Source organism: Calditrichota bacterium (assembly GCA_020637445.1).
GTDB lineage: Bacteria > Electryoneota > RPQS01 > RPQS01 > RPQS01 > JABWCQ01.
The window spans coordinates 115,344-319,063 of record JACJVZ010000003.1 but is presented as its reverse complement, the minus strand read 5'-3'; the positions used below and the strand labels follow the sequence as shown (position 1 = coordinate 319,063).

Genomic DNA, 203,720 nt, shown 5'->3' with positions numbered 1-203,720 from the left:
GTCGATGTAATCGCGTGCTTCGTCTGCGTCGACTTCCTTCATCTGCATGACGCCTTTGACCAGCAGATCCTGGTAAATTTCCGTCAGCGTTTCGTGGTCGGGGTAGTCTTTGAACTGAACCACGGCCCCGAGCAAGCAGTTTTCGTCATCGTACCAGAAGCCGTCTTCGTCCTTCTCGACGTGGTAGGCAAAGTGTTTTTCGATCTGTGCGTCTTTGACGATCCGGTATTCGGGTGCGAACGTTTTTTCGCGGTCTGGCATGTCTTGTCTCCTGTTGGCAAATAAGAGGGGTAGCTGCTATGTCCTCTTATGCCAGAAACCAACGGGCAAGTCTCGTTTATTGAAAAGCAACGCGTCTCGATTATTGGACGATTTCGGGCGATCCGAATCCCGTGGTACCGGAGGCAATGATAGTCGTTCCAACGAGTAGCCAAATTGAAGAATATTAAGTCTTTTATTAACAGCATATTCCTCAAAAAAGCAACCGGACTGAAGAAGAGGTTTGATCTGAACCTGTAAGATCATTAAATTATAGGGTTTGGTGAAGAAAGCTCAAGGCGTCTATTAACCGGTTTTTTCTTGGTGCTTTGATTGGTTGAAAGAGCTTTAATTTCTTTGTATCTTTCAACTTACGCCATTGTTCCAGTTTAATCTACTCGGGCATAGCGGGAGATTTAAGAACGAAAAAATTGACCAGGTCCGTTGTCAAGCAGGAATGAACTTCATTCCCAACACGAAATGAATGGCACAAAAGTTTGCAATGCAAAAATCTTGTTGCACACTTCGTATCCAACGCAATAATTGAATTGCCTTGGGCTGCGCATCACGACGACGAATGCAAATTCAGGAGTACATCGACTAGTGTGAACTTTGCATAAGAATTGAACTGGCACCGACAATGATTTTTGTTGTCGGAAGTCAATAAGAGTCCAATAGAAAAAATCACTGGAGTCTCTGTGACTGCAACGAAGTTGAAACGTCCTGTCCGTGAAACGGTATCATTCTCCATGCACCCGCGGGTGTTCGCGGCATTGGGGGCTGACTTGGTAACGAGTGACACTGTCGCACTAATCGAGTTGATCAAGAACTCTTATGATGCAATGGCTACTAACGTGTGGTTAAGATTTGAATTCAACGAGAGGTACGGAGATCATATTGAGATCGTAGATGACGGCGACGGTATGACAGATACAATTATTCGACAAGCATGGTGTGTGGTTGCAACGCCATTTCGCAAAGAAAATCCAGTGTCTAGTAGCGGCAAGCGTAGTAGGCGTTCGTCTGGTGCTAAGGGCCTTGGGCGATTGTCAGCCGCACGACTGGGAAGTAAACTTGAAATAACAACACAGGCTAGGAACAGCGACTGCTTTAGGCTTTCTGTTGACTGGGATGAAATCGCGGCTGCCCACGATGTCAGAAAATGCGGCGTAACTCTCGAACAACTAGATGACTCTCCTTTTCATTCGCATGGCACAATCATTCGCATAAGTGATTTGTCGTCGGAATGGACAGAAGATGAATTCGACGAACTTGAAGAGAATCTCTCTAGGCTTTTGTCTCCATTTACAAGAATTGAGGACTTCAAGATTTTTCTGCAAAGGCCGGACAGTGAGGATGGGGAGGCTGTTCAGATCATGTTTCCCGATTTCCTTAATAGTCCAGTTTACCAGATAAAAGGGACTGTTGATGACCAAGGAACAATAAAAGCCCAATACAAGTATGCCCCTGTAAAAGGAGAGGGAGCACGTACCAAGGCTCTGAAACTCATCTGGGACCAAATATATTCTGAACTCACGAGGAAAGAACAGCGCATAATGGATCCTGGCGGACCAGAATGCGGTGCATTCCAATTCGAAATTCGAGCATGGGACACGACAGGAGAAGGCTTGTCGATTCTTGCTGAACACTTGGAATTAGATAAGAACATAATAAAGAAAGATATTAGTGCATTCAGAGGGATATCTCTGTATCGTGACGGCGTACTTGTTCTACCGAAATCTGACAATTCCCGTGACTGGCTTGGAATCGATTTGAGACGTGTGAGCCGCGTTGGCAGCCGCCTAAGTACTACCCAAATTGTAGGTTATGCGGCAATTTCCCAGGACGAGAATCCTGACATAACAGACACCTCTGATCGAGAACGACTAGCATCAAACACTTCGACACGCGAGTTTCAGATGTTGATCATAAGAGTGCTTCGACTGATGGAAGCAGAGCGAGATTTCGACCGTGACAAGTCACCTAACTTCAAGCCAGTAAAAGATCTATTTGCGGCGATTAGCGCAAGTGAAGCAATTGAAACTGTGAAAGTACTGGTGAACGAAGGCGCGGAAGCCGTAGCTGTCGTTCCGGTCATCGAGGAACTTGGTAGAAGTCTGGTTGCAGCCCGACGAGAAATTGAAAACCGTTTCTACTATTATAGCCGCATGGCAGCCGTTGGAACCATTTCGTCTATGCTTGTGCACGAGATTCGTAATCGAACGACAGCAATTGGAGCATGCCTTAAGTTGGTTGATGAATCCTTTGACATTGAAGAAGACAAGCGTTTGGAAAGAGCGTACGAACTTGCGACCAACTCTGTCACAAGGTTAGAACGACTGTCAGACACCTTTGCTCCACTTGCGAGTCGCGGATACAAACGTGGGCGGAGATCATCAATAGTTGAAGAGCGAATCCGCCTATGCGTGGAGTTGGCAGAGAACGAAATTCGGAAGTTGGGTGTCACGGTTCGAATTCCCAGTTCCACGACACACGTTCAAATCAATCCTTCTGAACTCGACACTGTCTTCATAAATCTCATTTCAAACACGCTATTTTGGATCAAACAAACTCCGAAGGAGGATCGGTTGTTAGAGTTCACTGTTCGCCACGACGAGAAGCACGACCGTATTGTGGTTTTTGCGCACGACAGTGGTACAGGCGTGGACGAAGAAGATGCCGAGCGTATTTTCTTGCCTGGCGTCACGAAACGAGGGGATGAGGGCATAGGAATGGGACTAACGGTGGCTGCGGAATTGATATCAGATCACGGGGGTAGGATGTATTGTAAATACCCGCCGCGACATGGCGGTGCAAGCTTTGGGTTTGACTTACCTGCAAAGAGGTAGTATTATGAACGAGACTTATCGTGTTTTGTTCGTAGATGACGACGAACAAGCCGTCGCTAGCGCTATGGAGAAGTTGGCCGAAGCAGGAAATTACGATCCACGACGTTGTGATTTTGGAGATTTTGAAAGACTTGCACGAGACTTCGACCCTGATCTGGTCGTACTAGACATCATGCATGGCTCGCCTGTTGACGAGAATGCAACAGGTATTGAAATTCAACAAACGATTTGGAATACACATTTCCGACCGGTAATCTTCTACACCGCTTTTGCAGACCATACGGATGGAGTACAAGTACATCCATTTCATGTAACCGTGCAAAAAGGAAGTGGAAGTGAAGACAACGTTCTTCAAACGGCGAATCGGTTCCTCGATTCGATTAAGGCTGTAAGGGCAGCGGAGCAAGCATTGAAGCGGGAGTTCCCTTTCGTTTTTCGAGACACAAGTCTTCTCGCAGACCTTGCCTTTCCAGATCCCGGAGACTTCGACGCCCGAAAAAATTTGCTTGTACGGTCTGCAAGGCGGAGAATTGCGGCGCTAATGGATGACCTCTCGCGCCACGAGGAAAAGCTTGAAGCATGGGAGCAATACATTTGTCCACCTATTGGAAAAGACCTTGTTTTAGGTGATGTGCTACGGTCGAAGGATGGACACCACCATGATCCGAGGTCTTTTAGGATAGTGCTAACACCAAGCTGCGATCTTGTGGTTACGCCAACTAGGTCCGCCAAGGTTGAATCAGTGTTATTAGCCCGTTGTGCGGCTTTTATGCAGGGATTAGCACCAGCAAATCTTCACAATACTCCGAAAAACAAGATAGTTAATAGATTTCCTTCGTCGCTTCTAAACTCAGGCTACTGCGATTGCATTGTTGCATTGCCTGAATTGCCAAATCATATTCCTCATATGGTCGCGGATATGAAGAAACTTGAACTTCTTACTTTCGATGAAATTCATGACCAGTACGTTCGAGTGGCATCAATTGATAGTCCTTTTCGTGAGATGATTAACTGGGCTTATATTCAAACAGCAGGGCGACCAGGTCTTCCCGACCGGGACTGCACCAAATGGGCGCAGAGTATACATGATTCACTTCCTTAGAATCGAACTATGAAGCTAAAAGCAATAGACTTCTTCTGCGGAGCTGGTGGCTTAACCCACGGCTTGGTTAGATCTGGAATTGAAGTAATCGCTGGCATAGATGTTGACAATGCGTGTGCAGAGTCATTCATCCGTAATAACATTGGTGTGAGTTTCATTTCGCGCGATATTCGCGACTTGGACGTGTCACAAATACGCAAGTTTGCAAGGACCAAGGACTTCAGTGAATATCTGTTTGCAGGCTGTGCTCCATGCCAGCCATTCAGCAAGCAGCGCCGCCTGACTTCACGTCACAAAGATGCAACTATTCTCGCCGAGTTCGGCCGAATAGTATGCGCCGCAAAGCCGGGGTTTGTATTGATCGAAAACGTACCTGGCATTGAAAAGGTCAGTGGGAATAGTACATTTAGACGATTTATCAAGTCGCTGGAGAGCGTCGGATACAAAGTGGAAAAGGATGTTCTTGATGCGAAGTACTTTGGAGTTCCACAATCTCGCAAGCGACTTGTCTTAATAGCTTCGCGATTCGGCAAGCCCAGTCTTCCTGAACCACGATTCGGATTCGATGGACTCGAACCAGTACGCACGGTTAAGCAAGCGATTTCTCACTTTCCGCCTATACGTGCAGGCAGTGAAAGCAAATCTATTCCAAATCATCGAGCAGCAGGGCTGTCGCCGCTTAATCTTGAACGGATGCAGCACACCCCTAAGAACGGCGGCGACAGACGAGACTGGCCACGCAGACTGAAACTTCAATGTCATCAAGACGCAAAAGTAGGATTCTATGATGTGTACGGTCGCCTCCATTGGAATCAGCCTGCGCCAACGTTAACTGGTAAGTGTTGCACTATTTCGACGGGGCGATACGGACACCCAACACAGAATCGTGCCATTACGCATCGAGAAGCGGCGGCATTGCAATCTTTTCCCGATGAATACGAGTTTGTTGGAACATTTGCACATGTTTCACAGCAAATTGGCAATGCAGTACCTGTATTGTTTGCCGAGCACTTGGGCAAGGAGATATTGAACATTTCGAAACGTCATAGAGGATGAGTGATCCGCTAAATAAGGAACAACGGAGCTACTGCATGTCCCGTGTCCGATCTCGAGATACAGATATCGAGAGAGTTGTTCAATATCATCTTCGGCGTTTAGGCTATCGTTTCAAAACACATCCCAATACTGTTTTGGGACGACCAGACATTTATATGCCCGGAATACGCGTCGCTGTGTTCATCGATGGAGATTTCTGGCACGGTCACAGATTCAACACATGGGAAAGTGCGCTATCTCCGTTCTGGCAGGTCAAAATTAGAACAAACATTCAGCGTGATAAGCGAGTGCGAAAGTCACTCCGGTCACAAGGAATCAACGTAGTAAGAATTTGGCAGCATGATCTGGAACAAGATACTGAATCATGTATAGTTAATCTTGTGAACGTAATTGAATGCAGCTAAGAAAGACTCGGTAAAATGACGAACATGACAAATCACCCAGGAAATGATGATAGGGAAAAGCTCGCCAAAGCGCTAATCAGCGCTCTTACTCTTGAATGGTCAGACAATGGAAACATCATGGCAGATGCAGTTCGTGATATGTGCATTCAAGCGGTTGCCAATGCAACAGGAAAAAGCTTTAGTGAGGTATTGGTTCTTGTCGAAGAGATGTCCAATGAACTTCAGGGCTGACGATCTAAGCTGCGATTCCCGCAGAGAATCCATATTAACGAAGCATCTGAGTTTCAGAGAATCACCACTCCATTGAAGTAATGGTTTACAAAGATATCTTGAATGGCTCGTTGTTATTCATATATAACTGAAAATAATGCCTAAAATCTGCGAAGGTAACGAGCGACCTGATTTTCAACTTGGGCCCAAGTTTGACACCGCCATACTTGACGAAGAGCTTGCTGCAATCGAGAGGGCTTATCCCGTGCTTGAACTTGTTCCTTACCACGATAGCGAGTGGTGCGGAATAGCGCTTCATTCAGTGGATGGAAACGAACGAGACCTCTCAGGAGGGCGAGGTGCTGAAACCTCGTATTTTAGGTTTACACCGGCGGCCGAACTTACGCCTTATATGCGTTCTATCGCGGAAGGCCTTGGCGCACCACTTAGGGCAGTTCGATTACTCTTCCTCCCGCCGGGCGGCGTCATCCACCCCCACACCGATAACCTACCACTAAAGATCGGGCATCCTTGCCGACTCCATGTGCCAATCCGAACTAACGACCTCGTCCAATTCCAAATTGGTGAGTACCTGTGCAATTGGAAGCCAGGCGAGCTTTGGTATGCTGATTTTACGATTGTGCACACGGTCATCAATAGAAGCAAGGAGACTAGGGTTCATTTGGTGATTGATATTGTGCTCAACGAACAAGTAGAAAAAGTGATTTGCCTTCACGGTATGTAGAAAGAGCTGATTGCTGGTCGTCACGACTCCCAATTGAGCTACATAACTAAACGTTCTCTAGCCAAACATTTTTTTGATTGGCGGCACAATTCGAACAGATTAGCAGCAGTCATTCGCGATTACTTGATTTCCCATCTATGAATAGTCTGTTGAACGAGTGTGTTCCCCTCGTTCCCTTTTGTCATAATACAAACAAAAATCAACAAGTGGCTTCGGAGTACGATATGAGTATTGAGAGTCGATCTCCCATTGCACCGATCCGCGCAGTAGTTGTAATTTGCATAGCTCTGATCCCATGGGCACTGATCGCAATATGGTCACTGACTTCGGGGCTGAATGACCTTCAGCAAAAACTAGGGTTTCCAATTCCAATGGCAAAGTATTGGGGACTACTTTCCGCTCTTCTGGGGCTTGCCGCATCAATCACCCTTTTCGTTCTGTCAGCACGTCCCCTAAGAAAAGCTGTGCTAAATGAGTTACTCAACATGTTTGATATGATGCATCAACCGCTGAGTATGGGACTGATTATTGGTTTCGGCGCAACGCTAATCTATTACGGCGTCGATGTATCGACAAATGGAAGCACTCACAACTTCGTCGCATGCTTCATTGAACCTCTTGGTGTCTTTGCCACCACATCTGGACTGTTTGTTGCCGTACATTCATTGTACAAACAGTACTATCCGATCACAACAATGGATCAGTTTCTAAAACAGCTGACTTCTGATCTTTCAGGTTACGCAAAACGAGAACCGACAAGATTTATCTTTTACTACCCTGGTCCCGCTTTGGGGTCACTATCTGGAAATCACGAATTGTATGAGAGTTTCAAGACAGCGTTTAAGCACTTGTTGCAAGAAAAGCTGAAACAACGCGATCAACACTGGATGTTCTGCTGGGATGGATATACAATTGCCGCAACTTACTTGGAGTGGTTTGAGTCAAAACCAAATATCGAAGCCGAAAATTCCAAGAAGCTGCGCGAAATCTTTCCACAAGGGGGAAAGGCCATTTTGAAAGATATACAAGGTGTAGATATAGCTGCGCTTAAAGAAGCAGTTGAACAGTCCTCACGTAACGGCAATGATAACGCGCAGCAAACCGATCTAGTCGACAGAGTTGCGAATGCGCTATACGATACAATTGACCTGATGCGTTTAATGAGGCGCCATATGAAGCCTGGGCACTTTCTCCAAATCAACCGTAACGCAAAGCGCGAAGTAATCGTTCTAGACGACATAGTATACTTGATTGAGTCTTTTGGAATGCCAACGGGTCACGAGAAAGCAAATGAAGGGAAAGGCGAGATTCCGCACGTCGACATTATTGCAACGCGAATTGAGAGCTCGTTGCTAGCTAATCAGCTTGTGGCTGAACTTATCCAAGAAAAGGACAAACAAGGATTGAAATATCATCCAGAAGCTCTGTGATCCGACACATTTATGGATTTCATACTGTCGACTAAATATTCGAAATCGCTCATCAAGGCACGAGTCCACAAAGGAGGACGAAAGTGAACCATTCGAGTCTCATATCACCCGGTCGAATTTGTCGCTCAATTAGTATTGCGGTTATTCTGTTTCTTTCGGTTGCAGCTTTTAGCGTATGGAGTTGCAAGAGCTCACCTTCAATGAAGAAATTGGAGTTTCAAGTCGCTGTCTTCCAAATCATCGAAATCGAACCAGTCGCAGACTTGCGAAAGGGTTTTTCCGAGACTTTGATGGCATCCGACCTTGGAAAAGCTGGGAAGATTAAGATTCTTCCCTACAAGGATGCACAGAATGACGTGACGTTGACGAACCAGATTGCGGATCAAATTGTGTCGGACAAGCCGGATTTGATCTACGTTTTGGGCACGCCAGTTGCTCAGGCAATCGCGGAACGAACCAAGACGATTCCAATTGTGCAGGGTGGTGTGACGGATCCTGTTGCAGCAAAGCTCGCAGCGTCATGGGACGGTTCTGGTCGAAACTATGCGGCATCAACAGACCTTCCTCCCGTCCAAGCAATCTTCGAGATTGCAAGCAAAGCACTGCCCAACGCCAAGAGAATCGGAGTTGTGTTCGGTTCGGGTGAAAGCAACTCACAGGCGGTGATGGCTCGGGTACGAATTGTCGCCAAGAATCTTGGAATGGAGCTTGTAGAACGCACTGTTACGAACACCTCCGAGGTTTCCAGCGCAACCGTTGCTCTTGTCGGCAACGTGGATGCGATATTCGTTCCCACAGACAATACTGTGCATCAGGCCCTTCCCTCTTTGCTTCAGGTAGCGAAGGACAACAAGCTACCCGTGTTTGATTGTACAAGGTCGTCTGTAGAAGCGGGTGCCCTTTTCGCCTTGGGTGGGAGCTACGAAGAAATGGGCAGAACAGCAGGAAAGATTGCCTCTGAAATTCTTAGTGGGACAAATCCCGGCACAATTCCAATCGCATTTGTCCAAGATCCGGAGCTTTATTGGAACGAAGGGGTGGCTGAAGAATTGGGTGTTTCACCAGTGGGCGATGTTAAGAGTAGCATCGACGTGTGGATACGCAACGGACAGCAAGTCTCCGCGCCTTAAGCTACGAGGCATCTAAGTGGAAGCAGTATTATATAAGACGTTTTCGGCCCTATCGCTCGGAATGGCATTCTCGCTTTATGCGGTAGGAATTGCCATCGCCTTCCGATGGATCAAGTTCCCAGATCTCACTGGAGATGGTTCGTTCGCGCTCGGAGGCGTTGTTACCGCCAGACTAATTGCAGAAGGCTGGAACGTCTGGGCAGCTATGCCCGTATCAATTGTCATGGGGATACTTGCCGGTGCCTGCACAGCCAGTATGCATAGATACTTGCGTGTTCCGAAGATCCTAGCAGGAGTCCTTACCTTGATGGGGCTTTATTCAATAAACCTTAGGATATTAGGCCAGCCAAATCTTCCCATATCTCGCGAGCACGGAGTATTTTCCATTTGGCCGGAGGCAAGCGGTGCGTGGTGGGCATTGGGCATTCTCGCGGTTACTGCTGTTATTGTAGTTCTGGTGATTGGTCTTACATGGTTAGCGTTAGAATCGCGCGAAGGTCTGCTTACAAGAGTAGCCGGAGCAAATCCAAGACTGGCTTCTTCTGTTGGCGTTTCACCTCGAAGAATCGTCTGGGGATTGGCAGGGGCTAATGGGCTTATTGCGCTGGCTGGTACTTTGATTGCACAACGTTCCTACAGTGCCGACATCCAAATGGGAACTGGTCAGATTATTGTGGCCGTCGCGGCACTTTTTATCGGAATGACGTTCTTTCGTCGGCCAACGGCCTTGCACCTTGCACTTGCCGGGATATTCGGATCTTGTCTTTACATGGTTCTGATCCAGATAGCACTGGAGTTTGGGCTTCAACCCCAAGATTTTAGACTTGTAAGCACCCTAATTGTATTAGGTTGCATTGTTGTCGTTGCAGCCAGAGGTGGACGCGACGCGCTCCGCAGAGGGGCAGACGCCTTTGGAGTAGACTTGGCACCATGATTGCCATTAAGAACTTACGAAAACAATTTCAGGGCAGAGGCGCGAGACCGGGCTTTCTCTTGGATGTTCAGCGCTTCGAAATTGCACCTGGAGAAATTGTCTACTTCATCGGACCGAACGGATCCGGCAAGAGCACTTTGCTTGGATTGATTTCTGGCGATATTAGCGCAGACGGTGGGGAAGTCATCGTTCTTGATTTACCTAGGATGGCATCAGATATTGACCTTTTGAAGCTGCCACCATATCGCCGTTCTAAATTTCTTGGGATTGCGCCACAAGAATCAGAGTTTGCTTTGGTCGAAGAATTGAGTGTGCTTGAAAATATCGTGATAGCTATGAACAAGAGTAGGACTCTTCCTTTCCTATTTCCTACCGTGCGACTCAGAAGTAGATCGATGTCTCTAGCCTCAGAGTTGGGGTTGGATTTGGAGTTCCGGATGAACGAATCAGTTGGTAATTTGTCAGGCGGAGAAAGGCAAAGTCTTGTTGCACTTCTTGCCACCGTGGGGGATCCTTCTCTTCTCTTGTTCGACGAGTTTACAGCTTCATTGGATCCTCAAATGGCAACGGATGTTCTCACTCGCACTAGTAATCTAATTCGCTCCAAGCGTCTGTCGGCATTTATGGTAACGCATCGGCATTCAGAAGCCATATCATATGCGGATAGAGTGGTTGTGTTGAATCGCGGAAAGGTACACACTATAATAACACGGGGGTCCGCCGAGTTCGCTATTGATTACCTAAGTAGCTTGTTCAAGGAGCTTTACTATCAAAAACTGGATTGACCTACTATCACTAAGCACAAGACAGAGAGAAGTCCTGACCGCACTGCTCTCGGAAATGTAACATGAAGAAAACCGACGAAAATACCACACCAAAAAAACCAAGCGGAGAGAGCCAAGTCAAGCAAACTGACTCGTCTCAATCTGATCAGTCTTCAGAACAAGCAAACAAGTTCGCTGACCTGCGAATTACACCGTTGAAGATCGACATGGGACGCTACCGCAAGTTTCCAACCGATGGCATCTTCTGATTTGGGTCACCATGCCGTTCAATTTAGTAATTGGCTCGCGCTGCAATAAGGCATGCGACTACTGCTTCACTCGTGGCCTTGAAAGGGGAGCATCCAACTGGATGCCACTTCCAGTCGTTGATAGATTGTGCGGCATGCTTGCTGATGCCGGAGTCAACTATGCTGGAGTTACTGGAGGCGAGCCGACACTCCACCCCCAATTCGGACGGATCGCTGAAGCAATTCTGTCTTATGGCCTAGACATACACCTTAAGTCTAACGGTATTTGGCCCGATAGCATTGAGCGACTAGTTTCCGAAATAGATCCACAGCGAATCTCCTTCCTTTTAGGTGTTTTGCCCCGAGAAGATTATCGCGCGAAAGAATGGGAAAAGCTCCGAAGTATACTTCGTAGAATTCCCTCCGCTAAATGCACTTTGGGCATAACCATTCTCTCCCCTATGTTTTGTTTCGATCATATCGTCGATCTGGCCAGTGAATTCGGGATAGGCCAGGTTCGTTGGGCGCTCGCTCATCCATCAACAAATGACCGCAATACACCTAACTCGTCTGTTTCAATTAGTGACTATGCCTTATATGCCGATAGGCTTGTGGACATGTCAGAAGCGCTTTTTGCTGTTGGTGCCCGAACAGTCGGCGACCACTCTTCTATTTTATGCATGTGGAACGTTGAACAAGAAAGACGGCTGGACCTTATTGGTTCCACCCAGATAACGACATGTGAGCCAACGGTTGACTTCCTTCCAGACGGCAAAGCAGCATACTGTTTGCCTCTTGCGGGCTTGTTTTCGCTTGACGCAAATTCATATGATAGTCTTGATATGGTCGTCGCATATTTCGACAAAATCTCGCGGGCATTGCGATCATGCAAATTGCCATTTAGTCAGTGCGAAACTTGTGAGTCATATCCTGGTATCTGCCACGGCGGGTGTTTTGCACATAAGTCTCTCGAGAATGCTACAGCTTACACAAACAGTTGGACGACTCAGTCGGACAGTAATCGAGTTCTTGAGTTGCGTCACGACTTGGAAGTTCGGCGACAAAACCAAGACAGATGTTATCTCACGATGGTGACTGAGAAAGGAAGAAAAGAGGCTGAATTTATTGCCACCGAGGATTACCATCGACTTTTGCAATATTTTGACGGTAATACGACAATTGGAGAAATTCAATCGCGGATCATGGCTGATTGCAGACTCAGTAAGGAAGAAACTACTAAGATTCTGGACAAGTTTCTGCTCATAAGTTGGTCGTATGAAACGTTAGCGGAATACCAAAACTAAGATATACAGTCTATAGCTAGCTCAAAAAGTGCATTTCAGAGTTCATCCATCTGTTTCAATTTCAGATGACTTCAACTATTGCGTCGCATTTAACGCCGCTACTGGTGTAAGGGCAGCTTTCTCGCTTGAGGAGAGAGAAGTACTTGTCGATCTGTTCGCAAGAAAGATTCTACAGACTGGAAGCCCTTCGCTCTCTGACGCCTTCATTATTGACTCAAATTTCGCAATAGACCTTTTTCGACTTACATTCTTAGTCCCCGAAGTTGACTGGCAAGATCTTCCATGTCCGTGTTGTGGCACCAACGGACATTGTATTAGAATGGAGCGATATGACCCTCGTTTCGCTAGAGTGTTTTGCTTTGTTAAATGTTCAAAATGTGAAGCTGTTTACTTGCGACCGTCGCCCGACAAAAGCTTGATGAAGTTTCTTTATGGTGATGTTTGTCTCTACTCCAACCGACAGTTGGATAGTAAAAGACCGTACATAGAGTGGACGCACAAGAGAAGCCGGAGTCGACGGCTTGGAATAACATCGTCGTCCTTTGGCAAGGATCACATCGGCGTCTTCTTGGATGTTGGCTGTGGTACTTCAAGCTTCTTGAATAACTGTTATCAACTTGGCTGGGATGTTTGGGGTGTAGATATTGACCCATCTGCGATTGCACATCAGAGGGCAGAATGTCCCGAAGGCAAGTTCTTTGCCAGTGCTTTTCTTGATGCTCAGCTTCCAGAAGACCATTTCGACTTTGTTTCGTTCTGGAGCTACTTTGAGCACGAGCAAGAGCAGACTGCGAGCCTATCAAAGGCAAGAAAGTGTCTGAAACAAGGCGGACTGCTTGTAATCGAAGTTCCCGATGTCGGAGGTAGGCTCGTTGGCTTCTCAGGTAGATATTGGCCGTATTGGGACCCTCCTTTCCACGTGGTTCACCACGGGACACGTTCACTTCAAAGACTACTGGATAAATCAGGATTCAAAGTGGTCTCAACGCAGAAGCATGGAACGTCGCCACTCTATTTCAAGTATTCCCCACTTCTTCTATGTGCGTTCACTGCGCTCCAAAGGAGCTATAACAGCAAGGCAATGGATGTCCTTGTGTCGGGCATCTCGCGCGCGACGCTACCTCTTGAGGAGATTCTAGGTCTAGCTGGCAAGCTTGTTGTTGTTGCAGCAAAGTCTGACTAAGAATTCTGTGAGTACTTCTACGTGTCTTGTGCTTTTTCGTTCGTGTAGCTACCCACCTAACTGCTTCTGTGTACAAAAGCCAATATCCGAATAACCAAGCGAGGCATGTTCCTCTGACGCGGGTCACATCGTTGACTGCCACTTGACCCCGATTGTTTCCATTTGCTGAACCACGCTTGGTCCGACTCCCCGCAATTCCACTGTCCTGTTTTTGTCTCCTATCCACGTTTACTTCCGTTGGTTAGAAACAGTGCGATCTCGATTCCTCAATTGTACTTCAATGAAGTTTGCGATAAAACAGAGAAGGCAAAGCAGACCTTAATAGGATTCTTGCACCAATCGAATTAGTTCCGTATATTAGTCTGCGACCGTTTATTGCGCCAACTTTGGGGCAAAGTTGACAACGCGCTCAGCAAATATTCAAGAAACAACGCAACTGGGCTAACACCCGGCGGCACCTAGTCATGACCTGATGGCATTTCCTTCAATGGAAGCGCTTGCAGGTCTTTTTTTTTGCGCAAGGTATAGCCTTGGAGATACTTCATACAGCTTCACTACAGAAGGAAAAAATTCAATGAATGATGAGCAATTAAACAAGCCAATTCAAGTTTGCGACGGTAGTAGTTTCGCAAACTCGCCCAACACCGAAAACGTACTCAGCTTGCGTCTTGGTTCGATGAAGATTGTCGGAACAATTGTGGGAGTGCGTTATGAGGACGCTCTTGACAAAGACGGCAAACTGCTGCCGCGCGTTGCAATCGATGTCGAAACACATCCGGCAATGGTTATCAGTGTGAACGAGGCTTGGGTACGTGACCGCAATGGCAAACTTGCGGTTCACGGATTTTGGCTCAAACTTGACAGCGATGGGAAGATAAATTCAATGACGACGTTAGGCAAGTTTCTCCGATTTATCAAGGTCGAAGTTCTCGAAGATGTCATTGGGAAGCGGATTGATCTTCATCCGAAGCGGAACGGATATGTTGTTGCAATCGCAACAAAGGACTTCAATGCATCGGAACTTGGATGGACCTAATCGAGTTCTGAACTCGGATTACTGACAGATACTTGGCGCGCATGGTTCTATTTGGGCTGTGCGCGCCAGACAAAATAGAGAATCACAAAATAAATCTGTATTCGGAAAGGTAAGAGATGAATCCAATAACAACTAAACGATGGCTCCGCGCTTTAGAGCCGCTATCATCGATTGCAACGGAGTTCTTCGGTAGCGACATGGAGATTTGCCGTACAACTTGTCTACGCTATGAATGTCTGTATTTTGTTGGTAGCGATAACGCGGAATATGTGGATCGGCACGAATTCGAAAAACTGCTTTGGGCGAGCCTTGCGGACGCAACCGCCAAGTTACCGCTACCTACATTGAACTTTCGCCAAGATGGCGCGCGAGCGACCGAGCTTCAATCGACGATTCAAGACATGAAAGCACAACGCTTCTGGATTATGTCTGAAATTGGCGACCGCAGGAGCGCAAAGATTTCGGAACACGACAAACAAAAGGCGGAGATAATCCAAAAGCAGATTCACGACCTTGAGAATCAGCGAGATTCAATAGTGCGGGGAATAAGCGATTTTGAAGGAACGCTTGCGGAGTTGGTGCGGAAATATGACCTGGGGCCGGTTGTTGAAACTCCTGACTCCTCGATGCAATCAGAGAAGGATGCGCTTGCCCAAAAGACTGAGAAGCTAGTCAAAACGAGCAAAAAGAAGTCGACAACCACCACCAAGAAAAAGTCTTCCCGTGGCAAGGTGCCGTGGTAGAGGAGCACAACCGTGTTAGTCAGCCACCACATTGTATATTTGGACGTCGCTGGCGCCGCGAGGCGCCTCGACTTGTCCTTTGACCCACCAATGGAGCCGAAGTCAACGATTGGCAAGATTGATAGTATGTACGATATTGACTGGGCGACGACCAAATCGCGGATCCGCTGCTGTCGGGATGTCGCAAATGCGAATGGGGTAGTGCATGTAGTTGAAGACCTTGAAAGAGGCGATGTGGTTTCGATCATCCTTCGGCCAAATCACAGACTTCAAAATGTGGTCATTCAAAAGCAAGATCGCTTGCAAGTTTATGCGACGAAGTCAAGCTTTCACTACTGGATTACCGTGGGTTCCTCTGGGGCGTGGGAGCTTACGGGGCGAATAGTCAAAGATACGGATGGTATGTTCGCCAAGTTCAAAGCAAATTTGCATGACGTTCCTTTTCGGTCATACCTCGTTAGCATGGCGCTTGTGGGACATGCAAATACTGGCGATCCGCAGGTACCGAATGTGATGACCACCAAGGAAGCCGCGAGATACCTATGTGTTTCAACGAGCAAGGTGTATAAGCTAGCGGCATCAGGCGAGCTGAAGCGGACACGGCAGAAGAGATTCCGACGCACCGATCTTGATACGTATCTTGCTCGGCCCGCGAAACGCAGCCCGTAATGTGCCAGATTTGTGCCACGGAGGAGGTCAAACGGTGCAAAATTGTATCAAATCGTGACAAGCTTATGGCGCAAGGAAGTTTAGTCATGACCGGGAATTAGCGCAGAACTTCTGTATTATCTTTGGCATAAGAAAATAAGGTTTATAGAATCCCCCTCTCTCCGCAGATGACTTAGCCCTTGACATGAGAATGTCAGGGGCTTTGTCTTTCTCGGGGGCCCAGAAATCTTGCCTCTTCGATTTTTTTGGGTGATTGCTGAAGTTCTTGAGAGGGTTGTAATGATAAAGGCTTGCGCTTTCATGTTTCCAGAGTTTCTGCTTGAATCCCTTTCATAGTCTTCGTATGTTCTAAAAGGCGAGTAATGGAGCGCTTTTTCCAGAATTGCCTTACTCGCGTTTTTTTCTGTTATCGAAAGGACGAAAAACATGGCGGACAAAAAGGAAGGTTGCTTGTCTGCTGCCGCCGGGGTGCTGACCAAAGAGGCCAAGCCCGCGGCGGACCAACCAACCGCATCAGGAAAGGAACCTCGTATGACCGCGAGAGTAGGTTTGAAGGCTCCCGATTTCGAAGCCGGCGCTTTGATGGACGGAACTTTCAAAAATATCAAACTGTCGGAGTATTTGGGAAAGTGGGTTGTGCTCTGCTTCTACCCCGGCGACTTCACTTTTGTTTGACCGACGGAATTGGCTGCGGTCGCAGTCAAGTACAAAGACCTAAAAGCACTCGGCGTCGAAATTTTGGCGGTCAGCACCGACAGCCGTTTCACGCACAAGATTTGGCAAGAACAAGAGCTGTCGAAAATTGTTAGCGGCGGAGTGCCGTTCCCAATGCTCTCCGACGCAGGTGGAGCAATCGGTGAAGTTTACGGCGTGTATGACGCCGCCGCTGGAGTAGACATTCGCGGCAGGTTCATTATCGATCCTGAAGGCGTTATTCGCGGCGCCGAAATTCTCACACCCGAAGTGGGACGAAATGTTTCCGAACTTTTCCGGCAACTACAGGCCTTCCAACACGTCGTTAAGACTGGCGAGGTCACTCCGTCTGGTTGGCAACCCGGAAAACCGACGTTGAAGCCGGGATTTGAACTGGCAGGAAACGTCTGGAAAGAGTGGAAAGTAGACCACGCGTTCTCGTGATCGCCTGATTGCTAAATGATATTGGGCTCCCGGTATTTATGACCGGGAGTCTTGTTTTATGCGCGGAACTTCTTTGACGTGGCTTCGTAACATATAGTTAGACAGGGCAAATTTCTTGAGTATTCAGGGGACGCATGCTATGGGATGGAATCTGATCGAAATGAAACGCCAACTTGCCATGTTGGTCGCTGCAACCGTTCTGCTGCTAATGATCCCGCTCGTCGCGATGCAAGTCTCGAATGAAGTGAACTGGTCAGTATTGGACTTCATTGTGATGGGCGCTCTTTTGTTAAGTGCGGGTATCGCGTACGTCTTGGTTGCGGGACTGCGGAACGATGCTGCCTACAAAGCGGCTGTTGGGCTTGCGGTCTCGACCGCATTCGTTTTGGTCTGGATCAATTTGGCAGTAGGACTTATCGGTTCGGAAAACAATCCAGCGAACCTGCTTTACCTCGGTGTCATTGCAACCGGCTTGGTCGGCGCGGCGATAGCGAGACTCCGCCCGCGCGGCATGAAGTACGCGTTGATCGCAACTGCGATTGTTCAGGCAATCGTTCCATTTGTTGCCATGATTGTCTGGACTCCAGAATTTACGGCGGAGGAGTCGCCCGGAATCATCGGAGTCATCTTCCTGAATACAGGCATTGCCCTTTTGTTCGCGATCTCAGCATTACTGTTTCGACGAGCGGACTTTGCAAGCCAAAACTAAGTTTCATGGCGAATGAAAAAAGCCCGGACAAATTGTCCGGGCTTTTCTCTTTTAAATAGTTCGGTTATTTGTCGCGGTGACAGCGCACGCACAAATCGCGGTCGCCGGACGCGACCAACAACGGCTCGCCTTCCCACGAATGCAAATCATGGCAACTCGTGCAGCCGAGCGGGCCGCCCGTAATCGGGTCGGTAAATTTGTCACCAATCGGGTGCGCACTGCGGTGCTCATGCTGGTGACATTCGACGCAAAGCTCAAGTGGCGGCTTGGTCAAATAACCGGCGTTGGCGCTGCCGTGCGGATCGTGACATTTCGTGCAAGCGTATTTCGTGTGCGGATTGTTGCCGACCGTTTCAACTCCGTGCGACGGATCGTGGCATTTCACGCACAGATTCTTCTGACTGGAAAGCAATAGAGAATTTTGATCGGACGCGTGACCGTTGTGACACATCTCACATGAATTCTGGTCATCCGCGCCGTGAGGCATAAACTTCGCGAAGTGCTTAGCTTCGTCGTCGTGACATTCGCTGCATACCGTTTGAACGGCCGCTTTGAGCGGATAGCTTCCGTCCGGTTTTGCTTGTCCGTGGCACGCCGAACAGTCGTGATCTTCAAACGGCACGTGCTTGTTGCTCATCACCAAGGACGGCGAGTCGCTCGCGTGCGGATCATGACAGGCCGCGCAGTTCTTTCCGACCGGATCAAAACCGACGTGGCGTTCGCGCAATTTCTGTAGATTCCCGTGACACGTGATACACAAATCTGACGCGTCTTTCGTCAACAGATTCGGACGGTCGCTGCCGTGCACGTCGTGGCATTTATAACACTGGCCTACGCGCATCGGTGCGTGCGTCGTGTTCTTTCCCATCCAATCGCGAACTTCAGTGTGGCACGTGGCGCACAGGTCGCGGCTTGAAGCAACCAGCAAGTCGTTGTTCTCCGAAGCGTGAGGTCTGTGGCAGCGTGTGCATTCTCCGTCTTCAACGGGTTTGTGCTGGTTCGATCTGCGGCGCCAATCGTGTGCTTCGTCATGGCAGCTTGCGCAAAGTGTTCCTTCAGCGTCCACCAGCAAATTCTCGTGCCGTGCGGCGTGAGGATTGTGGCATGCGCTGCACTCGCCGTCTTCGACCGGGCCGTGTACGTCCTGTAGTTTCAACTCATCGGAAATATCGTCATGACATTCAAGACAGGCTTTGCGCTGATCTACTTTCGGCAACTGTTGCGAAAAGAGGCCGCGTACGTTCAGCAGCACTGCGACCACGCAAAGTAAGAACATGGTCCGTTTCATCGGTTGCCTCCTTCCGCTCCCGCCGTGTGGCAGGCTGAACAATCGTTATCTTCAAACGGTGCGTGCTGGACGTTCATCAACATATGCTCGACGTTCGAGCCGTGAGCGTCGTGACACATTCCGCAATTTAGATTGGTTCCGTTTTGATCCAAATGCGACGCCCGGAATTCCGGAGTATCCGTAACGTGGCAATCCAAACAAAGGGTCGGCATCGATTCCGTCAGAAGACCCTTGTTCTTGCTCGTGTGCGGATTGTGGCAGTTCAAACACTCTCCCGCATTCGCCGGAGGATGCGGGAACGTGGAGTTGCGCGCCGTTTCGATATCCGCATGGCACGTGATGCAAAGCTGTCCGGCGTTGGCAAGCAGCAGAGCGCGGTTGGCGCTTTGGTGCGGACTGTGGCAGGCCGTACATTGTCCGTCAGCAACCGGCTGGTGAACGGATTTTGCCAGCTTGATTTCGTCGGCTATTTCGCTGTGGCACTCGGTGCACGTCGACGCCGTTGAAGCATTTAGCAGTCCGTTGTGATTGCTAGCATGTGGAGCATGGCAATCAAAACAGGCTCCGTCTTCGAACGGAGGATGCACTGTGTTGCCGTCGGCGATCTTCATCGTAACCTCGTGGCATTTCTGACACAGCGAATTGTCCGTTGCCGAAAGCAAATGATCGTTGCTGCCGCCGTGTACGTCGTGACAGCCTCCGCAGTCTCCGCGGCGGAACGGTTGGTGCACGACGCGCTTGGCAAAGTCCGGCGTCAACTTGTCGTGACACTTCAGACACAAGTCGCCTTCCGGCTGGCTCAGAAGTTTGTCGGCATTCGTGCCGTGCGGATCGTGACAACTCCAGCACTTCCCGAGTTTCATCGCCGCGTGCGTCACCGGCTGGTTGAGCGCCTCAGCGATATTGTCGTGACATTGCAAACACTGATCGTTGCCTTTGGTTTTCAAAAGCGCGTCGTCCATGTTGCCGTGCCCGTCGTGGCAGGTCGTGCAAGCGTCTTTGGCTGCGGCGTGCCCGTGAGCGAGATTCGTCTTATCGAGTTCCGCCGAGTGGCATTCGCCGCAAACTTGCGCGTCGCCGGCTTTCAGCAGGCTCTTGCGCGGAGTGGCGTGCGGATTGTGGCATTCCGTGCAATTCTCGCTTTGCACGGGATCATGTGTTTTGTCACCATACTTTTCGATCGGATCGTGACAGCCCATGCAGACTTCGCGCTCGCTGCCGACCAACGAAAAGGGATTTGCGTCGCCGGGAGCGTTATGACAATCTGAGCAGGAGGGACCTTCCATCGCCGCATGCACCGTCGACGGAAGCAAAGCCTTTACTTCGGACGAGTGCGGCACGTGGCATTGCGCGCAGTCTTTGCCGCCGACCGGATAACCCGCGTGCTGTTTGGCGAACGTGGCGTCAGCCTTCGCGTGACAGCTCGCGCAAAGCTGCGCCGGTTCCTGCACGAGAAGATTTCCGTGGTCACTGCCGTGCATGTCATGGCATGCTGTGCAGCCGTCGGTCATCGGCTTATGTTTGTGCGTGCCTTCGAATTGCTTCGCGTCGTGGCATTCGATACACAATCCGGGAATCTCCGCCTTCAGCAATCCTTTCGCTTGTCCGCGATGCGGATCATGGCAATCGAGGCACTTGCCCGAGCGCGCCGGATCGTGTACGAATTCCGCGTTCAAATGCAGCGAATCCGCGCTGTGGCACGACGTACAAAGCGCAGTGCCCGTGTCTTTAAGTCGCAGCGCCCCAACCTTGCCGTGCGGCAAGTGACACGCAGCGCAATCCCCTTTTTCCGCCGGTTCGTGTGCAAATTTACCGCGGTAGTCTTTCGCGTCGTGGCACTCGAGGCAGTCTTTTTGTTTGCTGAAACGGGATCCGCGTTTCACTTGAGCCTGTGCACCGGAGTGAGTATCCAGCGCGAAAAGTCCCAAAGTTGCGAATACGATCAGTAGTACGATTCGATGTAGCATTATACTCTTGAGGAGAAACTGCTCCTCGTCCAAGTAACGTCTATGACTTCTTGATTATTTACCCTGCGGGCCCGAGACTTGGAGCAAATGCAAGGCGTCTTCGTTGATTTTTATGTCTGAGTCGACGCGCAACTCGCTGACGGTTGCGTCTATCGCCGCATATTGTTTCTGAGACTCCAACCGTGAACGAATTCCGGCCCGCACTTCGTCGAGCGTCATGCGTTCTCCCGGTTCGCGGTCCACAAGTTTGATCACCACGAAACCTTGGTCGCCGGACATCGGAGGAAGATAGCCGCCAATGGCCAAGGTGTCAAGCTGTGCGGCGATGTCGCGCGGGAATTGGCTGGTCTTTATCCAGTCACGCAGTCCGCCGCGATCCTTGAATTCATCCGTCGAAAATTGTTTTGCCATCCACGAAAAATCGGCTCCCGCAAGAAGTTTTTCATAATCCCCTTGTGCCTCGCCGAGTGTCTCCCGCGTCAAAATTCCCACACGGACGCGACCCGTTCCGTAGAAATCGTCCGGATGTGAATCATAATACTGCTTGATTTCTTCGTCCCTGATCTTGATCGTCGGTGCGATCACGGAACGAAGATACGTCACGAGCATCATGGAATCGCGAAACGCGCCGGCATCTTTGTCCAACCGCGGATCGTCAACGTACGATTTCTTCTTCGCGATCTCTTTGAGCATCATTACTTGATATTGCTCATCGACGACTTCCCAAACCGCTTCATGTTTTTCGCGGGTCGCTTGACCCACTGTGCGGTGGATGAATTTGTTCTTCAGATCCGTCGCCAAGAGCTCGCGGCTCTTGCCGACCCGCATTACGGGAACGGCCTTCGGGTCTTTGCCGGACAACGCGAGATAAGGAATCTCATCTACGGCCGCCGAATCCACCCACACCGGTATATCCGCGCCTTCGCGGGCAATCAACGCGCGACGGATTTGAGCGCCTTTGTCAATCAAAATCTGCCGACGCAAAATAGTCTTCACGCTGTCGTAGATCGCTTCGTCGGGGGGGAGAAATCCTTCCGCGCGAACGACCGTCCACGTGTCCCACAGGAACATCGGGCCGACCAATTCGCCTTGCGGTGTCGCCTCGAGCTTGCTCGCGAGGTCTTCGGGAATATCGTACAGAGCAGTGACTCCGGCGTCGCCGCCCAAGTCCTTGAAACGGTCAATCGCATACCGTCTCGACAGCGACGCCATTGAAACGCCTTCGTGAATGCTGTCGGCGATCGCACACGACAAAGACGAGTCCAACACGCAAATCATGCGGAGCATCGCGCGGCGGTAGTATTTTTCAAATGCGGCGAGAAGCTCTTCGTCGGAAACGGTAATGTCCTTTGGGGCGATGTCGTCGAGCAGCATTTGGTAGGCCGACGTCTCGCGAAACCAATGGACTGCGTCCACGACGTCTTTTTCTTCGTTGATGCCGAGGTCGTACGCGTCCTGAATCAACAGACGGTCGTTGATCATTCTCTGCAGGAGCCGGTCCACGCTGAAATCCGAGCGATGCACTTGCTCGCTTTGAGTCGAGTGGATGTGCGCCAGTTCATTGGCCATCATGTCCGTCGTAATCTCGTCGCCGTTTACCGTGGCGATCACGACGGATTCACTTGCGAATGCCGTCGTCAGAGTGACAAACAGCGAAAGAACCAGCGAAAATATCTTCGTCATACGTTTAATTATTGTGCTGTAATTGAATTCTTGCGGCGGATCACTCGCAAGTCGGAGACCGCTCCGTCAACCATATTGCGTACCAATTTCGCCGGACTGTGGATAGCGCCGACGCCGAAAAAGCCCGATCCGGTCTTGCCGCTGCGGCGAAAATACTCCGCCCATACCACGACGTCGGTGGCGGGATCGATCATGCGCAACTCAAACCCCGCTTCCGGATTCGCCCCCAAACTGACGTGACGCTCCGTCGTCAACTCGCTGACCGTGCCCGTGACCACCAGATCCACGCCGAGATTCTCTGCCAGCGCACTGCTGACCGCGCGTACGGACTGGCCGTGGCGAAGATCTTCGCTTTGCAGCATCACTTCGCGAACTTGGCCGGGATCTACCACATTAAATCCGCGCTTCATCAATGACTCCACCAAAAAGTCGCCGATCATATCCCCTGAAAATGAGGCTTCCGCTTCGTCCAAGGGTGGTATCACGGCAACGGTCGTGCAGGCCACGCGCTGCTTTTTTGACTGGTGTGATACCACGAGCTCGTCAATATGATAGCGTTGTTCCGGCCTGTTGGTCTTGATCGAGGAAAAGAGCTTCTTCGCGGCGGATTTCGCGAGCTTGCCTGCTTTGCGATGCACGGGACTTGACACCAGTGCATGTCCACCGCCTCCTGCGACGACCGCGCAGTCGTTCCAAATCATGCGCATGGAAGAGACGTCAATCAGCCGCGCGCAAAGCGACGCTTCCGAAAAAGTGCTGTCGAGCGTGAATCTGTGAATCGTTCCCAGAAGCACGAACGAAACGTCCAACGAATCGGCCAGCGCGCGCAAATCTTCTTTTACAGGAGTTGCAGTGTTCCTGATGCGCAGTGACCGCAGAACTGCGTTCACCGAATCCGCGTCTACAGATACTATGCCGCGCCGTTCGAGAATGTGCCGGGCAGATTCGTCAAAAATCTCCCGCGCCGTTTCAGCGGCAGATGCATTGTAAAACGGCAGAAGAGCGACTCGCAGTTGAGCGCCCGCCTGAGTCCACGCCAAAAGCAGCGCGAAACCCAACGCCGTCACGCGTGAGCGGTACATCAGCTAATCAGGCTCTTTATCAATTTGCGCACGGCGCGCTGTACGGCTTCGCTGCGCGTCACTTCGCCCACTCCCATCATCCGGGAAAAAGTCCCCGGCCCGCCGATACTGACTGCCGACGACCAAACCGTGTGACCCGTCTCGCAATCAACCATACGCGCATTCAAACTTACGACACTTGATTGAGTTCCGCGTCCGGCTATCTGTCCGGCTTCTCCCACCGACCCAAAAATCACAGCCTGAACTCCGAGCGAGTCGGACATCGTCTTCAATCCGGCTAAATCAAGTTCGCCGCCGCGAGATTGACCGATATTCCGCAACACGCGCGCCGTTTCCCCCGGCTCGACCACGTCGAATACCTGAGCCGCCAAGAGTTCGGTCAGAAACAGCCGCGTCGCGTAGCCCGCAACGCCCTGATCAGCGGAAAGATTTTCAAAGTTGACTACTGCCACGCGCTCAATCGCTCCGAAATCATATTCCGGGTGAATGAAAACAGTCGAGCGCCGTGCCGCGCATCCTGCCAACAGCCAAATAAGTCCGAGCGTTAGAGCATATTTAAGTGATTTCATAACTGGCAACGGTTGAATAAATACTAAAACCGCGTCGCGAACGAAAGCCGGGCCGAAGAGGTCGACATGTCGTTTTCGCGCTCATTGAACGAATAGGATGCTGTTACATCCGTACGGACAGACCAGTGATAAATGGTCTGTATGGAATATTGATTCGATGCCGCCGTGCTCGTGCCTTCGATTCTGTTCACGGCTCCGCCGATTGAAAACTTGTAAGTCGGCGTCCACGACAAAATGCCGTCGTAGGTACGGTCATCGCGCCGGGGATCCGTGGACGTCGTCGCGCTTCCTGTCAGGTTTACCGTGTCCGTCAAACGGTACAACAGCCGCCCCGAAAGCGATACTCTGTACTTCAAAACCGCGGAAACGCGCGCCGTGCGCGTCTCATATCGATGGGTGATGCTGATCTGCGAACGGTTTGTCGGATCACCTTCGAACGAATTCGAAAACGTCCGCGAAAAAATCTTGTCCGGGCTGTCAAACCGTTCGTCTTCGGAGTAATTGAATTGCGTCGCGTAGCGCAGGAACGGCAAAAGCAGCGCGCGTAGCTCCAATCTCGATGCTTCGCTCCGGCGAACAAGGATGTTGGCCGTCTTCTCTTCGCCGCGATCCACGCTCACCGCCGTGCTGACTGCGCGGCTCCATTGCGACCGCAAAATCGTGTTGGCGGATGACGTGTTGCCTTCTTCTTGATCCGAATCCGTGTAATTCGTGCGGTTCCACTGGTACCGCGTCGAAAAATCCACCAGCCGAGCGGGATGAAACCGAAGCGACGTTTGAAGTCCGTCTTCTTCGCGCGCCAAGGAAGTCAGCGATGCGCCTTGGCGGAGAGCGTCCCCCGCGGCGTCAAGGCTGAGCCACTTCGATGGCTGAATTTGGATCCTCGCTGAACCGCGCTGATCCGTGTATTCCCTGTTGGACCTGTCGCCCGTGCCCGCAATCAAACCGCGCAGCTCGGTGACTTCAATCGGAGTGTTCAGAAGCTGCGGCGACACCGAAACCTTAATGTACCGCGTTTGCACTTGCTCGAAGGCAAACTCGTATCGCATGAACAGCGAATTAAAGGGTGCCGCGAGGTTTGAGCCAATCGGCGTCCAATTCAAATTGTCCGAGCTGATCCAAATCGTCCACGTAAACTGCACCGTGCTTAACGTGTCCACGTACAGATGCAAATGGTCTACAAGCAACGGCACACCGAAATCCAAACCAAAATTGTGCGTCGTCCCGTTGACCAGATCAAAATCTGGACCCGCGGGAATTCCGACCAAACCGTCAATCAGAGCAGGTGTGCTCTCGAGAACGTCAAAATCCGGCGACGGATCGGCGAGATAAAGTCCGGCTGACGCCTGAAGCGTGCGCAGTACTTCGCCGGTTATCTGCGAGTTATCTGATTCGGTGCGAGACGAAATCTGATAGTTGGTCTGGAAGTTGACCAGGTTTTTGACAAACGACCGGTTCAATTCCAAATTCCCGGTATGACTGCGCGTCGTTCGGTCAATGCCCGTTATCACGTTGCGCGTCAGCAAATCGGAGTACTCGTAGTTTGCGAAAACCCTGTTCGTGCTGTACGTTCCGCCCGCGGACAAGGTGCGCGTGCGTGTGTCGTAGCCAATGAGCTCGAGATCGTTGACGTTCTTGGCCCAACTTGACACTCCGTAAAGAATCGGAAAATTGAGCAAATTTGTCTGCGCGCGAACCGATGCCGCGCCGCCAGTCAGCTTAGTCGAACCCAGTTCGTCGCGATCTGCCCGGTATGAGGCGTCGCCGCGAAAATCAAGAAGCGGCGTATGCCAATCCATCGCACCGGTCGGACGGGCCTCGGTAAGCCATGAATATGGGCCGGATCCCGTACGAGTCTGAAAATGCCTGAAGAGTCCGCTCAGCGAATAGCGAACCGTCGGCGTGGGCCGGCCCGAATTGTAAAGAGTATACTGCTGGTCGTAGGACGCCGAATTCACCCCGTCAGACTCAGTGCTCGCCGCAGTTCCTGTGATCGTGCCTCCCCAGTCGGCCAAAACGGTGCTCTGGCAACTCAGCAAGATAACAGTAATTAGGCAGAAAAGCACGCGGCCGCTATGTCGGGATGGCGCTCGCATAAGAGCTATTGAATATAATCAAGAATAGTTGCGATTTGTAAGCATTTATCTGTCACATGACGGAGCAAAAAGAAGGACCGGGTCAGCAAGAATATAGTCTTGCAATCGGTCCTGCGCAACACCTGCGACATGGCCAATAAGGGGGCCTAAGATAAAACGACTAAACAAAGATCTACGTTCGAAAAAGAACCGCGACTCCCCGGCCAGAACTGGGGAGAAACAACACCGGGGAGTCGCGTACGGGGAACTAACTTAAGACGGAAACCTGCGGATGAGGGCGGCATGTGCCGCCCTCATCCCAAGTCAATCCATCTTAGAACGGCATCGCGTCGTTCACGTCCTTGTTGTGGCACTTGTTGCACAGCGAACGTTGGTTCGGATCGCCGTAGTTGCCGGGCTGCGGCATAACGTACGAACCGGATTCAACACCGTCTTCTTCATAGAACGGAATGTTGAAGTCCCAACGGCCGGAATTCTGGCCGCTGGTGGCGTGTGCGCGGTGGCAAGTAATACAGCTCACGCGGCTGTTTCCATCCGGACCGGCAGTCCAGTCCACGGTCATTTCAGGATCTTCAAACGGAGTGAGCGTCAAGTACGCCGTCGCATGCGCACCACCGTGTTGATCAATCGTGCCATTGTAGGTGTCATAGACGTTCTGAATCACAGAGCTCATCGTGACGCCGCTGGGGTGACGATATTGATCTTGATTGTTGTGGAAGTTGCCGTGGCAGTTCGAGCACCAAGCGCTCATGCCGCTGTTGTACGCAATGTGATTGTTCGGGGCTTCCGTCGAACCGGTACCGGAGAACGGGAGACCTTCAGCGATCGGGGCAGCTTGCGTAAAGTTGTAGTTACCGGACACGACATGGTCGCCAGCGCCGTAGAGCAGACGATAGTTCATGTTGCCGTGCGGGTCGTGGCAGCTCGTGCAGCCCAGCGCAGACGCCGGATAGGTACCGCCCGGAGCAACCGGATTCAAACCGTCAACCACCGTGCCGCGGCTCGGCGAAATGACAGTGTGGCCAGCGCGCCAACCCGGAATCGGATTGGAACCGCCATTGTGGCCGTCGTTGATGTTGTCTTCCAGCAAGAAGGCAAAGTTACCCGGGCCGCGTTCGGCCGGCGGGGCCATAGGATCGCTACCCCAAACCGCGCCGCGGCTGGTAGCGTGGCAGGACAAGCAAAGATCCGTCGCATTCGCTTGCTTCAGCAAATACTGGTAACCTTGGCCCGTCGGATCGATCAAGTTGCCATTGCCATCCGTATTGTGCATGGTGTGGCAGCCCGAGCAGTACGCAACGCCTTCATCATGGAAAGCAAGTGCGTTAGATACTTGCAGCACAAACAGAGCCGCAAACGTCAGGATCAAAAACATCGACCGTCTCATTAGAGACCTCCTTAAGGTACAGATAGTCATCTCTTCTGGAGATGGGTTACAAATTTCTCTTTAAATAAAAGGGGCATATGTTAAAAGTGGTGCATTCATCGTAAACTCATGACCCGCCGCTTACGACAGGCTCGTTCCTGAACACAACCGACTGTATCCGATTGTTGTAGATTTGGCCGACGACAAGTGTGCCGTCCAAACAGCAAGCTAAGCTCGAGGGGTGAAAGAAATACCCTTCATCAAGTCCGGGGTAGCCGATCTCGCGCAAGTATTGACCGTCCGCACTGTAATACTGCAGCAAGTGGCGGTGCTTGTCGAGAATCACATATTCTCCCGTATTTGTCTTGCAGCACGCCACCGGAAAACTCAATTCCGTCTGGCCGCCGCCGGGATAACCGAATATGCGAATTAACTTACCGTCGAAATCGATCCGGGCAATCTGGCCGATGATGGGCAAAGTCACGATCATCTCGTTGGCCATCACCGCAAAACCACTCATCACAGGCGTCGCTTGAGTCTCGTCGTCCGCCTCCTGTAAAATCGGAAAATCGCGCACCGCTTCGCCGGACGTCGTGTATACATATATATGGGCCGGTTCGGCCGTCAACATGTAAAGCTGGTCGGAATCGTCCAATGCGATTCCCATCGGGCCGGCTCCGTTTGTCTCATACGGCAAATCCAAATAGTTCAAAAAGTCGCCGTTGTAGTCAAAAACGGAAAGGGTGTGCTTGCGTGTGTCTCCCAAAACAAAAATCCGCCCCTGCGAATCCACGGCAACCTGCTGCGGAGTGCTGAGACGGTCACGAGTCGAAAATTCAAAGTTATAGCGGCGCTGCGAATCGTAAATCGCGATCCGAGCGTTTGCCGCATCCGCGACGTAAATGTCGCCCGTGTGCCAATCAACGTACAACCCGGTCGGTTGTGGGCTGCTCTGGTCTCCCGCCGGATAGCGCATCGTCTCTTGAATGACCGCTTCTTGCGCCAACGCGGTTCCACCAAGAAGAAGTCCGGACAACAGCAAACTCGCCGCGAAAATGCAGCCGCCTATGGCAGAGTATGTTGTGCTGTCGTGTCTCCAGATCCTCATCGTAAATCTTGGTGGGAACTTATCTCGGGCCGATGTTCTCCGCCCGCATGCCCAGTTCATGGTTGATTTGGCCCAAACGCGAAAGTTTACCCTTTAAGTCAAGTTCTACACATACTTCCGCGTGCTCAAGCTTGGTGCAAAGATACCATATAGGACGAGAAAACGCAACGCCCCTTGTTCACTTGAACCAGAACGTTTTTCAATCACTTAAACTGTGCTAACCGCTTGAATTCTCTTGCGAAAGATTTCACATTTCGATATAAAGGGTCAGTGACAATAGTGCACAAACGAAATCAAAAGGAGGCAAGATATATTCTGCCCTCTTAAGTCATATTAAGATATAGTTGTTACGCTCGGTATCATGCGGCAGATTTTGCCCCTCTAAACCACTGTGAATATAGAAAAAATGGATTCATAGATAATAAGATATTTTTATCTAAATTATTTGGCCGTTTTTCTGTGACTTTGCTACATGACGTTTCTGTGACAATTGCATGACACTGAGACACGCTCCGTTGAGTATCTTTGCGACCAAAAGTTACCCAAAATAACGCAATTGAGACATGATTATCGGTACCCGCGGCAGCGCCCTCGCTAAGACCCAGACCAATTGGGTGCGCAAATTCATCGAAGAAAAGCTCGACGCCCCTGTAGATGTGGTGGTCATTAGTACTCAGGGTGACCGAGTCACAGATCGACCCCTGCGCGAACTCGAAGGCAGCGGCTATTTCACCAAGGAACTTGAACAGGCTCTGCTCGAACGCCGCGTGGACATCGCCGTACACTCCTATAAGGATATGCCGTCGCAATCACCGCAAGGCCTATCCTTGGCCGCCGTTTCCACTCGTGAAGACGTGGCTGATTTGCTGATCATGCGCCGCGAAGCGGTGACGATGCCTGCCGAAGACTTCTTCTTGAAACCCGGAGCGGTCGTTGGCACCAGCGCAGTCCGCCGCGAAGCCCAACTGCGTGCGTTGCGGCCGGATCTGAAAACCAAAGATCTACGCGGAAATGTCCCGACGCGTCTAACCAAGCTCCATAACGGTGAGTACGACGCTATTCTTCTGGCCAGCGCAGGTGTCCGCAGACTTGGGATTGATATGAGCGAATTTCGGGTCGAGCGACTTGAGCCCTCCCGGTTCGTTCCGGCTCCCGGACAAGGCGCGCTGGCGATACAGATGCGAACTGATGACGATAAAATCTCCTTAGTTAAGGAAGCCATTCATAATGAAACGACGTTTGCGGCAACCCGTATGGAACGCCGGGTACAGGCGTTGTTCGGCGGCGGATGCGGTCTGCCCTTGGGAGTGAACGCATCATTTGAGAAAGGCGAATGGACGCTCGAAGGATTCTGGTTCAGTGAGAACACCGGAGCGGTTCGCGCCACAGTGCGCGGAACAGACACCGACAAGCTCGCCGACGAACTTTACCACGAACTGAATCTGTCATGCCAGGCCGAGTGCTGATTCTGCGTGACAAGGCATTGTGCGCTGAACTAATCCGCGAACTTGACGCGAACGGTGTTGATTGCACATTTCTGCCCGTTACGAACACGGAGTTTCTCGCGGCTGACGTCAAACAACTGTTTAAGTACAACTGGATCGCGTTTACCAGCGCAAACGGAGTGCGGGGTTTGTTTCGCGCGCTGAAAACATCGGCTCACGTTCTTCCGCTTAACATCAAGATCGCCGCGGTCGGCAAAGCAACCGCCGAAGTTATTCACGAACTCTTCAGCCGCTCCGCCGACGTAGTGTCCGAAATCGCGGACGGAACACACCTCGCACAGACTCTTTCTAAATCGTTGCCCGCCGGAACGGAAATCCTCTATCCGTCTCCGGCCGGGCACGATACTGAGTTTACCAAGATTGCTCGTCAGGAGGGTCTTCACATCGACTGCCTTCCTGTTTATAAAACCGTTCCTGTTGAAGACACTGTCTTGCGGGAGCAGCTTGAGTCAGCCGCAGGTTTTGCCGCGGCTGTTTTTTATGCGCCGAGCGCAGTACGTGCGTTCGGCAAAGCATTTCCGGCGCCGTGGAATCTTACGGCGATTGCAATCGGCCCAAGCACGCAGAAAGCGTTGGCCGAAACCGGACACAAAAACATCTCGATGTCTCAGGACACCTATTCACTTGCTATTTCCCGGGCCGTGCGCGAAGCGTTGGAACTGGAATGGGGACACACACATGCTTGATACGCTCGTTCAAACACACCATAAACCGACTTTCGAAATCGAAACCAAGAAATTTCTGCGCGCCGCCCGCGGTGAAGTGCTGGATGTTCCACCCGTGTGGCTCATGCGTCAGGCTGGCCGCTATTTGCCGGAATATTTGGCCGTGCGTGCGGATAACGATTTTGTAAAAGTTTGCCTGACACCCGAACTCGCGTGCGAAGTAACGATGCAGCCGATTCGCCGCTTCGGTTTCGACGCCGCGATACTGTTCAGCGACATTCTCATTCCTGCCATTCCCTTCGGCAACGGACTGCATTTCGACAAAGGACACGGTCCCGTTATCGATCGTCCTGTCCGCGAGCGCCGTGACGTGGAAAACATGCGCAACTTCGATCCGCGCGAAGAGTTGACCGAAGTTTTGAACGCCGTCAAAATGATCCGCTCCGAACTTGCGGACGACAAAGCTCTGATCGGGTTCGCGGGTGCTCCGTTTACACTGGCGTGCTACATGATTGAAGGCGGAAAGCCCGATCCGTTCCGCCGCACAAAGAACATGATATATGCCGATCCGAAGACGTTTGAACTGCTGCTCGACAACATTGCCGCGATGACTGTGGACTACATGCGGGCCATGATTGAATACGGCGCGGACGCGATTCAACTGTTTGATACATGGGGCGGCATTCTGACCGATGAAGAATACCGCCGTGTCAATCTGCCCGTGCTGCAGAGAATTTTCAGTGCACTGCGGGAGCTTGACGTGCCGCTCACGTACTTTGTTCTGAACGGAATGCATCTGGAGTCCGCCTCGAACGTCGGCGCGTCCGTGTACGGTCTTGATTGGCGCATGAACTTTTCAACGGCTCGCAAACGTTTTGGTCACGACGTCGCCCTGCAAGGGAATCTCGACCCGGTACTGCTCTTGACTGACGAACAGACCATTCGCAGGCGTACGCGTGAAATCCTGGTCGAAGCCGGTCAACGCGGCCACATCTTCAACCTCGGTCACGGCATTCTGCCGGACACGCCGATCCAAAATGTGGAAATCCTCTTGGATGAAATTCGCGGAGGGAAGAAATGATTCAGACTGATTGGAGAGATATTCCTGAAGAGCAAATCTTTTCACTTATCGAAGAGCTTGACATCCGCGGTCCGCGTTACACGAGCTATCCGACCGTTCCCGTGTGGAAAGCGCCGCTTAACCGCGACGCCTTCGTCAATACGTTGGGACGGCTTGGGCAAGACGAAAAGGCTATTGCGGTTTATCTGCATCTTCCGTTTTGCCGTCAACGCTGCCTCTATTGCGGCTGTAACGCGCACATCACGCACGACGACGCGCGCATGCACCGCTACATGGACGCGCTTGAAACGGAAATTCGCCGGGTCACGAGTGAGTTTAAGTTTCCGGTAAAACACAGTCAATTGCATCTCGGCGGAGGAACTCCGACCTACGTTCCCACAAAGAGGCTCGCGCAGGTTCTCGATCTCGTGATTGAGAAAATTCCCGGTGCGGAGAATTTCGACCGCTCAATTGAAGTGGATCCGCGTGTTACCACAGACGAACACTTAGACTTGCTTGCCGAACGCGGATTCACGAGAATCTCCGCCGGACTTCAAGACTTGAACGCCGACGTTCAAGCAGCCGTTCGTCGTGAATATACATTCCAAGAGATCAGCGAGTTCATAGAACGCGCCCGCGTGCGCGGTTTTCAGAGCGTCAACATCGACTTGATTTACGGCCTGCCGCGCCAAACGCGTGACACGTGGCGCGAAACTGTCGCTTCAATCGCTACCCTGCGCCCCGACAGGCTCGCGTGTTTTGGTTATGCGCATTTGCCCGCGCGGATGAAACATCAACGTGCTATCAACGAAGACGTGCTTCCGTCTTCGCGCGATCGTTTGGGGATGCTGCTCGACGCGAACCGCATTTTCGGAGAAACGGGATATGCCGCCATCGGCATGGACCACTTTGCGCTGCCGGACGACGATCTATCCGTTGCGCAGAGTCAAGGCCGCCTGTGGAGAAACTTCATGGGCTACACTACGACGCGCGGACTCGAGTTGTTGGGTTTGGGATGCTCAGGCATCAGCGAGTTTACGGACTTGTTTGCACAAAATATTCCGCTGCCAGAAGCCTACGCGACCGTTATCGAAGACGGTAAGCTCCCGCTTGAGCGCGGTCACGAGCTCTCGTCCGACGACCGTGCTACCAAGCAGATCATCAACCATCTGATGTGCAATCTCGACGTTGCGCTGCCCGAAAATAGTTATGCGCTCGGAGAAGATTTCGTCCTGAGAATGCAAAATGCCATGCAGCAAATTGGATCGTTTGAAGCGCGGGGATTGGTAACGAAAACTGAGACCGGTTACCGTGTCACGCCGCTCGGACAACTGTTCGTTCGTAATCTTGCCATGCCCTTCGACCGCTATCTCGGCGAACAGGCCAACGTTGTTTTTTCAAAGACAGTTTGAGGATTCCGAAGTGAAAGAAGCCCTCCTCATTATTAATATGGGCGGTCCAGCCCGCCGCAATGACGTCGAACCTTACTTGCGCGAAATCTTCAGCGATCCCGCGATCATCGACTTGCCCGCCGTGATCCGAAAACCACTCGCGAGTCTGATTGCGATGAAACGCAAAGAGGAAGTCGCGGATCGATACGAATCGCTGGGCGGATACAGCCCCCTGTTTGATTGGACCGAAGCGCTCAGGCAAAACATTCTTCGCGAGCTCGCCATCCGCGGCGAAGATATGGAAGTCGCTTGGGCGTTTCGGTACATGAATCCGACGATCGAAGAGGCCATGACCGCGCTGGCTGAAAAGGGAGTGAGCAAAATCAACGTGCTGCCGTTGTTCCCGCACTACACGCATACGATGACGGGTTCGGTCATGAAAGTCGTCGAACACGCCGCGCAGAAACTGCAAATCGAATTCGAGTATCTTGAAGATTGGGGACAAGAAGAGAGCGTCCTTGACCTGTGGGAAGAGTATTTGAACTCCGCGCTTGAAGAAGCCGGACCCGGTGCGCGTGTAATGTTTGTCGCGCACGGCATCCCGAAAATCTACGTCAATCGCGGCGACGACTATCCGGACCGCGTGCGCGCGTCGGCGGAAAAACTTGCTGAGCGGCTGCCGAACGGGACGGAGTGGATCGTCGCGTTTCAAAGCAAAGTCGGTCCGGTCGAGTGGACCAAACCTTATATGGAAGACGCATTGGAAGAATGGGCGAAAAGCGATGCGCCGATCGTCATGATGCCGCTGAGTTTCGTCGCTGACTGTTTGGAAACACTCTATGATTTGGATGACGTCGCGAAGAATCTCGTCAACGAACGCGGCGTCAAGAAATACGTGCGCGTGCGGGTTTTTAACGACGATCCGAAATTCGCCGGCGCGCTCATGAATGTGTGGCGGGAGAAGAATCATGCTGCAACCCTCTGATCCCTTGAGTCCAAAAGTTGTTATAGTCGGCGGCGGAATCGCGGGTTTGGCAACGGCGTATTTGGTCCGCGAGTTGGGACGTGAACGCGGTGCAAATCCCCAGATCACGATTCTCGAATCGAAAAACATGACCGGCGGCGCGACGCGCACCGACCACGTCGACGGGTTTACCTGCGAATGGGGACCGAACGGTTTTCTCGACAATGAACCCGCGACGCTTGATTTGATCGAGCGGCTGGGTTTGAAAAAACGTTTGGTCAAAGCCTCGTCGCACGCGTCAAAACGCTATATTTATCATCACGGTCAAATGCACGAAGTGCCGCTCAGTCCGCGCCAATTTTTGTCGTCGAGTATTCTGCCCGTGAAATCGAAGCTGCGCGTTGCGATGGAGCTTGCCGTTCCCGCCAAGCGCGACGGTGAAGATGAAACCGTTTACAATTTCGCGAGACGCAGATTGGGCGACACCTTCGCGCACTACATGATCGACCCGATGGTCTCGGGAATCTTCGCGGGAAACGCGAAAGAGCTTTCGCTGCGTGCCGTGTTTCCCAAAATGGTGGAAATGGAAACAGACCACGGAGGACTTTTCCGCGCGATGATTGCCAAAAAACGCGAAGCCAAGCGCAACGGAAAAATCTCAGGCGGCCCCGGCGGCGCGGCCGCGACATTGACCACGTTCGAAAACGGCATGGGCGAACTTACCGACACGCTCGCGGCGGAGCTCAAAGAAAATATCATCACCAATTGTGAAGTGAAAGCCGTTCTCAAGCAAGGCGAGTCGTTTGAAGTTGTGACAAACGGGCAAACTCATTCGGCAGACGTCGTGATTCTGGCTTGTCCGTCTTATGCCGCCGCGGAAATCGTCTCGGAGTTGTCGTTTAATGCCGCCGAGGGTTTGCGGGCAATTCCTTTTGCGCCGGTGGACGTCGTGGCGCACGGCCACAAAATCGAAGACGTAGGTCACTCGCTCGACGGGTTCGGCGTTTTGATTCCGCGCGGCGAAGATTATCGCGCGCTGGGATCGCTCTGGTGCGACGCGATCTTCCCCGGACAGGCGCCTGCCGGTACGCATATGCTGCGCACGATGATCGGCGGCGCACACGATCCGGATATCGTTGAACTAAGCGACAGAGACGTTGAGTCTCTTGCGGCTAAGGAGCACCGCAAACTCTTCAACGTGAAGCGCGATCCCGTTTTCCGTAAATTGATTCGCCATCCGAAAGGCATTGCGCAGTATACGCGCGGCCATCTCGATCGCGTGCGCGAAACTGAAATACTCGAACGTCAACTTCCCGGCCTGCTGTTCACCGGCGCTTCATACCGCGGCGTCTCCGTCAACGGCTGCGCCAAAGACGCCTTCCGTGTCGCCAATCTACTGCTTGACATGTGGAGGCTGAACTAATATGTTTACCTACACATTGTTCCCGGCAATCCTCTTGGTTTTCTTCGGCGGGTTATTGTCGATGTGGGTGACGCTGTATCACAAACCGGACGAGGTGCTCGAACGAATTGCCGGACGAATCGGCTGGTTCACGTTGATCGTCTACGCGGCATGGCTGACACGGCTCTCTTTCGAACAACGGCAAATTCCGATTCTTACGGCAGGGCAAATCAGCGTCTTTCTCGGATTTCTCGTTTGGATGGACCAGCTCCTTGTGCAGCGCAAGATTTCACAGCGCATGCTCGTTGTTTTGCCTTTGATCACGGTCGTCGTGTTGCTTTTGAGTGGCATTGCCGCCGGGTTGCGTCACACCACGGCGCCGCTCGAATTACATTCAGCCTGGTCCGCCGTACATATTGTCATGTCCATGGCCGGAATCGCAATGCTCCTCGGCAGCGGCGTATTTGGAGCAGGTTCGATTTTGTTGAGACGCCAACTCAAGAGCCGCAACTTTGGACGACTGTTTTCTTCGCTGCCCTCCATGGACGAGATGCACAAGCTGCGTACGTTTGCCATTTATCTGGGCTGGGTCCTTATCACCGTCAGTTTCGCGTCGGCGGTCGTTTTCATGTTCGTCGAGAAATCCGGCAATCCGAGTTTCTTCAGCCACCTGCATGAAATGTTCGCGCTGTGGTTCGTGGCGTCGCTTTTGGCGCTCTCCGAAAGAATGCACTGGTTCAGCGACCAGAAACAAGCCCGTTTCGCTGTGGCGACGTCGGCGGTGATCTTCCTGCTGATTGCCGGCACCGTGCTCCAAATCTTCTTTGGAGGCCAATCGTGAAACTTGAAATGATTGGCTTGAACCACTCGACGGCGACACTCGCCCTGCGTGAGCGCGCCGCCATTTCGCCCGACGCGCTTCCCGAGTTGCTTGAGCGTTTAGTGCGGCATCCGAATATTGAAGGTGCGGCAATTTTGTCGACTTGCAACCGTGCCGAGCTCTATCTTTCGCCGACCTTCCACTTTGACGAAGCGGAACTGCGTGCGTTGTATGCAGACATGTTTGAACTTGAACCCGAAGACGGCAATGTCGCTTATGTTAATCGAGATTCGCACGCGGTGAAGCACCTCTTCCGCGTCGCGTCGGGACTCGATTCGCAGATGCTTGGTGAAATTCAGATCTTGGCACAAGTGAAGAATGCCTACACTTCCGCGCTGGAACTCGCTTGTACGAGCGGAATCCTGAACAAATTATTCACCCAAGCGTTGTTCTGCGGCAAACAAGTGCGCACACGCACCGCCATCTCGCAGGGCGCGGTGTCCGTCGCCTATGCGTCCATTGAAGTCGCGCAACGGCTCTATCATAAATTTGCCGAGAAAAACGTCCTGTTGGTCGGCGCAGGTGAAACAACCCGCCTCGCGGCCAAATATCTGGGTGACGCTGGCGCATGCAATTGGCGCGTGAGCAACCGCACTGCCGCGCATGCCGCTGAACTTGCCGAGCAAATCGGCGGTCAAATCACGTCTTTCCCTCCCACTGCCGAGGACATCGGATGGGCAGATTTGGTGGTATCCGCCACGTCTTCGCCGACGCAAGTTGTGACCCTGAAAGAGTGCAAGGGCGGTCTGAAATCGCGGCGCCGTCCGTTGCTGTTTCTGGATCTGGCCGTACCACGCGATATCGATCCGGAATTTGCCTCCGAAGATGACGTGTACGTCTATACAGTCGATGATTTTCAGGAGCTGGTCGCGTCAAATATCAAAGCGCGCCAAAAAGAAGCTGTACGTGCCGAAGAATTGGTCGAAAAAGAAGTTCACATCTTCAACGAATGGTACCGCGAGAACCGCATCGCACCGAGTATTCAGCAGTTGCAGGTTGCGCTTGAAACAATCCGCGCTTCCGAAGTCGAACATCAGGCGAAGCACTTCCGGCCTGAAGACATGGAAGAGGTCGACAAATTTTCGCGTTCGATGATGAAGAAAGTTACCAGTTTGATCATCGCCAACATGCGCCGCGCTGCGGCCGATGGCGATGATTTGACACTCGCCCGCGCCGTGACGGTCGCATTCGCCGGGAAAGATAAACGCGCGACCGAAGAGATTCTCGAAAAACTAAATCATGAGCTTTCCCACTGACCGGCCGCGCAGATTGCGCCGCACGGAAACGCTGCGCAGCTTAGTGCGCGAAACCCGTCTCGACCCGACTGACTTTATTCAGCCGCTGTTCGTCGTTCCCGGCAACAACATCAAAACCGAAATTTCCAGTCTGCCCGGACAGTTTCATTGGTCCGTGGACCGCGTAGTCGAAATGGCCGAGCGCTGCCACAATGCCGGCGTTCCCGGAGTCATTTTGTTCGGTGTCCCAACTCACAAAGATGAAGTCGGTTGCCAAGCGTATGCTGATGATGCCGAAGTCCAGTCAGCAACTCGCGCCATTAAGAAAGCCGTTCCCGATCTGCTTGTCATCACGGACGTTTGCTTGTGCGAATACACGAGCCACGGACATTGCGGAGCCATTCGCAACCAGGAAGTGGACAACGACGCCACGCTCGAGTTACTGGCCAAAACCGCGCTGAGTCATGCGCGCGCCGGAGCGGATATCGTCGCTCCGTCTGACATGATGGATGGCCGCGTCCGAGCAATTCGGGAAATCCTCGATGACAATGATTATTCGCACATTCCCATTCTGTCCTATGCCGTAAAATATGCTTCGGCGTACTACGGTCCGTTCCGGGTGGCGGTGGATTCCGCTCCGCAATTCGGCGACCGCCGCGGGTACCAAATGGATCCCGCCAATGCCGAAGAAGCCTTGCGCGAAGTTGAGCTTGATCTAACCGAAGGCGCGGATATGGTCATGGTCAAGCCGGGAATCGCCTATCTGGATATTCTTCATACGATCAAAGAGAAATACAAAAGAGTCACCGCCGCATATCAGGTTTCCGGCGAATATGCGATGATCGAAGCCGCCGCAGCGAACGGTTGGATCGATCGCAAACGCATCATTCTCGAAACGCTGCTGTCGTTCAAACGAGCCGGTGCCGATTTTGTTCTGACCTATCATGCGGCCGAAGCCGCTGAATGGCTCAAAGAGGAGAAATAACCGAAATGTCCAACAATATTCTCGACAGCAAAACCGAACACTCGACCACGATTTCCCGGTCGTGGAACGAACGCGCGAAAAAAGTCCTGCCCGGCGGGGTCAATTCTCCTGTCCGAGCCTTCAAATCCGTCGGCGGTGAACCGCCCGTGATCGCCTATGCCGAGGGCGCGGTCTTGGTGGACGTTGACGGAAACGAGTATATTGATTACATTGGAAGTTGGGGACCCATGATACTGGGCCACCGCGAACCCTCGGTCGTCGACGCCGTGCACGGCGCCGTCGACATGGGCTTCAGCTACGGCGCGCCGTCGCCCGCCGAGGTCAATTTGGCCGAAGATATCGTGTCGCGCGTGCCCGGTATTGAAATGGTGCGCTTCGTCAACAGCGGCACCGAGGCGACGATGAGCGCGATTCGTCTTGCGCGCGCCGCCACAAAACGCAGCGTCATCATAAAGTTCTCGGGCGGCTATCACGGTCACGCCGATTCGTTCTTGGTGCAGGCAGGCTCGGGTGCCGCAACATTCGGTCTGCCCGACAGCCCGGGTGTCACGCCCGGTGCCGCGCAGGACACGCGCTGCGCCGTGATCAACGATCTTGATTCCGTACGCGTTCTTTTTGAAACTGATCCCGAAAGCATCGCGGCCGTAATCGTCGAACCTGTCGCCGGAAATGTCGGCTGCATTCCGCCGGATTTCGGATTTCTGGGTGGACTGCGCGCTCTGTGCGACGAGTTCGGTGCATTGCTGATTTTCGACGAAGTGATGACCGGCTTCCGCGTCGCGCGCGGCGGCGCCATCGAGCTCTTCAATATCCTTCCCGATCTTGCCACGTTCGGCAAAGTTATCGGAGGCGGCCTTCCGGTCGGCGCTTACGGCGGCAAGAAAGAGATCATGTCGCTCGTCGCACCGCAAGGGCCCGTCTATCAAGCAGGCACTTTGTCGGGAAATCCGTTGGCGATGAAGGCCGGACTGGCCACGCTTGCGCAGCTCGACGATTCGGCCTACCGCACACTTGAGAAAAAATCCGCGCGGCTCGCTGAGGGGTTGCTCATTGCCTGCAAAGAGCTTGAGATTCCGGCCGTCGTGCAGCGAGTGGGCTCGATGCTGACTTTGTTCTTCACGGACAAACCGGTCAATAACTATGCGGACGCGCAAAAATGCGATCACGCGCGCTTCAAGAAATTTTTCCATGCTATGCTCGAACGCGGCGTGCATTTGCCGCCGTCCGGATACGAATGCTGGTTCGTGTCTCTCGCGCACAGCGACGACCATGTCGAGCGAACCATCGAGATTGCGAAGGAGGCGCTCGCCGCAACCAAATAAGCTGGGAGTGATTCGATAAATGTTCGGCTGGCTGCGCAATGCGTGGCGGAATCCAAGTTTGCCTTTCAGAAGGCACTTCGTTTTCTTTGCTCTGATTTCGCTCTTTGCGTTGGCACAGCTCGCGTGGTGGTCGATTTATCAATACAACGAAGGCCGCCGCTTGATCGAAACTCAGGACGGCTATTGGCAGCAGCAGATCGTCGTCGCGTACTTCCAACGCGCGTCGTTTGAAAATGATTTCGGCGAATGGCTCGCGCAGACTTTCCCCGATCTGGAAGTTACGGCGTCGGGCTCAATCGAAGTCAAAGCAAACAAACGCGAAGAACTTGCGGCCCGCGTGCACAAAAGAACGCGCATGTTTATCTCGGAGGGCGCGTTCTTCGGTTTACTTGTGCTCGCCGGCGTGCTCTTTATGCTGCGAACTCTCCGTGAAGAAATTGACATGGAGCACAGACAGTCCGTCTTTTTGGCGGCGACGTCGCATGAACTCAAAACTCCGTTGACGTCGTTGCGTATGTACGTCGATACGCTGACGGCGCGGGAATTTCCACCGGAGAAGCGCGCGGAAATTTTGGAAACGATGTCCGTCGATTTGGAACGGCTGGGAGATCTGATTGACAGGCTTCTTCAAGCGCAAAAAGTCTTGACTCCCGGAACCGCGCTGCCGCTCGAGCGAATCGACGTCAGCGAAGAGACCGTGCGAGCCGCCCGCGAGCTCGAGCACCGTATCGAATTTTCCGGCATGCATAACTTAAATGTTGACACGGAGCACGGCTTGTATGCGATGGCGGACGCCCGACGCTGGCACTTGGTCGTGAAGAATCTCGTCGACAACGCCGTCAAGTATTCTCCTGACGGAGGAATGATCGACGTGTTTTTGACCAAGCACGACGGCAAAATCGAACTTGTCGTCAGCGATCAAGGCCAGGGCTTTTCGCCCGACGAAGCCGAACGGATTTTCGAGCGGTTTTACCGGATTGGAAACGAAGATACTCGTACTTCGCAAGGGATCGGACTCGGCCTCTATCTCGTCCGCGAAATCGTGCAGTCGATGAAAGGTACCGTTTCCGCGCGCAGTCAAGGCAAAGGCAAAGGGTCGCAGTTCATCGTACATATTCCGCCGGCCCGGGGTGAAAATGCTTGAGCGGATTTTAATCGTCGAAGACGAAGCGCACATTGCCGCGGGTCTCAAGTTGAATCTTGAAGCCGAGGGTTTTCAAACGTACCACGTGGCCGACGGGCTCTCGGCCATAAAAGAAATCCAAGCCGGCAGGCACGACTTGGTACTTCTCGATGTGATGCTGCCCGGAGCAAGCGGCTTTGAAGTCTGCGAGAAAGTCCGTTCGCAAGGAAATCACATTCCGATACTTTTCTTGACGGCTCGCGACAGCGACGACGCGCGTGTGCGCGGACTCGAACTTGGCGGTGACGACTACATTACCAAACCCTTCAGCATCCGCGAGTTGATCTCCAGAATCCGCGCGATGTTCCGGCGCAATGACTGGTATCGCAAGGAACCGGAAGAAGGCAGCAAACTCGATATCGGAAAATGCCGCGTCGATCTGGCGGCCTACACGGCTGATACACCCAACGGTAAGGTGGAGCTGACTCAAAAAGAGTGTATGATCCTAAAGCTGCTGGTTGAGCGGGAGGGAGAGGTCATCACACGCGACGAAATTCTCGAGAAAGTTTGGGGCTACGACCGCTATCCCTCGACGAGAACTATTGATAACTTAATTGTCCGGCTGCGTAAGTTCTTCGAAGAAGACCCGCGCAATCCCAAACACTTACATACGGTTTATGCCGCAGGATACAAGTTTACAAGAAATCCCGGAAGCTAAACCGGTCCGCTCATGAGATATGTGAAAATTATTGTGATGCTTGCGGCTGCGGCCTGGTTTTCCAAGTCTGCGCTCGCCTTTCACGACGGCGGTACGGCGAATTGCTCAATGTGTCATACGATACACAACAGCGAAAACGGGCAGCCGGTCAATCCGAACCCTGACAACAACTATTTGTTGCTTACGAATTCCCCGACGGAATTGTGCTTAAGTTGTCATGCGACGGAACAAGGCGCGGTATGGTCCGTCAACCCCTTGCTGCCCGCTCCCGAACACGGCGGCGGAAACTTTATTTTTGTCGGTGCGCAGAATATCAACGACGCTCCCGACGGCGCGCAATTCCCGCTCAGCGGCAGTCACGGCATTCACAACTGCGTCGCTCCGTCACAAGGTTCTTTGCCTGATCCCGACAACGCAATGTCGCCCGGCGGAACCTACCCGTCTTCTGCTTTGGGATGTACGAGTTGCCACGATCCCCACGGAAACCAAAATTTCCGCATGCTGCGCGGCGCCGGCGATGTTCCTGCCGGAGACTACAAGTTCTTGTATCCCGCGCCGATTGCTCAAGGCATTGCCATTGAAGGCGCGGCGGAGTCCAGAGAAAACCACACCGCTTACAATTATGGCTGGACAAACTGGTGTGCCAACTGCCACGGGTTGTTTCATGAAGTGAATCCGGTCGGATTTGAACATCCCGTGCGCGGCTCACTGACTCAAGGAACCAGAGTTTCCTACGAACGCTACGACGGGTCGCTCAATCCAACCGGAGGCGATCCGTTTACGTCCTATTTGCCGCAGGTGCCGTTTCAAAGCAACTCAGTAACAACTACGAGCATGAACGGACCTGACGGACGAAGCGAAATTGCCTGTATCACGTGCCACCGTGCTCATGGTTCGAGTGCCGTGGATCTCGGTCGTTGGGATTTTCGCGTTGCAAAGCTTCAATTGGATGGTGTGGTTTCCGGATCGTTTCCGATTTCCAATCCTTTCAATTCGTCGAGCGAACGCTCCCTGTGTGTCAAATGTCACGAACATGAAACTCGCACCCACGGCCTGAACCAAGCGTGCATCGAGTGCCACCGGACCTCACTGTCGGCGTTGCAGAAGCTCCCCCCGGAGCGTGATACTTTTGCTAAGTGATGAGTTGCCAGTCCTCTTTGCAAAGCTGACAGACCAAGTCTTATTCGATGTTTAGCTTGAATATCGAGCCGAGCGTTGTGAGCACAATCTCGTGTCAATGTGACAAATAGACATCGATTATGCTTGACTATGCACTAACGAATGACGAAATTATTCGCGTAATATTTCACAAATGTGCCCTTTGCACAGCACCCCCGTTTTGAAAGATATCTTCCGAAGAACTCTGACCTTCGGCCTCGTCTGATTTTACTTGGTAGTCCGCTTGCGGTTCGGCCGCGTGCGGACTTTTTTTCATTTAATGTAACCGCAGCAGAGCTGGTGTGACATGTCACCCTCACTTGATGTTCAACTCTTTTGGTTTTCCTTTTGGGCCTATCTGATCGGATGGCTTTCGTTCACGATTTGGCTTGCCGCGCGCAAACCGTTCTGGACGAAACTCGGTTCGATCTGTTTCGCGGCGGGCTTCATTCCGCAAACGGCGGCCTTCTTCATTCGCTGGAACAACACCGGTCACTTTCCCATGTCCAACATGTACGAATACATGGCGGTCATGAGTTGGATGGCGGTAGTGAGTTTCACCTATCTGACTTGGCGTTATCGAAACTGGATCATCAGCGCGTTGATCTCGCCGGTCGTGATCATGCTGATGGTAGCGGCATCGCTTCTGCCTAAGGATCCGAGTCAACAGCTCATGCCCGCGCTGCGCAGCTCGTGGCTGATGATACATGTTACATTGGCTTCCGTCGGCGCCGGTGCCTTCGCGGTCGCCGCAGCGGTATCGTTTGTGTACTTACTCGCGGTTCGCAGCGAAGACGAAGCCAAGCGTCTCTTCAAACCTTCCATGAAAATTCCGTTTCAAGTACTCGTCGTTATCCCGCTGATCATTGCGATTGTCGGCCGCGTCAGCAACGCGCTCGCGTCTCAATCAAGCATGACCTTCATGGGTTCTGCTTTGAGCGGAGGAAACATTCTCGTGCTGCTCGGAATCTATCTCGTCATCGCGGGCGGACTTCTGAATTATATGTTCAAGAAAATTCCGTCCGTCGAGTCGCGCTACTGGGCCGCAATCGGATTCTCCGGCTTGTTCCTCGGAGCATTGGCTGGCGGAATTCTGCTCAGCAGGGGAGACGTGACGTTGACCTCGGATAGTCCGTTGCGCATTTTTGAGTTCTTCGGCATTACCATGGTTTTCGGCACGATCGGCATGTTCTTCCTGCATACCGTGTTGGGCTTTGGAGCCGTCGCGGGTAAACTTCACTTGGATGGCAGACTGCTCGACGAAGTAAACTATCGCAGCGTCGCGCTCGGGTATCCACTATACACTTTGGGTGCGCTTTTCGCTGGAGCGATCTGGGCCGAAAGCGCGTGGGGATCATTCTGGAGTTGGGACCCCAAGGAAGTCGGCGCGTTGATCATTTGGCTCTTCTACAGCGCATTTTTGCATGCCCGCTATCAACGCGGATGGAACGGTCCCAAAACCGCCGTGCTGTCTTTGATCGGCTTCGCGATGATGATGCTCTCGCTGTTCGGCAACTATTTCTTCGGCGGTTTGCACGCCTACGCATAAACTCAGTATGACTTCCACAAACTCTTTGACCGCACCGGTGAGCCGCAAGCCCAAACTGTGGGCGATGCTCTCGACGATGAAATTCGCGATTTGGATTCTCATCATCTTGAGTGTCTTATCGCTCGCGTCTCTCTTTAGCGACGAGTTGATCGATCCGCAGTGGCTGGCGAACCAACCTGAGACCACAGCCGGCGCTTTCGGTCAGTTCTTGTATAAGGCAATGCATTTGAACGATCCGTTCCGCTCGTGGTGGTATCGCGGACTGGTCGGCTTACTTTCTCTTTCTCTGTTCGCATGCATTCTCGAGCGCACGCCGATCGTTTGGCGCCGTTGGAGCAAAAAACCTGAACTTGATCCGCGCACGATCAACGAAAAAACTTCGCCGATCTATTTGACGACCGACGAAGCTCCCGCGTCGTTCATCGAACGGTTGTCCACGAAACTTTCTCCGCGTCTCAGCACGGACAAACTTTGGGTCGGGGAATCCGGCAGGCTCGCGCTCTGGGGTCCGTTGCTGACTCACCTCGGCTTGTTATTCTTGGCAATCGGAGGATTGGTCGGTTCGTTCGGTGACAACGAGTACCGCGCGGGCGGCTATCCCGGCGACACGATTGCTTTCGAAGAACTGCCGTTTGAAGTCCGCATCGACAGTTTCAGAGTCGAATTCTATCCCTTGCAAGCCCGTCAATGGGTGCTTGTGGACGGTGAGTGGTTCGGAAGGCTGGTTAAAGAAGACAGTCCCGGCACGTGGCAAATCGAACGCTTCGATCAAAACGGAAACACTCAACTCGTCTCGATGGAAGATGAGTGGATTTCCAATAGTTGGGACGTCAAACAGGCTTCCGGCAATATCAAGCAATATATCAGCAGCGTGTCTATCATTGAAGACGGACAAGTTGTTGACGAACGGCAAATCTCTGTGAATAGTCCCTTGCGCCGCTCGGGATTTAGACTCTATCAAAGTTCTTACGACCCGTCTGCGCCGCGCGTGCATGCGAGCTACGATCAACTTACGATTGTCGTCAGTGACACGGCGGGAAACGTCGTGGACAGAATCCCGGTGAAGCAAGGCCAAACTGTGTCAATTCCCGGCGACAGCATTACCATCACGGCGGGCCGGTTGCTGCCTGATTTCAAGATGGACGCGCAGCGAAATGCCTATTCCGCAAGCGGCAGTTTCTCGAATCCCGCGGTTGAATTGATCGCAAACGGTCCTGACGGTTTCCACCGGTCGATGTGGTCGTTCTTGACAATGCAGGGTCATCAGATTACGATCGGCGATCTCCGCTTTGAAGCCGCCGACCTTACGGGAGCAGAAGCCGGGCAAGACATCGCTACGATTTTTGACATCCGTCAATCCATGGGCACGGAGTTCCTGTGGCTCGGTTTCATTGTTTCGACGATCGGTTTGATCTTGTGTTTTTATGTCACGCACCGCATTGTCTACGTTGAAATGCCGACTCCCGAACAGCCACTCGTGCGCCTCTATGCTTTTAGCAAGAAAATGGTGCGCGCGTTTGAGCATGATATCGAAGACGTATCCAAGAAGGACGGCTGTAATGTCAAGATGAGCGTGCAGCCGGATATCGTCAGCTATTAATCTCCTTTCTCTGAGCAAAAAGGACTCGCAATTGCGAGTCCTTTTTCATTTGTTGCAAATTGTTGTTACGGCACGACCGTTCGCGCGATATCCGGCGACAGTCTGACGAGAGCTTCGTAGTTCAGGAGCTTTGTCAAATCACTGAATGCGCCCACCGTGATTTCGCTGCGGCCTTGCTTTCCGATCAACACAACCTCGTCGCCGTTTTCCACGTGGCGTACGTCCGTCACGTCCACGAGCATCAGATTCATGTTCACGACTCCGGCGACGGGAACGCGTTTGCCGCGCACCAAGACGTGCCCGACGTTGCTTAGATTGCGATTGAATCCGTGGTAGTATCCGACCGGAACCGCCGCAACTCGCGACGGCCGGGTAGTCAGGAACGACGTGCCGTAACCGATGAACTCGCCTGCTCGCACGTCTTTCACATTTATGACATGTGATTTCCAGCGCAGCACGCGTGTCAGAGGATCGCGCGCAAGCTGCTTGCCGCCGTTGGCTTGCTGCTGAAGGACATACTGCATTCGAGTCTCTATGCTTGGCCAAAATCCGTATTGTGCAATACCAACCCGCACCATGTCGTACCGCGTATACGGATAGCTGAAAGTCGCCGCCGAACTTGCCGCGTGCCGCAATCGAGGTTCAATTCCCAGTCCGAACAACCACTCCAACCGCGTTTCAAAAGTCTGAATCTGGTGCTGAATGCGCAAGTGATTGGCGACGCTTTCGGCTCCCGCAAAGTGCGTGCATACTCCGACCACGTCGACAAGCTCGTTGTTGTATTTTATCAGTTCCGCCGCTTGTTCAAGCGCGGTTTCTCCAAAACCCAAGCGGTTCATGCCCGTTTCAATTTCGAGATGAACTTGTGCCCGCTTGCCGACCTTTCGGGCAGATTCGATTGCGAAAGTCAGTTCATTGAGATCGAACACGTAGAACGTAATTCCGTGTTCGATAGCCCACTCGACTTGGTCCCGCGACATACCGCCCATGATCATGATCGACGATCCCGCCGTGCTGCTGTTGAAGACTCGTAAGGCTTCGTCCGCGGAATAAACGGCGAACCAGCGCACGCCGCAAGTCTCGGCAAGCGGCACAAATTGCTCCATGCCGTGACCGTAGGCGTTGCCTTTGACGACCGAGCAAATGATGACGTTCTTGCCGATGACTTTGCGCAAAAAACTTAAATTGCTTTGCAGCGCGGACTTCGATATCTCTATGCGTGAACTTGAGAATAGTCCGGAGAGAGTCGTATCTTCAATTTCAGTAATGTTCATCTTTAAGAAGTTCGGTGAAAATTCGAAGGGCGGGCTCGATGATCTCGTCGGGGAAATCGTATTCGGGATGATGCAGAGACGGATGCTTCTTGCCTGCGCCGATGCCGAAAAGTGCTCCGGGACATTTCTTTAACATATGACCGAAATCTTCCGACCAAGCGAAAGGACGTTCAGTGACCAGCAATGGTATATTGGAGCGTTGAGCGGCGCTGGTCACTCTGGCCACGCAAGCACCGTCGTTAACGGTGGCCGGAAAGCGCTCGGTGACGTCCGTGGAACATTTGAGAGAATGAAGGAGCGCGATCGACTTTGCAAATTGAACGCAGGTTTGAAGCAAAATGTCTAAAAGAGTGTCCGATTCGGCCCGCAAGGTCAGCATGATGTCCGCGTCGCCCGGTGATGTTCCAAATGCTTCTTTGCCCAGTTGAGCGTGGATAACGGTCACTTGCGCGGAGTCGAACAGCCCCGCATGATAGTGCGGTACGGACGGAAGTTGATCAAGCAGTGTTGCCAAAGCGCGCGTCGGCGAGTTGCCCTTGTGCGGTTCCGCAGCATGTGACGTACTGCCGTGCAGTCGAATGATTAGACCGAGCGACGCCGCGGCAAAGAGATTCTCGCGAACGACAACTTGACCTGCGTCGTAGCCCGGAAGGTTATGCAGCGCAAAACAAGTCGTCGGTTTCAATTTCTTGAAGACTGCCGTCTTCATGACTTTCGCACAGCCGTCTCCTGTCTCTTCCGCCGGTTGAAAGAGCAAAGCCAAGCGGCCCCTTTTGAGAGGATGGTCACGCAAATGTTGTGCGATGCCGCATAAAATCGCCATGTGACCGTCGTGACCGCATTTGTGACTCACGAACGGTGCGTCCGACGCGTGCGGAGCATCGATCGTTTCGGGAATCGGCAGTGCGTCGAGTTCCGCACGAAACAAAGTAACAGGCTGCGCATCTTTGATGCCGAATTCCGCGATCAAACCATGTCCGCCAAGATGCGCGTGAATTGCCAGCGGCTTGCAGCCTTGCACAAACCCCTGTACGAATTCGGATGTCAATTTCTCCTGATTGGAGAGTTCCGCCAGCCGGTGCAGCGCATGCCGCTGAGCGATGGCCGTGGAAATGATAGTGTTCATTTCTTGAATAACCTTATAATCGCGAAAATCACAATGCTTGCGATGACGCCGAAGACAGCAGGATCAAAAGTTTCGGCGTAACTTGTTTTGCGATAGAACAACGTGACGATTACGGAAAGGACCATCGTCAAGAAAATGGCCTCTGTCAGAGCCGGCGACTTCTTCTTGGTTAGTGTCCCGTATACGACCGGAAGAATGATTCCCGGCGCCCACAAGTGGTAAGTGAAAAGCAGCAGCCCGATAATGTCCGGCCAAAAGAATGCCACAAGCGTCGCCGCGACTCCCACGCCCATCGTCAAACGCCGCGCCCATTTCAACGTTTCCTTGTCGCTTTTGAATTGCGTCTTGAATTGGTCTTCGAAAACGTCCTTGACGAAAATCGCCGTGCACGAGTTAAGAGCCGAGTCCGCTGACGACATCACCGCCGACAGCAGAGCCGCGATGATTAGTCCCGCGATCCACGGGCTGTGAAGATTCTTTATGACCAAAGAAAGTGCAAGCTGTGAATCTATGTTCGGGAAATGCAGCCTGCCGTACAAGGCGATGAAGAACAAAACCAGCGGAAAGGTCAGTGCCAGTACGATTCCCACACCGGCAATACCGCGTTGCGTGTGCTTGATGTCGCGGCCGATGCAATAGCGTGTCGCATACCCCGGCGCAAACGTCTCTCCCAGCAAAAATGCAAAGAACGTCGTTACTAAAAAGCTGATCCCCTTGCCGCCGTCAAAAGAAAACCACTTGTCGGGAAGGGTGGCTTGTACGTGTCCCCATGAAGAAATCAAATCCGGCGCGCACATCGCAAGCGTCACCGCAAATCCGATGAACAAGACCACGAATTGATAGACGTCCGTGTATATCACGGCCAACAATCCGCCTGCTGTGCTGTACACGATGACGATAAACCCGCCGATCAAGATTGCCCAGCGCACGTCGAAACCGCCTTCCGCCGCGCCTGGCATCAAGGTCGCCAAGATTGAACCAAAGGCTGCCATCTGGGCCGCGATGATGAATACCGAAAACAGCAGCGAGAGCAGCATCGCAACAAATCGCGGACGCTCGCCAAACCGGTATTTGAAGTAGCCTGCGACCGTATAGAGTTCAGCTTCCCGGAATTTCGGCGCGACGACCATCCCCGAAAAAATAAAGTGCAGATAGCCGCCCATGGAGATCAGTACCCACAGCACTCCGTACTCGTATGTCTTTGCGGTCGCACCGATCGAGTACCCGCCGCCAATTACCGTTGCACCCATCGTCGCAAACAAAAGCCACCAGCCAACATTACGGCCCGCGACCAAGTAGTCATCCGTCGAATGGATGTTCTTGCTCTTCATCACGCCCTTCACAAAAATAAAGGTGACATACGCGATAATGATCATCCACTGAATCGTCTGGTCCGTCAAAACTCCGCTCCTCTGATTCACCGTTAACCTAATATGGTAGGCATCTGAGCCACGGGATGCAATTTGTAAACATTGAACTTACGGACTGATTCTCCCCTGCGAGGCCATGTGAACACCGCTCTCTTCCTTAACATCGTTCAAAAGGCGTTTGAGACGTTATCTTGACTTCCTACGGAAAATCTGACTAAATTAAACGCGAGCCCTCCTTCGCGTTTGACCTCAATCTCCTGAATTCCCTCAACCTACCTTCAACTCTACTCAATTTCGTTATGCTGCCCATAGCTCTCAAAGACTCCGTCGAAATCTCCGTACTTCCTAAAAGACTTAACCGTCACGGTCTCGTTACCGGAGCGACGGGAACAGGCAAGACCGTCACATTGCAGGTCATGGCCGAGCGCATGTCCCGTGCAGGAATCCCGGTTTTCGCCGCCGATGTCAAAGGCGATCTGTCCGGTGTCGCCACGGCAGGTAAAATGTCCGAGAGATTTCAAAAGCGGCTTGACTTGCTGGGAATCAAAGAACACGAGTTCTCCGGGAATTCTACCATTTTCTGGGACGTGTTCGGAAAAAAGGGACATCCGATCCGCACGACGATATCCGAGATGGGACCCCTGCTCCTGTCGCGGCTCCTGAATCTCAATGAAACCCAAGCCGGCGTGCTGCAGATTATTTTCAGCTATGCCGATGACGAAGGTCTGCTCTTGCTCGACTTGAAAGACCTGCGGGCGATGCTGGCCCACGTCGGCGAGATTCGCAAGGAACTCACCACAGAATATGGTAACGTTTCACCCGCAAGCGTCGGCGCAATTCAGCGCGCGCTCTTGACGCTTGAAGAGCAGGGCGGAGACAAATTCTTCGGCGAACCTGCCTTTGATTTGATGGACTTGCTGCAGACGGACGCCAACGGTCACGGATATATCAATATACTCCATGCCGAAGAACTCGTGCGCGCTCCCAAAGTCTACGCGACATTTCTGCTGTGGATGCTCTCCGAACTCTTCGAGCGGCTTCCCGAAGTGGGCGATCCCGAAAAGCCCAAACTCGTCTTCTTCTTTGACGAAGCACATCTGCTGTTCGACGACGCGCCCGCTGCACTGCTTGACAAGATCGAGCAGGTCGTGCGGCTCATTCGTTCAAAAGGTGTCGGAGTGTTTTTTGTCACGCAGCATCCGATGGACGTGCCCGAAAAAGTTCTCACTCAGCTCGGAAATCGTGTGCAGCACGCGCTCCGTGCGTTCACGCCCGCCGAACAAAAGAAATTGAAAGCGGCTGCCGAGACGTTTCGCGCCAACCCCGGGCTGGATCTCGAAAAGGCAATTCCGGAACTTGGAATCGGTGAAGCTGTGGTGAGTTTTCTCGACGAAAAAGGCGTGCCCGCACCCGCTGAACGCGCCTACATCCTGCCGCCGTTCTCGCGCATCGGGCCGCTTGAAGACAACGAGCGGCTCGTTACGATGCAAAGTTCGATTGTGGCGGGAGTCTACGAACAAAGCGTCGACCGTGAATCCGCTTACGAAAAACTAAAACAAAAAGCGGAACAGGCCGCTGCTTCCGAGAAAGCCGAAGAAGTCAGCAAAGCAAAGAAGAAATCTGCGAAAGGACCGGAGGACGTCATGACTGCCGTGATGAAATCTGCCGCGCGCGCCGCCGCTTCGCAAGCGGGACGGTCGCTCATTCGCGGCTTGCTCGGTGGACTTTTGGGGAAAAAATCGTGAGTGCGTTTGATATCAAGAGTATCAGCAAGTCCTTCGGCGACGTGCGCGCACTGAATGACGTCTCGTTCTCGGTTGCGAAAGGTGATTTCTTTGGCTTGCTTGGGCCCAACGGAGCGGGGAAGACGACCCTGATGCGCGTGCTCTGCGGATTGGTTGCGCCCGACAGCGGTGAACTGCGAATTTTCGACAGCAAACTCGAGCGTTGGCAAATTCCGTATGCCATGGGCGTCGTTCCGCAAGACATTGCTCTGTATGATGTGCTCTCCGCGCAAAAAAATCTCGAACTCTTCGGCAAACTTCGCGGAGTGACCGGAAAAGAGCTCGACAAACGGATTGACCGCGTACTCGAACAAGTCGGGCTTTCCGATCGCAGAAAGTCGCGAGTCAAGACTTTTTCCGGCGGCATGAAACGGCGTTTGAACCTCGGCGTCGCGCTACTGAGCGAACCTAAAATTCTTTTGCTCGATGAACCGACGGTTGGAGTCGATCCGCAGTCGCGCGCGAGCATCTTCGATTTGCTCGAATCGCTGCATCAATCGGGCATGACGATTCTCTACACGACTCACTACATGGAAGAAGCGGAGCGACTTTGCCGCACCATCGCCATACTCGATCACGGTAAGTTGCTCGGAGTCGGCTCGCTAAATGAGTTGGTCAAGCTCGTCAAGACTCCGCGGTTCGTCCGGCTTATTCTGCGCAGCGAAAATGAAACTCCACCGAGTTTGAACGGAGTCGAACGAAAGCTCTCCGGCTTGCGGGTGGATTACATTCCCCAAGGTGAAGACGGTTTGCCCGATATCCTCGGAACGCTCGCGGGCTTCACAGGTGCGCAGCGCGTCGAAGTCGTGGCGCCAAATTTGGAAATGCTGTTTCTTGAATTAACGGGGCGGGAGCTGCGCGACGCATGAAAAAAATCTGGTATCTGGCCCGCAAAGACCTCGCGATCTTTCTCGCGGACCCCGTCGCACTCGGGCTTGCTTTTATTGTGCCTATGGTGATGATCGTCGTGTTTGGATTTGTGTTCGGCGGTCAAGGCAGTGAAGGACTGAAAGAGCTGAGAGTGATTGCCGTCAACGAGGACCTCGGCCCGGCGGGCGCGCGGTTCATTTCTTCGCTCGACAAACTCGAAGAACTGCAGATGATCGACCGTTCGCCTAAGGACAGCTCCATGTATGACAGTGCCGCCGCGGCAAAACTTGTTTACGGTGGAACCTACTCGGCTGCTTTGGTGATTCCCTCGGATTTCACCGAAGGCATTAAAGACGGTGAAATCCGCGCGCACATTCTCGAAGATACTCGTGATCCAATAACTGCCGGAGTTTTGCTCGGGCTGATGCAAAAGACTTCGTTCGAGACCTTTCCAATGCTGATGCCGTCGGCGATGATGTCCGGCATGCTGGACTCAATGTCAACGTCGATGTTCAACAAGGATCTCGCTTCGGCGATTGAGAAAAACTTCGGCGTAGAACTTCCCGACAGTGGTATGAGCTTCAAGGACCTCGTGCCTGAAGACATGCTGCTCGGTGAGAACAACGCGGCCGCGGATAGCGGCGGTTTCAACATGGCGCAGAGTTTTGACAAAGTAAATCAAATCACCCGCACGCAAGTCGTCGGTCAACAAGTCGTCAATTCCGCCGTGTCACATACGACCGCCGGCACGGCCGTGATGTTCATGCTCTTCGGCGTCGGTGCAATCGCCGCGTCGCTGCTGCGCGAAATGCGCTCGGGCACGGCGCAAAGACTCTTGTTGATGGGTGCGACCGGAGGCGATATTCTGCTCTCGAAACTTCTGTATGCCGTCACGCTCGGCAGCTTTCAACTTTTTGCGATGATGGTTTATGGCTGGTTGATTTTCGACTTGCAGATTTGGGATCACTTGCCCGCGCTGCTTCTGATGATTGTGGTGACCGCGATTGTGATGAGCGGCGTCGGATTGATTATCTCCGCGCTGTCCGGCACCGAAGAGCAAGCAAGCGGCATTCAAGTCGTAGTGATCCTAAGCATCTCGTCCATCGGCGGCGCGATGTTTCCCAGCTTCATGCTCCCGCCGTTTATTCGCGCAATAAGTGAAGTTACGCCCGTCTACTGGGCGATGCGCGGATTCAATGACATCTTTTGGCGCAATCAAGGAATCTCCGGAATCCTGCTCGAATGCGGAGTCTGTCTCGGTATGGCCGCGATCATGACCGGCATCGCAATTGTCATTTTTAGAAAGAGACTGGCAACGGAGTTGGGATAACATAACTCTCCGAGCAGGGACCAAGCGCAGCGGTTCCCTGTCGGAATCCTCAAACAAAAAACGCCCCGGCCAAACGGTCGGGGCGTTTTCTTGTTCAATAAACCCAAGCGCCCGCGAAGCGCATTGAGTCCAGCGTCTATGCTGGCTGGCTACTTGACCAGAACCATCTTCTTCATCGCGGAGAACGAACCGGCTTCCAAACGGTAGAAGTAAATACCGCTCGTCAGGTTCGCGCCGTCAAACTGCACCGTGTGGCTGCCGGCTTCCATCCGGCCGTCGGCCAACGTGGCCACAACTTGACCCAGCGGGTTGAAGACGTCGAGCTTCACGTTTTCGGCATTGGCAATCACGAAGTCGATGCTGGTTGTCGGGTTGAACGGGTTCGGATGGGCCTCGCCCAATTCGTACTCATTGGCGACTGCGCCGTCGGAAAGTTCAATTGAGGTCGTACCCAAAACGATGTGCTCACCGTTCATCGACACTTCGGAAAGTTCATACGTGTATGAACCCGCTTCGACGCGGTCGGTGAAGCTGTAGGTCGCGCCGGTCGGGTTGTTCTGCGCCGTGATCTCGGCAATCTTATCGCCGTTGCGCGAAAGTTCGAATCGTGCGACGTCTGATTCCGAAGCTGTCGTCCACATCAAAGCAACTTCGCCGTTGATGGCTTCAGCGTCAAAGCTCGTCAGCTCAACCGGCAGCACGCGGTCACGAACTCCCAAGCCCCAGAAACCTTCGATAGTGCCGACATTCTCAAACTCGGCTTTGTAGATGCCGTTGCCGATACTCGTAACGGAAATCGGGGCAACCGTATACCAGTTTGCGCCGCCGTCTTCCGTGCGCACCGCTACGAGATTGTTCAGCGACAGGCCCGCCGGAACTTCGCAGGCATTGAAGTAAAGGTCGGCGTTCGTGCTTGACGAACCGTCGTTCTCCGTCGTGAAGTTGAAGTAACGACCCACCGCAAACGCTTCGGGCAGGTTGTAATCGATATCCGACAAAGCCGGACGAACGCGCGAGAAGCTGCCCGTCATCGAAGTCGGCGCATTCGACGGGTAGAAGTTCACGCTGAATCCGCTGCTCAAGTTTGTCATCGCGTCCGTCGTTGCCGTCGCCGTGAAGATCGCAGCCGTGTTATTGTTCGTGAACGTCTGCGTGAACGTGCGCTCGACGATACGGTACTGTCCCGGCGTCACAGGATACTGAGCACCCGTGATCACGCCGTTCAAGCCGGTCGCTTCAACGATGTAGTTGTACAGAGCCTGCTGATAGGTCACACCAATCAACGTCAGCGGAGCGCCGCGGAACGGAATATTGTCGCCGCTCTGACCGGCCGTGAAGTTGTTCGTCGCGATGCAGAGGTCTGGTGCGCCCGAGACGACTTCGCCGCAGCTGACGATTACCGTTCCGTCATTCAGCACGACGTCGCGCACGCGCTCGCCCGGAGTCACCACGTTCAAGCTGCCGTCCAAAACTTGAGCTTGACGGGTGTTGTCGTACGTGTACTTGAAACCCGCAACCTGCAAAAAGCCGCCGTTCTGCGAGGGCGAAAGGCGAACAGCCGCTTCCAGCATTTCCTTGAACTGCTGAACCGGAATGTTCGGCGTAATCGAAACCTGGTTGTCAAACGCCGCGATTTCGTAGGTGTTCAATTCCGACACGTTGCCCACGGGGATTTCACCGTCGTTCTTACGCATACCACCGCCGTTCTGGAACGCGACGTTAGGAACGCAAACGCCAAACGATGCGGCTCTGCGCTGGCCTTCCCACAGCATGGCATCGGCGAAAATGTCGCCCTGGTTCGTCTCAACCTGGCGGATCAACGGACGCGTGCCGTTCAGCGGAACGTCGGTCGTCGCAATCACGTGCGTGGCCAGATTGTTGATGTAGGTTTCAACCGGGTTGATTACTGCGGCCACACAAGCCGGGTCCGCCGTCACACCGTTCACCGCGTCAATCGAAGCATCCAACACACAAACCGGATTCGAAATCGGATCCACGGCAATCGCGTCGCCGTTATTGTCAAACTCAACCACTAAACGGCCAACATACTTATATTCGCCCGTCGTCGTAACTACCAGCACGTCGTCACCGTTCAAGTCCTGACGAACCAACGGATAGGTGCGAACCGGGTTCACAACGTCACCGGGGTACACAGGCGAGATGCCCGCGTTGGCAAGGAACTCGTCCGCGCCGCCGGCGATCACAACGTCCACACCCTGAAGCTGAGCAACCAGAGCTTCTTCGTTGGCCGTGTCCTGAAGGTGCGAAATCATGATGATAATATTCGCGCCGTTCAAAACCATGGCATCCACTTGAGCCTGAACCGCGGCTGCAAGGTTTGGATCCACCACGGCGTTACCGGGGCTGGAAATTGAAGCCAAATCCGGATAAATCGCGCCAACCACGCCGACCAACGTACCGTTCACGTTCAAAATCGTGCTCGGAACAATGCGGCCCGCGTTCACCTGAGCCTGCATCGCGGGCTCAGCCGAGAAATCCATGTTGCAGATGACATACAGAGGATAGGGCAGCGTCGAATAGTCATCCATGAATGCGGCAAGCGTGTTGCAGCCGAAATCGAAATCGTGGTTACCGAACGCCAGTGCGCTGTAGCCAATCTTGTCCAACACCAGAGCGTCATAGTACACGCCGTTGTTCACACCCGCGTTGTACTGAGCACCCGCAAAAAAGTTGTCGCCCGAGGACAGCATTACAAAACCGTCCGTGTTCGTGTTTGCCCAAGTCTTGAGGTCGTTGACCTTCGTTACAAAGCGGGCAGCGCCGGCGTAATCAGGCTGCGTCGTTCCAAGTGTCGACAGCTTCGATTCGCCGTCATTGTTGTGCAGAATCGTCAGCGTGAAATTCGCCCAAGCCGAACCCGCGTTCAAGCTCAAGACGATCAACGTCATCAACAAAGCCTTGCCTAAGTTTCTCATCTTTCTCTCCTTGCATATTTTTTTCAGAGTGTGCTTCGACTTCTCAGTCAGAACGCGAAATCTATCACTTCCTCGTGTTTCTCGCGTGAGACTTTTGCTATGCTGACGTTGAGGAGAGGTTGAACTTTCATTAGCTCACAATATGCTTGCATAGTGCTAGCTAATAAAATGAGAAAGTCCGCGCTTCTAACACGCGGACTCTTCCCAAAGTGTATTATTGCAGGATTTACTTCACTCGGCGTTGACTCCCCGATGCTTCCGGCAAACGAAATGTCGACAATGCTCCCGAGGTCGTTCTCACATGATAAATGTTCTGTTCATCCGAAGTACCGAGAACTCCCGCATCCAAATAGCCCAGCGAATCGCTTGTACCGATTTCCGTGAAAGTTCCGTCCGGAGTCGGCGACCGGTACACGTGAAATGGAACGTGCAGCGGATCGGCGAACCACGACAAGACAATGTCAGTCCCTGATGGCTGAATCACTAAAATGGGCGACATATACACAGAGTCGCAAAAGGCCGGTGTCCAAATTCCTTCGCTGTCCTGATAACGAATACAGAAGAGATGCAGTCCGATCGGCAAGCCGGACACCACGACCGCAGCCTCTTCATCCCCTTCATCATAGGTTCCGTCCACGGGGGTCGGGATTGCAATCGCACCTCCGGGACCCGGATCACCGTTAATGAAGTACTCCGCCGCGACGATATTTTTCGGAGTGATTGAACCTGCAAGTTCGGAGATAATTACAAACCTCCGTGTTTCCGCAAAACTCCAAACTCCTTCGTCATCCAAAAAGCGAAGATTGAATGTGTGTATTCCGCTGTCCGTTCCCGGCGGAATTAAGTCAGCAAAATTCACTTCCGGGGCGTCCGTCAAGTCAACTTGCGTCGGAGCATCGCTGTCAAACCAATATTCAAGCTGTGTCACCGTCTTGATTTGCACGTTTCCTGCTTGTGTTGCCAAAACATAGAAATACCTGCCCTCAGCCAATGCGATGCTTCCATCGTCGTCCAAGTACCGCAGGTGAAATGTGTGTAGTGTATTGTCCTGGAGACTACTTGACGGGACAAGCGCGGGATAGCTTACTTCCGGTGAATCCGGCACGTCAAATGCGGTCGGCGCATCGCCGTCAAACCAGTATTCACCGGAAACGATATTGATCTGATTCAGCGCGCCGGAACTTGCCTGGAGCGGGTAGAAGTACCGGCCTTCGCCCAAACTCCAGTACCCTTCGTTCGATAGATAACGAACATACAAACTGTGCAATTTATCCGGGTCAAGTCCGACCGTTGAAATTGGCAGAGACGAAAACGAAACGCTCTCGCCGCTTGTAATCGCGATCGACGTTCCGAAGCCTTCGCCCGGATCACTGTCGACATAATATTCAGCCTGCGTGATGGTGAGAGCGTGCGCAAGCACACTCGTTATCACAACACAGGCCAGCAAACTCATGAGTCTCATGAGAAATCCTCCTGAGTTTGTTTAATATCGTGGTCCGACTCGGCCTGTCGAAGATACATTTAGATCGTCGCCGGACTCAAGTAAGTTCGGCACATCAAGCGAGATCACGAACGGATACGACGGAACTCCGTTGTCCACCAGCGGCTTCGGGCCGCCATAGGCGCCCACGTCTGATTGTGACGCGTCTACATCAAAAATCAGAGGATTGCCTGCGTCCGTAAGCAATAATCCACCCGTGCCGCCATTCAAGTGTAAATCACTAACTCCGTGCTGATAATTTAGCGACTCGTCATAGTTCACGAACGGATCGTTTGCTCCAAGTGAAACATGATTCGTGAAGTCACCCGGAATCGCCGGACCTGTGGCATCCGATGCATTATAGTCAAATACGCTTCCCGCAAGATAGGATCCCCAACTTACGCCACCCGTCCAATCGTAAAGGACATTGTTGATCGCCACAACTGGCTGCGCCCCACTCAAATTGAAAATCTGACGGCAATTGACGAATGTACAATTCGTAATCTCGACCGGACTGCCGTTGTTTCCACTAAAGTAAACAGAAGAACTTGCTGACGTTCCGTTGAATCCAAGTATGCAGCCCCGCAGCGTCAGCGTTGAGTTGGTCTGAACTGAAACATTGAACATTGTGCTGTTGGCAGTGGACGTCAAGACACAATCCTCAAAATATATCCTCCGGCAGTTGGTCAATGAATATCCAAAATTCTGAGGTGTCTGCATTGTGCACCTCCGAATAGTCACCGAGTCGGTGTTGCCTCCGGTGTTTAGCACGGTCGTATTTGCCACTATCGCCATTCCCTCAAGAACTGATCCATTGGAACTGGTACTCAGGGTAAGCGCTGCTCCGCTTGAAGGCGAAATCTGAGTCGCGTCCCAACCCGCGCCGATGATGGTAATCGTCCGAAATGTGATGGTGATAGCGTCGTTGTAAGATCCCGGCGATACCAGAATCGTGTCGCCCGTTGAGCTTGCACTGACCGCCGATGAAACAGATGTGTAATCTGCTGTCCCAAACTGACTCACCGTCCGAATCGTTGCTGTGGCGCTGGAAACCAGTCCGGCCACGACCAATACTAAAATCAGCTTCTTCATAGCTATTCCCTCGATTTATTGGATGTTATGTCAAATGAATTATTATTGAACATAACAACATATTCTTACAAAGCAATAAAAATATGCCACTAAGTGTCATAATTCTGCAACAAAAAAAGGCAGGATTTCTCCTGCCTTTTCGGGTCAAAATAATTGAGTCCTCTGAAGTTGGGGCAGAATTATGAGACTGCCGCTGCCGCCCGTTTAGCCGCTTGTTTCCTCTCTTCTTCCCGCAAATAGTACTTTCTGAGCCGCACAGTCTTGGGGGTCACTTCCACTAACTCGTCGTCATTGATGAATGCAATCGCTTCTTCCAGTGACATCGGGCGCGGCGGCGCAATTTTGTAATTCTCATCACTTCCCGACGCGCGCATGTTCGTCAACTTCTTGTCACGCACGATGTTCACGACGAGGTCGTTGTCGCGCGAATTTTCTCCGCAAATCATCCCTTCATAAACCGGTGTTCCCGGCGCGACAAATACTTCACCGCGATCCTGCAAGCTGTTCAAAGCATAGGCCGTCACCTTGCCTTCGCGGTCAGCCACCAAAACACCCGTCGCGCGCTGCGTCACTTCGCCCTCTACCGGACGGTATTCGAGGAAGTTCGTGTTCATGATCGCCGTGCCGCGCGTCATCGTCAGCATAATCGGGCGAATGCCGATCAAACCGCGCATCGGAATCTCAAACGTGAGCCGCACCCAACCCGTTGCGTGATCGGTCATGTGCGTCATCCGTCCGCGCCGCATGCCCAATGTGCTGGTGACCACTCCGACGAATTCTTCCGGGCAATCCATCAATACTTCTTCGTACGGTTCGACGCGCACTCCGTTTATCGTCTTAAACAACACGCGCGGCTTGCCGACTCCCATCTCAAAACCTTCGCGACGCATGGTCTCGATCAGAATTGCCATCTGCAATTCTCCGCGGCCATACACACGGTAGCCTTCGACGCTTTCCGCATCTTCTACTCGCAGCGCGGGATTGCCCTGAATCTCTTTGAAGAGCCTGTCGCGTATCTGACGTGTCGTGACAAACTGCCCTTCCCGTCCGGCAAACGGCGACGTATTTACACCGAACACCATTTCGAGCGTCGGCTCGTCGATTTTCAGCGGAGGCAGCGGGCGCGGATCGGTCAGCGACGTAATCGTATCGCCGATGTCCATGTCTTCCACTCCGGCCACCGCCACGATTTCACCCGCGGAAGCGCTCTTTGCGTCGACGCGAGCCAATCCGTCATACGTATAGAGCTGCGCAATCTTTGCCTGCGACTTTGTCCCGTCGCGTTTGATTAACGCTATCTGTTCCGCGTGTTTGATCGTGCCATTTGCGATTCTGCCGATGCCGATGCGTCCCACGTAGTCACTGTAGTCGAGCGTCGTAATCTGCAGTTGGAGCGGAGCTTCATCGTCATACTTCGGCGGCGGAACCTTGTCGAATATCAATCTGAACAGCGGCATCAAATTTTCGCCCTCAGTGCTCAAATCCATCGTCGCCGTGCCTATTTTCGCGTTCGTGTACACTACAGGAAAATGACATTGCTCTTCCGAAGCATCCAAATCCAAGAACAGCTCAAGCACTTCATCGAGCACTTCACCGATCCGCGCGTCCGGACGGTCGATCTTGTTGATCACCACAATCGGTGACAAACCGAGTTCGAGTGCGTTCGAAAGCACATACCTCGTCTGCGGCAGCGGGCCTTCACTCGCGTCCACCAGCAGCAAACATCCATCCACCATACGCAGTACCCGCTGCACCTGTCCGCCAAAGTCCGCGTGACCCGGCGTATCCAAAATATTGACAAGATTGTCTTGCCAGTGAATCGTCGTGTTCTTCGAAAGAATCGTGATTCCCTTTTCGCGTTCGAGATCGAGTTTATCCATCACGCGCTCTGCCACATGCTGATTGTCGCGGAATACGCCCGCCTGATGCAGCATCGCATCCACCAGTGTTGTTTTACCGTGGTCCACGTGCGCGATAATCGCCACGTTCCTTATGTTGTCTCTGGTCCTGTTCGCCACTTGTTGAAATATTCAGTTAATTTTGTGATCAATCCTTTTTGTTCACTGCTCTCTTCCGCCGCGGGTTCCGCATCGGATTTCGCGCGCCGAAATAGCAAGTCTATCGCCCATTTATACGAAGGCCCGAGCGCTTTCCTGATCTGGTCGCCCGATTCATGCAAAATGTCAAACGTCGCGCGGTACGTCGCCTTCACCGTCGGCTGCCAGTGCGCGGCTTTCTCAGTGTAAGCCGTCGCGCAATAATTTTCAGCAATCATCGCAATCCGGCAGACCAAATAGCTGTTCACCAATCCGTCGGCCAAACACTCCACGAAGAAATTCCATGCCGGAAATTTTGAGAAGCTCTTGAAAGCAAAGTGGCTGAACACTTCACCTCCGGTCTCCGCGATTTCACTCGCTCCCAGCGCACCGCCGACCGCAATCTCTCTGAAAATCGCCAGCGTATCTTTCAACGGTGTGCGTACACCGTACACCTGAAACGTCTTCCACGTCACTTTCAGCGCCGCCGAAATCACCACGAACAAATCCACCACCGCGCTTTGCGACGCCGCCGTGCCGATGAAGGTAACAGTTACATGTTTACGCCGGATGGCTGCAGCCTCTTCCGACCGTCTTGCGATTTCCTTATGTATGTAGGAGAGCAGCTCCGCTTCACCGCGAGATTTCACTTCAGAGCGCGACAATCCCAAAATTCTTCCGCGCCGCTCAAGCATTTGCCGCTTCTGTTTCTCGCTGGGATTTTCAACCGGTGTTCCGAAACTCGGCAGCGCGAAAATATTCCAAATCGGCAGAACGACAAAATAGCTCACCAATCCTAACACACCAACTACATAAGCAATTCCAGCCCACGCTCCGAATTTCTCAAAAAAGACATACCACGTCACCAATTCGCGCAGCACGAACAGAATGAAAATCGCACTGACAAACAGCGCGACGCGCATGATCCATCGGTAGATCGCAGCCATCTCTCAAACAAAAGCAGCTCGTTAGAGCCGCTCTGCCGTCATCTTTCGGGTAACATCCATCAGGCCCGCGAGAGCTTTCTCCACTCTTCCAGGCAAGTTCTCATCAAGTAATTTCCCTGCTTCATCCCAAACCGTGCTCGCACGCGGAATCGTCACCGTCTGCGGAATCACCAGCGCGCCCATCACCGCAAACGACGCACGCAAACTCGGCTGCATACGGTTCGTTCCCCACGGACCGTCCGACGCGCCCATCAACATCACCACTTTTCCGCTCCACGGATTCGATCCGCCGCGTGTCGTCCAATCGAGCGTGTTCTTCAGCATCCCCGGTGTGCCGCCATTGTATTCCGGCGAACATACAACGACAGAATGCGCCGACGCAATTCGCGCTTTCAATTTCCAACATGCATCCGGAATACCGTCTGACTCTTCGAGGTCGCCGTCATACACGGGCAGCGGATGATCCTTTAAGTCGATCACATCCGTCTCCCCGTCGTGACGTTTCAATATTTCTTCAGCGACGTGAGCAAGTTTCCGGTTGTAAGAACCGGCTCTAAGCGAGCCGGGTATGATTGCGATCCGCATAAGCCTCATATCGATTTCACTGCTATCACATCTGCTTGGCCAGCGCCGTGCACTCCTTGTGGCGGAAACAGATCGTCTCGTGGTCGTTTACCATCCCCGCAGCCTGCATGTATGCGTAGCAAATCGTTGATCCCACAAATTTGAACCCGCGCTTCTTCAAGTCTTTACTCATCTCATCCGAGACAGCCGTCTTCGCGGGAATTTCTTTAATCGTGCCAATCTTGCTGTTGAGCTGCTTGCCCTTCGTGAACTGCCAGATATACTTATTGAAGCTCCCGAATTCCTTCTGGACTTCCAGAAGCATCTTCGCGTTCTGAATTGTTCCCAAGATCTTTAGTCGGTTGCGAATGATCCCGGCGTCGTTCATCAACCGCTCGAATTCCTTGTCGCCGAACTTCGCGACCTTCTTATAGTCGAAATTCGCGAAAGCCTTGCGGAAGTTCTCGCGCTTATAAAGAATCGTGCGCCACGACAACCCGGCCTGAAAACAATCAAGCACCAAGAACTCGAAGTGTTTCCGGTCATCCAAGACCGGCACACCCCATTCCTCGTCGTGATAGGCCATCATCAACTCATCGTCAGACGGCCACGCGCAGCGCTTCGGGGACTTGCTCATCTCAAATACTTATTGAACCAATCCAAATACGCCTGCATTCTAACGACTCTGCGATCCGGTCTTCCTCCGCGCGAAAGCCCGTGCGATTCTTCCGGGAAGCGCAGCATCTCAACCGTCCTGCCGCGTACCTTAATCGCGACGAACAACTGTTCTGCCTGCTCGATGTTGCAGCGCTGATCCATTTCACTGTGTACGATCAACAGCGGATCCTTGATGTTGTGCGCGTACGTCAGCGGCGACATTTTTTCATAGCCTTCCGGATTCTGCCAGTAGTATCCGCCGAACTCAAGATTGTCCAGATAACCGATATCCGACGAGCCCGCAAACGTCTTTAGTTCAACCACCGAGCGGTCCGTCACACCACAGCGGAATCTGCGCGTCTGTCCCAAAGCCCAGTTCGTCATGTAGCCGCCGTAACTTCCGCCGCAAATCGCGACGTGCTTCTTCTGGACGAATTTCTGCGCGTCGAGCCAATCGGCCACGGCTTCGATGTCTTCCCAATCCTTCGTACCCCATGCCGCGACAATCGCTTCTGCAAAGGCTTTTCCATACCCTTGACTGCCACGCGGATTTGGACAAGCCACAACATACCCGTTCGCCGCCAAGAAGTGCATTTCGTGGAAGAAGGCGCGCGCGTATTGCGTGCGCGGTCCGCCGTGGACATAAATAATCGCGGGATATTTCTTGCGCGGTGAAAAATTCGGCGGCGTAAACACAAACGTATGCACGCGCGTCTTGTCCGTTGAGGGAACCCACACGTCCATGACTTTTGACGTTTCAATCGATTTCAGATAGTCTTGATTGTGTGTCAAAATTTTGCGGAACGTCGCGCCGCGTTTGGAAATGTCCGCGCACACGTGGATATCACCCAGCGAATGAAAATCCGCATGCACCAGCGCCATCGTATTGTTCCGCAGGTCAAACATCGGAGCCTGACCCTTCGCACTCCAGAACTTCTCCGGCGTTCCACCGTTCACGGCAAGTTTCACAACCACCGTGTCCCCGCGGTCCGAAACCGGATAGTAGAGCGACTTGCTGTCTTTGCTCCAGCAAACTTTCGGCTCTTCGAAATCAAAACCGATGTCCCCCAGCGACAGATCCATCGGCTGACGGTCGTAATCGGGCGTGAGATTCTTCATCTTGCCGCTGCGCAAATCGATGCGCCACGGGTGCACCGGTTCGACTCCCCAGGCATCCTGCTTGTTGTGATGCCCCAAATAGACCAGCCACTTTCCGTCCGGCGAAAAACTCAAACTCCCCTTTTCGCCCTGCGGCCCTTCATACACATTGCGGCGGCCGCTCTTCAGATTCACGAAGTGCAAATCGTTATCGTAAGGATTGCGGTCAGGATCACGATGTGTGTTGCCCATGTAGGCAAGCACCGTCCCGTCCGCCGAAATCGCGAACGATCCGTCATCGGCATGTCCTTGTGAAATCTGCTTCCATGTTTTGCTCTTCAAATCGAGCGTGTAAAGATGGTAGCGGTCTTCCGGCAAATACCCCGCGCCGTCCAAACGGTAATAAAGTCTCGTGATTCTGCGCGCAACGGGAGTCTTGCTTTCGGGATCCTTGCCTTCGGCTATCGCCTTCTCAGCATCTTTGTCCGGATCGGCTTTGCGAAATTTCACCACAAGCATCGCATCGTCGAGAGCCCATTCCATGCCGGCCAGCGAACCGCGGCCCTTCCACACAAGGTCGGCCGCGCCGCCGTCACGGCTCAAACAATAAATTCTGTCCTCGCCTTTTTCATGGCGAAAGAACGCGAGCCTTCTTCCGTCACGCGACCATTTGGGCGAACGATCCGTATGTTCTCCCTTCGTCCACTGGCGAGTTTCGCCCGTAGTCAAATCGAGAATGTGCAAATTCGCAAAAGTCTTGTTCTGCTTTTCGTCGATCCAGGAGCGCGTATAAGCCGCGAGCTTCCCGTCAGGTGACAACGAAATCGATTTGGGCATTTCAAACTTCTTGAAATCGTGAATCGAAACAGGGACTTTCTTCTGTGTGCGTGTCTTGCGTGTCATGCGAGTATATTTTTTTGTGATGTGTTTTTCTTTATGGTACCGCTAAATCAATATCGTCAATTTGCCTTTTGAATCGTCGATACTTGGTCGATCAACTTTGCAAGCGCTTGATCCTGTGCGGCTAAATGATCCAGAACCGCCCGGATCTCGACTTCAGCTTTTTGATTTGTCAAGTAGTCCACGTGAGCTTCCACCCGATCCCGCGCGTTTTGCCTGTTCTGACTCATCATGATCATCGGCGCCGTGTATGCAGCTTGCAGGGAAAGAAAAAGATTCATCAGAATAAATGGATAGGGATCCCAATGATGCGTCCACGCGACTACATTCACGGCAGCCCAAGCTGCCAGCAGGCAAGATTGAATGATGATGAACCGCCAAGACCCGACCATTTGAGCGATGCGATCTGCCGCTTTCTGCCCGAATGTCAGCCGATCCTGAATGATGTCATTTACGTTCTGAATTGGCGGATGGTCGTGGACAAACGGTTTTGGGAAATGATATGTCATGGAAACCTCCGATCGAGTTGACAGCGACTGTAATCACCAACCAGAATTGCCGTTGTCTCTGCTACGAAAACCAACCCTTCCTTTTGAAGTACAGGAGCATGCCCACCAACAACAGCGCCATGAAACCCAGCGCCAGGAAATAGCCGTTGTGCCAATGCAGCTCGGGCATGTTGATGAAGTTCATACCCCATACCCCGACAAAAAAGGTCAGTGGCAGGAACACCGTCGAAATCACAGTGAGTACCCGCACAACGTCGTTCTGTCGAAGCGAAAGCCGGGAAAGATAGACCTCCAAAGCCGTCGCCTGCAAGTCCCGCAGCGAATCAATGGACTCCGAGACGTTGAGCGCGTGATCATATACGTCGCGTAAATACGCTTTTGTTCCCGGCTGAATGAGCGCTGTGTCCCGCCGCTCGAGTGCCGCCAGCACGTCCCGCAGCGGCAATATCCCGTATCTGAGCGCTTGAAGTTCTTGACGTGTGTCAAAAAGTTCGCTTAGGATTCCCCGGTCAGTCGGATCATCCATGATCTTGGCTTGGAGCTGGTCCAGTTTGTTGCTCTCGTCGTCGAGCATCACAAAATACTGATCCACCAGCAAGTCGAGCATCCGATACACCAAATAGTCCGCGCCGTTGCTGCGGGCTATTCCTTGATTCGAGGCAAGCCTGCCGAGCATTAATGTGAATTCGGTCGGTTCTCGCTCGCAAAATGTGAATACAAAATCTTCGCCGAGCGCAATCGCGACTTGCGAATCCTCCAAACCGTGTGTCTCTGAGTTTCTGTCAAAGTCTCTTAGAAACAACACAAATTGGTTGTTGTCTTCCTCAATTTTTGTGCGTTGCTGTGTGTTTGCGATATCTTCAAGCACCAGCGAATGCAACTCCAAGACTCTGCCAATCTCTTCGAGCAACTTCGTGTCAGAAAGCCCGTCCAGATTCACCCATTTGACTCCGGGCTGGCCGAGAAACTCCTTGACCTCACTTGCGTTGGCAAGCGGCTTTTCCTCAAAAGTCACGGCGTCGTACCGAACTCCGCGAAGCACCGACTCCCGGCCGTTTTCGCCCCCGTAGACAACGCTGCCCGGAAGCTGGCCGGCTTTGTGCGCGGTTCTTCTCTTCTTCTTTTTGCCTCGCGACTTGAATTGTGACATGAAACAGGATTACATGCGGCCCGTTGCGCGCATGTACAATTCCTTAAACATTGAAACAAGTGTCGAATCGGAGAACCAATAATATATCCACTGGTTCTGCATCATCCAATAAAACAACAGAGCCGCCAACGGAACCATGATCAACACAAGATAGCCGTTGTGACGGTGGTCCAGTCTGTCACCTCCGCCAAGCTCCGTCAAATATGACCAGACGCGCTCGTCTTCATAGTCCTGCTCCTGCAATACCAAAGCAAGATAGGCCCACAAGATCGCTATCGGAAGCGTAAACAAAAACACGCTCGCCGGAAACATAACGAAAAACTGGTTGGCTCCAACGACAAACAGCGCCAAACCCAAACCCAGCAGCATGCCGACGGCCGTGAATACTTTGTACTGTGTAATCTGAGACCGTTCCCGCCTCAAAATGCGCGGCGCTCCCAACATCAGCGGAATATACATGCGCGAAATCAGCGACGCGAACGCTCCCAAATAATACAGCGTCAACATGAACATGATCGGGTGTTCGCTGATAAAATTCAGAAACGAGGAATGCCGTCCCGCCATTTGTCCGATCATGGCGCCGATCACGCAGATGATAATCAGTATGAAAAACCACCAGTATTTTCCGCGGTCTTCCAACCAGAGGGCAAGGGTGCTTCGTTCGCCTTCACTCTTGCGGCGGAGCGGACGAAAACAATGCGGGCATTTGGACTTGAATCGGTGCTTTAGTGGGATGACTTTGAGGCAGTGAGGGCAGAGCTTCTTTGAGGTCATTGGTGGCAGGGGCAAAGTTAGCGGTTGAAACTCGCAAGGAGCTTGGAATCTAAAAAGATACCCACTCAAAGGCGAATATGCAACCTCCGGTCTCCCCCCATTTCCGTCTTGTTCACCAAGTGGGAATTTCGCGAGCGGTTTCCCGCCGCAATCCGATAAATGACTCGGTATGGGGCACCCGCAGCAGATGCCACCGCGAGAAATGGGGGATAAAGGGGGGCTTCTGAATCTCTCCTGTCATCTGCCTGCCAATGCGACATAATACCTGTCGGATTAACAGCCCACTCTGCCACCGTTGCAGATGCAGAAAATTTCAAATTCTCGCTATCTGTTTGTAAAACAATTTTTTACACAATTGGCATTTCCGTTGCCTTAAGGGTCAGTGTCACAATGACTGCAGAACTCTTTACCCTTTCTACAACAAACCAAAGATATGGAGATCACCATGAAGATCACGAAGTACGTTCCCCGTCACATGCAACCGGGTTTCCCCGTAGGCAATCTGGATGAAGCCCTGAATGAACTGATGGGCTGGAACAAGGGCGGCATCATGCGAAGCTGGGCCCCCGATGTCGATATCGCCGAAAATCCCGACAGCTATGAAATTCATGCCGAACTTCCCGGCATGCGCGAAGAGGACATCAACATTACCCTGAACAACAATGTCCTTACCATTTCGGGTGAAAAAAAGCGCGAAATCAAGGAAGAAAAGGACAACTTCGTCCGCGTCGAGCGCAGCTACGGCAAGTTCGAACGCAGTTTCAGCCTGCCGAACAACATCACAGGCGACCGCGTTTCCGCCAACTACAGCGACGGCGTCCTGAAGGTCACGCTCCCCAAGGCCGAAGAGGCCAAGAGCCGCACGATCAAGGTTTCCAAGTAACTCACTAACGCGGCGGCACCCGCTGCGGGTGCCCCGCACTCTGTGCTCTTGGCGAATCTGTGTAGGGGCGGATGGCAATCCGCCCGCCCCAAGACAACAATCCTCTATCCCAGCGGGGGAGAGGTTGACATAAAGAACAACGCGCCTGTCCGAGGGGGGACAGGCGCGTTTCTGTTATCCGATTTCCCCTCGGTCTTCCGGAAAGGCAAACGGTCAAACCACTTCTCCCCTCAAGTTGTCCACACAATCATATAAAACTAACCGTTTGCCCTATGCCAACCTAACGTATCTTCACTAATTTCATTTGCATGGCATTATAAGTAAAGACCCTCTTCATATTCAAGCACCTATCGCGGAGGTTTATGACAAGTCTTCGTAATCTAAGAGAAAACGGTTCAGTCCTCGTTATCTCGGACTTGCATTTGGGATCACCCAACTGCAATGCCGAAGGTATCATCGAAACTCTCGAAAATTCCGAATTCGACACCTTGGTCATCAACGGCGATACCTACGACAATCCGAACCTGCACAGACTAAGAAGACCTCACCGTGAGGTCTTGACTCTTATCTGGGATCTCTACAAGCGTCGCAAAGAGGTCATTTGGATCAAGGGGAATCATGACTCGGAGATTCTTCCTTTGTTCAATGAGAATCTGTTGGAATTACACATCGAAACTCCGCACGGAAAAATCGGGATTCTCCACGGACACCAGTTCGACAACTTCATTCGCAAGTATCCCATCACCACGGAAATCGCCTCGCGCGCCTATTACTACATTCAGCGCTGCGTGAGAAGCAACCGCTTCAGCGAATACGTCAAGTACACCAGCAAGTCGTGGCTGAACGTGATTAAGCGAGTTCGCTCCCGCGCACTCGAATATGCCGAGAAGCAGGACTTCCGCTTCGTCGTTTGCGGCCACGTGCATCATCAGGAAGTCTGCACGGAAAACGGCCGAACCTACATCAACACCGGGTCGTTCATGGACACCGCGCAGGAAGGAGTCCTGATCAACTGGGACAAAAACCGTTTCGATATTGCCAAGCCAGCCGGTTACGAAAAGCCCACTTTTGTAGAGGACTTCATTACGACGGTTAAACCGGTTCTGAGTTTTCCGATTCCCACGATTGATCCGAGATTGGCGGCTGCAAGTCTCGCATAGTACTTGCCGACTCGCCTTACAGCAAAAGCCCTCGGAAATTCCGAGGGCTTTGTTCTTGTTGGCATGGGCGGACTACTTTAGCAAAAGCATCTTTTGTCGTGTCGAGAACTTCCCTGCTGTCATATGGCAGAGGTAGAGCCCGGAGGCCAATTCCTCTCCGCCAAACACTACAGCATGACGGCCCGAGGCAAATGAGCCATGCGCAAGTTCTGTCACCTTACGCCCGGAAATGTCGTACACCACAAGCTGCACGTCAGAGGCTTCCGGTAAATCGAATTCTATGGTTGTCGAGCCGTTGAACGGATTGGGATAGTTTGGAAGCAAAGCGAAACCACTGACGATAGAGGGTTCGTCTAGCGGAGACGCAACTGCAAACCCAAGTTCGCCGCGCATCCCTTCAAGGTCCGTGGCAAATAACCGGTACTCATACGATGCTCCCGGACGAACGTTGCTGTCCGTCCACTCGTACTCGGAACCGACTTCGTTCGTCGCGTCGACAACAGCAACCATTTGGCCGTTGCGTTCTACTTCGAGCAGTTTCAAGTTCTTCTCTGAGACCATGTTCCAGCGAACATAAATCCGGTCGAAGTCTCGTATCAACTTGAAATCCGCCGCGGCGAGATGTCTGGGGAACTCTGCGCATACTTGGGTGCATCCGGTCACGACCACATGGATGAAGTTTGTCCAGCAATCATTCTCGTGTATCCACAGTGATTCCGGAACCGCAGCTTCGCCCTGCACGCAGTCACCGAAACAGTCTTGAAAACTGATAACTGGCGGGCTTGGCGTTTCGTAGCCGTCCCCGCAGATTGTGATGGGAATTGGTGCGGTATCACACATTTGCACACAAGTGCATCCCAAGCTCTCGCTCTTGGATGACATCACAACGGCAGTTGTCGACTCGCAGCCGCAAGGTGGAACAATGATGTTTGCATTGCTCGTGGCAACCGTGTCTGTACCCACAATCAATTTCACGGGGAAAGAAATGATTCCGCCTGTGGAATTCGGATTGATTTCAACACCAAAGTTCGCACCTCGTGTGGAGAGGAGATTCATGGTGCCGATCACAACCGGATTCTGCGTCACGACCGTTCCGGTACCTGCGGACCCATTGCCGGGTCCCATCCATATCTGTACTCCGTGTGCAGGACATGAGGATGAGTTCCGTGCCGCGACAACCAAATTCATAGACAAAGGCACTATTTCGCCATCTACACAGCTGACGGCATAGTCAGAAATTGCCAGCAGCGTAAGCTCATAGGAAGGGATATTCAAACACGACTCTTGCACTTGGTATGGTTCATCACCGAAGTGCAGCATGGCTCGAAAGTAGATACACCCTCCCGGAGGCAACGGTTGAATCTGTACGTCAAATGGTACGGTAACGGTCCGGCCGTAAGGAACGTGTCCCAACTGCACGGGATTTGCTGAAACTACCGTGCCTTGACCGCCGCTTCCGCTCAAAATTTCCAATGATACTTGGGCGTCATCCACTTCGCAAAGCGAGTTGTTGACCACATCAAACGTGGCCGTGAAACTGGTGGGTGCAACCCCGTATCCGTCGCAGTGTACCGCGGGAAACCAGTGATTCCCAAATTCAAGTCCCCCATTTGGAACGTTTATGCATATCGAATCCGTTCCGAGTTCAATAGTGTCTTGAGTCAGTACAGCGCGAAAATTGATGCATCCCCCGGAAGGATTGGCCGCGAGGACTACCGTGAATCCTACTTCGACGGTGTCGTGAGGAAGTACGTACCCCAGTGACACGGGATTTGGAGAGATTACAAGACCTGTTCCTCCGGGACCTGCGTCAGAAAACAAATGAACCGTGCCTCCACCGATCGGTTCGTTTGTTACATTCCTTACTCTGATCTTCAACTCTACTTGGTTTGGAAAGTCGGTGGAGTTTACGCACGGCACATTGGGTATCGAATCACCGGCCAAAGCAAGCGTCGACCGACCGCAGCGATCCAAAATGTACTCGATATTTTCAGAGATGTTTTCTCCTGCGCGCGATACCACATAGAGGCCGCCCGTCGTCTCGGCGTAGTCTCGCAATACATCGGATATATTCCGTTCGTTCAATTCTCCTCGAATATAGATAGAGGAAATCCTGATATCCGCGGCTTGAGCGTCCAATGCGCGTTGATGAGCATACTGCGGCCTGAATATTCCCGAGCACCCGCTATTGATCTCGTCCGTCATGATGATGATCACTTTGTCCGCGCCCGCTCTGAAAGGCGTGTCGAATCCCGGACCATGTGTGCAAGAACCGTCCATCGTGATAATCTCGCGCAGGGCTTCGTCAGACGCTTCTCCGGGATCGCCGCCCCAATAAGCGAAAAGCTGGCCAATGGCGGAAGACACAGATCCGATATCGTTCGTCAGGGATGAAGGTACGCTGACGAATTCGCGAAAAGTTACCAGACCTACTCGCAGATCTTCGCGGGACACTTCAACAGCACGAGTCAAAATTTCTTGGGCTTCCGATTGAACAGTAGAAAGTTCCTCTATCATTGAACCCGAAACATCAATGGCCAGCACCAAGTCCAGCGGACCGCAAGTAAGGGTGTCCACCATCTCAGGACATATCTCCTGGCTGCACGTGACGCCTTCCGTCCATGTGCCTTGAAGGTTGAACAAACACTCTTTTTCCAACAGCCCGTCCATGCAATTCGGCACTCCGTCGATCTCGTAGCAGCAACGGCCCAAGGGACAAGGATCCGTTTCGCACCTCGTCGACGCATCCCATTCGCCGCTTACTGCGGCACACTCGGTATATCCCGAGTTTGTGCATGCCGGCTCGTTATTTGAATCCATGTAGCAGCAGCGGCCCGCCGAACACGTATCGACTATCAATTTGTATGTGCCGCATCCGCCGGATCCCGACTCAATGGTCACATAGACTACGCCGACGTCCAGATAGATACACTCTGACTGGGACTGCCGGCCGCAAAAATCATCGTTGAATCCCAAATTGGCGGAACAAGGAGTCGTGCCGATTGCCATGTACGTGTCAAACGACGAGCCGCAGAGCGAAAACGACCAGTTTCTACTGGTCGGAATAAACACGGACAACACGACATCTTCACTCGGGCGCAGTGCGCAGTTGTTGCCTTGACCGCACGTGCTTCCTTTTGCCATCAACCCCGATCTGCGTAAGAAATCACGACTGAAGGGATTGTTGACGGCGAACGTCCGCGCATCGCCGATTATTTCTATGCGCACGTCCTCGGCGGGGGAGGGAGGAACATAGTCCTCATGCAAAGGTGAAAGCTGCTCGGATTGCTGGCCGTCTGCACCAAATGCAAGGGATGGCAAGACACCAAGCATCAAAACAATAATGAAAATAGATCCAATCGCTCCAATTTTGGAGCAATAAGAAAGGCAGTCAAACCGAGTCAAAGCAGCCATACTTGAGCCTTTCACAAAGTTATAGGATAATAAGATAGCCTCCAAAACGCATTTGGTCAAGATTTCTATCGATTCAATTCAACGATTGAAACTGCAATAAGTCATTTTCTTATCCACGGTTTCCACACACGCTCTCGTTGCCTCTTATTAGGAATGCGAAAATAATCTGTAGATACTGCAGCACGATCCCTTTGGATCACAAACAAAGAGGTGTACCCGAAAGCCTAAAGACTCGCGGGCTTACAAGACTATTGCCACAAACTATTAAATATCAAAATATTAAAAATTCGAAAATGTGATTGACTCTGATACTCGAAGATATTACATTTGTTCAAATGCACATCTGTTCATCGAACTCTGAGGCAACCTGTGGGACTTCATGAAACACTTCTCAAGAAGTACTGGGGCTTTGAGCAATTTAGACCGTATCAGCACGAGGCCATCACTTCCCTGACAGGCCGCAAAGATGTCGTACTTGTTCTTCCCACAGGCGGCGGCAAGTCACTTTGCTACCAGCTTCCGGCGCTCGCTTTGCCCGGCACCGCCGTGGTCATCTCACCGCTCCTTGCCTTGATGAAAGACCAGGTGGACGCCTGCAAAGCTCAGGGTATCCCCGCCGTATGCCTGTCAAGCATGGCCACTTCTGAAGAGAATCGCACAGCCATGCGGCAAGTCCGCTACGGACAAATCAAAATTCTCTATATGTCGCCCGAGCGTATCGCCGCCGACGGCACGTTGAAATTCCTCGAATCGCTGGAGATTTCGCTCTTCGCCGTGGATGAAGCGCATTGCATCAGCCAATGGGGACACGACTTCCGGCCCGAGTACCGTCAACTTTCTGTCTTAAAGCAGCGCTTTCCGGACGTCCCGACGATTGCTCTAACCGCTACTGCCACGCGGCGTGTCCGAGAAGACATTTCGACTCAACTGAAACTCCATAAGCCCGAAGTCCTTATTGGCAGTTTCGATAGACCTAATCTTGTGTACACCGCCGTGCAGCGCGGCGACCTGCTCACTCAGGTCTTGTCTGTCCTAAATGCGCACAAAGGCGAGTCCGGTATCATCTATTGCATCTCGCGGTCGGCCACGGAAAAACTTGCCGAAAAACTCGTGCGAGCGGGCTTCAAAGCACGTGCTTACCATGCGGGAATGGAAAACGAACAGCGCCGCGTGACCCAGGAGGCGTTTCTGCGTGACGAATGCGACATTATCGTTGCCACAGTCGCCTTCGGCATGGGAATAGATAAGTCGAATGTCCGCTTCGTGATTCACTCCGCATTGCCGAAATCGCTCGAAAACTATCAGCAGGAATCCGGACGCGCCGGCCGCGACGGACTGGTCGCCGATTGCGTGCTGCTTTATTCCGTCGGTGATCTCGTTCAGCAAAAGAGATTCCTGACCGAACTCCCCGAAAGCGAGCGCAAGATCGCGTCGGACAAACTTGAGCAAATGCTCGACTACGCACATGCCAAGTCCTGCCGGCACAGGCTGCTGGTTCGCTACTTCGATCAAGATTACGAGCAAGCGAAATGCGGGGCATGCGACGTCTGCGAAAGCAAGGTCGCCGTTCTGTCCGCGGCTCCCAAGATCGCGGACGCTCTCCAAATGTCGCAAATGATTCTCTGTTGTGTGCTGCGGCTAAAAGAACGCTTCGGGCAGTCTCACGTCTCGCTTGTCCTAAAGGGGTCATCCGACAAAACCGTATTGCTGTATAGTCACGACAAACTCTCGACCTACGGTCTATTGTCATCCTACACAATTCCGGTTATCAATAGTTTTGTGCGGCAATTGGTCGAGCAGCATTTCCTGCATCCCGATCCCGAGTTCAACACGTTGTCGGTCACGGAAGCAGGACACGAGGTTATTCGCGGCAGCGTGACGCCTAACTTATCCGTTGATCCCAAAGCCGGACCCAAGCTGCCGATGATGGGCTCCTCTGCACGCGCGGAAGTCGACTGGAACGACGTGGACAAAGAGCTGTTCGCGCTCTTGCGGTCCGAACGCATGAACATTGCAATCGAGCAAAACGTGCCCGCGTATGTCGTGCTGCACGACTCTGTCCTGCGCGATCTGGCGCGTCACAAACCTCGTTCGCTCGCTCAATTCGTGCAAATCCCCGGTATCGGCGAACGCAAGTCGCGAGCCTTCGGTGAACGGCTCCTGCGTGTTATCAACCAGCACTGCCGCGCAGCCGCCGCTTGAGTATCGACTTGCGATTCCGTATCTTGCGATATTAGCAAGTCTCCGGTGCGCAGATGATTCGACCTCTTCGGGCTATTGCCCGCTACTTGTTTTCGTTCAGGACACGGCGCATTCTTCAGTTTGAGCTGTTCAAACTGCGGCCAAAACTCTTTGGTCCGCGGAAGCAACGCGTTCCTGCTCATTCGCGCCTGCATCTCGGCTGCGGGACCAGAAAATTGCCCGGTTGGGTGAATGTCGATTTGTCCGGTGCGGACGTCAACATCGACTTGGCAATTCGACCCTTCCCGTTTACGTCCGAGTCGTTCGAGTCCGTTGTAAGCCAGCACGTCGTCGAACATCTCGACGTGGAAGACGAGGTCTTTCCCGTCTTGTCGGAAATTTTCCGCGTGTTGAAACCGGGCGGAGAGTTTTGGGTGTCGACGCCGGACATGGAGAAGTTGTGCCGGGACTACGTCGAGACGGGAGGCAAAAAACTCCACGAATACGTCATGTGGCGTGATCCGTTATCCCTGCCGGAGGGTGCGCCGGAACGGTTTGTTCTCAATAGAATGTTTCACCAGCGCGGTGAGCACAAAAACCTGTTCGATTTTGAATTGCTGAAATGGGCACTCGAGAAAGCCGGGTTTACTTCAGTCACGCGCGTCAACGAAGAGGATCTGCTTGCGCGTTTTCCGGACTTCCCGCCCCGCAATGACGAGATCGAGTTGCTTGCCGTGAAGTGTGTCAAGCCGTAGTTTGCTATAAGTTCCAAAACAAAAAACCCGCGATATCCGCGGGTTTTTTTGTCTAAATTTTCGCTCAGCGCTATGCCATCAGCTTGTCCGTGATTTCTTTGTAGGCTGCCGCGGTCTTTTGCACGATTTCCTGCGGAAGTTCCGGTCCCGGAGGTGACTTGTCCCAACCGAGCGTCTCAAGATAGTTGCGAACAATCTGCTTGTCGAAGCTGCGTTGATCGCGTCCGGGTTCGTATTCGTCGGCAGGCCAAAAGCGCGAACTGTCCGGCGTCAGCACTTCGTCGCACAAACACAGCTCGCCGTCAATCATCCCGAATTCGAATTTTGTGTCCGCTATCAAAATCCCCCGTTCGCGAGCGTAGTCCCGTCCCTTCGAGTAAATTTCCAGCGACAAATCGCGGAGCTTTGTTCCCATCTCTTTGCCCACGATGCTGCACATCTGATTGAAGTCGATATTTTCGTCGTGGCCCGATGCCGCCTTCGTCGCGGGTGTAAACAACGGCTCCGGAAATTGTGCGCAGTGTTCTAATCCGTCGGGAAGTTTGTGCCCGCACACTGCGCCCGTCTTTCTGTAGTCCTTCCAACCTGACCCTGTGATGAATCCGCGCACCACACACTCAACCTGCAGCATCTCCGCGCGTTTTACGACTTCCACTTGACCGGCATCCGTCGCGGGCAAACTCGCCGCGAACTCCTTTATAAAACCAGCGTAATCTCCGGCGGCGATGTGGTTCCCGCACAACGGCGCGAACTTGCCCATCCAAAAACGCGTCAGCAAATTCAAGGTCGATCCTTTGTTCGGAATCGGAGTAGGGAGGACCACGTCGAAGGCGGACACGCGATTAGAAGTCACGAACACCAAATGACGATCATCGTATTCGTAAATGTCACGGACCTTGCCGCGACCCAAAAGTTTCAAGTCGAGAGTTTGCATGAGGAAAAGCGAAGATGTGAATAGAAGCTAAAAGGAGAGACTTGCGAAACGGAACGGACTACTTGCCAAACAGCATCTTGACGCCGACGATGATGAGAAAAACCGCAAAGACTTTCTGCAGCGTCGCGCTGGTCATGCCGACTGCGAATCTCGCGCCGAGCAGGCCGCCCAACACGAATCCCGCGCATATTAATCCCGCGATCTTAAGATCGACGAATCCCTGTTTATAGTATGTCCACGCCGCCAAAATACCGATTGGAGGAACCATCAGTGCCAGCGTCGTGCCCTGCGCCTGTTGCTGCGTCAGGCCAAAAATGAAAACCAACGCGGGCACAATTAAAATTCCTCCGCCGATTCCCACAAGCCCGCTGAGAACTCCCGCGGCAAGTCCGAGGATTAAGTAGGCCACGATCATGATGACGTGTCTCCGAGTCTAATGTGCTGGCTGAAAGTGCGGCAACTGTAGGTTGCTATTCGCCTTTCGTTTGCGAACTGTCCGTTGTCACAGCAAGCAGTTTTCCGTATTCGCTGTTGTTGTTCAAGACCTCGACCGCTTGCAAAATCTGCGGATCGCTGTCAAAACTCGCTTCGATTCGGCCCGTGCTGCCGTACAATGAATTTCCAAGCTCGGTCTGCAAACTGTTCTTGATGAACGGCCGCTCTTCGTCGAAATCCCGGTCTCGCACAAGCTCCAAATAGTGCTCAAGGTGCGCAAAGTCCGCTTCCGCGTCGTTCTCCAAATTGAAGGTGGTGAGAATCTCACGCAGCGTTTCAAGTTCCTTCTCGCCGTCCACGGAATAATTGAAGTCATTCTCTACGAGCCAATCGCGGAACTGATCGATCATCTGCTCGCTGACTTTCGCGTCGGTAACGCCGGGGTTTTCTGCGATGAACTGCGTCACAAAATCGAAAAACGTCCCTTTGCGCCAGAGTTCCACGCCCAACTGTCCCGGCTGAGGAGTTTCGACCATTATGTCAGGCTCTATTCCGCCTCCGCCTTCGACTTTGCGTCCGTTGCGCGTCGTGAATGCCGTGTCCGTCGATTCTTCAATCGGTGAAATCACAAAAGTCGTGTCGTCGCCAAAATAATCGACCTTCTGAATCAACCGGCCCGACGGCGTGAAATACTTCGCGGTCGTCAATTTCAGAGCTTCGCCCGTCTCAAATGAAATCACCGACTGCACAAGCCCTTTGCCAAAAGTCGGTTCGCCGATCAAAACTCCCCTGTCGAGGTCCTGAATCGCACCGGCGACAATTTCCGATGCAGACGCCGACCCTCCGTCTATTAACACCGCCAGCGGCACGTCTTTGGCTATCGGATCGCTCGCGAGTTTGAACGTGCGGTTCGCATCCGGCGCGCGTCCTTTCGTGGAAACCACGACTTCACCTTTGTCCATAAACTTCTGCAGCACGCCGACTGCCGCGCTCATCAACCCGCCCGGATTTCCGCGCAGATCCAAAATCAAAGAGTGCATTCCCTTGCTTTGCAAGTCAAGCAGCGCTTCGTCGAGCTCGCTTTGTGCGCGCGTCGAAAAATGCGCCAGTTTGATATAGCCAATTCCGGGCTCCACGAACCCGCTGTAGGCAACGTCCTTTACATTGATGACTTGGCGGCTTAAATCGAATTCAATGGGCTCGATCGCGCCCGGCCGTTCGACTTTGATCATGACATGCGTGTCCGGTTCGCCGCGCAAAAGCCGCGACGCGTCGCGAGTCGACTTGCCGATCATCGACTGACCGTCTACTTCGATCACACGGTCGCCGCTGCGCATGCCCACGCGCTGAGCGGGAGAATCATCCATTGCGCTGATCACCGTCAACACCTTATCTTCACCACGAACACCGATCTCGATGCCTACGCCGCCGTACTTGCCGTACGTGATCACATCGATGTCATCGGTGTCTTCCTCGGGAATATATACCGTGTACGGATCGAGAGTCTCGAGCATGCCGTCGATTCCCGCTTGCACGAACTCATCCGGATCGATCTGATCCACGTAGCGCAAGCTGATCTCGCGGTAAATATCGCCGAACAGCCCCATGTTGTGATGAATCTTCGCGTAGAGCTCGTCCGCCGACATGTTGCGCGCTCCGGCAAACACCGTCAGCGGAAGCAATATCGAAATCAGCAAGAGGTACAATCGTCTGTGCGTCATAGCACACCCTATTCCCGTGGTTTAACCCGGCAGGCGAGCGGCAATCGCTGCCTTCACCTGCGCAAATACATCGTCTTCGTTCCCGCGCGCGTCGATCTTTCTTATGCGCTCGGAATGGCGTCGGCACAATTCCAAATATCCGTGCCGGACCGCTTCAAAAAATTCGCGTGGATTCTGTTCCAATCTATCCGGCGTCCCGCCATTGGCAGCGCGCCGGGCAATTGAAGTTTCATAATCCACATCTAAGTAAATCGTCAAATCGGGAGCTAAGTTCCCGGTCACGAACATGTTGACCGCTTCGATTTCATCGAGTCCCAACTCCCGGCCGGAGCCTTGATATACCGTCGAAGAATCCGCATAACGGTCGACCAAGGCCACGCCGCGGTGTTTTCTCAGGTGCGGCAACAGGATTTCTTCAACCAATTGTGCCCGTGAAGCAGAATAAAGCAAATACTCGGCTTTGCCCGTCAAATGGCTCTTCGGATCAAGCAGCAACTCCCGTACCGCTTCGCCCGCTGTGGTTCCCCCCGGTTCCCGTGTCACCAGCACGTCAAAATCAAGCTCTTTCAACCACGCGACCGTGCGCGCAATCTGAGTTGATTTCCCCGATCCGTCGATCCCTTCAAAACTAATAAACATCGGGTTCTGAGGGTTGGGGTGAATCGGGTTCGGATTTTCGCGAAATCAAATAAACTCCGATCACCACCATGGCCGCGGAAATGATCCGCGAGAATGTTATTCGGTGATCGCCAATATGTCCAAAGATCATCCCGTCTTCGTACCAACGCAGGCCCTCGACGTAGTATCTCCAGATACCGTAAAGTATCAAGAACGTGCCCGTCAATACTCCTTTGCCCAGCGGCGTACGGTCGCGCCACAACAAGAACAGGAACAACATGACCATCGCGATGGATTCATAGAGCTGAGTCGGATGAATATGCACGTGCGGATAGACCGATCCCGCAAGACTTGATTCGGGAAAAACTACGCCCCACGGTAAATCACACTCGTTGCCAAAACAGCATCCGTTCAAAAAACATCCGATCCGGCCGAACGCAATACCCAGTGCCAGCGACGGAACCATGATGTCGGTTACGGTCAAGAACTGCGCACCTTTTCGCCGCGCCATCCAGTACGCGCCGCCAAATCCCAACACAACTCCGCCGAGCAGCACCAATCCGGCAATTCCAATCGTGCCGTCGCTTTGAATAGGCGAAATCGTGTCGATCCAATGGCCTTCGAACTCTCTCCAATGTGTAAACACATAGGCGATGCGTCCGCCCGCCAAACCAAACAGAAGCGCCGCCACGGAAATATCCATGATCGCTTGTCCTGGCACGCCGCGCCCGGGCGCGCGCTTCGCCGCGATCCATATTCCGAATCCGAATGCCAGCGCCATCATCAGCCCATAGCTGTGCAGCGCAAACGGTCCTATCTTAAAAAGGTCAGGATGCAAAAGCTAAATAGAAAATTGAAAATGGTAAATCGAAAAACCTGATTAGTCGCGGACATAATCCTTCATCCTTCATCCTTCATCCTTTCCCACGACTCCGTCCCCGCCACCACCACTACAAACTCGCCCTTCGGCGTATTCTTCTCGAAGTGAGCAATCGCGTCACTAAAATTCCCGCGTACAATCTCTTCATGCAGCTTCGTCAGTTCGCGGCAAACAGCTACTCTGCGATCCCCCAAATACTCGCGCAGTTCCGAAAGCGTCTTCTGAATCCGGTGGACACTCTCGTACAAAACAATCGTGCGCGGTTCGACGGCAAGCTGTTTGAGTTTGGTTTGCCGGCCCTTTTTGTGAGGAAGAAACCCCTCAAACACAAAACTGTCCGTGCGCAAACCCGAAACCACCAGCGCAGAAATCATCGCTGATGCTCCCGGCACCGTAAAAACTTCATACCCCGCCTCAATCGCCGAACCTACCAGCATCGTCCCCGGATCACTAATCCCCGGCGTCCCCGCGTCGCTGATCAGAGCAACTTTCTTGCCCTGTGCAAGCTGCTCCAGCACCCACGGCAGTTTCGATTTCAAGTTATGCGCGCCGTAACTCGTCGTCGCAACCTGAATCGCATAGTGATCCAGAAGTCGCTTCGAGTGCCGCGTGTCTTCGCAGAGCAGCACGTCCGCCGCCTTTAGGACTTCAACCGCGCGAAACGAAAAATCTCCCAAGTTGCCGATCGGTGTGGCCACGACCGCTAAAGATCCCTCGGGAAAGAGTGCTTCGCCGCTCATCCCAAAATGACAAGGCCGGGGCCCTCGCACGAGAGCCCCCGGCCTGTTTTGTCTAAACGACTACTCAACTTTGCCAATCTTCTCTTCAGGCAGGTTGAATTTGAACCTGTTCGAGAACTTCGCCCGTACACTTGCGAATCACGTCGACGCCTTCCGCAACTTCCGATTCGGAAATATTCAGCGGCGGACGGAAACGGATCGAATGCGTTCCCGACGGCAGCATGCACACGCCGCTTTCATACAGCGCATCTACGACCCGGTTGCGAATCGACGGGTTCGGGAAATCGAACGCGCACATCAGGCCGCGTCCGCGCACATTGGAAACCATCTGCGGATATTCGTCGGCGACCTTCTGCAGCATGAACAGAGCCTTCTCGCCGGTCTTCGCGGCATGGTCGACGAGGTTCTCGTCATTGATAATCTCAAGATATGTCTTGAAGCGGTACATGTCGATCAAGTTGCCGCCCCAAGTCGAGTTGATGCGCGACGAAACGTTGAACACGTTGTCGTCGATCTCGTCGATGCGCGGACCCGCGACAAAGCCGCACACCTGCGCCTTCTTGCCGAAGCAGAACATATCCGGTTCGACGTTGTGATGCTGCCAAGCCCACATCTTGCCGGTCAAGCCGACGCCCGTCTGCACTTCGTCGAAAATCAACATTGCGTCGTTTTCGTTCGCCAGCGTGCGCAGCGCCTGCATGTACTCCGTGCGGAAGTGGTTGTCACCGCCTTCGCCTTGAATCGGTTCGAGCACAATCGCGCAAATCTCGTCTTTGCGCTCATGGAAATGCTGCTTGATCTGGGCAATTGAGAGCTTCTCGAGCTTCTCGACTTCTTCGAGATGACCTTCCGTCAGCGGGAAGCGCAGCTTCGGATTCAGCACGCGCGGCCAATCGAATCTCGCAAAGTACTTGTACTTGTTCGGATCGGCCGTGTTTGTCATTGACAGCGTATAGCCCGTGCGGCCGTGGAAACACTGTTCGAAGTGCATCACCTGGTTGCCGATCTCGCGGCGGTAGCCCTTCTTGAAATTCTTGCGCACCTTCCAGTCCATCGCAGCTTTGATCGCGTTTTCCACGCCGAGCGCGCCGCCCGAAACATAGAACGAGTGCTTGAACTGCGGCGGTACCGCGATCTTGAAAAACGTGTCCACGAATTCGGCAAACTCAACCGTGTACAGATCCGAGTTCGTAATGTTGTTGACGGCGAGCTTACCCAGTTTCTCGATCATCTCCGGCGACGTCAGGCGCGGATGATTGAATCCGACCGGACTCGAAGCGAAGAACGTGAAAAAGTCCATGAACTTGCGATCGTGGCGAGAGTCATGGAAAAACGTGCCTTTGGATTCTTCCAGATCGAAAACCAGATCGAATCCGTCGGCCAGCATGTATTTCGAAAGCGTTTCGTGAACGTTTTTGGGGTTGATATGCGACATGGCAAACCTCCTTTTGGTTAAATGGTTTCTGCTACTTAAGGACAAACGAGACCATTCACCGCGGAGGATCCGTGGAGCCGGAATTGCGCCGTGTCAGCGCGAAGAAATCAAGCCTCAAAAATATCATTGTCCGAAGAACTCTCTCATTTCACTTGCAAACTGTTCCGGCTGTTCCCACATCGGAAACTCTCCGGCATTTTCCCAAACCTCAATGTGCCGCCCTTGTGCGAACCACTCGGCTCGCTCTTTGTCAAAACCGGCCGAATTCGCCCCCCAGCCTAACAATATCTCTCCTTCGAAATTCCGCAATCTATCGCGATATGCCTTGATTTCACGGAGATACTCCGAGCTTGGAAATTCTGGAGAGCGCTCGACATGCCAACCGCCCGCAAAAAGTTCGTCAAACTGTGATTCCAATGCGTCGGTAAGTCCCGCCGTATCCGCCAACCACTTAGTCAAACGCCGACCTGTCCAATCCTGTTTCTGCCACGGCCAGCGGCGCGCTGGCAGAATCTTAGGCGCTATCGGCAAGTTCAACAGCCCCAACCTGCGCACCTTATTTGCATGTTCGCGCACGAACTCCATCGCAAGCCACGCGCCATCGCCCAATCCCGCAATATCGCACCGCTCGCATTGTTGCGCGGATATTACGTCCGTAAGCCAAGCACTCAGGGATTCACGAGTCAGCCTGAAGTCCACCGGCGCAATCCGGTTATGCGACCTGCCCCAACCCGGTAAGTCGGGTGCGATAATTCTGCTCGATCTGCCGATCGCTTGAATGGTCGTCGACCAAACAAATGACGCCGCGGGAATCGAATGGAGCAGCACCAGCGGAAAACCGCCCGACTGTCCTTCCACGACGGCAAACGTTCGCAGCCCGTTCGCCGTAAACTCCTGAAAGTCGTAGCCCGCCGCTTGAAACCAACTCGTCACGCGCGATCAGGCAAACAGAGTTTCAAACGGATTTTCAACCGTCAACTCGCGCACCGCAAGATACGGAGCAGAGTCGGCCGTCACAATGGTTTTCACTCCGTGTGCCAAGGCCGTGGCGGCAACGTGCGCTTCGTGGAGTTTGTCCTTCAGTACGGCGTGCTTGCCGCAAAGTTTCAGCGCCCGCCGCAAAATCAACTCGTCACCGTATAGAATCAGAGGCTCGCGCCGCTTCAGCATGGCTTCAATCGAATTCTGCACCGCAGAAGACTTCAATGGAGCTTCGCAAAATTCCGCCGAAGTCACCCGCTCGCTCCATCTTACCAAACTCGCGTAACACACGCAGGACACCCACGGTTCAGCCGCGCACGATTTTAAGTATTTCGCCGCGCGCTCCGACAGCGGATGAGTCGTGTCCGTCGCGATCAGCAGCAAGCTGGTATCAATACACTTCAGCATGGTACTTTCCGATTCCCCTCCGGTCCTCCGGGGGAGGCAAGGGGGGTAGAAACGCCCGGTGAGTTCACTTCGCCTCCAGCCTAATCGGTCCCGAAATCTTGAGCAGATCGTCGAATCCCGATCTTTTCGCGCGCCGCTCAGTCTTCAAAGATGATTTTCCGCGCACCGCCGCTTGTTTCTGCCGGTAAAGCCAAAGCTCAGGGGCTTCATGCGGAATTCGCCATTGAACACCGACGCGGACCGCTGGCAACTGGCCCTCGCGGGCTAACATCCGCACGGTGCTCTTACTCACTTTCAAGAGCGCCGCAGCCTCCGCAGTCGTAAGATACTCTTCGTTCGGCATGATTTTAGAGCTTCGCTTTTTTCAAAATCGCGATCTGTCCGCCATGATAGACGTCGTGTTGAACAATATCTTGAAGAACCTGATATCGTGGGATTGTGCCGCCCGCGCAAGGCGTCGCAAGCTGCTCGTCTTTAAGTCTTGAGGCGACCTCAACCACTTTCACATGAGTCTCGCGCAGGCTTTGCAGTGCGCCTTTCCATGCTTGCTCGTCCGTTTGTGGAATCGATTCCCAGTTCATCTCCGGTGTAATGTCCGCCGGTTCGTCTTGCAGCCTCTTCGCAACATATCTTTTCCACGCTGCGAGATGAAGCACTAATTCCCAGATGCAATGTGCGTCCGGCAACGGTCTGTTGAGGGCGAACTTCGCGTCAACGTTCACAAGTTGCGGCATAAGCGCGGGACCAAACCTGCCGTCGCCGTCCTCGTCGCCGTCAAACGCAAGCCCCATCAGTCCCACAAGTCTTGTGACTTCGCTCATGACCTATTTTACCTTACTGCCCTGCATTTCCGCTTGCGCAGCCTTCTTCAACAGTGAAATCTGTCCGGCATGATAAAGATCGTGATGAACCACTCCGAACAGGTAGTCCGAGTAAATCGTCGTTCGACCGGGCGGGTTTTCATAGAGTTTGTCGTTGGATAGTCGCGAGACGACGGCCAGAAACTCTGCCTGCGCAACTTTCAGTTCGTTCAAAACGTGTTCCCACTCCGCGTCGTCGCCTTGCTCAGGCATCGGGAAATTCTCGTCGTCTTCCACTCGAATTGTGTCGTCACCCTCGATCCACTTGGTTACAGCGCGCTTCCAAGCCACCGTGTGCAATGCGATTTCCCATATCGTGTGCACGCCATCCACCCAGCGGCGTTTTGCCATGTGCGCGTCCACGCCGTCCAATGCCTCCATCAGCGACGGCCCGTGCCACGCTTCGCCTTCGAAGGCTTTCTGTATCTGCCTGAGGTGCGAAGAATGTTCGTTCATACTCTAAAACTCGTAGATTAGAGAAAGTGCCAATTTGGCTTTGTGTTCGTAATCAGAGCGTGACTTTTCCGGAAACGACGCAAACAGAGGCCAATGATTCAGCTTTATGTCCAAATTGTCTGCTTTTCTTAAAACGCGCGCGGATTTGCTTGCCATCGAATACGAGAGCGCAAATCCTGCTGCTCCGCCGAGGGTCGCCGCAACCGAATACGGCGTTGAGTCATCCGCTTCAGTTTCAATGACCACCGCCGTTGCCAGCGTCGCTCCCGCGATTTCAAGAACGAGAATCGCCAGGCCCTGCGAGCGCGTGAAGTCGCGGTTCTTTAATATCGCATGACCGACGCCTAAGCCTACTACTGATCCTGCTGTTGCAAGATTCGAGGCCAGTTGTCCGTCCGAGTGTGTAGCATCGGCAATTGTCGCAGGCACGGCCGCGCCCAAAATACCGATTGCGCGAAGCACATATGCGTCGCCGCGAGAATAATCGCCGTGGTCGGCCAACTGACTTCCGGCAAACAAACCAACAGCGGAACCCCCAAGCGCCATGAGTCCAGCGTCTTGCTGGTGTTCTCCGTCCCAAAGATCGTGGCCGGTGCCAAGCACAACACTCAACACCAATCCAAAATCCCCGACGGCTCCAATTACGGCGGCTTTGCCATCCGACATTCCTGTCTTGCGCGCCCACTGACTGAACGCGAATCGTTCCGCAAGACTTCCCGCGACTCCCCAACCATACGGCGCGCGCTCACTGTCTTCTTGTGGATCCATCGCGTAGTACAGGGCGATACCATGCGCGATGCCGCGCGAGCCGCCGTAGAAGTCCATCATCGCCGTCGAAACCGCGACGTTCGAGTGCTCGGTTATGAAATACGGGATCATGATTCCCGCTGATCCGAGAAAGAAAAACGATGCCACCGCTCCCGCGCCTTCAGCGTTCGTGGCGACGGGCACCGCCCAGCTATAATAGCCCATCGACAAAATTGCGCTGTTGACCAGCAAGCCGCCGCGCCCTTTGTGATTGTACATGGCATCGGGAGCGCGCAAGGCTATGGCATCCGTCACTCGCCGGCGAATCTCGACCACTTGTTCGGGAGTTTCGGGAACTCTTGAGCGAACGGTAACCGAATCTTTGACGTGCAAGACTTCAAGATAAAATTCGATTTCGTTCGCTTGATAGAGTCGTGCTTCTATGAATCCCGGATAGTCGTCAAACAGTCCGAGCCGCCGCTCCAAGTCGGTGTCGATGACAAAGAGCTTTCCCGCGCTGTCCAGTGGTACTGAAACTTCCTGTGCTCGCGAGATATTCGCAAACATCAAGATTACCAACCCGCAAATCACGGATCTTAACACGGTGTTTCACCAAACCAATTACTTCAGAAACGAGCCCAGCAAACCCATGCCTTGCTGAAGCATGTTGTTGCTCTTGTCGTTGACTTCGCCGTCGGGAGTCAGTTTGTCGATAATCATCGGCAGCGCGGCGACGAGAATCGGGAGGAACTTCTGCAAGTTCATGCCGGATTGTTCAGCCATCGCGCCGAGTTTTTGTTCGCCGAAGACCTGCATCAACTGGTCGCCGTTCACCGGCAGGTTATTGCCCGAGCCGACCCAAGACTTTGCGATATCGCCCATGCCGTTCTTGGCAAATTGCTCGACGAGTCCACCGACACCACCGGAATCATTCTGAATCATACCTAAGACCGAACCGGCCAGACCGCCGACGTTCACGTCCTTGCCTTGATCGCCGAGAATACTGCCTGCGCCTTTCATCAGGTCCATCAAATCCATGCTTAGCTCCCTTGTCGAAGTGAAGTTTTTGAAGCAATCCAGCCCCAAATAATAATAAACAGCGCGGCGTAGGGAAAAACTCCGATAAGTGTGTCGCTCGCCGAGTGCGAATTGCGATCTACGGCGAGAAAGACCCAAACACATGCCGCACAGGCGGCAAGTGTAATTGCCCATCCCAAAAGATGACGCGGACGATAAATCCAACCCATCGGCTCAAACCAATTCAAGAGTTCTTTCCGCGACCCGTCTCGCGAATCCACCGGTTATACCAAGTTTGTGCAGGCTCGCCGCCCGCTTCGCGAACAATCATCGCAATCTGCCCGCGATGGTGACTGCAATGATCGAACGTGTGAAATATCAATTCCGAAATCCGTCGCTCAACATTCCGTCCAGCGACGTCCGTGAATCGCACGGAGTACTCAAGCTGTTCGTCCTTTAACTCGCCAAGCAGCTTTTTGTACGCCGCGTCAATCTTCGGAATTTCGGCGATGCACTCGTCAATGGTGTAATCCCGGTCCGCATCCCATTTAGAAAGATCCTGCTCGTCAATAATGTCCAGCACATACCAGTTGTTTTCCAGAATGTGCGACAGCCGTATCACCGCGTCGCGCGGCACTTCCGGACAACTCCTGAGCGACTCAACAACTTCATTGTTCGCCCACGTGTTGTAGTTGACGAGATTTTGGAGGAAGGAGTGCATAGGTTGCAATTTGTTCAAATTCGCCGAGCGGGGATTTAGCGCAGCGGTTCCCCGCCGGAATCCGGAATCACTGGCGGAGCAGCATACTCCGCCAGTGACCTGAACTCATTCGTCAATCTGCGCTCTTTGGAGCTTGCCCGAGTAATCAACGTAGCAGCTCTTGGTCTCTGAATAGAATTCGTAGACCTCCCAGCCGCCTTCGCGGTGACCGTTGCCGGTGGCTTTCAGGCCGCCGAAGGGCATGTGCGCTTCGGCGCCGATTGTTGCCGCGTTGACGTAGGTGATCCCGGCTTCGATGTCGCGGAACGCGCGGAACGCCTGATCCACGTTCTTCGTAAACACCGCGCTCGACAGACCGTAGTCGATTCCGTTGCTGATCTTGATTGCGTCGTCGAAATTCTTGGCCTTCAGCACCGACACCACCGGTCCGAAAATTTCTTCCTGCGCAATCCGCATGTTCGGCTTCACACCCGTGAAAATCGTCGGCTCCATGAACCATCCGTCGGCATGATCACCCTTGGTCAGCGCCTTGCCGCCCAATACGAGTTCCGCGCCGTCCTTCTTGCCGACTTCGACATAGTCGAGCACCGTCTTGCGTTGGCCCTCGCTCACGCAAGGCCCCATCGTCACGTCGGCGTTGTTGCCGTAACCGATCTTAAGTTTCTTCGCGGCCTTCTTGTACTTCTCGACGAACGCATCGTGAATGCCTTCTTCACAAATCACCCGTGACGTCGCCGTGCAGCGCTGACCCGTCGTGCCGAAGCCGCCCCAGATCGCACACTCCACCGCGTGATCCAAATCGGCGTCGTTCATCACGATCTGAGCGTTCTTGCCGCCCAGTTCCATCGAGACGCGCTTCAGCATGCCGCTCGCGTCGCGGCCAATCGTGCGACCCACCGCCGATGAACCGGTAAACGAAATCAGCGGAATATCGGGATGCGTCACCATATGTGCGCCGACTTCTTTGCCCGACCCATGCACGAGGTTGATGATTTCCGGCGGGAAACCCGCGTCCAAAATCGCTTGAATGAAATTATGCGATGACAGCGGTACCAATTCGGCGGGCTTGAACACGACCGTGTTGCCGCACATCAGCGCAGGAATAATTTTCCACGACGGAATCGCCATCGGGAAATTCCACGGCGCGATCAATCCCGCCACGCCGATCGGCATCCGCACGGTCATGGCGAACTTGTTGTTCTGTTCCGACGGAACGGTCTTGCCGAACATGCGATAGCCTTCGCCGCTGGCATACCACGCCGTGTCAATCGCTTCCTGCACGTCGCCGCGCGTTTCAAAAATCGGTTTGCCCATCTCGCGCGTCATATCAAACGCGAGCTGCTCTTTGCGTTCGGTCAAAATCTCCACCAAACGGAAGAACAGTTTCGCCTTCTGCGGAGGCGGAATCAAGCGCCAATTCTTAAACCCCTTTTGCGCCGACTTCACCGCGCGGTCCACATCTTCCTTGGTGCTGTGCGGAAATGTTCCAATCAAATCCGACCACATCGCCGGATTGCGGTTTTCGACAATTGCTCCGTTCGAGCTGTCGCACCACTTCCCGGCGATAAAATTCTGATAAACTTTGGTCTTGCCCTTGCCGCCGTTCGGGCTGGCTTTCTTCTTCTCTGTCGCTGTCGCCACGATCAATCTCCTGACTTAATACTATGCGGACGGCGCGTGCGCTGTCCGAAATAACTGTTTGCCACCTATAGCTCTAAATACTACGAAAATTCCCCCGCAGAGTCAACCCCGATTTTGCCTCTTATTCCCATTGTTTTTATAGCCTTACAAACGATTTCGCGCCCCTGTGCGAGGCTTGAAAACCCAAAACAAGCAGAAACGGGGCGGACTCTTGCGAGCCGCGCCCCGTTCCCTCTCCCCAGTTCTGGTTTCTTGGGTCCTACGGACTAACCGCGATCACTTGGTAGTAAAGCTGCTCGTCTGAGGACGCCGCTTGTCCCGTATGCACGAAAGTCGTTCCGAAAGCCAATCCAATGGTTGCCCACGGCCCATTCTCGGATGCAGCTCTCTGTACCAAATAACTGACGGCAAGCGGCACCGCGCTCCAGTGAAGGTTGATGTTGTCGCCGTCACGAATGATCACAAGATCCGTCACAGGCAGCGGTGTTCCCGTCGAGTGTGCCGATTCAAGTCCCCAACAATCCAATTCCGTTGTTCCGGTCGCCGTGAGCGACAACGTATGTGAACCCACCACGTTGATCGAACCGAGGTTCAAATAAAATTTCTCGTCTCCGCCCGCGAGATCGTACGAAACATTGGAGAATTCGCAATCGGGACAGTCCGCTGTCACCGTCACACCGGCCGTTCCTCCGAGCACGCGCATATAAACCCGCATGTCCGTCCACCAATAGTTCTCCGCCAACACGTCAAAGTCCGCGAACAATTGTCCCACTCCGCCCGGGCCGAGCAGTTTCGGAGCCGTCGACAGATCAAATCCGTCGTCGTCCACGTCCGGGAGTGTCAGTGTGGCCGTATTGATTGCCCCGAATTCATCCGAATTTCCCGATGTCCAGCCCACACCGAAGCCCGCATAGTCTTCAGGATTCGAAGCAGAGGTCAAAAGACTTGGAGGAAGCGGTGGATTGATGGATTTGATAGAAACCCTGAATGAATCACTCAAACTGTGAATGACGTAGAGTCCTGTGTGTCCCGCACCGGCATCCAACGTGCGGACATTGTTGCCAGTGTGGTAACCCGCGGAGCCCGGTACGTTCCAATTCCAATGGCGGTAATTGATCCAATGGCCGGCCGTGTTTTTGCAAATAATCTCGCTGTTGCCGCAGCTCGAGTTCGGACCGGAATACGTGAATTCAAGTCTGCCGCCCGGCGAAACCGATATCGTGTCTCCGTTGCACGATTCTTTGAACGTTCTGCTGAACCAAACGGTTTCTCCGCCCTTGCCGTTGATGGCGTCGCTGGCCCACCGGCGGTACTTGGCGGCCTTCACCGAGTCTCCGTGTGTACCAAGTGAATCGAGATAAGCTGCCCATGCCCGGAACAACGAATCAAGCTGCACAAGAGAAGAGTCGTAGCTTTGATTCGCTCTACGAATCGCTTCGGGAAGGCTTTCTCCCGAGTATCTCGCGCAAACCAACGGATTCAGCCAACGGTTCCAGCCGCCCTTCTTGCCTTTGCTCCAACTCGAAAGTGAATCCGGCGCCGCCGAAGCTGCCGTGACATTTGCGCCTTTAGTGTCCAAACTGTCGCGAAGATGATTGACCATCTGTCCGCTGAAGCACTCGCCTAACTCAATCTCGATATTTGCAGCTCCAGAATCGCACAAAGTCTGGATCATGGATGTGAAATCATGCGGCGATATCGCGTTTGAACTGCCGGCCCCGTCGCGGCCCAGAATATTGATTCCACCGTTGGGAGGATGTTTTCCGTGATTCGTCACGACAATCTCAACCTTGGGTGTTTTGCCAGCATCTTTGCAAGCCTTGACCTTGCTGGCAATCGCATTGATTCTGGCCTGAATCTTTGCCTGTGTGCAAGAGTCCACTCGCGCAGGAGGTATTCTACCGTCCAGCGTGTCGCCTTTGAAATAGTAGATGTTGATATTCTGCGGACAATACCCGGCGCCGGTTTTGTAACAGTAGAAATCAACCAAATCATCCCAGTAGTCGTCCCGGTTGTTTGCACTGTCGATTCCGCCCGAGATGAACATCCCGAAATTGCACGTATCACAATTCGTCGTGTCTGGAGTCCAATTGGCTGGCCGCCAATTTCCCTGAGTTACCGGCACATGCGGCGTGCTCGGGACCACGACCGCAGGCGCGTTGACTTCAATCGTGGCCTCATATCCCGGCGGCACGTCCGGCGAGATCGGAATCGCGCCAATGATACCTTGCACTTCGATGTACTGCCCCCACATCAACTCAGGAATGTAAATATTCCAAGGATCAAGTCCGACTACTTTGAGCGCCGAATACGGCTCAAGCTCCGTGTTGCGCAGCCAATCACCTTCAGTTTCCGTGATAATCCCCTGATTCGGGCCGGAACCAAAGCCCCGGATGGTCACCTGTTGACCTACCAAGTCCGGCAAGTTCTCGTAAACTTCAAGGATGGATAGTACAGGCGTCGTTCCTCCGCACGGGATGCCGTCGTCCGTGAGTTCCAACACAAAATCTCCGGCCTGTCCCTGATAACCGTGCACGAGAATGAAATACTGCTCTCCCGCTTGACTGCACCACGTCACTTGACTCTGATTCAGGCAGAATTGATCATTGCCGTCAACACACGTCAAACCCGTACAACCTCCTTGGTAAACGGCGATCTGAGTGTCATAGCCGTCCAGCAAGCACGTATTCACGGTCATCGTATTTCCAGTTCCCAGAGTCGTATACCAAACTCCCGGACCGTCGATGACCGACCCTCCGCAGACGAACGGCGCATCGTCATACGTTGCATTGGCCGTCGATCCTGACACCAAAGACGGCGCCTCGATGAACTGTGCACCGAAACAATCGTCGTTGGGCGGCGGCGGCTCCGCAAAATCAATCACCAACTCGTAGTTTCCCGCATCACCATTCCAGCCGTCGATAATAACCAATATCGGTTGCGAGGAGGTCAGAGAAAGCGATACGATCTCAGTCTGAACATTGCAATAGTCGTCGTTTCCGCAGACGAAGTCCGTCGGAAAATTCGGCGGACAGTTATCGTTAAAGATCAGGATTCCCGTGTCGTAATCCGAATTGCACAACGAAAAACGGTAATCCCCGTCTGCCGGCGGTGTAAACCTGTAGACCACGTCCGGCCCGGAACACGAAGTCAGCTGATCGTAGTAGCCTGTCCAGCAGGGCGGAGGCGCGGGACCGAATCCTGCACAATTGTAGTCGTCCGCGAAGTCGATGGTGGTTCCGGACACGACAATCGGAATCGGCATTCCTGTCAAGTCCGTCGGCAAAGAGCATGTTTCTCCTCCCTGATCCAACCGTTCGCGCGAGTCTCTCCGCTCCCGAGTCTGCGCACGCTGCGAAATCTCTTTTCTGATCGCTCTCTGTTTTGCCGAATCGTTCGTCTTTTGCAGTTCCGTCCGCAATCTTTGGCCACGGACTTCAGATACTTGTGCTGAATCAGCGAGCACTCCCCGCTCTCCGATCATCATCAGTGCCGCAAGGCTCAACAGCAAAATCCTTGCTCTCATGACATAATCCCCTTTTACTGTTAGTGTCACCTACAAATTACCTTCTGGTTCGCGCAAGTGCAAGAGAATCAGAGCAATTATCAAAAAACCTTGATTAAGTTTGTCGAATTTCAAAGAACACTATATTCAATGATTTGCATCAGCATTCACCCGCAAAATCTGCTTGAAAAGCCGACTTTGCGTACATTGTGAAAAAAAGAGAGGTCGGCATCGCAGCCGACCTCCCGCATCGATATCTATACTGGTTGATAAACTATTTGATCAAGTGTAATTGAAGAGTTTTCGTTCCTAAACTCGTTTTAACATGCGCCCAATACACACCCGAACCGAGCCGAGTCCCATCAATTGAAATGCTATGGACCCCAGCTACAAATTCACGTTCACGAATCGCGAATGACGTTCTGCCCAAAACGTTAACCAATGTTACCGTCACTTCAGTGGAGTGGGGAAGAGTAATCCGCAGTCGCGTTGCGCTGTTAAACGGATTCGGTCCGTCCATCGAAACTGAAAACTCCCGGGGCCACAAAACATCATCAAGGCCAAGGTCAGGATCGGTGACGACAAACGTCCGGCGCTCAAAACTTTCCAGTTCCGTTTCCGGTTGATGCGACGCGGCCACGACCCACCATTCATATTGCCCGTTATGCAGTATTACCGTATGGCCAAGTTCGCTGCCCGTTGTAATAGCCGTGTCAAACGACTCGCTGTGCAAATGTAGTGAATAGTCTATTTCGTCTCCCGGATCGCCGTCCCACGATGAATTCCATGCAAACGCCACCGTATCGCCCGGATGAAAGTATGCGTTCCGTTCAGGCCACGCAAGATTGAAAGGCTGCAAAAGCAGGTACGGACGAATACCCGGATAGAGCCCAATATCCGCGCGCGTTCCGTCGTCGTCGAGCGGAAGCAGCGAATCTGCCGCCTGCACCGCTTTGGATTCGCTCTGCAACCGGTAGTCGCGAGCCGCATAATCGACAAACAACGGTTCAGCCACAAGATTCAAATCCGCGTCGCACGAATCGCCGTTAAAATTCACCCTGCTCGGAAATCCGATCGAATCGTCGCCGGCTACGATGAGCACGTCACTCATCGAATACCGGAAGTCGTTCTGCACTCCGCTGTGAACGGAAATGGGGCTGTCGCCGTTTTCGGCAAACAGAGTCGAGTTGCACCACAACACCGAATTGAAACGGTTTTGCACGACCGTGCCTTGCCCGGGCGAATGGTGATTTACGACCGTCGAACGCAAGAAGGACACGCCTCCGCCGAGCAAGTAAATTCCGCCCGTCGCTTCCGTCGCATAATTGCTGTCCAATAAGCAGCGGAAAAAGTCGATGCCTGCCGCGTCTCCCCAAACTGCTCCACCGGTCTTCGCGTGGTTGCGGTGGAGTGTGCACGTAAAAAACAATGCCGCTCGGTCATTTCCCAGCCAAATCACTCCCCCTTCATTGTCGGCCGAGTTGTCACTATACTCAGTGTCTGTTCCCGAGTACCCGCCATGAAGATTCGCGATCGCTCCGCCGTTTGCACCGCGATTGCCTATGTAAAAGCTGCCGCTGTCCGAAAGTACCGCCTCGCCCATGCACACAGCTCCGCCGAAATCCTTTCCTTGATTGCCGCGAAACTCAACCCGGTAAAGCTCCGCCGTTCCCCCGCCGAGCGACAGGCCGCCGCCTTTCCATGCCGCGCATGAGTCGAATTCGCAGTCTGTAAAAATCCCCGTATGATCCAATGCGACGCCGCCGCCCTCGTAGGCCGTGTTGGAAACAAACAAGCACTCCGAGAAGCTCCCGTTTTCGCATTTCACCGCGCCGCCAAGTGCAGTGAATGGAGCACCGAAGTTTACCGCCTCGTTGTGGTCAAACAAGCATCCGCGAAAGTCGATGTGTCCTGTCAGGGCACTAACTGCTCCGCCCGTGGTTGCGCGGTTCTGCTTAAATGTGCACCTTGTAAAAACAGGTGACGAGTTTTGCAGCGCGCTTGCGGCTCCTCCGCCACCGCCGACGTGCTCGTTCAATGAAAACGTGCAATGGTTGAGTTGTGTGGCTGGTTCGCTGGTCGTCAGTGCCGACGCTCCTACGACGTGCCGCACGGAACAATAATTCAGTCGTGAATTTGTGGTCGAGGATGCCAGCGAAATCCCGTTCCACGTCGCGTCCGGCAAGTCAAAATAGCGGTCAAAGACGATCGAATCGTGCGCGGTGCCCATCGCCAGCAGCGTTCCCTCAACATATAGTCCGGCTCCGGGAGCGAACAAGAGTGTCGCGCCGCCCATCAGAACAAGAGTATCAGAGGTTTCAACTCTCAAAGAACAGCCGACAACGTACTCGCCCGGAAACCAAACTCCGCGCTGCGGTCCGCAATTCTGAAAATACGGCAGCGGCGCATCGTTCTCATATGCCCCCATATCCGGCCAACTTCCCTGCGGAGACACCCGTGGATTTCCAGCGAGATCAGCACCGCTCGAATAGCTTGTATCTGCACCGAACAAGCACGGACTTATGTCCGAAAGATTGAAATCACCGCTGTCGGAATTTACAAATTGTGGATCGAATGAGATGTTTCTCAGCGAGTCACATTCCACCAGCGCGACATTCATTCTCGTGTTTTCCAGCAGCCACTCAGGATGAACTCCCGACAACTCAGGCACCGAGTTTGAGAAGATGTTCGTATAGGAAACCGTCGGTGAAGCGGTGGCGCCGTAATTGACCAGAGCGTCTCCGGTTTCACCTGTGACAATTGAATTGTAAATTTCGCCGCCGCCGTAGAAATCCAGAGCCGATCCGCCTTGCGCAATATTTCCTGCAAATGTCGTGAAGCGAATCGTCGGCGAAGTGGACGCGACTGTGAAGATTCCCCCGCCGCGTGTGGCCGTGTTGTTCGCAATCAAACAATTCTCGACCGTGCAGCGCGCGGCCTCCGTAATGTAGAGTCCGCCGCCGTCTTCATTGGCGGCGTTTCCCGTAATCGTCGTGTGCGAAAGGGTCGTAAGATTATTCGACCGTCGCGCGCCTAATCCGCCGCCCAAGCGGGCAAAGCAATTCCGAATCGTGCATCCGTCGATCGTCGCCCGGCAGTTGTCCGTAAAGATTCCGCCGCCCTGATCGGCCACGCACTCTTCAATCACGCAATTGCGAATCCAGCTTGCCGGAGGAGTCGACCAGAGGTAGAGCCCGCCGGCTTTGTTGACGGCAAAGTTATTCGCAAAATAGCAGCTATCAAGTTCAACCACGACGCCGCTCTCCGAAGTGACCGCGCCGCCGCTTACCGCCGCCGAGTTGTTCGTGAATCTACAGCGCGTCAGCCGCACGTAACCGCTCGTCCGCGCCAAAATTGCGCCGCCTCCGCCAAACCGTGTGCTGTCGCCTTCAAACTCCGAGGCTCGCACCGTCAGCGTCCCCGCTTCGCGGCAATAAATTGCTCCGCCGTCGATGCGCGCGCGATTGCCTTGAAATAAACAAGAGTCTATTTCAACTTCCGAGAAATAGAGTTCAAGCGCTCCGCCGTAGCGTTCAAAGTTACCCGAGTTCGCGAACCCGTCCTCGAACTTGACCTTGTTCAGCCGCGAGATCGTGGTGGTTTCGTAGAACCTGATTCCAAGATGACCGTTGGAATCGTGGTACGGAATGCTCTGTACGAAAATGGAATCATCGCCTTCGCCGTTGGCTAACAGAGTTCCGTTGACCAACAATGAAAAACGCCCGGAAAAGGCCACAACCATTCCGGGCGCTATCTGCAATGTCTCCGCAGCGGGAACCCACGCGAAGCTGTCAATCACCACCGTGTCTATCGGCGCACTCCAAATTCCCGTGACTTCTCCCCGAACAAAGAGAGCTTCCCCGCGTGCCGTCGGAACGCGCAGTCCGGCGGCTAAAATCAGGAGCCCTATGAGCCAAACTATTTCAACAGCACGGCGGGAGTGCATGATGAGTGGTTTTGTGTGCGCAATTCGATAATGTAGAGTCCGCTCGCCAATCCGTTGCCGTCAAAGGTAACGCTGTGTTCGCCGGCGGGTAAAACCCCCGAGTGCAGTGTTCGCACCGTTCGTCCAAGGATGTCGCAAGCCACGATCTCAACACTCAACGTTCTTTCCAATGTGAAAGGAATCGTCGCGACTGGATTGAACGGATTGGGATAGGCTTGGCCAAGCTCGAAATCGGAAACGGCCACGGTCGGCGCGGCTGCGGAAGACGTCGCTACGAGAGTGAAATTTATGTTGTCCGGAAACGATTGTCCCTGAGTAATCGTAATCGGCTCAGGTTCAAGATCGTCGCCGTATACGTCGTAGGGTTCACCCACGTCGTACTGAAAGTTCGAATTCACATCCATGAACGCGAACGCGTAGTAAACTCCAAAGCTGTCCACTATCGCCGTGTAGTCTCCACTTCCCGAATTGTTGAGCAAAATTCCCGCTCCGCTTGGCAGGCCGTCAAACGTGTTCGTCCGGTGTGCAAAAACATACGTCGGTCCCGTTTCACTGCCTTCGTACGTCGTCGTACCGGAAAATCCTCCTGTGTTCGGCGGCATCAGTTCTATATCGATGCCTGTCAAATCGGACGACACGTCCAACGTCTGTGGTACTTCTCCGCCGTAAAATCCCCGCGATTCGTCCGGATCGGGCAAAAAGCTGAAATTCGCATCCTGAAATGAGAATATGATGTAACTTCCCTCGTCCAGATTACCCTGTGAGTAATTGCCATTCAGGAAATTCGCGATCGCGATGTAGAACGTGTCCAGACTCGTCGGAATCGTATAAACATACGTGAGTGCCGCACCTTCGCGACCGGATATGTTGCCGGACACCGTGTATCCCGATGCGGTGAGCATTGGGAAAAGAAGGATCATCAAACTAAGAGCGATGCGATACATGGTCAACTCCCGAAACTCTGACTTTTTTCCTAAAACGTAAATATAAACTAAAAGAAAACAACTCTCAAGAGCCAGCGAGGTCCGGCAAACACAATTCTCGGCTGGGCACCGTAACCACCACTTAATTGCTCAATCTTCCAAGAGGAACTTGAAGAGGCCATGAGACTATGGTATATTAATAGTTTACAAGAACTGCCTTCGAGCACAGCTAACCAATTGTTATATCTTTAGTTTCCATGAGTTTCAAGCCATTCACTCTCGCCCTTGCGCTGCTTCTTTTGTCAGGTCTGACGACTCGTGCCTCCGCGCAGGTGGACACCCTATGGACCAGTATCTACGATCTTGGATCCGCCTCTTCACTAAATTCCTGTATTGAGCTTAGCACCGGCGGGTTCGTAGCGGTTGGCTCTGTGTTCGCAGGCAACTCTGACGATGCAATCATCGTGCGCTACGATCCGCTTGGTGACACTCTTTGGTCCCGCATTTTCGGAGTTCCCAATTCAGTTCAGCAACTATTTGACGTTGATGTGCTTACAAATGGCAATCTGGTGGCGTGCGGCCATGATTCAAGCCTAAACTCACTGGTCGTATGCTATTCACAGCAAGGTGATTTCGTCTGGTCAAGGGAGTTTTTCTGGTCTGGCTCCGACCAAGCGGCCGCGCTGTTGCCCAATCAGGACGGCGGGTTTTATGTAGCTGGTAGACGAACCGGCCCCGGAGGATCGCTCGATTTCTACCTGATGCGCTGTGACTCGAATGGCGATTCGCTCTATTCAAGGACATTTGGCACATCAAATCCTGATTGGCCCAACGAGATCGTACGTGTGCCCAATGGAAACCTCCTGCTCGTCGGCACGACCAGCGATCCCGACACCAGTCGTCACTTTGATTTCTATATCGTGATTACGGACAGCGACGGCAATTTTATCAGTGAACGGACATACGGTGATTCAGACTACGAGCAGGTTTTCGCGGCGACCGTGGATTCCGTTAGCGGGGACGTCGTTGTCACGGGGGAATCCCGTTCCGGTTCTCTGCGCGATGCTTTCACCATGCGTCTCAATTCCGCGGGAGAAACACTTTGGCAACGAACCTATACCGACGGACGTGGCAGCGAGAAATTTACCGGTGTCGCTCCCTATCTTGAAGGCGGAACCCTGTTCGCCGGACAAACCGGCGCCAGTGTAAATTCCGGCAGGTTGTGGCTTGTGGCGACGACGACCAACGGGGACACAAGTTGGACCTGGACAGACACGGAATTGGGCCGGGCTTTCGAAGATTTGGTTCGTATCTCCGACGGTGGTTTTGTCGCCTGCGGAAGAGCCAACACCTCCGGACATGATAACATGCTGATGTGGCGGATTAGTCCGCCGTCGGGTATCTCTGGCGTCGTTCATAATCGTGTCACCAACGAACCTGTTGCCGGAGTGCGCGTGCAGGCCGCTGAACTGCCGCAATATGCCGTTTCAGATACGGTCGGACGGTTTGCCCTCGCTCTGCCGCCCGGAGTTTACACGATGTTCTCGGGCGGACCGTGTTTCGCCGGCGACACTGTTCACGGTATTGAGGTCTTCGCCAACCAGAATACTCAAGCCGATATCACTGCCGGCGTCCCCAATCTCGCCGTCAGCTACTCCTCGATCAACGTCGTCGGCCCCAATCATGGACAGGGCGCCGCCGACCTGAGATTTTCAAATTCCGGCAGCGGCGATCTGGTCTATTCCTTCGAACCCCTGACCGAAATTCCGCCTGATGACTGGCTTCGTGTCGAACCTCCCTTTGGACGACTGGCACCGGGAAGCACGCTTGTCGCTCAAGTCATTCTCGAGGCCGACACCAACGACAGCGGAAACTACGATTTCTTCGGCGAACTCAAGCTGCACACTAATTCGTGTCCCGATACGGTCTTGACTTTTGATGTGCTGGCCGTCGTACTCGATGCCGACGACGCTCCCGCCTTGCCGTCCGAATTTGCGCTCTATCCCGCCTATCCCAATCCCTTCAACAACGTCACACGCTTGCGGTTCGGTCTCGATCACGAGTCCGACGTCTCACTGCGGGTCTATGACGTCACGGGACGCGAGGTCGCCGTGCTGCTGAGTCATTCGAAACTCCCCGCCGGAGAACATTCCCTGTCGTGGGAGGCAAAGGGACTGGCGTCCGGATTGTATTTTGTTCGCTTGTCCGATCACTCCCGCAGTCAAACCCAAAGACTGCTGTACATTCGCTGATTGTTCTTACCGCCGCTTTTTTATGTTCAACTTAGCAACTGAGGTTTAACGATGCCTGCGCTGCTGCTCCTGTTGCTCCTGCCGTGTCTTTCCTTTGCGCAGCCCGATACTACGTGGTCGCGCTCTTTTCTGGTCAATGATCGATGCTATCTGTACGACGCCGCCGTGGTGCACGATACCCTGATCGTCGGAGTCGGCTATGCCCAAATCGGTTTTACCGATCCCGACTATGACTATCTCATCTGTGCCTACACCACGTCCGGTGATTCGGTCTACGCGCAAACCGTCTTGGCCTCCACGGACAATGAATCGCTCAACGGTCTGATCGCTCTGTCCGGCGACACGATGGTTGCCGCCGGATGGGATATTCAAGACGGAAGAGAGGTGAGCCTCGTCTCATTCCTGGCGTCCACCGGCGAAGTCCTGTGGCAAAGAGGGTATGCTCGCGAAGGCCGGACCAAAAGCTGGAATCTCTGCAAACTTACCGACGGCCGCTTCGCCGTGACGGGATACCGAGGCGGCACAACGGACCCCACACATTCAGATGTCTGGGTACTCTTGTGTGAAGCCAACGGCGATACCGTTTGGACGCGTACGGTGGGCGGAAATGACACCGATATCGGCAACGATATCATTCAAAAACCCGATGGTAATCTGGTCGTCGCCGCTCAAACCAGAAGTTACGGCGCGGGCTCCACGGACGTCTGGGAGCTTGAATTCGATTTGGACGGAAATCAAATCGGTACGGGTCGAACCTATGGCACGTCCAACTACGAAACGTGCTTTAATGTCATTGCCGACCCGGTCGGAACTCTTTGGATCGTAGGCAGAAGCGATGTCAACGGCACTTCGGGATTTGTCGGAGTGCATCCTACAGATGGAGCGCCTTATTCGCTCGCCTTTAGCTCAACAGGTTTCGCCGATCGTTTTGTCGGTGCGACTCCGTGGTTCGGTGGCATGTTATTCGTCGGAAAGTCCGGACCCGGTGCAACGGACACCGGCCCGTTCATGCGCGCGGTGGATGACGAAAACCTCACGCGCTGGGTGTGGCGCTATGGAAATCTCGGCGCAGAAGGCGGATTCAACAATATCGTTCGCTACTCCAGCGGCGGAGCTGTTGCAGTCGGTGCAATCGTTGCCGACGACAACGCTGTCAGTGCCTACATTTTGTCTTTAGCGCCGCCCGCAGGAATTCACGGAATCGTACGCAGCGCCGAAACCGGAGATCCCGTACCCGGTGCCCGCGTCTCGGATTCGGGAGGACTGCGTTACGCGCTCACGGACGTAGATGGAGTCTATCAATTTGATATTGAAGCCGGAACCTATAACCTTGTTGTCAACGGTGCCTGTATCGAAGCGGATACCGTCTTCGGAGTCCAAGTGGTCGAGAACGAGTCGGTCCAAATAAATTTTGAAGTCGGCGAACCCAACGTTGCGAATCTCCAATCGAGCGTCAATATCATTTCGCAAAACGAGACCGACGGCACCGCGAACGTTTCTTTTTCCAATTCCGGTTCGGGTAGCCTGAACTACACTCTCAGCGTCGAAGGAATTTCTCCTCCGGGAGCGTGGCTCACGGTTGCGCCTGATCACGGAGTTTTGGCGCCCAATGCAAGCACTTCCGCCGTCATAACTGCTCATGCTGACACCACCAACGATGGAAACTTTGAGTTCTACGGGCAACTGACCATCCGAAGCAACGCCTGTCCAGACACCGTGATGGTTTTACCCATTCTGGTCAGTGTGCTCGATGTCAACGATCACTCCGAGCTCCCGGCCCAGTTCTCACTGTCGCCGGCCTATCCAAATCCCTTCAATAGCAACACCTCAATTACACTCTCGATTCCCAATGAAACTGTCGCCCGCTTGGAGGTGTATAACATTGCAGGGAAATGGGTAAAAACTCTTGTCGACGGTCGCATGTCTGCTGGCAATCACAATATAAACATTGATTTGTCCGGAGAAGCGACCGGACTGTATTTCGTTCGGGCCGCGATGCCGAATACCTTCGCCGTCCAGAAATTGCTGTATATTCGCTAATTGTTCTTTTCCGGCCCGGGAGTGGGTCCCGCCCGGACCAAATGTCTTTCGTCATTGCGCTGCATCCCGAAAGGAGCCCTTATGAAGTCATTTGGATTCATCGTCCTGCTGTTCTTTGTCATGCAACCGGCTCGCGCCGAACTCGACACCCTTTGGTCTCAACAAATTGACCTGAGCTCTTTTCAATGGGTTCAGTCCGCAATCATTCTGCAAAACGGGCATACAATGGTGGCCAGCGCCCACAATGCTGATGCGGGCATCGATCTGTGGCGGCTGAATGCCACTGGAAGCCAAGTTTGGAACGGAACCGTGTCATTTCAGGGTGACTACTGCACCCTACTTGGCATGGAGCAATTTGAAGACGGCCAGATCGCGTTAGTTGGAGTTGTTACGTCTGACAATGACTCTTTGCCGTCTCTCTCGGTACTCCGAATCAACGATGTCGGAGCCGTTCAAGGCGAGATCTCTTTTGACTTGGACATCGCCTATCCCGAAAACAAAGCGGGAATTTGTGCGACCCGTGACAACGGACTCGTTTTGTATACGGGTATGTATGACAACAGCGGGTCCCAATCCGATCTGCTAATCAAATTCGACTCTAACGGCGACACGCTCTGGACTGCAAGTGTTTCAGGACAGGGGGGAAGTCAAGGAGCTTGTGTTCAAGAGTTCGCCAATGGCGACTTGGCGGTCGCAGGTTGGTTGACCACGGATGCGTTCACTTTTGATGCATTTGTGGCACGAACCACGCCTACGGGAAGCACTGTTTGGATGAATGACTATCCTTCTCCGGATATCATGCGCATCATGCCGCAAGCCATCGCACTCGATGACGACGAAAATATCTATGTCGCGGGGAATGAGGGCTTTGATTTCGGAATCTATTGGCCGTGGGCTTACAAGCTCACCTCAAGCGGAAATTATGTTTGGACTTTGACGGGGTTAGACGGCGAGTTCTTTGGCATCTCCGGTATTCGACCTACGGATGACGGCGGCGCAACTGTGTGCGGGTCAACTGCGAGCGAAGTCGGGCCGTTCACAGGCCGGATATATACGTTAAACTCGTCCGGTAACAGCGACCATTCGGCGGAGCTTTCGGCAGACGGAGTGGATCTGCGCGGCATGCACAACCGCGGCAGTGCTGGACTGATCTTCGGAACGACGTTCCAGTCTACGGACTACGCCGCGCGCTTATACCGCTTTGGTCCCGGCTATATCGTCAACGGAATCGTTCGGGCGCAAGGCACAAATGAGCCGTTGTCCGGCGTGCGAGTCGAAGTCGTTGAAACCGGAGATTTCACGATCACCGACGAACAAGGTGCATACTTGCTTGGTACAAATCAAAGCGAGGCGACCTTACTGATTACGGGACCGTGCATTGCCCCGGATTCGCAATCGGTCGAGTTGGTCTTGGGAGGGGAGAACGTCGTTGATTTCACCGTCGGGACTCCTCAATACGAGAACAACAAGACCAGCGTCAACATCATCGGTACTTTTGGACGGTGGGAGCGTGACACGTTAACTGTTCAAAACGACGGCGACGGACTTCTGCAGTTTACCTGCGAGACCGTTGAACACACTCCCACGTATGGATGGCTCTATGTCGCGCCCGAGTCCGGCGAAATTGCGGCGGGAGCTTCGGGCGAGATCGTCGTGTCCGTCTTGACCAACCCCGAACACCCTGAATCCGAATTTTTCGGCGAGGTCATCATTCACCACAATGCCTGCCCCGACACAGCAGATGAAGTCGGAGTCTATATTTTGGCGTTGGATTCGCCGGATCGTCCAGATCTTGCCGAATCCTTCGTGTTGTATCCGGCCTATCCCAATCCTTTCAACGCCGTCACGCGCGTTGCTTTCGATTTACCCCAAACTTCACATGTGTCGGCGAAACTCTATACCATCGAAGGCCGCGAAGCGGCAACGTTGGCTGATGATGTTTTCGATGCCGGTGTGCATAGCTTGCTGGTAGATAGAGCGGCTTTCGCAACCGGAGTCTATCTCCTGCGAGTTTCCGCCGGATCATTCGTCGAAACTCAGAAACTTGTTTTGTTGAAGTAATTTGATCAGTTTGAAGGCAATTCCCCGCATTTCGACCGCGCACCTAAACGGCGCAGCTATCTTTGCCGTGATTATCGCGGCGCTGCTTTTTTCCGCTTGCGGCGACGTCGCGACCCGCACTCTCTACCGAGGAGGGACGGAATTCATGCCCTTAATGGACGGCCGCAAATTGCGCTATCACGAAAAGGGTAACGGTGAATCTTACGATTATTCGCTGACAATGAAGTATATCGGCGGCCGCGCGTGGAAAGTCTATGTCTGTGAAGACGAAGGCACGCCGTACGGCGGTATCGAGTTCAGCTCCAACGGAGTCATCGTCGAAGCCGCGACCCGCATTTCCTTCACGTCCATGGAATCCCGGACGCAGGTTAGTGCGTTTAACCAAATATGGGTGGACGAAGGCGCCGCTTTGGACAGCGCGTGGTACAACGAGCAGACCGGGACGGAGACGATTGTCGCCGGATTTGAAACCGTCACGGTTCCTGCCGGAAAATTCGAAGACTGTCTGAAAACAGTTGTGACCCCGCTGCCCGCCGTTGCCGATTCCATTGAAGCCCGCTACCAACGGAATGAAATGGACGAACAAGCCTACAGCGAAGAGCGCGGTGTTGCCAATTGGCAAACGGTCCGTTGGTTTGCTCAAGGCGTGGGATTGGTTAAAGAACAAATTGGGCCACCCGGCGAAGTCAAAATCGTCCGCGAACTGCTCGCAGTCGATGCTGAAGGCGCCGGAAAGGTCGACAGCTTTGAAGTCGAGCAACTTGAAAATAACGGTTCGGAACAATAACCTGTTCGGTTTGGAAATTCAACAGTAAGAACATCCGTCGATATGAAACTTTATTATTGGCTTGTCGTCGTTTTGTGCGCGCAGATTGCCTTCGCGGGCAGCGTCAAATTGAAACCCTATTCCCAAAGCAAAGCGGAAAAAGAATTCGTCGCTGCGCTTGACACGGCGTCTACGTTTCAGACGCGCACGTCGGTCGCAAGGTCGTTTCAAAAAAACTACCCGACCGATTCCGGCGTGCAGCTCCGCGCCGCCGATTTGCTTGCGCTGGAAGACCCGGTACAGGTGCAAAGCTACTATGCCGAACGCGCTGCCGCGAATCCCAACTCGGAAATTGATCTCTACATCAGCGGTCGCTATTCCGAATCCGTAGCCGACAAACAAAGCATAACTGCCAAGATTCTGACTCTGAATCCCGGCAGCTATTGGGGATCGTTGCTGCAGGCGACAGCCTATTCCGCCGAAGATGACCAAGACTTCTCCAAGGCCGAGGCCGCGCTTGTGCGGGCGATTGATACGGACAACTCGCTGCCCTACGCTCCCGTTTTGCTCGGTGAACTGTGGGCGCGTTCGGGCAAAACCGAACAAGCCGAAGATCTCTACATCGAAATGGCAAAACAGTTGCCCGGCGATTTTGAACCCGTCGCGCGCAGACTTGTCCTGCATCCCGGCGATTTCAAGACGCATTTGAAGATCATCGATGAGTACCTAGATTCTAATCCCGAAGACGCCGTCGCATTGGACGTCCGCGCACGCGTCTGCCGCGAGCTGGGGGATTGGGAGTGCTACATCAAATCCATGCAGCGGGCCACTGCAATCGAGCCGGATGCCGTCAATCACTACAACCTTGCTTGTGGATTTTCCTTGACGGGTCAAACCGATTCGGCCTATGCCCATCTGTTTGAGTCCGCCGAACTCGGTATGAACGACGCCGGCCAATACACCGACGACGATGATCTGATTCCGGTGCGCGACGACAAACGGTGGAGCGATCTGCTCTCGGCCGTCGAAGAAAGTCACAATCGTGAAATGCGCGAATTGGCCCAATCCGTTCAACGCGAATTGCCGGCCGATCAGAAACGCGAATTGGTCGAAAACCGCACGGACACTCCCGCTCCGGATTTTGATCTGGAAAAACTCGGCGGCGGAAAAGTCAAGCTCTCCGATCTCAAAGGCAAAGTTGTCGTACTCGATTTCTGGGCCACGTGGTGCGGTCCTTGCAAAATGACGATGCCCCAGATCGACAAGTTTTATCAAGCGCGCGACAACGACGTAGAAGTGTACGGCGTGAATGTCTGGGAGCGCAGCGGTACCGGCGGCGTCGGCCCGTTTATCGAAAAAAGTGGATACACGTTCCCGATTCTCTTCGGAACAAACGAGCTTGCCGCTCAATACGGCGTGCGCGGTATTCCCACGATGTTCGTTATCGACAAAGACGGAAAAATCGCGCATCGACACGTCGGATACAATCCGCAAATCATGCAAATTCTGAAGGCGCAGACTGAAGAGCTCTTGAAGTGACCGCAAACGAGAAATTCGCGCGAGACGCAGTCCGCCTGCTGCGCGCGGTCGAGCGGCGCAACCGCCCCCCCGAAGGCTACCTCGGCACGGAAAAATACGAATTGCTCGGCGTCTATAAAAAAGACCTCGAGCACATTGGCAAGGAATTGATGCAGAACTTGCCCGGTGACTGGATCGGCGCGCTCAATCTGCTCCGCGCATCCAATGTCTTCGAGGCGAAAACGCTCGCACTCGATATCGCCGTCCGCAAAAAGAAAGAGTTCCAAAAGAATCACTGGACCAATTTCAGCAAGTGGCTCGACGATTGTGAAGGGTGGGCGATGGTGGATGGACTGTGCTGCGACGTGCTGAGTTTATTCATCACCAAATGGCCCGACCTGATTGACAAATCCGCCACGTGGTCGCGTTCCAAAAATCTCTGGAAGCGCCGCGCATCCATCGTTCTCGTTGTCCGCCCCGTCCGTACGGGACAATTTGCCGATGAGCTCTTCGTTCGTATGTCCGATTTGGCCGGCGATCACGATCCGATGATCTACAAAGCCGTGTCGTGGGGACTGCGCTCCGCGATTGCAACCCAGCGCGAAGAAGTGGAGAGCTTTTTGCAAGATCATGAACAGGTACTGAAACCTGCAGTAATACGCGAAGTTCGCACGAAACTCGACACCGGTCGAAAAAACATTGTCGTAAAGAAGACCAAAGCTGAGAATTGAAAGAATGATGATCCGTTACGTCCTTTTGAGTGTGCTTGGAATGGTGGCCGTTGCCGCCGCAATTCATCCGACTGAACCGAATATCTGCGAAGCCGCAAAAAACGGCAACATGGAAGCCGTGAAGTGGTTTCTCGAAAACGGTTCCAACGTCAACGACGTTTGTGACCACGGCTACACGGCTTTGCATTGGGCCGCCAACGGCGCACACAACGAAATAGTCCAGATGTTGCTGACGAAGGGTGCGGAAGTCAACGCCGTCAACGACGACGGATTTGCTCCCATTCACAACGCGGCGATGGGGGGTGACAGCATGACCGTGAGAATGTTAGTCGATCACGGTGCATTTCTCTATCTGATGGACAATAACCAAATGACGCCGCTCTGTTTGTCGGCTCTGCGTGACAATTTTGCAGCCGCAAAGGCTCTCATCGCCGCCGGAGCCGACGTCAATTTCGTCAATGAGAACAAGTGGACGCCCATGCGCGTCGCACAATACAAAAAGAACTACGAGTTCGCCGAAATGCTCAAAGCACACGGCGCGAAAGAATAGTTCTTTCTTCACTCCCAATACCCTCGAATTGCCCTACGAATTCTCGCGGCGGCACCTGCTGCAGGTGCCCCGCTCTTTTTTCTGACCATATTTTTCCCCCGAAAACATGCCAACTTTCAAAACCGTGGCCGTACTCGGTGCGGGCACGATGGGCACCGGTATCGCCCAGCTCTGTGCTCAAGCCGGAAGTACGGTCTTACTCTTTGATGCTTTTCCCGACGCCCTGAAACGCGCGCCGCAAAGAATCGAAAAAGACCTTGCCAAAGGAGTTGAACTCGGCAAAGTCTCCAAAGAGTTTGCGGCCGATACGCTGAAACGAATTCAGACCGTCAATCTTTTCGAAGAGTGCAAGGAAGCCGATCTAATTGTCGAAGCCGTCTCCGAGTCGCTGGACTTGAAAGTCGAGCTCTTTGGACAGCTTGACGAGCACGTCAGCGGCGAGTGCGTCCTCGCCACGAACACCAGTTCGCTTTCAGTGACTCAAATCGCCGCCAAGACCAAACATCCGCACCGCGTATGCGGCATGCATTTCTTCAATCCCGCGACGCGCATGAAACTGGTCGAAGTGGTCGCAGCGCATCAAACTGACAAAAGTGTGATCGAGCGCATTGTCGCCTATGCCGTCGAACTCGAAAGAACGCCCGTCGTGACCAAGGACACGCCGGGCTTTATCGTAAACAGAGTTGCTCGTCCCTACTACGGCGAAGCTCTGCGTGCGTTAGGTGAAGGACTTGCCGATCACATTACAATTGACCGCATCATGCGCGAGGGCGGAGGCTTCAAAATGGGGCCGTTCCAATTGATGGACTTGATTGGCATTGACATCAATTTCGCCGCGACGAGTACCGTGTGGGAATCCTATTTCCGTGACAGCCGCTACCGTCCGCACCCGATTCAAAAGCAAATGGTCGACGCCGGACACTTAGGCAAAAAGTCCGGCCGCGGCTTCTACGATTACTCAGCAGAAAAAGGATAAGGGATGAAGGATAAAGGATGAACCCTGCTCTGGGTTCATACCTCTAACCTCATACCTCTTACCTATTCTGAATTCAGATTCTCCACTTCCCCCTTCATATTTCATACTTCACATTTCATATTTTCCGCGATGCTCGAACTCTACCCCATTGAACGCATCCTCTTCGTCGGCCCGCTCGACGATGTGTTACCCTTAGCCGAACGCGCCAAGCAAGCCGGACACACTCCAACTTTGCTGCTCGCTCCCGGCGAGATCGAAGACGGCCGCGCGCGCACGAAAATTCGTATACTCGATGAAGAAGAACACGCCAGCGCGGACGATTTCGATTTAGCTTTCGAGTGCTACACGACGGATTTGAATTCCAAATTCGAGGCGCTGCAATATCTCGAAGATGCACTGCCCGGTGAAACTCCGATTGTGACACTGACCCTCACCAGCGCGTTGTGTGACTTGCTCTCGGATGCGATTGCTCCCGAGCGCTTTGTCGGTGCGTCGCTGTTGCCGCCGTTTTCCGACACTACGTTGGCTGAGCTAATAGGACACGAACAGACCGATTCAAACGTGTTCGCATCGATCGAGTCGCTCTTCGAATCCATCGGCTTCAAAATTGCACGAGTCGGCGATGCGCCCGCCGGAGTGCTCGTCCGCGCCGTTGCATGTTTGGTCAACGAAGCGTATAATGCTTTACAGGAGGGAGTCGCTCCCGCCGCCGACATCGACACGGCCATGCAGCTCGGCGTCAACTATCCCCACGGCCCCATAGCGTGGGGCGACCGCGTCGGCTTAGCCCGAGTAGAAGCCATCATGGACGCGCTCTTCAACTGGTTCCACGAAGACCGCTACAGAGCCACACCGTTATTGCGCAAGAAAGCGAGACTGTAGGGGCGGATGGCAATCCGCCCGATGAGGCAGCGTCGAGCAGGGATGTAGGGGCGGATGGCAATCCGCCCGTGTAGGGCAGGTCTAAAATCCCAAGCTCGTCGTCATCCTGAACGCAGTGAAGGATCTCTCCGGGAAAGTTCCCTCACCAACGGCAAACTCTGCCTTTGACGAGAGCACTTCACCAAGATTCTGGAGGGAATCATGAAAACGCGCATTGCTTGGACACTCTTTGCGGCCTCACTCGCCGCGCTGCTTTGGTTGGGTTGCGATGATGAGGACTACAGACGTGAAACTCCGCCTCGTTCGCCCGTTGAGTCCATCCAAATTGTCACTGGGACGACCAACGACCCATTGGTGACAACTGATACACTGTGGTTTGCGCCCGGCGACTCGGCAAGTACGACGGTTACAGTTATTGTAACGGATTATTATGGCCATGCGGTCGCAGGTATGAAAGTTGACCTTTCGCTCGCAAACGCATCTCTCGGTGTCATCGAGTATGTAGACGAGACGTTGCGCGACACAACGAACTCAGTAGGCCGTGTCAACGCGGTTTTTCGTAGCTATGCTCAAGCAGGTGATCAAATCATCACAGCAACGGCAGGCGGCGCGACTTCCAATCGCGTCTTAGTCATTCGCCCGCGGTCGCAAGGCATCCGCGACGGCAACTTCGGTGAGTATTGCATCTATGTTGCAACTGATAGCATTTGCTTCGACATCCCCGGTTGATTTCTCCTTTCATATTTCCGATTTCATTTTTCATATTTTCTCCCGAGGTCACATGAAGAAACTCTTCCTTCCCCTGATTCTGATTGCCGCGCTGTCCGTGGGCTGCTTGAACGTGCAAAACAAAACCTACACGTTCAAACTCAATCCCGACGGCACCGGTTCGGGCTCGATCTTCTTCTACAACATCCATTCGAGCGATGAAGATGACCGCGATGTCTCCTTCAAAGATTTCGGAACTCTTGTGACCGACTACATCGAAGGCACGACCTTCGACGACGAGAATCCCGATTGGAACATTACCAAGAAAGATCTCTTCGAGCAGGATGGCGTGCTGTGCGGCAAAGTCGAGTTCACTTTTGCTAACATGAACGCCGCCAAACTCTACCGCACGGCAAATTGCGATTGCGCGCCGATTCTTCTGCTTCCCGGCGCGCTCGATGAATCCTTAGTCGAAAACAACGGCAATGCCGTTGAACTGGGCGACGCGCAGGTCATCGAATGGCCCGCCGACGTCAAAGAGATCACTTACAAAACCGAAGTCACGTCCGACACCGAGAACGTCCGAAATCTGGTTGAACATTACAAAACCTGGAAGAAGACGCAGAAATAATAACCTCACCGCTGCCCCAATTACAATGGGTGCCCCGTAACTGACTTCAACCTCCTCGGTCAAAGTTCCCTCACCAGCGGCCACCAAAGCCGTTGACGAGAGCACTTCAACAAGATTCTGGAGGGAATCATGCTTGCACGTTTGATTTGGTTCGCGGTTTTTGCAATGATGATCGTGTCAGGGTGTGAGGATCAATGCAACGACTGCGACTGGAAACCTGATCAGGAAATCGGATCAATCGAAGTCAGTTTTGGTTATTCCGAAGACACGCTGGACATGACCGGCGTTGGTGAAGTCTTGCCCTTTATTGTCATGGTCCGAAATCGAGACGGAACTCCGCTCCCCGGTATCAAGACTTACCTTTCGCTGTCCAATCCAAACTTCGGAGTAGTTGAATACACCAATCCCAATTTGGGCGACACGACAAACTCCAATGGCGTCGTGCTCTGTGTCTTCAGAACCTACGGGCAATTCGGCACCCAGAGTATAAGGGCCTCGGCAGGCCAATACACGGACATCCAGACAATCGCTATCCACGACTACAGTGGATCTGTCAACGCGCTGTCATTACTTGCGACGCCATCTATTCTTGAAGCGGACAACGACGGAATCGCGCTATCCACAATTTCAGCAACAGTCGTCAACGAATTCAATCAAGGAATTCCGGGACGGACCGTAGAATTCACTGTCAACGGGGGAGAATTGACGGAGGCTCCTCCGACAGATTCTAACGGCAGGACACAATGCTATTGGATTGCGGATCACCTATGCGGGGAGTACATGGTTTCGGCGCGTGCTGGGTCTATTGCGGATTCCGTTCGGATTACTGTTTCCTGCAATCCCGGTGTGCCTTATTTCTACGTTTCAACTGCAACAACTTTTGTCGAAGCGGATTCGTCGGAGGAAGTTGAAGTTCTGGTCGCCGCAGTCTTGAGAAACAGCGTCTACGAGGGCGTGCCAGACGCTCTCATTCTCGTGTCAACAACCGGCGGCACTGTTCCGCAATCACTGCACACGAACGGCGCGGGAGTTTGTACATTTGTTTGGCAATTCGCGGACGAATTCGGCATTTTTAGACTCTTTGCCGAATACGAACCGTGGGCGTTGCGGGATACTCTATTGATCGAGATTCGCCATACACCCTAAACACTCTCGCGGCGGCATCCGCCTCGGATGCTCCCGCAAAGTAAGAGTCAACTCAGTCGTCGTCTTAAACGCAGTGAAGCTTTCCCTTGAACGAAGTGAAGGGGCTTCTCTGCATTCTGACTCCTGACTGCATATTTCTGACATCAAGAGGAAGAGCCATGAGAACTACTTTCCTTGCCTTGACGCTCGCCTTGACAACTTCCGCATTCGCGGACTACGCTTCAAATTACTGGTTTGCATTGCTTCCACCTTCCCCGGCGGCCAACGGTCGCGCGGGGATTTTTTTGGGTCCTGAAGATGCCGACCCCTTTGCCGCGTGGGCCAATCCCGGTCTGCTGGGACTGATGGCGCAAACGCAAAATGTATCCGCCGGGTTCTATCCCAACCGAACAAAATGGTCGCCGGGCGAAGGCGGCTATTGGAATCTGAATCAAACCTTCAGTGCGCGCGCCGTGTTTGCCGGATTGCCGATATCAACAACATCGGTTCATGAAAAGTGGCTGCCGATCGGCATTTCCTACACTGAACAGCGTTTTGATGAAGGTGAATACCATTTCTACAATGCCGAAGGTATGGAGTTCGGCACAGCATCCGATTGGTACGACGTCGCTCGCGGCTTGCACGTCGGGTTGGCTACGCAAAATTCTCTGTGGCGGTTTGGCGCTGGCGCCGGCGGCACACAGTTGTATTCCCATTTGCCGTGGATAGAAGCAAACGAGCTTACCTACAAAGATCTCTCCAGCATCGGCATCGACGCCGGATTATGGCTCGACAACAACGCGGTCGCCAGCGCAAACAGGCTCTTCAAATTCTCCATTCCGCGCTCCATTTCGCTCCGGCCGTCGCTCGGCTTTTCTTTCGCGAATGCCGGTCCGTCTGCGCGCTTCGACAGCGACTCTCCCCAATTCCCGCTGCCGCGTATGGCCCGTGTTTCAATGGGGCTTTCTGCCGCCTACGAGCTTGAACGCCCCGACGGAAAACCGTTGAAATTCGTGTCCGTCGATTTTGCGGCCACTTCGGAAGATGACCTTGTCAAATTCGATGACGAAGGCGATGTCAGCTATCAATTCCCTCCCGGCGATATCAATCCGCTTCGGGACGTTCTGTTCGGAAAGCGCAACGACGAATTGGTGCAGCGACATGGTTTTGAAATCGGCTTTCTCGAGATACTTACTTACAGCCGCGGGTCTTTCATCAATGATTACCAACGTGCTCTAACCGTCAAAACCGAAGGTTGGGGCGCATCGCTGCGCGGAGTGCTGAATATGGTGAACCTCGCGTCGCACCACAAATCACTCGACTGGCTTGCCCGTCATGTCGATTTGCGCTACTACCAAAGCGAAGAGTCCGTGCATTCAAGTTCCGCCGCATGGGACACCCATCCCCGCGACGGCACAACCTACAAAGGCTTTGTGCTTTCGTACTTGCGCTAAGCGCTCTGCTTCAGCACAACAGCATCTTACAAATACACAAGGCGACCTCACGGGGTCGCCTTATTGTTTTGCCGCACCAATTTGACGGCAGGAAAATACTTGAAGCGTTTTACGCCGCTAACAATTTCGACAATCCCCCAGTTGTAACCTTGCGGTGATACTCACGGAAAGCCACCGCTTCCGCATGTCCCATGTAGCGGTCAAGGGTGCGCTTGGGAGTTTTTGTGAGATCAACCAGAATCAGCCCATCCACCACGTCGCTGAAGTTCGAATCGACATTAAAGCCCATCACCTTTCCGCCCAATCGCAAATACTCGCGAATCAGGACGGGCACTCCCTTGCCGTCGTTTTCCAAATCCGAAACCAAATCGGAGAGTTCACCGATTGTTGAAGGAGCCAACATCGGCAACCGGCCCGTAAACGGCAGCGCGTCCATCTTGCGGAAGGGATTGCGCGCCTTCACCCAAACTGCACTTAGCGGATCGTAGTGATGCTGCTCCAAAAATCTCACGATCATCTGCCGCGAAGCCGCTTCGTAATCTTTGCTGATGGAAACCGGACCGAAAAGCAACTGATATCTCGGATTCATGCTCACGTATTTCGCCAGTCCCTTCCACAACATCGCAAGTGCGGAAGACGTGCGCTGGTATTTCGTGCGCACGAAACTTCTGCCTAATTCCAAACCCGGTCGAAGCTGGTCGAGCAGTCGCGGATGAATCTTGAAGAGCGTCTGTACGTACAGTCCGCTCTGTCGTTTGATCCGGTCTGTCGGTCCCAGCCTGTAAGCGCCCACCAATTCTTCCTCGGCATGATTCCAAACAAACAGATGCAGATACTCTTGATCGAAATCATCGAGGTCAAGCGCGAGTCCGCTGCCTTCGCCGGTTTCGCGGAACGTCAATTCTCTTTGGCGGCCGATCTCGGTCAACACGTTGGGAATCTGTTTTGCCGATGCGCAATAAACTTTGAAATCACCGGCTTCCAACATCACGGCTTCGCGCGGAAGATCGCGGACTTCGTTGACCACTACGTCCGCGTTCGGATGTTCCGCAACGTCCGGCATCGCTTTCTGCGGAAGTGCTTGCATCATGGTCGTCAGAGGACGGAATTTCCAACGGTTCTTCAAATGAAATGTGCGTTGCCTGAAATACGACGTGGCTTCTTCATCGGTCAGAAACGAGCGGACGGTATCCGAAACAATCGGATGACCAATCGCCAAACGGATTTCCATATTGCGTTTGTTCACTAACTCGTGCGGCAACAGCGCCGTTCGCAATCTCGGATGTACCAACCCTGCTAAATGAAAAACCGGACAGTTCGTGCCTTTGAACAGCACCGGCACCACGGCCGCGCCCGTCTTGCGCGCGAATCTCGCACACGAAATATTCCAGTCAGGTTCCGTCACTTGCCAGTTGCGGCTGGTCAGAGCGGCCACTTCTCCGGCGGGAAACATCACCACCATGCCGCCGCCGCGCAGCCAGTCGAGAGCCTCTCTAACGGCTTTCGCGTTTTGCTTTTGAGCTTGCGGACCACCGAACGGATCGACAAAAATACAAAAGTCATGCAGCTCCTTGACCTTCGAGAGCATGTAGTTGGTGATTACCTTCACGTCCGGCCGCAATTCGCGCAGCGTTGCATAAAGAATCATAGGATCTAATAGTCCGAACGGATGATTTGCCACTACTACGGCCGGTCCACCCGTCGGTACGCGCGCTAAATCCGATTCCGAAACCTGAATTTTCAGGTCCAACTCCCGCATGATGTTTCGGCAAAAACTCGATCCCGTTTCGCGGTCTGAAATCGAACGGTATAGATTGTCCACTTTGGGAAACGAGAACACATGATCCACCACCGACGCCGCCATATTGGCGGCTTTCATGGTTAGCGTTCCGTTGCGGCTGGGAGCCACGGTGAAGAGTCGGGTCGGTCTCGCGTCCATGCGGAATCTCCGGCTTTGGCATTTTTGTTATGCGGAATATACACCGGAATTGTATAAAATGAGTTTGCAAAAAGTTAGGATTGTGCATAAAAAAGCGGGGCGAACCACGTAGGTTCGCCCCGCTTCTATTCACTTGCTTACCCGCGACGTTCAGCGTTTCGCGCCAGCGTCACCGGGTCCAGCGTCTACGCCGGCTATTTTAGAAGCATCATCTTCATCGTCGACGTGAACTCGCCCGCCGTCAAACGGTAGAGATACACACCAGACGTCAGGTTCGCGCCGTCAAAGCTGACGGTGTGCGCGCCCGCGTTCATGTTGCCGTTCACCAAGGTCGCAACTTCCTGACCTGCGATGTTGAAAATCGTCAAAGTCACGTTCGAGGCTTCGGCCAAGTCGAAACGGATCGACGTTTCCGGGTTGAACGGATTCGGGAAGTTCTGATACAGAGCAAATTCGCTCACCACCGATGCGCCGCTGCTCGGCGTGGCCGAAGCCGTCGCCAATACTTCGCGCTCGCCGTTCAGCGAAACACCCGTCAGTTCGTAGGAATAGGTCACGTCGTTCGTCACCGTGTTGTCCGTGAAGTTGTAGGTCGAACCCGAAGCGTTGTTCGTCGCGGTGATGTTTGCAATCATCTGGCCGTCGCGGCGAATTTCGAACTTGTCCATATCTTCTTCCGAAGCCGTGTTCCACGACAGCGCAACTTCGCCGTTTCCGGCCACTGCGCTGAACGACCCAAACTCAACCGGCAGAGGACCGTCGATTGTGCCGGAGTTTTCGCCAGCGCTCCAATTTACCAGTGCCGCGCAGGACGGGTGGTGCAGATTAATTCCCGTCAAAGAGTCGGGAGCATCGAGCGGAGTACCCGGGCCGACAAAAATAATCGAGTCGCCGTCGTTGCCGTCACCGTCCGGAAGCACTGACCAGCCGAGGGCCAACGCTCTATCGGACACCGAACCGAACGTACCTGCGCAGAAATTCGTAAATGCAACTTGGCTGATGCAGCCGCTGTGCAAACGAACCAAGTAAGACCACGTCGGCGGTCCTGCAACTTCAACTGCAATAGAAGTCGTCGCCGGATCGTTACAGCAGAAACCCGGTGTCATATTCGGCGTGCAGTGACGATACTGACCTACCGTCGCAAACTCAATCAAACATTCGGTCCAGTCCGCAGGATCGCTTGACCAGCAAGACGATTGATCACACTTTTCAATCGAGTTGCCCTGATTGCTCGAAGACAGGTCAGGATAGAACTCAGTTAAAGAACCGTCCACCAACTGGCCGTCGACCGCCGCCGTGAACAGAGCGAGGTTGTCGCCGCTGTTGCCCAATCCCCACGAACCGGTGATCTGCGTGCAGATGATCTCCCCCGTGATTTCCGGCAGATCAACCTTGCAAAGAACGGCGTATTGATGGCCGAGCAAAATCGTGCCGCTCGGTACTTCGATGACGCCTTCGCCGCCGTCGCCGGGGTAAACGTTATCGTCGGTCAGCACCCAACCGGAAATGTCGATCGGAAGCGTTGTTCTGTTGTAAATTTCAACCCACTCCGCATCCGTCGAAGCCGTGTCGTCATACATAATTTCCGTGATCACCACGTCGCACGGCTGGACGGAAATGTTCACCGTAAAATCGCAAACTGCGTTTTCAGCGGCATTGCCGAACATGTCTTCCACGCCGTTCACGGTCACGGTGTAAGAATTGTTGGGCAGGTGCGATGCAAAGATCAAATGCACAAGCGAGAAGTTCGTTTCGTCGCGCTTCACCGTGTCCGGCGAAAATCCACCCGGGGTAATGACATAATAGGCTTCGGTTTCAGCGGTAACTTCTTCAACGTTTTCGCTGAAAAGCACGTCGATTTCCGTAGCCGAAAGTGCCAAGCAAGACGCGATCGTCGGCGGATCCGTGTCATCGCACATGCTGTTGGCAAAGCCCGGCGTGCAATGACGGTAGCGGCCGCTCGTCGCAAACTCATTGGTCGATTCGTGCCACGCCGCGGCGTCGCCCGTCCACAAAGAGTTCGGATCACACTTTTCAATCGAGTTGCCGGCATTCGTGCCAGCAAGGTCCGGGTAGCTGACCGTCAGAGAACCGTCAATCAGAACCCCGCCGTCTGCGGCACTGTACAGGCCAAGATTGTCGCCGCTATTGCCCAGCGTCCAAGTGTTCGTGATTTGAGTGCAAAGAATTTCGCCCGTAATTTCGGGAAGATCAACGCGGCAGAGCACTGCGTACTCATCCGCACCAAGAATCGTCGCATCGGGTACCTGAATTGCACCTTCGCCGCCATCCGCGGGGTAAACGCTGTCATCCAACAGAACCCAGCCCGAAATGTCGATGGCCGCGCTCGTCGTGTTGTGAATTTCAACCCACTCTGCGTCCGTCGAGGCCGTGTCGTCGTACATGACTTCGGTGATCACCACCGAGCCCGGCACCTGTGCAAACCCCAATGAAGCGACCATCAGCATGGCCGCCAAAATCATCAAGAAACGTCTCATCTTTCCTCCGTGTGTCGAGATTGATACCATAGCAAGTCGGCTAAATATAGTTAACTCGTCGCAGAGTGACAACCGCATTTTGCCACAAATCTCAGCTGACCCATCAAATTCAACTTCTTGTATTGATGCCACTTCTGAGTGCTTTCTAACCCGCTTCACACAATGTAAGAGTTTCTGGGAGGCCACCAGGCACGACAGCCGTAGAAAATAACGGAAAAACCCCCCGAAAATAGGTGTCTTCAGGGGGCAGTTCCAACAGGCAAGTTTTGTCGATTTCGCGGCTATGCAATCGGAGGCTCGACGCGTCCCAGGGCCGCTTCCGCCTTTGAAAAATACAGCGCGTGCGGCAGGTCCAGCAGCTTTCGCACCACCATAGCCTTCCGGTAGCAGTCCGCAGCTCCTTCCGTGTCTCCCAATTTTTCACAGCACATGCCAAGATAGTACGAGACCTCGGCGGAAGGATCGCGCGTCAGCTTGAACTCGTCCGCGGCTAATTCGTAATCCTTCTGGTCGAAGGCAATCATCCCCCGCAGAATGTGCAATGCCGATTCCAAAGCGGCCTTGGTCACGAGGTCAGACATTGTACCCGTTTTGTACTCAAGTTGCTGCAATTGCCGCTCGGCACGGTCCACATCTCCGGCGGGCAAATCGATATAGATACTGCGCCGGATACGATGATAGATTTCGTACTGCTCCTTGACTGCTTTCGGAAGATCGGAAGACCGAATAATTGCCAACGAAGTCTTAAACATCTCCTCGGCGTCCCGTTGCTTGCCTTCGTACGCGTAAATCTCGCCGCAAATGTCGTAATTGTACGCCGCGTCAACCGGTTCGAGTTCGATGTCTATTGTTTCTCCGCGTTTCTTGAATGTCGTCAGGCACTTCTTCAAATCATGCGCGTATGCATAGGTTACGGCTTTTGCTCCTTCAATCGCCAACCGGTCTTGCCCAGTTCTCGCAATGTCCATCTTCGGATCAAGCTCCGCCAACGCCTCACTGTATTTCTCCATCAATGCAAGATCCGTTGCCGCACCGACTCGCGAATTTGTGAAACCCGGATCCAACTCGAGAGCTTTCCGATAGAGGTCGAGCGATTCTTCGTAGCGGCCGTCGCGCAAAAGAAACTCCGCGTATGAGTCCTGCGGATTCGGCTCCTCGGGAAGCAGCTCCGCGTATTTTGCGAACATCTGCTCCGCATCTTGTTTGCGCCCCACGGCTTGATACTCGTATCCCAGCATGTTGTAGACGATCGCCATGGACGAATCAATAGCCAGTGCCCGCTCGTAGGAGGCTATCGCACTGTCCGGCATTCCGAATCTCAAATAACAGTCGCCCAACAAGCGGTGTGCAAGCGGGTCCTGCGGGTACATCATCGCCAGTCCAACGAAGCTGTTCACCGCTCCCGATCTGTCGCCTTCAGCGGACAATCTCAGTCCGTTTATCCACAACCTTTCCGCCGTGGAAACTTTGTCAAGCAATTGTCCCGCTCGACCGAGAAAGTCCTCGTCTTCATTCCCTAACACGGATACGCCCAGCAAAATACTCGGAGGAGCCTTGCGAATCATCGGGCGCGCCAGATCGTCGGCCTGCTGCAGAGAAGCATACTGTGCGCCGCGCCGCAAATCCGAACAGGCAAGTCCAAGGTATCCCAAAGCGAACTCCGGATCGATCTCGATGGCTTCCTCCATACATTGACGGGCTTCGTCATGGTGGAAGCGGTCGCACAGCGCCATGCCTTCTTCAAACAACGCCCGCGCCTGCGACGACTTTGTGGTGATCGGGATCTTTGATTTGTCCCGCGTAGAACAGCTCGACAGCAGCCCGAGAGTCAGTGCGATGAGCAATATGGAAAGGAATATCTTCTGCATCACAACCTCCATTTCGGCTTATACTCCTTGGACTCGATCTCAACTCCTTCAGTTTCTTTCCCCTTTTGGGAATATTTTATGCTGCACATGCTGATTGTTGCGCAAAACTCGCTATCGCGCGCACATACTAATCGGGGATCTTGATCTGTCAATGTGAACACAAAACAAATACGGAACTTCCAAGCGTTGTGTGATTCATAGCACGCAATGACCACGTTCCGGCAGAATGAAGGCTCGACACGACGCCGAGCCTTCATCTTTCGCCATCCGCAAGTCATTTCCAACAGTCACGTTATCTGATCAATACCATCTTGCGGGTCTCTGTGTAAGGTCCGGCCTCAAGCTTGTACAAGTACAACCCGCTCGCAAGATCGGTCGCATCAAACGAGACGTTGTAGTACCCGGCATGAACATACGCGTCAAGCAGCGTTTTCACAATCTGGCCGGTCATGTTGTAAACCAGCAATCTGACATGTCCATCTTCAGGCAAAGCATAGCGAATTTGAGTATACGAGTTGAACGGATTCGGATAGTTTTGCTCAAGAACGAACTCGCGCGGCAATCCCAACGGCCACGGTGTCGCGGACGTCGTCGCAAGAAGTGAAATGGCTCCGTTCACGTCGCATGCACTCAGCCTGTACACATACTGTTGTCCGTTTTCGACATTCAGATCGAGATAATCATAGTATTGTGGTGCCCCGCTGTTGCCTTGACTTGCCGCATGTGCGATATCCGTCCAGTCGATCAAGTCCGGCGAGCGTTCAAGCATGAAATAGTCCACGTCTTGCTCGCTGGCAGTGGTCCACTCCAAATCAATTCGTCGGTCGCCCGCGATTGCCGCGAAGGACAAAAGCTCGACGGCAAGCTGCATGTCGCGGAGAACGTAGTCTTCCACTTCACCGAGAACCCAATCAATGTCGTAAGTCCCGAGACCGTTCGACACACCACCGGCCCAAAATCCCCCGTAGCCGTAGCGCCCCACGGGCTGGCTGGTCAAGCGGAAACGCATGACCAAATCATACGGATCCCAGTGCCCAGTTTGAACCGGACCCGGATCCACGAACGCAAACGAGTTTAGGCCCGCCGCCACCGGCTGATCCTGTATAACCCATTCGTCATCCATGATCCCGTCGTTCATGTCGATGTCGTCAAAATCGCCGTCGATGTTGCCGTCTTTCCATGCGTTCAAGTACAATGATTCACCTTGGTAGTGTGCGCCGGTGGAGACAAAGACGTCCACCTGTTCCACGTCTCCCGGAGTCCACGGCAAATTCACGAAATTCACTCCGTCGTCACAATTGTCCAAATTGAAAATTCTCGGCTGAATCTCTGCGTCGACACAATCGCCCAGCCATGCCTTGTCCGACAACGGATGCGCCGGTCCGCACGACTCGATGTCAATCGTCGGATAGTCTTGACCCAAATCACCGTAGTCGAAGTTCGGGCAAATCACGACAATCGCTTCAAGCTCCGTGTGTACCGGGAGATTCGGGTCGTACATCGCCGAAAACTGCTGCAGCGGATCGGGCGTGTTTTGCCCGATGAAGTTTTCCCAAAACTCAATTCCGAAGTCAAGGCCGTATTCGGATGCCGAAATTACTCCGCCGGGCGAACCCGATCCCGCGATCGGGTAATAGTCGTGCGACACATTCCCCGCATCATTGTGTATGTTCGCGGCGTGAGGCGGCGGAAAGATGTGTGGAATCAACCAACCATTCCAAACCACTCCCGGCCATCCCATCTCCGCCGCGTCGCGCATGGGATCGCTCATCGACAGCGTGCGCATTGAATTCTGTGAATCCACTCCTGCCACGGTCAAATAGTGCCCGCCGAATCGCTGCCACATTCCTGCTTGATTTTGTTGCCAAAATCCGAGCAGCACAATCACGTCTTGACTCTGCTCAACTTCCTCATAGATCTGCTCAAACGTCGGTTGCCAAATAATTCTTACCGTGTAGTGGCCGTAGAGACTGACTTGCGGCAAAGCAAGGTAGTTTTCAATCATTTGTTTCATTTGCGGCGGCGTGATCCCAGCCGCGCCGATTCCGCCCGGCACTTGATTCCCGACCAGCGTAATATAAGGAATCACGTTTTGCGGATCATGATCGTCAGCACCCGCGACGAGCATGTGCACCAGACTGTAGTGGTCGCTGACCGTTGGCGGACGAACGATACTTCCCGGAGGAAGAGATTTGCCTTTGATCATCTCGAACTTCGAGTCAAACCACCACAGACAATTTCCGACTGCGACCGGTCCGCACCAATTCCATTGGTTGAAACTGTTCATCCATGCGTCTTGCTTTTGGTCGAAATCCGGCATTCCGTCGGTGTAAGTCGGCACCGGCGGCACTCCGGCCGCGTGATGCGCGTAGTCTTCATATCCGTTCTTGGTTACCCAGTGAGCTTCAGCCTGCGAGACAAAAGCAGTAACGAGAATTAAGCTCAACACAAAAAAATAGAGTTTTTTCATCACGTCTCCTTTCGACAACTATGTATTTTGTCGAATCTCTCTTTCGTTTCGGACAGCGTGCGCCTTCCGAAAACAAAACCACCGGTCTCCTCCTCTGGGGACCGGTGGCAATATGCGCGTCTGACTCAGGTCGGCAAGTTTCTGGCAGGCAAGACTCAGATGTCCGAGTCGGCCCGCAGTTGCCACGTCTAAACTATGTGCTGGTCATCAATGTAAAACGAGAGATAGGAAACTTCAACTCTTTGTTCGATTTTGAATGGCTGTGTGTGACATATTTACAATCTGCATTGGCAAGGAATCGCGGCCATCCTCCGTATCACACCGTCAGCGCTTCGCAACGCACGGAGGCTATCTTCTCCACTTTAATATCCTATTTAATGTTTTTGCCACCGACGGCGTCAACAACGTCTTGCGATACAGGTCTCCGCACTTCTTGATCATCTCCGATTGTGTCGGATAGGGATGAATCGAATTGGCGATCTTGCTCAAGTTCACTTCGCCGTTCATGGCCACGACGATTTCGCCGATCAGTTCGCCTGCGTGCTCCGATACAATCGTTGCGCCTTTGATGTTGCCGCGCTTGTCGTGCGTGACTTTAATAAATCCTTCGTCCGCGCCGTCCAAAATCGCGCGGTCTTGATGTACCAACTCGAACTTGATCGTATTGAACTTGTTCGCTTCCTCCGACGTCTCATAAACTCCGACGTGAGCCACTTCCGGATCCGTGTACGTGGCCCACGGAATATTCAAATCCGAGGCTTTTGCATTGCTGAAAAACAAAGCGTTGCCGATCACAAGTCTCGCCAACGCGTCCGCCGCATGTGTAAACTTGTATTTCGAGGCCACGTCGCCGCATGCGAGAATCTTGCGGTTGGTTGTGCGCAGCATCTCGTTGACGTGAATTCCCTCGCGGTCGTGTTCCACTCCAACTTTGTCAAGATTCATCCCTTCGACATTCGGTGCGCGGCCTACTCCAATCAGAATGTGATCAAAATAGTCTTCCAGTGATTTCCCTTCCATCTCGCATGAGACCACCTTGTTCCCGTCGCGCTTGGCGAACGTCATCTTCTGCACACCGAGCCGGAATCGGACACCGTCACGTTCCATTGATTTGCGGACGATTTCGCTTGCGTCCGGATCTTCATGGTGCATGAAACGGCTGTTGAGGTCGTAAATAGTCACCTGACTTCCCAGTCGCGCAAATGCCTGTGCCATCTCCGCGCCGATCGGACCCGAGCCGACTACTGCGAGTCGTTTTGGCAATTCAGTCAGCCAAAACAAATTCTCGTTCGTGAGTGGGTCGACCTCTTCGATCCCCGGAATCTTCGGCCGCGCCGCGCGCGCGCCGCTGGCGATTACCGCTCGCGCAAAATTCAATTTGCGGTCGCCGACTTCAATGGTCGACGAGTCGACAAATTTCCCGTCGCCAATATAGACGTCCACACCTTTTGCCTTGAGGGATTCGATGCCGTCCACCGGAGCTATTCTCGCGCGAAGTTTCCGCACGCGCTCCATCACTGCCGCAAATTCAACTTCGTAAGACGGTACCTTAAGCCCAAACTCTGCCGCGCGTCTGATCTCGTGTGCCGCTCGCGCCGCGCGAATCAAAGCCTTGGATGGAACGCATCCCACATTAAGACAATCTCCTCCCAGCAAATGCCGTTCGACAAGCGCGACCTTGGCTCCCAGTCCCGCTGCGCCGACCGCCGTCACCAATCCCGCCGTTCCTCCACCAATTACCACCAAGTTGTAGCGGCCCTCAGGTTTCGGATTGACATACTCCGCCGGATGAACATGCGAGAGTAGCTCGAGATTATAGGTATCTTCCGGCCACACCAACTTATGTGCGGGGAAACTCATCTTATGCCGCTCCTTCCACGTCGCGCAAAGCTCTGCGCGCAATTTTCGTCACGTAAACGGTCACCACTATCGTAACCACCAAACCCAAAACAGTAAACACTCTGCGAGCCGGACTTTCCGGCAACTCTCCTGTTGCCACCGACGCGGCCAAGGCACCAAGATAAACATATAAAACCGTTCCGGGAATCATCCCAATCAGCGATGCCCAAAAATAATCCCGCAGCCTGACCTTTGTGATCCCGTAAGCATAGTTCAAAAGCACGAACGGAAATACAGGGGAAAGTCTCGTCATCAACACAATCTTGAATCCTTCCCGGCCCACGGCTTCATCCACGGCACGAAAACGTGGATTAGTTTCGACTTTCTTCGCCACGGCTCCGCGCGCTAAATACCTTCCCACCAAGAACGCCGCTGTCGCCCCCAGTGTCGCACCAATCACAACCAAAACAGATCCAGTTAAAATCCCAAATACAGCCCCGGCTCCCAATGTTAATACAGAGGCTGGAAAGTTCGCCACGGTTGCAACGACATACAGAACGACAAACCACACGTACCCGCTAAATCCAAGCTCTTTTATTTCAACGAGTTGTGACCTGAGCCAGTCTCCGATCGGAAATCGTAAAAGAACATAAACCAGCCCGCCGACTCCCAACAGCGCGATGAACCACTTTCCCCAGGTCTTTCGCGTGTTCGAGTGCATAGGTCTCCAATTGAGGTTTCGTTTGTCTTTGGCTATATTGCCTAATTATGAAAGATAGCGAACCCGAATGCCGCCCGCAAGACTGATCCCCGCTGCCCGCCCGATAGAGTCTTCTGTCAGCGTGATTATCCCCACGTTGAACGAAGAACAGCGGCTTCCTATTCTCTTGGAAATGCTCGCTTTAGAAGCTCCGCGACCAGAAGTCATCGTCGTCGATGGTGGAAGTCTTGACCACACTGTGGACAAAGCCACTATCTGGGCCAACCAAGTTCTAACCGCTGCGCCGGGACGAGGGTTTCAGCTCAATCAAGGGGCGAAGGTCGCCAGCGGCGACGTTCTCTGGTTTTTGCATGCCGACTCTGAGCCTCCGAAACGGGCAATTGCGCAAATCCTTGAGGTTCTCCACAACCGTCCGGAACTTTTGGGCGGCGCATTTCGTCTGAAGTTTGACCGCTCTTCGCTCGGAATGCGCGCCATTTCATTCGGAGCCAATGTCAGGTCGAGACTATTTTCGATGCCCTGGGGTGACCAGGGTCTTTTTGTTCGCAAATCTGTCTTCCAAGAACTCGGTGGTTTTCCCGACTGGCCGGTCATGGAAGATTTCGCCTTCCAAAAACTCCTCGCCCAAAAAGGAAAAACCGTTCTGCTCAAGGATGCTCTCACGACGTCGGCGCGCCGCTACGAAAAATTCGGTAAAATGAAAGCAATGGCGATGAATTTTAACACGCTCTGGTGGCACTATAGAGGCAAATCGGCCGAAGAGATTCAAAAGAAATTTCGCCGCTTGGATGAGCAGGGTGGGAACGTCGATGCGTAAACTTATTCTGTGTCTTGCCGTTCTGATTTGTGCGCTCCCTTCGTTTGCATTTGACCACACGTATGTGCAATACCAGTCCGTGCTCGACAGATTCGTCAAGAACGGAAAGGTCGACTACGAAGGACTGCTGCAAGACAGGGAGGACCTCGACGCGTTCGTCGCATCCTACGCCGACGTTCCCTTCGAACGCTATCAAGCGTTCACTCAGAGAGAAAAGCTCGCCTTCCTGATCAATCTCTACAATGCCGCCGCGATGCAGTTGATCCTGAATCACTGGCCGCTCGAAACCATTCAGGACATCGGCGGACTTTTTTCCAGTCCATGGAACCAGAAATTCTTCAGACTCTTTGACCACAACGTCTCCCTCGGAATGGTCGAACATGATATTCTGCGTGCTGATTTCAAAGAGCCGAGAATTCACTTTGCAATCGTCTGCGCGTCAAAAAGCTGTCCCATTCTCCGTTCCGACGCCTACGTCGACTCCAAACTTTTTGACCAACTTGCCGAACAAGAGAAGTCTTTCCTCAGCGAACGTCCTGAAGTCAACCGCTTCGAAGACGGAGTCCTGTACGTTTCGCCGATCTTCAAATGGTTCCGCGAGGACTTCGACAACGAGGAAGGTATTCGAACGCTGTTTCAGATCTACTATCCCGACGTCAACAACAAAACGCCGATTCGTTACACGGAATACGATTGGAGTTTGAACAAACAATAAATCGTTCTTCGCGCCGCAAACAATTGAGAGAGACCATGAACCACTATTACAACGCCCCCGATTTGGCAAAATTCGGTGACATCGCCAAGGGCAACAAGGAACTCGCGAAGAAGTTTTTCGATTGGTACGGTGCGGTGTTCGCCGACGGTGCGTTGTCGGCGCGTGAAAAATCGCTGATCGCGCTCGCCGTCGCTCATGCCGTGCAATGTCCCTACTGCATCGACGCCTATTCCACTGAATCCTTGCAGCAAGGCTGCTCCGAAGAAGAGATGACCGAAGCCGTCCACGTCGCGGCCGCAATCCGCGGCGGTGCCTCGTTAGTCCACGGCGTGCAAATGCGCAACATCGTTGACAAAGTTTCCATGTAGAATTCCTACGACCGTCCACGTCGCGAATATGCGCAACATCGTAGGGAAGCACTCGTAGAATTCCTACTACCGTCGGCCTCCGGCCGTCGCTCTGCACAATGGGAATTAGGAAATAGGAAATCTGAAAGCAGTCCTTCTCGTCCTTTGTCCCCTATCCTTTCAATCTGTCCAATCTTCTCGCGCCAAAGAGGAGATAAATCGTGACCATAAAATCGCTGCTGGCGGTGAAAAATCCGCTGGCTGATACGACGGAGCAACTGCGTATCCTCGAAGAAAATGTCTCGTGGGTGCGCTTCGACGACAAGCTGGACAAAGCGGAGCAGTTTCCCTTGCGCGCCACTGGAATCGAGACTCTGCAAGTCAATGTCGGCAGACTCTGCAATCAAACTTGCGGACATTGCCACGTTGATGCAGGTCCCGACCGCAAAGAAATTATGCCGCGCGAAATCTTTGAGCACTGCTTGCGCGTGCTCGACGACTCTGATATCCACACCGTCGATATCACCGGCGGTGCTCCCGAGCTAAATCCGGATTTCTACTGGTTCGTCGAAGAGTGCAGACGGCGCGGTTTGCACGTCATGGATCGCTGCAATTTGACGATCTTGCTGACACGTCCGCACGAAAAGTTGGCGGAGTTTCTGGCCAATCATCAAGTCGAAATTATCGCCTCACTGCCGTACTTCCAAGCCAAGCAAACGGACGCGCAGCGCGGCGAAGGCGTCTTTGAAAAATCCATTGAAGCTCTGCGGTTGCTGAATGCGTTCGGCTACGGCACGAATGAGAGCTTGCGGCTCCATCTCGTTTATAATCCTGCCGGCGCGTTTATGGCTCCCAACCAATCGGCCATGCGCGACAAATACGCGCGCGTCCTGAAACAAGAGTACGGCGTCGTCTTCAATGATCTCTATTGCATAACCAATATGCCCATCGGACGCTTCCTCGATTTTTTGGTGACCAGCGGCAACTATGAAGACTACATGACTGCTTTAGTGAACGCGTTCAATCCCGCCGCCGCGCGCGGCGTCATGTGCCGCTCTCTGATTTCCGTGGATTGGCAGGGCTTTCTCTATGATTGCGACTTTAATCAAATGCTCGACTTGAAGGTCGACCACGGTATGCCGAAACACATCTCCCAATGGCATCCGTCGCTCAACACACGCGAAATCGTCACACGAAATCATTGCTACGGCTGCACGGCCGGCGCGGGTTCATCTTGCGGCGGAACCGTGGCCTAACCCCCGCTTAGTCCCCCGTCCTGTCGCGGGGAAATATTGCATGAACACTCTCATCTGCCTCGCGCGCATGCCCGAGATCGGCAAAGTCAAATCGCGGATCGCTGAGACCGCCGGAGCTGCACGCGCCTACGAAATATACGTCCAACTGGTCAAGCAGTGCCGGAAACTGCTCGATTCCCTCGACGAATCCATCGAAGTGGAAGTCACTCTTGCTGAGCCCTTTGACTTCATCAAAGGACAGCAATTTTTCGGTATGCGCCCCTTTTATTCGCTGCAGGCCCCCGGTGACTTGGGTCAAAGGATGTGCGTCGCGGCAATCCGCGGCTTTGAGGGCGGTGCCCAAAAAGTGATCCTCATCGGCAGCGACTGTCCAAGTCTGACTCCCGAGCATATTTCGCAGGCAATTCGTATCTTGGATGAATTCCCCGTTGTCTTTGGCAAAGCCCGCGACGGAGGGTACTACCTACTGGGAATGACCCGCGTAATTCCCGAACTTTTCGGTAACCTTCCGTGGAGCGGAGACGAGCTGCTCGCCCAATCTGTCGCCCGACTGACTGAATCCGGCATCCCCCACGGCCTGTTGCCCGAACTTTGCGATATTGATACTCTTGAAGACTGGGAAGAATATGTAGGTTAGTTTTCTAAATAGATTGCCTTGAAAACGAACTCACTTATGAAAGGTCTGGGTAATCATGCGACTATTCTTGATTCTAATCGGCTCGGCTCTGTTCTTTTCCGCCTCGATCGCGTACGAACTTTCCGATTTTCGGATACCGACGCACACAGCTAAACAACTGACCCTCTCTTCCGAAGGGTGGTTGAGCGAAACCGCGGTGTGGATGACCAGTCAAGCAGCCGAGTCTCTTGGTCGGAAGTGTCAGGCGGACTTACGGGATACTGGCTCTTTGACAGTGAGAATTTAGGTTTGGAGGCCGCCGCCAGAGTTCGGGGAACGGGAAATTTCTTTGACAATAAAACGCGCACTCGAAGCGACTATTATCATCAAGTGTCTTCTGATCTCGATCGCAGGGCTCAAGAGTCGTACGATGCAAACTTATCCGGAGCCTATTATCCCACTGAACGGCCGATAGGACTGATTGGGACCGGCTTGCTGAGTGCTGGAGTCTACCAGTATTGGTATCATGACGAATCGAAGGTGGGCTATCCTGAATGGGCTAACCAGCAGATAACCGATGGCCGCGAAGCCAACATGCGCTATGATCTGAGCGGAGAACTTGGGTTGGGCTGGGGACGCGTGAGGGATGCCAGTGGAATTTACCGCGCGCACGTTCTCGAGATTCGCTTGCGAGAGCTCGGGAGAATCAACGGCAATCTGTCTGATGAAACGTTGCGCGAAGTCGCCGAGTTGATGTATCGGGAACGAGAATTCCAACGGCGCTACGAGCGGGACGACAAGTATTTCTGGCGGGAAGTTGAATCCGTTCTTAAGAAAGATCCTGCCCTCATCGGCGATCTCGACGCGTTCGCAATTGAACGGATCAATGAATACATCGCGCCATACTCTATCTCCCGTTGGTCAGGCGTTCGCTTTTCGATGCTCCTCTACGGTTGGCATCAGAACTATATTGAGCGAAACACCACAATCTACACGAGATTCGACTATCTTGCCGACACCACGTACGTGGAACACAGTGAGATTTCTGATCACTCCGTTTACCACGGAGAATATATGTTGTTCGGGCCGAGACTTGAAGTGAACATCCCGCTCTCGTGGAACGTCCAGTTTACCGGAGACTCACGGTTTGAAAAACCGATTGGTCCGGCCGACGACGGCTTTTTCTGGACGACGCTCTTGTCAGGTGCATACGCCGTGCATGACCGCTGGATCATTGGATACACCCTCATACATAACCGGTTTATTCACGATCCCAAAGACAGAAACATGGACAACGGGCAGAGCTGGGGCGTCGAGCATCGTTTTGACGTTGCCTACTACATCGAACAGTCTTTGAGTATCACCGCGTCGATTCAACAATCGCAGGATCTCGCGTGGAACTACGTTCCAAACTTGGAACAACCGCACTACAAACGCCACAACTCCAGCTACTGGGCAAGTTTGCAAGTTACCTACCTAATCAGCGGCTCGCGAATTTCGTCCACGTCAAGGTCATATCTCCCGCGCACGAGTCACCAGATGCAGCTCTACGGATACCCGCGAACATACTGAGTTGCCGCGCATCGGCAAAAAAGCAAGAAAATCTGGCATAACATAAGTTGGGCAATGAGAACACTTCTAATTCTGATGAGCTTTGTGCTCGTCATCGGCTGCAGTAAGTCAAAGACCGAAACTCCGGCGACAACCGAAACAAGTACCACGCAGGAAAGCAAATCCCCGGAAGCCGTGCCGAGACTGGATGCCAATGGAGTGCTTCTGGAGCAAGGACGTGCCGCGTTGGTCGTCGCGTTTCCCGAAGTTCCCGAAGGCGGCGAGTGGCTGTCCATGGTGACTCTGAAGGGCGACCATGACACCGATTGGCTGCCGCGCATTCCGCTCGCTTCCTCGCATTCTGTGACGGTTCTGAATATTCCCCCGGGTCGTTACGAAGTCGATGCGAAAGCATGGGTGCGCAAGACGGTGCCCTATGCAGGTGGTATCAGCGACACGGTTGCGCTGCTTCCGGGCGAACTTCTCATTCTGAAAGCTCCAACTATCTCAGATCCGAGCGGCTCCGTCGAAGGCGTCAAACTGAGCGAAGCCGGACGCAAAACATGGTCGCTCAAATCTCCACGCGACATCTCAAAATATATTGCGGAAGCGGCAAGCTCCGCCAGAGGATAATTACTTTCAACTATCCGGCTGTTTTCCGCCGGGCTAAACACACTATCTGCACCGAAACGAACAACAATGATTCTGGGCATCGTGCAAACTGACCCCATCTTCGGGGAAATCAAAAAAAACCAAAAACAAATCGAAGAACTGCTGGGAGAACGGGAAGCGGACCTCTGGGTGTTGCCGGAACTCGCGTTGACCGGCTACGAAGTGCGCGGACGCGCCGAGAGTTTGGAGCTGTCCGAAGAAATTCCCGACGGTCCGACATCTAAATGGATTAGAGGGCTGTGCAGCGACCGCAACTGCTACATGGTCATCGGACTGATTGAAAGGGAAGGCAAGCAAGTTTACAATTCATCTGTCTTCATGGGACCGCACGGTGAAATCGGCCGCTATCGAAAAGTCCACTTGTTCGACAGAGAAACCGAACGATTCGATCCGGGCGACATTCCGTTCAATGTCTACGACATCGGCATTGCCCGAGTCGGAGTTATGATCTGCTTTGACTGGCGTTTCCCCGAAGTCATGCGCACGCTAACCTTGCGCGGTGCCCAAATCGTGGCGCATCCTTCCAATCTCGTGTTGCCTTTCTGTCAGGCGGCCATGGTTACACGCTGTCTTGAAAACACGGTGTTCGCAGCGACTGCAAATCGTATTGGCACGGAAGATCGCGACGGCAGGTCTGTCTCGTTCACCGGAAGAAGTGTCATCATGGGAACACAAGGAGAACATCTCGCCTCAGGTTCTATCAGCTCGGCTGATGTTCTGACCGTTGAAATCGACCCAAAACTCGCGGATAGCAAAACTATCAATCCGTACAACGATACACTCGCCACGCGCCGCACCGAATTCTACCAGATGCAGTAGGCGAACAAACCAAGAACGTTGAAAAAACCCGGCGCAAGCCGGGTTTTTCTTGCCTAATTGAAAAAAATCGAGAAATTTCTCCAATTTTTGCCTATTCTTCGTCGAGTTCTTGCGCGGATTGGAACTCAGGAAAATCAAACGGTTAAGAGTTTTGCTGCGCAATCCCTATCGCAGAAATGCAAAATCTTTTTGAAGTAAAACTTCGGGTTTCGGATAGGCATTTGCTTTGCTTGTATTATGCAGCAAATCAACTTGTAATCCTGATTTGGAGAAAGCATCGTGAGCGTACAAGATGCAGCCTTTGCCACGGACGTGCGCGCTGGCAAATACCTGACTTTCGAGCTTGCCGATGAAGCATACGGCATCGAAATCCTAAAAGTCCGTGAAATTATTGGCATGATGGACATCACTCAGGTCCCCCGCATGCCTGCACATGTTCGCGGCGTGATCAACCTGCGAGGCAAAGTCATTCCCGTCATCGATCTTCGCCTTAAGTTTGACATGTCCGCCACCGAGCAAACTCCCGAAACGTGCATCATTGTCGTGGACGTCACCGGCCATCTCATGGGACTTCAGGTCGACAAAGTTTCAGAAGTGCTGGACATTGCGTCTAATGAAATCGAAGACGCACCCAGCATCAATGCTTCGGTCGACAACTCGTTCATTCTCGGCATGGGCAAGGCCAAGGGTCGTGTCAATATCCTGCTGAATATCGACGAAGTTCTGTCTCCCGAAAGTGACGGCGCACACGTTGCGCAAACCATGGAAACCGAAGCCTAAGATTCTCTCTGCCCGGGCTGCTTGCGGGCAGCCCGGGAGAGTTTCGCCGCCTGTGTGCGGTACTCCGCGGAAGCCTTGCTTCCAACACGTCCCGACAGAGACGAGCGGAGTTTAATCCCCTTGTCGCTGCATATTATGCGGCGATTTCCTGATGACATCTCGTCGGCGGGCGGCACGGCCCGCGAGTCACCTTTCGTGTACCCAATCCACGTACACTAATGACGGGAACAGTCATGTCTTTCAATCGCTGGTCTCTCCGTACCAAAATTATCGTTATGGGCGTTGCCCTGCCGACTCTCTTGATGTTCGGCCTGTTCTTCGCCTACGCTTCACACCAACGTCAGCAATCCGTTCAAGCTATCGTTGAGAAAGCGCGCTCAGTCTGTCTCGCCACGGAATCCACTCGCCAAGGTATGGAAGAATACTGGGACTCGGGTGTCTTCACGATCAATCAACTTCGCAATTGGGCGGACCACGGCGAACTTGACCGGGTGGTCGCTGCGGTTCCTGTCGTTACCGCTTGGAAATCTGCGATGCGAAAAGCCGAAGAAGCCGGCTACCAATTTCGCGTTCCCAAAAACCAGCCGCGAAATCCCCAAAACACACCGGATGCCGTCGAAGCGGATGTCCTGAAACTGCTCGAATCAGGTTCAATCGACGAACACTTCGTCATTGATGACAAACTGAATGCTGTCCGCTATTTCCGCCCGATCAAACTCACAGCCACTTGCATGTATTGCCACGGCGATCCCGCGAAGTCGGTCGAATATTGGGGCAACTCGTCCGGGCAGGACCCGACCGGTGCGCGTATGGAAAACTGGAAAGTCGGCGAAGTCCACGGCGCGTTTGAAGTCGTCCAGTCGCTCGACAATGCCGATGCTGCTCTGCGGGCATCTTTAGAAAAAGGCGGACTCATTGTAGTGCTCGGATTGATCATCTACTCAATTTTGCTCTGGTTTGCCATTCAAAACGGGGTGAACAAGCCTATCGCCCGCATCGTCGATTCGCTCTTGTCCGGATCGGATCAAGTCGCCGGTGCCGCCGGACAAGTTTCCGGTACCAGTCAAAGCCTGGCCCAAGGTGCCAGTGAACAAGCATCCTCCATCGAAGAAATCAGCTCGAGCCTTGAAGAAATGGCCGCGATGACTCAGCAAAATGCGGACAACTCCCGCACCGCGACTTCATTGGTCGGCGAAACCAATCGCACTGTGCAGACGGCGGACAAGAGCGCTGCCGACATGGAGACGGCGATGTCCTCAATCAAATCTGCCAGCGATCAAACTTCAAAAATTATTAAGACCATTGACGAAATTGCCTTCCAGACAAATCTATTGGCTCTGAACGCCGCTGTGGAGGCTGCCCGTGCCGGCGAAGCGGGGAAGGGCTTCGCCGTCGTCGCAGAAGAAGTGCGTAATCTGGCCATGCGGTCGGCCGAAGCTGCAAAGAACACCAGCTCGCTTATCGAAGATACGCTTGGCCGTGTGGATGGGGGGGTGGAAGTCGTCAGCGGATTAAAAACTGCGCTCGGTGGCGTAACGACTTCGGCCAATAAAGTTTCAAGTTTGATCGAAGAAATCGCTGCGGCCTCAGGAGAGCAAGCTCAAGGTATTGGGCAAGTGAACCAAGCTATCGCGCAAATGGACAAGGTCACCCAGTCAAATGCTGCCGCTGCGGAAGAAGGTGCCGCCGCCGCGGAACAACTGTCAGGTCAGGCCGAAGCATTGAGCGGAACAATCAAACAACTGTTGTCGCTGATCAATGGGATTGACACAAATAGTCCCGCGAATGAGTTCGGCAAATATCGTTCAAGAAGTACTTCACGTTTCTCAACTGCCGGACGCATGTCGATAGGTGCAAAGAAGCACAATGAGCCGTCTTCGTACGAAACTGAAAAGGACTTCCCGTTTGACGATGGGCTGGACGGGTTCTAAGTCCATCAGGTAAGAATTGCCCCACCCTTAGCGGGAGCTTCCCAAAGAAGCTCCCGCTTCTCTTTGCCGTCCCTTTTGTGTTAGGAATCACAGCAGATTAACGAAAATTGCTGACCCATGAACTCTGGCACTCGGCTTGCTTACTATTACCGCGATAGAATTTACGCACATGTGCGCGAAATATGTCCGTTTGAATGTCGCGACATGTTGTTCTCGAAATCATCTGGAGACTAACCGTGCTCAAGAACCTTTCCTTGCGGGCAAAAATTATCAGCATCGGCATCATTCTGCCGCTTGCTCTCATGCTCATTCTGTTGGGTCTTTACAAACAGCATGAACATGATAACGCGGAAAACACCTACGTAGAAAAATCTCGCTCCGTCGTTACTGCTGTGGCAAATGTCCGGCAGGAAATGGAAGAGGCTTGGGATGCGGGTATCTACTCTGTTGAGCAGGTTCGAGGCTACGCGGACGAAAATGATCTGGACCGTGTCCTGCATACCGTCCCCGTGTACACGGCGTGGCAAACAGGAAAAGCCAGCGCAAAAATGGGTGGCTTTACATTCCGAACTCCTAAGTTCGAGCCGCGAAATCCGGAAAACCAGCCGGACGAAGTCGAGGCCGTCGCTTTGCGTGAACTTGAAAACAGCGGGGCTAATGAGTATTGGATTCATGATGAAGATCAAAATGCGATTCGCTACTTCCAACCTATCCGCCTGACTAAGACGTGCATGCTCTGCCACGGCGATCCGGCCCAGTCTGTGGCCCTGTGGGGCAACAACGAAGGCCTCGATCCGACCGGTGCGCGCATGGAGAACTGGAAAATCGGTGAAGTTCACGGTGCCTTCGAAATTATCCAACCCTTGGCGGCTGCTGAAGCTGCAACGATGGCGGCAATGTGGAAGGCCGCGGGATTAATCGCGCTGGGTCTTTCTTTGATGGGCTTCGTGCTGTTCTTCGTGGTGCAAATAATGGTGAACAAGCCAGTCTCACAGATTATTTCCGACTTGAACAACGGAGCTTCTCAACTTACGCAAGCCGCTAATGAAGTCTCGTCTTCCGCACAAGGTCTGTCGCAAGGTGCCAGCGAGCAAGCCTCCACCATCGAGGAAATCAGCGCCAGCGTCGAGCAAATGTCCGCGATGACTAAACAAAATGCGGACAATTCTCATACGGCCTCTTCTTTGATGGAGGAAACAGCTAACTCTGTGCACGATGTTGAAAACAGCGCAGCCCGCATGGCCGTGACCATGGAGAATATCCAAGATGCGTCCGCCCAGACTTCCAAGATTGTCAAGACAATCGATGAGATCGCATTCCAAACTAACCTGCTTGCGTTGAACGCTGCGGTCGAAGCTGCGCGTGCCGGTGAAGCAGGTAAAGGCTTTGCCGTGGTCGCTGAAGAAGTCCGGAATCTCGCCATGCGCTCGGCGGAAGCGGCCAAAGAGACCAATCGATTGATTGACGAGACCCTCTCACGCGTCAACGAAGGCGGCGCTGCGGTGTCGCAAGTGTCGTCGTCGCTGGGATCCGTTACCCAATCCGTCCAAAAGGCGCAGCAGCTTATTCGAGAAATCGCCGCCGCCTCGTCGGAACAATCTGACGGAATCACGCAAGTCAATTCGGCCATCACCCAAATGGACAAGGTTACGCAAAGCAACGCTGCTGCGGCTGAACAAGGTGCGGCCGCGTCAGAAGAACTCTCCGGACAGGCGGAATCTCTGACCGGTACGGTCAACAACATGGTAAAGTTGGTTCAAGGCGGTTCCGGCGACACGTTCTCATATGAACGCCCGCGACCTTCCATCAAACCCTTTGCAAGCAAAAGCAAACCGATGTCAAGTCCGTCAAAACCCGCGATAAATAAGTCGCCCGGCTACGATGACTTCCCGCTGGACGATGATCTGAGCGGATTCTAAAAGAACAAAGCAATACGCAACAGGGGAACGCGAAAACGTTCCCCTGTTGCTTTGGAAATTACGAGAACAAAAACCTATTAAGAAGATTGACGGAACAGCAATGAAGTTTTGGAACAGGATCTCGCTGACTACTCGAATCGTTATACTATGCTTGTGCTTTGGAGTTCTGCCGATGGTCGTCTTTGGCACGATCGGCGGCATAACCTTGAAGAAAGCGGCCTTCGAAGGCAGCCGCGTCGTTCAAAGTGAAGCCGTGCAGCTTGCGGACAAGATCGACAGAAATCTGTTCGAACGCTATGGCGATGTCCAGGCATTTGGGCTGAACAGAATTATCGGCGAAAAGCGAAACGAATGGTATAAGAGAAACGACAACCAAATTGTCGACGTGATGAACGAATACGTCGCGACCTACGGCATCTATTACTTAACAATATTCTGCGATTTGGACGGGAAGGTCGTCGCCGTTAATTCCAAAGACCTCCGCGGATCGAAAATTAGTAGTGATTTTATTTATGATACGAACTTCCGGAATGCCGATTGGTTTACGGCCTGCCTGCGCGGACAATTCACGACGTCCATGCCCTTCACGGCACCCGAAAACAAAAACTCCACCGGAACATACATTGAAGATGTTCACGTCGACGACATAGTCAAGAAAGCATACTCCGGTGACGACGGCTTGACTCTCGGATTCAGTGCGCCCGTGCACGATGCCAGTGGCAAGATCATCGGAGTGTGGACGAACCGTGCGATGTTTTCTTTAGTCGAAGAGATGGTCACTGCATCGTACGCCGGACTCAAAAAGACTGGCCTGACCAAAGCCGAGATCACGATCCTCGACAAAGACGGCAAAATTATCGTCGATCACGATCCGACCATTCAGGGCGGGGACAACTCGATCAAGCGTGACCTCAATTCGGTTCTGCTCAAATTCAATCTCGCCGACAAGGGTGTCGAGCCCGCCAGGCGGGCCGTAAAAGGCGAAACCGGTTACATGAAGGCAACCCATGCGCGCAAACAAGTTGAACAGATCTGCGGCTACACGCATCTGAAGGGTGCCATGGGATATCCCGGCATGAATTGGTCAGTGCTCGTGAGAATCGATGAAGCCGAAGTTATGCCCGGTACACTGTCCGCACGTACGGACATGTTTCTGGCAAGCCTTGTTCTTGTCCTGTTGATTGGACTCCTATCTTGGACGGTAGGACGTGGGTTCAGCAAGCCGATCGCGCGCGCCGCAGAAAGCATGTCCGTCGCATCCAAGTCCGTCGCGGCTGCCTCAAACGAAATCCAAAGCACCTCACATACTCTCGCCAACGGAGCAAATGAACAAGCATCCTCGGTCGAAGAGATCAGCTCGAGTCTCGAAGAAATGTCTGCGATGACGAAACAAAACGCGGCCAATTCCGTAGCCGCCTCCGATCTAATGCATACGACTTCGAGTACAGTGCAGAAAGCCGAAGGCGCTACGTCCGAAATGGTTGATGCGATGGAGCTGATCAGGCAATCTTCCGATCAAACGTCCAAAATTGTCAAGACCATTGACGAGATCGCGTTCCAAACGAACCTCTTGGCACTCAATGCCGCCGTTGAAGCCGCGCGAGCAGGCGAATCGGGTAAAGGATTTGCTGTCGTCGCCGAAGAAGTCAGAAGCCTTGCCATTCGCGCCGCTGAAGCCGCGCGCGATACGTCAAGCCTGATCCAAGGCACCATGGAGCGTGTCGAAACCGGAGTCCGGTCTGTCAGCGGTGTCAAAGAGTTTCTCTCAGAGGTCAATTCCGCTGTCTCAAAAGCTACCGGTCTAACCAAAGAAATTTCCGCCGCAACATCAGAGCAATCTCAAGGCATTGAACAAATTAATATTGCTGTCGCGCAAGTCGATCGCATTACTCAACAAAATGCTGCCGCAGCCGAAGAGTCCGCCTCCGCTTCTTCACAAATGAACCAACAGGCGAACGACATGTCTAAAGATGTGCGCGCATTGTTGTGTCTTGTGCGCGGTGACAAAACGGGAGACCAAAGCTGCTAACCGATTTGTTGAAAAGTAGTTAGCACACTGCTTTCGCCTAATTAGCGCATCCAATCCGGATGCGCTTTTCTTTTTCCCACGAACCTCTTGATTCTTTGAAATCTTAATGTTATAACACAAAATAGGACGTTGTTCATCAAATTATCATTACTAACTTATTGATAAATAGATTCCAATTTGCAAAGGGGAGACAACATGCAAAGAACATTGGCGGCTTTCTTCCTCTGCTTCGTGATTGTGGCAGGGGCAAAAGCAAATCAGGTCAGCTATCAGGGAATACTGACCAATTCCGGGGGAGACACACTGCTCTCCGGAATGTACGACTTCTCATTTTCGATCTTTTCCAGCGAAACCGGTGGAACGGCGCGTTGGACTGAGGCTCATGCTGACGTAGAGGTCGATAACGGTGTCTATTCTGTAATCCTCGGCAGCACCACTCCGTTGCCGGACTCCATTGGTGCGACGAACTGGCTGCAAATCACGGTCGAGGGCACAGTTCTGACGCCGCGTCTTCCGATTATGGCGGATTTCCGTGCCATCGAATCCCGACATGCGGAAAACTCTGATTCCGTAAATCATATCCCGGCCTGCGCAACTCCGCAGCCCGGGCATCTTATTCCACTGGATAATACCGGACATTTTCCCGAAACCGTGCTGCCGTTCACGCTCGATTCAATTCTTGCGGGACAAGGTTTGACCGGTTCCGTGGCATTGCAGGACGGTGAGCGCCGCGGACGCAATTCGCTGGACGAGCGCCTGACCATCAATGTCGGCGCGGGTGACGGAATTTCCGTGTCCGCCGATCAGGTTGCCGCCACTCTGGGGACGTCCATTTCCACGGCTGAAATCGAAAATAACGCCGTCACGTCCGCCAAAGTTCTGGACAACACCTTAACTACGGCGGACATTGCGCCGGATATCGTGTCCAGTCTCGACAGCGTCTTCAACGACGGCGGCAACATCGATCTCATTGCCGGACAGAACATAACAATCGTGCCCGACGATTCCGCGAATACGATTACGTTCAGTGCGGTCGCTGCCACGTATCAAGAAGGACGCTGCATCGAAATTAACGGGAACACGATTGACAATATCATGGATATCTTCGGCAGCAACTGTATCAATGTCAACTACGATCCATTGACGTGCTCTTATGATGTCTACCTTGATATGGATATCGAAGGCGATGATTGCATCAGCGTGGACTACGACTCCGCGACCTGTACCTACGAACTCTCCAGTCTGCTGCAGCTCATCGGCGGCGAATGCGTCACGGTCGAGCGCGGACTCGAAGGATGCAACTGGACCATAAGTATCGACCCCGAGTGTTTGCAGGGTGGAGAGCAGGACTCGACGTTTGACTCCGAAGTTTATGCGCGGTCGTTTGTCGTCACTCCCGACGGGACACTTGAAAACGCTGTCGGCCATCTGACCAGCGATGGCAAGCTGGAACTCTACGGAGCGGGCGGCGATACCATGCGCATCAATCCCAACGGTACGTGGAACGCGATTCAGGATAGTGTCGCAGTTGCCGGTCTGCAGGACAACGGCGAGATCTTCGCCAAATCCTTCGAAGTTCGTGACTCAGCCGGCGGTCCCGTGAAGATCCATCTTGCGAATGACGGTGAAATCTACGTCGGCGAGAATGGCCATCGTATTCGCATCAGCAAGAACCACATCTCCGCTTACAATCAAGATACCGATTCGTGGACAACTATTGACAGGGGAGGTGTCACAGTCACCGACAGCAATGAAACACACGGTGCTGCGATTGATCAGTTAGGTCTTTCAACCGGCGACACCGCGTTGAACGGCGTGGATATCAACAACAATGGTACATGGGATGCTTACCGAGGCGGGGTAAAGATCGCCGCTCTCGACAGCACCGGCGAAATCATTGCCAAGTCTTTCCAAGTGCGTGATTCCGTCTCAGGAGCCTTGAAAGCGCATCTCGACAATGACGGAAACCTCGCGCTTCCCAGCGGAGCACAAGTCACTGTCGGCGGAGTCCCCATTGCCGGCGGTGAAGGCGACACGATTCGCAGAGGGTCCGGCAATGACAGCACTATCTTGCATAGCAACGGCTTGGAAATGTGGGACCTTTTCGACACGACCAAAGTTAATCAAGGCGGTGTTTTCATCTGGGATGGCTTTGACACTTTGACCGCTCGACCCGACACCTTCTTAATGGGCAAACGTAATGGCGACAGCAAAGTTGTAATTCGAAGTGACGGTTGCCTTGATACGTGGCACGACACCACCAAAGTCGCTGGTATCGACATCAACGGCGAAGTCTACGGTCAATCGTTCTACACCGTCGGCAATGCCGGAGATACGATCGCCCATCTCGATCATGCCGGAAATCTCTCACTGCCCGACGGCGCGGAAATAACCATAGGGGGGATCCCTATTAGCGGAGAAGGCGATCAAGTTATTCGGACAGATTCCAACTCCTACGCAGCACTCGATGCGAACGGACTTTCAACTGGAACGGACAGCTTGAATGGAATCATCATAAACCCCGACGGCACATGGGAGTCCGAACAAAACGGAGTCTTCGTCGCGGGTGTCACAGATGACGGCGAAATTCACGCGAAGTCCTTCGAGGTGAGAGACTCCCTTTCCGGTGAACTTAAGGCGCATCTTGCGAACAACGGCGACTTAGAACTTCCCGACGGCGCGCAAATCACTATCGGCGGCGTGCCGATCGGCGGCGATATTGGAAACGAAATTGAGTTCGATCTGCTTGGTGCGACGACAAGAGTGAACGGCGGCGGTGTTTTCGTTGATGATGAAATTACAACGAACTATACGGAAATCGGACCTCTGGGAGTTGTCACCGGCAACGAGGATAACAATTCGGAATTTCATCTTGATCCAAAGGGAACATGGAGCGCGGAACAAAACGGCGTCGTCGTCGCCGGTCTAGACACGACGGGCGAGATTCACGCAAAATCTTTTGAGGTTAGAGATTCCGCGGGAGGCGATGTGCTCGCTCATTTGTACAAGAATGAAGGTGTGGGTAATCTCTATGTTCCAGGTGGTACTATTTCCGCTTCCACGGTCTTTGCGTCTTCGCTGCTTTATGCCAGTATTTTGAGCGGAAACACTCAACACGCGTCTGATCTGTCGCCAACTTTCATTCGGACCCTGTTGCTGATCAACGCTGTCGTAACTTCCGGCTGGTCATTCCTGAATAACGGAACGATGACTCAGTATATCAACGGCATCGCAAATATGCAGACCACGGCGGACGGATATTGGCAGTTCAGAATGCCAGTGTTCTTCGGCGAACCCTCCAATTTCAATTACTTGACCGGAGGAACAATACAACAAGGAATTGTAACCAGCGGCAACATGACGGTTAACGGCAAGCTGAATGTTACCGGAAATGTTGACCCAATCATATCAGAGCTGTTCTTGACCGACTCCCGGCACCGTTATGACGTCGGCACCGTCTTGATCGCCGATCCGAATAGCGACAAGTATATTCCTTGCACCGATGCCTACCAAACCTCCGTCGTCGGTGTTGTGAGCCCAGAAACAGAAGTCGACGAAAACGGCTACGTGCTCGCGACTATTCTTGGTGCCGCGGCGTCATTCAAGGACGACGGTTCGAGACTCGAGGTCAAGATCAAGGCCGACGCCAAATACGGCGCCATTCATCGAGGTGATTTGCTGACGACGTCCGCAACTCCGGGACATGCCATGCTGGCCGCTGATCCCAAAATCGGCACCATCGTCGGCAAAGCTCTCGAGTCGCTCGACAACGGCACCGGTGAAATCAAAGTCATGGTCACATTGCAATAGGAGAAAGCCATGAAATACATCCTCCTATTCTTGCTGATTGCGTCGCAAGTGGGCGCGCAATACCGGCAGCTCTCCGGTGCAAGCGGCTCCGTCGCCGGCAAAGCAAGTTCCCCGACTCACGCGACCACGGCTCTCGTCGGACAACCCGTCGTTAATGATGCGGCAGGCGGCGAATTCGGAACTCGCGGCGGCATTGCGTCGATCTTCGAGGAAATTTACGTGTCACTGGACGCTGATGCTGCCGACGGTGCGATTCCCAGTGATTTTTCGTTCTCGCAAAACTTTCCCAATCCCTTCAATCCGTCGACGACCTTTGAGTTCGCGTTGCCTAAACTTTCGCGGGCGACTCTCGTCGTGTACGATGAATTGGGTCGCGAAGCGGGACGAGTCTTCGACCGGGAATTCGCGGCCGGAAACTATACCGTGCAGTTCGTCGCGCCCCCGGCTTTGGCCAGCGGAGTTTACTTCGCGGTCTTTCAAGCCGAAGATTATAGACAAGTCAAGAAAATTGTCTTGCTGAAGTAGTGTTTCTGCAAACACAAAAAAGAGGGCAGCCGTTATGGCTGCCCTCTTTGGTTTCGCTAAGGTAGTCTCTAAAGTCTCTTCACCACGATCATCGTTGAGTCGTCTTCCATCGGTACGCGGCCGCAGAAGCGTTCGACGTCCCGCTCAATCTCGTCGATGATATGAGATACACTTTCGTGCCGCAAGCACAATGCCGTTTCCTTGATTCGGTCTTCACCGTACTCTTCCTCGTCGTCGTTCATGGCTTCGCTCACGCCGTCGGTATACAAAACCAGCAATTCGTTTTGCTTGAACTCAACCGCTCCTTCGCCGTATTCCATGTTGGGAATTGCTCCCAATATCAAGCCCGTCGGCTCTAACTCCTCAATCGAGCCGTCCGTGCGTACCAACAGAGGAGGATTGTGCCCTGCATTTACGAAGTACAGCATCGAGCTTACAGGATCGAACAAAACGGCCACGAACGTGATATACTGTTCCGGCGGAGTATTGCGAAAAATTAGATTGTTCACCTGCGCGACCGCGCGTGTCAAAGGGACACCGACTTCCATTGCCGTGCGCAACGATGCCTGTAAATTCGCCATCAGGAGCGCCGCGCCTGCCCCCTTGCCCGACACGTCCGCGATCGCAATCAGCGATTGTCCGTCCGGCAAATTCATGACGTCGAAGTAGTCGCCCGCGACTTCCAACGAAAAACGGTTGTGTGTCGCGATTTCAAGCCCCTTGGTCTCGGGCAAAACTTGCGGCAAAAATCCTTCTTGAATTCGCCGTGCCATTTGCATCTGCTCTTCAAGACGGCGCTTTTCGACGTTTTCCTCAAGCAGCCGCATATTTTCGCTCGCCATCGCCACTTGCGGTGCGATCGTCGACAGCACACTGACTTCCTCGGGAATATAGTCTTCTTCTTCGGTCTTATACCCAAAGGCCAAAAATCCCGCCATTCGCTGCTGGGTAATCAACGGCAAAATCAGTGCAACGTTGTTCAACGACAGCCACTGATACTCGTCTTCGGAAAGTTTTGTCTTTCCGCTGGCAACCAACTCGTCGACGAACACGGCCCGCCGCTCGTGGTGAAGCCGCGAAACAAAATCACTGGTCGGAGTAAACGGAGTCAATTCGTGGTCGCGCAGTGCAAACGTCCCGCCGTTCTCTCCGGCAAGCACCGGATACACCGTTGCCACGTTCAAACTCTGCCGTAAATGTTCTGAAATCTGGCTCCAAAATTGACGGCAATCCCCAAGCGACGTCGACGACTCAAGAGCTGACTGGAGCCTTGTGCGGAGCTGCTGGCGTTCAGGATAAAACCGGCCTTCGAGGAACTTGTTCATTCTGCTCGATATTCTTCCGATTCCGAACGCGAACAACACCAACAACAGTGCGCCAATAGCTGAGTTTCCCGTCAACAGATTGCGTACGAACAAATACGCTCCGCCGAAAAGAACCAAAAACGCCACCGAGCTCGTCAGCAAATAACGTGTCCCGCGTTTGAGTTTGCCCTGTACTTCCAGCAGCCTGTAGCGGCCGAACGCGTACGCGTAGGAGATCGGAGTCAAAAGCAGCATCGTAAATCCGAGCGTAATCGCTCCGTACGTACGCATCTGACTCCCCACGAACCACTCGCGGAACACGTTGAGCAATATCAGCAAGATCAAAAACGATCCCAGACCGAGCGCCGTGCCCCATAGCACGAGCCTAAGCTGCCGTTTTTCCACGCGGTCTTTCGAACGGCCAAACCTTCTCCCGAGGATTACAAACCCCAACGCACCGCCAATGAAAATCGGAATGACACTGAAGTTCGCGACCGTATTGGCAAGATCAGGTGTGATCCAGTTGAGAAGCGACAACACTGCAATCACTATCGATACAAGCCACGGAAAATAGATCACCGGATAAATCCACTTGGCATTGCGCTTCACGAAATCGAGAACCGTAGGGAAGACTAACTGCAAATGCAGCCAGAAAACCAAAGTCCCAAGCGCGAGCATTCCTAGTCCTTGCCGAACCTGCTCCAAACCCGGGATCTTTATGGTCACGTAGAACGTGTTCATGATGTTCACGCCCGAGATCATCGTCGTCGTCATCCCAAAACAGAACCACGCGAACACGCGCACCGGCATCGAGTTCGGTTGAGCAAAGAACGCCCACAAGCCGACTCCGATAAAACCGAATGCAATCAGAAATCTCAAAACGTCGATGAAAACGAGCAGCGCTACATTGCGTGACTGTTCCGGCTGCGCTTGAAGAGTGTACTCGTGTACACCTTGTTCACCGTTTACCGTAATCGGTATCGTCGTGTCAGGAGGCAGCGGCCTGGCAAACACTTCCCGCCAAAAAGTCTGCGTCAGAGGAATTCCGCCCACGTGCGTCAGCGTATCACCCTTCACGGGATAAAGGCCTGACGGAAAATCCCGAGGATCAACACTCGTAAATACCCGTACCGTGTCTCCTGCGTCCGTGGTCTCCGTGTTGAATTCGGATTGAACGACTCCCGACTTCAAAAATGTATGGAAACCCGAATACTCACGAAGTAAGGTGGCACCTAATACCAGAAGCAGGAACAGCCCCGCGAGGCCTGCCGCCATTCTGGCGAAGACCACGATCGGCCGGACCCGTTCGGCAGGCTTGTCTATGGACACAGTTTCCAACATATCTCCAAAATAATCAAAGCGACCCCGAGAATCAATTCCGCCTCTTGCATTTGGCGCGGATTCTGTTAGTTTTTCCAGTAACAAAATCCCAATTGTTGATTGTGGGTCCCGGGGATCTGCAATCACGCAAACGGCTCGTTCTCCCTTTCGGACGAGCCGTTTCTTTTTGCTGACCCTGCTAACCCTGCTTCACTATACTTACTACACCTAAATCTTTCCAAAACCTCAACTTAATGTGTGACTTTTCGTGTGACTTTGTTGGAATTCTCACACCTCCCGGCTATCTTAAACACGATTATAGCGTACGCCGATTAGGAGGCGAATTCCCCTCTGGAGAATGACCATGAAGAGACTATTACTTATAGCTTTACTGACCCTTTCCTTGTCCGCCGCGAGTTTTGCACTCCCGCTGGCCTCTTTTTCCGCCGTCGGGCAATCCCGGCAGGTCCGCATCCAATGGGAGCTGACCTCGCCCGAGCCGGTTGCACAATTCGTCCTGACTCGCAATGGCCTTTCTGCCATGCGAATCCCCGCCGAATTCGGGCAGTTGAACTACGAATGGGTGGATAGCGAAGTCCAAAATGACCGTCCTTACGCGTATGGTCTTGTCGCTGTCATGAACGATGGGACGCGCGAACAGCTTGGCACGGTCTCGGCTACTCCTGCCTATGATGCGGCCATAGTTAGAGAATTCAAACTTAACCAAAACTTCCCCAACCCATTTAACCCCGAAACAACCATTGAAGTTGAATTGGCGGAAGACGGTATGGCGGAACTGACGGTGTTTGATGTATTGGGCCAGGAAGTCGCAAAGCCGCTGGCCGGAAACCTTGCCCATGGCCGCTACAGTGTCTTGTTCAATGGCCGCGACCTGCCATCCGGTGTGTATTTCTACCAATTGCGCGCCGGGAATTTCGTAGATCAGAAGAAGATGGTGTTGTTGAAATAGGTTGTATTTCATGTGTTAGTAAACAGGGGAGAACCTGATGAAGAAGTTCGTTGCAGTTTTGTGTTTGTGTCTGTTCGCGGTGAGTGCCTTCGCCGCAAGAAGTCCGCAGGAAATCAAATCAGACATGAGATCGGTTTCTCAGGAAATCGCCGTTGCGCGCTCCTCAGGATCCGATCTTTCTGCTTTGAAACATGAGTTAATCGCGCTGAGAAAAGAGCTGCGCGCGCTGGCACCGAGACATTCCGTGCGTTCACTCGATCAGGGAGGTGATTCGTGCGACGAAGCGACGGTCATCTCGACGGCGCCGTACGAAGACAATGGTGCTATTGATGAAGAGGTCCACAACACCTATGACTACGGTGGAGACTGCGGCGATGACGGCGATGACGTCGTGTATGAGTTAGTGATCGGCCAAGACGGCCTTCCCGCGGGACCGTACTCCATTTCAGCCTGCGGCTCCGATTTTGACACAGTGATTGAACTTTGGGATAGCTGTCCCGATGCGGATGGATCCGCGTTGGTTGCTTGCAATGACGATGCGGACGTGCCGTGCAATGACAATAACGACGGTTATTCAAGTTGCATCTCCGGAATATACTTGGAAGACGGCACCTACTTCATCATTCTTTTCGGCTATGGCTTTGACCAGGGTGACTATATTCTGTCGTTCAACCCCGGCTCGAATTGCGGCGACAATGGGTGTTTGGAAACTGCTGCGAATAGCTATCCTTGCAACGCACAACCGGTCGTTTTGTCCGGTGGTTCCGCCTATGAATTCGGCATCTCGTATGAAGGCGCCCTAAGCGCGCCGTATGATTATTGCGGGACTTATCCCGGTGCCTGCGGATTGTGGTATTCTGTCGTCGGCACTGGCAACTTGATGCGCGCGCATACGTGTGACGCTGAAACTGACTATGACACCAAGATCAATGTCTATACGGGATCATGCGACGCGTTAGTTTGCGTTGACGGCAACGATGATTGGGATCCTGATAACAACTTTACTTGCGATCAAAACCTATCTTCTAAGGTCGATTGGTGCTCGGAAGCAGGCGTCACCTACTACATCTTTGTCAACGGCTTTGAAGGCGAAACCGGCAACTTCGGTCTGACCGTCGAAGATATTGGCACTCCCTGCGCTCCGCCTTGTGTTGAGCAGGACTACTACTTCTCGCTCGACCAAGTTCCTTTCTGCGAATGTCTGTCGATTTGCGAAAATCAAATTCAGAAGATTTTCGTCGGACCCGCGGGTCCCAATGACCGTCCGGTTGCCTACTGGCATGAAGGATGTCAAGTCGTTCGCGAGATTCCGCCGTCAGGCTGCGATACCGAATGCGTTCCCGCCTACCCGGTCCTGTATATGGATTGGATTTATCTCCCGGATCGCGAACTCTGGTGCATGGATCTCTATTCACAGGCCGGCGGCTGCTACTGCTTCTGCATCGACCGCATCTTGCCCGTCGAGCTCAATAGCTTCACGGCGGTGGCCGGTGATGGTGAAGTGGCATTGTCTTGGGAAACCGGCTCAGAGTCGAACCTCGACCGCTTCGAGATCACCCGTGACGGCGAGTTGCTTGCGCAACTCAATGCCGCCAATTCGTCCACGGGTTCCACCTATTCGTGGACTGATGAATCGGTGCGAAATGGTGTCGTCTATTCCTACACGCTGTCCGTCGTGAACCTCGACGGTTCGCGCGAAGAGCTGCAGACGCAGTCCGTGACTCCGCGAGTCGGTGCATCCACCGCGACCAATTTCGCTCTGAATCAGAACTACCCGAACCCGTTCAACCCCGAAACGAACATCTCGTTTAGCTTGCCCGTGGCCAGCAATATCGAGTTGAGCGTCGTCAATGCGGTCGGCCAAGAAGTCGCCGTGCTTGCGCAGGGTGCCTATTCCGCGGGTAACCACACGGTGAAGTTCAACGGTCAAAATCTGGCCAGCGGTATCTACTTCTACACCTTAAAGGCTGGAAACTTCACGGCTCAGCACAAGATGCTGCTCCTGAAGTAACCATAGCTTTTGTGCAATTCGAACGGGGCGGACTTTTGTCCGCCCCGTTTTCTATTGCATTCATGATCCAAAGTCCGTATTATCCAACCATGAAGTTCGCTTGGATTGCCGTCGCGGCGGTGCTGCTTGTCGCGGCCTGCTCGAAAGAAAAGAAACCTGCCGCCGAGGGCGTCTTCGAGCGCCTCGATTTCGCCGTGGATTCTTCCCTGCTGGGAGATGACGTTACGGTAGGCGGTGTGCATCTCCATGCCCCGGCTGACTGGCTGCCTGTCGACACCTCAGTCATGCGCAAACTTGTCGACGTTGCCGAACGGGATACAACCGTCATGCAGCTCTATCCCGAGCAAGCCTTCAAGCCTGAAGACGGCGGACCGATGCTACTTGTCAGCATTTTCCCCAAGACCGTTCATCTCGGAACAGGTTTCATTCCGTGGGCGGGGGAAGTTGCCAAATCCTACCGCGAGGCTCGTCCTGATGTCGTCGTGCAAGAGCAGTGGATGAGTCTGTCCGGCGTCGAAGCGCTCCAGCTCTATGCCCAAAGCGGACAGCTTGTTCACGTCAAGATTCTTTTGAATGCGGATCAGCCGGTGAGTCTGGATTACACGGTTCCCGCTCCGATTTGGCCGAATCAGGTTCGAGCAGTCGAATCGTCCCTTGGTTCACTGCGCAAAGTATATCCCTAATTCCCTCCATCTCAAAGAAGGCAGGCAAGCAAATGAAGAAATTCATGAAGGTCGCGACCATCGCCATCATGTGCGCGGCACTCTCCGGCTGCTACACGCTCAACCATCAGGTTGGTGACGGAGCAAACGGCGCGAATTCGGTCAAGAAGAAACAATGGTACATCCTGTGGGGTCTTGTTCCTCTGAACAATGTAGACTCCAAAGCCATGGCCGGAGGCGCGGAAAACTATACCATCCAAAGCCAGCAAGCCATCGACGACATTATCATCGGTTTGTTCACTGGCTGGGTGACCATCTATCCGCAGACTGTCAAGGTGACGAAGTAAGCAGTCATGTTCTGCCAATCAAAAAAGCCCACTCAATTGAGTGGGCTTTTTTCAAATCGAGATTATGCAAACGCGACTACTTCTCGGCTTCCTTGTCGTAGTTTGCCCAGTTGTAAACCAATCCGACGCTCAGAGCTTGCTTTAAGCGGCCGCCAAGGTCGATTTCCTTGTCGTACAACAGCTGCCAGGCAAGTCCGACGTTGATGATCGAGGACACCTTCACGCGGAAAATGTTGTCCCAATTAATATCTGCGGTTTTCCAATAGTCATTTACGGCTTCGTCCGATTTGGAGTTGAACAGAGCTTGGAACACCGTCAGCTTCGAATCGAAACTGTACTTGCTCGCCGCGTTGCCCAACAATAGGTCCGTCACCCACTCGACGCCGCCGTCCACCGTCGTTTCAGACAGCGTTGCGGGCGTGGCACTCAGAGTATCCGCCGGATCGTCGAAACGCGTAAAGCGTTCGCGCAACCCGAGACCCAAACGTGTCGTCAACAAAGTCTTATCCGGGACTTCGACGATCGTGCGCGCAAGACCCGACGATTCCGTCAGCTCCATCGGATTCACGTAGCGTGACGTGTAAGGGCTCGACGCGTCAAGGAACTGCGATTCCAACGTGAACGCGAAATACGGATCGGCAAACCAACCCTTCGTCAAGCGCAATATCGCGTCATAACGAATTTTGTCTTCCGATTTCGTCGGCGACTGCCAGTCCTTTGTTTCCTTGTCCTGAATGTGCGTCTGACCAAACGAAAGTTTCAAGTCGTGCTGGTTGTACCAGTTCCGCGAAAGCTGACGTTTCGCCGATGCATTGTAAAATGCAATCCAGTTGATGGATCCGGCTTCACCGCCGGTCCAATTGTCCGAGTACGAAGACTGCGTCGTCAAAATACCCGTCGAAATTTCGGACTTCCACGGCCCCGGTTCAGGTTGTTCCCCGGCAAAAACAGCAAATGCGCAGATCAGCAACGAAAGTGTAACAAGCGAAAATTTTTTCATGTCGTTCATTGTCTGGATTACTTCTTCAATAAGTCACGAATCTCTTCAAGCAATACTTCCGACTTCGGAGGAGCTGGCGGAGCGGCGGGAGCGGCTTCTTCTTTCTTGCGCGCGGCGTTCATGCCTTTCACCAGCATGAAAATCGCAAAAGCCGTAATCAAAAACGTGATGATGGCATTAAACCAATCACCCCATGCCATAATGACTGCACCGGCTTCCTGCGCTGCTTTGAGCGACCCGTACGGTCCCGGAGTGCTCCCTGCTTTCAGCACCGTGAAGATGTTCGAAAAGTCCACGCCGCCCAGCATCAGTCCAATCGGCGGCATGATGATTCCATCCACGAGTTTCTTGACAATGGGTCCAAATGCGGCGCCCATGATGATACCGACGGCCATGTCAATCACATTGCCGCGCATCGCGAACTCTTTGAATTCCTTAAACATACGTTGTTCCTTTTAAGTTTCTGGGAAGCACGTCCAATATATAGTTTTACATATAATTAAGCAACTCTCTACCTTTCACTCCAAATTAAACATGGCTATGTTGACTCTCCGAAATGTCCGCCGTACCTTAAAGAGTGATCTTTGAAAAGCAGTACAATCTGATGGGTGCCTTGACGAAACCTTAATCTTAAGCAGGTGCTTTATGCGTTCCTTTATTTATGCCCTCACCCTTGTCGGATTTTTTATTTCAAACAGCTTTGCGGTCAACCAACAGCTCCTCGTCCAAACGCGTGACCGCGCCTTGACCGGAATGGAAGAGATTCCTACCCATGCCCTCAATGACGGTGGTACCATATCCACAAGACGACCCAATCGTTCTTTGGATACCGTCGGCGAGCTGTTCGAAGCCGGAACAACGTGGTACGAATATCAACACAACGGGACAGTCGGCCGAATGGTTCAAGTCGACGACATGGGATTTGTCCATGTTGTGTGGATGAATGCGACTGACATGAACTGGGCCGTGCGTCATGTCTACTACAATGTTTGGGATCCCGGAACGCAGGAATATTTGTGGCCAAACGGAGTCGAAGTGGATGCATCTTCGCGCGCGGGTTACACGACACAAGCCGTTAATGGCGATGGATGGGCGTTTCCGGTTTTCCACTCATTTCCGCCGGGCGGAACGAACATCAACACCACGGCAGCTTTTGACTTCGGTCCCCGCATCGGCGCGTTCACATCGAGCTTGCCCAGTTTCCCCAGCGTCGCGCAGGTTATCTGGCCAAAGTCTGCCTTGAGTGGCAACGGAGATTTGCATATCGTCAGCACATCCGACCTTGACCAAAACGAATATTTCTACAGCCGAGGCACGCCGGACTGGGAAGGTTTCGGCGAAATCACGTGGCACAACTTCGGCGGATCGCAAGGTTTGCTCATTGGAACCGGTGAAGTAATCGCGTGCGATATCGCGGCGTCTATGACTTCAAACCGTGTAGCAATCGTTTGGAATCGAGATCGAACCGGCGACGCTGGTGTCGTAAATCTGAACAACGACGTCATGTTGTCTATTTCCGAAGACGGCGGCTTGACGTGGGCCGAAGCAATCGACGTAACCCAATGGGCCTACCCCGATTTTGAATGTGCGTCGCAAGACACGCTGACATGCAACAAGGACACGCTTCGTGCTTACGCTTGTACGTCAATCCTATTTGACGAATTCGACATAATCCATCTTGCCTTCACGACGACCGAAGTCTTTGAATTCGCCTTGCCCGGCGGCACTGGTCCGAGCGCGTATATTAACAAGTCCGCAATCTGGCACTGGAGCGAAGAATTTGAAGAGTATTCGCCGATCGCACATGCGTTCTATTTCAATACCATCAACGGAGAATATGCCCGTGAAGGAGAATGGCAGCGCTGCGTGCAGCGTCCAAGCCTTGCGGTAGACTCCGTGACAGGCGATATGTATTGCAGCTTCATGCACTACGACTCCACGCAATGGTCTCTTGAAGGTTGGATGATGGCGGATGCGTGGGTTACCAAATCTGAAAACCGCGGACGAGTGTGGAAACAGGCGATTAACGTCACTGAAACAAACGGCGGACAGAACGCGCCGGTAGGCGAGAGCCTAAGCGAACGCGATATCTGTCTTGCTCCCAACGTTACCTATAGCGGCGGCGCGGGATATTTGCACATGCAGTACGTCTTGGACACGGATGCCGGAGGTTCGGCGCAAGAAGAAGGTTCGGTTACGGATTGTCCCGTCTACTATCAACGCATTCCTGTCTCCTCGCTCGCATTCGCCGATGACCTCGATCCCTTGTGGCCGACTATGCACGTGGATTCCACCGGCATGCCCGGTCGTGTTTATCCGCTTGAATATAACTGTCATGCTCCGGACAGTTTGACGATTATCTTTGATGACTTGGCGCAGCAATTAGTTCTCCGTTGGACAAGACCGGACCAAAGCTGCCGGTGCTCGAGAGTGTGGTACTCGGATTACCTGAATCCCGTGTTCCCCGAAGAATATACGATCTTCGCCGAAACGTCGGAAGATTCGTTCGCAATCGATCCGGTCATGGTCAGCCCGCTCAGAACATTGGTTGTCGACAACGTCCGTTGTCCATAACGCGCACCATGCTACAAATCAAAAGGCCGCTGTGTTTACAGCGGCCTTTTTTCATGGTTCCTTTATTCGTCTACATTCCGGTTTGCACCTGCTCGGCCAACCAGATGATCGTGTCAATCAAATCTCGTTCGTGCCCCTGACCGTGCAAAAGCGCGTGAACGTAACCGTCCGCGCCGATCACGTACACGCATGGTCTCGTCGGTTGGTTCATCCGGAAATCGACCGCGTCCGCGCTGCGGAGAAACTGCACGTTCCATTCGTCGCCGAAGCGGTCCGTCTCTTTGACGTATTCACTCGCGTCCGCCGAATCGCCGCCCACGTGAATCGCATACACCGGCCACTTGATGCGGTTTTCGTTCATGGCCTGATTGATCTCCGCAATCGACTTGTTGACGCAAATCTCCGAGCCGTATGACCAATAAACCAGCAATGACACGTGTCCGTGAAGCTCTTCGGGTGAAACTTTTTCGTTCGGAGAACCGATTGTCGCAAGCTCTACGTCGAGCTGTTGTTCCGGTACGACCCCGTTGATCAAGGTGAAATACGCTTGCGAATCCCGCTGCTGCAAATACAAATCAAGCAGCCTCGTCCGCGTCGCTTCGCTCGCAGGATCACAAATCAGGGCTGATTCGTAGGCTTCGCGCGCCGATTTCAAATCTAATTGTTCGTCGTAAAACAGCCCCAGAAATTGGTACCCTTCCGGCCGGGTCGGACTAAGCAAAATCGATTTCTCGATTCGCTCACGCACGACAGCCGGGTCTGGCGACTCGCTGTGCCATTCCGTCGCCATGGACACCAGCCACAGCCAACTGTTCTTCGGCTCCCGTTTTATCCATGCCTGAACGTCTTCTTCCGGCAATTGAAAGTCCGTTGACCGTGCATACAAGTAAAAACTCGCGGAGTTGTTCAGACGTTCGTAGCGCGCGCGAAAAAAACCTCGGCTGTCAGGCAGTAGATTCGAGATCGCGCGTTGAACTTCTTTCCCCGCCGGAACGTCATCCGGAAACTGATCCAAAAGCGCGATACCGCGCGCAACACATTCCGCCGAATCCAAACTCGGCAGTCCCGATGCTTCTACGGTCAGTTCACCCACGGATCGAGTCACCTGAGCGGGCCCGATCGCAAACGCGATATTCATCATCAACAAAATGACCAGCACATACATGAGGCAACCTCTTGGTCAGGTCGGCTAACTTCGTTTCTTGGCCTGAATGATCAGCCAGTCAAGCAGGTCGATCGTTTCGTCCGTATGACCAATCAAAACCGCCACCGGTCGTGCGTGATCATCCAAGACATAATATGAAGGATAGGCGGCGACGTTCAATCTCTTGTTCAAGGAGTCGTTCCCAAAAACAAAATCCAATGTCCAAGCCCGGCCCTTTACGTCGTTCGAATCCATCAGAGCCAGAGCGCGATCGCTCTCGCCTTCGGCGTGTATCGCGTAAAACGGAAAAGGAAGTTTATGTTCTGCATTCAATGCGTTCATGTCCGGCAGCGACCGCTGCACACATCCGCTTCACCAATATGTAAACATCTCTACCACACTGTACTGCCCTGTCAAATCCGCGGCAGTTACTTTGTGCGAGCTGTTGTGCATCTTCAGGTCAATATCAAGCGGAGGCTCTTTGGTCAGCATCTCGTTTGACAGCTTGAAATAGTTGTCCGCGTCGCGCTTCTGAGCATAAATTCCCATCATCCCCATCTTGGGAAACTTGTCGTCCGGCTTCACCACCGTTTCACCTTGATAGAGCCGCAGTGCGTTGTCCCAATCCTTGGCTTCTTCATAAGCCTGCGCGCCGTAGCCCCAACCTTCCGGCCGCGACGGGTCCTTCGCGATCGCCTGCTCCAAGTAGTCCGTCACCACACTTAAGTCAGGCTTGTCCTTACTCCACTCGGCCACTGCAAAAAGATAGTAACCCCAAAAATTCTGGGGATCATCTTTCATGATCTGTTCGGCCTGAGCCTTCATGATCTCCGGGTCGCCGCTCTTGCGCGCGTACAAATAGCGGTTCGCTGAGCTCGGTTTCGCGTTCATCCGCTCCATCCAGAACTCAAGAGTCAAGTCCGACTTCCGGTTGAGGATATTCTGCACACTTCGCAGCAGCGGAATGTCATCGGGATAGTTGTCCAAAAACTCACGAGAAATCTTGACTTGCTCTTCATCCGCAATCGTATCCGGAATGGCTTCCCATGCCAATTCACCCGCGGACTTCACTTGCGGTTGCGGTACCGGAGCCGCCGCCCATACGGCACTCACGACCAATAAGAAAACCAGAAGCCGTACTTTCATTGTGTCTCCTAATTTATGGTTCGCATCAATATATGGACTTCTGGAAGCAATAGAAAGCAAATCTATACAATGGTTCAATTCGCACCCTCTCCGCCAAATGCCCAAAGCAATTGGTGTATCTCGGCAACCGTGCGGGCCAAAATTCTGATGCTGATCTGAAGAGAACTCACTCTCGATCCCACAATATCAATAAAAACAATCATTTTAGGATTCTCAAATCACACTTACTATACTTGGCATATTCGTTGCCCTTCCTCAACATGCCTGAGCGGCGCTCAGCGGGCAAGAAGATGTACGATGACAACCGCAATCTTCTTCCGCGTTCTTTCACTTTGCTCCGTGGTCTCCTCGAGTGGCGGACCCTCGGGTCCGCCGCTTGAAGGAGTTTTGATAGAGTCAGTCATTGCCTGAGGCAGAAAGACTCCCTTATGACGATCATTGCCAGACGCTACCTTATCTTTCTGTTGGTTTAGATGGCTTCCATCGCACGCTGCATGTGCACCCTGTTTCTCCCGCCGGACCTTGAGCAAGTCCGGCGGGAGATTCACTCTAATGGGGCACACCAATTTAGGAGCAAAGTCCATTGATCATTTCTCGCGGCGGCACCCGTTGCGGGTGCCCCGAAAGCCTTGTCCAACTTTAGGTTTAGCCTTAGGGTTAGTATATCGTCTAAGTACATGTTTCGATCAATTGGGCCACACGGCAAAGTCAGCCGCGCGAGATGAACAAGGCAAATCAACCACGCACAAATCGAAATCAACCAGCGCAACAGTGTGTCCGTAGCGTAAACTGAAAAAATACAACCCAAAATCACACTTAGTATACTTGGCATATGGGTTGCGATAGAACAACACGAACATGATGACAAGAACCAACGATAGAAACGAGAGAGTAACTATGAAAGCAAACACCCCTATCCTTAAGATCGTCGCAATGTCGGCGTTGATCGTGTTCGCGATCGGGTGTTCTGAGTTCAATGCACCGACCGCTTCCCAATCGACCGAGTCGGAGATCAGCAATTCTCAGTACATGCCGATTGAACAAGCAATCGCCAACGTTGAGGCCATGGGCTACCGCGTGATCACTCCGAAAGCTAACGCGCTTGATGATCAAGACTGCGATTCTATCATAACTACCCGTTCTGCGCGTGTTGGCAACGGACTGAATATCAATATCTCAGGCGTATGTAAGCTCACGATTCCCGGAAGCTCACTTCCCTACGATATGGATGTAACCGTCGTTGCACCTTCAAGCTGCATGGGTGTCGCGGACTTCTATCCCCATCCGACACAATTTGCTGGCAACATCACGATTCGCTGGGACGCACGTGACATGGTGCTTCCGGAAGGCGTTTCCTTTCAAGACATCACCCCATTGTATATTCATGATGACGGTACACCCGAAGAAGTGGTTTTCGAGCGATCTGACAACCGCTTCATCACGGTTACGACGAACCATTTCAGCCGCTACATCATCACGTCGCGACTGCTATTCTAATCAGACCCTCTTAAATCAACAAGACCCGGCCACAACTGGCCGGGTTTTTGTCTTTATGTCATACGGACAAAAGAAAGTGCGGCGATAAGTTGCACTCTCTCGACACGATGTCCATTTTGCTGAGTTTAAACTTCCAACGGTTGTAAATGCACGACTCTTCTTCAATAGACTCCCGCTATCAAATTCTGCGCACCATCGGCGTGGGCGGAATGGGTGTCGTGTATTTGGTCGTGGACAACGTGCGCGGCAACCAAATCATGGCTCTCAAAACCTTGAAAGCCGTGCAGGATGAAGCCGCCATCGAGAGTTTCCGCTCAGAATTTCGCAATATCCGCGGCGTCGTGCATCCGCATATCCCCGAAATGTTCGATTTCGGCGCATTGCCCAGAGAACAAGGCGGATATTACTTCACAAGCGAGTTCGTCGACGGAAAACCTCTCGACAAGCTCATTAAAGAGTGGCATCCCGACCAGCTCCGAACCGTGCTCGTCAGTCTTTGCCGCGCACTCGCCTTCTTGCATAGCCGGGGTCTGTTGCATCGTGATCTGAAACCCGACAATGTCTTGGGTCGGATAAATGCCGACGGCGAGTTTACGACTCTCAAACTTGTCGACTTCGGATTGGCTGGTGAACATGCCAGCGTTTCCGAAGAAGCCGGCGGAACTCTCGATTACATGGCTCCGGAAATCATTCAATCCGGACGTACCAGCATCGCTTCCGATCTTTACGCACTGGGCATGTTGCTGTACAAAGAAGCCGTGGGTCGTTTGCCGTTTGAAGGCCAAGATTCCATCGCTACCGCGCAAATTCGCACCAAGCAAGAACCTCCGCACCCGCTGCGTTTCCGCCCCGATCTCCCCGTGGGATTGGCAGACGTCATCCACGCACTCATTCAAATTGACCCAGAAGACCGTCCGCAAAGTGCGCGGCACGTCATTGCCATGCTCAATGAACGCGACGGTTTTACGTTTGACTACGAAACGGCCGAGACACGCAAAGCCTATATCTCGTCCTCTGGCTTGGTCACCAACGTCGATGCCCGCAATCTGCTGGCCGCGCAAAAACGGATTCTGGCAGAAGGCGAACAGCCTGAAAACATCGTCATTGTTGCGCAGCCCGGACTCGGACGTACGCGCATGCTCAAGGAATTCTCGGTCGAGTTGACGCTCGCCGGATTCACGACCCGCGTCGTCACAAACGCGCGTGAACTTCCCGCGCCGCCGCATTGCCCCAAAGTCCTTATGATTCCCGATGCGAGCGTCGTGCCCGCCGAAAAACTCACTGAGTTGCTTACGGCTATGGAATGCCGAGCCACTTGGAAAATTGTGGCGGGTTCGTTTGACAACGGACTTCCCGAGATGTTCAGAGAATGGAAGACCGTAGAATTGCACGCGTTGAATGACAACGGTATCGAAGATTTCGTCTCTTCCACCTTCCCTGAAAATAGTTTCCCCCCAGAGTTTAGAAAGAACTTGCTCGGCGAAACTTTGGGAATTCCATCCGCACTGGAAGCAGCACTCGAAGAGTTGGTGGCGTCGGACTTCCTGCGCATCGGTTTAACCGGTTGGGAAATCATGCCCGGTCGTTGGAAGCTGCGTGTTCACCGACACGTCGAATTGGCGGTCAACAGAAAACTCGCGAATCTTTCCGACTGCGCGCGCGCCGTGCTGAAATGTCTCGCTTGCTCCTTGACGCCGCTCCCGTTCAGTGTCGCGAGAGGAGCCATCGGTGACAATGCCTGCTCGACCGTGCAGATGATCTTTAACGGCATAGCAGAGACCGGTTGGGCCGCCCTGCAGGATCAAACTCTCGAAATTACCCACAAAGCCGTCAATTCGCTGATCCTGTCCCGTATGGAAGAGTACGAGCGAAAAAGCGTGCACGCCTCACTCTTCAACTATTGGTCGGAAGCCGAAAACGTCGATCCGTTGGTCCGCGAAGAAGAGCTGGTCTTTCATGATTTTCTCTCCGGAGTGTTTTCAATTTCGACTGAAAGGGCAACGCCGGTTCTCGACGAAGCCATTCGCAAAGGCAAACTCCTTTGGGCGCGCAAACTCATCGAGCGAAGCCGCACGTCCGCGCCCGACACTCATCGAAAGATGCTGATCTCCGCGTTGTCGCGGATCGAGTACATCGAAGGTGACCTGTCAAAATCCGCGGATTTGCTCGGCGAAATCACAAACCGCGGCAAAGATGACGTAACGCCCGGCAATCTGTTAGATCTTTCCCGCTTTGCCAGCTTGCGGGAAAAACTTGGATACTCCGACGAAGCAGAAACCATTCTCAAACGCTGCTTGCCGCACTTCGACGAAAACTCGTCGCAGGCCGCGGGGTCCGTGTACGGAACGCTTGCGTGGATCGCTTTCAAGCGCGGCGAGGGTGAGCACGCGCGCGAATTAGCCGAAGAAGGTCTCGTGCACATGCCGCATGATACCACCGACTCGGGTTACGCGCTGCTTTTGAATACGGTCGCGACGCTTTCCTTTTATCGCGGCGACACCGACGTTGCCCGCGCCTATTGGCAGCGCTGCCTTGAGGTTTACGAAGCACTCGCCGACCGCAAAGGCATCGCCAACATGTACAACAATCTTGGTGTGCTGGCGGCTCAAGCCGGTGACCGTCTTCGTGCGCGTGATCTGTGGGGACGATGTGCAAAAATCTCGCGCGAGATCGACGACATCCAAAGACTTGCGGGAATCTACAACAATCTCGGAATCGATTCACTCGAAACGGGAAACTTGCGTGAAGCTGAAGAAAACTATTTACGCGCGCTCGCCCTGTTCCGCCGCATGGAAAGTCCCCGAGAACAAGCCGAAATTCTCAGCAACCTCGGCGAATTGGCGTTTCAACGCGCCGATTATACACGCGCGCTCGCCTATTTGAACGAAGCCGTCTCACGCGCCGCTGAAATCGGCGATCAAGAATCGAAACTCGAACCCATGGTCTACATGGGCAAGTTGCTGCTGACTCTCGAAGAGCTTGAAGAATCCGAAAAACTCTTGCATAGCGCTCAAGAAATTGCCTCGACCATCGGAACTCGCAAAGCTGAAGGGCAAGCATGGGAAGGACTCGCCGCGCTCTTCGCCAGACGAAATGAGTTTGACCGCGCAACCGCTGCTGCCGAGCGCGCCGGAAATCTGCTCGCCGATGAAGCCGATCCGCTCGCGTTGCTCCACCTTCATCTGACCCGTTGTCAGATCGCTGCCGACAGCGGCCAAGTCGAACAAGTGTTGGAAGAATTGGAACAAGCGAGAAAAGTCGCGGACACAAAATGGGATCCTTTTACCGCCGCGCGAACTCAATTGACAGAATCGCTGTACGTCGGCGTGCCGCTCGAACCCTCGAAGTGGCAAGTAGCGCTGCGAAAATTGTCTATCTATCCTGATCTGCTGTGGAAATTCCACTGGGCGACGGCACGGCAATTCACGCGCGCTGGACAACCCAAAAAGGCGCTGGACGAGTACGGCCGAGGAGTGGCCGTGCTGAAATCAATCGCGGCAAGATTGCCGGAAGAGAAACAAAGCACCTTCCTGCACGCGCCGCACATTCTGAAGTTCCGACAAGAAGCCGTCGAACTTCACAAATCGCTCCAAGCACAGAGGTAATCGTGGCACTTGATTTTTTTGACGACCTTTCGGATATCACTCCGAACAGCGCATCCGGATCTGAACTTGATCCGACCGGCGGAATCGCCTCAGGTCTGACCAAACTCGCAGCTTTGATGGAAGACATCAACCGCGAAATGAGCCCCGAAGCGATTTTGGATCGTGCCATGGGCGCCGCGATTGAGCTGACCGGAGCGGAACGGGGGTTCCTTGTGCTCGTTGAACCCAACGGAGAATGGAAATTTTCCGTGGCCCGCAATATGGACAGCGATATCGACGACGCCGAAGAAGCGGCTTCGCAAACGATTATCCGCAGAGTTATCGACGGCCGGCAACCAATTTTGATCAATGACGTCATCGGCGGATCGGACTTGTCGCAGCAGCACTCCATTGCAAAAATGCAGGTGCGCTCGATCATGGGCGCCCCGTTGATGGCGAAAAACAAACTCGTCGGTGTCGCGTACGTGGACACGACCAAACTCGCCGGCGTGTTCGATCAAACAAGCCTGATGCTCTTCGAAACCTTTGTGCACCTCGCCGCCGTTGCGCTCGAAAATGCCCGGCTTTACGAAGCCGAAAAGGAATCGAAAGACCGCTACAAAGACTTACAAGAGTATCTCTCAACGATTCTTCAAAGCCAGCCGCACGGTGTGATTATTTTGGACCGCGACGGAAATGTCGACTATGCCAATCCACAAGCCGTCACCATACTCGGCGGCGGTATTCGCATCGGTGCCGCGCTCCAAGCCTCTACGTGCTGCAGTTTGGCCACTGCGAACCTCACAGTGGCCCACAACGAATTCAAACAATCGGGCGATTTCGGCAGGCGAACGCTGGAAATTTCTGACCGTACCGTCGCCTACTCTTTCTTCCGCCTGACCCGCTCTTATGACGGCCGTGAACGTGCCGGTTTGATTCTCGAAGATGTAACGGTGCAAAAAAATCTGGAACACCAACTCATCGAATCCGAAAAACGTTCTACCGTCAATCAACTTGCCGGCGGTATCGCGCACGAAATTAACAACAGCCTGCAGCCGGTAAAAGGCCGCATGGAGCTGTTGGCCATGAAACTCGAACGCGAAGGCGTCCAGCTCAGCGAATCCGTGCAAAAAGATTTGAGCACGATTTCGTCCCTGACCGAAAGAATCGAAAAGATTGCCAGCAATCTGCGGCACCTCACCAAACCTTCCGATCCGTCCTTCACCGTTGTGGACATGACGCAACTGCTCAGTTCCGTCGTTGAATTGCTTGAAACCACGACCGGAAGTCTGCGCGGCTTCACGCACAGCACTGAAGCGCACGGACTCTCGCTCGAATTGGATCTCGAGGATGATCTGGAGATATTCGGAGATCCGCACGGACTCGAATCGGCGTTCATCAACATGATTATCAATTCCGTGCATGCCATGGAAAGTATGGACAGCGGAACTCTGAAACTCTCTGCGCATCGAGTCAACGACCGCATTGTCGTTTCCGTCGCCGACAGCGGCTGCGGTATTCCACCCGATCAAAAAGCGCGAATCTTTGAACCATACTTTTCCACCAAAGGCGAACATGGCACTGGTCTTGGGCTGCCGATCGTTCGCAACATCGCCGAAATTCACGGTGCCGAACTTTCCTTGAATTCCGAGGTTGGCGTAGGCACAACGATTACACTGTCGTTTCCCGCACACAACAGTGAATAGCTGAACGGTGTGCGTTTGTTCGTTCGTTCATGCCAAGCCTGCGGTTGCAAAGCGCCGCAGGTTTTTGTATATTCTATACCTGTCCGACAACATGTTGTTCGCTTTTATCTACTTCAATTATATGAGATTGCACAAAAATTTAACAGTCGCGATTCTGATCAATGTACTGGCTTTCGCGTCGTTCGCCGTAGGGGGAACGCTCACGCCCGGACTTGACCGAGCATTCCAGACTGTCGGCGAATCCGCGAAACTTCCGGTCCTGATTTCACTGTCCGAGCAAGCGGACCTTGCCAAAATCGCCGCGAAAATTCCCCGCCCTCTAAATTCTACAAGCGCTGACCGGCATGCGACTCTAATTGACTCACTTAAGAGCATTTCTGAACGCGAAAAAAACAATGCCGAAGCCTCGCTCGCAATTCTCGACCGCAACGGAATGGCAGAGAATATTCACTTTCTGTGGATTGCCAATCTTTTGCGAGCGGACGTGACCCGTGCAGGCGCGGAGTTAATCGCTAATTTTGAGTTTGTCGATGAGGTTGGATTGGACGAGACAATTGCGCTCATGAATCCCGTGCAATCGAGTCCTGCGGACAGCAAACTCCTAAATTCTGAACCGGCACTCTTGCAAATGGGCACGCGCGAAGCGTGGTCAGCCGGAATGACCGGCAAAGGTTCAGTCGTCGGCGTCGTCGGCGAACCGTTTTCGCCGCAGCATCCCGCATTCCGGGATCGCGTGCTCGGAGAAGCCATGCTCGCATCAACGTATTGCGGTGATGCAACGGCGTCGATGCTCGGATGCGCCGTCGGATGCAACACACAAAACGGTGACACGATTGGCGTTGCACCAGAGGCTTTGTGGCGCGTTCTTCCGCTCGTATGCGGAAGCACGCACAAAGTGTCAGACGTTTTGAACGCGCTGCAGGAATCGCAAACGGGAAACTTTGAAAATGTCCCGGACGTCATTCTGCAAGCATGGACCGTCGGTGATTCATGTGCGTTCGCCGGTCCCAAATCCGTTTGGACGGCATTCTCCAATATTGAACAGCTTGGTTCAATTTTGATTTGGGCCGCCGGTGACAACGGCAAGGCCGGCCGCGGCTCGATTGCTTTGCCCGCCGCCATGTTTGACAAAGATCAAACTTTCTTTTCGGTCGGTGCAACACAATCAAACGGAACGGCACTGCTTGAAGAAAGCAGCCGTGGTCCGTCACCCTGTGATCGGAAATTCATCAAGCCGGAACTGTGTGCTATCGGCGTCTCGCGCGGAGCGTCGGAGAGTGGATTCGCAAATCTCCGAGGTTCGCAGTGTGCCGCCGGATTTGTGGCAGGCACCGTCGCGCTAATGCGGCAAGCCAATCCGGAAATTTCGGCAAGTGCCGCAAAGATCGCCTTGCAGCTTTCGGCCAAAGATCTCGGCGCCGCGGGTGAAGACAATGATTTCGGATACGGATTGCTCGATGTCAACGGCGCTGTTGAAATGGCGTCGTCGTCCAGCGAAACCGGCTCGATCAGCGGCGTGATTCGTTACGGCGGAAGTCATATTGCGGGTGCGCGAATCTTCCTCGTTTCATCCGGCGGAAGTTACACCGCTACCTCGGGCGTCGACGGCGTTTTTCACATCCCGCAAGTTCCTGCCGACCGAAAATTCGCGCTCTACGTCGCGAGATTCGGCTTTCAAGATTTCGTCGCGCCGGATTCCGTGTCCACCTCAAAACATAGAGACTACTCCGTCGGCGTCGATCTTGTGCGCGGCATTGCTGACGATGCTGAAGTGGACAGAGGTTTTCTGTTCGGAGTCGATGGCGATGACGCGACGGCCGGAATCTGGACGCGCGCTATTCCCGTGGGTTCAAAACAAGACGGCAAACAGGTGCAAGTCGCCGAGGATGCGACCGCGTACGGCAGTTTCTGTTTCGTGACCGGCAACGAAAATTCCGAATCGGAACCCGCCGCCGCCAACGACGTAGACGGTGGAAAGACGACGCTTCGCTCGCCGATCTTCAACCTCCAAGGTTTCAATGACTCGAAACTAAGTTTCATGTATGCCTATTCGAATGATCGCGGCCCGCAAAAAGGCGGCGACTTCTTCCGCGCGCAAATTTCCAACGACGGTGGTGAAACGTGGACGAACCTGATTCAAACTTCGGTGAGCACCGACGGCTGGCGCGAAGCTGAGTTCAAGATCGAAGACTTCGTCCTGCCAACTGACCAGATGATGCTGCAGTTTGTCGCCGACGATCAGTCGCCACCTTCGCTCGTCGAAGCTGCCGTCGATGATATTCGCATTGAAGGCAAAGCCGATGCGCCGGAACCGCCCAAGAATCTTTCGCTGACTCCCGAAGAAGAAGGTGTGATGCTGAAATGGAACGCGTCGGAAGGAGCGTCGTCGTACAAACTATATCTGTCCGGTGAAGCTGGCCATGTCTTTGCCCCTGAGAATTTCTTCACTACGGTCGAGGATACGTTTAGGTTCGTACCGTATGATCAAATTCCCTATGAACGGTTCTACTTTCAAGTGACTGCTGTCAAATAGCATCGCAAAAGGTTCACAAAAAAGAAAGCCCGGCTCTGATGAGTCGGGCTTTTTGCAAACGTTATTTCGAACTATTGAGGACGCAAACGGAAGTTGAGTTCGTGTTGTTCTGTTGCGGCAAGCGAGATCATCGTGTCGGCGGTTTGATAGCCGTTCAATATCGCTACCACGCGCACACTGTCAAGCGGCGCGCTTTCGCCAAGTGGATTGCTCGAAGATTCCCGCAATGTAATCGTTTGACCGAAAGGCAGGTTCATCGCGTATGATCCGTCGCTGTCTGTCGTAACAAGTGCAGGTTCGCCGGGCAAATTTTCCACCGGCGCGTTCTTCAAGAGTGTGTCGTGCGCAGTGAAACTCCCCGCCGTCATGGCGTAAATGTAAAGACCGTTCGCAAGGTTCGATATGTCAATCGTCACGTCCTGATTTCCTGACGACAACCCGTCTTGAAACAAAGTTCGCGTGCCGCCCGTCGAAAGCGACGTTGAGACAATTGAAACATTCTCGCCCGCGCGCAGCGTGAACGGCAAATGAAACACATCAATCGCAGGATTAGGATAGGCAAACCCCATCGACGATTGTCCGATCGGAGTGCCCACGCACTCCGAAAACTCAAACTGCAAATCAAATTCCGAAAGTCCGTCCGGCACGTCCACCATTTCGCTCGTCCACAGTGGCTCTCCGTCCGCGCAGCGAATTACGAGATAGAACCTGCTCGGATCGAGATGTTCACCAAAGGACGTGAAGGTCGGATCCGTCCCGAATGTTCCCGGACCGATCCCAAGCTCGACACCGTTCATCGAAAACTGGTTGAAATTCACGGACTGAAACGGACAATTGTCCGGCGGAGTGGGGCAGAGCGGAGGCAGACGGTCGCCTTCCGAATACTCGTGATCGTCGTCCGCGTCCCACATGATTTCAATGTTCGTTCCTTCGGCGAGCGGAATATTTCCGTCGCGTTCGGTCGTCAGCATCTGAGTCGTGTAAAAAATCACGTTGAACGGAGCTTGAATGTCGTCGAGCGGTGAAACCGGAGCGCCGTTCACCTGATAAACGGCGTGCAGCTGCGCATTCGCAAGCGGATTGCCGTCTTGATCTGTGACCACTCCGAATACGTTTTCCTGCGGCGTTTCGGTCGGTCCCGTTGGGCCGTTGCTGTCCTTCTTTTTGCCGCAAGACGTCAACACCAATCCCGCGACCAAGAACACCATGATGTAACGCATAATTACTTCCATTCGCATACCGCGGGCTCCGTGTCCGGAACCAATTTGATTAACATTATTTCCGGCGGCTTGCCGACGCGCATCGGAGGACCCCAATAGCCGATTCCGCACGTCGTCAACTGATAGCCGTCGCCGACTTTATAGAGTCCGTGGTGATACGGAAAAGCCATCTTCGTGAATATCGTAAACGGAAACATCTGTCCGCCGTGCGTGTGTCCGCTCACAACCAAATTAAATCCGGAGGCGATTGCCTTCTGCACGTCTCCCGTGGCCGGTGTGTGCATCAAGAGTATGCGTACGTCCGAGGAGTCATTCTCGGGAATCAACTGCTCAAAAGCCGGCAGCTGTTTTCCCATCGAACGCGCCGTGCGGTCTTCGATTCCCGAAATTAGTATTCCATTCGGAAGAGATACGTTCTCATTCATCAAAACGTTCATACCACCGCGCCGCATCAACTCAACGGCGCTTGGCATACCGACGTAATACTCGTGATTGCCGGTCGTCGAGTATACACCATTGGGTGCGCTGAGCTTGCGAAACCCGTCGGCGACGTTTTGGATTTGTCTTGCAGGCGTGTCGATCACATCGCCCGGCACAAGCACGACGTCGGGTTTCAATCCCGTGATCTGCTCACACCACATCGCGATGCGCTGTTCGCCGTTCGTGTTGCTGGCGTGAAAATCCGCCATCATCGCAATCGAAAAGTCCTTGTATTCGGGCCGGTAGTTCTTAACGGGCACGTGAACTTCCACCAACCGCGCCGGACCTGTCGCCTTGTAAATTCCAAAGCCGCAAATCAGCACCACCAACGTCGTCACAAAGTAAAAATTGTAGCGGCCGATCAGTTGCTGCGTTTCAAGCGAGAAATTCCCCCATTGCCCGCCGATAACCAAAACAACCTTGACGACAAAAAATAAAAACGTGATCCACAGGAATTGCCACATCATGCCGACCCAAACCGAAGCGATCCAGTCGACAGCATGCGCGATGAATCCCGGGAATCTCTGTTCGAGGATTCTGCCTATTATATAGGAGACTGCAAGAAAGGCCCCTAAGATTCTTAGAGACCATAACACTGAGGGAGACGTTATTTCAAGCGCAGATACGAGCCGCGAATAGAGAAACCAATGCAGCAGCCCGAGAATCGAAACGACGATGGTGATGAATATCAGCAAATGCGGTGCGGGTTAGTTAATTTCCTTTGCCTTCCAGAACCGCGACAGGCAAAATCATTTCTTCGAGCGAAACGCCGCCGTGCTGGAAGCTGTCCTTGTAGAGCGAGAGGTACTTGTTGTAGTTGGTCGGATACACGAAGTAGTAGTTTTCCTTGGCCACGATGTAGCCCGTGTTCATGCCGCGTTTCGGCAGCTTGAAGTTCTCCGGCTGCGGCACGACAATCGCCTGACGTTTGTCCACGCGCAAATTGCGGCCGTACTTATACCTCAATGAGGTAGACGCTTCACGGTCGGAAATTACTTTAGCCCCCTTCTGTCCGCGAATCGAGCCGTGATCGCTCGTCACAATCACCGTCCAACCTTGCTTGGCGAACGATTGCAGAATTTGTCTGAGGCTCGAATGCTCGAACCACGCCTTGATCACCGATCTGTATCCCGCTTCGTGCGGCAGCATCTCGCGCAGAATGTCCGAGTGGCTTCTGCCGTGGCCCAACATGTCCACGAAGTTAAACACCATCGACACGAGCTTGCGGTCGAAGAATTGCGAGACTTTCTTGGCCGTATTCGCGGCTTCTTCCGGATCGAGCACTTTCACATAGCGCGGCTCGGGTTCAACAGTGATCTTCAATCGCTCAAGCTGCATGTCGAGCAGTTGCCGCTCGAATCTGTTGGAACTGCCTTCATCTTCATCCGCCGATTGCCACAGTCCCGGAATCTCTTTGTCGATCTCAGACGGAAACATTCCGGCGAACAGCGCGTTGCGGCTGTAGGGCGTCGCGGTCGGCAGAATCGAGTAGTGAAAATCGCGCGACACTCTGAAGTTGTCGTAGAGCAGCGGCTCAATCGCCATCCATTGGTCGTAGCGCATGCAGTCCATCACCAGATATAGCACCTTTTCGCCCGCGCGCAATCGCGGCGCGACGAATTTCTCCACCACGTCGACCGACAGCGGCGGACGCTCTTTCTGATTCCAGAGCCAATCTTCGTAGTTTTTTTCGATGAACTTGCCGAACTCGACATTGCATTCGCTGCGTTGACCTTCGAGCGACTGCTTGAGTCCTTCGTCGGGCAGGCGGTCCATTTCGATATCCCACCACGACAGCCGCGCGTGAATATCGGCCCACTCCTGCCAGCCCGGATTCTCCATCAGCTTCATCGTGATCTCGCGGAACTCCTGCAAGTAATCGCGCGTCGCGATGCGCTGCTCAATCGCAGATTTGTCGATGACTTTCTTCAGCGCAACGAGAATCTGCGTCGGATTGACGGGCTTCGTCAAATAGTCCGCGATCTTCGCGCCAAGCGCGTCGTCCATCAAGGTCTCTTCTTCCGATTTCGTGATCATGATCACCGGAAGATCGGGCCGTTTGTCTTTTATGCGCTCTGCCGTTTCCAGTCCGTCGAGACCGGGCATGTGTTCGTCGAGCAGCACGCAGTCAAACGTGTCGCTGTCGACTTTCGAGAGCGCGTCGTCGCCGTTCGTAACGGGCGTCACCTGGTAACCGTGCGATCCGAGAAACAAGACATGCGCTTCCAGCAAGTCAATCTCGTCGTCAGCCCAGAGAATTTTCTTTGTGATTTCGGCCATGAGAGCCTATCTAAAATTGAAAATAGAAAATCGAAAATTGAAAACGCAACCCGACGTAGCGCCCAGCTTGCTGGGCAAAATCCCCCGAGTTCAATCACGCATTTCAAGCGCGTCGTCATCCTGAACGTAGTGAAGGATCTCTCTGCTTACGCCGAGCAGGGATTTAGCATAGCGGTTCCCTGCCGGAATCTGATTGTGTTTAGCGCCCAGCTTGCTGGGCAAAATCCCCCGAGTTCAATCACGCATTTCAAGCGCGTCGTCATCCTGAACGTAGTGAAGGATCTCTCTGCTTACGCCGAGCAGGGAAGTATCTCTCTTCCTTCGCCGAGCAGGGATTTAGCGTAGCGGTTCCCTGCCGGAATCTGATTGTGTTTAGCGCCCAGCTTGCCGGGCAGAATCCTCCGAGTTCAATCACGCATTTCAAGCGCGTCGTCATCCTGAACGTAGTGAAGGATCTCTCCGCTTACGCCAAGCAGTGAAGTATCTCTCTTCCTTCGCCGAGCAGGGATTTAGCGTAGCGGTTCCCTGCCGGAATCTGATTATGTGTAGCGCCCAGCTTGCTGGGCAAAATTCCCTAAGCTGATTCACGCATTCCAAGCGCATTGTCATCCCGTAGGGATCTTGTGAAAGTGTCCCTCGATTTCCAGCGCGTCGTTATCCTGAACGTAGTGAAGGATCTCTCTGCTTACGCCGAGCAGTGAAGGATCTCTCTTCCTTCGCCGAGCAGGGATTTAGCGTAGCGGTTCCCTGCCGGAATCTGATTATGTCTAGTGCCTAGCAAGTTGGGCGCTACAATTGATCAACAAGCGCGGGTGGATTGCCATCCACCCCTACATTTAATTTCCAAAACGGCGCTTTCACCAACCCCCGCTGCACAACCAACCTCAAAATCACTGCTGTCGCAATCAAGCACACCGCCACCGCAATCCACGACGCTTCCACTCCAAACTCGCCGCCCGAAATCCAGTTGGGGCCGCTGACCGTGCCGCGCAGGACGCCGGTCATTTCGTTGCCCGAAATCGGCAGGCCGAAAATTCCACCCTGTGTGTAATTCCACGCGACGTGCAGACCCGTGGCGAACCACAATCTTCCGGTCAGCGAATAGGCCGCCGCGAGCAGCAGTCCCGCTTCGAGGGCCAGTGCGATGCCTGCGCCGAGCGTCGCGTTGGGGTTGGCCATGTGCACGAATCCGAAAAAGGCCGCCGACAAAACCAGCGCGATCCACGTCCCGAGCGACTCCTCCAATATCCGGTAGAGCACGCCGCGCACCAGAAGCTCTTCAAAGAACCCGGCCAGCGAAATTCCAAGCGCCGTGGCCGTCGCCCAAATCGAGTTCGTTCCCTCGAGCGTCCAAAAGCCGCCGACCCACAAAATCAGCATCGTCGTCGAAAACAAGAGCGCCCCGAACCCCAACCCTTTGCCGAACTCGGGGACGAACCCTTTGAGCGAGATTTCCGAGGGCCAACGCCGCTCGAACAGCCGCGCATATAAAATGTAGGAAAGAAATCCGCAGAAAATCGCCAGAATGTTGGTCGCGAGCTTCAGCCCTTCCGAGTCCGTCCATCCGTTGGACTCGCGCAAGACCCCACTCAGTTCCTGCACCCCCTGAATTGGCAGGGCCACGAACACCATCCCGAAGACAATCCGCGAGACAGGATTCGTAAAAATACGAAATACCCAATGAGCTTTTTTCATGTGCGCTTGGCTGCGTGGCGCATCACCCATTCAGACAGCGATTTGTAGACTTTGGCCGTCTCGGGGCTGACCTTGCGAATCGCTTTGGTATGCGCCGCAACCGTCTTGCGGTCGCCGCGAACGGGTGGGCCAGTCCACGACTTCTCGATGCCAAATTCTGAGAAATTAGCCAAAGTCTCCTGCGCGATCGACATGACCGCATCACGAGCCGACTTTTCGGAAATTCCTACTTTCCTAAGAATATCAACTGACATGGCGATGTTCGCACCCAACAAAGTACAGGCCATCACCGCCGCCGCATGATAGGCCACTCTATCCCCGCCTTTGACGACAAAACTATTGCTTTTACAGGCTTTGACAACCTTCTGACAGGCTGCCAATCCCCTTTCGTCCCCGTCAATTCCGAAGAACGGCGGATACTTGGGGTCGTTGCGATCTTCTTTCGAGCCTGCCTTGACCTTTCCGCCGAACCTCGGAAAGGTCATGAACGGATGGCACGCTCCCACTGTTGCGCCGACCTTTTGAAGCGGCGCGAGCGGCTTTGTGTCCAGTACCCCACTGTGATGCAGCACCGAAATCTTCGGCCAGTTGAGGGGGAGTTTCGAAAGCTCGTTGGCGATGGGCGCAATCATATGCGTGCCGACCGGAAGCAGAATGAAGCCGCTCTTTAGCTCGATTTTCTCTACCGAGTTCCAGTAGGGAGCTCCCAACTCCTTGGCCAACCGTCGTCCCGCCGCCGACCCGCGTCCGCACACTCCTGCGCATTGCCATCCCGAAGCTGCCAACCGACGAGCCAGCACTTTTCCGACTGCGCCCGGACCAATCAATACAAATCGTGTTTTTGCCATTCCGACAAGGTACCTTTCCCACTGTCGAAATGCAAGCGAAACAGACCTCAAGCTAAGAAAAGAGAGGAAGTTAGCTTGACTCTCCAGCGAGGAATCCGTAACTTTTTCACTTGCTTTGCTCCATCATCGGTGGAGTACGCCGATTGAATTGCTAACGTGTCTGGAGGCCCCGTGCTCGGCAAAATTTCCGAGAATACCTGCCGTTTGAATATCTATCTAACAAGACCCGAGGCGTCGATTCGCTCGTTCTCGGCGGACGGTTGGGGCTACGGTCAAGTGTCGGACCGGAAGTGTCTGATTATACAAGAGTCCGGAAGCAAAACCATGCACGTACTGGGAATCCTTTTGCCGCGGCACAAAGTTCCTAAGGAAGATTTGGACCTCGTCAAGCGGGTCCGTATTGTCGAGCAAGGCCTAAAACCGGAAGACCACCGCGAGTGGAATTTCTATCTGGATGACATTGAGGATTCGATGCGCCGCCAAATTTTGAATGGCCCGCATGTCGAACCCGGCGCGCTGGTCGGCGGCGACCTACACTTTTAACCACGAGCGTGCCGCTGGACCCAATGTGCTGACGCGATAGCTTGGAGTTTTGGAAGCAGTTTTCGGCTTTCATATTTCATACTTCATATTTCATATTTTCTCGCCGCCATGTTTTTCTCCCTTCTCTTCGCCACACTTCTAACGTCCCTCGTGACCAGCACAATCGTGGCGCTCATCTTTCGCAAATCTATCGGCGGTATCCTCACCCGCGTTCTGCGTGACGAAATTTCGTCCGCGTGGCAGCGCTACATTATGTTCGCAGTGATCGTCGTCGGTGTCAGCTCGGGAGTAAACCTTTATAAACTCGAGCAGTACACGGATGGCTCGCAAGGCCGCTGGGTCGACAAACCCGGAGTCGAGAAGACCCACGAAGACCAAACATGGCAGCCTCCGATCCTAAACAACGAAACATGGACACTCGAGATTTACCGTTCCATCGTCGGCACGATCCAAGGCATCGCGTGGGCGCTGCTGGTGTTCTTCTTGGTGTCGCTGATCGCTTTCGTGATTGTTCGTGGGCAAGAAATGAAGGCTAGAACTTGACGATTTCTGCCATTGCCGGTCTGGAGACCGACAACGGCGGAGCAATATGCCTTTGATCGCCGTTGTGGGTGTCCACACCCGCAATGGCGGTGAGAAGGTAAGAGGTAAGTGCCGGAGTGTAAGGTCCAGAGCGCTTGTCATCCTGAAGCCGCTGCGGCTGATGGATCACTCTGAACTCTCCAGAGAGGTCCTTCACTACGTTCAGGATGACGACATTTGATATTTCCCATTTTTCGATTTGTAATTTTTCTTCACATAACCCCCCTTTGATCCGCTTATGAAAGGCGTAATTCTCGCAGGTGGTCTCGGCACGCGCATGCTGCCCCTGACCAAGATCACAAACAAACATCTGCTGCCCGTCTACGACCGGCCGATGATCTACTTTCCGATTCAGACGCTCGTCGATGCAGGCATTGACGAAATCGTCGTCGTCACCGGCGGTCACTATGCCGGCGACTTTTTGAATCTACTCGGCAACGGCAAGGCGTTCGGCCTGAATTTCATCAACTATGCCTATCAAGAGGGTGAAGGCGGCATCGCCGACGCGCTCCGTTTGGCCCGCGAATTCACCGGCGACGATTCGATCTGCGTGATTCTCGGTGACAACATTTTGGAAAACACCATCAAGCCGCACGTCGATGAGTTCAAAGCCCAGAAGAAGGGCGCGAAAATTTTGCTGAAAGAAGTCCACGACCCGCACAGATTCGGCGTCGCCGAAGTCGACGGAAGCGGCAAGGTCCTGTCCATCGAAGAAAAACCGCGCGCGCCCAAATCCAATCTCGCGGTCATCGGCGTCTACATGTACGACGCGCACGTCTACGAAATCATCCGCACCCTGAAACCCTCCGCCCGCGGCGAACTGGAAATCACCGACGTCAACAACGCCTACCTCCGCGAAGGCTCGCTGACGTCTTCCACGATTGAAGGCTGGTGGACGGATGCCGGGACGTTTCCGTCGCTGTATCGCGCTTCGCGGTTGGTGGCGGAACAGGTTAAGCCTGAGTTGAAGGAGAATTGGTTTTAGGGGGGAATGTTTCCGCATCTGTCATCCTGAACGTAGTGAAGGATCTCTCCGCAAAACTGTGGCAACACGAGCTTGAAGGAGCATCATTACTACGTTTACATCATGTCAGGGCCTTCCTGCGTTCTGTATATAGGCATGACAAGCAAACTCGAGAAACGAGTCTTCGAGCACAAGCAGAAACTCATCGAAGGTTTCACGAAACGCTACAATTTGACGAAACTTGTGTATTTTGAGTCGACAGACAGTGTGCATTGGGCTATTGGTCGCGAGAAACAACTCAAGGGCTGGCTTCGAAAGAGAAAAATAGAACTTATTGAATCTGTAAACCCGGAGTGGAAAGATCTCGCGGCGGACTGGTTCGCACCTGAAGATTTTCAGAGGGATCCTTCACTACGTTCAGGATGACAGATATAGAACTGAGAGATATTGGAATGTCCACTCCCACAAAAGATAACTCCGGCGGTCTGTTCTTCGTCGCTATCGCGATTGTTGCGGCGGCTTGGATTCTTGGGCATCAACTGATCGAGATGCGCAAGGTCGGCGACACGATTGCCGTCACCGGTTCGGCCAAGCGGCCCATCGTGTCGGACTTGATTATCTGGTCCGGCAATCTGAATGCGCAAGAGAGCACGCAGCAGGAAGCCTACCGCGCCGTGCAGAAACATACGGAGCGGCTCGCGCGTTTCTTCAAGGACAATGGTGTGCCCGACTCGGAAATCACTATGAAGCCTGTGTCGAGCGATCAGATCATCGAGTACAATCAAAACGGATATCAAACGGGCCGCGTGCTCGGCTATCGCGTCACGCAAAATTTCGAAATCCGTTCGCCGCGTGTCGATGCGATTGAAAATCTGATCAAGAAATCCGACGAACTCATCAGCGAAGGCGTGCCGTTCTCCGGTTGGGGCGCGCAATATCTTTACACCAAACTCGCAGACATGCGCATCGAAATGCTCGGCGAAGCGATGAAGGACGCGACCGAACGCGCCAAAGTCATGGCCGAATCCTCCGGCGCGAAGCTCGGCGAACTCCGCGACGCGCGCATGGGCGTCTTCCAAGTCACTCCGCGCAACTCGACCGATGTCTCCGACTACGGCTACTACGACACGTCGTCTAAAGAAAAAGACATCACTGCGGTAGTGAAGGCAAGTTATTCTCTCGAATAACTGTAGGGGCGGATGGCAATCCGCCCGCAGATTGCCGAACGAATGTGATTCGCCGAGCGGGAATTAAGCGCGTCAGCGCGGTTCCCCGCCGGAATCCGAAATGAAACGAGTACTTCTGAGTGTTTTCGCCGAGCTGGGTTAAGCGAAGCGCAACCCGGCCGGAACTTGAATGAGACAAGCACTTCTCGATTGGCGCCCTTGGTTATTATTGTACGCGCTGCAAATTCCTTCGCTGCGCGCGCTGGTCAAGTATCTGCCCGAGTCGCTGCACATTTTCATTCCGATCTATTTCATTGTCGCGTTTTTTGCCTACATTCAGATTCTGAATTCTGAAAAATACGCGCGCCTGTTTCGTTCACGCGCAGTGTTCATCGGGCTGATCGTGTTGCATATTGCGCTGAATGCGACCATCTATCCCCGCGCTGATGCTCTAAAATTAGAAGGGCGGGGGAGTCCGCAGGATGACGCGCTGATCGTCGGCGGCGAGCGATTGATCGCAGGAGTCAATCCCTACGAAGGCGAAACGTTTTTGAATGAATGGGTCAGCGCAGGCCCTGCGTGGGTCGCGATTGCGCTGCCGTTCACATTGACCAAATTCTTCGCGCTGTTCACTCCGTTCTGGGTTGCGCTGACGGCATTCGTTATCTCGCGTATTCGTTCGCTTGAACTCGCCACGCTCTTTTTGATTCTGTGTTTCAGTTCTCCGCTCGTCTGGGAACTCTCCGTCACAGGTTCGGACATGCTCGCAATGGGCTGCGCGTTTCTTCTGCTAATCTTGTGGAGCTATCGCGCGTGGACCGGCGGCGGCGCAATTGCAAAATTCTTTAGCGCACTCTTTTCAGCCAGCGTCACCACCTCGCGCATCGTCTTCGGCTATCTGCTCGCGCTCGTCGCGGGATTTCTGCTGCGTAAAAAGATTAAGACCGGATTTGCCTACGGCATCGCGGCCATCGGCCTGTTCATTTTGATTCAGTTGCCGTTCTATCTCTGGAATCCCGAGCGCTATTTTCCCTTGACGCGATTCTATTGGGCAAAGGGTCTGCTTGGCCCAACGCTTGAAATCACGGCAACCGTCAGCTCGGCGATAGTTTTGATCTATCTCGCGCTGAAAACAAAACTCGATGAGCATGCGTGGATCAAATGCGCGCTTTTGTCGCTGGTGGTCACGATGTTCTGGTCCGCGCTGGGAGATTTGAAGGCGCGCGACTATTCGCTTTCGGCGTGGGAGGGCGCAAACTATTTCGGTCCGCTGATTCCAACAGCGGTGTTGTTGGTGATTGATCGATTCACACCGCGTTTCGCGGAAGCAACGTAACTTAACTTCGCCGAGCGCGTGCGACTGGCAGAAGCAAAACAATTTAATCGCCGAACCGGGTTAAGCATAGCGCAACCCGGCCGGAACTAAAATGCGCAAAGTTCTCATCACAGGTTATCTCGGCATGTTGGGCAGCGAACTTTCGCTCGCCTGCGAAGACCAAGGCGACGAGGTCGTCGGTTTTGATTTGCCGGACATGGACATCACCAACCGCGAGCGCGTGCTGCACGCAATCGGCGAAGCGGATCCAGAGTTCATCTTCCACTGTGCGGCCTTCACCAAAGTCGACCAGTGCGAAACTGAAATTGACACCGCGATGCGCGTCAACGCCATCGGCACGCAAAATGTCGCGTTGGCTGCCGAATCGCTCGGCGTGCCGCTGCTCTATATTTCGACAGACTACATTTTTGACGGCACGAAAAACGGTCCCTATGACGAGTGGGATGCCGCCAACCCGCAGAGTATTTACGGCAAATCAAAATATGCGGGCGAGTGTTTCGTGCGCCAGCTTTGCCAGTGGCACTACATCGTGCGCGTATCGTGGCTGATCGGCAAGAACGGCCCGAATTTCATCGAAACGATTTTGAAACTCGCGCGTGAACGCGATGAACTGAAAATTGTCAGCGACCAGCACGGTTCGCCGACGTTCGTCTCCGATCTCGTGCCCGAGTTGATTCGCCTGTCCGAGAGCGGCGCGTTCGGCACCTATCACATCACCAATCAGGGTTACACGACGTGGTACGAATTCGCCAAGAAAGCCATTGAGCTTGCGGGTATCGTCACCAACGTGCTGCCGTGCTCGACCGAAGAATTTCCGCGCCCCGCTCCGCGTCCGCGCAACTCGCGCCTGTCGCCCATGCTCTACGCGCAAGCGATCGGCAATGACATGCCGACGTGGGAAAAGGGTTTGAAAGACTATTTGAAACGCTAAACCATAGAAAGATTCCGACTGAAATGATCAAGGACGTTATCACTAAGAAATTGCGGCTGATGCCCGATGAGCGGGGTCGGCTGATGGAAATTTTGCGCACGGATGATCCCGACTATTTGCCCGTCGCACAAATTTACATGACGACCAACTATCCCGGCGTCGTTAAGGCGTGGCACTTTCACAAACATCAGACTGACCAAATGACCTGCGTCAAGGGGATGGTCAAGGTCGCGCTCTACGACGCGCGCGCGGATTCGCCCACCAAGGGTGAAGTCAACGAATTTTTCGTCGGCGAATACAACCCGATGCTGATCGTGATTCCCGCAGGCGTTTACCACGGTTGGAAGTGCATCAGCGAGCACGAAAGCGTCGTCGTCAACTGCCCCACCAAACTCTACGACTACAAAAACCCCGACGAAGAACGCGCAGAATACGACGACCCGAATATCCCGTATAATTGGGATATTGTGTATAAGTAACCTACTTGGAAAGTAGGCAACGAGACGCTGCTGCGGCAGGTACATGATTGCAAGAAATACCATTCTCTCTCACCACGAAATGTGTGAGAACGAATATGGAAGGATGCTTCAGGCAGGTATGCACTTCCGACCGAATGGAAGTACAAGCATATTCTTGATGAGTGTTCGTAAGAACGCTCCGTACAGCGACCGTATAGAAGAAGGTGGGCGTGTCCTGATCTATGAAGGCCATGATGCTGCGAGAAATCGAGTAGAGGGTGACCCAAAGTCTGTTGATCAGCCCCTTGCCTTGCCAAGCGGTAAGCCAACTCAGAATGGTCTCTTCTATCGAGCGGCTCATGCATTCAAGTCGGGGGAAGAAAACGCTGAAGTTGTTCGCGTGTACCAAAAAGTCATGGATGGAGTTTGGGTCTTCAATGGGAGCTTCAAGTTAGTTGACTCCTGGCAAGAAAGCGATGGGACACGAAAAGTCTACAAGTTTAGATTAGAACTTGTAGACGAGGTTGACCAACATTCTCTTAGCGTTACTGAGTTGACACATTCGCGGGTTATCCCGTCTGCTGTAAAGCTTGAAGTCTACAAACGAGATAAAGGTAGATGCGTCATTTGCGAAAGCACTGAGAACTTACATTTTGACCATGACTTTCCATATTCCAAAGGCGGAACTTCTTTAATTGCCGAAAATGTTAGATTGTTGTGTGCTAAGCACAATCTTCAAAAGAGCGATAAGATAGAATAACATAGACATTTCATGAACCACCTCCTTGTAACCGGAGGGGCCGGGTTTATCGGCTCCAACTTCGTGCGGCATATGATGAAAAAATATCCGCACTTGAAAATCACAAACCTCGACGCGCTGACCTACGCGGGCAACCTGGACAACCTCAAGGATGTCGCAAGCGATCCGCGCTACCGTTTCGTGCAGGGCGATATCTGCGACGAGAAAAAAGTTGCCGAAGCGATGGACGGCTGCGACGCCGTCGTCAACTTCGCCGCCGAGACGCACGTCGACCGTTCGATTCACGCGGGCGATCTGTTCGTGATGACGAACGTCAAAGGCGTGTACGTGTTGTGCGAAGAAGCGCGCCGCCGCAAAGTCGAGCGCTTCCTCCACATCTCCACCGACGAAGTTTACGGCTCGCGTCTCGAAGGCTACTTCAAAGAAACCGACAATCTCTCTCCGTCATCGCCCTATTCATCGGCCAAAGCCGGCGGTGAATTGCTCGCGCGTTCGTATTTCGTCACCTACGGCCTGCCCGTGCTGATTACGCGCTCGTCGAATAACTTCGGCCCCTATCAATATCCCGAGAAACTCGTCCCGCTGTTCACGACGAACTTGATCGAGAACAAACCCGTTCCCGTTTACGGCGACGGCAAGCAGGTGCGCGATTGGCTGTTCGTCGAAGATCAGTGCGACGGACTCGATCTCGTTCTGCACAAAGGCGAAGTCGGCGAAATCTACAACTGCGGTTCGCACAACGAAGAGTACAACATCGACGTCACGCACGCAATTCTGAAACTTCTGGGCAAGGGCGACGACTTGATCACTTACGTGCAGGATCGTCCCGGCCACGACCGACGTTACGCCGTCGATACCGACAAAATCCAGAAGCTCGGTTGGAAGAAGAATCACAACTTCATGCAAGGTCTCGAAAAAACCGTCAAGTGGTACGTGGAGAACGAAGCGTGGTGGCGCGACATCAAACTCAAACAGGCCGACTACAAAGCCTGGATGGAAAAACACTATAAACCCTTAGAGAAGTCCTAAGACTCTCTGAAAATATCGTTCGAGCAAAGGCACGAACGCAGATTTCGAATGCCTTTCGCCAGATTGCCGATACGACAATCCCGACGAACCGCTGAAGAGTGCGTTTGTGCCGGTCACGGTGTCATTTAAATGTCATTTGTCCCGGAGGTCAAACTAATGCGCGCACTTTTCGCGGTTCTTCTGTCTATTCTGCTAACCGCTCCGGTTTTTGCCGAGCACCTGCGTCCCTTTGTCGGCGTTGGCGCGAATATCAACACGACAAACGATCACTTTACACGGTGCAAAGGTCCGCGTTTAGAGAGCGCTTGCCGCAATCTTCCTGATCATTCCGGTCTCGCGCTGCAAGTCGAAGGCGGCGTCACGAACAGCACGTACTCGGCATATGTCGGCTATCGCAGCGGAAGTTCGAGTTTGACCGGCGACGATACCTTCAATGTTTTTAAAGGTTTTTCGTCCATGAAATATAATTCGAGTGAAATCACCAGTCAGCATTTTGCGCTGGGCGGACGTGTGCAGCCGACGATTTCCGCGCTTCCCGTTTGGCTGCGGCCGATGGTTGGCGTCGGACTGACGTGGGGACATGCCACAATAAAATCGGATTGGACGCTCTCTTCCAATTTCACAAACGCGAGTTTTTCACATGAAGAAGAACTTGAGTCGGAAGATGCGTACGGCGGTATTCTCGAATTCGGGTTTGCCTTCCGCCCGTCCAATCTTCCTCTGCAAGCATTCCTTGCGTATGAAATCCACGCGTACGAAGCCCGCTTTTCGGGCCAATATGAAGTAGAAAATTTCACTTATTCGCCGACCGCGGATCAATACGAAATCCGGGAGAACGGTTTCAAACTCGGATTGGTTTACCATTTCAAGACGTTTGACACTGAGGAATAGTCGTGCGTAAATTCAAAACATCAATTCTGATGATGTTTCTTCTCGGCACAGTCTCCGCGCAGGCTGTGCCGCGTTTTTTTGTGGAAGCAAATGCTTTTCCGTTCGATCCTGCCAACGCGTTTGTGCTTCGCGCCGGTGCCATGACGGCGAAACGTCAGTTGTTCGCGGGCTATCTTCATGTCTCGGCCGATCCCGACGTGAATCACTCCGCTGTGTATTGGGAGGGAACCGAACAATTTCTGATCGGCGGGCACTGGTTCACGACGGGAAATCCGTTGGTTGTCGTCGTGCCGTCGTTCGGCGGCGGCTTGAGCTTGGGAAACGTCAAGAACACGTTTTGGATTCGAAATCAGGATGGATATCATCGCGGAGAAATTGATCGCTCCATTGCCTACGGTTTCTTTCTCGATGCCGAACTGAAGTTCCGTATCAAACCGACGAAAGTCACTCTGTCGACGGGATTTCATATCAACGCGACGAACACGCACTACGAAACTCGGGACGGCGATTTCAGCACGAGCGAGTTCTCAAGTTCGCTGGCCCATCTTCTCTTAGTCGGCGCAAGCTACACATTCTAAGCCCCCGCTATTCGCAAGGCCCCGCGCCAGCACAACGTTCCGCCCTTATCAAGGGCGCAAAAAACCGCAAACACATCCCCGTGTTTGCGGTCTCTTTTTAGTCGCGGTACTTCATTACCGCGAGGACGCCCTGATTCCGGCAGGGAACCGCGCTGACTCGCTTAATCCCTGCTCGGCGAATGCGGGTCACCCGCAGCGGGTGCCGCCGCGGATATCTTACAATTGATGCGCCGTCACGTCGCGAGGATTGCGCAGGCTTTCCTTGGCAATCACTTCCCAGCGTGCCACGCGGCGGCAGGTTTCATCGATAAGGTCCGCAAGCTGCTCCATGTCTTCAAACGGTTTGAGCAAATAGTCGCTGGCGCCGCGCTCGACACACTCGATACACTTCTGGATCGTGGTATAGGCCGTCATCATGATCACTTGCACCGTCGGACGCGCCGCTTTCACGCGCTTCAAGAGTTCGAGCCCCGTCATCTGCGGCATGTTGATGTCCATGAGCACGACGTGAAACTTGTCGAACTCGATACGCTCCAGTGCTTCCACCGGATTGTTGGACGTTTGTACTTCGTAACCGCGCAGCGTCAAAAATGTCTCGAGCGATGAAAGAATCAAATCTTCATCGTCAACGATCATCACCTTGTATGCCATACCTGCTCCTTATGAATGGTCGGACGGCTCTTCGTGCCGCCGCAGCTTGATATAAAATGTTGCCCCTTCGCCCGCTTTACTGCGCAGCGTCAAATCCCCGCCGAACCTGTGAATCATGTCGGTCGATATCGAAAGCCCGAGGCCCGTCCCTTGGCCCTGCGGCTTCGTCGTGTAATAGGGGCGAAATACTTTTTCTTGAAGAGTCTCCGGAACTCCCGGACCGTTATCCGAACACGACAAAATCACTTCGTCTTCGTTGACGTTTTCAACCTTAATCGTGATCTTCGCCGGATTCGTTCCGCGCTTCTGCGGTCTGTCTTCACCGAATGCTTGAATCGCGTTCTGAAGCAAGTTCACAAGAACTTGACTCAGTCCGGTCGCCGACGCCGTAATAAGCGGAACGTCGTCCGCCACTTCCGAGATGATCTCGCACTTGCCGCGGGCTTCGTGCCGCACGAGCATCACTGCTTCGTCGACCACGGGTTTGATGGCGACGGATTGCAGCTCTCCGTCGTCCGTTCTGCCAAACGACTTCAGTGTCGTCAACACCGCTTCGATGCGACGGCTGGCCATGTCCACGCCGTTGATCGCTTCGCCGGCTTTTTTGATAAACATCTCTGCCGGCATCTTTCCGATCATGCCGCCGGACGCCGCTGCCGCTTGTATCATCACGGCCTTGACCGCGTCGAACATCATTTTCAAGTTCGCGGCATTCACGCGACTGAACGTATTCGGATTCTGAATTTCGTGCGCCACGCCAACAGACAAATTGCCGATTGTGGCAAGGCGTTCACGGCGAGCTTCAAACAACACAGCCTGTTCATCTGCAGTGATATCCCGCAAGTCGACCAAGTAATGATCGGTGCTGTGCACAAGCTGGGTTATCTCCCCGCTTATCAGACGTTCGCTGCCGCCGATCTTTTCTTTTACCCGGAATTTCCCGCGTCCGTTGCGCAGAGCCTTCTCGAGCTCGTGAATCAAATGCGGATAAGGCTCGTCTGACAAGCCGCCGCCCGCGGACGCGAGGCCCACGCTGATGTGACGGCCCAGTGCTTTCTTGCGATAGTCCGGATCGCTGATTTCTAACAGCGATTCGACTTTCTTATTTACTTTCCAAAGCGTCAGCGAGCGGTCCACTACCACTAAAGCGTGCGGAAGCGAATTCAGAATTTCATGCTCACGCTCTATTATCTGGCGTTCGAGTCGAGCGACTTTGATCAACTGCAGCAGCGGAGTGGGATTCACCTTGCACTCTTCGCTGTCCATGATCTCGTCGGACGGCCCGAGTTCTGTCGATTGGTTTTCCGCCGCAAGTGTCGGTGTCAGCACTACGGCCAATGGATGAATCAACCGCGGAATTCGCAGCGCGTCCAGAATCTCGTCCAGCGTCAATTCACCATCCAGGCTATCCAGCCAGAGGACGTCTGCAGAACTGTCAGCGATCATACCCAGCGCTACTACCGTGCCTCGGACTTCACGCACCTCTATCCCAAGTTCGACCAATTTGTCCAACATGGGATCGCGTTCCTTCCACTGGGATGCGACCCACAGCAAATGCCCTTTGGAATTGTGAGTCGAGTCTGCTGCTAAGCTGACATTTGTTGATGTGAGCGTTTCTTCCAATTCCGTTCCTTGTTGACCTGAAGACACTCTGCAAGGAGAGTGCCACTAAAATTAGAGGGCGATGTCGCGAAATTGCCTCCCAATTATTAGGCAGTCTCTGCCTGTCTAATTGTATACCTATGTAAACCATAAACTTAAACACTATGCAGATATTGTCGAAAGTAGCGACTCAAGCTGCTTTCGGCTTGACAGCCTGAGAATGGTCGCCTATATTGGTTCGCTTTCAGCCATCAGTGCTATATTTGCCACTAAGGGCTGGGAACTTGTGCCGGGTCTGGCGGGTTTTGGGAACGAACTACCCGTTCGGACGCGTCAAAATTGTCATAATTCGGGAAATCCGCCTATGGCTCCGCGGGCCAAATCACCCACTTCGAAGACTCAGAAAAGCAAGAAAACTGCCGATCCGAAGCCCAAACGTGCTGCAACTGCCGCGCCTAAGGAGAAGTCTGCGCCGTCCGACACGAAGCCGACCAAAGCCAGAAAAACTACAGAAAAAGTGCCGAAGACGACCAAGAAGACCAAGAGTGAGCAGGTGGTTGAGCCGGAAAGCTCGGCTGCTGACGCTTCGATCGAAGTGGAAGCTGTCACGCCCAAAAAGGAACGGGGCCGGAAGCCCGTTGTCGAGAAAACGGAAAAGCCCAAGGCAACCAAGAAGAAAGCTAAGGGCCAGACGGACGATGAACTCGACGACGTGGACGTCTTAGACGATGAGCCCAAACAGCGCGGCAACAAAAAAGCCGCCAAAGACAGTGATGACGACTTCGAAGATGACGATCCAAGCGATGAAGAAGAAGATTTCGACGACGATGACGATGATCGTCCGGCCCGCGGTCGGGGGAAAGACGCCGCCAAAAAGGGAGTTCGCGGCCGCAAGCGCAGCGCAACGGAAGAATTTCTCGAAGAAGACATGGCCGAAGAAGAGGAAACTGAAGACGGTGAAATCCTCGATGACCTCGATCCTTTCGCCAGCACATTAATCCTCGATCCCGAGCTCGGCGGTCCGCCTGCCGCCGGGGCTTCTCAGTTACCACCGCGTCCCAAAAGGCTCGCGCCCCGTCAACTTATTTGTGTCGACTGCGGGCAACAATACGGTTGGCTGTCTATCGAGAGGGTCTGTTTTAACTGCCTCAAAAAGCGAGTCGCCCAACGCAAGAAAGACGAAGACTACTCCGGCTATGGCGGCGGCGATGACAGCGGCGGAGATGATGACTACTAAGTTTCTGTAATTTCAAGAATTCGAGTCTCTTGCCTTTCTGGTAGACTCTTCGTATATTCTAAGTCTGTTGCAAACCACGAACTAACCGCTGCCCGGAAGGAGGTGAACTTTTAGCCATGCCATTTGTCAAAGCCCGTGAGGGTGAACCCATGGAGCGCCTCGTGCGCCGCTTTCAGAAGGCCTGTGAAAAGTCCGGAATCCTTTCCGAAGTCCGCCGCCGCCAATTCTACGAAAAACCCTGTGAAACGGCCAAGCGTGAACGCAGCCAAACCGAACGCAAAATTCGCAAGATCAATCGCATCCTGCGTAATCGCTAAGGCAATTGATGATTCTGAAATCGCCCGCACAGTCCGCTGTCCGGGCGATTTTCTTTGATACCCCTCTTGCACGTCAGACTCTGCTTGGGTATTTTGTACTTAGAGTCTTTCACCAACGTTCGGGGGGAGCGTATGCCGGATTTGTCCTATGGATCACACGGTCCTGATGTTCGTGAACTGCAAGAGTTGCTCTGCGAGCGCGGCTATGCTGTTGCGGTAGACGGTGATTTCGGCGGCAAAACAAGAAATGCCGTCAAGGCCTTTCAATCGCAAAATCTCGATCAACTTGGTCAACCGTTGGTGGTCGATGGAAAAGTCGGTCCGTTGACATGGTGGAGCCTCACTCATCGCAAACCTCTGATCGAAACCGTCGCGGCCGTCGATTACGGCAGAATGCCGCCGCAGTCCGCCGGTGGAAGCAGATTCGGAAGAGCTGCCCTAAAGACTGCAATCAATGAACTGAATCTCGGCGCGGGCGAAGAAGGCGGCAACAACAAAGGCAAATGGGTGCGAAAGTATTTGAATGGACTCGCTCCCGAAGGCTCAAGTTGGTGCGCCGCCTTCACAAGTTGGTGCTACAGTCACAATTCGCAGGGCATGCCGTTTACGTATTCGGTCGGTGCCCGCGATATACTGAAACAATTCAAAGACCACGGTTGGACTCACGAACCGAATTCGGGATATTCTCCCGAACCCGGTGATATCGTTGTGTGGTGGCGCGTGCAAGCGAGCGGATGGCAGGGCCATATTGGTTTGGTACATTCGCTCAAAGATGGAATACTCTACACCATTGAAGGAAACAAGAGCCCAAAAGTGCAGGGATTCTCGTACGTTCTCAGCCGCATGGAAAAACTGCTCGGCTTTGGACAGGTCCCCGGTTAAACCATAGGTTATGCATATCCTCGACGTCCTCATTATCTTCTTGCTGGTCGGTTTCGGAGTCGGTGGTATCCGGCGCGGATTCCTGTTTGAGCTGATGATTACCATCGGCCTCGCAGTGAGCCTCTTTCTCACGCTCTATTTCAGAGGTGAACTGCAGGCACTCGCGGGAAAATTCGCCGAGCCGGGATGGGAACTGCGCTGGGCTTCCGGACTGATGTTCCTGTTGTTCTTTTTGATTATCTACCTCGTGTTCGCCTACATGGGAAACAAACTCCACCAGTGGATCGACGGGACGAAACTCAAATGGCCCGATCGCATCTTAGGATTGGCGGGAGGAACTGCCAAAGGAATCTTCCTGCTCGCAGCCTTGGTGATGGTCATTCAGTGGGCCGACGTGAGCGGACAAATGACAACCTTCATGAATAAATCCAAACTCATCCGCGTCGGAAAAAAGGCCGTGCACAGTTTGACACATTGGGAGAGCTGGGAAAAACGCAATTGGGTATGATCGGCGACGAAACTTTGTTCGCGCTCGAATGGGAGCGCGTGATTCATATTGCAGCGGACTCGGCCGCTTCGTCTTTGGGGGCGGAGCGGCTTTTAGCACTCGAAGTGCCGTTGTCGCGCAACCGCGCGGACCTCGTACTGCTGCGCACCAACGAAATGGTGCGTGTGCTCACCGAGACCGACGGCGGTTTGCCCATAGACGGTCTGTCGGACATTCGCGAATCGCTGAAGAGCGCCGGTGTCGAAGGAGCAAGTCTCGACCCGCTCGACTTGCGAAAAATCGCCGAGACTTTGGCGTGCACCAACCGTGTCCGTCTCCAACTCCATTCCCGCGGAGAAACGTTGCCCGAGCTTGCGGGCCTTGCCAATCGATTGTGGGATCATGGCGGCATCGCGCGCAAAATCGAATCATCGATTGATCAGGACGGAGAACTCTTCGATGATGCGTCGCCCGAGCTGAAACGGCTGCGCGGTGATCGCCGCAAGGAAAGCAAGCATCTCGAAGACCGGTTAGGTTCCATCATGCAAAAGTGGGCCGAGCAAGGTTACTTGCAGGACAGCGTGGTGAATTACCGCGACGGCAAACTGGTCCTGCCCGTGCGTGACGACGCCAAAAACAAAGTGCAGGGTGTGATGGTCGACACCAGCGCGTCCGGCGCGACGGTGTTTTTGGAACCTGTTGAAACTTTGCCGATCTCCAACAAGCTGCGGCAAATCGAACTCGAAGAGAAGCGCGAGATTCACAAAATCCTGCTGAAACTCACGGCGCTGGTGCATGAGAGTTTGGAAGAAATTGTGCTGTCACTCGAAATCATGGCCGAGTTCGACGAGCTTTATGCCCGCGCCAAACTCGCCCTAAGATGGGAAGGCATCGCGCCGGAACTCAATGACACAGGCGTCATTCGACTATGGCGTGCGAAGCATCCGCTCTTGCTCGAACGTGTGCACGAAAAGAAACTTCAAACCGTGGTGCCGTTGACGATTGAGATCGTTCCGCCCGTGCGCAGCGTCGTGATTTCCGGTCCCAATGCCGGAGGAAAAACGGTTGCATTGAAGACGGTCGGTCTGCTGAGCCTGATGGCGGGAGCAGGTTTTTTCATTCCCGCGGCTTCCGGCAGTCAGCTTCCGCATTTCGCAAGTATCTGGGCGGACATCGGCGACGCGCAATCTTTGGAAGGTGACCTCTCGACGTTCACCGGACACGTCGCGCGGCTGCGCAAGATGACCGAAGAAAACGCGTCACCAAAACTTCTGCTCGTAGATGAAATCGGTTCGTCTACGGATCCAGCGATCGGAGCGGCGCTCGCGCAGGCCACCTTGCTTGAATGGACCATGCAGGGTGCCGTGAGCTTAGTCACGACTCACCACGGTGCGCTGAAAGCCTTCGCGCATGAAACCGATGGCCTTCAAAACGGTTCAATGGCTTTCGATGAAGAGAGCCTTGTTCCCACATATCATTTTAGAGAAGGACTTCCCGGTTCCAGCTATGCGCTGGAAATTGCTCAGCGAGTTGGTTTTCCGGATCGCGTTCTGAAACGTGCACGAGGATTTTTGGATCAAGGAGCCTTGGGGCTTGAAGAACTCGTCAGCGAACTCTCGCGCAAAATCGAAGATTACGAGAAATTGCGCCGCGAGTCTGACCTGAAGCTCACTCAATACGAAGCCCTCTCAAAACTCTATCAGGATCGCACCGAAGAGCTGAAGAAAACCAAAGCTCAAGCGAAGAAACAAGCGCTCGCCGAAGCCGAGAAGCTCGTCGAAGAGTCCCGCAAGGAAATCGAAAACCTCGTGCGCGACATTAAAGAAAAACAGGCGGAGAAAGCCGCCGTCACCTCCGCGCGCAAAAAGCTGCGTGAACTGCGTTCCAAAGTCGACGTCGAAGTCAAGAAGACGGCTAAGGAACTCAAAGAGCCTGTTCCTGAGCGAAAGAAACTAACCAAGATCGAACCCGGTGTGCGCGTGGCCGTCGAGGGAGTGGAGGGGGAAGGTGTCGTCACGAATGTCAAACGCAGCGGCAAGCAAGCCGAAGTCGAGATGAACGGTATGCGGCTGTGGTTTGACACGACGAAACTTTATGAGCCCGCACCGGCGCAAAAGAAAAAGTCGCCCCAAGTGCGAGTAAACGTGAAGATGACTGACGAGCGCATCACGGGTGAACTTGATCTGCGCGGCAAACTTGGCGAAGAAGCGATTCCGATCATTGATCACTACCTCGCGGTCGCTTCCGAACACCGTTACCCGTCCGTTAAGATCATTCACGGCAAGGGCACAGGCATGTTGCGTGTCCACGTGCGTGAATTCCTCGAGACACATCCCCTCGTAAGAAGCATGTATGACGGCGGTGCCAATCACGATGATTTCGGCAGCACGGTAGTGGAATTGCATTAGAAGACAGGTGGGGTCTGAATCGTTTGAGGCGAGCTTTGCTCGCCTCTTTTTTGTACCGGATAAATTTCTAAATATTTAAAACACAATTTATTATACAATTTACCGAAGTGGAAGTATTTCTTGACAAATTAAGTTGTCGGTTGTATATTGACACCCATGAACGCACTACGACTAATAACCGAGCTGGATGTCGCCGCAGGACTCCTGAATCTCGAACGGCAAGAGTTGCTTGAACTCTTGGCCGAACCCAACTCCGCAAGTTCGCTGGCCCGCATCACCAAACGGCCCCGCCAGCAAATTAACTATCATCTGCGCGAACTGGAAAAGCGCGGACTGATTAAGCACGTTGAAGACCGCAAGCGCGGCAACTGCGTCGAGCGAGTCCTCGTGCGCGCGGACGAATCGCTGTGCATCAGTCCGTCCGTGCTCGGTGCCCTCGCACCGGTACCCGAGCGCGAGCCCGACAAACTCTCTGCGAACTATTTGATCGCGACGGCCGCCAAACTCATCCGCGAGTTGGGACATATCGCCATGCACGCCGGAAAGAAAAGAAAGAAGGTCGCGACCTTCACGTTGTCGGCGGAGGTTCGCTTCGCATCACCCGAAAAACGCGCCGAGTTTGCCCGCGAAGCATCTGACGCGCTCGCTCGCATCAGCGCCAAATACAATGATGACCAAAGTCCTGAAGGCCGCACGTTCAATTGGATTTTCGGAGCCTATCCCGCAATAACCAAAGACCTTGAAGGAGAATAAACATGGCCGTATACAAACTCGTCGAAGGCGAGCGGCGATCCATCGTGGGCGAATTTGAGTTCGATCTTCCAGTGGAAACCGTCTGGGCAGCACTCACTGACCCCAACCAAATCGCCAATTGGTTCTGCTTTCGTGCGCGCGTTGAAGGAAAAGTCGGCGGTGAAATCGAATTCGATTGGAAACCGTTTTTCGATTTCAACTGGATTGACAACATCTCAGTGTGGGAGCCCAACAAGCGGCTTACCTTCGTACCCAAACCCGAAACACTGTCCAAGGATAAGTCTATCGCTTACACCTGCGACTTCGTCATCAAGAGCGACAAAGGCAAGACGACGCTAAGGATGGTGCAGTCGGGTTTCACGACCGCTGCGAAGTGGGATGATGAATTCGATTCCTTCTTCGGCGGTTGGACATACGAACTCTATTCGTTGTCGCACTATCTGACTTACCACTACGGCAAGAAGCGTAGTATGCTGAAGACGAGTACGATGTTCGACTCGGCCGAGAGTGAAAAACCCTATGAACGGATTGTCCATGCTGAAGGGCTGTTCGAGGGCAAAACCCTTAGTGAATTGAAAGTAGGAGGCCGTTACAAAGTAAAACTGTCTGACAAGGATACCATTGAAGGCGTCGTTGTGCAGGCGCAGCCGCACGGCATGGATCAGTTCGCTGGTACCGTAGAAAACTGGAATAACGGTCTCTTCAGAATCGGCTCAGGGTCCAAATTCTGTTTTACTTGGTTGGCCCTCTATGACTACAAAGATCAGGACGTCGTTCATCTCGAACCTCTGCTCAAAAAGAAGTTCGAACAAGCGCTGGCCGTGACCGCATAGCATTCGGTTTCTTCGAGAACAAAAAGCGGGCGACCCCATTGGGCCGCCCGCTTTTATTCGAGTAACAAATGCCTACTTCAAATACAGCAGCTTCGTCGTTTCGACACGAGCGTTTGACGTCGCACGCACGAAGTACAGACCCGCCGCGCCTTCCGGTGACCACTGAATGCGGTGCATACCCGGAGTCAAATTCGACAAGGTGCGGCTGTAAACTTGACGGCCCAGCACGTCGCTGATCGTCACTTCGATCTCACGGGCGCTGCCCACCGACAACTCGATGTTCGCGATACCGTTGAACGGATTCGGATAAGCGTTCGTCAAAGCAAAAGACTCGGCGACCGTCACCGGGTCGTCGCCCACGGCGGAACCCGTCACTACGTCGCTCGGATAGCGGAACGTGATCTGATAGTCCGTGTCATACGGCGAAGACGTGTCAAACTGCGTCAAAATTCCGCGCACCGTAAACGCGCCGGACGGCTGCGAAACCGTGCCCACTTGCGTGTCACCGTCGATGCGTGCCGTAAACGTACCGGTACCGTCCGTAACCGTGATGTTCGCGTTTTGTCCCGCGCCCGTCGGCCACGGGTCACCGCCGACTACCGTGCAGTTGCGAATCTCAACCAGCATGCCTTCAAACGGTTCGAACGGCGAGGTTGCCGTCAAAACCTGCGGAGTCACCGGAACGTTGGATCCCAGAGCTTCCACGCGGAATGAGCAGTTGCCGGCACCTGACGCCACGATTTCCGTCAATCCATTGTAGTGCGAAACCCAACCCGAAACTTCAACACAATCGCCTTCCATCAAACCCTGCGGAGCAGAACCGCGGAACACATTGACGCCTGCGTTGTCGTCTTGAACGAAGTAGTTCGATTCCGTAAGACTGTCCAAAGTGTAATTGTCGACGTTGACAATACCTCGGAAAATCACAAAATCACCAAGCAGCAGCGACAAACCGTTGTCGTCGTTCTCGCGAATATCTTCCAACACGGCATTGATCGGATCGCACGGCTCACCGCTGTTCGGCTGACCCGGAGTTTGCGTGTCCGTCTGAGCCCAGTCGGCGGCGTTGTCATCCGTATCCGAATGGTCAGGAATGCGAGCCAGCAAGTAAGTGATGCCGCCCGTCGGGAACGGATCGGGTGCGTTCGTGCCGCCTTCGCCGTTGCAAACGTGACCGGCAGCGCAAGGACCATAACAAAGATGGTCAATTATCTGACCGGAACCGTTGCGAAGATTCAATCCGTCGCAGTCGTCGCCGCTTGAAGACCCCGCATTCTGAAAATCACGAGGAGCAACTTGATCAACATTAGGAACACCTGCACCGCCAACGACAAAGTAACCATCGCTGGGAATTTCACCTGAAAGAGCAACTGAGTCATATGCCGCGCCGCCATTACCGTTGATCCCGACGACATACCAACCCGTCAAGTCCGTGCCCGCCGGACCGTAAATTTCCACATACATAATGTTCGTGTCGTCGGTGCCGGGAGTGTCGTACAAAAATTCATTGATCATCACCTGCCCGAATACCGCCGGGGCAAACAAACACAGCAATAAAATTGCCTTCAACCGCATGAGAGTCTCTCCTGATTTATCTCTTGATTCTGTAGAGTCTTTTAACTTCTGTCCACGAACTGCCAGCGTCCGTCCAACTTCGGATGCAGCGGCGAGTGCGTTTTGATGTACTCAATCACGGCCTCACGCATGAACACGCCCGATTCGACGGCGGCTTGACTGCGCAAGGACGCGAGTTTCTCCATTCCTGAATTTCCTTCCAGCAAATAGTCCGTCGTCACCAAGCGATACGTGCCGTTCGGATCATACGGTTTGCCGCCGATTTCCAATGATACCACGCGGTCGCCCCGTTCACGCGAACGGTCCACGCGCACGCGCATTCCCGCAACGTAAAGTCCGCTGCCCCCGTAGGCAACCTTGTCTTCAATCATCTCTTTGACAAAAGCGCCCGTCACTTCGACCGCGCCCAAAGTATTGTCGAACGGCAGCACGTTGAAGACGTCCTGCGGAGTGATGTTCCCCGCTGGCAGGTCCGTGCGCACTCCCCCCTTATTCGTGATGGAAATGTCGCCGTGAAGTTTCCACATCAATGCGTCACAAACCAAATTTCCCAGCGCCGATTCCGCTTCGCCGATGCGCGTGATCGGCTGCTCCGCGACACCGATGCGCTCGTTGAATCCGATCTCTACGCGCGCGACGACCGTGTCGATCGTTTCCGCCACGTCACGCTCGCGCGGGAATTCGTCTGAAAACAAAGTCAGCAAAGTGCCGTCGTCTGCAAAATTCTTCCAGCGCAATAGCTCGCCCGTCGCGACGTCGAACTCAAATTCTACCGCCATCAAATTTGTCCCGCGGCCGTATCCCTGAAAACACGGAGTGTGAGTCACAGGATCCACCCACGGTTCCTTGTAGCCGACGTGAATATCTCCGGCAAACAAAATATCGATGCCCGGAACCCGGCGCGCAAGCTCAAAGGCATTTCGCGTGTAAGGGGACTTCCAGCCTTCTTTTTCATGCCGTTCCAAATCGTCCCAAGCATCCCAGCGGTCATACGGCAACCCCAAATGGCACGCCGCGACGATCACGTCACAACCCATGTTGCGCAAACTGTCGCGGAACGTCGCTAAGGTCGTCGTTTCCGGTGCAAAGTACAAGTTCTTCACGTTGTCTTCAAAACTCGCGCGCTCCGTGCCCGACGTCGTGATGCCGATAACGCCGACCTTCAACGGACCAAAATCACGGATGATATAACTGCCGGTGAAGTGCGTTGTGTCGCCATTTTCGACGTCATAGATGTTCGACGAGATTATTGGAAAGTCCGCTTGATGAATCAGCTTTTCCGTGATCGTCCGGCCCAAATCGAACTCGTGGTTTCCTAACACCCACGCGTCGTAGCCAACTTGGTTCATATAGCGGACGACTGCCGTGCCTTCACTCTTGGTCCCCACTAAAGTTCCCTGAAAAATATCCCCCGTGTCGATCAACAGGAATCCTTTGTTTTGCTTCTGTGCGTAGGCACGCAGCCGCTCAACAAGCGTCGCCAGCGAAGCGCCGCCGCCCAACTGCGGGGGAAACTCCGGATTCATGAATGTCGCGTCGGAAGAGTCCACGCCGCCGTGCACGTCATTCGAATTGCAAATCACGATCGAATAGGTCTCGGCTAAACTCTGTCCAACGACCAAGGTAAACAGCAAAAAGAAAAGAGTGGATTTCATGTCTTGTTGAATAGTCTGGAAACGTTTCGTTTCATTCGCCGACGCAGTCGCTCCCAACGCGTCCGGCCAGCGACAAAATCGGGAGCGCGGTCACCCCATATCAAAGGTCCGTATTCCGCGTAGGCTTCGTCGTTCGCGGCATAAGATGCTTCGCGCAATCTGTTCATCTGGCCTTCCGGATGCACGCGGTACTTCACGAGCACGTCCGGCAGATTCGTTAGCAAATAGTCTCTGCTCAGTCCCCGCAGGTATAAAATCAAATCTTCCGCGACCCGGCTGTCGGGATAGCCGCCCAATTCCTGAATCCGCGAAACACGAAACATAATCGTCGGATGCCACAGCGCGCACATAGTCCGAAACTGCTCACGCAAACCTTCCGGCGTAGTGGCTAATGGAACTGTGTCTCCAGCGTGCTGTCCGTGCTCGTCGATTTTTTCGATCTGTGTGCCGAGAATATCGACTTCAGGATGCGCGTGCATGAATGCAACTTGCTTTTCGAGCCGTGCAGGAATCATCACGTCGTCCGCGTCCATCCTCGCAAGCAATTCTGTTTGCGACAGCTCAAGCAGCCTGTTGCACGTCGCCGCCAATCCCAAATTCTTTGGGTTTTCGACAATTCTGAATCGCGAATCCGCGTGCTTGCGTAAAATCTCCGCCGACTTGTCCGTCGGGCAATCCAGAATCGCCAAGACCTCAAACTCTTTTAGAGTCTGCGCCTTGATGGACTCGAGACACTCGACCAAATAGGCCTCGGCATTGTATACCGGCAATCCGACGGTTACTTGTGGATCCAATCGAGATCCCATGCTAAGGACACGATTCCGCGGAACAGTCCGGTTTCCACCCGGTCACGATCCGTGCGGTCGTCTTCACCATAGAGCGACTGCGGGAAAAGATCGTCCGCCGAGTAGTTCATCTCGCCGAACTCAAGTCCGAAGTCCGCGCGCATATTTCGCAAGATAAATCCGACGCCCGCCGTGAACAACGCGTTCGCGCGGTCCTTGTCATACGGCGACGTCGAGTAAACTATGCCAAATCTCGCGGGAGTGCCCGGCACGACTTGCTGCTCCGCACCGGCTCTGAACTCGAGAACGTCGTTCAACCCGTCCTCGACTTGACTGAATGTGTGCATTTCCGTCTCCAGATAAACCAGAGGCCGGTATTCATTCTGCGGACGGTATTGCAGTCCAACCGAAAGATGGGAGGGATAGGTCACTCGCGATGACCCTGTACTCTGCAGCGACGAATCGCCCGTCGACACCGTATTCGTGAAGTCAAACTTCATCTTCCCGGCCGGGAACAATGCGCGTGCGCCTACGCGAACCCGCGGCGACGCGTCATATGTGAAGCCGAAGTTGACGTCGGCCGGAGTTCCTGCCGGGGAAAAATCCGCGCGGGTGATCATGTCCAGCGAGTCGGGGCTGTCGTAGTACACTCCGTTTGTATATCCCCAGTCACCGGTCATGAACGCTACACTGAATCCGATCGCAACATTACCCTGTGCGGCGGCGGTTCCCACGGCGATCGCGCGCAAGTCGCCGTTTATGTCGTATACGTTGTGCCCCAGTATCTTGTCCTGAATGCCGCCCGACGTGAAGCGGTTGCGCACTTCTTCGTGATAGGTATAGCCGAATTGGTATGCCGAATACGTTCCTACCGATACGACCATGCTCTCAAGATGGTCTTGCTTCAACTTGTAAGCAACACCGCCGTCGAGTTTCGAATACAAATGATCATTGACCGCGTAATTGTTGTAGCCCAACACGCCGTCGAACGCGTCGTAAAACGGATACGACCGGGTTTCCTTAACCCGCGAGACATCCGCGGATAGATCGATATTCCATTGGGTGGATTGATCGGCCAATGTGGACGGATTGCCCATCAATGCGGGCGAGCCAGTTTGATTGGTCAGAAACGTGTGGCCAAGGGCCAGCGAGCGCGGTGAGAAAGCTCCGGGGCGGGTGCCCGTTACATTGTCGGGAAGCGGCGCTTGCGCATAGGAGCAAACGGCAGCCACCATTACGGTTACGAAAGTGCGCAACAGGTTCATAGCTGAGAATATGATAAGTGAGAAAGATTACGGAATTGTGAGGGAATCCGTGGCGGTCAAGGCAGGTTCGGGTGCGCGAAACAGGACGTCGTAAATCATTCCTTCACGCGAGGCAAGTTTCGGTACAAAGGCGAGTGTAGGTTGTGAAAGTGAATCGTCGGAGCAGATTCCCGGAGGACAGTGGTCCCCAAGAACCGCCACGCGGCTTTCGGTCAATTCAAGTTCTCGAAGATCCGACGGCAAAGGACGCACGTCCGAATGCAGGACATAGGAAAGCAACTCGGGCTGATCACTGTAGAGAGGCAGTGACTTTTCTGACCGAAGTTCGGTCAGCAGAGCGGAGCTTTGAAACTCAAAACCGTTCAGCCCGTCGCCCTTCTGAAAACTTCCGATGCATTTCGTTGAAGTTTGCCAAACGGGAAAAACCAGCAGTAATACACAAACAGACACAGCAACGGCCGCGCCGCGTCCGGACAGCGCGTTTGATACCGGATCAAAATCACGGAAACTGTCGATTCCCAAAGCGGGCCACAACACGAACGCCGGAATCAACATCACCAGCGTCGCAGCCAACGGGATAAAGACCAAGTGGGCAAGCCAGAAAAACGAAAGCAATATCCAAACTTGCAATTCGCGGCGCTTCAATGCCGGACCGATTCCCGCCGGGCCCCGCGTCGCAAGGTAGACATAAAGCAGTGCCGACATGATCACGAGTGTCAAAACAACTCTGAACACTTCCGGCCAACCCGCGAACATCGCCCAAGCAGAAATCGCATCGACGGACGCAATCGCGCTCGCAAAATTGATTTCCTCGAAGGACCATCCGCTCTGAGAAACCAAGAACGCCGCCGGTGCGCAAGCGATTGCGGCAAATATCACGACTCCCGCGAGCCTGCGTGCGAATTTTCCGCGCGCGCCGAGCATAATGGCCAAAGCCGCGCCCGCAGACATTACCACCGCCGGAGCCCACATGAGTGCCGCAACTCCCAAACTCAGTGCCGCAATCATAAAGAACATCGATTCGTCTTCCAACAGGAATCTCGCGAGCGCAAGCAAACCCACGGTCGAGCAAAACAGAGCTGTCGGCAATGGTGAAAGCGAAAAAGCCCCGCCGAAATAGAGCATACCGGCCATGGCCGCAAGCGTCGTTCCCGCCACCACGATACGTGATTGCAGGTGCCGCAGATAAAATCTCGTCAGCACGTACAACAAGAGTCCCATCATCACGGCCTGCCAAACCCGCGCAACGAACTCGAGTCCGTATCCGCTCTGTTCAAACAACGAGAGCAGCACCGGCCACAGCGGGCCAGCGGGAAAAGTCGATGCCGAAAAATCGAGCGTGCGATCCGCCGCAAACAGTTTCGCCGATTGAATCCACGCGAACTGTTCGGGCAGCACCGCAAGTCCCCACGTCTGAGTCGCGAAAATCACGACAACGGCAGACAGCGCGGCAAACAACAACGGAAGGTAGCGATCCGACGCGGGCCGAAAGACCGGACTCTTTTTCATTCCGACGGTTTTGCTCCGAGCAGTTCTTCGATCTTGGAAGTCACGGTCGAATCTTCCGGCTGAGTCTTGTTGAAAAATCGCGCGGCCATTTTTCCGTCGCGATCAACGAGAAATTTCGTAAAGTTCCACTCAATTTCGGCAGGCGGATCGCTGTGCTCAACCAGATATTTGTACAGCGGATGCTTGCTATCACCGAGCACCGTGATCTTGCTCATCAGCGGAAACGTCACGCCATATGTCGACGTGCAAAACTCCTTGATCTCGTCGTTCGTGCCTGGCTCCTGCTTGCCGAAATCGTTCGCCGGAAATGCCAGAATCGTAAACCCGCGATCCTTGTAAGTTGCGTAGAGCTTCTCAAGTCCGGCATACTGCGGCGTGTTCCCACAGAGGCTCGCCGTGTTCACGATCATTACTACGTCGCCCTTGTAGGCCGCAAGTGAAGTCGTGTCGCCGGAATTCGTCAAGAAAGGAATGTTCTGCAAGTCTGTAGCCATCGCGACTGAAGTAAGTAGTAGAAGAGTGAAAAGATATTTCATTCTGCGGTTAACCTGCCGATCCAAAAGTAGAACAGAGCCAATACGATCATTTCAATGAATACGGAGAAGAGCTTGACCCACGGGACAGAGAAGTCCTTGGCAAACTTGTCCTTCACCAGTTGCAGAAACTCTTCGCTCGAAGACGTGTTATACACGATTGAGCGGAAAGGCAGAAGGGAATCGCTCTGCTCGAACTTATGAGAAGTAGTGTCGATTCCCGGCGTCGTATACAACAGGCTGTCCGAATTCGAATAGACCTGCAAGCCATATAAACCCCGGGCAGCGACGGTGTCGGGAGTCTTGATGTGCCGCTTAATGTCAAACACGTGCGACATCGCTTCCAAACCGAAGTTTGACGGCAGCGTGTCCCGCGACGCATTCAAGAGATCCGTCACGGCGCGAAAAGCGTCGTGAAAATCGTAGACTACCCCCCACCTGAGGTCAGAGTCCGGCGGCTTTACCATGATCACGCGCGGCTCGCTGTTCACGGTCATCGCGACTTTTCCCGAGATTCCTTCGAGTTTGAAATTGCCGATCACTTTTTCGAATCGGCCGTCGCCTTTGACGAACGGTTCTCGAGTCATTGAATCTACCGTGCTCGACCGCTCTTCAAACTGCGCAGGCAGTATCGGCCAACGCAGAATCTTCCCGTCATAAAAGAACACTGCGCATTTCACACCCATGTGAGTTTCGATTTGCGCCGCCCAGTCTGAAAGTGTCGTGCGGTCTGCCGGAGGCGGAAATAATGCGAGGTCCGACTCCTTTCGCATGGCAATCTGGATATAGGTCGTAAACCACACCCCATCAGCCATGATGACATTCTCGATTGCCTGCCTGCCGATCATTGCTTCGGGCAATTCTTCCTCGTAGTACTTTACATAAAGTGCCACGACGAGCACGACGAGTAAATATATTTCAAGAATCCAAAACAGCGGAATCGAGATCCGCCGTATCCAGCGCTTCCGATCGGAATCCATACATCACCTCAAGTGAAGTTGTCCGAGTCGTAATAAAAAGATCAATAAGAAAAAACTATCGCGGCAAATATTCCCAGCGGCGCGGATCATTGTGGTCACGGTAGAATTCCACCGTGCGAAACGATACCGTCTGACTCCCCAATACCGCCCCCAGGAAACTCCCGCTCAATGCTCCGATGCCGACACTGGACAAAATGATAATATCATCATCTTCACGACTGCTCGGTCCGCAATCGCAATCGCTTGAGCTTGAAACATATGTGACGTTGTTCATCGATGCCAGCACGGTTCCGACAATCAATCCAACCACTCCACCGCCGAACCCGCCAATCAGTGCGCCCGTCCTCGCATTGTTCGACTTCTCGTGCGTCGTGATGCTGCGAATGCGGTCATTCATCATGATCACCAAATCCGTCGCATCCTCAATTCGAAACACAGTCGTATCCGACCCGATATAAAGATCCGTCGCGGTAAACGTTTTTCCAGTCGTCAGTATCAGCTCCGCAGGCTGGTCCTGATGCAAAAACTCCCGCGCTTCGCCGTACCGTTCCGCAGGCGCACCTTTCTCAATCACAAACGTGTGCGCGCAACCGGACAAAACCAAAAGCAAGCCAAGCAATGCAACGCGCATAATCCCTCCAAAAGAGAGTTACACCTTAATCCCCTTAGCCTTATCTTCATACCCCGCGCGGCCCATCAAGCCGTAGGTCAAAACCTTGCCGAGTTCGACGCCGGGCTGGTCGTACGGATTGATCTTGTAGAGCGCGCCGCTGATCGACGTTACGATTTCCCACAGCATAAAGAACTCTCCGACGGCATGCGCGTCGATTTCCGGGAACGTAATCGTCATTGACGGGCGGCCGCGCTGCGCCAGAGCTTCGCGTGTCGCCGCAAACTCCGAGGCGATCAATTTGTTCATCGTCTGTCCGCCGAGATAGTTCAGCGACGAGACGTTTTCATACAGCGACGGCAGCTTCAACCGCTTCGCAAACTTTTTGCACTCGAGGAACAGGAACACCTTGTCGTGCGGCCCCTCAATATAGAGCTGCACTTGCGAATGCTGATCCGTTGCGCCGAGAGCTTTCAGCGGCGTCGGCCCGGCATTCACCACGCGGCCGTCCACGTCGAGTTCTTTGCCCAGCGATTCGGCCCACAACTGACGGAACCAGTCGGCCATGCCGTACAGTCCGTTCGCATAGGCCATCATCACGTGCATTTTCTTGTGCTGCGTGCTGTCGAAAAGATAGAGCATCGCGGCCATCTGCGCGGCGGGATTTTTTTGCACGTCGAGATCCAAACAGCGTTCGCGCATTTCCGCCGCGCCAGCCAGCATCGCATCGACGTCGAAGCCCAAAACATACGACGGAAAAAGCCCCACCGGAGTCAGAACGGAAAACCGTCCGCCCACTCCCGGATGCAGCGGAAGCGTCTGCAATTTCTCCGCGTCGCAGAGCTTCTTCAAGTCGCCGTTCGCCGGGTCCGTCGTGCAGACGACGTTCTTCTTCCAATCGGCCCCAAGTTTCTTTTGCAGTAGATCGAAAATCAGCAGCGAAGCCGAAGCCGTCTCCGCCGTCGAGCCACTCTTGGAGATGATGTTGTACACCGTACGGTCAGGTTTGCAGGCCGAAAGCAGAGCATCAGCATGAACGGGATCGACGTTGTCGAGCGTGAAAAAGCGCGGTGCGCCTTTGCGCTTTGCCGTCGAGAGCAAATTATGCAGCGGATGCCCCAGCGCAGTGAAAATCGCCAGCGGCCCGAGTGAACTTCCGCCGATCCCTGCCAGCAGAAAATTCTCGTACCCTTCGTACTGTGCCGCCATCTCTTTACACGCGGCTTTTGTCTTCGCGTCACCGGGCAAATCCAAAAACGGCAGCTTATTGGCCGTACGGTCGCTGCGAATATGGTCGATAGCCTTCGCCGTGCGCTCCAGCGCAGGTTTCAGCATTTCGTTGGCAATCCCATGTCCGGCCAGCTTCTTCGAAAGTGCGTAGCCGAAATTAACTGTCAGTGGCATGATTGGCCCTCCCGAGGCCAAGTCGAGAAAAATCAGTTTCCGGAACTCAACAGTATAGCGAATTTTATACAGGACTTCAAGGCAAATTACCCCTTTTGGACCTCGTTCTGATGAGTCGTTCGGGTCAATTGAGGTCTGGCATTTGCTCTACTTCCCCTGAATCCCCCGGCAAGCCCCAGTGCACCGAAAATACTGCATTTATGCACGGAAAACCCTTGACAAGCTGGAAAAAGATACCTATACTCCGAGGCAAATCGGAAACGAGAGACCCTAAGCGAAAATTCGCTAACCCTTTTTCCGTTCGATGTAAACTCGTGAATCTATGGATGCCGCTCCGTTCCGGAATGGCCTCCGTTTGCGATGTTGCTCGTATCGGAAAGGCGGTTAGCGAATTTTTTGTTTATGGCAAACTCTATAGCGGGTATGAAATCTAAAACACTATTAGTCATAATTTTAATTGCCCTTGCCGGTCTCTTCTGGCAGGGCTTTTCCGCTGCCAAAAAGACCCCAATCCCCGCCTCAAAAAAGCTGGCAAACACTGCCGCGACAGGTTTAACCCTCAGAGAAGTCTCTTCTGACCGCATCTTGCTCGAATGGGTTGCCCCGGCTTACCAGCCGATCACGGATCCAGACCTCGGGTCCGTAACAGAGGTGGTTATGGAGGGAACGTCACCCGTCCATGAGCCCGGAGTTATCTTGCTACCCGGAATTTCGGAGCTCATTGACGCTCTGCCCGGACGCGCCTCCGTCACTCTGATTGAGCCTGAGTACGAGAGTTTTTCGCTCGGGGAATGCCTCCCGATGCCCGAAGACTTCGTCGTCGACCCTCGTATTACCACTCAAGATCCCCAGACCATTCAAAAGCTCGAAGACGATGCCAAGATCTCGATGACCCAACGGCGGCTAAGTACTGCCAAAAAGGCCGAGCTCTGGCCTTCGCGCATTGTCGAGCTGTCTGAGTCCGGAGTCTATAGAGGCCACCGTCTGCTCGCTCTGAACCTTAGACCTGTTCAAATCAATACTTTAACGGGTCAAGGCCGCGTCCTTAGGCACGCCAAAATTCAGATCATTCGCCCTAATTCGTCAAATAACGAAATAAGACTTCCCGACCGCACAAACGAAACCCGCCAGTTGCGCGGCATGCTCGGGCTAATGGCTGAAACCGCCCTTGCGACCCGGGCTATGGACCGCCGCGAAACCCGCCAACACAGCAATCTCGACGATGGCGGCGATGGTCCCGTTTACAACGTAAATAGTTGGCGAGTCTACGTCCATGAAACCAGCATCATTCGTCTGACCGGCGAGTACATGCGGCAAATGGGCGTCCCGCTCGACCAGATTACTCCTTGGGACTTGCACATCTACAATAAGGATCACGAAATCCCCATTGTGGTGGAAGGACAGGAAGACGGGCGGTTTGACGACTACGACTACATTGATTTCTTTGGCGAACGCAACGAGCGCACCTTCGTAGACGTTGAACCGTCGCTATACCAAGACCCCTATTCAGCGGAAAACTGCTACCAACTCTATTGGGGAGACGGACGGCCCGGACTGCGTTTGGGCGAGGAGAACGGCTCATGGCAGCCGACGTGGTTTGTCCCTGATCCGAATCGACTGGATGAACCCGCGCTTGTGCGCAGCGTCCGTAATACCGTGCACTTCGAAAGAGACCGTTACTTCGACCGCTTGGGGCAAGCGCCGTCGTATTTTGGTGCGAAGTTGGGACGCGTCGGCCCGCTGGGACTGATTCAAGACAACTGGTTCTGGGGTGACCGTATCGATGCGTTGACCTCGCGGAGTTTTGATAATTTCATCGATTATCCGAATCCCAATGCACCGTATAGCTTCAGGCCCGTCATCGTTAGAACATGCCTGACTGGCTACTCGGCGACCCCGGGCTACAACCACTACGTCACGGTTTCTCTGAATGGACTCACCGACAACGGCTTGACCGTCGGTAGGCAAAATTCCAGTGACACGGCAGCCGTGTGGGGCGGTCAGTCGCCTGTCATTTTCGAAACCCAGTTGGATACGGCCGGACATTCGAATATTTCGACAGAAGATCTCGTTCATGGTATTAATACATTTACGGTAACTGTACCCGGCAATGCGCTCGGCGGAACGGCGGACAAGGTCTTAGTCAATTGGTTTGAAATTGAATATGAACGGGATATGCGGTCGCGCAGCGGTTTCTTTAGATTTGATTTCGATTCGACTTTGGGTGATACGGCGGGTTACGATATTCGCGGCTTTGGTACTCAAAATGTCCAAGTTTGGAAACTCGGAGAAAGCCGCTTAACCTCGCTCGATGTGCGACGGGTTACGCCTTCTGATGAAAGCGCAAGCTGGGCCGTACATTTCCCGCTCATCTCCGACGGGCCCCACGACATGTTGGTCTGGGGTGAAAACTACGTCTTCCCGCCGTTCTCGATGGTTCCCGATACGGTTTCCATGGACCTGCGCAATGCGACCGGCGCCGAATATGTCATCATTGCCTACGATCCGTTCTTCTCGGATACGTCTGTTCAGATGCTCGACAGCATGCGCCGCATCACGTTCGACAACTCGGTGATGAGGATTCCACTCAGTGAAGTTTACGAACAGTTCTCCGGCGGCTTGATCACTCCCAATGCGATCCGCGATTTCTTGACTTATGCCTACGATAATTGGCCCGTGCGTCCCACGCACTGCTGCTTGATCGGCGACGCGGTCCTCGAGCAGCGCGAAGGCAGCATTCCCGGCAACCAGCTTCCCACGTTTTCTCCTCCGACTCTTGAATTCGGTTCAGCCTCGGCGGATTATCTGATGGGCTGTGTGTCCGGCGAACCGTGGGATATTATCCCCGACATTGCCGTAGGCAGAATCTCTTGCCGCAACCCGCAAGAACTGCAAACTTATGTCGCCAAGGTAATCAAATACGAAACGGCGCGCGATTACGAAGGACTGTTCCAAAGCAACATCCTGATGATTG

At 53.3% G+C, this 203,720-nt stretch carries 169 protein-coding genes (1 of these 169 only partly in view); 96 read left to right on the top strand and 73 right to left on the bottom strand.

Annotated elements, in window-relative coordinates:
* Nucleotides 1-261: hypothetical protein (locus tag H6507_12215; GenBank protein ID MCB9369867.1), on the bottom strand; the 261-nt coding region annotated here is incomplete at its 3' end.
* Nucleotides 262-956: 695 nt separating this feature from the next.
* Between H6507_12215 and H6507_12210 the strand changes: the two genes are divergently transcribed.
* The 18 genes from H6507_12210 (at nt 957) to H6507_12125 (ending at nt 17,911) form a co-directional block, all read left to right on the top strand.
* Nucleotides 957-3,107: an ATP-binding protein gene (locus tag H6507_12210; protein ID MCB9369866.1), complete on the top strand. Its 2,151-nt coding sequence runs from the start codon at nt 957-959 to the stop codon at nt 3,105-3,107.
* 4 nt (nt 3,108-3,111) lie between these two features.
* A complete protein-coding gene (locus H6507_12205) occupies nt 3,112-4,209 on the top strand; it encodes a response regulator (GenBank protein MCB9369865.1) in 1,098 nt (365 codons plus the stop codon).
* Nucleotides 4,210-4,218: 9 nt separating this feature from the next.
* Nucleotides 4,219-5,265 (top strand): DNA cytosine methyltransferase, encoded by a 1,047-nt coding sequence (locus tag H6507_12200; protein ID MCB9369864.1) that lies wholly within the window; start codon nt 4,219-4,221, stop codon nt 5,263-5,265.
* A gap of 35 nt (nt 5,266-5,300) precedes the next feature.
* Nucleotides 5,301-5,669 carry a very short patch repair endonuclease gene (locus H6507_12195; GenBank protein MCB9369863.1) on the top strand — a complete coding sequence of 123 codons (369 nt, stop codon included), beginning with the start codon at nt 5,301-5,303 and terminating at the stop codon, nt 5,667-5,669.
* Nucleotides 5,670-5,684: 15 nt separating this feature from the next.
* Nucleotides 5,685-5,900 (top strand): hypothetical protein, encoded by a 216-nt coding sequence (locus tag H6507_12190; GenBank protein ID MCB9369862.1) that lies wholly within the window; start codon nt 5,685-5,687, stop codon nt 5,898-5,900.
* Between the two features lie 136 nt (nt 5,901-6,036).
* Complete coding sequence (locus tag H6507_12185; GenBank protein MCB9369861.1) at nt 6,037-6,624, top strand: aspartyl/asparaginyl beta-hydroxylase domain-containing protein; 588 nt, start codon at nt 6,037-6,039, stop codon at nt 6,622-6,624.
* A 224-nt stretch (nt 6,625-6,848) separates the two neighbouring features.
* The gene (locus H6507_12180) at nt 6,849-8,054 is read left to right on the top strand and encodes a hypothetical protein (protein ID MCB9369860.1); all 1,206 of its coding nucleotides are present in this window, start codon (nt 6,849-6,851) and stop codon (nt 8,052-8,054) included.
* Between the two features lie 200 nt (nt 8,055-8,254).
* Nucleotides 8,255-9,184 (top strand): ABC transporter substrate-binding protein, encoded by a 930-nt coding sequence (locus tag H6507_12175; protein MCB9369859.1) that lies wholly within the window; start codon nt 8,255-8,257, stop codon nt 9,182-9,184.
* 16 nt (nt 9,185-9,200) lie between these two features.
* Nucleotides 9,201-10,118, top strand: coding sequence for an ABC transporter permease (locus H6507_12170; GenBank protein MCB9369858.1), 918 nt, complete (start codon nt 9,201-9,203; stop codon nt 10,116-10,118).
* Nucleotides 10,115-10,903: an ATP-binding cassette domain-containing protein gene (locus tag H6507_12165; protein MCB9369857.1), complete on the top strand. Its 789-nt coding sequence runs from the start codon at nt 10,115-10,117 to the stop codon at nt 10,901-10,903. The genes H6507_12170 and H6507_12165 overlap by 4 nt, the downstream gene beginning before the upstream one ends.
* A 62-nt stretch (nt 10,904-10,965) precedes the next feature.
* Nucleotides 10,966-11,151: a hypothetical protein gene (locus H6507_12160; GenBank protein ID MCB9369856.1), complete on the top strand. Its 186-nt coding sequence runs from the start codon at nt 10,966-10,968 to the stop codon at nt 11,149-11,151.
* 11 nt (nt 11,152-11,162) lie between these two features.
* Nucleotides 11,163-12,434, top strand: a complete 1,272-nt coding sequence (locus H6507_12155) for a radical SAM protein (GenBank protein MCB9369855.1) — start codon at nt 11,163-11,165, stop codon at nt 12,432-12,434.
* A gap of 415 nt (nt 12,435-12,849) precedes the next feature.
* Nucleotides 12,850-13,617 carry a class I SAM-dependent methyltransferase gene (locus H6507_12150; protein ID MCB9369854.1) on the top strand — a complete coding sequence of 256 codons (768 nt, stop codon included), beginning with the start codon at nt 12,850-12,852 and terminating at the stop codon, nt 13,615-13,617.
* A 574-nt stretch (nt 13,618-14,191) separates the two neighbouring features.
* On the top strand, nt 14,192-14,653 hold the full coding sequence (locus H6507_12145) for a hypothetical protein (GenBank protein MCB9369853.1): 462 nt from the start codon (nt 14,192-14,194) through the stop codon (nt 14,651-14,653).
* A gap of 116 nt (nt 14,654-14,769) precedes the next feature.
* Nucleotides 14,770-15,396, top strand: coding sequence for a hypothetical protein (locus H6507_12140; protein ID MCB9369852.1), 627 nt, complete (start codon nt 14,770-14,772; stop codon nt 15,394-15,396).
* Nucleotides 15,397-15,486: 90 nt separating this feature from the next.
* The gene (locus H6507_12135; protein ID MCB9369851.1) at nt 15,487-16,065 is read left to right on the top strand and encodes a helix-turn-helix domain-containing protein; all 579 of its coding nucleotides are present in this window, start codon (nt 15,487-15,489) and stop codon (nt 16,063-16,065) included.
* A gap of 426 nt (nt 16,066-16,491) precedes the next feature.
* Nucleotides 16,492-17,202, top strand: coding sequence for a peroxiredoxin (locus H6507_12130; protein MCB9369850.1), 711 nt, complete (start codon nt 16,492-16,494; stop codon nt 17,200-17,202).
* Between the two features lie 139 nt (nt 17,203-17,341).
* On the top strand, nt 17,342-17,911 hold the full coding sequence (locus H6507_12125) for a hypothetical protein (protein ID MCB9369849.1): 570 nt from the start codon (nt 17,342-17,344) through the stop codon (nt 17,909-17,911).
* A gap of 64 nt (nt 17,912-17,975) precedes the next feature.
* Here the strand turns inward: H6507_12125 and H6507_12120 are convergent, their stop codons facing one another.
* The 8 genes from H6507_12120 to H6507_12085 all read right to left on the bottom strand — a co-directional run bounded on the left by H6507_12120 (nt 17,976) and on the right by H6507_12085 (nt 29,070).
* A complete protein-coding gene (locus tag H6507_12120; protein MCB9369848.1) occupies nt 17,976-19,199 on the bottom strand; it encodes a cytochrome c3 family protein in 1,224 nt (407 codons plus the stop codon).
* Entirely contained in the window at nt 19,196-21,166 is a 1,971-nt protein-coding gene (locus tag H6507_12115) for a cytochrome c3 family protein (protein ID MCB9369847.1), read from the bottom strand. The genes H6507_12120 and H6507_12115 overlap by 4 nt, the downstream gene beginning before the upstream one ends.
* A gap of 54 nt (nt 21,167-21,220) precedes the next feature.
* A complete protein-coding gene (locus tag H6507_12110; GenBank protein ID MCB9369846.1) occupies nt 21,221-22,849 on the bottom strand; it encodes a peptidyl-prolyl cis-trans isomerase in 1,629 nt (542 codons plus the stop codon).
* Between the two features lie 8 nt (nt 22,850-22,857).
* The gene (locus tag H6507_12105; protein ID MCB9369845.1) at nt 22,858-23,931 is read right to left on the bottom strand and encodes a hypothetical protein; all 1,074 of its coding nucleotides are present in this window, start codon (nt 23,929-23,931) and stop codon (nt 22,858-22,860) included.
* Entirely contained in the window at nt 23,931-24,500 is a 570-nt protein-coding gene (locus tag H6507_12100; GenBank protein MCB9369844.1) for a hypothetical protein, read from the bottom strand. Before H6507_12100 ends, H6507_12105 begins: the two co-directional genes overlap by 1 nt.
* Nucleotides 24,501-24,523: 23 nt before the next feature.
* A complete protein-coding gene (locus H6507_12095; protein MCB9369843.1) occupies nt 24,524-26,515 on the bottom strand; it encodes a hypothetical protein in 1,992 nt (663 codons plus the stop codon).
* A 394-nt stretch (nt 26,516-26,909) separates the two neighbouring features.
* On the bottom strand, nt 26,910-27,983 hold the full coding sequence (locus tag H6507_12090) for a hypothetical protein (GenBank protein MCB9369842.1): 1,074 nt from the start codon (nt 27,981-27,983) through the stop codon (nt 26,910-26,912).
* 106 nt (nt 27,984-28,089) lie between these two features.
* A complete protein-coding gene (locus H6507_12085; protein MCB9369841.1) occupies nt 28,090-29,070 on the bottom strand; it encodes an NHL repeat-containing protein in 981 nt (326 codons plus the stop codon).
* Between the two features lie 563 nt (nt 29,071-29,633).
* Between H6507_12085 and hemC the strand changes: the two genes are divergently transcribed.
* From hemC to H6507_12010, 15 genes are all read left to right on the top strand, one after another.
* Complete coding sequence (gene hemC / locus H6507_12080) at nt 29,634-30,536, top strand: hydroxymethylbilane synthase (GenBank protein ID MCB9369840.1); 903 nt, start codon at nt 29,634-29,636, stop codon at nt 30,534-30,536.
* Nucleotides 30,518-31,261, top strand: coding sequence for a uroporphyrinogen-III synthase (locus H6507_12075; GenBank protein MCB9369839.1), 744 nt, complete (start codon nt 30,518-30,520; stop codon nt 31,259-31,261). Before hemC ends, H6507_12075 begins: the two co-directional genes overlap by 19 nt.
* On the top strand, nt 31,254-32,321 hold the full coding sequence (hemE, locus tag H6507_12070; GenBank protein MCB9369838.1) for a uroporphyrinogen decarboxylase: 1,068 nt from the start codon (nt 31,254-31,256) through the stop codon (nt 32,319-32,321). Before H6507_12075 ends, hemE begins: the two co-directional genes overlap by 8 nt.
* Nucleotides 32,318-33,712: an oxygen-independent coproporphyrinogen III oxidase gene (gene hemN, locus H6507_12065; protein MCB9369837.1), complete on the top strand. Its 1,395-nt coding sequence runs from the start codon at nt 32,318-32,320 to the stop codon at nt 33,710-33,712. The genes hemE and hemN overlap by 4 nt, the downstream gene beginning before the upstream one ends.
* A 10-nt stretch (nt 33,713-33,722) precedes the next feature.
* Nucleotides 33,723-34,676, top strand: a complete 954-nt coding sequence (hemH, locus tag H6507_12060) for a ferrochelatase (protein MCB9369836.1) — start codon at nt 33,723-33,725, stop codon at nt 34,674-34,676.
* Nucleotides 34,660-36,078, top strand: coding sequence for a protoporphyrinogen oxidase (hemG, locus tag H6507_12055; protein ID MCB9369835.1), 1,419 nt, complete (start codon nt 34,660-34,662; stop codon nt 36,076-36,078). Before hemH ends, hemG begins: the two co-directional genes overlap by 17 nt.
* Nucleotide 36,079: 1 nt before the next feature.
* Nucleotides 36,080-36,898, top strand: a complete 819-nt coding sequence (locus H6507_12050; GenBank protein ID MCB9369834.1) for a hypothetical protein — start codon at nt 36,080-36,082, stop codon at nt 36,896-36,898.
* Complete coding sequence (locus H6507_12045; GenBank protein ID MCB9369833.1) at nt 36,895-38,193, top strand: glutamyl-tRNA reductase; 1,299 nt, start codon at nt 36,895-36,897, stop codon at nt 38,191-38,193. Before H6507_12050 ends, H6507_12045 begins: the two co-directional genes overlap by 4 nt.
* Nucleotides 38,177-39,157 carry a porphobilinogen synthase gene (hemB, locus tag H6507_12040; protein MCB9369832.1) on the top strand — a complete coding sequence of 327 codons (981 nt, stop codon included), beginning with the start codon at nt 38,177-38,179 and terminating at the stop codon, nt 39,155-39,157. Before H6507_12045 ends, hemB begins: the two co-directional genes overlap by 17 nt.
* Nucleotides 39,158-39,162: 5 nt before the next feature.
* Nucleotides 39,163-40,479 (top strand): glutamate-1-semialdehyde 2,1-aminomutase, encoded by a 1,317-nt coding sequence (gene hemL, locus H6507_12035; protein MCB9369831.1) that lies wholly within the window; start codon nt 39,163-39,165, stop codon nt 40,477-40,479.
* A 19-nt stretch (nt 40,480-40,498) separates the two neighbouring features.
* Nucleotides 40,499-41,623 (top strand): HAMP domain-containing histidine kinase, encoded by a 1,125-nt coding sequence (locus tag H6507_12030; GenBank protein ID MCB9369830.1) that lies wholly within the window; start codon nt 40,499-40,501, stop codon nt 41,621-41,623.
* Entirely contained in the window at nt 41,616-42,320 is a 705-nt protein-coding gene (locus tag H6507_12025) for a response regulator transcription factor (protein ID MCB9369829.1), read from the top strand. Before H6507_12030 ends, H6507_12025 begins: the two co-directional genes overlap by 8 nt.
* Before the next feature lie 12 nt (nt 42,321-42,332).
* Nucleotides 42,333-43,460, top strand: coding sequence for a hypothetical protein (locus H6507_12020; protein ID MCB9369828.1), 1,128 nt, complete (start codon nt 42,333-42,335; stop codon nt 43,458-43,460).
* Nucleotides 43,461-44,481: 1,021 nt separating this feature from the next.
* Nucleotides 44,482-45,027: a cytochrome c biogenesis protein CcsA gene (gene ccsA, locus H6507_12015; GenBank protein ID MCB9369827.1), complete on the top strand. Its 546-nt coding sequence runs from the start codon at nt 44,482-44,484 to the stop codon at nt 45,025-45,027.
* A gap of 7 nt (nt 45,028-45,034) precedes the next feature.
* Nucleotides 45,035-46,627 carry a cytochrome c biogenesis protein ResB gene (locus H6507_12010; GenBank protein ID MCB9369826.1) on the top strand — a complete coding sequence of 531 codons (1,593 nt, stop codon included), beginning with the start codon at nt 45,035-45,037 and terminating at the stop codon, nt 46,625-46,627.
* A 65-nt stretch (nt 46,628-46,692) separates the two neighbouring features.
* Here the strand turns inward: H6507_12010 and alr are convergent, their stop codons facing one another.
* Genes alr through H6507_11995 form a run of 3 tightly spaced genes read right to left on the bottom strand, consistent with a single transcriptional unit; the run spans nt 46,693 to nt 50,448 of the window.
* Nucleotides 46,693-47,901 carry an alanine racemase gene (gene alr / locus H6507_12005; protein MCB9369825.1) on the bottom strand — a complete coding sequence of 403 codons (1,209 nt, stop codon included), beginning with the start codon at nt 47,899-47,901 and terminating at the stop codon, nt 46,693-46,695.
* Entirely contained in the window at nt 47,888-49,027 is a 1,140-nt protein-coding gene (locus H6507_12000) for an amidohydrolase (GenBank protein MCB9369824.1), read from the bottom strand. The genes alr and H6507_12000 overlap by 14 nt, the downstream gene beginning before the upstream one ends.
* Entirely contained in the window at nt 49,024-50,448 is a 1,425-nt protein-coding gene (locus H6507_11995) for a sodium:solute symporter family protein (protein ID MCB9369823.1), read from the bottom strand. The genes H6507_12000 and H6507_11995 overlap by 4 nt, the downstream gene beginning before the upstream one ends.
* Before the next feature lie 248 nt (nt 50,449-50,696).
* Here H6507_11995 and H6507_11990 point away from each other — a divergent pair, with 248 nt between their 5' ends.
* From H6507_11990 to H6507_11980, 3 genes are read left to right on the top strand one after another with little or no spacing between them, the layout of a single operon-like run.
* Complete coding sequence (locus H6507_11990) at nt 50,697-52,142, top strand: DUF853 family protein (GenBank protein ID MCB9369822.1); 1,446 nt, start codon at nt 50,697-50,699, stop codon at nt 52,140-52,142.
* Nucleotides 52,136-53,050 (top strand): ABC transporter ATP-binding protein, encoded by a 915-nt coding sequence (locus H6507_11985; GenBank protein MCB9369821.1) that lies wholly within the window; start codon nt 52,136-52,138, stop codon nt 53,048-53,050. The genes H6507_11990 and H6507_11985 overlap by 7 nt, the downstream gene beginning before the upstream one ends.
* Nucleotides 53,047-54,381 carry an ABC transporter permease gene (locus tag H6507_11980; GenBank protein MCB9369820.1) on the top strand — a complete coding sequence of 445 codons (1,335 nt, stop codon included), beginning with the start codon at nt 53,047-53,049 and terminating at the stop codon, nt 54,379-54,381. The genes H6507_11985 and H6507_11980 overlap by 4 nt, the downstream gene beginning before the upstream one ends.
* Before the next feature lie 149 nt (nt 54,382-54,530).
* Here the strand turns inward: H6507_11980 and H6507_11975 are convergent, their stop codons facing one another.
* From H6507_11975 to H6507_11925, 11 genes are all read right to left on the bottom strand, one after another.
* Nucleotides 54,531-57,317, bottom strand: coding sequence for a 5'-nucleotidase C-terminal domain-containing protein (locus H6507_11975; protein ID MCB9369819.1), 2,787 nt, complete (start codon nt 57,315-57,317; stop codon nt 54,531-54,533).
* A gap of 226 nt (nt 57,318-57,543) precedes the next feature.
* Nucleotides 57,544-58,779, bottom strand: coding sequence for a hypothetical protein (locus H6507_11970; GenBank protein ID MCB9369818.1), 1,236 nt, complete (start codon nt 58,777-58,779; stop codon nt 57,544-57,546).
* Between the two features lie 21 nt (nt 58,780-58,800).
* On the bottom strand, nt 58,801-59,889 hold the full coding sequence (locus tag H6507_11965; protein ID MCB9369817.1) for a right-handed parallel beta-helix repeat-containing protein: 1,089 nt from the start codon (nt 59,887-59,889) through the stop codon (nt 58,801-58,803).
* Nucleotides 59,890-60,068: 179 nt separating this feature from the next.
* Entirely contained in the window at nt 60,069-61,907 is a 1,839-nt protein-coding gene (gene typA / locus H6507_11960) for a translational GTPase TypA (GenBank protein MCB9369816.1), read from the bottom strand.
* Nucleotides 61,880-62,872, bottom strand: coding sequence for a hypothetical protein (locus tag H6507_11955; protein MCB9369815.1), 993 nt, complete (start codon nt 62,870-62,872; stop codon nt 61,880-61,882). Before H6507_11955 ends, typA begins: the two co-directional genes overlap by 28 nt.
* A gap of 21 nt (nt 62,873-62,893) precedes the next feature.
* Complete coding sequence (locus H6507_11950) at nt 62,894-63,457, bottom strand: NAD(P)H-dependent oxidoreductase (protein ID MCB9369814.1); 564 nt, start codon at nt 63,455-63,457, stop codon at nt 62,894-62,896.
* A gap of 25 nt (nt 63,458-63,482) precedes the next feature.
* A complete protein-coding gene (locus tag H6507_11945; protein ID MCB9369813.1) occupies nt 63,483-64,073 on the bottom strand; it encodes a DNA-3-methyladenine glycosylase I in 591 nt (196 codons plus the stop codon).
* Nucleotides 64,070-66,094 (bottom strand): S9 family peptidase, encoded by a 2,025-nt coding sequence (locus H6507_11940; GenBank protein ID MCB9369812.1) that lies wholly within the window; start codon nt 66,092-66,094, stop codon nt 64,070-64,072. Before H6507_11940 ends, H6507_11945 begins: the two co-directional genes overlap by 4 nt.
* Before the next feature lie 56 nt (nt 66,095-66,150).
* Nucleotides 66,151-66,600: a DUF1003 domain-containing protein gene (locus H6507_11935; GenBank protein MCB9369811.1), complete on the bottom strand. Its 450-nt coding sequence runs from the start codon at nt 66,598-66,600 to the stop codon at nt 66,151-66,153.
* A gap of 61 nt (nt 66,601-66,661) precedes the next feature.
* Nucleotides 66,662-67,750, bottom strand: coding sequence for a magnesium/cobalt transporter CorA (gene corA, locus H6507_11930; protein MCB9369810.1), 1,089 nt, complete (start codon nt 67,748-67,750; stop codon nt 66,662-66,664).
* Nucleotides 67,751-67,759: 9 nt separating this feature from the next.
* Nucleotides 67,760-68,389 carry a hypothetical protein gene (locus tag H6507_11925; GenBank protein MCB9369809.1) on the bottom strand — a complete coding sequence of 210 codons (630 nt, stop codon included), beginning with the start codon at nt 68,387-68,389 and terminating at the stop codon, nt 67,760-67,762.
* 580 nt (nt 68,390-68,969) lie between these two features.
* Here H6507_11925 and H6507_11920 point away from each other — a divergent pair.
* Nucleotides 68,970-69,407 (top strand): Hsp20/alpha crystallin family protein, encoded by a 438-nt coding sequence (locus tag H6507_11920; GenBank protein ID MCB9369808.1) that lies wholly within the window; start codon nt 68,970-68,972, stop codon nt 69,405-69,407.
* A 362-nt stretch (nt 69,408-69,769) separates the two neighbouring features.
* Nucleotides 69,770-70,567, top strand: coding sequence for a UDP-2,3-diacylglucosamine diphosphatase (locus H6507_11915; GenBank protein ID MCB9369807.1), 798 nt, complete (start codon nt 69,770-69,772; stop codon nt 70,565-70,567).
* A 72-nt stretch (nt 70,568-70,639) separates the two neighbouring features.
* On the opposite strand, the gene H6507_11910 is transcribed toward H6507_11915, so the two are convergent.
* On the bottom strand, nt 70,640-73,888 hold the full coding sequence (locus H6507_11910) for a VWA domain-containing protein (protein MCB9369806.1): 3,249 nt from the start codon (nt 73,886-73,888) through the stop codon (nt 70,640-70,642).
* 450 nt (nt 73,889-74,338) lie between these two features.
* On the opposite strand from H6507_11910, the gene recQ reads away from it, so the two are divergent.
* Nucleotides 74,339-76,183: a DNA helicase RecQ gene (gene recQ / locus H6507_11905; protein ID MCB9369805.1), complete on the top strand. Its 1,845-nt coding sequence runs from the start codon at nt 74,339-74,341 to the stop codon at nt 76,181-76,183.
* 53 nt (nt 76,184-76,236) lie between these two features.
* Nucleotides 76,237-76,917, top strand: a complete 681-nt coding sequence (locus H6507_11900; protein MCB9369804.1) for a methyltransferase domain-containing protein — start codon at nt 76,237-76,239, stop codon at nt 76,915-76,917.
* 70 nt (nt 76,918-76,987) lie between these two features.
* Here the strand turns inward: H6507_11900 and H6507_11895 are convergent, their stop codons facing one another.
* The 20 genes from H6507_11895 to H6507_11800 all read right to left on the bottom strand — a co-directional run bounded on the left by H6507_11895 (nt 76,988) and on the right by H6507_11800 (nt 98,906).
* Nucleotides 76,988-77,851: a phosphoribosylaminoimidazolesuccinocarboxamide synthase gene (locus H6507_11895; protein MCB9369803.1), complete on the bottom strand. Its 864-nt coding sequence runs from the start codon at nt 77,849-77,851 to the stop codon at nt 76,988-76,990.
* 58 nt (nt 77,852-77,909) lie between these two features.
* Nucleotides 77,910-78,266, bottom strand: coding sequence for a sulfite exporter TauE/SafE family protein (locus H6507_11890; GenBank protein ID MCB9369802.1), 357 nt, complete (start codon nt 78,264-78,266; stop codon nt 77,910-77,912).
* 55 nt (nt 78,267-78,321) lie between these two features.
* Nucleotides 78,322-80,007, bottom strand: coding sequence for a S41 family peptidase (locus H6507_11885; protein MCB9369801.1), 1,686 nt, complete (start codon nt 80,005-80,007; stop codon nt 78,322-78,324).
* A gap of 21 nt (nt 80,008-80,028) precedes the next feature.
* Nucleotides 80,029-80,646, bottom strand: a complete 618-nt coding sequence (gene tmk, locus H6507_11880; protein ID MCB9369800.1) for a dTMP kinase — start codon at nt 80,644-80,646, stop codon at nt 80,029-80,031.
* On the bottom strand, nt 80,636-81,463 hold the full coding sequence (gene lgt / locus H6507_11875) for a prolipoprotein diacylglyceryl transferase (protein ID MCB9369799.1): 828 nt from the start codon (nt 81,461-81,463) through the stop codon (nt 80,636-80,638). The genes tmk and lgt overlap by 11 nt, the downstream gene beginning before the upstream one ends.
* Before the next feature lie 62 nt (nt 81,464-81,525).
* Entirely contained in the window at nt 81,526-82,245 is a 720-nt protein-coding gene (gene rsmI / locus H6507_11870; GenBank protein MCB9369798.1) for a 16S rRNA (cytidine(1402)-2'-O)-methyltransferase, read from the bottom strand.
* Nucleotides 82,246-82,330: 85 nt separating this feature from the next.
* Nucleotides 82,331-83,680, bottom strand: coding sequence for an L-lysine 6-transaminase (locus H6507_11865; GenBank protein MCB9369797.1), 1,350 nt, complete (start codon nt 83,678-83,680; stop codon nt 82,331-82,333).
* 123 nt (nt 83,681-83,803) lie between these two features.
* On the bottom strand, nt 83,804-84,613 hold the full coding sequence (locus H6507_11860; protein MCB9369796.1) for an alpha/beta hydrolase: 810 nt from the start codon (nt 84,611-84,613) through the stop codon (nt 83,804-83,806).
* Nucleotides 84,614-84,619: 6 nt separating this feature from the next.
* Entirely contained in the window at nt 84,620-85,069 is a 450-nt protein-coding gene (locus H6507_11855) for a PIN domain-containing protein (protein ID MCB9369795.1), read from the bottom strand.
* Between the two features lie 64 nt (nt 85,070-85,133).
* On the bottom strand, nt 85,134-85,412 hold the full coding sequence (locus tag H6507_11850; protein MCB9369794.1) for a helix-turn-helix domain-containing protein: 279 nt from the start codon (nt 85,410-85,412) through the stop codon (nt 85,134-85,136).
* 4 nt (nt 85,413-85,416) lie between these two features.
* On the bottom strand, nt 85,417-85,890 hold the full coding sequence (locus H6507_11845) for a DinB family protein (GenBank protein MCB9369793.1): 474 nt from the start codon (nt 85,888-85,890) through the stop codon (nt 85,417-85,419).
* 3 nt (nt 85,891-85,893) lie between these two features.
* Nucleotides 85,894-86,385 carry a DinB family protein gene (locus H6507_11840; GenBank protein MCB9369792.1) on the bottom strand — a complete coding sequence of 164 codons (492 nt, stop codon included), beginning with the start codon at nt 86,383-86,385 and terminating at the stop codon, nt 85,894-85,896.
* A gap of 3 nt (nt 86,386-86,388) precedes the next feature.
* Nucleotides 86,389-87,735: a hypothetical protein gene (locus tag H6507_11835; protein MCB9369791.1), complete on the bottom strand. Its 1,347-nt coding sequence runs from the start codon at nt 87,733-87,735 to the stop codon at nt 86,389-86,391.
* Nucleotides 87,736-87,753: 18 nt separating this feature from the next.
* Nucleotides 87,754-88,170, bottom strand: coding sequence for a DUF937 domain-containing protein (locus H6507_11830; GenBank protein MCB9369790.1), 417 nt, complete (start codon nt 88,168-88,170; stop codon nt 87,754-87,756).
* A 2-nt stretch (nt 88,171-88,172) separates the two neighbouring features.
* Nucleotides 88,173-88,430: a hypothetical protein gene (locus H6507_11825; GenBank protein MCB9369789.1), complete on the bottom strand. Its 258-nt coding sequence runs from the start codon at nt 88,428-88,430 to the stop codon at nt 88,173-88,175.
* Nucleotides 88,394-88,870, bottom strand: a complete 477-nt coding sequence (locus tag H6507_11820) for a hypothetical protein (protein MCB9369788.1) — start codon at nt 88,868-88,870, stop codon at nt 88,394-88,396. The genes H6507_11825 and H6507_11820 overlap by 37 nt, the downstream gene beginning before the upstream one ends.
* A gap of 105 nt (nt 88,871-88,975) precedes the next feature.
* Nucleotides 88,976-90,511, bottom strand: a complete 1,536-nt coding sequence (locus H6507_11815) for an aldehyde dehydrogenase family protein (protein ID MCB9369787.1) — start codon at nt 90,509-90,511, stop codon at nt 88,976-88,978.
* Between the two features lie 259 nt (nt 90,512-90,770).
* The gene (locus H6507_11810; GenBank protein MCB9369786.1) at nt 90,771-94,037 is read right to left on the bottom strand and encodes a hypothetical protein; all 3,267 of its coding nucleotides are present in this window, start codon (nt 94,035-94,037) and stop codon (nt 90,771-90,773) included.
* Nucleotides 94,038-94,290: 253 nt separating this feature from the next.
* The gene (locus tag H6507_11805) at nt 94,291-97,962 is read right to left on the bottom strand and encodes a right-handed parallel beta-helix repeat-containing protein (protein ID MCB9369785.1); all 3,672 of its coding nucleotides are present in this window, start codon (nt 97,960-97,962) and stop codon (nt 94,291-94,293) included.
* On the bottom strand, nt 97,935-98,906 hold the full coding sequence (locus H6507_11800; protein ID MCB9369784.1) for a T9SS type A sorting domain-containing protein: 972 nt from the start codon (nt 98,904-98,906) through the stop codon (nt 97,935-97,937). Before H6507_11800 ends, H6507_11805 begins: the two co-directional genes overlap by 28 nt.
* 236 nt (nt 98,907-99,142) lie before the next feature.
* Here H6507_11800 and H6507_11795 point away from each other — a divergent pair, with 236 nt between their 5' ends.
* From H6507_11795 to H6507_11735, 13 genes are all read left to right on the top strand, one after another.
* On the top strand, nt 99,143-101,137 hold the full coding sequence (locus H6507_11795) for a T9SS type A sorting domain-containing protein (GenBank protein MCB9369783.1): 1,995 nt from the start codon (nt 99,143-99,145) through the stop codon (nt 101,135-101,137).
* A gap of 51 nt (nt 101,138-101,188) precedes the next feature.
* On the top strand, nt 101,189-103,177 hold the full coding sequence (locus H6507_11790) for a T9SS type A sorting domain-containing protein (GenBank protein MCB9369782.1): 1,989 nt from the start codon (nt 101,189-101,191) through the stop codon (nt 103,175-103,177).
* Nucleotides 103,178-103,258: 81 nt separating this feature from the next.
* A complete protein-coding gene (locus H6507_11785; GenBank protein ID MCB9369781.1) occupies nt 103,259-105,238 on the top strand; it encodes a T9SS type A sorting domain-containing protein in 1,980 nt (659 codons plus the stop codon).
* 1 nt (nt 105,239) lies between these two features.
* Nucleotides 105,240-106,025 (top strand): hypothetical protein, encoded by a 786-nt coding sequence (locus H6507_11780; GenBank protein ID MCB9369780.1) that lies wholly within the window; start codon nt 105,240-105,242, stop codon nt 106,023-106,025.
* A gap of 1,026 nt (nt 106,026-107,051) precedes the next feature.
* Nucleotides 107,052-107,543: a TlpA family protein disulfide reductase gene (locus tag H6507_11775; protein MCB9369779.1), complete on the top strand. Its 492-nt coding sequence runs from the start codon at nt 107,052-107,054 to the stop codon at nt 107,541-107,543.
* Nucleotides 107,540-108,253: a DNA alkylation repair protein gene (locus tag H6507_11770; protein ID MCB9369778.1), complete on the top strand. Its 714-nt coding sequence runs from the start codon at nt 107,540-107,542 to the stop codon at nt 108,251-108,253. The genes H6507_11775 and H6507_11770 overlap by 4 nt, the downstream gene beginning before the upstream one ends.
* A gap of 7 nt (nt 108,254-108,260) precedes the next feature.
* The gene (locus H6507_11765; GenBank protein ID MCB9369777.1) at nt 108,261-108,803 is read left to right on the top strand and encodes an ankyrin repeat domain-containing protein; all 543 of its coding nucleotides are present in this window, start codon (nt 108,261-108,263) and stop codon (nt 108,801-108,803) included.
* Nucleotides 108,804-108,909: 106 nt separating this feature from the next.
* A complete protein-coding gene (locus H6507_11760; GenBank protein MCB9369776.1) occupies nt 108,910-109,779 on the top strand; it encodes a 3-hydroxybutyryl-CoA dehydrogenase in 870 nt (289 codons plus the stop codon).
* A 129-nt stretch (nt 109,780-109,908) separates the two neighbouring features.
* Nucleotides 109,909-110,661 carry a hypothetical protein gene (locus H6507_11755; protein MCB9369775.1) on the top strand — a complete coding sequence of 251 codons (753 nt, stop codon included), beginning with the start codon at nt 109,909-109,911 and terminating at the stop codon, nt 110,659-110,661.
* Between the two features lie 201 nt (nt 110,662-110,862).
* Nucleotides 110,863-111,390 carry a hypothetical protein gene (locus tag H6507_11750; protein MCB9369774.1) on the top strand — a complete coding sequence of 176 codons (528 nt, stop codon included), beginning with the start codon at nt 110,863-110,865 and terminating at the stop codon, nt 111,388-111,390.
* A 52-nt stretch (nt 111,391-111,442) separates the two neighbouring features.
* Nucleotides 111,443-112,000, top strand: coding sequence for a hypothetical protein (locus H6507_11745; protein MCB9369773.1), 558 nt, complete (start codon nt 111,443-111,445; stop codon nt 111,998-112,000).
* 129 nt (nt 112,001-112,129) lie between these two features.
* Entirely contained in the window at nt 112,130-113,146 is a 1,017-nt protein-coding gene (locus H6507_11740; GenBank protein ID MCB9369772.1) for an Ig-like domain-containing protein, read from the top strand.
* 158 nt (nt 113,147-113,304) lie between these two features.
* Entirely contained in the window at nt 113,305-114,579 is a 1,275-nt protein-coding gene (locus H6507_11735; protein ID MCB9369771.1) for a hypothetical protein, read from the top strand.
* A gap of 109 nt (nt 114,580-114,688) precedes the next feature.
* Here the strand turns inward: H6507_11735 and H6507_11730 are convergent, their stop codons facing one another.
* From H6507_11730 to H6507_11705, 6 genes are all read right to left on the bottom strand, one after another.
* On the bottom strand, nt 114,689-116,518 hold the full coding sequence (locus H6507_11730) for a lysophospholipid acyltransferase family protein (GenBank protein MCB9369770.1): 1,830 nt from the start codon (nt 116,516-116,518) through the stop codon (nt 114,689-114,691).
* 194 nt (nt 116,519-116,712) lie between these two features.
* Nucleotides 116,713-119,016: a lamin tail domain-containing protein gene (locus H6507_11725; GenBank protein MCB9369769.1), complete on the bottom strand. Its 2,304-nt coding sequence runs from the start codon at nt 119,014-119,016 to the stop codon at nt 116,713-116,715.
* A gap of 281 nt (nt 119,017-119,297) precedes the next feature.
* Nucleotides 119,298-120,884, bottom strand: a complete 1,587-nt coding sequence (locus H6507_11720; protein ID MCB9369768.1) for a tetratricopeptide repeat protein — start codon at nt 120,882-120,884, stop codon at nt 119,298-119,300.
* Between the two features lie 292 nt (nt 120,885-121,176).
* The gene (locus H6507_11715; GenBank protein MCB9369767.1) at nt 121,177-123,354 is read right to left on the bottom strand and encodes a T9SS type A sorting domain-containing protein; all 2,178 of its coding nucleotides are present in this window, start codon (nt 123,352-123,354) and stop codon (nt 121,177-121,179) included.
* A 348-nt stretch (nt 123,355-123,702) separates the two neighbouring features.
* Entirely contained in the window at nt 123,703-125,214 is a 1,512-nt protein-coding gene (locus H6507_11710) for a mercuric reductase (GenBank protein ID MCB9369766.1), read from the bottom strand.
* Between the two features lies 1 nt (nt 125,215).
* Nucleotides 125,216-125,914, bottom strand: coding sequence for a TVP38/TMEM64 family protein (locus H6507_11705; GenBank protein MCB9369765.1), 699 nt, complete (start codon nt 125,912-125,914; stop codon nt 125,216-125,218).
* A gap of 67 nt (nt 125,915-125,981) precedes the next feature.
* On the opposite strand from H6507_11705, the gene H6507_11700 reads away from it, so the two are divergent.
* The 14 genes from H6507_11700 to H6507_11635 all read left to right on the top strand — a co-directional run bounded on the left by H6507_11700 (nt 125,982) and on the right by H6507_11635 (nt 143,701).
* A complete protein-coding gene (locus tag H6507_11700; GenBank protein ID MCB9369764.1) occupies nt 125,982-126,731 on the top strand; it encodes a TIGR04283 family arsenosugar biosynthesis glycosyltransferase in 750 nt (249 codons plus the stop codon).
* Nucleotides 126,724-127,446, top strand: coding sequence for a DUF547 domain-containing protein (locus H6507_11695; protein MCB9369763.1), 723 nt, complete (start codon nt 126,724-126,726; stop codon nt 127,444-127,446). The genes H6507_11700 and H6507_11695 overlap by 8 nt, the downstream gene beginning before the upstream one ends.
* A gap of 35 nt (nt 127,447-127,481) precedes the next feature.
* A complete protein-coding gene (locus H6507_11690; GenBank protein ID MCB9369762.1) occupies nt 127,482-127,814 on the top strand; it encodes a carboxymuconolactone decarboxylase family protein in 333 nt (110 codons plus the stop codon).
* 206 nt (nt 127,815-128,020) lie between these two features.
* On the top strand, nt 128,021-129,049 hold the full coding sequence (gene arsS / locus H6507_11685; GenBank protein ID MCB9369761.1) for an arsenosugar biosynthesis radical SAM protein ArsS: 1,029 nt from the start codon (nt 128,021-128,023) through the stop codon (nt 129,047-129,049).
* Between the two features lie 40 nt (nt 129,050-129,089).
* Nucleotides 129,090-129,686, top strand: a complete 597-nt coding sequence (locus H6507_11680) for a TIGR04282 family arsenosugar biosynthesis glycosyltransferase (GenBank protein ID MCB9369760.1) — start codon at nt 129,090-129,092, stop codon at nt 129,684-129,686.
* A gap of 198 nt (nt 129,687-129,884) precedes the next feature.
* Entirely contained in the window at nt 129,885-131,237 is a 1,353-nt protein-coding gene (locus tag H6507_11675; protein MCB9369759.1) for a hypothetical protein, read from the top strand.
* A gap of 54 nt (nt 131,238-131,291) precedes the next feature.
* The gene (locus H6507_11670) at nt 131,292-131,849 is read left to right on the top strand and encodes a hypothetical protein (GenBank protein MCB9369758.1); all 558 of its coding nucleotides are present in this window, start codon (nt 131,292-131,294) and stop codon (nt 131,847-131,849) included.
* A 66-nt stretch (nt 131,850-131,915) separates the two neighbouring features.
* Nucleotides 131,916-132,707 (top strand): acyltransferase, encoded by a 792-nt coding sequence (locus H6507_11665; protein MCB9369757.1) that lies wholly within the window; start codon nt 131,916-131,918, stop codon nt 132,705-132,707.
* Nucleotides 132,708-132,983: 276 nt separating this feature from the next.
* Nucleotides 132,984-133,487, top strand: coding sequence for a chemotaxis protein CheW (locus H6507_11660; protein MCB9369756.1), 504 nt, complete (start codon nt 132,984-132,986; stop codon nt 133,485-133,487).
* A gap of 809 nt (nt 133,488-134,296) precedes the next feature.
* On the top strand, nt 134,297-135,418 hold the full coding sequence (locus H6507_11655) for a hypothetical protein (protein ID MCB9369755.1): 1,122 nt from the start codon (nt 134,297-134,299) through the stop codon (nt 135,416-135,418).
* 194 nt (nt 135,419-135,612) lie between these two features.
* On the top strand, nt 135,613-137,337 hold the full coding sequence (locus tag H6507_11650; protein MCB9369754.1) for a DUF3365 domain-containing protein: 1,725 nt from the start codon (nt 135,613-135,615) through the stop codon (nt 137,335-137,337).
* Nucleotides 137,338-137,509: 172 nt separating this feature from the next.
* Nucleotides 137,510-139,366 (top strand): methyl-accepting chemotaxis protein, encoded by a 1,857-nt coding sequence (locus tag H6507_11645; protein ID MCB9369753.1) that lies wholly within the window; start codon nt 137,510-137,512, stop codon nt 139,364-139,366.
* Nucleotides 139,367-139,561: 195 nt separating this feature from the next.
* Nucleotides 139,562-143,176 carry a hypothetical protein gene (locus H6507_11640; GenBank protein ID MCB9369752.1) on the top strand — a complete coding sequence of 1,205 codons (3,615 nt, stop codon included), beginning with the start codon at nt 139,562-139,564 and terminating at the stop codon, nt 143,174-143,176.
* Between the two features lie 9 nt (nt 143,177-143,185).
* On the top strand, nt 143,186-143,701 hold the full coding sequence (locus H6507_11635; protein ID MCB9369751.1) for a T9SS type A sorting domain-containing protein: 516 nt from the start codon (nt 143,186-143,188) through the stop codon (nt 143,699-143,701).
* Nucleotides 143,702-143,769: 68 nt separating this feature from the next.
* On the opposite strand, the gene H6507_11630 is transcribed toward H6507_11635, so the two are convergent.
* Nucleotides 143,770-146,334 carry a SpoIIE family protein phosphatase gene (locus H6507_11630; protein ID MCB9369750.1) on the bottom strand — a complete coding sequence of 855 codons (2,565 nt, stop codon included), beginning with the start codon at nt 146,332-146,334 and terminating at the stop codon, nt 143,770-143,772.
* Between the two features lie 355 nt (nt 146,335-146,689).
* Here H6507_11630 and H6507_11625 point away from each other — a divergent pair, with 355 nt between their 5' ends.
* The 4 genes from H6507_11625 (at nt 146,690) to H6507_11610 (ending at nt 150,315) form a co-directional block, all read left to right on the top strand.
* Nucleotides 146,690-147,295 carry a T9SS type A sorting domain-containing protein gene (locus H6507_11625; GenBank protein MCB9369749.1) on the top strand — a complete coding sequence of 202 codons (606 nt, stop codon included), beginning with the start codon at nt 146,690-146,692 and terminating at the stop codon, nt 147,293-147,295.
* Nucleotides 147,296-147,332: 37 nt separating this feature from the next.
* Nucleotides 147,333-149,306: a T9SS type A sorting domain-containing protein gene (locus H6507_11620; protein ID MCB9369748.1), complete on the top strand. Its 1,974-nt coding sequence runs from the start codon at nt 147,333-147,335 to the stop codon at nt 149,304-149,306.
* Between the two features lie 89 nt (nt 149,307-149,395).
* Complete coding sequence (locus H6507_11615; protein ID MCB9369747.1) at nt 149,396-149,989, top strand: hypothetical protein; 594 nt, start codon at nt 149,396-149,398, stop codon at nt 149,987-149,989.
* A 32-nt stretch (nt 149,990-150,021) separates the two neighbouring features.
* On the top strand, nt 150,022-150,315 hold the full coding sequence (locus H6507_11610) for a hypothetical protein (GenBank protein MCB9369746.1): 294 nt from the start codon (nt 150,022-150,024) through the stop codon (nt 150,313-150,315).
* Between the two features lie 76 nt (nt 150,316-150,391).
* On the opposite strand, the gene H6507_11605 is transcribed toward H6507_11610, so the two are convergent.
* Complete coding sequence (locus H6507_11605) at nt 150,392-151,315, bottom strand: DUF3078 domain-containing protein (protein ID MCB9369745.1); 924 nt, start codon at nt 151,313-151,315, stop codon at nt 150,392-150,394.
* Between the two features lie 17 nt (nt 151,316-151,332).
* A complete protein-coding gene (gene mscL / locus H6507_11600; GenBank protein ID MCB9369744.1) occupies nt 151,333-151,758 on the bottom strand; it encodes a large conductance mechanosensitive channel protein MscL in 426 nt (141 codons plus the stop codon).
* A 202-nt stretch (nt 151,759-151,960) separates the two neighbouring features.
* Here mscL and H6507_11595 point away from each other — a divergent pair, with 202 nt between their 5' ends.
* Nucleotides 151,961-153,889 carry a hypothetical protein gene (locus H6507_11595; protein MCB9369743.1) on the top strand — a complete coding sequence of 643 codons (1,929 nt, stop codon included), beginning with the start codon at nt 151,961-151,963 and terminating at the stop codon, nt 153,887-153,889.
* A 70-nt stretch (nt 153,890-153,959) separates the two neighbouring features.
* Here H6507_11595 and H6507_11590 read toward each other — a convergent pair whose 3' ends face one another.
* Genes H6507_11590 through H6507_11580 form a run of 3 tightly spaced genes read right to left on the bottom strand, consistent with a single transcriptional unit; the run spans nt 153,960 to nt 156,179 of the window.
* Entirely contained in the window at nt 153,960-155,054 is a 1,095-nt protein-coding gene (locus H6507_11590) for a hypothetical protein (protein MCB9369742.1), read from the bottom strand.
* A 24-nt stretch (nt 155,055-155,078) separates the two neighbouring features.
* Complete coding sequence (locus H6507_11585; protein MCB9369741.1) at nt 155,079-155,375, bottom strand: hypothetical protein; 297 nt, start codon at nt 155,373-155,375, stop codon at nt 155,079-155,081.
* Between the two features lie 30 nt (nt 155,376-155,405).
* A complete protein-coding gene (locus H6507_11580) occupies nt 155,406-156,179 on the bottom strand; it encodes a hypothetical protein (GenBank protein MCB9369740.1) in 774 nt (257 codons plus the stop codon).
* Nucleotides 156,180-157,076: 897 nt separating this feature from the next.
* Here H6507_11580 and H6507_11575 point away from each other — a divergent pair.
* The 4 genes from H6507_11575 to H6507_11560 all read left to right on the top strand — a co-directional run bounded on the left by H6507_11575 (nt 157,077) and on the right by H6507_11560 (nt 165,499).
* A complete protein-coding gene (locus tag H6507_11575) occupies nt 157,077-157,676 on the top strand; it encodes a hypothetical protein (GenBank protein ID MCB9369739.1) in 600 nt (199 codons plus the stop codon).
* A gap of 146 nt (nt 157,677-157,822) precedes the next feature.
* Complete coding sequence (locus H6507_11570) at nt 157,823-161,281, top strand: serine/threonine protein kinase (protein MCB9369738.1); 3,459 nt, start codon at nt 157,823-157,825, stop codon at nt 161,279-161,281.
* 2 nt (nt 161,282-161,283) lie between these two features.
* Nucleotides 161,284-162,966 carry a GAF domain-containing protein gene (locus H6507_11565; GenBank protein MCB9369737.1) on the top strand — a complete coding sequence of 561 codons (1,683 nt, stop codon included), beginning with the start codon at nt 161,284-161,286 and terminating at the stop codon, nt 162,964-162,966.
* Between the two features lie 121 nt (nt 162,967-163,087).
* Nucleotides 163,088-165,499 carry a S8 family serine peptidase gene (locus H6507_11560; GenBank protein MCB9369736.1) on the top strand — a complete coding sequence of 804 codons (2,412 nt, stop codon included), beginning with the start codon at nt 163,088-163,090 and terminating at the stop codon, nt 165,497-165,499.
* Nucleotides 165,500-165,570: 71 nt separating this feature from the next.
* Here the strand turns inward: H6507_11560 and H6507_11555 are convergent, their stop codons facing one another.
* From H6507_11555 to H6507_11535, 5 genes are all read right to left on the bottom strand, one after another.
* Nucleotides 165,571-166,737, bottom strand: a complete 1,167-nt coding sequence (locus tag H6507_11555) for a T9SS type A sorting domain-containing protein (GenBank protein ID MCB9369735.1) — start codon at nt 166,735-166,737, stop codon at nt 165,571-165,573.
* Nucleotides 166,722-167,894, bottom strand: coding sequence for a metallophosphoesterase (locus H6507_11550; protein ID MCB9369734.1), 1,173 nt, complete (start codon nt 167,892-167,894; stop codon nt 166,722-166,724). The genes H6507_11555 and H6507_11550 overlap by 16 nt, the downstream gene beginning before the upstream one ends.
* A 16-nt stretch (nt 167,895-167,910) precedes the next feature.
* A complete protein-coding gene (locus H6507_11545; GenBank protein MCB9369733.1) occupies nt 167,911-169,479 on the bottom strand; it encodes a response regulator in 1,569 nt (522 codons plus the stop codon).
* A 789-nt stretch (nt 169,480-170,268) separates the two neighbouring features.
* Nucleotides 170,269-171,174: a CPBP family intramembrane metalloprotease gene (locus tag H6507_11540; protein ID MCB9369732.1), complete on the bottom strand. Its 906-nt coding sequence runs from the start codon at nt 171,172-171,174 to the stop codon at nt 170,269-170,271.
* Nucleotides 171,171-172,022, bottom strand: coding sequence for a DUF2520 domain-containing protein (locus H6507_11535; protein MCB9369731.1), 852 nt, complete (start codon nt 172,020-172,022; stop codon nt 171,171-171,173). Before H6507_11535 ends, H6507_11540 begins: the two co-directional genes overlap by 4 nt.
* Before the next feature lie 171 nt (nt 172,023-172,193).
* Between H6507_11535 and H6507_11530 the strand changes: the two genes are divergently transcribed.
* Both H6507_11530 and H6507_11525 read left to right on the top strand, forming a co-directional pair.
* The gene (locus H6507_11530) at nt 172,194-172,565 is read left to right on the top strand and encodes a hypothetical protein (protein ID MCB9369730.1); all 372 of its coding nucleotides are present in this window, start codon (nt 172,194-172,196) and stop codon (nt 172,563-172,565) included.
* 108 nt (nt 172,566-172,673) lie between these two features.
* Nucleotides 172,674-173,108, top strand: coding sequence for a hypothetical protein (locus H6507_11525; GenBank protein MCB9369729.1), 435 nt, complete (start codon nt 172,674-172,676; stop codon nt 173,106-173,108).
* Here the strand turns inward: H6507_11525 and H6507_11520 are convergent.
* A complete protein-coding gene (locus tag H6507_11520) occupies nt 173,098-173,277 on the bottom strand; it encodes a hypothetical protein (protein ID MCB9369728.1) in 180 nt (59 codons plus the stop codon). The genes H6507_11525 and H6507_11520 overlap by 11 nt on opposite strands.
* 108 nt (nt 173,278-173,385) lie before the next feature.
* On the opposite strand from H6507_11520, the gene H6507_11515 reads away from it, so the two are divergent.
* The 10 genes from H6507_11515 to H6507_11470 all read left to right on the top strand — a co-directional run bounded on the left by H6507_11515 (nt 173,386) and on the right by H6507_11470 (nt 181,260).
* Nucleotides 173,386-174,132 carry an NTP transferase domain-containing protein gene (locus H6507_11515; protein MCB9369727.1) on the top strand — a complete coding sequence of 249 codons (747 nt, stop codon included), beginning with the start codon at nt 173,386-173,388 and terminating at the stop codon, nt 174,130-174,132.
* A gap of 102 nt (nt 174,133-174,234) precedes the next feature.
* On the top strand, nt 174,235-174,537 hold the full coding sequence (locus H6507_11510) for a GIY-YIG nuclease family protein (GenBank protein ID MCB9369726.1): 303 nt from the start codon (nt 174,235-174,237) through the stop codon (nt 174,535-174,537).
* Nucleotides 174,538-174,563: 26 nt separating this feature from the next.
* The gene (locus H6507_11505; GenBank protein ID MCB9369725.1) at nt 174,564-175,298 is read left to right on the top strand and encodes an SIMPL domain-containing protein; all 735 of its coding nucleotides are present in this window, start codon (nt 174,564-174,566) and stop codon (nt 175,296-175,298) included.
* A 169-nt stretch (nt 175,299-175,467) separates the two neighbouring features.
* Nucleotides 175,468-176,613, top strand: coding sequence for a hypothetical protein (locus H6507_11500; protein MCB9369724.1), 1,146 nt, complete (start codon nt 175,468-175,470; stop codon nt 176,611-176,613).
* A gap of 91 nt (nt 176,614-176,704) precedes the next feature.
* Nucleotides 176,705-177,544, top strand: a complete 840-nt coding sequence (gene rfbD, locus H6507_11495; protein ID MCB9369723.1) for a dTDP-4-dehydrorhamnose reductase — start codon at nt 176,705-176,707, stop codon at nt 177,542-177,544.
* A 23-nt stretch (nt 177,545-177,567) separates the two neighbouring features.
* The gene (locus H6507_11490; GenBank protein MCB9369722.1) at nt 177,568-178,023 is read left to right on the top strand and encodes a dTDP-4-dehydrorhamnose 3,5-epimerase family protein; all 456 of its coding nucleotides are present in this window, start codon (nt 177,568-177,570) and stop codon (nt 178,021-178,023) included.
* A 79-nt stretch (nt 178,024-178,102) separates the two neighbouring features.
* The gene (locus tag H6507_11485; protein ID MCB9369721.1) at nt 178,103-178,762 is read left to right on the top strand and encodes an HNH endonuclease; all 660 of its coding nucleotides are present in this window, start codon (nt 178,103-178,105) and stop codon (nt 178,760-178,762) included.
* Nucleotides 178,763-178,774: 12 nt separating this feature from the next.
* Complete coding sequence (rfbB, locus tag H6507_11480; GenBank protein MCB9369720.1) at nt 178,775-179,791, top strand: dTDP-glucose 4,6-dehydratase; 1,017 nt, start codon at nt 178,775-178,777, stop codon at nt 179,789-179,791.
* Between the two features lie 156 nt (nt 179,792-179,947).
* Entirely contained in the window at nt 179,948-180,682 is a 735-nt protein-coding gene (locus H6507_11475; GenBank protein ID MCB9369719.1) for an outer membrane beta-barrel protein, read from the top strand.
* A gap of 2 nt (nt 180,683-180,684) precedes the next feature.
* Nucleotides 180,685-181,260, top strand: a complete 576-nt coding sequence (locus H6507_11470; protein MCB9369718.1) for a hypothetical protein — start codon at nt 180,685-180,687, stop codon at nt 181,258-181,260.
* Between the two features lie 216 nt (nt 181,261-181,476).
* Here the strand turns inward: H6507_11470 and H6507_11465 are convergent, their stop codons facing one another.
* Both H6507_11465 and H6507_11460 read right to left on the bottom strand, forming a co-directional pair.
* The gene (locus H6507_11465; GenBank protein ID MCB9369717.1) at nt 181,477-181,911 is read right to left on the bottom strand and encodes a response regulator; all 435 of its coding nucleotides are present in this window, start codon (nt 181,909-181,911) and stop codon (nt 181,477-181,479) included.
* A 9-nt stretch (nt 181,912-181,920) separates the two neighbouring features.
* Nucleotides 181,921-183,534: a hypothetical protein gene (locus tag H6507_11460; protein ID MCB9369716.1), complete on the bottom strand. Its 1,614-nt coding sequence runs from the start codon at nt 183,532-183,534 to the stop codon at nt 181,921-181,923.
* Between the two features lie 343 nt (nt 183,535-183,877).
* Between H6507_11460 and H6507_11455 the strand changes: the two genes are divergently transcribed.
* The 7 genes from H6507_11455 to H6507_11425 all read left to right on the top strand — a co-directional run bounded on the left by H6507_11455 (nt 183,878) and on the right by H6507_11425 (nt 190,430).
* Entirely contained in the window at nt 183,878-184,750 is an 873-nt protein-coding gene (locus H6507_11455; protein ID MCB9369715.1) for a hypothetical protein, read from the top strand.
* A 116-nt stretch (nt 184,751-184,866) separates the two neighbouring features.
* Nucleotides 184,867-185,067 carry a 30S ribosomal protein S21 gene (locus H6507_11450; protein ID MCB9369714.1) on the top strand — a complete coding sequence of 67 codons (201 nt, stop codon included), beginning with the start codon at nt 184,867-184,869 and terminating at the stop codon, nt 185,065-185,067.
* Nucleotides 185,068-185,199: 132 nt separating this feature from the next.
* Nucleotides 185,200-185,949, top strand: a complete 750-nt coding sequence (locus H6507_11445) for a CHAP domain-containing protein (protein ID MCB9369713.1) — start codon at nt 185,200-185,202, stop codon at nt 185,947-185,949.
* Between the two features lie 10 nt (nt 185,950-185,959).
* Complete coding sequence (locus H6507_11440; GenBank protein ID MCB9369712.1) at nt 185,960-186,457, top strand: CvpA family protein; 498 nt, start codon at nt 185,960-185,962, stop codon at nt 186,455-186,457.
* Entirely contained in the window at nt 186,454-188,844 is a 2,391-nt protein-coding gene (locus tag H6507_11435; protein ID MCB9369711.1) for an endonuclease MutS2, read from the top strand. Before H6507_11440 ends, H6507_11435 begins: the two co-directional genes overlap by 4 nt.
* 156 nt (nt 188,845-189,000) lie before the next feature.
* Nucleotides 189,001-189,597, top strand: coding sequence for a helix-turn-helix transcriptional regulator (locus H6507_11430; protein ID MCB9369710.1), 597 nt, complete (start codon nt 189,001-189,003; stop codon nt 189,595-189,597).
* A 2-nt stretch (nt 189,598-189,599) separates the two neighbouring features.
* Nucleotides 189,600-190,430 (top strand): SRPBCC domain-containing protein, encoded by an 831-nt coding sequence (locus H6507_11425; protein ID MCB9369709.1) that lies wholly within the window; start codon nt 189,600-189,602, stop codon nt 190,428-190,430.
* 72 nt (nt 190,431-190,502) lie between these two features.
* Here H6507_11425 and H6507_11420 read toward each other — a convergent pair whose 3' ends face one another.
* The 9 genes from H6507_11420 to H6507_11380 are packed head-to-tail and all read right to left on the bottom strand — an operon-like array spanning nt 190,503 to nt 200,746.
* Nucleotides 190,503-192,005, bottom strand: a complete 1,503-nt coding sequence (locus H6507_11420; GenBank protein ID MCB9369708.1) for a T9SS type A sorting domain-containing protein — start codon at nt 192,003-192,005, stop codon at nt 190,503-190,505.
* Nucleotides 192,006-192,046: 41 nt separating this feature from the next.
* Nucleotides 192,047-193,660, bottom strand: a complete 1,614-nt coding sequence (locus H6507_11415; GenBank protein MCB9369707.1) for a 5'-nucleotidase C-terminal domain-containing protein — start codon at nt 193,658-193,660, stop codon at nt 192,047-192,049.
* Nucleotides 193,657-194,466 (bottom strand): glycosyltransferase, encoded by an 810-nt coding sequence (locus H6507_11410; GenBank protein ID MCB9369706.1) that lies wholly within the window; start codon nt 194,464-194,466, stop codon nt 193,657-193,659. The genes H6507_11415 and H6507_11410 overlap by 4 nt, the downstream gene beginning before the upstream one ends.
* Complete coding sequence (locus H6507_11405) at nt 194,439-195,710, bottom strand: hypothetical protein (GenBank protein MCB9369705.1); 1,272 nt, start codon at nt 195,708-195,710, stop codon at nt 194,439-194,441. Before H6507_11405 ends, H6507_11410 begins: the two co-directional genes overlap by 28 nt.
* Nucleotides 195,711-195,737: 27 nt before the next feature.
* A complete protein-coding gene (locus tag H6507_11400) occupies nt 195,738-197,219 on the bottom strand; it encodes a hypothetical protein (GenBank protein MCB9369704.1) in 1,482 nt (493 codons plus the stop codon).
* On the bottom strand, nt 197,216-197,713 hold the full coding sequence (locus H6507_11395; GenBank protein ID MCB9369703.1) for a glutathione peroxidase: 498 nt from the start codon (nt 197,711-197,713) through the stop codon (nt 197,216-197,218). Before H6507_11395 ends, H6507_11400 begins: the two co-directional genes overlap by 4 nt.
* A gap of 38 nt (nt 197,714-197,751) precedes the next feature.
* On the bottom strand, nt 197,752-198,732 hold the full coding sequence (locus H6507_11390; protein MCB9369702.1) for a hypothetical protein: 981 nt from the start codon (nt 198,730-198,732) through the stop codon (nt 197,752-197,754).
* A 55-nt stretch (nt 198,733-198,787) separates the two neighbouring features.
* The gene (locus H6507_11385) at nt 198,788-199,363 is read right to left on the bottom strand and encodes a hypothetical protein (protein MCB9369701.1); all 576 of its coding nucleotides are present in this window, start codon (nt 199,361-199,363) and stop codon (nt 198,788-198,790) included.
* 18 nt (nt 199,364-199,381) lie between these two features.
* Nucleotides 199,382-200,746: a glucose-6-phosphate isomerase gene (locus H6507_11380; protein MCB9369700.1), complete on the bottom strand. Its 1,365-nt coding sequence runs from the start codon at nt 200,744-200,746 to the stop codon at nt 199,382-199,384.
* Between the two features lie 585 nt (nt 200,747-201,331).
* Here H6507_11380 and H6507_11375 point away from each other — a divergent pair.
* Nucleotides 201,332-203,720, top strand: partial view of a T9SS type A sorting domain-containing protein gene (locus H6507_11375; GenBank protein MCB9369699.1) — the start only. The gene runs 2,891 nt beyond the window's last position; the window shows 2,389 of its 5,280 coding nt (coding positions 1-2,389); the start codon lies at nt 201,332-201,334; its stop codon lies beyond the right edge, outside the window.

Bases quoted from the DNA above. Each gene is read 5' to 3' on its own strand.
- H6507_12205 (MCB9369865.1), top strand. From the start codon at position 3,112: ATGAACGAGACTTATCGTGTTTTGTTCGTAGATGACGACGAACAAGCC.
- H6507_12200 (MCB9369864.1), top strand. From the start codon at position 4,219: ATGAAGCTAAAAGCAATAGACTTCTTCTGCGGAGCTGGTGGCTTAACC.
- H6507_12195 (MCB9369863.1), top strand. From the start codon at position 5,301: ATGTCCCGTGTCCGATCTCGAGATACAGATATCGAGAGAGTTGTTCAA.
- H6507_12190 (MCB9369862.1), top strand. From the start codon at position 5,685: ATGACGAACATGACAAATCACCCAGGAAATGATGATAGGGAAAAGCTC.
- H6507_12185 (MCB9369861.1), top strand. From the start codon at position 6,037: ATGCCTAAAATCTGCGAAGGTAACGAGCGACCTGATTTTCAACTTGGG.
- H6507_12180 (MCB9369860.1), top strand. From the start codon at position 6,849: ATGAGTATTGAGAGTCGATCTCCCATTGCACCGATCCGCGCAGTAGTT.
- H6507_12175 (MCB9369859.1), top strand. From the start codon at position 8,255: ATGAAGAAATTGGAGTTTCAAGTCGCTGTCTTCCAAATCATCGAAATC.
- H6507_12165 (MCB9369857.1), top strand. From the start codon at position 10,115: ATGATTGCCATTAAGAACTTACGAAAACAATTTCAGGGCAGAGGCGCG.
- H6507_12160 (MCB9369856.1), top strand. From the start codon at position 10,966: ATGAAGAAAACCGACGAAAATACCACACCAAAAAAACCAAGCGGAGAG.
- H6507_12155 (MCB9369855.1), top strand. From the start codon at position 11,163: ATGCCGTTCAATTTAGTAATTGGCTCGCGCTGCAATAAGGCATGCGAC.
- H6507_12145 (MCB9369853.1), top strand. From the start codon at position 14,192: ATGAATGATGAGCAATTAAACAAGCCAATTCAAGTTTGCGACGGTAGT.
- H6507_12140 (MCB9369852.1), top strand. From the start codon at position 14,770: ATGAATCCAATAACAACTAAACGATGGCTCCGCGCTTTAGAGCCGCTA.
- H6507_12135 (MCB9369851.1), top strand. From the start codon at position 15,487: ATGGAGCCGAAGTCAACGATTGGCAAGATTGATAGTATGTACGATATT.
- H6507_12125 (MCB9369849.1), top strand. From the start codon at position 17,342: ATGGGATGGAATCTGATCGAAATGAAACGCCAACTTGCCATGTTGGTC.
- H6507_12120 (MCB9369848.1), bottom strand. From the start codon at position 19,199: ATGAAACGGACCATGTTCTTACTTTGCGTGGTCGCAGTGCTGCTGAAC.
- H6507_12115 (MCB9369847.1), bottom strand. From the start codon at position 21,166: ATGCTACATCGAATCGTACTACTGATCGTATTCGCAACTTTGGGACTT.
- H6507_12110 (MCB9369846.1), bottom strand. From the start codon at position 22,849: ATGACGAAGATATTTTCGCTGGTTCTTTCGCTGTTTGTCACTCTGACG.
- H6507_12105 (MCB9369845.1), bottom strand. From the start codon at position 23,931: ATGTACCGCTCACGCGTGACGGCGTTGGGTTTCGCGCTGCTTTTGGCG.
- H6507_12100 (MCB9369844.1), bottom strand. From the start codon at position 24,500: ATGAAATCACTTAAATATGCTCTAACGCTCGGACTTATTTGGCTGTTG.
- H6507_12090 (MCB9369842.1), bottom strand. From the start codon at position 27,983: ATGAGACGGTCGATGTTTTTGATCCTGACGTTTGCGGCTCTGTTTGTG.
- H6507_12085 (MCB9369841.1), bottom strand. From the start codon at position 29,070: ATGAGGATCTGGAGACACGACAGCACAACATACTCTGCCATAGGCGGC.
- hemC (MCB9369840.1), top strand. From the start codon at position 29,634: ATGATTATCGGTACCCGCGGCAGCGCCCTCGCTAAGACCCAGACCAAT.
- H6507_12075 (MCB9369839.1), top strand. From the start codon at position 30,518: ATGCCAGGCCGAGTGCTGATTCTGCGTGACAAGGCATTGTGCGCTGAA.
- hemE (MCB9369838.1), top strand. From the start codon at position 31,254: ATGCTTGATACGCTCGTTCAAACACACCATAAACCGACTTTCGAAATC.
- hemN (MCB9369837.1), top strand. From the start codon at position 32,318: ATGATTCAGACTGATTGGAGAGATATTCCTGAAGAGCAAATCTTTTCA.
- hemG (MCB9369835.1), top strand. From the start codon at position 34,660: ATGCTGCAACCCTCTGATCCCTTGAGTCCAAAAGTTGTTATAGTCGGC.
- H6507_12050 (MCB9369834.1), top strand. From the start codon at position 36,080: ATGTTTACCTACACATTGTTCCCGGCAATCCTCTTGGTTTTCTTCGGC.
- hemB (MCB9369832.1), top strand. From the start codon at position 38,177: ATGAGCTTTCCCACTGACCGGCCGCGCAGATTGCGCCGCACGGAAACG.
- hemL (MCB9369831.1), top strand. From the start codon at position 39,163: ATGTCCAACAATATTCTCGACAGCAAAACCGAACACTCGACCACGATT.
- H6507_12030 (MCB9369830.1), top strand. From the start codon at position 40,499: ATGTTCGGCTGGCTGCGCAATGCGTGGCGGAATCCAAGTTTGCCTTTC.
- H6507_12025 (MCB9369829.1), top strand. From the start codon at position 41,616: ATGCTTGAGCGGATTTTAATCGTCGAAGACGAAGCGCACATTGCCGCG.
- H6507_12020 (MCB9369828.1), top strand. From the start codon at position 42,333: ATGAGATATGTGAAAATTATTGTGATGCTTGCGGCTGCGGCCTGGTTT.
- ccsA (MCB9369827.1), top strand. From the start codon at position 44,482: ATGTTCAAGAAAATTCCGTCCGTCGAGTCGCGCTACTGGGCCGCAATC.
- H6507_12010 (MCB9369826.1), top strand. From the start codon at position 45,035: ATGACTTCCACAAACTCTTTGACCGCACCGGTGAGCCGCAAGCCCAAA.
- alr (MCB9369825.1), bottom strand. From the start codon at position 47,901: ATGAACATTACTGAAATTGAAGATACGACTCTCTCCGGACTATTCTCA.
- H6507_12000 (MCB9369824.1), bottom strand. From the start codon at position 49,027: ATGAACACTATCATTTCCACGGCCATCGCTCAGCGGCATGCGCTGCAC.
- H6507_11990 (MCB9369822.1), top strand. From the start codon at position 50,697: ATGCTGCCCATAGCTCTCAAAGACTCCGTCGAAATCTCCGTACTTCCT.
- H6507_11980 (MCB9369820.1), top strand. From the start codon at position 53,047: ATGAAAAAAATCTGGTATCTGGCCCGCAAAGACCTCGCGATCTTTCTC.
- H6507_11975 (MCB9369819.1), bottom strand. From the start codon at position 57,317: ATGAGAAACTTAGGCAAGGCTTTGTTGATGACGTTGATCGTCTTGAGC.
- H6507_11970 (MCB9369818.1), bottom strand. From the start codon at position 58,779: ATGAGACTCATGAGTTTGCTGGCCTGTGTTGTGATAACGAGTGTGCTT.
- H6507_11965 (MCB9369817.1), bottom strand. From the start codon at position 59,889: ATGAAGAAGCTGATTTTAGTATTGGTCGTGGCCGGACTGGTTTCCAGC.
- H6507_11955 (MCB9369815.1), bottom strand. From the start codon at position 62,872: ATGGCTGCGATCTACCGATGGATCATGCGCGTCGCGCTGTTTGTCAGT.
- H6507_11950 (MCB9369814.1), bottom strand. From the start codon at position 63,457: ATGCGGATCGCAATCATACCCGGCTCGCTTAGAGCCGGTTCTTACAAC.
- H6507_11945 (MCB9369813.1), bottom strand. From the start codon at position 64,073: ATGAGCAAGTCCCCGAAGCGCTGCGCGTGGCCGTCTGACGATGAGTTG.
- H6507_11940 (MCB9369812.1), bottom strand. From the start codon at position 66,094: ATGACACGCAAGACACGCACACAGAAGAAAGTCCCTGTTTCGATTCAC.
- H6507_11935 (MCB9369811.1), bottom strand. From the start codon at position 66,600: ATGACATATCATTTCCCAAAACCGTTTGTCCACGACCATCCGCCAATT.
- corA (MCB9369810.1), bottom strand. From the start codon at position 67,750: ATGTCACAATTCAAGTCGCGAGGCAAAAAGAAGAAGAGAAGAACCGCG.
- H6507_11920 (MCB9369808.1), top strand. From the start codon at position 68,970: ATGAAGATCACGAAGTACGTTCCCCGTCACATGCAACCGGGTTTCCCC.
- H6507_11915 (MCB9369807.1), top strand. From the start codon at position 69,770: ATGACAAGTCTTCGTAATCTAAGAGAAAACGGTTCAGTCCTCGTTATC.
- H6507_11900 (MCB9369804.1), top strand. From the start codon at position 76,237: ATGATTCGACCTCTTCGGGCTATTGCCCGCTACTTGTTTTCGTTCAGG.
- H6507_11895 (MCB9369803.1), bottom strand. From the start codon at position 77,851: ATGCAAACTCTCGACTTGAAACTTTTGGGTCGCGGCAAGGTCCGTGAC.
- H6507_11890 (MCB9369802.1), bottom strand. From the start codon at position 78,266: ATGATCGTGGCCTACTTAATCCTCGGACTTGCCGCGGGAGTTCTCAGC.
- H6507_11885 (MCB9369801.1), bottom strand. From the start codon at position 80,007: ATGACGCACAGACGATTGTACCTCTTGCTGATTTCGATATTGCTTCCG.
- tmk (MCB9369800.1), bottom strand. From the start codon at position 80,646: ATGTTTATTAGTTTTGAAGGGATCGACGGATCGGGGAAATCAACTCAG.
- rsmI (MCB9369798.1), bottom strand. From the start codon at position 82,245: ATGAGCGGCGAAGCACTCTTTCCCGAGGGATCTTTAGCGGTCGTGGCC.
- H6507_11865 (MCB9369797.1), bottom strand. From the start codon at position 83,680: ATGTCGCATATCAACCCCAAAAACGTTCACGAAACGCTTTCGAAATAC.
- H6507_11855 (MCB9369795.1), bottom strand. From the start codon at position 85,069: ATGCTGAAGTGTATTGATACCAGCTTGCTGCTGATCGCGACGGACACG.
- H6507_11850 (MCB9369794.1), bottom strand. From the start codon at position 85,412: ATGCCGAACGAAGAGTATCTTACGACTGCGGAGGCTGCGGCGCTCTTG.
- H6507_11845 (MCB9369793.1), bottom strand. From the start codon at position 85,890: ATGAGCGAAGTCACAAGACTTGTGGGACTGATGGGGCTTGCGTTTGAC.
- H6507_11840 (MCB9369792.1), bottom strand. From the start codon at position 86,385: ATGAACGAACATTCTTCGCACCTCAGGCAGATACAGAAAGCCTTCGAA.
- H6507_11830 (MCB9369790.1), bottom strand. From the start codon at position 88,170: ATGGATTTGATGGACCTGATGAAAGGCGCAGGCAGTATTCTCGGCGAT.
- H6507_11820 (MCB9369788.1), bottom strand. From the start codon at position 88,870: ATGCACTCCTTCCTCCAAAATCTCGTCAACTACAACACGTGGGCGAAC.
- H6507_11810 (MCB9369786.1), bottom strand. From the start codon at position 94,037: ATGAGAGCAAGGATTTTGCTGTTGAGCCTTGCGGCACTGATGATGATC.
- H6507_11805 (MCB9369785.1), bottom strand. From the start codon at position 97,962: ATGCACTCCCGCCGTGCTGTTGAAATAGTTTGGCTCATAGGGCTCCTG.
- H6507_11800 (MCB9369784.1), bottom strand. From the start codon at position 98,906: ATGTATCGCATCGCTCTTAGTTTGATGATCCTTCTTTTCCCAATGCTC.
- H6507_11795 (MCB9369783.1), top strand. From the start codon at position 99,143: ATGAGTTTCAAGCCATTCACTCTCGCCCTTGCGCTGCTTCTTTTGTCA.
- H6507_11790 (MCB9369782.1), top strand. From the start codon at position 101,189: ATGCCTGCGCTGCTGCTCCTGTTGCTCCTGCCGTGTCTTTCCTTTGCG.
- H6507_11785 (MCB9369781.1), top strand. From the start codon at position 103,259: ATGAAGTCATTTGGATTCATCGTCCTGCTGTTCTTTGTCATGCAACCG.
- H6507_11775 (MCB9369779.1), top strand. From the start codon at position 107,052: ATGCGCGAATTGGCCCAATCCGTTCAACGCGAATTGCCGGCCGATCAG.
- H6507_11765 (MCB9369777.1), top strand. From the start codon at position 108,261: ATGATCCGTTACGTCCTTTTGAGTGTGCTTGGAATGGTGGCCGTTGCC.
- H6507_11760 (MCB9369776.1), top strand. From the start codon at position 108,910: ATGCCAACTTTCAAAACCGTGGCCGTACTCGGTGCGGGCACGATGGGC.
- H6507_11755 (MCB9369775.1), top strand. From the start codon at position 109,909: ATGCTCGAACTCTACCCCATTGAACGCATCCTCTTCGTCGGCCCGCTC.
- H6507_11750 (MCB9369774.1), top strand. From the start codon at position 110,863: ATGAAAACGCGCATTGCTTGGACACTCTTTGCGGCCTCACTCGCCGCG.
- H6507_11745 (MCB9369773.1), top strand. From the start codon at position 111,443: ATGAAGAAACTCTTCCTTCCCCTGATTCTGATTGCCGCGCTGTCCGTG.
- H6507_11740 (MCB9369772.1), top strand. From the start codon at position 112,130: ATGCTTGCACGTTTGATTTGGTTCGCGGTTTTTGCAATGATGATCGTG.
- H6507_11735 (MCB9369771.1), top strand. From the start codon at position 113,305: ATGAGAACTACTTTCCTTGCCTTGACGCTCGCCTTGACAACTTCCGCA.
- H6507_11730 (MCB9369770.1), bottom strand. From the start codon at position 116,518: ATGGACGCGAGACCGACCCGACTCTTCACCGTGGCTCCCAGCCGCAAC.
- H6507_11725 (MCB9369769.1), bottom strand. From the start codon at position 119,016: ATGAGACGTTTCTTGATGATTTTGGCGGCCATGCTGATGGTCGCTTCA.
- H6507_11720 (MCB9369768.1), bottom strand. From the start codon at position 120,884: ATGCAGAAGATATTCCTTTCCATATTGCTCATCGCACTGACTCTCGGG.
- H6507_11715 (MCB9369767.1), bottom strand. From the start codon at position 123,354: ATGAAAAAACTCTATTTTTTTGTGTTGAGCTTAATTCTCGTTACTGCT.
- H6507_11710 (MCB9369766.1), bottom strand. From the start codon at position 125,214: ATGAGTTTCCCCGCACATAAGTTGGTGTGGCCGGAAGATACCTATAAT.
- H6507_11705 (MCB9369765.1), bottom strand. From the start codon at position 125,914: ATGCACTCGAACACGCGAAAGACCTGGGGAAAGTGGTTCATCGCGCTG.
- H6507_11700 (MCB9369764.1), top strand. From the start codon at position 125,982: ATGCCGCCCGCAAGACTGATCCCCGCTGCCCGCCCGATAGAGTCTTCT.
- H6507_11695 (MCB9369763.1), top strand. From the start codon at position 126,724: ATGCGTAAACTTATTCTGTGTCTTGCCGTTCTGATTTGTGCGCTCCCT.
- H6507_11690 (MCB9369762.1), top strand. From the start codon at position 127,482: ATGAACCACTATTACAACGCCCCCGATTTGGCAAAATTCGGTGACATC.
- H6507_11680 (MCB9369760.1), top strand. From the start codon at position 129,090: ATGAACACTCTCATCTGCCTCGCGCGCATGCCCGAGATCGGCAAAGTC.
- H6507_11670 (MCB9369758.1), top strand. From the start codon at position 131,292: ATGAGAACACTTCTAATTCTGATGAGCTTTGTGCTCGTCATCGGCTGC.
- H6507_11665 (MCB9369757.1), top strand. From the start codon at position 131,916: ATGATTCTGGGCATCGTGCAAACTGACCCCATCTTCGGGGAAATCAAA.
- H6507_11655 (MCB9369755.1), top strand. From the start codon at position 134,297: ATGGAAAACTGGAAAGTCGGCGAAGTCCACGGCGCGTTTGAAGTCGTC.
- H6507_11650 (MCB9369754.1), top strand. From the start codon at position 135,613: ATGTCGCGACATGTTGTTCTCGAAATCATCTGGAGACTAACCGTGCTC.
- H6507_11645 (MCB9369753.1), top strand. From the start codon at position 137,510: ATGGTCGTCTTTGGCACGATCGGCGGCATAACCTTGAAGAAAGCGGCC.
- H6507_11640 (MCB9369752.1), top strand. From the start codon at position 139,562: ATGCAAAGAACATTGGCGGCTTTCTTCCTCTGCTTCGTGATTGTGGCA.
- H6507_11635 (MCB9369751.1), top strand. From the start codon at position 143,186: ATGAAATACATCCTCCTATTCTTGCTGATTGCGTCGCAAGTGGGCGCG.
- H6507_11625 (MCB9369749.1), top strand. From the start codon at position 146,690: ATGAAGAGACTATTACTTATAGCTTTACTGACCCTTTCCTTGTCCGCC.
- H6507_11620 (MCB9369748.1), top strand. From the start codon at position 147,333: ATGAAGAAGTTCGTTGCAGTTTTGTGTTTGTGTCTGTTCGCGGTGAGT.
- H6507_11615 (MCB9369747.1), top strand. From the start codon at position 149,396: ATGAAGTTCGCTTGGATTGCCGTCGCGGCGGTGCTGCTTGTCGCGGCC.
- H6507_11610 (MCB9369746.1), top strand. From the start codon at position 150,022: ATGAAGAAATTCATGAAGGTCGCGACCATCGCCATCATGTGCGCGGCA.
- H6507_11605 (MCB9369745.1), bottom strand. From the start codon at position 151,315: ATGAAAAAATTTTCGCTTGTTACACTTTCGTTGCTGATCTGCGCATTT.
- mscL (MCB9369744.1), bottom strand. From the start codon at position 151,758: ATGTTTAAGGAATTCAAAGAGTTCGCGATGCGCGGCAATGTGATTGAC.
- H6507_11595 (MCB9369743.1), top strand. From the start codon at position 151,961: ATGCGTTCCTTTATTTATGCCCTCACCCTTGTCGGATTTTTTATTTCA.
- H6507_11590 (MCB9369742.1), bottom strand. From the start codon at position 155,054: ATGTATGTGCTGGTCATTTTGTTGATGATGAATATCGCGTTTGCGATC.
- H6507_11585 (MCB9369741.1), bottom strand. From the start codon at position 155,375: ATGAACGCATTGAATGCAGAACATAAACTTCCTTTTCCGTTTTACGCG.
- H6507_11580 (MCB9369740.1), bottom strand. From the start codon at position 156,179: ATGAAAGTACGGCTTCTGGTTTTCTTATTGGTCGTGAGTGCCGTATGG.
- H6507_11575 (MCB9369739.1), top strand. From the start codon at position 157,077: ATGAAAGCAAACACCCCTATCCTTAAGATCGTCGCAATGTCGGCGTTG.
- H6507_11570 (MCB9369738.1), top strand. From the start codon at position 157,823: ATGCACGACTCTTCTTCAATAGACTCCCGCTATCAAATTCTGCGCACC.
- H6507_11560 (MCB9369736.1), top strand. From the start codon at position 163,088: ATGAGATTGCACAAAAATTTAACAGTCGCGATTCTGATCAATGTACTG.
- H6507_11555 (MCB9369735.1), bottom strand. From the start codon at position 166,737: ATGCGAATGGAAGTAATTATGCGTTACATCATGGTGTTCTTGGTCGCG.
- H6507_11545 (MCB9369733.1), bottom strand. From the start codon at position 169,479: ATGGCCGAAATCACAAAGAAAATTCTCTGGGCTGACGACGAGATTGAC.
- H6507_11540 (MCB9369732.1), bottom strand. From the start codon at position 171,174: ATGAAAAAAGCTCATTGGGTATTTCGTATTTTTACGAATCCTGTCTCG.
- H6507_11535 (MCB9369731.1), bottom strand. From the start codon at position 172,022: ATGGCAAAAACACGATTTGTATTGATTGGTCCGGGCGCAGTCGGAAAA.
- H6507_11525 (MCB9369729.1), top strand. From the start codon at position 172,674: ATGTTTTTCTCCCTTCTCTTCGCCACACTTCTAACGTCCCTCGTGACC.
- H6507_11515 (MCB9369727.1), top strand. From the start codon at position 173,386: ATGAAAGGCGTAATTCTCGCAGGTGGTCTCGGCACGCGCATGCTGCCC.
- H6507_11510 (MCB9369726.1), top strand. From the start codon at position 174,235: ATGTCAGGGCCTTCCTGCGTTCTGTATATAGGCATGACAAGCAAACTC.
- H6507_11505 (MCB9369725.1), top strand. From the start codon at position 174,564: ATGTCCACTCCCACAAAAGATAACTCCGGCGGTCTGTTCTTCGTCGCT.
- H6507_11500 (MCB9369724.1), top strand. From the start codon at position 175,468: ATGAGACAAGCACTTCTCGATTGGCGCCCTTGGTTATTATTGTACGCG.
- rfbD (MCB9369723.1), top strand. From the start codon at position 176,705: ATGCGCAAAGTTCTCATCACAGGTTATCTCGGCATGTTGGGCAGCGAA.
- H6507_11490 (MCB9369722.1), top strand. From the start codon at position 177,568: ATGATCAAGGACGTTATCACTAAGAAATTGCGGCTGATGCCCGATGAG.
- H6507_11485 (MCB9369721.1), top strand. From the start codon at position 178,103: ATGTGTGAGAACGAATATGGAAGGATGCTTCAGGCAGGTATGCACTTC.
- rfbB (MCB9369720.1), top strand. From the start codon at position 178,775: ATGAACCACCTCCTTGTAACCGGAGGGGCCGGGTTTATCGGCTCCAAC.
- H6507_11475 (MCB9369719.1), top strand. From the start codon at position 179,948: ATGCGCGCACTTTTCGCGGTTCTTCTGTCTATTCTGCTAACCGCTCCG.
- H6507_11465 (MCB9369717.1), bottom strand. From the start codon at position 181,911: ATGGCATACAAGGTGATGATCGTTGACGATGAAGATTTGATTCTTTCA.
- H6507_11455 (MCB9369715.1), top strand. From the start codon at position 183,878: ATGGCTCCGCGGGCCAAATCACCCACTTCGAAGACTCAGAAAAGCAAG.
- H6507_11450 (MCB9369714.1), top strand. From the start codon at position 184,867: ATGCCATTTGTCAAAGCCCGTGAGGGTGAACCCATGGAGCGCCTCGTG.
- H6507_11445 (MCB9369713.1), top strand. From the start codon at position 185,200: ATGCCGGATTTGTCCTATGGATCACACGGTCCTGATGTTCGTGAACTG.
- H6507_11440 (MCB9369712.1), top strand. From the start codon at position 185,960: ATGCATATCCTCGACGTCCTCATTATCTTCTTGCTGGTCGGTTTCGGA.
- H6507_11435 (MCB9369711.1), top strand. From the start codon at position 186,454: ATGATCGGCGACGAAACTTTGTTCGCGCTCGAATGGGAGCGCGTGATT.
- H6507_11430 (MCB9369710.1), top strand. From the start codon at position 189,001: ATGAACGCACTACGACTAATAACCGAGCTGGATGTCGCCGCAGGACTC.
- H6507_11425 (MCB9369709.1), top strand. From the start codon at position 189,600: ATGGCCGTATACAAACTCGTCGAAGGCGAGCGGCGATCCATCGTGGGC.
- H6507_11420 (MCB9369708.1), bottom strand. From the start codon at position 192,005: ATGCGGTTGAAGGCAATTTTATTGCTGTGTTTGTTTGCCCCGGCGGTA.
- H6507_11415 (MCB9369707.1), bottom strand. From the start codon at position 193,660: ATGAAATCCACTCTTTTCTTTTTGCTGTTTACCTTGGTCGTTGGACAG.
- H6507_11410 (MCB9369706.1), bottom strand. From the start codon at position 194,466: ATGGGATCTCGATTGGATCCACAAGTAACCGTCGGATTGCCGGTATAC.
- H6507_11405 (MCB9369705.1), bottom strand. From the start codon at position 195,710: ATGAACCTGTTGCGCACTTTCGTAACCGTAATGGTGGCTGCCGTTTGC.
- H6507_11400 (MCB9369704.1), bottom strand. From the start codon at position 197,219: ATGAAAAAGAGTCCGGTCTTTCGGCCCGCGTCGGATCGCTACCTTCCG.
- H6507_11395 (MCB9369703.1), bottom strand. From the start codon at position 197,713: ATGGCTACAGACTTGCAGAACATTCCTTTCTTGACGAATTCCGGCGAC.
- H6507_11390 (MCB9369702.1), bottom strand. From the start codon at position 198,732: ATGGATTCCGATCGGAAGCGCTGGATACGGCGGATCTCGATTCCGCTG.
- H6507_11385 (MCB9369701.1), bottom strand. From the start codon at position 199,363: ATGCGCGTTGCATTGCTTGGCTTGCTTTTGGTTTTGTCCGGTTGCGCG.
- H6507_11380 (MCB9369700.1), bottom strand. From the start codon at position 200,746: ATGCCACTGACAGTTAATTTCGGCTACGCACTTTCGAAGAAGCTGGCC.